The sequence below is a fragment of the Streptomyces reniochalinae genome (assembly GCF_003323735.1).
Lineage (GTDB): Bacteria > Actinomycetota > Actinomycetes > Streptomycetales > Streptomycetaceae > Streptomyces > Streptomyces reniochalinae.
In genome coordinates this window covers 1-224,980 of record NZ_QOIM01000030.1, presented here as the reverse complement: position 1 = coordinate 224,980, position 224,980 = coordinate 1, and the positions used below count along the sequence as shown (strand labels likewise).

203 protein-coding genes and 4 pseudogenes (1 of these 207 cut by a window edge) are annotated in these 224,980 nt (G+C 72.1%); 71 read left to right on the top strand and 136 right to left on the bottom strand.

The window, feature by feature from the left end; translation table 11 throughout:
* Together DQ392_RS11810 and DQ392_RS11805 are read right to left on the bottom strand one after the other, a co-directional pair.
* Window positions 1-330 carry the 5' portion of a hypothetical protein gene (locus tag DQ392_RS11810; RefSeq protein WP_114015500.1) on the bottom strand. 66 nt of this gene lie to the left of the window's left edge, so the window shows 330 of its 396 coding nt (coding positions 1-330); its start codon is at window positions 328-330; the stop codon falls past the left edge of the window.
* 247 nt (window positions 331-577) lie between these two features.
* Entirely contained in the window at window positions 578-1,738 is a 1,161-nt protein-coding gene (locus DQ392_RS11805) for an adenosine deaminase (protein WP_114015499.1), read from the bottom strand.
* Between the two features lie 660 nt (window positions 1,739-2,398).
* On the opposite strand from DQ392_RS11805, the gene DQ392_RS11795 reads away from it, so the two are divergent.
* Complete coding sequence (locus DQ392_RS11795) at window positions 2,399-3,148, top strand: alpha/beta hydrolase family protein (RefSeq protein WP_425470520.1); 750 nt, start codon at window positions 2,399-2,401, stop codon at window positions 3,146-3,148.
* 35 nt (window positions 3,149-3,183) lie between these two features.
* Here DQ392_RS11795 and DQ392_RS11790 read toward each other — a convergent pair whose 3' ends face one another.
* Window positions 3,184-4,116 carry a class I SAM-dependent methyltransferase gene (locus DQ392_RS11790; RefSeq protein ID WP_114015498.1) on the bottom strand — a complete coding sequence of 311 codons (933 nt, stop codon included), beginning with the start codon at window positions 4,114-4,116 and terminating at the stop codon, window positions 3,184-3,186.
* On the bottom strand, window positions 4,113-5,117 hold the full coding sequence (locus DQ392_RS11785; RefSeq protein WP_425470515.1) for a LysR family transcriptional regulator: 1,005 nt from the start codon (window positions 5,115-5,117) through the stop codon (window positions 4,113-4,115). The genes DQ392_RS11790 and DQ392_RS11785 overlap by 4 nt, the downstream gene beginning before the upstream one ends.
* Before the next feature lie 92 nt (window positions 5,118-5,209).
* On the opposite strand from DQ392_RS11785, the gene DQ392_RS11780 reads away from it, so the two are divergent.
* The 6 genes from DQ392_RS11780 to DQ392_RS34060 all read left to right on the top strand — a co-directional run bounded on the left by DQ392_RS11780 (window position 5,210) and on the right by DQ392_RS34060 (window position 16,662).
* Entirely contained in the window at window positions 5,210-6,490 is a 1,281-nt protein-coding gene (locus DQ392_RS11780) for an MFS transporter (RefSeq protein ID WP_114015496.1), read from the top strand.
* A gap of 87 nt (window positions 6,491-6,577) precedes the next feature.
* A complete protein-coding gene (locus tag DQ392_RS11775; protein ID WP_114015495.1) occupies window positions 6,578-10,750 on the top strand; it encodes a non-ribosomal peptide synthetase in 4,173 nt (1,390 codons plus the stop codon).
* A gap of 94 nt (window positions 10,751-10,844) precedes the next feature.
* Window positions 10,845-11,246: an SseB family protein gene (locus DQ392_RS11770; protein WP_114015494.1), complete on the top strand. Its 402-nt coding sequence runs from the start codon at window positions 10,845-10,847 to the stop codon at window positions 11,244-11,246.
* 2 nt (window positions 11,247-11,248) lie between these two features.
* Window positions 11,249-11,860, top strand: coding sequence for a hypothetical protein (locus DQ392_RS11765; RefSeq protein WP_114015493.1), 612 nt, complete (start codon window positions 11,249-11,251; stop codon window positions 11,858-11,860).
* Window positions 11,857-16,212 carry a DUF6531 domain-containing protein gene (locus DQ392_RS11760; RefSeq protein ID WP_181856383.1) on the top strand — a complete coding sequence of 1,452 codons (4,356 nt, stop codon included), beginning with the start codon at window positions 11,857-11,859 and terminating at the stop codon, window positions 16,210-16,212. Before DQ392_RS11765 ends, DQ392_RS11760 begins: the two co-directional genes overlap by 4 nt.
* Window positions 16,213-16,251: 39 nt before the next feature.
* Window positions 16,252-16,662, top strand: coding sequence for a hypothetical protein (locus DQ392_RS34060; protein ID WP_147266521.1), 411 nt, complete (start codon window positions 16,252-16,254; stop codon window positions 16,660-16,662).
* Here the strand turns inward: DQ392_RS34060 and DQ392_RS36175 are convergent.
* Window positions 16,646-17,152 carry a Scr1 family TA system antitoxin-like transcriptional regulator gene (locus tag DQ392_RS36175; protein WP_425470518.1) on the bottom strand — a complete coding sequence of 169 codons (507 nt, stop codon included), beginning with the start codon at window positions 17,150-17,152 and terminating at the stop codon, window positions 16,646-16,648. The genes DQ392_RS34060 and DQ392_RS36175 overlap by 17 nt on opposite strands.
* 89 nt (window positions 17,153-17,241) lie before the next feature.
* On the opposite strand from DQ392_RS36175, the gene DQ392_RS35810 reads away from it, so the two are divergent.
* Window positions 17,242-17,367 (top strand): hypothetical protein, encoded by a 126-nt coding sequence (locus DQ392_RS35810; RefSeq protein ID WP_281272976.1) that lies wholly within the window; start codon window positions 17,242-17,244, stop codon window positions 17,365-17,367.
* Between the two features lie 254 nt (window positions 17,368-17,621).
* Here DQ392_RS35810 and DQ392_RS11750 read toward each other — a convergent pair whose 3' ends face one another.
* The 8 genes from DQ392_RS11750 to DQ392_RS11715 all read right to left on the bottom strand — a co-directional run bounded on the left by DQ392_RS11750 (window position 17,622) and on the right by DQ392_RS11715 (window position 27,267).
* Window positions 17,622-18,896 carry a thymidine phosphorylase gene (locus DQ392_RS11750; protein ID WP_114015491.1) on the bottom strand — a complete coding sequence of 425 codons (1,275 nt, stop codon included), beginning with the start codon at window positions 18,894-18,896 and terminating at the stop codon, window positions 17,622-17,624.
* 37 nt (window positions 18,897-18,933) lie between these two features.
* Window positions 18,934-19,359, bottom strand: a complete 426-nt coding sequence (locus DQ392_RS11745; RefSeq protein WP_114015588.1) for a cytidine deaminase — start codon at window positions 19,357-19,359, stop codon at window positions 18,934-18,936.
* A gap of 10 nt (window positions 19,360-19,369) precedes the next feature.
* Window positions 19,370-20,686 (bottom strand): ABC transporter permease, encoded by a 1,317-nt coding sequence (locus DQ392_RS11740; RefSeq protein WP_114015490.1) that lies wholly within the window; start codon window positions 20,684-20,686, stop codon window positions 19,370-19,372.
* Window positions 20,683-21,822 carry an ABC transporter permease gene (locus DQ392_RS11735; protein ID WP_114015489.1) on the bottom strand — a complete coding sequence of 380 codons (1,140 nt, stop codon included), beginning with the start codon at window positions 21,820-21,822 and terminating at the stop codon, window positions 20,683-20,685. The genes DQ392_RS11740 and DQ392_RS11735 overlap by 4 nt, the downstream gene beginning before the upstream one ends.
* A complete protein-coding gene (locus tag DQ392_RS11730) occupies window positions 21,819-23,516 on the bottom strand; it encodes an ABC transporter ATP-binding protein (protein ID WP_425470514.1) in 1,698 nt (565 codons plus the stop codon). Before DQ392_RS11730 ends, DQ392_RS11735 begins: the two co-directional genes overlap by 4 nt.
* Before the next feature lie 180 nt (window positions 23,517-23,696).
* Window positions 23,697-24,731, bottom strand: a complete 1,035-nt coding sequence (locus DQ392_RS11725; protein ID WP_114015488.1) for a BMP family lipoprotein — start codon at window positions 24,729-24,731, stop codon at window positions 23,697-23,699.
* A 459-nt stretch (window positions 24,732-25,190) separates the two neighbouring features.
* Window positions 25,191-26,480, bottom strand: coding sequence for an amidohydrolase (locus DQ392_RS11720; protein ID WP_114015487.1), 1,290 nt, complete (start codon window positions 26,478-26,480; stop codon window positions 25,191-25,193).
* A 169-nt stretch (window positions 26,481-26,649) separates the two neighbouring features.
* Complete coding sequence (locus DQ392_RS11715; protein ID WP_114015486.1) at window positions 26,650-27,267, bottom strand: helix-turn-helix domain-containing protein; 618 nt, start codon at window positions 27,265-27,267, stop codon at window positions 26,650-26,652.
* A gap of 104 nt (window positions 27,268-27,371) precedes the next feature.
* Here DQ392_RS11715 and DQ392_RS11710 point away from each other — a divergent pair, with 104 nt between their 5' ends.
* The gene (locus tag DQ392_RS11710; RefSeq protein ID WP_114015485.1) at window positions 27,372-28,343 is read left to right on the top strand and encodes a CPBP family intramembrane glutamic endopeptidase; all 972 of its coding nucleotides are present in this window, start codon (window positions 27,372-27,374) and stop codon (window positions 28,341-28,343) included.
* 60 nt (window positions 28,344-28,403) lie between these two features.
* On the opposite strand, the gene DQ392_RS11705 is transcribed toward DQ392_RS11710, so the two are convergent.
* The 4 genes from DQ392_RS11705 to DQ392_RS11690 form a co-directional block, all read right to left on the bottom strand.
* Window positions 28,404-29,564 carry a hypothetical protein gene (locus DQ392_RS11705; protein ID WP_114015484.1) on the bottom strand — a complete coding sequence of 387 codons (1,161 nt, stop codon included), beginning with the start codon at window positions 29,562-29,564 and terminating at the stop codon, window positions 28,404-28,406.
* 48 nt (window positions 29,565-29,612) lie between these two features.
* Window positions 29,613-30,596: an N-acetylneuraminate synthase family protein gene (locus tag DQ392_RS11700; RefSeq protein WP_425470513.1), complete on the bottom strand. Its 984-nt coding sequence runs from the start codon at window positions 30,594-30,596 to the stop codon at window positions 29,613-29,615.
* 91 nt (window positions 30,597-30,687) lie between these two features.
* Complete coding sequence (locus DQ392_RS11695) at window positions 30,688-32,064, bottom strand: acylneuraminate cytidylyltransferase (RefSeq protein ID WP_114015483.1); 1,377 nt, start codon at window positions 32,062-32,064, stop codon at window positions 30,688-30,690.
* A 71-nt stretch (window positions 32,065-32,135) separates the two neighbouring features.
* Entirely contained in the window at window positions 32,136-33,587 is a 1,452-nt protein-coding gene (locus tag DQ392_RS11690) for a DUF6716 putative glycosyltransferase (RefSeq protein ID WP_114015482.1), read from the bottom strand.
* Between the two features lie 304 nt (window positions 33,588-33,891).
* On the opposite strand from DQ392_RS11690, the gene DQ392_RS11685 reads away from it, so the two are divergent.
* Both DQ392_RS11685 and DQ392_RS11680 read left to right on the top strand, forming a co-directional pair.
* Window positions 33,892-35,001: a glycosyltransferase family 2 protein gene (locus DQ392_RS11685; RefSeq protein WP_114015481.1), complete on the top strand. Its 1,110-nt coding sequence runs from the start codon at window positions 33,892-33,894 to the stop codon at window positions 34,999-35,001.
* Entirely contained in the window at window positions 35,001-36,344 is a 1,344-nt protein-coding gene (locus DQ392_RS11680) for a polysialyltransferase family glycosyltransferase (RefSeq protein WP_114015480.1), read from the top strand. The genes DQ392_RS11685 and DQ392_RS11680 overlap by 1 nt, the downstream gene beginning before the upstream one ends.
* A gap of 19 nt (window positions 36,345-36,363) precedes the next feature.
* On the opposite strand, the gene DQ392_RS11675 is transcribed toward DQ392_RS11680, so the two are convergent.
* Window positions 36,364-37,074, bottom strand: a complete 711-nt coding sequence (locus DQ392_RS11675) for a TetR/AcrR family transcriptional regulator C-terminal domain-containing protein (protein WP_114015479.1) — start codon at window positions 37,072-37,074, stop codon at window positions 36,364-36,366.
* A gap of 29 nt (window positions 37,075-37,103) precedes the next feature.
* Between DQ392_RS11675 and DQ392_RS11670 the strand changes: the two genes are divergently transcribed.
* Window positions 37,104-38,633 carry an FAD-dependent monooxygenase gene (locus DQ392_RS11670; RefSeq protein ID WP_114015478.1) on the top strand — a complete coding sequence of 510 codons (1,530 nt, stop codon included), beginning with the start codon at window positions 37,104-37,106 and terminating at the stop codon, window positions 38,631-38,633.
* A 37-nt stretch (window positions 38,634-38,670) separates the two neighbouring features.
* Here DQ392_RS11670 and DQ392_RS11665 read toward each other — a convergent pair whose 3' ends face one another.
* Window positions 38,671-40,131, bottom strand: a complete 1,461-nt coding sequence (locus tag DQ392_RS11665; protein ID WP_114015586.1) for an amidase — start codon at window positions 40,129-40,131, stop codon at window positions 38,671-38,673.
* 192 nt (window positions 40,132-40,323) lie between these two features.
* Between DQ392_RS11665 and DQ392_RS11660 the strand changes: the two genes are divergently transcribed.
* Window positions 40,324-41,211, top strand: coding sequence for a L,D-transpeptidase family protein (locus tag DQ392_RS11660; protein ID WP_114015477.1), 888 nt, complete (start codon window positions 40,324-40,326; stop codon window positions 41,209-41,211).
* Window positions 41,212-41,585: 374 nt separating this feature from the next.
* Here DQ392_RS11660 and DQ392_RS11655 read toward each other — a convergent pair whose 3' ends face one another.
* From DQ392_RS11655 to DQ392_RS11645, 3 genes are all read right to left on the bottom strand, one after another.
* Complete coding sequence (locus DQ392_RS11655; RefSeq protein ID WP_147266520.1) at window positions 41,586-42,761, bottom strand: hypothetical protein; 1,176 nt, start codon at window positions 42,759-42,761, stop codon at window positions 41,586-41,588.
* A 281-nt stretch (window positions 42,762-43,042) separates the two neighbouring features.
* Window positions 43,043-43,795, bottom strand: coding sequence for an RNA polymerase sigma factor (locus tag DQ392_RS11650; protein ID WP_181856390.1), 753 nt, complete (start codon window positions 43,793-43,795; stop codon window positions 43,043-43,045).
* Window positions 43,796-44,350: 555 nt separating this feature from the next.
* Window positions 44,351-46,018 (bottom strand): family 20 glycosylhydrolase, encoded by a 1,668-nt coding sequence (locus DQ392_RS11645; protein ID WP_114015475.1) that lies wholly within the window; start codon window positions 46,016-46,018, stop codon window positions 44,351-44,353.
* 179 nt (window positions 46,019-46,197) lie between these two features.
* On the opposite strand from DQ392_RS11645, the gene DQ392_RS11640 reads away from it, so the two are divergent.
* From DQ392_RS11640 to DQ392_RS11615, 6 genes are all read left to right on the top strand, one after another.
* Window positions 46,198-46,830 carry a 2-oxo-4-hydroxy-4-carboxy-5-ureidoimidazoline decarboxylase gene (locus DQ392_RS11640; RefSeq protein ID WP_114015474.1) on the top strand — a complete coding sequence of 211 codons (633 nt, stop codon included), beginning with the start codon at window positions 46,198-46,200 and terminating at the stop codon, window positions 46,828-46,830.
* A gap of 157 nt (window positions 46,831-46,987) precedes the next feature.
* Window positions 46,988-47,368, top strand: a complete 381-nt coding sequence (sdhC, locus tag DQ392_RS11635; RefSeq protein WP_114015473.1) for a succinate dehydrogenase, cytochrome b556 subunit — start codon at window positions 46,988-46,990, stop codon at window positions 47,366-47,368.
* Between the two features lie 6 nt (window positions 47,369-47,374).
* The gene (locus tag DQ392_RS11630) at window positions 47,375-47,869 is read left to right on the top strand and encodes a succinate dehydrogenase hydrophobic membrane anchor subunit (RefSeq protein WP_114015472.1); all 495 of its coding nucleotides are present in this window, start codon (window positions 47,375-47,377) and stop codon (window positions 47,867-47,869) included.
* A gap of 31 nt (window positions 47,870-47,900) precedes the next feature.
* The gene (gene sdhA / locus DQ392_RS11625) at window positions 47,901-49,673 is read left to right on the top strand and encodes a succinate dehydrogenase flavoprotein subunit (RefSeq protein WP_114015471.1); all 1,773 of its coding nucleotides are present in this window, start codon (window positions 47,901-47,903) and stop codon (window positions 49,671-49,673) included.
* On the top strand, window positions 49,673-50,452 hold the full coding sequence (locus DQ392_RS11620; protein ID WP_114015470.1) for a succinate dehydrogenase iron-sulfur subunit: 780 nt from the start codon (window positions 49,673-49,675) through the stop codon (window positions 50,450-50,452). The genes sdhA and DQ392_RS11620 overlap by 1 nt, the downstream gene beginning before the upstream one ends.
* A gap of 138 nt (window positions 50,453-50,590) precedes the next feature.
* Window positions 50,591-50,899 carry a beta/alpha barrel domain-containing protein gene (locus DQ392_RS11615; protein ID WP_114015469.1) on the top strand — a complete coding sequence of 103 codons (309 nt, stop codon included), beginning with the start codon at window positions 50,591-50,593 and terminating at the stop codon, window positions 50,897-50,899.
* 53 nt (window positions 50,900-50,952) lie between these two features.
* On the opposite strand, the gene DQ392_RS11610 is transcribed toward DQ392_RS11615, so the two are convergent.
* Both DQ392_RS11610 and DQ392_RS11605 read right to left on the bottom strand, forming a co-directional pair.
* Window positions 50,953-51,885: an alpha/beta hydrolase gene (locus DQ392_RS11610; RefSeq protein ID WP_114015585.1), complete on the bottom strand. Its 933-nt coding sequence runs from the start codon at window positions 51,883-51,885 to the stop codon at window positions 50,953-50,955.
* Window positions 51,882-52,439, bottom strand: coding sequence for a quercetin 2,3-dioxygenase (locus tag DQ392_RS11605; protein WP_114015468.1), 558 nt, complete (start codon window positions 52,437-52,439; stop codon window positions 51,882-51,884). The genes DQ392_RS11610 and DQ392_RS11605 overlap by 4 nt, the downstream gene beginning before the upstream one ends.
* A gap of 127 nt (window positions 52,440-52,566) precedes the next feature.
* Here DQ392_RS11605 and DQ392_RS11600 point away from each other — a divergent pair, with 127 nt between their 5' ends.
* On the top strand, window positions 52,567-53,976 hold the full coding sequence (locus DQ392_RS11600; protein WP_245981369.1) for an MFS transporter: 1,410 nt from the start codon (window positions 52,567-52,569) through the stop codon (window positions 53,974-53,976).
* 168 nt (window positions 53,977-54,144) lie between these two features.
* Window positions 54,145-55,410 (top strand): acyl-CoA thioesterase/bile acid-CoA:amino acid N-acyltransferase family protein, encoded by a 1,266-nt coding sequence (locus DQ392_RS11595; protein WP_114015467.1) that lies wholly within the window; start codon window positions 54,145-54,147, stop codon window positions 55,408-55,410.
* A gap of 91 nt (window positions 55,411-55,501) precedes the next feature.
* Here the strand turns inward: DQ392_RS11595 and DQ392_RS11590 are convergent, their stop codons facing one another.
* Window positions 55,502-56,794: a metallophosphoesterase gene (locus DQ392_RS11590; protein WP_114015466.1), complete on the bottom strand. Its 1,293-nt coding sequence runs from the start codon at window positions 56,792-56,794 to the stop codon at window positions 55,502-55,504.
* A 245-nt stretch (window positions 56,795-57,039) separates the two neighbouring features.
* On the opposite strand from DQ392_RS11590, the gene DQ392_RS11585 reads away from it, so the two are divergent.
* On the top strand, window positions 57,040-57,276 hold the full coding sequence (locus tag DQ392_RS11585) for an SCO4848 family membrane protein (protein ID WP_114015465.1): 237 nt from the start codon (window positions 57,040-57,042) through the stop codon (window positions 57,274-57,276).
* Between the two features lie 450 nt (window positions 57,277-57,726).
* Here the strand turns inward: DQ392_RS11585 and DQ392_RS34055 are convergent, their stop codons facing one another.
* Together DQ392_RS34055 and DQ392_RS11580 are read right to left on the bottom strand one after the other, a co-directional pair.
* Window positions 57,727-58,905, bottom strand: coding sequence for a type 2 periplasmic-binding domain-containing protein (locus DQ392_RS34055; protein ID WP_147266519.1), 1,179 nt, complete (start codon window positions 58,903-58,905; stop codon window positions 57,727-57,729).
* 10 nt (window positions 58,906-58,915) lie between these two features.
* Entirely contained in the window at window positions 58,916-59,455 is a 540-nt protein-coding gene (locus tag DQ392_RS11580) for a hypothetical protein (RefSeq protein WP_147266518.1), read from the bottom strand.
* 561 nt (window positions 59,456-60,016) lie between these two features.
* On the opposite strand from DQ392_RS11580, the gene DQ392_RS11575 reads away from it, so the two are divergent.
* The 3 genes from DQ392_RS11575 to DQ392_RS11565 all read left to right on the top strand — a co-directional run bounded on the left by DQ392_RS11575 (window position 60,017) and on the right by DQ392_RS11565 (window position 65,069).
* Window positions 60,017-60,475, top strand: coding sequence for a MarR family winged helix-turn-helix transcriptional regulator (locus tag DQ392_RS11575; protein ID WP_114015463.1), 459 nt, complete (start codon window positions 60,017-60,019; stop codon window positions 60,473-60,475).
* 14 nt (window positions 60,476-60,489) lie between these two features.
* Entirely contained in the window at window positions 60,490-63,621 is a 3,132-nt protein-coding gene (locus DQ392_RS11570; RefSeq protein ID WP_114015462.1) for an FUSC family protein, read from the top strand.
* Window positions 63,622-63,773: 152 nt separating this feature from the next.
* On the top strand, window positions 63,774-65,069 hold the full coding sequence (locus DQ392_RS11565) for a D-alanyl-D-alanine carboxypeptidase family protein (protein WP_245981385.1): 1,296 nt from the start codon (window positions 63,774-63,776) through the stop codon (window positions 65,067-65,069).
* Here DQ392_RS11565 and DQ392_RS11560 read toward each other — a convergent pair.
* From DQ392_RS11560 to trpS, 3 genes are all read right to left on the bottom strand, one after another.
* A complete protein-coding gene (locus DQ392_RS11560) occupies window positions 64,975-66,087 on the bottom strand; it encodes a YihY/virulence factor BrkB family protein (protein WP_114015461.1) in 1,113 nt (370 codons plus the stop codon). The genes DQ392_RS11565 and DQ392_RS11560 overlap by 95 nt on opposite strands.
* Window positions 66,088-66,294: 207 nt before the next feature.
* Entirely contained in the window at window positions 66,295-66,984 is a 690-nt protein-coding gene (locus DQ392_RS11555) for a 2'-5' RNA ligase family protein (RefSeq protein WP_114015460.1), read from the bottom strand.
* 11 nt (window positions 66,985-66,995) lie between these two features.
* A complete protein-coding gene (gene trpS / locus DQ392_RS11550; RefSeq protein WP_114015459.1) occupies window positions 66,996-68,009 on the bottom strand; it encodes a tryptophan--tRNA ligase in 1,014 nt (337 codons plus the stop codon).
* A gap of 308 nt (window positions 68,010-68,317) precedes the next feature.
* Between trpS and rocD the strand changes: the two genes are divergently transcribed.
* Window positions 68,318-69,535: an ornithine--oxo-acid transaminase gene (rocD, locus tag DQ392_RS11545; protein WP_114015583.1), complete on the top strand. Its 1,218-nt coding sequence runs from the start codon at window positions 68,318-68,320 to the stop codon at window positions 69,533-69,535.
* 6 nt (window positions 69,536-69,541) lie between these two features.
* Here the strand turns inward: rocD and DQ392_RS11540 are convergent, their stop codons facing one another.
* The 4 genes from DQ392_RS11540 to pdxR form a co-directional block, all read right to left on the bottom strand.
* Entirely contained in the window at window positions 69,542-69,802 is a 261-nt protein-coding gene (locus DQ392_RS11540) for a hypothetical protein (RefSeq protein WP_245981384.1), read from the bottom strand.
* 43 nt (window positions 69,803-69,845) lie between these two features.
* Entirely contained in the window at window positions 69,846-70,247 is a 402-nt protein-coding gene (locus DQ392_RS11535; protein WP_114015458.1) for a DUF4259 domain-containing protein, read from the bottom strand.
* Window positions 70,248-70,476: 229 nt separating this feature from the next.
* Window positions 70,477-71,919 (bottom strand): purine-cytosine permease family protein, encoded by a 1,443-nt coding sequence (locus DQ392_RS11530; RefSeq protein ID WP_114015457.1) that lies wholly within the window; start codon window positions 71,917-71,919, stop codon window positions 70,477-70,479.
* A gap of 121 nt (window positions 71,920-72,040) precedes the next feature.
* Window positions 72,041-73,639: a MocR-like pyridoxine biosynthesis transcription factor PdxR gene (gene pdxR / locus DQ392_RS11525; protein ID WP_114015456.1), complete on the bottom strand. Its 1,599-nt coding sequence runs from the start codon at window positions 73,637-73,639 to the stop codon at window positions 72,041-72,043.
* Window positions 73,640-73,685: 46 nt separating this feature from the next.
* On the opposite strand from pdxR, the gene DQ392_RS11520 reads away from it, so the two are divergent.
* Both DQ392_RS11520 and DQ392_RS11515 read left to right on the top strand, forming a co-directional pair.
* A complete protein-coding gene (locus DQ392_RS11520; RefSeq protein WP_114015455.1) occupies window positions 73,686-74,150 on the top strand; it encodes a carboxymuconolactone decarboxylase family protein in 465 nt (154 codons plus the stop codon).
* Window positions 74,147-74,890 carry an isocitrate lyase/PEP mutase family protein gene (locus tag DQ392_RS11515; RefSeq protein WP_114015454.1) on the top strand — a complete coding sequence of 248 codons (744 nt, stop codon included), beginning with the start codon at window positions 74,147-74,149 and terminating at the stop codon, window positions 74,888-74,890. Before DQ392_RS11520 ends, DQ392_RS11515 begins: the two co-directional genes overlap by 4 nt.
* A gap of 25 nt (window positions 74,891-74,915) precedes the next feature.
* Here DQ392_RS11515 and DQ392_RS11510 read toward each other — a convergent pair whose 3' ends face one another.
* From DQ392_RS11510 to DQ392_RS11485, 6 genes are all read right to left on the bottom strand, one after another.
* Window positions 74,916-75,989, bottom strand: a complete 1,074-nt coding sequence (locus DQ392_RS11510; RefSeq protein WP_245981366.1) for a CopD family protein — start codon at window positions 75,987-75,989, stop codon at window positions 74,916-74,918.
* Window positions 75,990-76,226: 237 nt separating this feature from the next.
* Window positions 76,227-77,183, bottom strand: coding sequence for an ABC transporter substrate-binding protein (locus tag DQ392_RS11505; RefSeq protein ID WP_114015453.1), 957 nt, complete (start codon window positions 77,181-77,183; stop codon window positions 76,227-76,229).
* A complete protein-coding gene (locus DQ392_RS11500) occupies window positions 77,180-79,240 on the bottom strand; it encodes an ABC transporter permease (RefSeq protein ID WP_114015452.1) in 2,061 nt (686 codons plus the stop codon). Before DQ392_RS11500 ends, DQ392_RS11505 begins: the two co-directional genes overlap by 4 nt.
* 64 nt (window positions 79,241-79,304) lie before the next feature.
* Entirely contained in the window at window positions 79,305-80,471 is a 1,167-nt protein-coding gene (locus DQ392_RS11495; protein WP_245981364.1) for a quaternary amine ABC transporter ATP-binding protein, read from the bottom strand.
* The gene (locus DQ392_RS11490) at window positions 80,471-82,036 is read right to left on the bottom strand and encodes a GMC family oxidoreductase (protein WP_114015451.1); all 1,566 of its coding nucleotides are present in this window, start codon (window positions 82,034-82,036) and stop codon (window positions 80,471-80,473) included. Before DQ392_RS11490 ends, DQ392_RS11495 begins: the two co-directional genes overlap by 1 nt.
* A gap of 264 nt (window positions 82,037-82,300) precedes the next feature.
* A complete protein-coding gene (locus DQ392_RS11485; RefSeq protein WP_114015450.1) occupies window positions 82,301-83,803 on the bottom strand; it encodes an aldehyde dehydrogenase family protein in 1,503 nt (500 codons plus the stop codon).
* Window positions 83,804-84,387: 584 nt separating this feature from the next.
* On the opposite strand from DQ392_RS11485, the gene DQ392_RS35180 reads away from it, so the two are divergent.
* Entirely contained in the window at window positions 84,388-84,906 is a 519-nt protein-coding gene (locus tag DQ392_RS35180) for a hypothetical protein (protein ID WP_245981363.1), read from the top strand.
* Between the two features lie 254 nt (window positions 84,907-85,160).
* Here DQ392_RS35180 and DQ392_RS35175 read toward each other — a convergent pair whose 3' ends face one another.
* Window positions 85,161-86,369, bottom strand: a complete 1,209-nt coding sequence (locus tag DQ392_RS35175) for an ArsR/SmtB family transcription factor (protein ID WP_245981361.1) — start codon at window positions 86,367-86,369, stop codon at window positions 85,161-85,163.
* A gap of 303 nt (window positions 86,370-86,672) precedes the next feature.
* On the opposite strand from DQ392_RS35175, the gene DQ392_RS11470 reads away from it, so the two are divergent.
* Complete coding sequence (locus DQ392_RS11470; RefSeq protein WP_114015580.1) at window positions 86,673-87,926, top strand: MFS transporter; 1,254 nt, start codon at window positions 86,673-86,675, stop codon at window positions 87,924-87,926.
* On the opposite strand, the gene DQ392_RS11465 is transcribed toward DQ392_RS11470, so the two are convergent.
* The gene (locus tag DQ392_RS11465) at window positions 87,817-88,209 is read right to left on the bottom strand and encodes a tautomerase family protein (protein ID WP_114015448.1); all 393 of its coding nucleotides are present in this window, start codon (window positions 88,207-88,209) and stop codon (window positions 87,817-87,819) included. The two genes, DQ392_RS11470 and DQ392_RS11465, sit on opposite strands and share 110 nt — an antisense overlap.
* A 208-nt stretch (window positions 88,210-88,417) precedes the next feature.
* Here DQ392_RS11465 and DQ392_RS35170 point away from each other — a divergent pair.
* Window positions 88,418-88,822, top strand: a pseudogene (locus tag DQ392_RS35170) (MarR family transcriptional regulator); the annotation flags it as partial.
* A 364-nt stretch (window positions 88,823-89,186) separates the two neighbouring features.
* On the opposite strand, the gene DQ392_RS11455 reads toward DQ392_RS35170, so the two are convergent.
* The 4 genes from DQ392_RS11455 to DQ392_RS11440 all read right to left on the bottom strand — a co-directional run bounded on the left by DQ392_RS11455 (window position 89,187) and on the right by DQ392_RS11440 (window position 93,483).
* Window positions 89,187-90,185 (bottom strand): malate dehydrogenase, encoded by a 999-nt coding sequence (locus DQ392_RS11455; RefSeq protein WP_114015446.1) that lies wholly within the window; start codon window positions 90,183-90,185, stop codon window positions 89,187-89,189.
* A 224-nt stretch (window positions 90,186-90,409) separates the two neighbouring features.
* Complete coding sequence (locus tag DQ392_RS11450; protein ID WP_114015445.1) at window positions 90,410-91,765, bottom strand: helix-turn-helix domain-containing protein; 1,356 nt, start codon at window positions 91,763-91,765, stop codon at window positions 90,410-90,412.
* A gap of 318 nt (window positions 91,766-92,083) precedes the next feature.
* On the bottom strand, window positions 92,084-92,620 hold the full coding sequence (locus tag DQ392_RS11445; protein WP_114015444.1) for a DUF3017 domain-containing protein: 537 nt from the start codon (window positions 92,618-92,620) through the stop codon (window positions 92,084-92,086).
* Between the two features lie 8 nt (window positions 92,621-92,628).
* Window positions 92,629-93,483, bottom strand: a complete 855-nt coding sequence (locus tag DQ392_RS11440; protein WP_114015443.1) for a bifunctional methylenetetrahydrofolate dehydrogenase/methenyltetrahydrofolate cyclohydrolase — start codon at window positions 93,481-93,483, stop codon at window positions 92,629-92,631.
* 328 nt (window positions 93,484-93,811) lie between these two features.
* Between DQ392_RS11440 and DQ392_RS11435 the strand changes: the two genes are divergently transcribed.
* Complete coding sequence (locus tag DQ392_RS11435) at window positions 93,812-94,426, top strand: hypothetical protein (protein WP_114015442.1); 615 nt, start codon at window positions 93,812-93,814, stop codon at window positions 94,424-94,426.
* Window positions 94,427-94,608: 182 nt separating this feature from the next.
* A pseudogene (locus tag DQ392_RS36170) lies at window positions 94,609-95,079 on the top strand (FHA domain-containing protein); the annotation flags it as partial.
* 23 nt (window positions 95,080-95,102) lie between these two features.
* On the opposite strand, the gene purH reads toward DQ392_RS36170, so the two are convergent.
* Window positions 95,103-96,683, bottom strand: a complete 1,581-nt coding sequence (gene purH / locus DQ392_RS11430; RefSeq protein WP_114015441.1) for a bifunctional phosphoribosylaminoimidazolecarboxamide formyltransferase/IMP cyclohydrolase — start codon at window positions 96,681-96,683, stop codon at window positions 95,103-95,105.
* Window positions 96,676-97,338: a phosphoribosylglycinamide formyltransferase gene (gene purN, locus DQ392_RS11425; protein ID WP_114015440.1), complete on the bottom strand. Its 663-nt coding sequence runs from the start codon at window positions 97,336-97,338 to the stop codon at window positions 96,676-96,678. Before purN ends, purH begins: the two co-directional genes overlap by 8 nt.
* 332 nt (window positions 97,339-97,670) lie before the next feature.
* On the opposite strand from purN, the gene DQ392_RS11420 reads away from it, so the two are divergent.
* Complete coding sequence (locus DQ392_RS11420) at window positions 97,671-98,678, top strand: hypothetical protein (RefSeq protein ID WP_114015439.1); 1,008 nt, start codon at window positions 97,671-97,673, stop codon at window positions 98,676-98,678.
* Between the two features lie 56 nt (window positions 98,679-98,734).
* Here DQ392_RS11420 and DQ392_RS11415 read toward each other — a convergent pair whose 3' ends face one another.
* Entirely contained in the window at window positions 98,735-100,498 is a 1,764-nt protein-coding gene (locus DQ392_RS11415) for a cell division protein PerM (protein ID WP_181856381.1), read from the bottom strand.
* Window positions 100,499-101,348: 850 nt separating this feature from the next.
* Between DQ392_RS11415 and DQ392_RS11410 the strand changes: the two genes are divergently transcribed.
* Window positions 101,349-102,305, top strand: a complete 957-nt coding sequence (locus DQ392_RS11410) for a sigma factor-like helix-turn-helix DNA-binding protein (protein ID WP_147266517.1) — start codon at window positions 101,349-101,351, stop codon at window positions 102,303-102,305.
* A gap of 143 nt (window positions 102,306-102,448) precedes the next feature.
* Here DQ392_RS11410 and sucD read toward each other — a convergent pair whose 3' ends face one another.
* The 5 genes from sucD to DQ392_RS11385 all read right to left on the bottom strand — a co-directional run bounded on the left by sucD (window position 102,449) and on the right by DQ392_RS11385 (window position 109,602).
* Window positions 102,449-103,333: a succinate--CoA ligase subunit alpha gene (gene sucD / locus DQ392_RS11405; RefSeq protein WP_114015437.1), complete on the bottom strand. Its 885-nt coding sequence runs from the start codon at window positions 103,331-103,333 to the stop codon at window positions 102,449-102,451.
* Window positions 103,334-103,369: 36 nt separating this feature from the next.
* On the bottom strand, window positions 103,370-104,542 hold the full coding sequence (gene sucC, locus DQ392_RS11400; RefSeq protein ID WP_114015436.1) for an ADP-forming succinate--CoA ligase subunit beta: 1,173 nt from the start codon (window positions 104,540-104,542) through the stop codon (window positions 103,370-103,372).
* Window positions 104,543-104,702: 160 nt separating this feature from the next.
* Entirely contained in the window at window positions 104,703-105,905 is a 1,203-nt protein-coding gene (locus DQ392_RS11395) for a VWA domain-containing protein (RefSeq protein ID WP_114015435.1), read from the bottom strand.
* A complete protein-coding gene (locus tag DQ392_RS11390; RefSeq protein ID WP_220182620.1) occupies window positions 105,902-108,502 on the bottom strand; it encodes a DUF5682 family protein in 2,601 nt (866 codons plus the stop codon). Before DQ392_RS11390 ends, DQ392_RS11395 begins: the two co-directional genes overlap by 4 nt.
* Window positions 108,499-109,602, bottom strand: a complete 1,104-nt coding sequence (locus tag DQ392_RS11385) for an ATP-binding protein (RefSeq protein ID WP_114015434.1) — start codon at window positions 109,600-109,602, stop codon at window positions 108,499-108,501. Before DQ392_RS11385 ends, DQ392_RS11390 begins: the two co-directional genes overlap by 4 nt.
* Window positions 109,603-109,840: 238 nt before the next feature.
* On the opposite strand from DQ392_RS11385, the gene DQ392_RS11380 reads away from it, so the two are divergent.
* Window positions 109,841-111,007, top strand: coding sequence for an SWIM zinc finger family protein (locus DQ392_RS11380; RefSeq protein WP_114015578.1), 1,167 nt, complete (start codon window positions 109,841-109,843; stop codon window positions 111,005-111,007).
* Between the two features lie 657 nt (window positions 111,008-111,664).
* Window positions 111,665-113,212, top strand: coding sequence for a DUF5691 domain-containing protein (locus tag DQ392_RS11375; protein WP_425470511.1), 1,548 nt, complete (start codon window positions 111,665-111,667; stop codon window positions 113,210-113,212).
* Window positions 113,213-113,252: 40 nt separating this feature from the next.
* On the opposite strand, the gene icmB is transcribed toward DQ392_RS11375, so the two are convergent.
* Window positions 113,253-113,666 carry a coenzyme B12-dependent isobutyryl CoA mutase small subunit gene (gene icmB, locus DQ392_RS11370; RefSeq protein ID WP_484421903.1) on the bottom strand — a complete coding sequence of 138 codons (414 nt, stop codon included), beginning with the start codon at window positions 113,664-113,666 and terminating at the stop codon, window positions 113,253-113,255.
* A 764-nt stretch (window positions 113,667-114,430) separates the two neighbouring features.
* Between icmB and DQ392_RS11365 the strand changes: the two genes are divergently transcribed.
* Window positions 114,431-116,305: a M23 family metallopeptidase gene (locus tag DQ392_RS11365; RefSeq protein ID WP_114015433.1), complete on the top strand. Its 1,875-nt coding sequence runs from the start codon at window positions 114,431-114,433 to the stop codon at window positions 116,303-116,305.
* 42 nt (window positions 116,306-116,347) lie between these two features.
* On the opposite strand, the gene DQ392_RS11360 is transcribed toward DQ392_RS11365, so the two are convergent.
* A complete protein-coding gene (locus tag DQ392_RS11360) occupies window positions 116,348-116,851 on the bottom strand; it encodes a hypothetical protein (RefSeq protein ID WP_114015432.1) in 504 nt (167 codons plus the stop codon).
* Window positions 116,852-117,100: 249 nt separating this feature from the next.
* Between DQ392_RS11360 and DQ392_RS11355 the strand changes: the two genes are divergently transcribed.
* On the top strand, window positions 117,101-117,766 hold the full coding sequence (locus tag DQ392_RS11355; RefSeq protein ID WP_114015431.1) for a TetR-like C-terminal domain-containing protein: 666 nt from the start codon (window positions 117,101-117,103) through the stop codon (window positions 117,764-117,766).
* A 6-nt stretch (window positions 117,767-117,772) separates the two neighbouring features.
* On the opposite strand, the gene pcrA is transcribed toward DQ392_RS11355, so the two are convergent.
* On the bottom strand, window positions 117,773-120,304 hold the full coding sequence (gene pcrA / locus DQ392_RS11350) for a DNA helicase PcrA (protein ID WP_114015430.1): 2,532 nt from the start codon (window positions 120,302-120,304) through the stop codon (window positions 117,773-117,775).
* Window positions 120,305-120,455: 151 nt separating this feature from the next.
* Complete coding sequence (locus DQ392_RS11345) at window positions 120,456-120,809, bottom strand: hypothetical protein (RefSeq protein ID WP_114015429.1); 354 nt, start codon at window positions 120,807-120,809, stop codon at window positions 120,456-120,458.
* A 304-nt stretch (window positions 120,810-121,113) separates the two neighbouring features.
* Between DQ392_RS11345 and DQ392_RS11340 the strand changes: the two genes are divergently transcribed.
* From DQ392_RS11340 to DQ392_RS11330, 3 genes are all read left to right on the top strand, one after another.
* Complete coding sequence (locus tag DQ392_RS11340) at window positions 121,114-122,355, top strand: C40 family peptidase (RefSeq protein WP_114015428.1); 1,242 nt, start codon at window positions 121,114-121,116, stop codon at window positions 122,353-122,355.
* A gap of 1,230 nt (window positions 122,356-123,585) precedes the next feature.
* Window positions 123,586-124,758, top strand: coding sequence for a hypothetical protein (locus tag DQ392_RS11335; RefSeq protein ID WP_114015427.1), 1,173 nt, complete (start codon window positions 123,586-123,588; stop codon window positions 124,756-124,758).
* 148 nt (window positions 124,759-124,906) lie between these two features.
* Complete coding sequence (locus DQ392_RS11330) at window positions 124,907-125,476, top strand: DoxX family protein (RefSeq protein ID WP_114015426.1); 570 nt, start codon at window positions 124,907-124,909, stop codon at window positions 125,474-125,476.
* An 81-nt stretch (window positions 125,477-125,557) separates the two neighbouring features.
* On the opposite strand, the gene DQ392_RS11325 is transcribed toward DQ392_RS11330, so the two are convergent.
* Window positions 125,558-125,770: a hypothetical protein gene (locus DQ392_RS11325; RefSeq protein ID WP_114015425.1), complete on the bottom strand. Its 213-nt coding sequence runs from the start codon at window positions 125,768-125,770 to the stop codon at window positions 125,558-125,560.
* Complete coding sequence (locus tag DQ392_RS35805) at window positions 125,767-127,521, bottom strand: PspC domain-containing protein (RefSeq protein WP_114015424.1); 1,755 nt, start codon at window positions 127,519-127,521, stop codon at window positions 125,767-125,769. Before DQ392_RS35805 ends, DQ392_RS11325 begins: the two co-directional genes overlap by 4 nt.
* A 163-nt stretch (window positions 127,522-127,684) precedes the next feature.
* Between DQ392_RS35805 and DQ392_RS11315 the strand changes: the two genes are divergently transcribed.
* From DQ392_RS11315 to DQ392_RS11305, 3 genes are all read left to right on the top strand, one after another.
* The gene (locus tag DQ392_RS11315; RefSeq protein WP_114015423.1) at window positions 127,685-129,034 is read left to right on the top strand and encodes an ATP-binding protein; all 1,350 of its coding nucleotides are present in this window, start codon (window positions 127,685-127,687) and stop codon (window positions 129,032-129,034) included.
* Entirely contained in the window at window positions 129,031-129,756 is a 726-nt protein-coding gene (locus tag DQ392_RS11310; protein WP_114015422.1) for a LuxR C-terminal-related transcriptional regulator, read from the top strand. Before DQ392_RS11315 ends, DQ392_RS11310 begins: the two co-directional genes overlap by 4 nt.
* A 183-nt stretch (window positions 129,757-129,939) precedes the next feature.
* Window positions 129,940-131,217 (top strand): glycoside hydrolase family 18 protein, encoded by a 1,278-nt coding sequence (locus DQ392_RS11305; RefSeq protein WP_114015421.1) that lies wholly within the window; start codon window positions 129,940-129,942, stop codon window positions 131,215-131,217.
* Window positions 131,218-131,292: 75 nt separating this feature from the next.
* On the opposite strand, the gene DQ392_RS11300 is transcribed toward DQ392_RS11305, so the two are convergent.
* From DQ392_RS11300 to guaA, 4 genes are all read right to left on the bottom strand, one after another.
* Window positions 131,293-132,210 carry a polysaccharide deacetylase family protein gene (locus DQ392_RS11300; RefSeq protein ID WP_114015420.1) on the bottom strand — a complete coding sequence of 306 codons (918 nt, stop codon included), beginning with the start codon at window positions 132,208-132,210 and terminating at the stop codon, window positions 131,293-131,295.
* Window positions 132,211-132,363: 153 nt separating this feature from the next.
* Entirely contained in the window at window positions 132,364-132,912 is a 549-nt protein-coding gene (locus DQ392_RS34430; protein ID WP_181856380.1) for a hypothetical protein, read from the bottom strand.
* Window positions 132,909-133,193 (bottom strand): helix-turn-helix transcriptional regulator, encoded by a 285-nt coding sequence (locus DQ392_RS11295; RefSeq protein ID WP_114015419.1) that lies wholly within the window; start codon window positions 133,191-133,193, stop codon window positions 132,909-132,911. The genes DQ392_RS34430 and DQ392_RS11295 overlap by 4 nt, the downstream gene beginning before the upstream one ends.
* Window positions 133,194-133,735: 542 nt before the next feature.
* Window positions 133,736-135,322, bottom strand: a complete 1,587-nt coding sequence (gene guaA / locus DQ392_RS11285) for a glutamine-hydrolyzing GMP synthase (RefSeq protein WP_114015418.1) — start codon at window positions 135,320-135,322, stop codon at window positions 133,736-133,738.
* Between the two features lie 374 nt (window positions 135,323-135,696).
* Between guaA and DQ392_RS11280 the strand changes: the two genes are divergently transcribed.
* Window positions 135,697-135,987, top strand: coding sequence for a chorismate mutase (locus tag DQ392_RS11280; RefSeq protein ID WP_114015417.1), 291 nt, complete (start codon window positions 135,697-135,699; stop codon window positions 135,985-135,987).
* Between the two features lie 750 nt (window positions 135,988-136,737).
* On the opposite strand, the gene DQ392_RS11275 is transcribed toward DQ392_RS11280, so the two are convergent.
* The 6 genes from DQ392_RS11275 to DQ392_RS11250 all read right to left on the bottom strand — a co-directional run bounded on the left by DQ392_RS11275 (window position 136,738) and on the right by DQ392_RS11250 (window position 150,233).
* Window positions 136,738-138,573 carry a GMC oxidoreductase gene (locus DQ392_RS11275; RefSeq protein WP_114015416.1) on the bottom strand — a complete coding sequence of 612 codons (1,836 nt, stop codon included), beginning with the start codon at window positions 138,571-138,573 and terminating at the stop codon, window positions 136,738-136,740.
* A 100-nt stretch (window positions 138,574-138,673) separates the two neighbouring features.
* Window positions 138,674-140,305 carry a succinic semialdehyde dehydrogenase gene (locus DQ392_RS11270; protein ID WP_114015415.1) on the bottom strand — a complete coding sequence of 544 codons (1,632 nt, stop codon included), beginning with the start codon at window positions 140,303-140,305 and terminating at the stop codon, window positions 138,674-138,676.
* Window positions 140,306-140,426: 121 nt separating this feature from the next.
* Entirely contained in the window at window positions 140,427-142,241 is a 1,815-nt protein-coding gene (locus DQ392_RS11265) for a serine/threonine-protein kinase (protein WP_114015414.1), read from the bottom strand.
* Between the two features lie 60 nt (window positions 142,242-142,301).
* Entirely contained in the window at window positions 142,302-145,472 is a 3,171-nt protein-coding gene (locus tag DQ392_RS11260; RefSeq protein WP_114015413.1) for a protein kinase, read from the bottom strand.
* Between the two features lie 156 nt (window positions 145,473-145,628).
* Window positions 145,629-148,289: a serine/threonine-protein kinase gene (locus DQ392_RS11255; protein WP_114015412.1), complete on the bottom strand. Its 2,661-nt coding sequence runs from the start codon at window positions 148,287-148,289 to the stop codon at window positions 145,629-145,631.
* 237 nt (window positions 148,290-148,526) lie between these two features.
* Window positions 148,527-150,233: a glycerol-3-phosphate dehydrogenase/oxidase gene (locus tag DQ392_RS11250; protein ID WP_114015411.1), complete on the bottom strand. Its 1,707-nt coding sequence runs from the start codon at window positions 150,231-150,233 to the stop codon at window positions 148,527-148,529.
* A gap of 416 nt (window positions 150,234-150,649) precedes the next feature.
* Here DQ392_RS11250 and DQ392_RS11245 point away from each other — a divergent pair, with 416 nt between their 5' ends.
* Window positions 150,650-151,912, top strand: coding sequence for a nucleotide sugar dehydrogenase (locus DQ392_RS11245; RefSeq protein WP_114015410.1), 1,263 nt, complete (start codon window positions 150,650-150,652; stop codon window positions 151,910-151,912).
* A gap of 249 nt (window positions 151,913-152,161) precedes the next feature.
* On the opposite strand, the gene DQ392_RS11240 is transcribed toward DQ392_RS11245, so the two are convergent.
* The 4 genes from DQ392_RS11240 to DQ392_RS11225 all read right to left on the bottom strand — a co-directional run bounded on the left by DQ392_RS11240 (window position 152,162) and on the right by DQ392_RS11225 (window position 156,804).
* Window positions 152,162-153,271 (bottom strand): GuaB3 family IMP dehydrogenase-related protein, encoded by a 1,110-nt coding sequence (locus DQ392_RS11240; protein ID WP_114015409.1) that lies wholly within the window; start codon window positions 153,269-153,271, stop codon window positions 152,162-152,164.
* A gap of 161 nt (window positions 153,272-153,432) precedes the next feature.
* Window positions 153,433-154,938, bottom strand: a complete 1,506-nt coding sequence (guaB, locus tag DQ392_RS11235) for an IMP dehydrogenase (protein WP_114015408.1) — start codon at window positions 154,936-154,938, stop codon at window positions 153,433-153,435.
* A 178-nt stretch (window positions 154,939-155,116) separates the two neighbouring features.
* Complete coding sequence (locus DQ392_RS11230; protein WP_281272974.1) at window positions 155,117-155,824, bottom strand: sigma-70 family RNA polymerase sigma factor; 708 nt, start codon at window positions 155,822-155,824, stop codon at window positions 155,117-155,119.
* 368 nt (window positions 155,825-156,192) lie between these two features.
* Window positions 156,193-156,804: a response regulator transcription factor gene (locus DQ392_RS11225; RefSeq protein WP_003948568.1), complete on the bottom strand. Its 612-nt coding sequence runs from the start codon at window positions 156,802-156,804 to the stop codon at window positions 156,193-156,195.
* Between the two features lie 368 nt (window positions 156,805-157,172).
* On the opposite strand from DQ392_RS11225, the pseudogene DQ392_RS11220 reads away from it, so the two are divergent.
* Window positions 157,173-157,550: pseudogene (locus DQ392_RS11220) on the top strand (WhiB family transcriptional regulator); the annotation flags it as partial.
* 354 nt (window positions 157,551-157,904) lie between these two features.
* Here DQ392_RS11220 and DQ392_RS11215 read toward each other — a convergent pair.
* Window positions 157,905-158,819, bottom strand: a complete 915-nt coding sequence (locus tag DQ392_RS11215) for a LysR family transcriptional regulator (RefSeq protein ID WP_114015407.1) — start codon at window positions 158,817-158,819, stop codon at window positions 157,905-157,907.
* 93 nt (window positions 158,820-158,912) lie between these two features.
* On the opposite strand from DQ392_RS11215, the gene DQ392_RS11210 reads away from it, so the two are divergent.
* On the top strand, window positions 158,913-159,581 hold the full coding sequence (locus tag DQ392_RS11210; RefSeq protein ID WP_114015574.1) for an MOSC domain-containing protein: 669 nt from the start codon (window positions 158,913-158,915) through the stop codon (window positions 159,579-159,581).
* 65 nt (window positions 159,582-159,646) lie between these two features.
* Window positions 159,647-160,420: an SDR family NAD(P)-dependent oxidoreductase gene (locus tag DQ392_RS11205; protein ID WP_114015406.1), complete on the top strand. Its 774-nt coding sequence runs from the start codon at window positions 159,647-159,649 to the stop codon at window positions 160,418-160,420.
* A gap of 135 nt (window positions 160,421-160,555) precedes the next feature.
* On the opposite strand, the gene groL is transcribed toward DQ392_RS11205, so the two are convergent.
* The 3 genes from groL to DQ392_RS11190 form a co-directional block, all read right to left on the bottom strand.
* Window positions 160,556-162,181, bottom strand: coding sequence for a chaperonin GroEL (groL, locus tag DQ392_RS11200; protein ID WP_114015405.1), 1,626 nt, complete (start codon window positions 162,179-162,181; stop codon window positions 160,556-160,558).
* A gap of 139 nt (window positions 162,182-162,320) precedes the next feature.
* Window positions 162,321-162,629 (bottom strand): co-chaperone GroES, encoded by a 309-nt coding sequence (gene groES / locus DQ392_RS11195; RefSeq protein ID WP_114015404.1) that lies wholly within the window; start codon window positions 162,627-162,629, stop codon window positions 162,321-162,323.
* Between the two features lie 298 nt (window positions 162,630-162,927).
* Window positions 162,928-163,725, bottom strand: a complete 798-nt coding sequence (locus DQ392_RS11190) for a nucleotidyltransferase domain-containing protein (protein ID WP_220182619.1) — start codon at window positions 163,723-163,725, stop codon at window positions 162,928-162,930.
* A 194-nt stretch (window positions 163,726-163,919) separates the two neighbouring features.
* Here DQ392_RS11190 and DQ392_RS11185 point away from each other — a divergent pair, with 194 nt between their 5' ends.
* A complete protein-coding gene (locus tag DQ392_RS11185) occupies window positions 163,920-165,122 on the top strand; it encodes a THUMP-like domain-containing protein (RefSeq protein WP_114015403.1) in 1,203 nt (400 codons plus the stop codon).
* Window positions 165,123-165,132: 10 nt separating this feature from the next.
* Here DQ392_RS11185 and DQ392_RS11180 read toward each other — a convergent pair whose 3' ends face one another.
* The 7 genes from DQ392_RS11180 to DQ392_RS11150 all read right to left on the bottom strand — a co-directional run bounded on the left by DQ392_RS11180 (window position 165,133) and on the right by DQ392_RS11150 (window position 172,968).
* The gene (locus DQ392_RS11180; protein ID WP_245981356.1) at window positions 165,133-166,521 is read right to left on the bottom strand and encodes a hypothetical protein; all 1,389 of its coding nucleotides are present in this window, start codon (window positions 166,519-166,521) and stop codon (window positions 165,133-165,135) included.
* Window positions 166,511-168,661 (bottom strand): hypothetical protein, encoded by a 2,151-nt coding sequence (locus DQ392_RS11175; protein WP_114015401.1) that lies wholly within the window; start codon window positions 168,659-168,661, stop codon window positions 166,511-166,513. Before DQ392_RS11175 ends, DQ392_RS11180 begins: the two co-directional genes overlap by 11 nt.
* Before the next feature lie 111 nt (window positions 168,662-168,772).
* Window positions 168,773-169,024: a hypothetical protein gene (locus DQ392_RS11170; RefSeq protein WP_114015400.1), complete on the bottom strand. Its 252-nt coding sequence runs from the start codon at window positions 169,022-169,024 to the stop codon at window positions 168,773-168,775.
* A complete protein-coding gene (gene tsaD / locus DQ392_RS11165) occupies window positions 169,024-170,133 on the bottom strand; it encodes a tRNA (adenosine(37)-N6)-threonylcarbamoyltransferase complex transferase subunit TsaD (RefSeq protein WP_114015399.1) in 1,110 nt (369 codons plus the stop codon). Before tsaD ends, DQ392_RS11170 begins: the two co-directional genes overlap by 1 nt.
* Window positions 170,126-170,707, bottom strand: coding sequence for a ribosomal protein S18-alanine N-acetyltransferase (gene rimI / locus DQ392_RS11160; RefSeq protein WP_114015572.1), 582 nt, complete (start codon window positions 170,705-170,707; stop codon window positions 170,126-170,128). Before rimI ends, tsaD begins: the two co-directional genes overlap by 8 nt.
* A gap of 53 nt (window positions 170,708-170,760) precedes the next feature.
* Window positions 170,761-171,426, bottom strand: coding sequence for a tRNA (adenosine(37)-N6)-threonylcarbamoyltransferase complex dimerization subunit type 1 TsaB (gene tsaB / locus DQ392_RS11155; RefSeq protein WP_114015398.1), 666 nt, complete (start codon window positions 171,424-171,426; stop codon window positions 170,761-170,763).
* A 180-nt stretch (window positions 171,427-171,606) separates the two neighbouring features.
* A complete protein-coding gene (locus DQ392_RS11150) occupies window positions 171,607-172,968 on the bottom strand; it encodes an LmeA family phospholipid-binding protein (RefSeq protein WP_114015571.1) in 1,362 nt (453 codons plus the stop codon).
* A gap of 164 nt (window positions 172,969-173,132) precedes the next feature.
* Here DQ392_RS11150 and DQ392_RS11145 point away from each other — a divergent pair, with 164 nt between their 5' ends.
* The gene (locus tag DQ392_RS11145; protein ID WP_181856379.1) at window positions 173,133-173,714 is read left to right on the top strand and encodes a L,D-transpeptidase; all 582 of its coding nucleotides are present in this window, start codon (window positions 173,133-173,135) and stop codon (window positions 173,712-173,714) included.
* Between the two features lie 130 nt (window positions 173,715-173,844).
* Here the strand turns inward: DQ392_RS11145 and DQ392_RS11140 are convergent, their stop codons facing one another.
* The 4 genes from DQ392_RS11140 to alr all read right to left on the bottom strand — a co-directional run bounded on the left by DQ392_RS11140 (window position 173,845) and on the right by alr (window position 177,384).
* The gene (locus tag DQ392_RS11140; RefSeq protein ID WP_114015397.1) at window positions 173,845-174,042 is read right to left on the bottom strand and encodes a hypothetical protein; all 198 of its coding nucleotides are present in this window, start codon (window positions 174,040-174,042) and stop codon (window positions 173,845-173,847) included.
* A 129-nt stretch (window positions 174,043-174,171) separates the two neighbouring features.
* Window positions 174,172-174,807, bottom strand: a complete 636-nt coding sequence (gene tsaE / locus DQ392_RS11135) for a tRNA (adenosine(37)-N6)-threonylcarbamoyltransferase complex ATPase subunit type 1 TsaE (protein WP_114015396.1) — start codon at window positions 174,805-174,807, stop codon at window positions 174,172-174,174.
* The gene (locus DQ392_RS11130) at window positions 174,737-176,179 is read right to left on the bottom strand and encodes an alpha/beta fold hydrolase (protein ID WP_114015395.1); all 1,443 of its coding nucleotides are present in this window, start codon (window positions 176,177-176,179) and stop codon (window positions 174,737-174,739) included. Before DQ392_RS11130 ends, tsaE begins: the two co-directional genes overlap by 71 nt.
* Window positions 176,180-176,256: 77 nt before the next feature.
* A complete protein-coding gene (alr, locus tag DQ392_RS11125; RefSeq protein ID WP_114015569.1) occupies window positions 176,257-177,384 on the bottom strand; it encodes an alanine racemase in 1,128 nt (375 codons plus the stop codon).
* Between the two features lie 237 nt (window positions 177,385-177,621).
* Between alr and DQ392_RS11120 the strand changes: the two genes are divergently transcribed.
* The gene (locus DQ392_RS11120; protein ID WP_181856377.1) at window positions 177,622-178,158 is read left to right on the top strand and encodes a GNAT family N-acetyltransferase; all 537 of its coding nucleotides are present in this window, start codon (window positions 177,622-177,624) and stop codon (window positions 178,156-178,158) included.
* A 60-nt stretch (window positions 178,159-178,218) separates the two neighbouring features.
* Here the strand turns inward: DQ392_RS11120 and DQ392_RS11115 are convergent, their stop codons facing one another.
* From DQ392_RS11115 to DQ392_RS11105, 3 genes are all read right to left on the bottom strand, one after another.
* Window positions 178,219-179,709, bottom strand: coding sequence for an NAD(P)H-hydrate dehydratase (locus DQ392_RS11115; protein ID WP_114015394.1), 1,491 nt, complete (start codon window positions 179,707-179,709; stop codon window positions 178,219-178,221).
* A 21-nt stretch (window positions 179,710-179,730) separates the two neighbouring features.
* On the bottom strand, window positions 179,731-180,153 hold the full coding sequence (locus DQ392_RS11110) for a holo-ACP synthase (protein ID WP_114015393.1): 423 nt from the start codon (window positions 180,151-180,153) through the stop codon (window positions 179,731-179,733).
* A 128-nt stretch (window positions 180,154-180,281) separates the two neighbouring features.
* A complete protein-coding gene (locus tag DQ392_RS11105; RefSeq protein ID WP_114015392.1) occupies window positions 180,282-180,536 on the bottom strand; it encodes a hypothetical protein in 255 nt (84 codons plus the stop codon).
* 123 nt (window positions 180,537-180,659) lie between these two features.
* On the opposite strand from DQ392_RS11105, the gene coaA reads away from it, so the two are divergent.
* A complete protein-coding gene (gene coaA, locus DQ392_RS11100) occupies window positions 180,660-181,682 on the top strand; it encodes a type I pantothenate kinase (RefSeq protein WP_114015391.1) in 1,023 nt (340 codons plus the stop codon).
* A gap of 46 nt (window positions 181,683-181,728) precedes the next feature.
* Here the strand turns inward: coaA and glmM are convergent, their stop codons facing one another.
* From glmM to DQ392_RS11070, 6 genes are all read right to left on the bottom strand, one after another.
* On the bottom strand, window positions 181,729-183,108 hold the full coding sequence (glmM, locus tag DQ392_RS11095; protein ID WP_114015390.1) for a phosphoglucosamine mutase: 1,380 nt from the start codon (window positions 183,106-183,108) through the stop codon (window positions 181,729-181,731).
* Window positions 183,109-183,446: 338 nt separating this feature from the next.
* Window positions 183,447-183,950, bottom strand: coding sequence for a 30S ribosomal protein S9 (gene rpsI, locus DQ392_RS11090; RefSeq protein WP_114015389.1), 504 nt, complete (start codon window positions 183,948-183,950; stop codon window positions 183,447-183,449).
* Between the two features lie 42 nt (window positions 183,951-183,992).
* Entirely contained in the window at window positions 183,993-184,436 is a 444-nt protein-coding gene (gene rplM, locus DQ392_RS11085) for a 50S ribosomal protein L13 (protein WP_114015388.1), read from the bottom strand.
* Between the two features lie 352 nt (window positions 184,437-184,788).
* Complete coding sequence (locus tag DQ392_RS11080) at window positions 184,789-184,977, bottom strand: DUF397 domain-containing protein (protein WP_114015387.1); 189 nt, start codon at window positions 184,975-184,977, stop codon at window positions 184,789-184,791.
* Window positions 184,978-184,996: 19 nt separating this feature from the next.
* Window positions 184,997-185,194 carry a DUF397 domain-containing protein gene (locus DQ392_RS11075; RefSeq protein ID WP_114015386.1) on the bottom strand — a complete coding sequence of 66 codons (198 nt, stop codon included), beginning with the start codon at window positions 185,192-185,194 and terminating at the stop codon, window positions 184,997-184,999.
* Window positions 185,191-186,051, bottom strand: a complete 861-nt coding sequence (locus DQ392_RS11070; protein ID WP_114015385.1) for a helix-turn-helix domain-containing protein — start codon at window positions 186,049-186,051, stop codon at window positions 185,191-185,193. Before DQ392_RS11070 ends, DQ392_RS11075 begins: the two co-directional genes overlap by 4 nt.
* Window positions 186,052-186,250: 199 nt before the next feature.
* Here DQ392_RS11070 and DQ392_RS11065 point away from each other — a divergent pair, with 199 nt between their 5' ends.
* Complete coding sequence (locus DQ392_RS11065) at window positions 186,251-186,748, top strand: ATP-binding protein (RefSeq protein ID WP_114015567.1); 498 nt, start codon at window positions 186,251-186,253, stop codon at window positions 186,746-186,748.
* A 150-nt stretch (window positions 186,749-186,898) separates the two neighbouring features.
* Here the strand turns inward: DQ392_RS11065 and DQ392_RS11060 are convergent, their stop codons facing one another.
* On the bottom strand, window positions 186,899-188,518 hold the full coding sequence (locus DQ392_RS11060; protein ID WP_114015384.1) for an ABC-F family ATP-binding cassette domain-containing protein: 1,620 nt from the start codon (window positions 188,516-188,518) through the stop codon (window positions 186,899-186,901).
* 77 nt (window positions 188,519-188,595) lie between these two features.
* On the opposite strand from DQ392_RS11060, the gene DQ392_RS11050 reads away from it, so the two are divergent.
* The 4 genes from DQ392_RS11050 to DQ392_RS35800 all read left to right on the top strand — a co-directional run bounded on the left by DQ392_RS11050 (window position 188,596) and on the right by DQ392_RS35800 (window position 191,185).
* Entirely contained in the window at window positions 188,596-189,483 is an 888-nt protein-coding gene (locus DQ392_RS11050; RefSeq protein WP_181856376.1) for a hypothetical protein, read from the top strand.
* 42 nt (window positions 189,484-189,525) lie between these two features.
* Window positions 189,526-189,750 (top strand): hypothetical protein, encoded by a 225-nt coding sequence (locus DQ392_RS11045; protein WP_114015383.1) that lies wholly within the window; start codon window positions 189,526-189,528, stop codon window positions 189,748-189,750.
* Window positions 189,751-189,806: 56 nt separating this feature from the next.
* On the top strand, window positions 189,807-190,973 hold the full coding sequence (locus DQ392_RS11040) for a flotillin family protein (RefSeq protein ID WP_114015382.1): 1,167 nt from the start codon (window positions 189,807-189,809) through the stop codon (window positions 190,971-190,973).
* Window positions 190,974-191,062: 89 nt separating this feature from the next.
* Window positions 191,063-191,185, top strand: coding sequence for a hypothetical protein (locus tag DQ392_RS35800; RefSeq protein ID WP_281272973.1), 123 nt, complete (start codon window positions 191,063-191,065; stop codon window positions 191,183-191,185).
* Window positions 191,186-191,198: 13 nt separating this feature from the next.
* Here DQ392_RS35800 and truA read toward each other — a convergent pair whose 3' ends face one another.
* The 32 genes from truA to rpsJ all read right to left on the bottom strand — a co-directional run bounded on the left by truA (window position 191,199) and on the right by rpsJ (window position 209,460).
* Window positions 191,199-192,044 carry a tRNA pseudouridine(38-40) synthase TruA gene (gene truA, locus DQ392_RS11035; RefSeq protein WP_114015381.1) on the bottom strand — a complete coding sequence of 282 codons (846 nt, stop codon included), beginning with the start codon at window positions 192,042-192,044 and terminating at the stop codon, window positions 191,199-191,201.
* 95 nt (window positions 192,045-192,139) lie between these two features.
* On the bottom strand, window positions 192,140-192,643 hold the full coding sequence (gene rplQ / locus DQ392_RS11030) for a 50S ribosomal protein L17 (protein ID WP_114015380.1): 504 nt from the start codon (window positions 192,641-192,643) through the stop codon (window positions 192,140-192,142).
* Window positions 192,644-192,875: 232 nt separating this feature from the next.
* The gene (locus tag DQ392_RS11025) at window positions 192,876-193,898 is read right to left on the bottom strand and encodes a DNA-directed RNA polymerase subunit alpha (protein ID WP_114015379.1); all 1,023 of its coding nucleotides are present in this window, start codon (window positions 193,896-193,898) and stop codon (window positions 192,876-192,878) included.
* Between the two features lie 143 nt (window positions 193,899-194,041).
* The gene (gene rpsD / locus DQ392_RS11020) at window positions 194,042-194,668 is read right to left on the bottom strand and encodes a 30S ribosomal protein S4 (RefSeq protein WP_114015378.1); all 627 of its coding nucleotides are present in this window, start codon (window positions 194,666-194,668) and stop codon (window positions 194,042-194,044) included.
* Between the two features lie 25 nt (window positions 194,669-194,693).
* A complete protein-coding gene (gene rpsK / locus DQ392_RS11015; protein WP_016473404.1) occupies window positions 194,694-195,098 on the bottom strand; it encodes a 30S ribosomal protein S11 in 405 nt (134 codons plus the stop codon).
* Between the two features lie 67 nt (window positions 195,099-195,165).
* Window positions 195,166-195,546, bottom strand: coding sequence for a 30S ribosomal protein S13 (rpsM, locus tag DQ392_RS11010; RefSeq protein WP_114015377.1), 381 nt, complete (start codon window positions 195,544-195,546; stop codon window positions 195,166-195,168).
* A gap of 209 nt (window positions 195,547-195,755) precedes the next feature.
* Entirely contained in the window at window positions 195,756-195,869 is a 114-nt protein-coding gene (gene rpmJ / locus DQ392_RS11005) for a 50S ribosomal protein L36 (RefSeq protein WP_003956441.1), read from the bottom strand.
* A 74-nt stretch (window positions 195,870-195,943) separates the two neighbouring features.
* Window positions 195,944-196,165 (bottom strand): translation initiation factor IF-1, encoded by a 222-nt coding sequence (gene infA / locus DQ392_RS11000; RefSeq protein WP_003948620.1) that lies wholly within the window; start codon window positions 196,163-196,165, stop codon window positions 195,944-195,946.
* Window positions 196,166-196,410: 245 nt separating this feature from the next.
* Complete coding sequence (gene map, locus DQ392_RS10995) at window positions 196,411-197,247, bottom strand: type I methionyl aminopeptidase (protein ID WP_114015376.1); 837 nt, start codon at window positions 197,245-197,247, stop codon at window positions 196,411-196,413.
* 320 nt (window positions 197,248-197,567) lie between these two features.
* On the bottom strand, window positions 197,568-198,224 hold the full coding sequence (locus tag DQ392_RS10990) for an adenylate kinase (RefSeq protein WP_114015375.1): 657 nt from the start codon (window positions 198,222-198,224) through the stop codon (window positions 197,568-197,570).
* Entirely contained in the window at window positions 198,224-199,537 is a 1,314-nt protein-coding gene (gene secY, locus DQ392_RS10985; RefSeq protein WP_114015374.1) for a preprotein translocase subunit SecY, read from the bottom strand. Before secY ends, DQ392_RS10990 begins: the two co-directional genes overlap by 1 nt.
* Before the next feature lie 201 nt (window positions 199,538-199,738).
* Window positions 199,739-200,191: a 50S ribosomal protein L15 gene (gene rplO / locus DQ392_RS10980; protein WP_114015373.1), complete on the bottom strand. Its 453-nt coding sequence runs from the start codon at window positions 200,189-200,191 to the stop codon at window positions 199,739-199,741.
* Between the two features lies 1 nt (window position 200,192).
* Window positions 200,193-200,375, bottom strand: coding sequence for a 50S ribosomal protein L30 (gene rpmD, locus DQ392_RS10975; RefSeq protein WP_019354934.1), 183 nt, complete (start codon window positions 200,373-200,375; stop codon window positions 200,193-200,195).
* Window positions 200,375-200,977 carry a 30S ribosomal protein S5 gene (gene rpsE / locus DQ392_RS10970; RefSeq protein WP_027738926.1) on the bottom strand — a complete coding sequence of 201 codons (603 nt, stop codon included), beginning with the start codon at window positions 200,975-200,977 and terminating at the stop codon, window positions 200,375-200,377. The genes rpmD and rpsE overlap by 1 nt, the downstream gene beginning before the upstream one ends.
* Window positions 200,978-201,021: 44 nt before the next feature.
* Complete coding sequence (gene rplR / locus DQ392_RS10965; RefSeq protein WP_114015372.1) at window positions 201,022-201,405, bottom strand: 50S ribosomal protein L18; 384 nt, start codon at window positions 201,403-201,405, stop codon at window positions 201,022-201,024.
* Window positions 201,406-201,408: 3 nt separating this feature from the next.
* Window positions 201,409-201,948 (bottom strand): 50S ribosomal protein L6, encoded by a 540-nt coding sequence (gene rplF / locus DQ392_RS10960; RefSeq protein ID WP_114015371.1) that lies wholly within the window; start codon window positions 201,946-201,948, stop codon window positions 201,409-201,411.
* 23 nt (window positions 201,949-201,971) lie between these two features.
* Window positions 201,972-202,370, bottom strand: a complete 399-nt coding sequence (rpsH, locus tag DQ392_RS10955) for a 30S ribosomal protein S8 (protein WP_114015370.1) — start codon at window positions 202,368-202,370, stop codon at window positions 201,972-201,974.
* Window positions 202,371-202,534: 164 nt separating this feature from the next.
* Window positions 202,535-202,720: a type Z 30S ribosomal protein S14 gene (locus tag DQ392_RS10945; protein ID WP_016473415.1), complete on the bottom strand. Its 186-nt coding sequence runs from the start codon at window positions 202,718-202,720 to the stop codon at window positions 202,535-202,537.
* Between the two features lie 2 nt (window positions 202,721-202,722).
* Window positions 202,723-203,286, bottom strand: a complete 564-nt coding sequence (gene rplE / locus DQ392_RS10940) for a 50S ribosomal protein L5 (RefSeq protein ID WP_114015369.1) — start codon at window positions 203,284-203,286, stop codon at window positions 202,723-202,725.
* Window positions 203,286-203,609, bottom strand: a complete 324-nt coding sequence (gene rplX / locus DQ392_RS10935; protein WP_114015368.1) for a 50S ribosomal protein L24 — start codon at window positions 203,607-203,609, stop codon at window positions 203,286-203,288. The genes rplE and rplX overlap by 1 nt, the downstream gene beginning before the upstream one ends.
* Window positions 203,610-203,611: 2 nt before the next feature.
* Entirely contained in the window at window positions 203,612-203,980 is a 369-nt protein-coding gene (rplN, locus tag DQ392_RS10930; RefSeq protein WP_027738919.1) for a 50S ribosomal protein L14, read from the bottom strand.
* A 105-nt stretch (window positions 203,981-204,085) separates the two neighbouring features.
* Complete coding sequence (gene rpsQ, locus DQ392_RS10925) at window positions 204,086-204,373, bottom strand: 30S ribosomal protein S17 (protein ID WP_027738918.1); 288 nt, start codon at window positions 204,371-204,373, stop codon at window positions 204,086-204,088.
* Complete coding sequence (gene rpmC / locus DQ392_RS10920; protein WP_114015367.1) at window positions 204,373-204,597, bottom strand: 50S ribosomal protein L29; 225 nt, start codon at window positions 204,595-204,597, stop codon at window positions 204,373-204,375. The genes rpsQ and rpmC overlap by 1 nt, the downstream gene beginning before the upstream one ends.
* Window positions 204,597-205,016 (bottom strand): 50S ribosomal protein L16, encoded by a 420-nt coding sequence (rplP, locus tag DQ392_RS10915; protein WP_114015366.1) that lies wholly within the window; start codon window positions 205,014-205,016, stop codon window positions 204,597-204,599. The genes rpmC and rplP overlap by 1 nt, the downstream gene beginning before the upstream one ends.
* Window positions 205,017-205,019: 3 nt before the next feature.
* Window positions 205,020-205,844, bottom strand: a complete 825-nt coding sequence (gene rpsC / locus DQ392_RS10910) for a 30S ribosomal protein S3 (RefSeq protein ID WP_114015365.1) — start codon at window positions 205,842-205,844, stop codon at window positions 205,020-205,022.
* A complete protein-coding gene (gene rplV, locus DQ392_RS10905) occupies window positions 205,844-206,191 on the bottom strand; it encodes a 50S ribosomal protein L22 (RefSeq protein WP_114015364.1) in 348 nt (115 codons plus the stop codon). Before rplV ends, rpsC begins: the two co-directional genes overlap by 1 nt.
* Window positions 206,192-206,234: 43 nt before the next feature.
* Entirely contained in the window at window positions 206,235-206,516 is a 282-nt protein-coding gene (rpsS, locus tag DQ392_RS10900) for a 30S ribosomal protein S19 (RefSeq protein WP_019354948.1), read from the bottom strand.
* A gap of 14 nt (window positions 206,517-206,530) precedes the next feature.
* Window positions 206,531-207,367, bottom strand: coding sequence for a 50S ribosomal protein L2 (gene rplB, locus DQ392_RS10895; RefSeq protein ID WP_114015363.1), 837 nt, complete (start codon window positions 207,365-207,367; stop codon window positions 206,531-206,533).
* 47 nt (window positions 207,368-207,414) lie between these two features.
* A complete protein-coding gene (gene rplW, locus DQ392_RS10890) occupies window positions 207,415-207,837 on the bottom strand; it encodes a 50S ribosomal protein L23 (protein WP_114015362.1) in 423 nt (140 codons plus the stop codon).
* Window positions 207,837-208,484, bottom strand: a complete 648-nt coding sequence (gene rplD, locus DQ392_RS10885; RefSeq protein WP_114015361.1) for a 50S ribosomal protein L4 — start codon at window positions 208,482-208,484, stop codon at window positions 207,837-207,839. The genes rplW and rplD overlap by 1 nt, the downstream gene beginning before the upstream one ends.
* 7 nt (window positions 208,485-208,491) lie before the next feature.
* Window positions 208,492-209,136 carry a 50S ribosomal protein L3 gene (gene rplC, locus DQ392_RS10880; RefSeq protein ID WP_114015360.1) on the bottom strand — a complete coding sequence of 215 codons (645 nt, stop codon included), beginning with the start codon at window positions 209,134-209,136 and terminating at the stop codon, window positions 208,492-208,494.
* A gap of 15 nt (window positions 209,137-209,151) precedes the next feature.
* The gene (gene rpsJ, locus DQ392_RS10875) at window positions 209,152-209,460 is read right to left on the bottom strand and encodes a 30S ribosomal protein S10 (protein ID WP_016909683.1); all 309 of its coding nucleotides are present in this window, start codon (window positions 209,458-209,460) and stop codon (window positions 209,152-209,154) included.
* 610 nt (window positions 209,461-210,070) lie between these two features.
* On the opposite strand from rpsJ, the gene DQ392_RS10870 reads away from it, so the two are divergent.
* The 8 genes and pseudogenes from DQ392_RS10870 (at window position 210,071) to DQ392_RS10835 (ending at window position 218,871) form a co-directional block, all read left to right on the top strand.
* Complete coding sequence (locus DQ392_RS10870; protein ID WP_114015359.1) at window positions 210,071-210,520, top strand: hypothetical protein; 450 nt, start codon at window positions 210,071-210,073, stop codon at window positions 210,518-210,520.
* Complete coding sequence (locus DQ392_RS10865) at window positions 210,520-211,185, top strand: hypothetical protein (RefSeq protein ID WP_114015358.1); 666 nt, start codon at window positions 210,520-210,522, stop codon at window positions 211,183-211,185. The genes DQ392_RS10870 and DQ392_RS10865 overlap by 1 nt, the downstream gene beginning before the upstream one ends.
* Window positions 211,185-215,630, top strand: a complete 4,446-nt coding sequence (locus DQ392_RS10860; protein WP_114015357.1) for a putative T7SS-secreted protein — start codon at window positions 211,185-211,187, stop codon at window positions 215,628-215,630. Before DQ392_RS10865 ends, DQ392_RS10860 begins: the two co-directional genes overlap by 1 nt.
* A complete protein-coding gene (locus tag DQ392_RS10855; RefSeq protein ID WP_147266516.1) occupies window positions 215,608-216,156 on the top strand; it encodes a hypothetical protein in 549 nt (182 codons plus the stop codon). Before DQ392_RS10860 ends, DQ392_RS10855 begins: the two co-directional genes overlap by 23 nt.
* Before the next feature lie 108 nt (window positions 216,157-216,264).
* A complete protein-coding gene (locus tag DQ392_RS10850; RefSeq protein WP_147266515.1) occupies window positions 216,265-216,825 on the top strand; it encodes a hypothetical protein in 561 nt (186 codons plus the stop codon).
* Between the two features lie 230 nt (window positions 216,826-217,055).
* A pseudogene (locus DQ392_RS35145) lies at window positions 217,056-217,192 on the top strand (NADAR domain-containing protein); the annotation flags it as partial.
* A 303-nt stretch (window positions 217,193-217,495) separates the two neighbouring features.
* Window positions 217,496-217,744 carry a hypothetical protein gene (locus DQ392_RS10840; RefSeq protein WP_114015354.1) on the top strand — a complete coding sequence of 83 codons (249 nt, stop codon included), beginning with the start codon at window positions 217,496-217,498 and terminating at the stop codon, window positions 217,742-217,744.
* Window positions 217,741-218,871: a hypothetical protein gene (locus DQ392_RS10835; RefSeq protein ID WP_114015353.1), complete on the top strand. Its 1,131-nt coding sequence runs from the start codon at window positions 217,741-217,743 to the stop codon at window positions 218,869-218,871. Before DQ392_RS10840 ends, DQ392_RS10835 begins: the two co-directional genes overlap by 4 nt.
* A 10-nt stretch (window positions 218,872-218,881) precedes the next feature.
* Here the strand turns inward: DQ392_RS10835 and DQ392_RS10830 are convergent, their stop codons facing one another.
* Entirely contained in the window at window positions 218,882-219,088 is a 207-nt protein-coding gene (locus tag DQ392_RS10830) for a DUF397 domain-containing protein (protein WP_114015352.1), read from the bottom strand.
* The gene (locus tag DQ392_RS10825; RefSeq protein ID WP_114015351.1) at window positions 219,085-219,933 is read right to left on the bottom strand and encodes a helix-turn-helix domain-containing protein; all 849 of its coding nucleotides are present in this window, start codon (window positions 219,931-219,933) and stop codon (window positions 219,085-219,087) included. The genes DQ392_RS10830 and DQ392_RS10825 overlap by 4 nt, the downstream gene beginning before the upstream one ends.
* A gap of 307 nt (window positions 219,934-220,240) precedes the next feature.
* On the opposite strand from DQ392_RS10825, the gene DQ392_RS10820 reads away from it, so the two are divergent.
* Window positions 220,241-220,603: an ATP-binding protein gene (locus tag DQ392_RS10820; RefSeq protein WP_245981355.1), complete on the top strand. Its 363-nt coding sequence runs from the start codon at window positions 220,241-220,243 to the stop codon at window positions 220,601-220,603.
* A gap of 90 nt (window positions 220,604-220,693) precedes the next feature.
* On the opposite strand, the gene DQ392_RS10815 is transcribed toward DQ392_RS10820, so the two are convergent.
* Window positions 220,694-221,551 (bottom strand): LysR family transcriptional regulator, encoded by an 858-nt coding sequence (locus tag DQ392_RS10815; protein ID WP_114015349.1) that lies wholly within the window; start codon window positions 221,549-221,551, stop codon window positions 220,694-220,696.
* Between the two features lie 94 nt (window positions 221,552-221,645).
* Here DQ392_RS10815 and DQ392_RS10810 point away from each other — a divergent pair, with 94 nt between their 5' ends.
* The 3 genes from DQ392_RS10810 (at window position 221,646) to DQ392_RS34420 (ending at window position 223,282) form a co-directional block, all read left to right on the top strand.
* Window positions 221,646-221,963: a hypothetical protein gene (locus tag DQ392_RS10810; RefSeq protein ID WP_114015348.1), complete on the top strand. Its 318-nt coding sequence runs from the start codon at window positions 221,646-221,648 to the stop codon at window positions 221,961-221,963.
* A 99-nt stretch (window positions 221,964-222,062) separates the two neighbouring features.
* Window positions 222,063-222,878: an FG-GAP repeat protein gene (locus DQ392_RS34425; protein WP_181856375.1), complete on the top strand. Its 816-nt coding sequence runs from the start codon at window positions 222,063-222,065 to the stop codon at window positions 222,876-222,878.
* Complete coding sequence (locus DQ392_RS34420; RefSeq protein WP_181856374.1) at window positions 222,866-223,282, top strand: FG-GAP repeat protein; 417 nt, start codon at window positions 222,866-222,868, stop codon at window positions 223,280-223,282. The genes DQ392_RS34425 and DQ392_RS34420 overlap by 13 nt, the downstream gene beginning before the upstream one ends.
* Before the next feature lie 183 nt (window positions 223,283-223,465).
* On the opposite strand, the gene DQ392_RS10795 is transcribed toward DQ392_RS34420, so the two are convergent.
* Both DQ392_RS10795 and panD read right to left on the bottom strand, forming a co-directional pair.
* Window positions 223,466-223,882, bottom strand: a complete 417-nt coding sequence (locus DQ392_RS10795) for a PPOX class F420-dependent oxidoreductase (protein ID WP_114015346.1) — start codon at window positions 223,880-223,882, stop codon at window positions 223,466-223,468.
* A gap of 100 nt (window positions 223,883-223,982) precedes the next feature.
* Window positions 223,983-224,408, bottom strand: a complete 426-nt coding sequence (gene panD / locus DQ392_RS10790; RefSeq protein WP_114015345.1) for an aspartate 1-decarboxylase — start codon at window positions 224,406-224,408, stop codon at window positions 223,983-223,985.
* Window positions 224,409-224,980: the final 572 nt, after the last annotated feature.

Here is a 224,980-nt window from a genome sequence, read left to right as displayed (position 1 = left end):
GGCCGAGCTCTTGCCCCCGGTGGACTTCCGCGCGTTGTCGGCCACCGTCTCGGTCGCGTCCAGCGGGGTGCCCGTCAGCGCCCCGGACAGCGCCTGCTGGGCGACGCCCACCGGCTGGGACAGCCCGCCCGGCAGGCCCTGGGTGGCCTCCTCGAGGGGAAGGCCGCCCACGGTCTTGCCCGCGGTCTCGGTGACCGGACCGAGGGCCTGGCCGGCGGGGGCGCCGCCGAGCATGTCGGTGGGGGCGGCGGAGGCGGAACCCGCGCCGGCCACGACGGCGGCCGCACCCAGCGCGGCGACACCCAGGGTCTTCTTGGCTACCTGCTTCATCAGTGTTTACGTCCTCGGAGTGGGGGCTTTGAGCAGCTCGAACAGGGCCCCAGCGCCCCGGTGAGGGGCCCCAGCGGCCCGGGGGCCTGAGCAGCCCGGCGAACGTAGCCAGGAATTCCGAGGAGTCGCAAACACGCGGGCGGCGCCGTAAGTCGCCGTCGAACCGGGATGCGCGGCGGGGCGCCCGGCGTCTTCCGCCGCCGTCCGCTGGGCGCGGGCCGGCGGCGGAAGCGCTGGTCACCGGGGGTCAGACGGCGGCGGAGGGGAAGAGCCACTCGGACTTGAGGGCCGCGTATCCCGGCTTGACGACGTCGTTGATCATGGCGAGACGTTCATCGAAAGGAATGAACGCCGACTTCATGGCATTGACGGTGAACCACTGCATGTCGTCCAGCGTGTAGCGGAACGTCCGCACGAGGTGCCCGAACTCGTTGCTCATGCTGGTGCCGCTCATGAGCCGGTTGTCCGTGTTGACCGTCGCGCGGAAGTGGAGCCGGCGCAGCAGCCCGATGGGGTGCTCGGCGTACGAAGGCGCCGCGCCGGTCTGCAAGTTGGAGGAGGGGCACAGCTCCAGCGGGATCCGCTTGTCGCGCACGTACGCCGCGAGGCGGCCGAGCTTGACGTCTCCCCCGTCGCCGACCTGGATGTCGTCGATGATGCGCATGCCGTGTCCGAGCCGGTCGGCGCCGCACCACTGGAGCGCCTGCCAGATCGACGGGAGCCCGAACGCCTCGCCCGCGTGGATGGTGAAGTGGTTGTTCTCGCGCTTGAGGTACTCGAACGCGTCCAGGTGCCGGGTGGGCGGGTGGCCCGCCTCCGCACCCGCGATGTCGAAGCCGACCACGCCCAGGTCGCGGTAGCGGTTGGCCAGCTCGGCGATCTCCAGCGCGCGGGCCGCGTGCCGCATCGCCGTCAGCAGCGCGCCGACCCGGATGCGGTGGCCCGCGGCGCGCGCCAGCCGTTCGCCCTCGCGGAAGCCCTCGTCGACCGCCTCGACGACCTGTTCCAGCGTCAGGCCGCCCAGCAGGTGCTGTTCGGGCGCGTAGCGGACCTCGGCGTAGACGACTCCGTCGGCGGCCAGGTCCTGGGCGCACTCCGAGGCGACGCGGAAGAGCGCGTCGCGGGTCTGCATCACGCCGACCGTGTGCGAGAACGTCTCCAGATAGCGCTCCAGGGAGCCCGAGTCGGCGGACTCGCGAAACCAGCTCTCCAGCCGTCCCGCGTCGGTCTCGGGCAGCGCGTCGTAACCGGTCTCGCGGGCCAGTTTGACGATGGTCGCGGGGCGCAGCCCGCCGTCGAGGTGATCGTGGAGCAGAACCTTCGGTGCGCGGCGGATCTGCTCCGCTGTGGGGACGACACCCGCGGGGACGACTCCCTGGGGGACGGTGCTCTCGGATTCGCTTACCATCACGGCACTCTAGCTCCTACGCGCGTAGAACGCATGGGGACGATGGAGAGTTTTCGGGGTTGTCCAATTCCGTGCGGTCGCCGGGCCCGGAGGGGCGGGGCGAGGAGGGGCGGCTCCGTAGGGAAGGGCGGCTCCGTTGGGAGGGTCCGCGGTGGACGGAGGGTCCTCGATGCTGGAGGACCGGCCCGTGTGGAGGGCGGTGGGGCCCTCATGGAGGCGGTGGTCCCGGGCCGGGGCGCTCGGGGCCCTCGTCCCCGGGTTTCCACGGGGTTTCCACCCGGTTTCCCCACTCCCTTGCGCCAACTCCCTTCCCTCCGCACGGCGGCGTGCCATTGTTGCGCCATGGCTCAGCGAGCGTTGCCCGAGAGGGAAGCACGCCTGGGACGGCCCCACGGGGCCGTGGGGCAGGCACCGCACGCCGTCGTCCTCGTCCTGCCGGGCGACGGCGGCGGCGCGCTCCGTGGCCCCGCGCTGGCGGCGGCCGCCGCCGTGCCGCTGGCGCGCCGGCTGGGGCGCGCCGGCTCGCGGGACGACCCGCTGGCCGCGCACGTCGTCCACTACCGCTCCACCACCCGCCGGGACACGTCTTCGGGCCCGTCGTCCGACGCGCCCGAAGAGGCCCGCTCCGCCTCGGGCGCCGAGGGTGCGGGAGAGGGCTCGGTGAGGAGCGGGGCCGGGGCCGGGGCCACGAGCGGGGCCGAGGCCCGGAGCGCAGGCGGTGGTGAGGACGTCGGCGGGCCCCGGCCTGCCGCCGACGCGCCGCACGCCAAGACGCCGCACGCTGACGCGCCCTCCGCCGACGCGCCTTCCGCCGAGAGGCCGGCGGGCGACGGCACCGGGTCCGTCGGTGAGATCCGGACCGTCACGGACAGCCGGTCCCGGCACGCCGGGTGCGCGTATGCCGAGGACGCGGAGTGGGCCGTCGAAGAGGTCGTACGCCGGTACGGTGACGTGCCCGTCTGCCTGGTCGGCAGGGGCATCGGCGGGCGCGCGGCGCTGCGCGCCGCCGGCCACCCCGCGGTGGTCTCCGTCGTGGCGCTCGGGCCGGTGCTGGAGAGCGCCGACGGTGCGGACGGCACGGACGACGCGGAGCCCGTACGGCACCTGCGCGGCCGTCACGTGCTGCTGGTGCACGGCACCAACGACGCGCGGAGCGACCCGGAGCTGTCCTTCCGTTTCGCCGAGCGCGCCAAGAAGGTCAACGCCCAGGTGTGCCGGTTCGAGGTCCACACGGACGGGCACGGGCTGCGCGGGTACGCCGCCGAGGTCGCCGCGCTCACCCGGGACTTCGTCCTCGGCACGCTGTGTGCCCGCGACCTGTGCAGGCCCCTGACCGACGCCTTGGCGGCTCCGCCGCCCCTGGGGCTGCGGATGCCGCTGGCGAGCGGCTTCGGCAAGAGCCTGCGCTAACCCCTGCGCGGGCGGGCGTGTGAGGCGCCGCGGGGTCAGGTACGTACCGCCGTGTGCACGGTCGTCGCTGTCAGGAAGAAGACGTCGGGGCGGCGCAGGACGCCTTCGGGCGAGGTGTCGTCCAGGAGCGTGTCGAGGGTGGCGAGGTCGTCGGCGTCCAGGGTGTCGGCGAGGCCGGTGCGGAAGCGTTCGAGGCGGCCGCGCACGTGGGCGCGGGCGACCGGGTCGAGGGGCGCCTGGTGGTCGGTGAGGAAGGTGCGGCTGCCCGTCGGGGTCAGCCCGGCGGCGACCAGCAGCGCGGGCCAGTCCTCCACCGTGCGGGTGTGGCCCGGCAGTTCGGCGCGCATGGCGGTGAACCAGTCCTCCTCTGCGGCGTCCAGCCGTGCCTGGAGGCCGGGGCGGCCGAGGCCGATGTCGCGGGGCAGGTAGCGGGTGGGCAGCCCGCGTTCCCGGACGGCGAGGACCCCGCCGGGGCGCAGCGCTTCGGCGAACGTTCCCAGGGCGGCGCGCTGGTCGCCGAGGTGGTGGACGACGTTGCTGGTCCAGATCAGCTCCGCGGTGCCCAGGTCGGGGACGTCGTCGGGGAGTTCGGCGGAGCGGGTGGTGATCCGGGAGGCGAGCCCCTCGCGTGCGGCGCGGGCGCGGGCGCGCTCCAGCAGCCCGGGGGCGCTGTCCACGGCCACCGTCTCGGCGCCGGGGAAGGCGTGGGCGAGGGCGGTGGTGGAGACGCCGGGTCCGCTGCCCAGGTCGAGGACGCGGGTCACCTCGCGGCTGCCCGTGAGGTCGTGCAGCCAGGCGGCGGCCTCTTCGAGGAACGGCACGCCCAGTTCGGCCTCGCGTTCGAGGTGCTCGGCGAGGGCCTCCCAGTCGGGCTCGGCACCGGCGGGGTCGCCCCCGTGGCCGTGTCCGTGGGTGTGGCCGTGTCCGTGGCCATGGGCGCCGTCGGGGCCGTTCGGGTGAGGGGTCATCGGTTGTCCTCCAGGGCGGGGTGGTGGGTGGGTTCGGCGCGCAGGAGCCGGCCCCTGCGGTTGAGCAGGAACGCTTTGAAGGCGGCCACCGGCGGGGTGTCGGGGCGCCCGGCGGACCAGGCGAGCCCGATCTCGCGGACGGCGCGCGGCGCGGTCACCGTCACCTCCCGCACGCCGGGCCGGGGGAAGACGGGCGGCGGCAGCAGTGCGACGCCCAGCCCGGCGGCGACCAGCCCGCGGATGGTCTCGGCCTCCTCGCCCTCGAAGGCGATGCGGGGGCTGAACCCGGCCTCGGCGCACATCGTGTCCAGGATGCGCCGCATGCCGTAGCCGGGTTCCAGGGTGACGAAGGACTCCTCGGCGGCCTCTGCGAGCCGGATCCGTTTGCGCGTGGCGAGCCGGTGGTCGTCGGGGACGACGAGCCGCAGCCGCTGTTCGTCCAGGCGGCGGGCGACCAGGTCGGGGGCGTCGGGGACGGGAGAGGTCAGACACAGGTCGAGCTCTCCGGCGCGGAGCCGCTCCAGCATGGCGTCGCCGTAGTTCTGCACGAGCGCGAAGCGGACGCGCGGGTGGTCGGCGCGGAAGGCGCGCAGCAGTTCGGGGACCGTCTCCCAGCCGAGGGTGTGGAGGAAGCCGAAGGCGACCTTGCCGGTGGCCGGATCGGCGTCCGAGCGCACCGCCTCGGCGCCCTGCTCGACGGCGGTCAGGGCCCGCTCGGCGGCGGCCAGGAACGTGCGGCCCGCCGGGGTGAGGGATACGGTGCGGCCGTGGCGGGCGAAGAGGGCCACGCCCAGGTCGGTCTCCAGCCGGGCCAGGGCCCGGCTGAGGGAGGACTGCGGGATGCCGAGTTCCTGCGCGGCGCGGGTGACGTGCTCGTGGCGGGCGACGGCCGCGAACTGCGCGAGGCGGGGCGTGAGCGCGTACACCGAGGGCGCCGTCGCGGCGGCCGAGGCCGGCCACGGTGTGACAGAGCTGTCTTCGACGCTACGAGAAGGTGACACGGACGGCCCTTACCTGCGGTGATGCGGACGTGCATCGATTCTCGCACTTCCATGCATTGGACGGATGAGAGGAGAGTTCGTACGTTCGAGCCATGCCTGCTCTCGATACCGGGGCGTCCACCCAGCCGGTGGACGCCTCTTCGCCTCCTGCCGAGGGGACGACAAAGGCCGCCGACGCGACGAAGCTGAGCCCCGGCGACCCCGGTCACGGGCGGATGCGCCTCGCGCTGTTCGCCGCGGGGCTGTCGACCTTCGCTCTGCTCTACTCCACCCAGGCGCTCCTCCCCGAGATCTCCCGCTCGCTGCACGCCTCACCCGACCAGGCGAGCTGGACCGTCTCCGGCGCGACCGTCGGACTGGCCGTCGCCGTGCTGCCGCTGGCCGCGCTGTCCGAACGCTTCGGCCGGCGCCGGATGCTGACCGTCTCCATGGCGGTGGCGGTCGCGCTCGCACTCCTCGTCCCGTTCGCCCCCAGCCTGCCGGCCCTCATCGCCCTGCGGACGCTCCAGGGCGCCGCGGTGGCCGGCGTGCCCGCCTCGGCGATGGCGTTCCTCTCCGACGAGGTACGCGGCAGCCACCTGGTGGGCGCCGTCGGGCTGTTCGTGGCGGGCAACAGCGTGGGAGGCATGAGCGGGCGCATCCTCACCGGCTGGGTCACCGAGGCGTGGGGCTGGCGGGCCGGACTCGGTGCCGTCGCCGTCACCTCCCTGCTGTGCGCGGTCGCCTTCCGGCTCCTGGTACCGCGGGCGCGGCACTTCACCCCCGTACCGCTGCACCCGCGCCGGGTCGCCGCGACGGTCCGCTCCCACCTGGGCGACCCGCTGCTGCTGCGGCTGTACGCGATCGGGCTGCTGTTCATGGTCGTCTTCGGCGCCGTCTACACCGTCATCGGCTACCGGCTGGTGGCCGCCCCCTTCGGGCTCTCCCAGGGCCTGGTGGGCTCCGTCTTCGTCATCTACCTGGTGGGCACGCTCGCCTCGGCCACCGCAGGGCGGCTCAACGCCCGGCTGGGCCGACGCGGAACCCTGTACCTGGGGATCGGCACCGCCTCCGCGGGCCTGCTCGTCAGCCTCGCCGACAGCCTGGTCGCCGTCGTCGTCGGACTCGTGCTGATCACGGCAGGGTTCTTCGCGGGGCACGCGGTGGCCTCGGGGTCGGTGAGCCGCACCGCCACCCACGGCCCCGCACAGGCATCGGCCCTCTACCAGATGTCCTACTACGTGGGCAGTTCCCTGGGCGGTGCGCTGGGCGCCGCCGCGTTCGCCGCGGGCGGCTGGAGCGCGACCGTCGCGCTGGCGCTGGGCGCCATGGTGCTGGCGGGAGGCATCACGCTGTACGCGAGCCGGCGCGCGGCGGTGCCGGCACGGGCCTGAACACCGGCGCCACGGTCGGAAGGTGCCCTCTGACTGCTCCTCTCGTTGTGCTCCCAGACGGTGTGGCGCAATCGGGAGCTGGTTTCGATGGGACAGGTCGGCAGCGGAGAAGGGCTGCCGTTGACGGCGGCGCAGACAGGCATGTGGTACGCCCAGCAACTCGACCCGAACAACCCGTGCTTCCGGGCCGCCGAGGCCCTGGAGATCCAGGGCCCGGTGGATCCGAGGCTGCTGGAGCGGGCGTTGCGGCGCACCGTCGCCGAGACGGAGGCGCTGCGCGTCCGGTTCACCACGGACGAACGCGAGGGTGCGGCAGGACCCGAGGAGCACGTGCGGCAGGTCGTCGAGGAGTGCGAGGACTGGCCGCTGCCGCTGGTGGACCTGCGCGGCGAGGACGACCCGGCCGCCGCAGCGCACGCCCTGATGTGGGCCGACCTCGACGTCCCTGTCGACCCGCGGCACGCGCGGGCGTTCACCTTCACACTGCTGCGTACGGCCGACGACCGCTTCACGCTCTACATGGCCATCCACCACATCGTCATGGACGGCTTCTCCATGACGCTCTTCCTGCCGCGACTCGCGCGGATCTACACCGCGCTGGAGAGCGGGGACCCCGTACCCGAAGGGCAACTCGCCCCCCTGGCGCAGGCGCTGGCCGACGAGGCCGACTACCGCGGCTCCGCACGCATGGCCCGCGACCGCGCCTACTGGGCCGAGCAGCTCGCCGCCTGGGGCACCTCGGCGCACGCCTCACGGCACTGGCTGCGCCCCGCACGCCGGTTCGTGCGGGAGAGCGGACACCTCGAGGCCGAGGCCGCGCGAGGTCTGCGCGCCCTGGCGCGGAGCGCCCGTACCGGGCTGGCCACCGCGGCGATGGCGGCACTGGCCCTGTACGTGGACCGGCTCGGCGGACGGGAGCACGCCGACGGGCAAGCGGGGGCCGCCTCGGAGCGGTCCTCGTCCGAGCAGCCTTCCTTGGACCAGGACAGGTCCGACGCCTTTGGTGACGTCATGCTCGACGTCACCGTCACCGCACGCGGCGGGGCCACCCGCGAGGTGCCGTGCATGCTCGCCAACGTGCTGCCGCTGCGGGTGCCGGCGCCCTCGGCAGGCACCGTCGGCGACCTGCTGCGGCGCACGGCGGCGCAGGCCAAGGGGCTGGTACGGCACCAGCGGTACCCCTTCTGGGAGATGGTGCGGGAGCTGAAGGCCGCCCCCACGCTGGCGGGCGGCATGGCCGACTGGGGCATCAACGTCATGGTCTACGACCCGCAGGTCAGCTTCGGCCGCCACCCGGCCGTCCTGCACAACCTCTCCAACGGCCCCGTCACCGGGATGAGCGTCAACGTCTACGACCGCCCCAGCGACGGCTCCCTGCGCATCGACTTCCAGGCCGACCCCGACACCTACCCGGCCGCCGAGGTCGCCGCCCACCACCGTCGCTTCCTCTCCCTGCTGCGTACGCTCGCCACCTGCGAGGGCACGCGCCGCGTGGCCGAGATCGACCTGGCGACCGCGGCCGAACGCGACCAGGTGCTCGCCTGGGGCCGCGGGCCCGCGCTGCCGGTCCCCGCCACGCCGCTGCACGCCGAGTTCGAGCAACGCGTACGGGAGGAGCCCGACGCCGTCGCCGTCGTCTGCGGCCCCGCCACCGGCTCCACCGTCCTCACCCGCCACCAGCTGAACACGCGAGCCAACCGGCTCGCCCACCTGCTCCTCGCCCGCGGCGCGGGCCCCGGCACCACGATCGCCCTCGGCCTGCCCCGCACCGAGGCCTACGCCGTCGGGCTCCTCGCCGTCCTCAAGACCGGCGCCGCCTGCCTGCCCCTGGAGGCCGGGCACCCGGCCGAACGGACCCGGACGATGCTCGCGCAAGCCGCGCCGCTGTGCGTACTGGCACACGAGGAGACGGCCGCACACCTCCCCGCCGAGTACACCGACGGGCCGCGGTACGCCGTGCCCGTCGTCGTGACGGACGCGGCGCCGACCCGGCGCCTGCTCGAAACCCAGCCCGCCACCGACCCCGCGCCCCACGACCTGTCCAGGCCCCCGCGCCAAGGCGACGCCGCCTACCTGGCGTTCACCTCCGGCAGCACCGGCCGCCCCAAGGGCGTCGTCGTCGAACACCGGCAGCTCACCCACCTCTTCCACGACCACCTCGTCTCCCTCATCGCCGAGGCGGAGCGCTCCGCGAACGGGCGGGACGGCGGCGGGAGGAAGCTGCGTGCCGGGCTGACGGCGTCGTTCTCCTTCGACACCTCCTGGGAGGCCTGGCTGTTCCTGGCCGCGGGCCACGAAGTGCACCTGGCCGAGGACGGGGTACGGCACGACCCCGCCGCGCTCGTCGCACGGATCGAGGAATGGCGCCTCGACTTCCTCGACCTGACCCCCTCCTACCTGCGCCAACTCCTCGACGTCGGCCTCTTCGCACCCGGCGGGCACCAGCCCGGCACCCTGATGGTCGGCGGCGAGGCGCTCGACCAGGCGCTGTGGCAGCGGCTGCGCGCCCTGCCCGCCACCACCGTCCTCAACTACTACGGGCCGACCGAGTGCACAGTGGACGCCGTGTGGTGCCGCCTCGACGCGCGGCGGGACGAGCCCGTCCTCGGTCGGCCCCAGCACAACGTCCGCGCCTACGTGCTCGACCACTGCGGGCGCCTGGTGCCCCCCGGAACACGCGGCGAGCTGTACCTGGGCGGCGCCCAGGTGGCGCGCGGCTACCTGGGCGCCGACGCGCTGACGGCGGAGCGCTTCGTGCCGGACCCGTACGCGGGACGGGCCGGCGGCGACGACGGGCCGGGGGCGGGCGACCGGCGGGACGTCGAGGAGGGGGACGGTGCGCGGATGTACCGCACCGGCGACCTCGCCCGCTGGACCGACGACGGCATGCTCGCCTACCTGGGCCGCGCGGACGAGCAGATCAAGCTGCGCGGCGTCCGCATCGAACCCCGCGAAGTGGAGGCCGTACTGGCCTCGCACCCCCGCGTCGCCCACGTGGCCGTCGCGGCGCAGCGCACCGGATCCCCCGAAGGCCCGCTGCACCTGGCGGCGCACATCGTGCCAGCGCCGCGCGCGCCCGGTGACGACACGCAGCCCGCCACCGGCCTCGTCGGCGCCGAACTGCGCTCCTGGGCGGCCGGGCGCCTGCCCGCCGCCATGGTGCCCGCCGTGTACGTCACCCACGACGCGCTGCCGCTCACCCCGCAGGGCAAACTGGACCGCGCCGCCCTGCCCACCGGAACCGCGACGGCACCCCCCGCGGCGGACGCCGCCCCGCGCGCGGCCCGCACCCCCCGCGAACGCACGCTGTGCACCCTCTTCGCCGCCGTACTCGGAGTCGGCGAAACCGGCCTGGACGACGACTTCTTCGCCCTGGGCGGCCACTCGATGACCGCCACCCGCCTGCTGAACCGCATCCGCACCGAACTGGGCGCGGACGTCTCGCTCGGAGCGCTCTACCACGCGCCGACACCCGGCCAGCTGGCGAAGCTCCTCGACACCGCGAGCGACCCGTGCGGCACCACGGACGACGCCTACGCCATGCTGCTGCCCCTGCGCGCGGGCGGCGGGGACCGGCCGCTGTTCTGCGTCCATCCCGCCGGCGGGCTCGGCTGGTGCTACGCCACCCTCGCCCCGCACCTGCCGCCGTCCGTTCCCGTCCACGCCCTCCAGGCGCAGGGGCTGCGCGACACCGGCGAGCCCCTCGCCGCCACCTTCCCCGGTCTGCTCCGCGAGTACGTCGCCCGCGTCCGCGCCGTACAGGCCCGCGGCCCCTACCGGCTGCTGGGCTGGTCACTGGGCGGCGCGCTGGCCCACGCGGTGGCGGCGCACCTCCAAAGGGAGGGCGAGGAGGTGGAGCTGCTGGCCCTGCTGGACGCCGCCCCCATCGACCCGCAGCTGCGTGTCGATCCCGCGGGGCACCCCCACCTGGTCCGCCGCCTGGTCACCGAGGCCCTCGGCTCGGGCCTGGCCGAGGAGACCCAACTGAGCGCCGTCACCCGCATGCTGTCCCACTACGCGGCCCTGCTGCCGACCTACACCCCGTCCGTCTACCAGGGCCCGGCCCTCTACCTCCGCGCCACCGAACCCGACCCCCTCGCTTCCCCCTCCCCACGCCCCACCCCCGACGCCTGGCGCTCCCTGATCACCGGACCCCTCACCGTCCACGACCTGCCCTGCACCCACAGCGCCCTGGGCGAACCCCCCGCCCTGGCCCGGGTGGGCCGGCTGCTGACCCCGTACCTGTCGCCGGGACGCTGACCGAGCCCCTACGGAAACGCCCCGTCGGCGACGGCGCCGGCGTGCGAACATACGGTTGGTTTCCGGGTGGTCACGCTGCGGACGGGGGTAGGGGATGTCGTTGCGGGATCTGGTCCGTGACGCGGCGGTCGCGCGATTGTCTCCGGCGGAGAAGCTGGCTCAACTGCGCACCGTACGCCTGTACTTCCAGCGCCCTGAGACACCCGGATTCCTGGTGTCGGAGACGTCGGAGGGGCCGGTGGTGCCGGTATTCACCTCGTGGGAGCGGTTGGCGTTGTTCGCGGGGGCGTGCGGGTGGGCGTCGACCACGGCCGAGGACCTGGTCGGCTTGCTGCCCGAGGGGGTGCGGGCGCTGGTCGATCCGCTGGAAGAGCGTTCGTTCCTCCTGGACGGCGCCGTGCTGGCGGACCCAGCGGGCATGGCTGACGCGGCGGACCCGGCTGGGACGGCGAACCCGGCTGGGACGGCGAACCCGGCTGGTACGGAGGGGCGGTAAGCGTGGCGGGTGACAAGGGAGACGGTCCGGGCGGCGAGGGCGGCCCGAAGCCGGGTGAGGGCTATGCGATCGAGATCGCCGAGGTCCGGAAGATCCTGCGGCCGTTGGAGGAGTCGGTCGTGGCGGCGCACAAGATCAAGGACGACTGGAAGTCGTTGTCCAGCGGCATCACCACCGCGGCCGTGTTCGATATCGAGCAGCCTGCCAAGGACATGCTGGAGGAGTGGGGCTTCGGTATGGGCCGGGTCGCCGAGCACACCGATGTGATCGTGGACACGCTGCGGCAGGTGATCGCGGCGTACATGATGGCGGACCTGCTGCGGGTCAAGGACTTCTCGCCGACCGAGGACAACATCGCCAAACTCCCCTTCGGCAAGCACGGGCTGAGCTCCTGGAAGAACGGGGACCGTTCGACGTTCGACCCGCCTCCGGAGATCTACCAGGAACCCTGGCTGGACGACGACGGCGGCAGCAGCGTCGAGGACGGCGGCGGGGATGACGGTGACGGTACGACGGTGACGGGCGACCTGCCTGCCAACCCCCGCTACCGGGTGGCCGGCGAGGGCGGCGAGGGCTGGGTCGTCGACGGCGGCCGGAAAGGGTCGGTCGCATGACGGGCAAAGACGTCACAGACGGGGGCCGGGAGCGAATACCGCCCCACGCCAAGCCCGGCGACGTCATCTACGGAGACCCCGACAAGGTCGACGACCTGGTCATCAAACTCAAGGCGTACGCCGGAGCGTTCAAGGACGGCTACGACAAGCTGACCGACCTGTCCCTCCTGCCGTGGACCGGCGCTGCCTCGGACGAGTTCCAAAAGGCCGGCTCGCACCTGCCCAAGGAGTTGGAGAAGGCCGAGAGGTACTTCACCTCCGCCGCGTCCGCGCTGGACGCCTACGCCGACAAGCTGCGGTCCGTACACAAGCGGCTCAAGCCGGTCATCGCGGACGCGGACGCAGCCCGGGCAGCGTCCAAGGCATACGTCAAGCAGGACGCCGCCTACGCCGAGGCGGTCGAGCGCAAGGACGAGAACCTCCCCGACAAGCCGCCGGCGGAGAACCCCGGCCTGGCGGCGATGGAGGACTGCCACCGGCGTCTGGACACCCTGGAGGAGGAACTCCAGACCGTCATCGACGACTCCAAACGCAAGCTGGAGAAGGCGAGCCGCAAGGCTCCGAACGCGCCCAAGGGCTGGAACCGCTTCAAGAAGGAGACCGGTGAGTTCCTCGGCGGCATGGGCGACAGCGCCAAGGGGCTGTGGAAACAGTTCGAGTACCTGGTCGAGGACGGGCCCGGCGGCGCGTCCCTGCAACTGGCGGGCATGGCCGACGGCGCGGCCTACGCCGCCCACCACCCCGAAGAGTTCGCCAAGGCCGTCACCAACTGGGAGGAATGGCAGCGCAACCCCTCGCGCGCCGCCGGCCAGCTCACCCCCGACCTCCTCCTCGCCCTGGCCACCGGCGGCGGAGGAGCCCTCCGCAAGGGCGCCGCCTCCGCCAAGAGCGCCGCCCAGCGACTGGCAAGCCGCGAGAAGGCGCTGCGCCGCGACGGCAGCGCCCGCGAGAGCGCGAACAGCGATCCGGAGCGGGAGAACAAGGGCGACACGGAGAGGGAGGGCGTCAACGAGCCGGTCGACGTGGCGACCGGAGAGATGTTCACGTCAGCCACCGACGTGCACCTGCCGGGGGTGCTGCCCCTGCTGCTGACCCGCTTCTTCGCGTCAGGACACGCCTGCGGCGGCTGGTTCGGCCCCAGCTGGACGGGCACACTGGATCAACGGCTGGAACTCGACGACCAGGGCATCGTCTACATAGCCGACGACGGGAGGCTCCTCACCTACCCCGTCCCGCAACCGGAGACCCCCACACTGCCCTTCTCCGGCCCGCGCTGGCCGCTGCACTGGGACGGCGAGCCGGACGGGACCATGACCATCACCGCGCCCGAGCGCAACCGCGTCCTGCACTTCGTCCCGCTGCCCGCCGGGGGCCGCGAGCTCCCGCTGGCGGCGATCGCGGACCGCGCCGGCAACCGCATCGACGTGACGTACGACGCGGACGGCGCTCCGCAGGAGGTCAGCCACTCCGGCGGCTACCGCGTAGCGGTCGACACCGACCCGGGACTCCTCCGCGTCACCGCGCTCCGTCTGCTCCACGGCGACCGGAGCACGACACTCGTCAGGTACGGCTACGACGCGGCAGGCAACCTGGACCAGGTCGTCAACTCGACGGGCTTGCCGCTCCGTTACCGCTACGACGACCACCACCGCATCACCTCCTGGGAGGACCGCAGAGGTACGACGTTCGGCTACGTCTACGATCACCGGGGCAGGGTCCTGCGCACGGTGGGGCCGAAGGGCACATTCTCCGGCCGCTTCCACTACGACGAGGCCGCCCGCACCACCCGCTACACCGACTCACTCGGCCACCAGTCGGTCTACGTCTACAACGAGGCGTACAGGACCGTCTCGGCGACCGACCCGCTCGGCCACACCACGCTCACGGAGTGGGACGAGGCCAACCGCCACCCGGTCACCGTCACGGATCCGCTCGGCCACACGACCCGCTACGGGTACGACGACCTGGGCAACACGACCCGTATCGAACGCCCGGACGGCAGCGCGATCACCGCCGTCTACGACGACGACTGCCTCCCGCTGGAGGTCCGCGATCCCAACGGTGGCGTGTGGCACCACACGTACGACGACGCGGGCAACCGCACCTCGACGACGGACCCCACAGGGGCGGTGACCCGCTACGCCTACAACGGCACCGGCCACCTCACCTCCCTCACCGACCCTCTCGGTCACACGACGGCCGTCACCCCCGACGCGGCGGGCCTCCCCCTCGCGGTCACCGACCCCATGGGCCACACCACCCACGTCCGCCGAGGCCCGCACGGTCTGGTCACCGCTCTCACCGACCCCCTCGGCAACACCACCCGCCACGGCTGGACCATCGAGGGCAGACCCGCCTGGCGCGAGAACCCGGACGGCGCCCGCGAGTCCTGGGACTGGGACGGCGAAGGCAACCTCGCCGCCCACACGGACGAGGCGGGACACACCACGCAGTACACGCACACCCACTTCGACGTCCCCGCAACCCGACGCGACCCGGACGGTGCGCAGTACGCGTTCACGTACGACACCGAACTCCGCCTGGTGGGGGTCACCAACCCGCAGGCCCGCGAGTGGCGCTACGAGTACGACGCGGCAGGCCGCCTCGTCGCCGAGACGGACTTCAACGGGGCGACGCAGACGTACGAGCTGGACGCGGCCGGTGGGCTCCTCACCCGGACGAACGCCTGCGGTGAGCAACTGAGCTACGTCGTGGACGCCCTCGGCCGCCCCGTCGAGCAACGCGATGAGACCGGCGGCGAGGTGACGACGTTCGCCTACGACGCGGCGGGCGCGGTGGTCCGCGCCACGAACGCGGCGACGGACGTCGTACTGGAGCGAGACGCGGTGGGGCGCGTGCTGTCCGAGACAGTCAACGGCCGCCGGACGTCGTACGCCTACGACACGGCGGGCCGACGCGTGCGACGTACGACACCCGCAGGGCACACCTCGACGTGGTCCCGTGACGCGGCGGACCGCCCCGTCGAACTGTCCACTCAGGGAGGGACGCTCTCTTTCGCGTACGACGCGGCGGGCCGCGAAACACTCCGTCGCCTGGGCGGGTCGGCCAGGTCGGCCACCCTGGCCCAGCGCTGGGACGCCACCGACCGCCTCACGCACCAGACGATCCACTCCGCTGGGGAGGAGATCCTCCAGCACCGCACCTACGCCTACCGCCCCGACGGCTACCTCACGGAGATCCGCGAGCTCACGAGCGGGACGCGTCGCTACGACCTGGACAAGGCAGGGCGCGTCGTGGGCGTCCAAGCCCACGGCTGGAGCGAGAAGTACGCCTACGACGCAGCCGGCAACCAGTCCCACGCCGAAGCCCCGGCCCACCCCTCCCCCGGCCACCGCGAACACGAGGGCACCCTCATTTGCCGCGCGGGCCGCACGCGATACGAGCACGACGCCGCGGGCCGCCTCATCCGCAAGACCCGCAAGCTCCTCAACGGCCAGACCCACACCTGGACCTACCGGTGGAACGCCGAGGACCGGCTGATATCGGCGACCAACCCCCAGGGCGAGACCTGGCACTACACCTACGACCCTCTGGGCCGGCGCGTCTCCAAGTACGGGCCTGACCCCCGAACGGACTCGGTCACCTTCACCTGGGACGGCACCCGGGTCACGGAACAGACGTCCGCGGACGGCGCGACGACGACGTGGGACTACGCCCCGGGCACCCACCGCCCCCTGGCCCAAACGAGCCGCGCCCCCCTGCTGGACACACCGGCCTTCCACGCGATCGTCACCGACACCGTCGGCACCCCCACGGAGTTGCTCACCCCCGAGGGCGACCTCGCCTGGCAATCCCGCACCACCCTCTGGGGCACCCCACTCCCGACCCCGCCCGACTCGGTGGACTGCCCCCTCCGCTTCCCGGGCCAGTACGCCGACCCGGAGACGGGCCTGAGCTACAACTATTTCCGGTACTACGACCCGGAGACGGCGCGATACCTGACACCGGACCCACTTGGCTTGGCCCCAGCATCAAATCCGGACACTTATGTCGGAAACCCACTCGGAATGACCGACCCATTGGGCCTGGCTGGGTGTGGCCTGGATTTGTCGAAGGCCACCCCTCACAGCGGAAGATTCCCCAAGAGCGCTAATCCAAATGAAACTCTGGTGCGCCGGAAGGACGATGGTTCCGTGACAGCCTATGCTGTCTACGATGCCGATGGGCTACCGTTGAAGCGGGTAGACGTGGACCCGGACTCGGCGACACACAACGGCGTACCGGCACCGCACGTATTGGAAACAGAGAAACACGTCAACCCCAAGACCGGGCAGGAGTTCTTGACTTGGAAGAAGATGCCGCGCCCCGCTCGCCCCGACGAACTACCATAGGGAGAGAGCCAGATGGACTCAGGAAATCCAGACACACCCGTGAACAAGAACCCGATTGACGAGCTCGATTATTTCGACCGCGCCGCGCTCCGCCTGAACTTGCACGACTGGCTGTCCGTAGCCCAGGTATTCCATCCACGATTCCTTGAAGTGTCTGGCTGCCTCATCTGGGAACGCGCATACGAGGAAAGAAATTTTGGGGAATGGTATCAAGCCCTTAATGGGAATGCCACCGCCATCGAGAGCACCCTCAACCAAGTCAGACTGTGGCAATTGGTAGACATCAACGAAGGCAATCCCGCCGAGGAAGAAATGGTGACCGAACTCGCTCGCGAAATCGCTTTTTTTTGGAGGGCAGCACTGGAATACGCACACCCTCAATACAGTTTCGACGGAGGGGTCGTGGAAACCGAGGATGGGCCAGTAGTTAGGTTTATCGTGCAACGGTAGAAAATGAACAGTGTCTGACTGATGCGCACCCCTTATGCGCCGCTGAGGCGTAGAAACCAACCTGCGCATACCGCCAGGGCAGTTCTTCAGCTTGCGCGAAGCCTGACCAGAACGAGGCGAGGAGGAGGAGCTGGCCCGCCGGGTCCTTGCTGCCCCGGGACGGGACGGCTTCGGGAGGGGTGGTGACTACCTCCTCCACGCAGGCGGCGTTTGCCTGCACCTGGTCCGTGCCGACCACGGCGCGGCGTACGCCGCCAAGATCACCACGGATCAAGCCCAGGATGCCGGTCGCCGTCTCAGGGAGCAGTTGTACGGCAACTTGCGGTAGCCCTGCCATCTCTCGGAGCTTGCACAACTGACCCCGCGTGGTTGCCTGATCACCGGTCGCGCGGCGCAGCACTCCGGAATCCAGCACTGCCCACATCCATGGTGGGTCGTCGCGGTCCCATACTTTTTGGCGCGCGACACGTCGTTCCGCATAGCGGTCGATCTTAGATGGATGACCGGCAAATCCGGCGGCATCAAGGCGGGCGCGTATACCTCAGTCTGCAGCAGGCCAGGGATGCCCAGCGAGAACTCGTGCGTGTCCACCGCCTCCAGCTGGCGAGCCAGGTACGCGCGGGCCTGGTCGTGCTGGAGGACCTTCGCCAGGTTCTCCAGCTCGTCCCCGGAACCGAGGACCCGGTCGAAGCGGCTGGCAAGTGAAGGGTTGGGCGGGTCCGCGCCCAACTCGACTTTGGTGACGCTGACGCAGGAGACGAGGACCTTCTCCCTCAAATGCCGCTGGGTTCAGCCCCGCCGTTCCCGTTCGCAGCGCACCTTGTGGCCGATGGAGGCGGTCGGGTCGGGTTCGCGGGCTGGGGGCATGGGCACATCCTTGGCACCTGGGCAGAAGCAATACCTTGGCTGACCGTAGACGCGCCCGGCCCGCACCGCGTTCGAACGGGACGATCCCGCTGTCACCCGATCCGGTCGAGGATCAGTGGTGTCGGCTCGTGGGTGCTCGTCGTTGCGATGTCGAAGGCGTTGGTCAGGGCCTCTTCCGCGTTCGCGAACGCTTCCGGGGTGTCCGTGTGGAGGGTGAGCAGGGGGGCTCCGGCCGTGACGGGGTCGCCTACGCGGGCGTGGAGTTCCACGCCCGCGCCCGCCTGGACGGGGTCTTCCTTGCGGGCGCGGCCCGCGCCGAGGCGCCAGGCGGCGAGGCCGACGGCGTAGGCGTCGAGGCGGGTCAGGACGCCTGAGGACGGAGCCGTGACGACGTGCTGCTCCCGCGCCCGGGGAAGGTCCGCGTTCGCGTCACCACCTTGGGCGGTGACCATCCGACGCCACACGTCCATCGCCGAGCCGTCGGCGAGGGCCTTGGCAGGGTCGGCGTCGGTCAGCCCCGCCGCGTCGAGCATTTCGCGCGCCAGCGCGACCGTCAGTTCGACGACGTCGGCGGGGCCGCCGCCTGCCAGCACCTCCACGGACTCGCGGACTTCGAGTGCGTTGCCCGCCGTCAGGCCGAGGGGGGTGTTCATGTCGGTCAGCAGGGCGACGGTGCGCACGCCGTGGTCGCGGCCCAGTTCCACCATGGTGGTGGCCAGTTCACGGGCGTCGTCGGTGTTCTTCATGAACGCGCCGGAGCCGGCTTTGACGTCCAGGACGAGCGCGCCGGTGCCTTCGGCGATCTTCTTGGACATGATGGACGAGGCGATCAGGGGGAGGGATTCGACCGTGCCGGTCACGTCCCGCAACGCGTACAACCGCTTGTCGGCGGGGGCCAGGCCGTCGCCCGCGGCGCAGATGACGGAGCCGACGTCGCGCAGGACGTCCATCATCTCGGGGTTGGTGAGCGAGGCGCGCCAGCCGGGGATGGACTCCAGTTTGTCGAGGGTGCCGCCGGTGTGGCCGAGGCCGCGGCCCGACAGTTGGGGGACCGCGGCGCCGCACGCGGCGACCAGCGGGGCGAGCGGCAGGGTGATCTTGTCGCCGACGCCGCCTGTGGAGTGCTTGTCGGCGGTGGGGCGTGGCAGTGCGGAGAAGTCCATGCGCTCGCCGGAGGCGATCATCGCGGCGGTCCAGCGGGAGATCTCCGTGCGGGTCATGCCGTTGAGGTAGACGGCCATCGCGAGGGCGGACATCTGTTCGTCGGCGACCGTGCCGCGCGTGTAGGCGTCGATGATCCAGTCGATCTGTTCGCCGGTCAGTTCCTCGCGGTCCCGCTTGGCGCGGATGACGGAGATGGCGTCCATGGGGGTACTCCCTGTTTCGTTCGACGACCGGTGAGGGTCAGCGGGCCAGATCGGTGGGCCCGAACGCGTCCGCGAGCAGTTCGGAGAGCGGGCGCACTCCCGAGGGTGCTTCGATCAGCAGGTCGCCGCCGCCGTGTTCCCACAGCAGTTGACGGCAGCGGCCGCAGGGGGCGACGACCACGCCGTCGCCGCCGACGCAGGTGAAGGCGACCAGCCGGCCGCCGCCTGTCGCGAACAGTTCGCTCACCAGTCCGCACTCGGCGCACAGGCCGACGCCGTAGGAGGCGTTCTCGACGTTGCAGCCGGTGACGGTGCGGCCGTCGGCGACCAGCGCCGCGGCGCCGACGGGGAAGCCGGAGTAGGGCGCGTACGCCCGGGACAGCGCCTCCAGGGCCTTCCCGCGCAGCGCCGGCCAGTCGATCACCGGGCCGGCCGCCGAGTCGGGTCCTGAGTTGTCTGGCACGCTCCGCACGCTAGGTTCCCTCGCCTCGACGGTACGGTTTGCCCACCGCGCGGGGCGCGCGCAGCCGTTGGGCCGCCAGGGAGAGCACCAGCAGTGTGGTGACGTACGGCGTCATCTCGACGAACTCCAGGGCCACGGTGTCGGTCAGCGCGTACCACAGCACGAGCAGTACGGCGATAACGAGGGCGACGGCGGCCTGGACACGGGCGCCGCGCGCGCCCCGCAGTCCGGCGCGGAACTTCCAGACGGCGAGGCCGACCAGCAGAATGGCCATCAGCAGCAGCATGGCGTGCACGGTGGCGCCGCCGCCGACGACGCGGAGGGCGTCCATGAAGCCGAACAGCCCGGCGCCCATGGCGACACCGCCGGGGCGCCAGTTGCCGAAGATCATGGTGGCGAGGCCGATGTACCCGCGGCCGCCGGTCTGGTTCTCCTGGTAGAAGTGCACGCCGATGGCGAGGAAGGCGCCGCCGAGTCCGGCCAGGGCACCGGAGATGATCAGTGCCGCGTACTTGTAGGTGTAGACGTTGACGCCGAGGGACTCGGCGGCGACCGGGTTCTCGCCGCAGGAGCGCAGCCGCAGCCCGAACGGGGAGCGCCACAGGACGAAGAAGCTGCCGACGAACAGGACGACGGTCAGCACCGTCACCCACGAGACGTCGCTGACCAGGGCGCGCAGGATGCCGGCCAGGTCGGAGACGAGGAACCAGTGGTGCTTCTCGACGCTGCCGAGCCCGTCGGCGAGTCCGGGCACGGTGAAGGACGGCATGTTGTCCATGGGCGGCGACTGCTTGTCGTTGCCGCCGGCCTTGGCCGCTTCGCTGCCGTCGGCGCCGAACCACAGTTTGGCGAGGTAGCGGACCACTCCGAGTGCGAGGATGTTGATGGCGACGCCGGAGACGATGTGGTCGACGCCGAAGGTGACGGTGGCCAGCGCGTGCAGCAGCCCGCCCAGCGCGCCTCCCGCGATCCCGGCCAGGACGGCGGCCCAGGGCCCGTACTGCCAGCCGATCCAGCCCGCGCCGAAGGTGCCGAGCATCATCATGCCTTCGAGACCGATGTTGATGACGCCGGCACGTTCGGCCCACAGCCCGCCCAGGCCCGCCAGCCCGATGGGGACGGCGGCGGCGATCGCGGTGGAGAACTGGCCGCTGTTGGAGAGCTGTTCGTCGCCCGTGACCAGCCGGACGAGGGAGAGCAGCAGCAGGCCGCCGGCGATGAGCAGGAGCACGACGGGGTAGGTCGGCTTCCGCCTGCCGCCCGCCGACGAGGACGCGGCCGGCGCGCTCTTCGGCGCGGCGGGCTTGGGTGTGGAGGTGGTGCTCATGCGGTGGCCCCCGCCTTCTGCTCGGTCTCGTCCTGCTCGGCGCCCGCGCCCGCCCGGGCGCTCAGTTCGGCGCCGACCTCACGCTGCTGGCGGCGCAGCACGACGCGGCGGACGATCTCGTACGCGATGACGACGCACAGCACGATGATCCCCTGCATCACGCCGACGATTTCCTGCTTGTAGCCCTCGAACTCCAGCTGGATGCCGGTGCGCTCCAAGAAGCCCCACAGGAGGGCCGCGAGGGCCATGCCGATGGGGTGGTTGCGGCCGAGCAGGGCGATGGCGATGCCGGTGAAGCCGACGCCGGTGGGGAAGTCGGTGCCGTAGTTGAAGGACTTGTTCAGCAGCGTCGGCATGCCGACCAGGCCCGCGACGGCGCCGGACAGCAGCATGCTGGTGACGACCATCCTGCGCACGCTCACGCCGCTGGCGCTCGCCGCCGACTCGCTGCGGCCCACGGCGCGCAGGTCGAAGCCGAAGCGGGTGCGGCCCAGCACGAACCAGTAGGCCAGGCCGATGACGGCGGCGATGACGACGGTGCCGTAGATCGGGTCGGGGTCGGTGGGGATGAGGAAGAAGCGGGCGGCCTCGGGGATGGTGGGCGTGTGGAAGAGGTTGCCGTCCTTGACGGCGAGCTTGTCCTCGGAGAGGAAGTAGCCGATCAGCGAGCCCGCGATGGAGTTCAGCATGATCGTGGTGATGACCTCGCTGACGCCGCGGGTCGTCTTGAGTACGCCGGCGATGCCCGCCCAGAGCGCGCCGACGGCCATCGCGACGAGGATGATCAGCGGGATTTGCACCACCCCCGGCAGGGCGAACGCCCCGCCGACAACGGCGGCGAAGAAGGCGGCGACCCGGTACTGGCCGTCCACACCGATGTTGAAGAGGTTCATGCGGAAGCCGATGGCGACGGCGGCCGCTGACAGGTAGTACGGGATGGCCTTGTTGATGATCCAGACCTGGCTGTCGCTCTTCGAGCCGAAGTCGATCATCACGTAGAAGGCGTGGAAGGGGTCCTCACCGGTCGCCGCGATGACGACGGAGGAGAGGACGAACGCCGCGACGAGCGCGAGTGCGGGTGCGGCCAGCGCCTGGAGCACGGCCCCGGCGCCGAACTTCTCCTTCAGGCGGTTCACTTGACGCCCCCGTTCGTGTCGTCGTTCGCGGAGGCGTTCTGGGGGATGTCCTCGGCGGCCGCGCCGGTGGTCTCCTCCTGGTGCTCCAGGTGTCCTGTGGCGGCGCCGGTCATGGCCGAGCCGAGCTCCTCCGGGGTGACGTTCGCCGGGTCGGCGTCGGCGACCAGGCGGCCCCGGTACATCACCCGCAGCGTGTCGGAGAGCCCGATCAGCTCGTCCAGGTCGGCGGAGATCAGCAGCACGGCGAGGCCCTCGCGCCTGGCGGTGCGTATCTGGTCCCATATCTGCGCCTGCGCGCCGACGTCCACGCCGCGCGTGGGGTGCGCGGCGATCAGCAGCTTGGGGTGGTGGCTCATCTCGCGGCCGACGATGAACTTCTGCTGGTTGCCGCCCGAGAGGCTGGCGGCGGTGACCTCGATGCCCGGGGTGCGCACGTCGTACTCGGCGACGATGCGCTCGCTGTCGGCCCGCGCGTCCCCGAGCGCGAGCAGCCGCGGGGCGCCCGGGATGCCGAGGAGGGGGCCGTTGGTGTTCGGCTTCTCGGTGACGTGCCCGAGGATGCGGTTCTCCCACAGCGGCGCTTCCAGCAGCAGCCCGTGCCGGTGCCGGTCCTCGGGGATGTAGCCGATGCCGCTCTCGCGCCTGACGCGGGTGGGGGCGTGCGAGATGTCCCGCCCGTCCAGGGTGACGGTGCCGCCGTCCGGGTCGCTCATGCCCATGATGGCCTCGACCAGCTCGGCCTGCCCGTTGCCTTCGACCCCGGCGACGCCGAGGACCTCGCCCTTGTGGATGGTGAAGGAGATCCCGTCCAGGACGGCACGCTCGACGCCGTCGGAGTCGGTGGCCGCCAGCCGCAGCCCGTCCACGTGGAGCATGGGGGTGTCGGTGACGGTCGACTCGCGCGTCTCGGCGGTCGGCAGCTCGCTGCCCACCATCAGCTCCGCCAGCTGCTTGGGGCTCGTCTCCCGCGGCGTCACGGAGGCAACGGTCGTGCCGCGCCGGATGACGGTGATCGCGTCGGCGACCGAGAGCACCTCGCCCAGCTTGTGCGAGATGAACACCACCGTCAGACCCTCGGACTTGAGCTCGCGCAGGTTGTCGAAGAGGGCGTCGACCTCCTGCGGCACCAGCACGGCCGTCGGCTCGTCGAGGATGAGGGTGCGGGCACCGCGGTAGAGGGCCTTGAGGATCTCCACCCGCTGCCGGTCGGCTACCCCCAGCTCCTCCACGAGGGCGTCGGGACGTATCCCGAGCTGGTAGGCGTCCGACAGCTCCGCGATCTTCCTGCGGGCCCCGGCCCCGATGCCGTGCAGCTTCTCCGCGCCGAGGACGGTGTTCTCCAGCACGGTGAGGTTGTCGGCGAGCATGAAGTGCTGGTGCACCATGCCGATACCGCGCGCGATGGCGTCGGCGGGACTGTGCAGGACGACGTCCTCGCCGTCGATGCCGATGGTGCCCTCGTCCGGCCGCTGCATGCCGTAGAGGATCTTCATGAGGGTCGACTTGCCCGCACCGTTCTCCCCGACGAGGGCGTGCACGGTGCCGCGCGCCACCGAGATGTCGATGTCGCGGTTGGCGACCACTCCGGGGAACCGCTTGGTGATGCCGCGCAGTTCGACGGCGCTCCCGGGAAGGCCGGGCCCCGGGCCCGCCCCGGACGGCGCGCTGCTGCTGCCGCTGGACTCGCTGGACACTTGACTGACGTGCTCCCTGGTTGAGCTCAGATTCCCGGCGCGAGGGTGCGAGGCCCTCCACGAAGAGGCGCACACGGGGTGCGGAAGGAAGTGCGAAGGAGGTGCGAAGGGAAGACGGCCCCGCACGTCACGCCGCGCAGCACGCTGCGCCGCGCGGCACCCGGGGCCGCCTGCGGGACGTCACGGCCGGGTGGGAACGTCCACCTTGCCCGCGACGATGTCCTTCTTGGCCTTGTCGATGTCGTCCATGAGGTCGTCGATGTAGCCGCCCGAGGTGGCGACGGAGACGCCGTCCTCCTTCAGGGAGAACGTCTGGTTCCCCTTCAGCGGCTTGCCCTCCTTCACGCTCTTGATCAGCTCGAAGACGGCGACGTCGACGTTCTTGACGGACGAGGTCAGGATGACGTCCTTGTACTTCTCCAGGCCCTTTTGGCGGTACTGGTCGGAGTCGACCCCGATCGCCCAGGCGCCCTTCTTCTTGCTGATCTGCTCGATCGAGCCCGCGCCGGACTGGCCCGCCGCCGTGTAGATCACGTCGTTGCCGCGGGCGAGCATGCCCTTGGCCATGTTCTTGGCGCGGTCCGGAGCGTTGAAGCCCTCGTCGGACTCCTTGTAGAGGTAGTCGACCTCGACCTTGATCTTGGGGTCGGTGTCCTTGACGCCCTTGACGTAGCCGGCCTCGAACTTCTGGATGAGCGCGTTGTCCACGCCGCCGATGAAGGAGACCTTCTTGGCCTTCGTCTTCTTGGCCGCGGCCACACCCACCAGGTAGGACGACTCGTTCTCCGCGAACGTCATGCCGACCACGTTCTTGGCGTGGGACTGCTCGTCGACCACGCCGAACGTCGTGTCGGGGAAGTCCTTGGCCACCTTGTTGACGGACTTGCCGTAGTTGAAGCCGACGCCGATGACAGGGTTGTAGCCCGCCTTCGCGAGGGAGGTGAGACGCTGCTCGCGGGTCTCCTCCGTCTCGTTGTTCCCGGCGGTCATCTCCTTCGTCTTGACGCCGAGTTCCTTCTCGGCCTTGTCGGTACCCCGGGCCGCCGCCTCGTTGAACGAGTGGTCGTCCCGGCCACCGACGTCGAACGCGAGCCCGACACCCTTGCTCTTCTTGCCGTCGCTCGACTCCGTGGAGCTTTCACCGCACGCGGTGGCCGTCAGTGCGAGAGTCGCGGTGGCGGTGACCGCGGTGGCCAGCTTTGTTACCCGACGCAACGGAGTCCCCTTTGTGATCGTGGAAGCACCGGTTCCGGCACCGTAGTGGGGTTCCGGCCCTTGAGACGGGCACACATTAACGCGCGTAGATTTCCAGCAGAAGGAGACGGGAACCAGCCGTTATCGGATCGTCGCGAACGGGCGACGCTCCACCTCACGGCCGAGGCGGGGCCTGGGCCCACCCATGTCCGACATACCTCACAGGGTGAAGGCGCGCGGGGGCGGGCGTGGGGCCCGGCCGGAGAGGCGCCGGGTGGCGCCCTCCGCCGGCTTCGTGGCGCGGCGCCACGGGTCGCGTGGGGCTCACGGTTCGCGTAGAGCTCACGCGGTTCGCACGGTTGGCGTGGGTAGCGCTCAGTTCGCGTGGGTGGCGCTCAGTTCGCGTGGGTAGCGCGAGGTTCGTGCACGGCTCGCGGTCCGCGGGTGACGGGCTCGTGCGGGGCTCGCCGTCCGCTCGCATCAGGAGCGGTGCAGCAGCGCCGCGGCGGTGAACAGCTCCACGCCCGTGGTGATCGCGGACTCGTCCGCGTCGAAGTCGCCCTGGTGCAGGTCGCGGCCGCGGCGGTCGCCGACGGGCCGCACGCCCAGCCGGGCCATGGCGCCGGGCACGTGCTCCAGGTACCAGGAGAAGTCCTCGCCGCCCAGGCTCTGCTCCGTGCTCTCCACCGAGGCGGCACCGGCGCGCGCGGTCATCGCCTCGCGCAGCAGCGCCGTCGCGGACGGTTCGTTGACGACGGGCGGCACCCCGCGCACATACGTCAGCTCGCACTTGGCGCGGTACACCGTCGCCAGCTCGTCGATCGCCGCGTGCACCAGGTCCGGTGCCTCGCGCCAGGTCGACAGGTCGAGGCAGCGCAGCGTGCCGGACATCTCGGCGCGCTGCGGGATGACGTTGGACGTGTGTCCCGACTCGATCCGCCCCCACGTCAGGGCGAGGCCCGAGCGGGCGTCCACGCGGCGCGCCAGCAGCGCCGGCGCCTCCGTGACGAGCTTGGCCGCGGCGGTGACCAGGTCGGTCGTCAGGTGGGGGCGCGCGGTGTGGCCGCCCGCGCCGCTGAGCACCACCTCCAGCCGGTCACAGGCAGAGGTGATCGGCCCGGCCCGCAGACCGAGACGGCCCGCGTCCACCCGCGGGTCGCAGTGCACGGCCAGGATCGACCCCACCCCGTCCAGCACCCCGCAGTCGACCGCGTCGGAAGCGCCGCCGGGCAGCACCTCCTCGGCGGGCTGGAACAGCAGCCGCACCGGGCGGGGCAGCGCCCCGGCCCGCGCCAGCTCTGCCAGCACCAGGCCGGCTCCGAGCACCACGGTGGTGTGCACGTCGTGCCCGCAGGCGTGCGCCCGCCCGGGGACCGTCGAGCGGTAGGGCACGTCCTTGGTGTCGGGGATGGGCAGCGCGTCGATGTCGCCCCGCAGCGCCAGCAGCGGCGCGGCCTCGACGGGCTCCACCCCGCCCGCGGCCCGGGCATCGGCCGGCTCCTGGCCGAGCCCGGGGTGGATGTCGCAGATCAGGCCCGTACCCATGGCCAGCACTCTGGGGCGCAGGCCCGCACGTTCGAGCCGGGTCTTGAGCGCAGCGGTCGTGCGGAACTCCTGGTTGCCCAGCTCGGGGTGCATGTGGAGGTCGCGACGGAAGGCGATGAGCTCGCGCCGGAGAGGTTCGGTGAGGCGGCCGGGCAGCTCGGGAAGTACGCCGGCGGCTCCGCGTGCGTCTACCTCCTCGGCTGCAGGGGACAAGAGTTCGTTCATGGTCGAAGAGTAGGCGCACCAGAGCCGCAACTGGCGAGAGATCCACAAAAGTTCAACCTCCCAGGGGAAGAAAATCTCGCCCCGGCGGCGGTTATGTCCTTTTGGGGATGGGTATAGCTGTTCGCTTGCCCTCTCGGCTCTGCCGGGTCTCTCGACTCTGCCGGGTCTCTCAGCTCTGCTCGGCCTTCCCGGTCTGCTCGGGCTCCCGGTTCTCCTCGGGCTCCCGGTTCTCCTCGGGCCCCCCGGTCGTCCCCGCGGTGGCGTTCTTGTCCGGGACGAAGGAGAGGCTGAGGAGGTGGCGGGTGCGTACGTCGCCCGGCACGGCGTGGGCGCGGCGGGCGACCGCGGTCTCGATCTCGTCGACGAGTCCGGTGAACTCCTCGTCGGTGAGCCACACCGCGCCCTGCCGGTAGAGGAGGTTCTCCGTGGCGGGGTCGGCGTCCTCGTGGTCGAGGTAGCGCTCGAAGTCGCCGAGCACGGCCGCGGTGAAGACCGTCACGGCACGCCGGTGGTCCTCCCTGCTCATGGCCGCGCGGGCCCCGGCACCCAGGAGCGCCTCCTCCTGGTGGACGCGGTAGCTGCGCTCGACGGTGCCCCGTACCTTCCGCTCCCCCACCACCTCGATGACGCCTGCCTGAGTGAGGGCGGCGACGTGCCGGTACATGGTCGCGGGGGCGACGTCCGGCAGCCGCTCGCGCAGCTGCGCGGTCGTCAGCTCGTCGACGCCGAGCAGGGTCTGCAGGATGCGCATGCGCACCGGGTGCATCAACTGGTTCGCGTGTGCCATGACCCAATGCTCTCACATCTGATAACGTTATCGAAGTTGAGAACAGCAAGGCGGTTCCTGTCTCGGAGTCCGCCCCCGAGCAACCCCACAGAGAGCTTCCTGGCATGCCCACCTCACATGACACCTCGTCTGTCGCCGCCCGCCCCCACAGCTACCGGAGCGACCTGACCCTCTTCCTCGCCCTCGCCTTCGGTGTCAGCTGGGCGACCTGGGCGACGGCCTTCGCACTCGGCGGGCCGGCGAACTCGGCCGCCGCGGCAGGCGTCCACCTCATCGGCGCCTTCGGGCCGTCCGCAGCCGCACTCGTGCTCCGCGTCCGCCGCGGCCGACGCGGTGAGGCCGCCCCCGCACACGCGGTGCGCTTCCAGCGCGGCACACTGCTGTGGACGCCGCTGCTGATGGTGCTCGCCGCGGCGACCGTCTTCGTGGCGAGCCTGCTCGCGCAGCAGGCCGGCGGCCCGACGCTCAGCCTGGAGAAGGCCCAGGACGCGATACGCGACGCCGGCGGACTCGCCGCGTTCGTCGGCGTGATGCTGATCGGCGGCCCCCTCGCGGAGGAACCGGGCTGGCGCGGCACCGTCCACCCGCGGATGCGGGCGTCACTCGGCCGCTACCGGATCGCCCTCGTACTGGGCCTCGTCTGGTCCGTCTGGCACCTGCCGCTCTTCTTCCTCGACGGCACCGTGCAGCACGAGTTGGGCCTGGGGAGCCCCAGCGGCATCCTCTTCGCCGCCGGCGTCATCCCGATGGCGATGCTGATCGGGTACGCCTACGAGCGGGGCGGTGTCGTCGCGGCGATCGCGGTCCACCTCGCCATGAACGTCACCATGGTCCTCCTCGACGTCCAGATCCCCGAGACGCTCGCCCTGACGCTCGGCCTCCAGGCGCTCGTCGCCGTGCTGCTGCTGACCTTCGCCCCCGCCCCGTCGCCGACGCGCCCCCGCGCACCGGAGGCAGACGTCAGGGCAGGCGCCACGTCGCAGCCGACGATGCGCCTCCGAGCCCCGCGCCCTCCGCACGCTGCCGCAGCCGCAGCCGCAGCCGCAGCCGCAGCCGCAGCGAACGAGGCGGGCTAGGTTTTGGGGCGTGCGCGCGCCCAGACATCGCGCCTCCTGCGTCTCCTTTCGCAGGCAGCCCTAAGCGCTCGGTTCCGGCGTGGCCGGGGGCGCGGCCGGGAGTCTCCTCGCCCGCGCGGCCGTACCCGTGACGCCCGTCAGGAAGCTGTGGGCGCGGGGCGAGGCAGTGCGGGTGAGCCAGGCGGGGTCTACGTCGCAGACGGCCACGGTCACGGCGGTGCCGGCGAGAGCGAGCGGAAGCGTGTGGACGACGGTGGAGGGGAAACTGAGGACCGTACGGCCGACCGGGCCACGCCGGGCGACCAGCTCGAGAGGAAGGTCCGGGCGGACGATCTCCAGCCCGGTGGCGGCACTGACCTGCTGGAGCTTCTCGCTGCTCTCGCGGCGGTGCGCGAAGTAACGGGTGGCCCCGTAGGTGCGGGCCAGCGAGGCGACAGCCTCCAGATAGCGGTCGGTGTCCACGACGCCGGTCTCCACCAGGGACGTGCCCACCAGATCGGCGCCCCTGGTCAACCGGGGCGGGCCGAAGCGGGCGCGGGTCCAGGCGAACTCGTTGGCGGTGACGGTCACACCGCCGGGCGCCTCCACCGGCATGGAGCTGAACACCTCCACAGGCCGTGAGCCGTCCGCACGCGGCGTGAGGCGGCGGCGGGCGCGGCGGGAGACCGGCGCGAACAGCCAAGCACGTGCCCCGCCCCCGGTGCCGCGCCGGTGCCAGCGCACAAAACGCTCACCGCGCGCCAGTTGGGCGACGAACTCCATGGTGGCCGTACCGTCGTCCACGACCGTGACGCGGTGCGCCGCACGCGCCGGCGTCAAGGCCAGCAGCAGCTGGACGTAGCGGGAGAACGGATCCCCGATGACCAGAGTGCGGGCTCTGCGCAGCCGCCGCGAGAGGGCGAACAGGCTGGAGAGGGCACCGGCGACACCGCCCCTGGCCTCCTGCCAGCGCACGACGATCCCCTCGTCGCGGGCCAGCTCGGCCATGCGGCGCAGCTGACCGCGGGTCATCGGGTCGGTCGGCGGCAGAACGACGAGGGTGAGAGGGGCCGAGGTGCCGGGCGCGGGGTGGTTGTGCGCCCATTCGAGAACGTTGAGGAGCTGGACGGGGCTCTCGACGATCGCGAGAGCCCCGTCCCTGGGCCCGGGGGTGGCTCCGCCCCCGGGGTCGGTCGCGGACAGGTTGGCGGATGCTCCGTGGCCGGAGCGGTTACGGGACATCGCGCACACGCTCCGTTTCCGCGTCGGGGGCGTCGAAGGCCGCCGCCGTCAGACCGTGACGGGTTCGCGGGTCTCCCCGCGGGGGCCCGTCGTCCCGGCCGCCTCAGCCGCCTCGGCGACCGCTCCCTTGACGCGGCGCAGCTTGCGCATGGGAGCCAGTTCGCTGTCGTAGACCCTCTTCACACCGTCACCGAGGGACTCCTCGATGGTGCGGATGTCCCGCACGAGACGAGTGAGGCCCTGCGGCTCGACGGAAGCCGCCTGATCCGAACCCCACATGGCGCGGTCGAGGGTGATGTGCCGCTCCACGAACACGGCGCCCAGAGCGACAGCCGCCAGCGTCGTCTGAAGACCCGTCTCGTGACCGCTGTAGCCGATCGGAACGTTGGGGAACTCCTCGTGGAGGGTGTGGATCATCCTCAGGTTGAGCTCCTCCGCCTTCGCCGGATACGTGGAAGTGGCGTGGCAGAGCACGATGTTCTCACTGCCCAGCACCTCCACCGCGTGCCGGATCTGCTTCGGCGTCGACATACCGGTGGAGAGGACGACAGTGCGGCCCGTGGCACGCAGAGCGCGCAGCAGATCGTCGTCGGTGAGGGAAGCGGAAGCCACCTTGTGCGCGGGCACGTCGAACTTCTCCAAGAACGCGACGGCCTCCTCGTCCCACGGAGACGCGAACCAGTCGATGCCGCGCGCGGCACAGTGCTCGCCGATGGCCCGGTAGTCCTCCTCGCCGAACTCCACCCGGTGCCGGTAGTCGATATAGGTCATCCGGCCCCACGGGGTGTCCCGCTCCAGGTCCCACTGGTCGCGCGGCGTGCAGATCTCCGGAGTGCGCTTCTGGAACTTCACCGCGTCGCAGCCCGCCTCGGCGGCGGCGTCGATCAGAGCGAACGCGTTGTCGAGATCCCCGTTGTGGTTGATGCCGATCTCCCCGGTGACGTAGACGGGGTGGCCGGGGCCGACGGTCTTGGTCCCGAGAGCGCGGGTACGGGGGCTGGCGCTGAGGCCGGTGCTGTTCATGTTCACCATTTCCGGGGGTTTGTTTCTGGGATGGGTACTGAAGGGTCGTGGGGTGGATCGAGGGGGTGTGACGGTGCGGGCGGGGTAGGGTTTTTGCAGGTCAGGAGGCGGCGGGGGTGGGCGCCGGGTTCGGGCGGGGGTCCTTTTGTGGGTGGGCCCCACGAGCGCGGCGATCCGTGTCCCCTCCCAGCCCCGCCCCCACCAGCCACCCCGCGATCTCCCTTACCGCCCCCGCTCCCCCGCGCCGGGTGGTGACGGCGCGGGCTGCGGCCCGTACGGCGTCGTGGGCGTCGGCGACGGCGACGGGCCAGCCCGCGAGTGCGAAGCACCCCAGGTCGTTGGCGTCGTTGCCGGCGTACAGGACGCGCTCGGGGGCGATTCCGCGCTCCTCGCACCACCGTTTGAGTGCGAGGTCCTTGCGGTCGATGCCGTGGAGCACCGGCAGCCGGAGCTTGGCGGCGCGGGCGGCGACGACCGGGTTGGTCTCCGTGGAGAGGATCAGCACGTCGAGGCCCGCGCGGCGCAGGGCCGCGATGCCGAGGCCGTCGCCGCGGTGGACGGCGACGGTCTCCCGCCCCTCGGAGTCGACGTACACCCGGTCGTCGGTCTGGGTGCCGTCGAAGTCGAGGACGACCGCGTCGATGTCCTCGCGGGTGGGCAGCGCGCCGGGGCCCTGCCGGTCGGCGTCGAGCAGGGGTGCGAGTGCGCGGGCGCGGTCGAGGTCGTGGGGGTCGTCGATCTCCAGGACGCGCGCCGGGTCGGTGCGGACGACGGCGGTCCGCCCGAAGAACCGGTGGCCGGCTTCCCTGAAGCCCATGGCGTCCATGGCGTAGGCGGCGCCGGTTTCCAGCAGGTCCTCGGGCCGGTCCTGGCGGCGTGCCCGTACGGCGCGGTCGTGGTTGACGCCGTACGCGCTGCCCGTGTGGCCGCTGGGCGCCGCCGGCGCACCACCGGGCTGCGGCGGTGGACCACCGGTGTCCGTCGGTACGCCGCCGAGTGGCACCGCTTCGCCACCGGCTGCCGGCGCGCCGGCGCGCCAGACGAAGCCGTGGAAGGGGGCCACGGTCAGGGCGCTGTCGGCTCCGTCGTCGAGGACGGCGGCCGCGACGCCTTCGACGTCCTCCCGTACCAGGAACGGGCTGGTGCACTGGACGAGGAGCACGGTGTGCAGCGGTGTACGGTGCCGTTTCTCCCACTGGTCCATGGCGTGCAGGACGGCGGCCTCGCTGCTGGCCAGGTCGCCGGCGAGGGCGGAGGGCCGTTCGACGACCTCGGCCCCCGCCGAGCGTGCGGCCTCGGCGATGGCGGGGTCGTCGGTGGAGACGACGACGTCGGTGACGTTCCGCGCGGCCAGGCATTCGCGGGCGGCGCGGGCCACGAGGGGCACGCCGGCGACGGGTGCCAGGTTCTTGGCGGCCACGCCCTTGGACCCGCCGCGGGCCGGTATCACCGCGAGGACCGCGGGGGTGGGGGACATGCTGACTCCTGAGTGGGGCTGGGAGGTCTTCGACGGCCGCGGGGCGGCTGCGGGGGATGCGGGGCGGGCGGTCACAGCTCCCCCGCCTTCCGGATGAGCGGTGCGACGCGTTGCACCCCGTGCCGGTAGGCGCCGCGTGCCGCCTCGCGCACCACGCGCCGCAGCAGCCCGCGTCCGGCGGCGCCGACGGCACCGGGACCGTCGTCGTCGGCGGCGTCCGGGCCCGCCGTCGGGCCGACGGGGGTTCCGTCGGGGCCGAGTCCGTAGCGCCGCAGGATGCCGGGCAGGTAGCCGGGGGCGGTGCGTGCCGTGTAGTACGGGGCCAGCGGCGGCAGCCCGGTGCGGGCGGAGCGGGAGGCCAGCGCGGCGACCCGCTCGCGCGCGGCCGCGTACCCGTCGCCGCCGCGTACCCCCTGGCGCAGCGCCCACTGGGGGTCGGCCTCGGGCAGCAGGCCGTCGTCGAGTTCGTCCCAGGAGGCGAGGCAGCCGGAGCCGGTGAAGTAGTGGTTGCCCAGGCCTTCGCGCACGCCGAGGTCGGTGAGGACGGCGGTGGGCACGTGGCGGTGCAGGGATTCGAGCGCCGCGGTGGAGCTGACGGTCACCAGCAGGCCGCCGGTGCGCCGCACCCGGTCCAGCAGTTCGCCCATGTTGCCGTAGACGAGGCGGCAGTTGGGTGGCAGTCCGCCGTCGGCGCCATCGCCGCCGGGCAGCTTGCGGACGAGCTTCTGGTAGGGCAGTTCCTCGATGTGGGTGGTGTGTTCGCCGGGTTTGCTGCGCAGCTTGATCAGTACCTCGCGCTCGGGGTTCCGCAGCGCGTGGGCGACGGCGCGGCGCAGCAGGTAGCCGCGGTCCTCACGGGAGGCGGGGACGGAGGGCTGGACGGCGAAGACGACGGTGAAGGTGTCGTGGCCGGCGCCACTTCGGGGGGTGAGGGATCCGTGGCCGCCTCGGGGGGCGGGGGTGTCGTGGCCGTCACCGGCTTGGGGGGTGACGGTCGTGACGGGGGTGACGGGGCCCGGTCGCGCGTCCGTCAGGAACGGCAGAGTGCACTCGAGCACCCCGTCCGAGGGCGCGCCCACGCCCTCGTACACGTCGCGGAAGCGGTCGGTGTCGTGGGCCGAGTTGGCGAGGACGAGGTCGGCGCCGTGCCGCAGCAGGAGCCCGTCGGTGAGCTTCTCGTAGACGACGCCGACGTAACCGGTGACGACGACGGGGCGGTGCGTGGGCGTGCCTTCTTCGGTGCCGGCGGTCGCCCGGCGCAGCCCGTGGAGCATGGCCTGTACCGCGCCGCCGACGCACGCGAGGACGATCACGTCGTAGCCGCCGGGCGCGGCGGCGGCCCGCAGGAACTCCCGGGTGGTGACCTCGCGCAGCACGTCGACGGTGACGCCGACCTCGGCGAGCTGGCGCGGGGTGGGTGTGGCCCGGCCGCGCAGCAGCAGCCCGTCGATGGCGGCGCCGGGGGCCAGCCTGCGGGCGGTCGACGCGCCCCATTTCCACCGGGTGTCGGAGTCCGCGAGCACCGCGACCCGACGCGGCCCGGGGACGGGGAAATCGCGCGGTTCCGGGTGCGGGCGCTGCCCGGGAAACGCACGCGGTCCCGGCGTGTTCGCGGAAGTCGGAGTTTGTGGTGAGGGCACGTCGCCGACGTTAGGAAGGGATTCCGCAAGGCGGCCCAACGCGGAGGCAACAGACGGTTAACAGCGCGTCGACGAACGGCCAACCCGCCCGGACCGCGGTCCCGTTCACCATCCCGCCACGCGGCGTTCACCCCCCGTCCCGCCGCAGGTCAAGACGGCGGGCGGCGCAGCGCCTACCGTCCGTCGGGTGGTAAAGCTCTCCGTCATCGTGCCGTTCTACAACGTGCAGTCGTACGCCGCAGAAACACTTCGGAGTCTCGGTGCGAACGCGCGTCGGGATTTCGAGTTCATTCTCGTCGACGACGCTTCCCAGGATGAGACGCCGGAGATTCTCCAGCGCGCCGAAAAGGATCTCGACGGTGCCGCGCGGGTGATCCGGGTGCGGCACGCGCGCAACGGCGGGCTGGCGACCGCGCGGAACACGGGGCTCGCTGAGGCGAGCGGCGAGTTCGTCACCTTCCTGGACGGGGACGACTGGCTGGCCCCAGGCCACTATCCGCGCCTGGTGGCCTGTATCGAGCGCCTGGGCTGCGACTTCGTGCGCACCGACCATGTGCAGTGCACGGCGCGGGCCCGCACGCTGGCACGGGTTCCGCACGGGCGGCGCGGCGTGGTGGGTGATCCGCGGGAGGCGATACTGCCGGCCGGGCGCAGCACGTCGGTGGACTACGCCTACGCCTGGGCGGGCATCTACCACCGCCGGCTGCTGGATCAGGGGCTGCTGCACTTCACCGACGGGCTGCGCACCGCCGAGGACCGGCCGTGGATCTGGCGGCTGCACCGTCAGGCCCGCTCGTTCGCCGCGGTCGGTCTGCTGGGGGTCTTCTACCGGCGCGGGGTGGCCTCGTCGCTGACGCAGATCGGCGACGTGCGGCAGCTGGACTTCATCCGCGCTTTCGACCAGGTGATCGAGGAGACGGCGCGGGACCGCGACGCGGAGGTGCTGTTGCCCAAGGCGGTCCGCACCTACTGCGCGATCATCTCGCACCACCTCACCAGCGGCAGGTTCGAGCCGCATGTCGCGCGCAGGCTGCGGGCGATGAGCGCGGCGGCCCTCAAGCGGTTGCCTCCCGACGTGCTCGGCCAGGCGCTGGACTCGATGGACGCCGAGCGCGCCTCCCGGCTGCGGCGCCTGCGCCGGCGCCCCGGAGGCGGCGGCCAGGACGGCCCGCACCAGGACGGCCCGCACCCGGGCGGCACGCACCCGGGCGGCACGCACCCGAGCGACACGGACCCGAACGGCACGAACCCGAACGACACGGACCCGAACGGCACGCGGACGGAGGCGGCGGCCTGATGCGCACCCAGATCTTCTTCGCCTCCACTCTCTACGGCGCCGCCACCCTGGCCGCCGCGCTGGACGCGGGCTGCTTCGAGGCGGCGGACCAGCGGCTGCTGCTGGTCAGCAACAACGCGGGCAACCCGGAGACCACGCCGGCGCTCGACGCCATGCCGGGCTTCGAGAGGCTGCGCGGCCGCTTCGAGAGGGTGCTCTCCTGGAACGAGACGATCCGCCCGTTCCATCCCGGCGGCTGGTCCCCCCGCTCGGACGACGCCCCGCTGTGGGAGCGGCACCTGCGGATGCTGTGGAACCTGGGCGACGGGCCCGAGGACGAGGTCCAGCTCGTCCTCGAATCGCTCCAGGTCGAGCCCGCGCTCGCGGTGGCCAGGCTGTTCGCCGACGCCCCCATCGACGTGTACGCGGACGGGCTGATGAGCTACGGCCCCACCCGCAACAAGCTGGACCCGCTGGTCGGCGGGCGGGTGCGCCGCCTGTTGCACCTGGATCTGGTGCCGGGTCTCGCGCCGCTGCTGCTGACCGAGTTCGGCGTACCGGCCGAGGTGGTGCCCACGGACGCCTTCCGCACCGTGCTGGCCGAACTGTCGGCCGAGGTGCCGCCCTCGGTGGCGCGGGCGCCCGAGGGCGGGGCCCTGCTGCTGGGCCAGTACCTGTCGGCGCTGGACATCCTGACCCCGGACGAGGAGGAGGAGCTGCACCTGCGCATGCTGCGCGGAGCGGCGCAGCGGGGCCACGGGGACCTCGTCTTCAAGCCGCATCCGGTGGCTCCGGCGCGCTACTCCCGCGCCCTGGAGAAGGAGGCAGGCGAGCTGGGGGTCGGTCTCACGGTGCTCTCCTCGCCGGTGCTGGCCGAGGCCCTGTACGCGCGGATGCGCCCGGCGCTGGTGGTGGGCTGTTTCTCCACGGCGCTGCTGACCGCCTCGGCCTTCTACGGGCTGCCCGTGGCCCGTACGGGAACCGAGCTGCTGCTGGAGCGGGTCACGCCGTACGAGAACAGCAACCGGGTGCCGGTCACGCTGGTGGACGCCCTGCTGCCGGATCTGGACGCGACCTTTGGTGCCGGGTTCGGGCCCGCGCGGGGCGAGGCTCTGGCGGGGCTGGTCGGGGCGGTCGGCTTCTGCATGCAGCCGAGGACCTACCCCCACCTGCGCGAGGAGGCCGAGCGCTACCTGGCGGACCACCTGTCCCCCGCCACCCGCCGCTACTTCAAGCGCCGCAGGCTGACGTCGCTGGCCCTGCCGGGCGCGGTGCCGCGCCAGTTCGCGTTCGTACCGCGCAGTCCGGCTGTCCGCCGCGTGGCCCGCCGCGCACGTGCGCTCAAACGCGCCACGCTGGGCTGACCTTCCGCCTCTTTGGCGCTCAGCTCGACGGTGCCCGCAGCACCGTCGCCCGCAGACCTTCGATCACCGCCCGCAAGCCCTCTTCGAAGCGGGCGTCGTAGTCGGTGAACAGGTCGGCGCTGATCTGCGCCGCCAGGGGGAAGGCCGCCATGCGTGCGGCGCGCTCCGCGGGGTCGTAGCCCTCGGTGCGTTCGCCGGGGAGGGGCTGGACGGCCTGCTCCTCGATGACGAAGCCGATCGTGTAGCTGAAGGCGGTGAAGAAGGCGCGGGCCGCGGCGTTCACGGGGAAGCCCGCCTGCGTCATCATGCGCAGGTAGAGCTCCTGGCCCTCGCCGTGTTCGGTGGTGGTCATGCGGGTGCCGCTGAAGACCTTGGCGCCGTCGCGGTAGCGCAGCAGCGCCCGGCGCAGGACGCGCAGGCTCTCGGCGAACCACTCGTCCCAGCCGGCGTCCTGCGGCACCTGGTACTCGGCGTGGCGCAGCTCGCGCGTCATCAGGGTGGCCATCTCGTCCAGCAGAGCCTGCTTGCTGTCGAAGTGCCAGTAGAGCGCGGGGGCCTGGACGTTCAGTTCCTTGGCGATCCGGCGCAGGCTGAGCCCTTCCAGCCCGGTCTCGTTGAGCAGCCGCAGCCCGGTCTCGGCGACCTGCGTGCGGTCCAGCCGCGGCGGGCTCGCCCGTTTCCGTGCCGGGCGGCGGCTTCCCTGGTCTTCCCTCTCGGACACGCTTGACATCTTAACGGCGTTAAGCGCAGGCTTCCGCCATGACTCCACTTAACAACGTTAAGGAAGCGGTCGGCGTCCTCGTCGTCGGCGCGGGCCCGACCGGCCTCACCCTCGCCTGCGACCTGCGCCGCCGCGGCATCGCGACGACCGTCGTCGAGCGCGGGGACGGCCTTTTCCCCGGCACCCGCGGCAAGGGGATACAGCCCCGCACCATGGAGGTCTTCGACGACCTCGGCCTCGCGGACGCCGTACGGGCGGCGGGCGGCCCCTACCCCCGGATGCTGGTGCACCGCGCCGGGGAGCCTCCCGTCGAATGGGACATGATCGAGCGCGCCGAACCCCGCCCCGACGCCCCCTACGCCGAGGTGTGGATGCTGCCCCAGTGGCGCACCCAGGAACTGCTGCTCGAACGGCTGCGGGCGCTGGGCGGCGAGGTGGAGTTCGGCACCGCGCTCACCGGTCTGGAACAGGACGCGGACGGCGTCACCGCCCATCTGTCCACCGGACGCACCGGAAACACCGAAGGCACCGAACACACCGTGCGTGCCGCGTACGCCGTCGGCTGCGACGGCGCCCGCGGCACGGTGCGGGCCACGCTGGGCATCGGCATGACGGGCGAGACGGTGGACGCCGAGCCGAGCGTGGTCGCGGACGTGCTGCTCGCCGGGCTCGACCAGCGGTACTGGCACGTCTGGCGCGACGACGCAGACGCCGCCCTCGCCCTGTGCCCGATGCCGGGGAGCGACACCTTCCAGTTCGTCGCCCAGCACGCCACCTTGGACGACGCCCGGGGCGGCACGAGGGAAGCGTTCCTGCGCGAACTGCTCGCAGCCCGCACCGACCTGGCGCCGGAACAGCTGAAGGAGGTCGTGCACGCCTCCGAGTTCCGGGTCAACGCCGCCCTCGCCGACCGCTTCCGCTCGGGGCGGGTCTTCCTGGCCGGCGACGCGGCCCACATCCACTCCCCCGCGGGCGGCCAGGGCCTCAACACCAGCGTGCAGGACGCCTACAACCTCGGCTGGAAACTCGGCCTGGTGCTGCACGGGCACGCCGACGAGGCGCTGCTGGACACCTACGAGGCCGAACGCGCCCCGCTGGCCGCCGAAGTCCTCGGGCTTTCGACCCGGCTCCACCACCGTGCGGTCAAGCGCGGCACCGAGACCCACCAACTCGGCCTCGCCTACCCCGACAGCCCGCTGACCCGCCACGCGGCCGCGCCCCACTCCGCCACAGCCCGCCCGACCGCGCCGAACGAGGGCGCGCCCCACACGGGCGCGCCGGCACCCGGCGACCGCGCCCCGGACGCCCCCGTCACCGCCGCCACCACGGCCGACGGCAGCCCGCTGCGCGTCTTCGACCTGCTACGCGGCCCGCACCTCACCCTCCTGGCGGTCGGCGACGTCACTCCCCCGGCCGACCTGCCGCCGTACGTGCGCACGCATCCGATCCCCGCCACGCCGCCCTACACCTCGGGTGCGCTCCACCTGATCCGTCCGGACGGCTACCTCGCGCTGATCACCGAGGACGCGCAGGAGGTCACCTCCTACCTCGCGGCACTGTCCGCCTGACGGGCGTGCGGTCCCGCCGGCCCTCACAGCGACGAAGTCACACCGTCGGCGGCCACCGCTCGTACCACCTCTGGTCGGCCTCCAGCTGGGCGGCGAGGGAGAGCAGCAGAGGTTCGCTGTCCCCGGGCCCGAGAAGCTGGGCGCCCAGCGGCAGCCGCAGGCCGCCGGTGACGGCGGCGGGCACGTTGACGCCCGGCCAGCCCAGCACGTTCCACGGCCACGCGTAGGGGCAGTGCGCGATCATGCGGCGGTCGGTCTGCCAGCCGCTCAGCCGCGCCAGATCGCCGACACGCGGCGGCGGGGTGGCCGTCGTCGGGGCCAGCACCACGTCGTAGCGGTGGAAGATACGGCCCACGTGGCGGCGCAACGGCCCTTCGGCGGCGCGCGCGGCACGCAGGACGGGGCCGCCCAGCAGCCGTCCGGTGCGGGCGGCGCCCCTGGTACGCGGATCGAGCAGTGCGGCGTCGGGGGCGCGCCCGGCCCATGCGCGGACGCCCGCCGTCGCCCGGGGCACGAACGTCAGCCCGATCGGCCCGTAGGAGGGGTCCGCCTCCTCGACCTCGTGCCCGAGGGCGGCCAGCCGCTCGGCGAGCGCGCGCACGGCCGCCTCCACGCGCGGGTCCAGCCGCTTGGGGGTGGCCGTGAAGGCCCACCGGGTGGACAGGGCGATCCGCAGCCGCCCCGGATCGCGGGTGACGGCGGCCCTCGCCTCGACCGGCGGCGGCCGGTGCAGGTCGCCCGGGTGGTTGCCGCTCGCGGCGTCGAGCAGCAGCGCCGCGTCCTCGACGGTGCGGGCCAGCGGCCCGAAGACGGTGATGCCGTTGAACGACTCCGGATCCGGCCAGGTCGAGATGCGGCCCCGCTGGGGTTTGACGCCGACCAGGTGCGTCCACGCCGCCGGGATACGGACGGACCCCGCACCGTCCGAGCCCAGCGCCGCGGGCACCAGGCCGGCCGCTACCGCGGCCGCCGCGCCACCGGAGGAGCCGCCCGGGGTGTGGTCGCGGTTCCACGGGTTGCGGGTGTCGCCGAAGGCGGGCCCCTCGGTGAACGGCCACTGCCCCAGCTCGGGGCTGTTGGTCTTGCCGACGACGACCGCTCCGGCCCCCCGCAGCCTGCGGACGACCTCGGCGTCGGCGGTCTTGCGGGGGAAGTCGCCGCGACAGCCGAACGCGGTGGGCTCTCCGCACACGTCGGTGTCGTCCTTGACGGCGAGCGGCACCCCGAGCAGGGGCCGCCGCTCGCCCCGGGCCAGTGCCGCGTCGGCCGCGTCCGCCTCGGCCAGTGCCGCCTCGGCGCGCACCCTGCGGAACGCGTTCAGCGTGGGCTGCGTCGCCTCGATGCCGCGCAGCGCCCGCTCGGTCAGCTCCCGCGCGCTCACCTCGCCGGCCGCCAGCGCGGTCACGGCCGCCGCCAGGCCCGGCTGCCGCACGAGACCTGAGTCGTCACCGCCCGCCCGCGGCTGCTCGGCGGGCCCCGCCCCGGTACCGGTCGCCATGGACACCTCGCACGCTGCTCGTCGTTCGTCCTCGCGGCTACTGTCCCCGATCGGCGCCCAGTTCGAAACCCGCCAGTAACCGGCCGGGCGGTGAGACCCCGGGCACACCCGAGGGCCTCCACAGGTTCACGAGGACGGCGTACTGGGCAGTGATGGTCCCGTACATCCGTCGAACCGCCCGGGGGGTTGGGGATGCACCGGAGGGGAGCACCGGCGTACCGCCGCCTCACCGCGGCCGCCGCCGTCATGCTGGCAGCGGGGGCCGTCGCCGGCTGCCAGACGAAAGGCACCGGCGCGCAGGAACCGCTGATCCGCGTCTCCAAGGCGCCGCAACAGGCGCCCGCCGGGGCGCCGTCGAAGCCCTCGTCGCAACCCGCGGCGAAGACCGCGCCCGCGCCGGCCACCCGCGCACCGAAGCCCGCACCCCCCGCCCGGCCCGCGGCGCAGAGCGCCGTACGGATGGCACCGGGCTCCCGCGGCGAGAACGTCCGCGAACTCCAGGCCAGACTGCGCCAGCTGGGCCTCTTCGACCGCAACCCGACCGGCTACTACGGCTCCGTGACCGCCGGCTCGGTCACCGCCTTCCAGAAGCAGCGCGGCATGCCCCGCACGGGAGAGGTCACCGACCCGGTGCTCACCGCGCTGCGGGCCCGCACCCACCAGCCCACCCGCACCGAACTCCACCCCTCAACCTCCCGCCCGCCGGCCGCGCCCGACCCGCGCTGCACGACGGGGCGGGCGCTGTGCATCAGCAAGAGCAGCCGGACCGCCGCGTGGATGGTCGACGGCAAGGTGCGTACGGCGATGGACGTGCGCTTCGGCTCCGACTACACGCCGACCCGCGAAGGCCGGTTCAAGGTCGACTTCAAGAGCCGCCACCACGTCTCGACCATCTACCACACGCCCATGCCCTACGCGATGTTCTTCAGCCGCGGCCAGGCCGTTCACTACTCCTCCGACTTCGCCGCCCGCGGCTACGCCGGGGCCTCCCACGGATGCGTCAACGTCCGCGACAAGAAGGCGATCGCCAAGGTCTTCAGCCAAATCCGCCCGGGAGACAAGGTGATCGTCTACAAGTGACGTGAGGGGCGCGAACACAAGAGCCGATGGGCAAGGTAGCCAAGAGCCGAGGGGCGCGGGCGGGACCGGGGACAGCACCCACCCGGGGGACAACCCCCGAACCCCCGGCCGGAACACGGGCGAAGCCAAAAGCCGAGGGGCGCGGGCGGGACCGGGGACAGCACCCACCCGGGGGACAACCCCCGGACCCCCGGCCGGAACACGGGCGAAGCCCAAAAGCCGAGGGGCGCGGGCGGGACCGGGGGAACGTGTCCCGCCCGCGCCATCGCGCGAACCCGGAGGTACGGGGGGAACCTCGGGCTTTCCGCGCCGCCGATGACCAGTCGGCTCACTCTCTTCAGCGCCGGGCCGCGAGAAAGTGTCACACCGGTTGGTCAGGGGCCGGATGTGGCGCCTGTCACGCCGCTGTTGGCGCCCCCGGCCGAGCCCTCGCCCGGGTCGGCGGGGGCGGAGGGGGTGTCGCTGCCGCCCGTGTCGCCGACGCCGCCGGTGTCGTCACCCGGTACCGAGGGGTGGCTGCCGCCCCCCGTCGAGCCGTCGGACCCGCCGGAGCCGTCAGACCCGTCCGAGCCGTCGTCCCCGTCACCCGGGCCGCCCGGGGTGCCACCCTGACCGCCACCGGGCGTGCTACCGCCCGAGTTGCCGTACTGGGAGCAGAACTTGCGCACCACGGCGCGGCCGCCCGCCGCACGCTCCAGCTTCTTGCGGTCGTCCGCTTCGAGCTTGTTGGCCGTGTACGCCTTGCACAGGGCCACGGCGATCGCTTCCTTGCGGTCGTCGGAGTCGCCCGGCCCCTTGCCGGGTTTCTTGCCGGGCTTCTTGTCCTTGCGGCCGCCGTCGTCCTTGTCCCGCTCGCCTCCGCCGCCCGAGTTGGCCAGGTCGCGGGGGTCGCCGGGATGCTTGTCGTCCTGGTGGCCGCCGCCGTCGTCGTGCGACGGGCCGCCGCTGACGCTCTCCCGGGGGGTGCGGCGTTCGTCGCCCGCGGTGTCGCGGCCTTCCGCGTCCTCGTCGCCGCCCGGGCTCGCCTCGGGGCCCTCCCCCGTGGGGGTGGCGGCCGGGGAGACGGTGGCCGCGGGCGCGCCGCCACCGGTGAACGGTGTCGGCAGCACGCCCGTGCCGGCCGCGACCGCGACGCCGCCGAGCGCGCACCCGGCGACGGCGACGGCGAATCCGGCGCGCAGGGGTCTGCCCGTGAGCAGGTACCGGGTGCGGCCGCGGCCGCGTTCCCGTCCGGTACCGGTGCCGGCCCCGCCGGGTCTCTCCCCGGTGGCGCCCGAGGTCAGCCCCAGGTCGGCGCCGCTCCCGGCGCGGGCCGCCGCGGGTGCGGCCGGGCCCGCGTGCGCGCCGCCGAGGCGGGCGGTGCGGAACGCCTCCAGGGCGGCGGACTCGCCGGGCAGCTCGACGGGGGCGGCACCGGGTGCCGCGTCGGACGCCGCGTCGGGCGCGGGCGCCCGGGGGACGGTGTGGGCGGCGGCCAGGTCCTCCAGCGCGGCGGCCAGCCGGGCGGCCGTGCGCCGGTCGGCCTCCGCGAACCACTCCTTCGACGGCACGCCGTAACGGCCGGCGGAGCCCCGCCCGGGCGCGTCGGGCCCGTCGCCGCCGGAGCGGGATCCCAGGCCGGGACCGGGGCCGGAAGAGCGACGGGAACGGGACCGGGAAGCGGAGGGCGGGCCGGAGTGTCCCGCGGTGTCCGCGGCCCGCGCGGCATCGGCCCGGGGCCGCGAAGCGGAACCCTCGTCGCTTTCCCCGCCGTCCGGAGGGTCGACCGGCAGACCTCGCAGCAAACGCTCCGCGGTCTCTTCGTCCAGCCAGCTGTACCGGTCCTCCGCCATCACGTTTCCCTCAGCGTTCGTGTGGCTTTATGCGTCACACCGCGGGCCATGCCACGGGCCCTGCCCTTCGCGGCTCCGCCGCCTGGCCTGGGCCCCGGGCCGCGCCCGCCGGAGCCGCCGACGGGCCCTTGTACGGAGCCGCCGCCGAGGGCGTCGGCATCGCCGCCGGTACCCTCCGTGGTGCTCTCGGGCACGCCGCGCGCGTGGTCTTCGAGCAGTTCGGCGAGTCTGCGCAGCCCGCGGTGCGCTGCGGTGCGCACCGCGCCGGAGCGTTTGCCGAGCACCTGTGCGGTGCTCTTGGCGTCCAGCCCGACCACCACGCGCAGCACCACGGCCTCCGCCTGGTCGCGCGGGAGTTGGGATATGAGCGCCATGGTGCTGCTGGTGCCCAGGGCCTCCAGGGCCTCGGCCGCGGTGTCGGCGCCGGCCGGCAGTCCGGCCAGTTCGCTCTCGTCGCCGCCGACGGCGGGCCTGCGGCCGCGCATCCGCAGGTGGTCGAGTGCCCGGTTGCGGGCGATGCGGGCGGCCCAGCCGCGGAACCGGTCGGCGTCTCCCGCGAACCGCGGAAGGTCGCGGGCTATCTGGAGCCACGCCTCGGAGGCGACGTCCTCGGCGTCCGCGTCGGGTACGAGGGTGCGGACGTAGCCGAGAAGGCGCGGGTGCACGGCTCGGTAGACGGTGCGGAAGGCGGTCTCGTCCCCTTCCTGCGCCGCGCGTACCGCAGCGGTCAGCTCCGCGTCGTCCCCCTGCACGCTCGTGTCTCGCCCCACTCCGCGAAGGTCTCAGTGCTCTGCGCCGAAGCCCGGGGCCACGTACCGCCGCCTGCGGTGGTCCGCGTCCGGGCTGCCGGGGTCGGTCGTCCCGGCGCGGCGCGAGGAGCACGCTAAGGCCAAGTGTGCACGCTCGTCCATGCCGGAGGGAGGGGCGGGGCGGGGGGTGCGCGGTGTGTGAGGAGACGGTCGCCCGGCGTCAGCGTGTCGAGTTCGGAGCCCTGTGCCACGGCCCCGACATGACGGCGTAACACATTGCGGGGCCGTGACGCTGAGGGGAGTACGGGCGAGCCGCTGGCGTAGTGAGCCCGTGTCCGACGGCGGCCGGGGTCTCTCCTGTGGGGGGTGGCGACCCCGGTCGCCTTCGCTGTTCGCCGCCCCGCCACCCGTGCCCCGCGCGGAGCGCGGACCCGGCGACCGGCTCGGTACGGGCCGGCCCAGGACCGGTCCCTCGGTACGGCTCCCTGCATCTCGGCCAGGACCGGTCCCGTCCTGTCCGGCTCGCCCGGGACCCGGCCTGGCCGGGTCCCGGCCCGCTCAGTCCACCCGGTTCACGAGCTTCACGAACTGGCTCCAGGACCGCTCGGGCTTCTGCGGGTCCCACAGTTTCTGCGCCGTGGCGGCGAGCGGCATCCGGATGCCGTCGGCGACCTGTGCGGTGGTCTGCGCGTCGGCGAGGTCGCCCCACACGGCGAACCGGCCGCCGACGATGTCGTCCGCTCCGGCGTACTTGTCGGGCACGGGTTCGGTGCCCCGCACCACGGCGGGGGTCCAGCTCTCGTAGATGCGCTCGCCCGTGGGGTAGGTGAAGTTGTTGGGCTGCCCGATGACGTAGTAGAGGTACTCGTCGTTCATGTTGACCACCTGCCAGCCTTCCTTCAGGTACTCCTCGGGTTCCCGCTCGCCGTCCTCCCGGCCGGTCCAGTAGGCGACCTGGCGGGGCTTGGAGGGTTTGACGACGCCGCCGCGGTGCATGCCGTCGTTCCAGACCTGCGGCACCTTGTGGTGCTTGCGCAGGGTGGCGGCGCGGTCGTTGAGCCAGTCGGTGGCCAGGTCCTGGATCTTGGCGTTCTTGCCGAACTCGTCCTTGGCCTCCTTGGCGAGCCCGGGGTAGGTCTCCTCCGGGTTTTGTGCCATCAGCGCCTGGTACTCGTCGCCGCCCGCGTGTGCGTACGTGCCGGGGAAGAGGTCGGCGAACTCCCCGAGCAGATCGTCGACGATCCTGGCCGCCTTCGGGTTGCCGATGTCGATGGCGCCGCGCGGGGTCTGGCCGGCGGCGCCGCGCAGCTGGAGGTCGGGGTGGGCGTCGATGACGGCGCCGAGGTGGCCGGGCGAGTCGATCTCGGGGACGACGGTGATGTGGCGGGACTCGGCGAGCGCGACGATGTCGCGGACCTGGTCCTTGGTCAGATGGGGGTCGGAAACGATCTCGGGGTGCGTGTCGCTCTCGATGCGGAAGGCCTGGTCGTCGGAGAGGTGCAGCTGGAGCTGGTTGAGCTTCAGGTCGCCCATCTCGCGGATGCGGCCCTTGATCCAGTCCGCGCTGAAGTTCTTGCGCGCGATGTCGAGGGAGAAGCCGCGCTGCGGGCGGTCGGGCACGTCGCGGACGGTGCCCTCGGCGAAGCGGTGCTGGGCCCGGTAGGTCTGCATCAGGGTGCGGGTGCCGTAGAAGACGCCGGCGTCACCGGCCGAGGTGATGGTGACCTTGCCGTCGCGGCTGGTGAGCTCGTACCCCTCGCGTCCGCCCTTGGTCTTCTTGTCGCGCTCGAGTGCGATGTCGCCCGTTCGGGCGGGCCCTGAGGCGACGTCCACCTTCAGTTCGTCCGCGAGCAGCTTCGCCTCGTCCTTGAGTGAGCCGCTGTCGGTGACGACGCGGGTGTACTTGGTACGTTCCCACCCGGGCCCGCGCACGGCCTTCCAGTCGCGCACGGAGGGTACGACGGAGGGCGCGGCGCCCACCCGGTCCGGGCCCTTGGGGGGCGGCGGCTGGGATCCGCCGTCCGCGTGCGAGGCGGAGGGCGAGCTCTCACCGCCGTCGCCGTTGTCCTCGCCTCCTCCGCAGCCGGTCAGGCCGAGCAGGCCGACGGCGAGCGCCGCCGCCAGCGCGGTGCGCAGGGTGCGGGCCGCCTTGCCGGGGATGCCGGACCCGGTGCCGGACGTTCCGGCGGCTGACCGGCCGGACTTGTTTCGCCAGTTTCGTCCCATACGAATACGGTATTTCCCCTTTCCGGTGCTCCCCCGTCAGGTATGCGTTCCCACGCGTTCCCTTCCGGGTGAAAAACACAGGCGAGACGGCCGGGGGTTCCCCCGCACGGCTACCGTACGGAACCGGACCGCCGACCTCGGGACCCTTCGGACCGCACCCTTCGGACCGCACGGAGCGCATGACCCATCCCACGCCCTCGCAGACACAGACGCAGTGCAGGACGCACGGACAGACGACGCACGGACAACCGCAGCATTCGCAGGACCAAACGCAGCGCAGGACACCGGAGAGGGCGCGGCGCCACACCCCGCTGGACCGGCTCAACCTGGCGGCCGCCGGCCCCGCCGAGTCCCTGCTCCTGGACTGCTGCGCCAGCCGCCGCTGGGCGCGGCGGCTGGCCGAGCACCGCCCCTATCCGGACGTGGAGGCCCTGTTGGCCGCGGCCGACGAGGCCAGCTACGACCTGACGAGGGACGATCTGCGCGAGGCGCTGGCCGGGGAGCCGGGTGCCCACCCGCTGGGAGGCGAGCCGCAGGTGGGCGTGCTCGCCGCGCACACCGCGCTGCGGGCGGCGCACGGCGCGTACGAGGAGAAGTTCGGGCACGCCTTCCTCTTCTGTCTGGACGGGTTCGCGGTGGAAGAGCGGCTGGATCACGTCCTGGCGGGTATCAGGACACGTTTGGACAACGACGCCGACGAGGAGTGGGCGGTCACAGCGGAGGAGCTGCGGCGGCTGGCCCGCGGCCGGCTGGGCCGGCTGGCGACCGGCGGCAGCACCGTGCGGGAGTGGCGCCGCTCACACCGCAGGTAGGCCGTCCGTGCCTGATTGATCACACCTGCACACCCCTGGGCGAAGGTGCCGACAGCCCGTCGCTACGATGACTGAGGCCGGTGGACCGTACCCGGCCGGGCCCGCCCGACCTCCCAAAGCCGGCAGGCCCCAATGTCCGCTCCCGGAGGGTATTTCCGTGCCGGCTGGAACGCTGTACCGCGGCCGGGAAGGAATGTGGTCCTGGGTGGCTCACCGAGTCACCGGCGTCCTCATCTTCTTCTTCCTGTTCGTGCACGTCCTCGACACCGCGCTCGTCCGCGTCTCGCCCGAGGCGTACGACGACACGATCGCCATTTACAAGACACCCCTCGTCAATGTGATGGAGTACGGCCTGGTGGCCGCCATCCTCTTCCACGCGCTGAACGGCCTGCGGGTCATCGCGGTGGATTTCTGGTCGAAGGGCGCGAGGTACCAAAAGCAGATGCTGTGGACCGTGATGGGCGTGTGGATCGTCCTCATGGCAGGTGCCTTCTACCCGGTGCTGCAGCACACGCTGCGCACGCTGTTCGGGAGCTGATGCGTGATGTCGACGACCGAGACGACCGAGACCGCGAACGGTGCGGCCACCGAGCCCACCGACGACGTGGCCCTGTTCGACGTGGACCACCCCGCGCCCGTCATCGAGCCGCCGCGCAAGCGGACGGCGAAGACGCCGAAGGCCTCGCGCGGCAACTTCGAGATGCAGACGTGGCTGTTCATGCGCCTGTCGGGCATCGTTTTGGTGGTGCTCGTCCTGGGCCACCTGCTGATCCAGCTGGTGCTGGACGGCGGCGTGTCCAAGATCGGGTTCGCCTTCGTGGCGGGCCGCTGGGCCTCGCCGTTCTGGCAGGTGTGGGACCTGGCGATGCTCTGGCTGGCCATGCTGCACGGCGCCAACGGGCTGCGCACGGTGATCAACGACTACGCCGAGCGCGACAACACCCGCTTCTGGCTGAAGATGCTGCTGTACGTGGCGACCGTCTTCACCGTCCTGCTGGGCACGCTGGTGATCTTCACCTTCGACCCGAACATCCGCTGACGTACCGGGGCTGAAGGCTGAGGTTTTCCCGATGAGCACCGTGAACAACGTAAAGATCCACAAGTACGACACCGTCATCGTCGGCGCGGGCGGCGCGGGCATGCGTGCGGCCATCGAGTCCACCAAGCGCAGCCGCACCGCCGTGCTGACGAAGCTGTACCCGACCCGCTCCCACACCGGCGCGGCCCAGGGCGGCATGGCCGCTGCCCTCGCCAACGTCGAGGAGGACAACTGGGAGTGGCACACCTTCGACACGATCAAGGGCGGTGACTACCTGGTCGACCAGGACGCCGCCGAGATCCTGGCGAAGGAGGCCATCGACTCCGTCCTCGACCTGGAGAAGATGGGCCTGCCCTTCAACCGCACGCCGAACGGCACCATCGACCAGCGGCGGTTCGGCGGGCACTCCCGCAACCACGGCGAGGCCCCGGTGCGCCGCTCCTGCTACGCCGCCGACCGTACGGGCCACATGATCCTCCAGACGCTGTACCAGAACTGCGTCAAGGAGGGCGTGGAGTTCTACAACGAGTTCTACGTCCTGGACCTGCTGCTGAACGAGGACGAGGGCGTCACGAAGACGGCGGGCGTGGTCGCCTACGAGCTGGCCACGGGCGACGTGCACGTCTTCCAGGCCAAGGCCGTCGTCTTCGCCTCCGGCGGCAACGGCAAGTTCTTCAAGGTGACCTCCAACGCGCACACCCTGACCGGCGACGGGCAGGCCGCCGCGTTCCGGCGCGGGCTGCCGCTGGAGGACATGGAGTTCTTCCAGTTCCACCCGACCGGCATCTGGAAGATGGGCATTCTGCTGACGGAGGGCGCCCGCGGTGAGGGCGGCATCCTGCGCAACAAGGACGGCGAGCGCTTCATGGAGAAGTACGCGCCCGTCATGAAGGACCTCGCCTCGCGTGACGTCGTCTCCCGCGCGATCTACACCGAGATCCGCGAGGGACGGGGCTGCGGCGCCGACAAGGACCACGTCTACCTGGACCTCACCCACCTGCCGCCGGAGCAGCTGGACGCCAAGCTGCCCGACATCACCGAGTTCGCGCGCACGTACCTGGGCATCGAGCCGTACACCGACCCGGTGCCGATCCAGCCGACGGCGCACTACGCGATGGGCGGTATCCCCACCAACGTGCAGGGCGAGGTGCTCTCGGACAACACCACCCCGATCCCCGGCCTGTACGCGGCCGGCGAGGTGGCCTGCGTGTCCGTGCACGGCGCCAACCGGCTGGGCACCAACTCGCTGCTGGACATCAACGTCTTCGGCCGCAGGGCGGGTATCGCCGCCGCCGAGTACAGCGCGACCGCGCACCACGTCGCGCTGCCCGAGGAGCCGGCGAAGTTCGTGCTCGACGAGATCGAGAACCTGCGCGACGCCACCGGCAGCGAGCGCGTGGTCGAGATCCGCAGGGCGCTTCAGGAGACCATGGACAAGAACGTCATGGTCTTCCGTACGGAGCAGACGCTGAAGGAGGCCGTCGAGGAGATCGGCTCCCTGCGCAAGCGCTTCCGCGACATCAGCGTCCAGGACAAGGGCAAGCGGTTCAACACCGACCTGCTGGAGGCCATCGAGCTGGGCAACCTGCTGGACCTGGCCGAGGTCACGGCGGTCTCCGCGCTCGCCCGCAAGGAGTCGCGCGGCGGTCACTACCGCGAGGACTTCCCCAACCGCGACGACGTCAACTTCATGCGGCACACCATGGCGTACCGCGAGGTGGGCGACGACGGCACCGAGTCGATCCGGCTGGACTACAAGCCGGTCGTGCAGACCCGCTACCAGCCGATGGAGCGTAAGTACTGATGGGCACAGCGACACTAGAGAAGAACGACTCCGCCGGGCCTGTCGACTCGGCCGAGAACAGCGCCTCGCACCTGATCACCGTGACGCTGCGGATCCGCCGGTTCAACCCGGAGGTCTCCGACGAGCCGCAGTGGCAGGACTTCACGCTGGAGATCGATCCGAAGGAGCGCGTCCTGGACGCGCTGCACAAGATCAAGTGGGAGATCGACGGGACGCTGACGTTCCGCCGCTCCTGCGCGCACGGCATCTGCGGTTCGGACGCCATGCGGATCAACGGGCGCAACCGGCTCGCCTGCAAGACCCTGATCAAGGACATCGGCCCGGACAAGCCGATCACCGTCGAGGCCATAAAGGGCCTCACGGTCCTCAAGGACCTGGTGGTCGACATGGACCCGTTCTTCCAGGCGTACCGCGACGTCATGCCGTTCCTGATCACCAGCGGCAACGAGCCGACCCGGGAGCGCTACCAGTCCGCCGAGGACCGCGAGCGGTTCGACGACACCACCAAGTGCATCCTGTGCGCGGCGTGCACGTCGTCCTGCCCGGTCTTTTGGAACGACGGCCAGTACTTCGGCCCCGCGGCCATCGTCAACGCCCACCGCTTCATCTTCGACTCCCGCGACGAGGCCGGTGAGCAGCGGCTGGAGATCCTCAACGACAAGGACGGGGTCTGGCGCTGCCGCACCACCTTCAACTGCACCGACGCCTGCCCGCGCGGCATCGAGGTCACCAAGGCCATCCAGGAGGTCAAGCGCGCGCTGATCACGCGTCGCTTCTGAGGCCCTCCCGGCCGTCCTGCGGCGGAAAGCCCCCGCGGTGCTCCGGCACCGCGGGGGCTTTCCGCACCCCGGGTCACTTCAGGGGCAGGCCGAAACCCCTGTTGTCACTACCGACGACGAGCCGCCCTTGTCCGGGGTGTGCGAGCAGCGCGGGCTCTCGGCGACGTGGACCCGCACGGCTCCGTGCGGCACTACGAGGCGGCGCGGCGCGGTGACTGGGCGGCCGCGCGGGCCGAACAGGACCGGATCGCCGCCCTGTTCGCGCTCGTCGACGCCGTCGAGCCGGGGACGGCCTCCGGCACGACCGGGGGGCTGGGCGGCCGCAAGACCGCGCTCGCGCTCCTCGGGCTGATCGACACGCCCGTCGTCAGCGCACCGACGCGGCCGCACGCTCCCGCCGAGACCGCCCGGGTGCGCGCGTGTCTGGAGGAGGCAGGACTGCTGTGACGGCCGCTGGGCGCACCGGGAGACCGGTGCGCCGGGACGCGGCCGGGGTGGTTTCAGCACACCGCGTCGCAGGCGAAACGCAGCGAGGCGGCGAACACGTTCTCCACCTCGCTCTCCTCGGCGCCGAACCAGCCGTGGTCGGCGCCGGGGACGAGGTGGAGGCGGGCGGAGCCGCCCGCCTGGCGGAGCGCGGCTGCCAGGTCCTCGCTGTGCGAGGGGTCCACCATCGTGTCGGCCGCGCCGTGCGCCAGGAGGAACGGCGGCGCCTGCGCGTGCACCTGCCGCAACGGGGACGCCTGCTGGGCGAGTTCGGGCAGGTCGGCGGGGGCACCACCCAGCAGGCGGCCCTCGGGGGTGTCGGGGCTCCCCGGTGAGAAGCCGCCTCGCGGGGTGGTGAGGTCGCTGGGCCCGTACCAGACGACGGCGCCCGCCGGCTGCGGCACGGGCCGCGTCAACCGCGACCCGGCGTCCGCCTGTTGCGGCTCGGCGCGGGTCAGGGCCAGCAGGGAGGCGAGGTGACCGCCCGCCGACTCGCCCCAGACCACCGTTCGGTCCGTGTCGATCCCCAGCTCGGCCGCGCGCAGCGACAGCCACCGCAGCGCCGCGCGCAGGTCCGCGAGCGGGGCGGGGAAGGGGGCCTCGCCGCTGAGCCGGTAGTCGACGCAGGCGACCGCGCATCCGGCCGCCGCGATCCGGGCGAACGGCCCGGGGCGCCAGTCGCGTGTCCGCATCCCCAGGTCGTCGCGCCGCCCCCGCATCCAGGCTCCCCCGTGCGCGTACAGCACCACGGGGGCGGGCTCCTCGCCCGGGCCCGGCGCGGGCAGCCACAGGTCGAGTTCCAGCGGGCGCACCCGCTCGGGCGCCGCGTAGGGCACGCCGCGCAGCATCCGCACGCCGTCGTCGAGGACCGCGGCGGGCGGCAGCGGGGCGACGTCCGGGTGCGGTGCCGGGATCGCCTTCAGCAAGGCGGGGTCGACGGGTGTCACGTCGTCCTCCACTGGTGGTCGGGCAGGAAGCGCACGTCGTACCGCTCGGGCACGGTGGCGAACGCGTGCGGCGCGGGAACGACCGGCTCGGGCGGCACACCGTGGCGCTCGGTGGGCGCCCCCATACTCTCGAAGAACCGCTCGAAGGTGCCGCCGGGGCCCGCCGCGACGCCGACGACCTGGCTGTGGTGCCGCTCCATGCGGTAGGCGTGCGGGCAGTTCTTCGGCACGAACCCGAAGTCGCCCGGTGTGAGGACCCGCTCCAGCTGCTCGCCCCGGGTGTCCTCGACGAACAGGCGGACGGCGCCCTGGGTGACGTAGAAGACCTCGTAGGTGTCCTGGTGGACGTGGGCGGGGATGAGATCGCCCTTGGGCCCCTCGACGGTGAAGAAGTTGAAGAGGTTTTCGGTCTGCTCGCCGCCCGCGTAGACGGTGATCAGGTCGCCGAAGAGGTGGGCGCGGTCGCCCTCGCCCTTCTCGACGACGTACGGCGTGCCCGGCTCGGCGGGGATGCGGGAGGTCCTGCGGTAGCGGGTGGCGTACTCAAGGGTCATGGGGTCTCCGTGGGGGCGGGCGCACCAGGGCTTGTGTCAGGATGCCTGACGCGCGCACCTTCGCAGAACTTTCAGCCCCAGGCAAACACCCCTCCCCTCCCGCCGCACGCCGCCCTACCGTGCGACCATGCCGTCCGCCCACGCCAGCGACCGCCCCCACCCCTTACGCCACCGCGACTTCCGCCTCCTGTTCACCGGGCGCGCCCTCTCCCTGCTGGGAGACGCCGTCGTCCCCACCGCGCTGAGCCTCGCCGTGCTGCGCGCCACCGGATCCACAGCGGCCCTCGCCCTCGTCCTGGGCTGCGCCATGCTGCCCAAACTGCTGCTGCTGCCCGTCGGCGGCGTCCTCGCCGACCGCTTCCGCGCGCGCACGGTCGCCCTGACGACCGACCTCGTACGGTGCGCCTCGCAACTCCTCGTCGGCCTGCAACTGCTCGGCGGCGACCCCTCGCTGGCGGTGCTCGCCACCGCCGAAGCCGTCGGCGGCGCCGCCTCCGCCTTCGCCATGCCCTGCCTCTACCCGCTGGTCACCGGCACCGTCGACGCGGCGGGCAGGCAACGGGCCAACGCGCTGGTCGCCACGGCGGAGAGCGCCGGCAGACTGGGCGGCCCCGCCCTCGCCGGACTCCTCGTCCTGACCGTGGGCCCCGGCTGGGCGTTCCTCCTGGACGCGGCCACCTTCGCCCTCAGCGCCTGCCTCCTGGCGCTGCTGCGGGTCACCCACGTGCCACTGGCGGCCCGCTCGTTCCTGGCCGACCTGGCCGAAGGCTGGACGCAGGTGGTCAGCCGCGCCTGGTACTGGCCCAGCCTGCTGGCCCACGCGGTCCACAACGTCGCCATCTCCATGCTGCTCGTCCTCGGCCCCGCCGTGGCCGTGGAACGACTCGGCGGCGAAGGCGTGTGGGTCGCGGTCGTCCAGGCCGGCGGCGTGGGCCTGCTGATCGGCAACGCGCTGTCCTCCCGCGTCTACCCGCACCGCCCCGTCCTCACCGTCAACCTGCTCGGCCTGCTCTTCTGCCTCCCCCTCGCCCTGTTCGCCGCCGCCGCGCCGGCCCCGGTGACCATCGCCTCGTACGGCGTGGCCATGGCAGGGCTCGGCTACCTCAACCCCACCTGGCAGACGACGGTGCAAAACGCCATCCCGCCGACCGCGCTCGCCCGCGTCACCTCCTACGACTGGCTGCTCTCCCTCGCCGCCATGCCCGTCGGCTACGCCCTCGGCCCCTGGGCCGCCTCCCAGTGGGGCACCGCGGCGCCGCTGACGGCGGCCGCCGTACTGGCCTCGGCCGGAGCGGCCACCGCCGCGGTCCCGGCCGTACGACGCTTCACGCCCGACGGGCCTCGCCCGGAGGACGCCACGGACGGCGCCGACATCGCCGACGCCACGGACGCCACGGATGTCGCGGACGTCACACCGGGGCCCTCGTCGTCCGCGGGCCCCCGCCCCGACCAGGACACGCCCCCCGGCCCTGACAAGCACCGGACCCCGCACCCGCACCCGGCCGACGGCCCACCCACCGGCGCCACGCCCGGGTGACCGCCACGGCGCCCGGAAAACGGGGCCCTCCCCGTCATCCGGAGACGGGGGCCGGCGTTCGCCCGTCGTCCGGAGACGGGGGGCCGGCGCCCGGAGGGAGGGCCGCGGGAGCCGGAGGAGGCGGGGGGACCACGGCGGGCGGGAAGCGCGCACCGTATCGTGCGCCGGATGGGACGCATGGCGAACGTACGGACCACCGCCGCGACGGCCCTCGTCGTGGCACTCGCCGCGGCGGGCTGCGCGAGCGACGACGGCGGCACCTCGGCGGGCAGCCCGGCCAAGCCCTCGGGAAGGGACGGAGTGCACTTCGTGACCGACCACCCCCGCGCCCGTGCCGACCAGCCCACTTCCGTGCGGCTGGAAGGACTCGCGCCCCGCACCCGGGTCGCCGTACGGGCGCAGGCCGAGGATCAGAGCGGCGGGACGTGGGCGGCGACGGTGACACGTACCGCCGACCGCGACGGAACCGTCGACCTCGGGCGCGAGGGCACCGGGCGGCTGCTGTCCGGCATGCTGCCCGCGGGCGGGCGCACGGCGAAGATGACCGGCAGCGGCAAGGCCTTCTCCTACCACCCGGGTCCGCCCGCCGGGCAGCGCGCCTACACCGTGCGGTTCACCGCGACCGCGACCTCGGGCCAGAACAAGGGACGGCGCGTGGCCCGCCGCGACCTGGTGAGGCAGTGGCTGACCGAGGGCACCACCCACCGCAAGCTGACCGTCGACAAGGACAAGGTCGACGGGGACCTGTACCTGCCGCCCAAGGGCGGGGCCCGCCAGGCGCCCGTCCTCGTCTTCGGCGGCTCCGAGGGCGGCAACGCGGGCACCTACACCGCGGCGCTGCTCGCCTCGCACGGACACCCGGCGATGTCGGTGTGCTACTTCCGCTGCGGAAAGGGCTCGCACCGCCCGAACGGCATCGACGACATCGACCTCGACTACTTCACCCGCGCCGGCGAGCTGCTGCGCGAACAGGAGGGCGCCGACCCCGACCGGCTGGCAGTCATGGGCAACTCGCGGGGCAGCGAGGCGGCGCAGCTGCTCGGCCAGCGGCGCCCCGAGGTCTTCCACGACGTCCTCGCGTACGCGCCCTCGTCCCAGGTCAACGGCCCGTACCTGAGCGGCACCACCGCATGGACCGACCACGGCGAGCCGATCCCCACCGGGCCCATCCCCCTCGACCGCGTGCGCGGCAGCGTGCTCGCCGTCGCCGGCGGCAACGACAAGATGTGGGGCTCGCAGGCCGCCGCGGGCCGCATGGCGGGGCAGGGAGCCAAGCAGCTCGTCTACCCGGACGCGGGACACCACGTCAACTGGTTCCCCTACGCCCAGCCGGGCCAGGAGGGCGGCGCGGACGGTGCGGTCACCCGCACCTCCGAGGCCGACCAGCGGGCCCGCGCCGACTCGTGGCCGAAGGTGTTGAAGGTGCTGGACTGAGGCGCCTACGGGGCGCCTTCTCAGCCCTTGTAGGCGCTCAGCCCTTGCTCGCGCTCAGCTCTTGCTCGCGCTACTCAGCCCTTGCTCGCGCTCAACCCTTGGCGGCCAGCGTCACGACGGTGACGTCCGATTCCGCGCCCACGCGGACGGGCGGGCCCCAGGCGCCGGCGCCGCGGGTGACGTACAGCTGGGTGTCGCCGTAGCGGTCCAGCCCGGCCACGGTCGGGTTGGCGAGGGCGGCGAGATAGGGGCCAGGCCACAGCTGTCCGCCGTGGGTGTGCCCGGAGAGCTGGAGATCGACGTGGTGGTCTGCGGCCTGGTGCACCATCACCGGCTGGTGCGCCATCAGCACGACGGCGCGTGAGGTGTCGCGGTCGCCGAGCGCCTTGTCGTAGTCGGGGCCTTCGCCCTGCGCCTCGCCCTGGATGTCGTTGACGCCCGCCAGGTCGAACCCGGGCAGCTCGCGGCGGGCGTTCTCCAGTGGATGGACGTTCAGCTCGCGCAGGTGGTCGACCCAGGCGTGGGCGTCCCCGAAGTACTCGTGGTTACCCGTCACGAAGTAGGACCCGTGGCGGGAGCGCAGCGCGCGCAGCGGCTCGGCCGCCGGTCCGAGGTCGGCGACGGTGCCGTCGACCAGGTCGCCGACGATGGTCACCAGGTCGGGCTGCGTGCGGTTGATCGTGTCCACGATCCGCTGCGTGTGCGCCCGGCCCAGGATGGGCCCGAGGTGGATGTCGCTGACGACCGCGATCCGGAACCCGGACGCTCTTTCGCCCAGCTTGGCCAGCGGAACGGTCAGGTGCTTGAGCGTCGGCCCGTTCAGCACGCCGTAGGCCCCTGCCGCGGTGGTGCCGAGCCCGGCGGCCCCGGCGGTGAGCGCGAGCGTCCGCGCGAGGAAGACCCGCCGGGTGGGTACGGGGGCGGAGAGCGGGACGGTGAGGGAGCCGGCGCTCCCGGCGCCGCCGGTGGCGGGGTCGGAGCCCGCGGGGGCGGACTCCGACGGTGCCGGTTCCGGCGCGGGCGCCGGGACAGGACCGTCGGTACGGGAGGCGGCGGCCCGCGCCCGCCCCCAGGCCGTACGCCTGAGGACCCACCGCACCACCTCGGCGGCGAGCAGCGCCAGCATCAGATACAGCAGGCACGCCAGCCACAGGTAGCCGGGCCACGCGAGGATCTGTTCGAGCAGGAAGGGGGCTCCGGCCTGGCCGGAGACCAGAGCGCCGATCGTGGTCAGCGGCAGCAGTACCGCCAGCACCGTTCCGGTGCGCCGCCACCAGCCGCCGGGCGACGTCACGTCGCGGACGAAGCGCCGCCACAGGTAGAGGTGAGCGCCCACGAGCGCGCCCAGCACGACGAGCCCCACCAGTACCAACACAGCCGCCATGGCTGTTCCTCCCCCTCGCTCTCGGGCCTGCCGCCCCCGTCAACGGGAAGACGGGTGATCGCCGGCGGCAGGTGACCCAAAGGTAGCCGGTCGGTCCCCGGCGTCGCCGAACGCCTGTCCGCTGCTCGCTGGACGGTGTGCGCGGGCGAGGGAGAGGACGGGGAAGCGGGGCCCCTGGCAGCGGCCCACGGAGAGGGGGGTGCGTACGGTGGTGCCGCAAGCCCCTGAGCGAAAAGGAACAACCCATGAAGATCGGACGCCTGGTTTCCTGGTTCCTGTTCGCCTTCGGCATCTGGTCTTGGGTGGTATGGATCACGTTCGCCAAGAACTTGCTCAAGGACGCCAGCGGCCTGGCTTTCGACAACGGAGAGCCGACCGCCTACTTCTGGGTTCACCTGACACTCGCCATCGTCTCCTTCCTGCTGGGTACGGCGATCGGCGTGCTCGGCTTCCGGGGCATCCGCGCGAACCGGCACCGGTAGACAACAGAAGGCCCCACTTGTGCACGACGACAAGTGCACGGGTGGGGCTCGTTTACTGGGCTGGCCTCAATGCTCCTTGAGAGTCCCGTCCTGTTCTGACGAGCTGGTCGGCGAGCCGCAGAGGGTACAGACATACGGATATACCCCCAGGCACTCTTCATCACCTGGAAAGCACATGCGGCCACAAGGTGGAAGCGGGACACCAGTTCGAAGTGCCGCAAACCATCAAATAGCGAAAAGAATTCCGAGGATTACGAAGCCGACTCCAACGGCTCGCAAGTTTCCCGGACGCGCGGCGCTTGAGGTAGGTAGACTACTGGACAAGTATTGGAAAATCCTCTCCGTGAATCCTCTGTAATTGCTTGCCATCAAAAGGCCGAAGATGAGGAATAGTATTCCCCAGAACCTGAGTACCATGTCCAGCCGATCACATAAGTTCTACTCGGACGATTATTTCTTCTTTGCCTCAGGGGACTCCCATAGCACCGTGCCGTAGCTGTTACCGAATCCCGTGGATGCACCAGCCTCGATACCAGGGCCGAATCCAACAGATTTACTGTACACGGAATCCCCTTTGGAGTTTGTGACGTTGAGGGCCGTCACATGATTCACCTCGCCACCGATAGGGCCAACATGGCCGGATGCCCCCGCACTCCAACTGGGCCCGCGAATCTGGTCGATGTCGTCGGCATTGCTCTTCATGACACTGACGTTGGCATCCGTACCAAACGACCAGCCAGCACTACTAGTTGTCACTGAGCGGACGAAGGATATTTGCGCCCCGCCTTCCGGCTTCCTGGTGACAACTAGGCAAGCCTCGCCGCCAATGCTGGCCCCCATTCCTGCCGATGCGTTCAGGCATAGGCCTTGAGTATTATTGTAGCCAGTTGCTTCAGAGAGGCCGTCGATTGAACCGACAACCGCTTTCTGCCCCATCCCACCTGAGGTGTGAATCGCCGTGTTCACTCCGTGGATTATGGCCTTGGCCAGGTTTGGCGAGACGTGCGGCCCTGCATCCTTCTCAGCTTTCCTTTTCGCCAGGTCCTTCATGAACGCCCCCATGTTGCTCGGCGCGTCGGCGTTGAAGGACACGGCTCCCTTCAAGGTGCTTTCGTCGCCGGCGACAGTTTTCAGGGCCATCATTATGAGCGTGTCTGCCTCTTGGACAGTCTGTACGCCCCTCTTGATGACCTGGTTCCAGTACGTTTCGATATCGGCCCGCCCTGGATCCCGAAGCTTACTAGCCGCTTCACCGGACGTCATACCTGAGGTGTCAGTAGTACATTTCCCGTACTCATCAACTTTCATGCCCCCTTCTTCCATCGCGGCCTTCCGGGCTTCTTTCAGTGCGTTGCGGGCATTGTCCAGCATTTCACGCCCATCGTCCAAAAGACGAGCAAACGCAGTAGCCTGTTCCTTAGCTGCGTCGAGATTCGCCAAAGTCGACGCCTCGGAAAGGTAGTAGGCCCCGGAGGCCTTACCATGCCAGGAGGAGAGCTTTTTGCTCACGTTTGTATCGTATTGCGTCCGAAGCGTCCCGAATTCTTCACCCATGCTTCGCCATTTTTTGGCTGCCGTGGTGAGCGTCCCGAAATCCGCCTCCATTATGTCCTGGTAAGTCAGATCCATGCGCCCGGTCTCACAACCTGTCCAGCTTACTGTCCCGAGGGACAAACAGCGGTTCTTCGTCTCCCTGCTTTCCCCGACTGGAGAGTTTGTTGAAGCCGGCGGCGGTGTCGATCTCCTGCCCGTCGAAAGTCTTTCCCGTCCAGCCGAGGGCCTTCATCGCAAAGCTCAGCCGCTCCTGTAGATCAGCTACCTGCTTTTCCCACTGGACCAGTCCGTACTGGACGCCTCGGCCCGTGTCCCAGTTCCTCATGGCCCCCACGCTTGCCAACGGGCCTGCCACCGGCAGGAAAGCCATCTCTATGTCTCCCCCTCCCCCGACCATCTCGGAGGAGAAGTCGGCAATCCTGCCCTTCGCTGCTACGGCTGGCTTGAACTCCTCGTTTATATATTTCGCCACCGTCTGCACTTCCGAGGAGACCGCGAGGTCATTCTCTCCATTTGCAGGCGTCCCAGAGTCCGGGCTCGGTACGTGATTAAGCTGCATGTGCGGCGACCGACCCCCGCCTCCTTCGCTCTTCCGCAGTTCGCCCCATTCCTCTTCGAATGACATACCACCCTGCTTTGGATAGTGGATATACGGCTAGACACTTGCACGGAGAGGGCAGTGGCGCTGAGATAGCCGCAAAACCGAACACGCTGGTGTAGCGAACTTGTCACTGTTTGCAACCAGATGGAGGATCCCCGGCCGCTGTTCGCCTCTTCTGACCCCGCCGAACGCTCGGCCTACCACGGAGAGATCGCACTCTGCCCATGCTCAGCGCTGTGACGTCACCGGGGCAGGTAGCGGGGGCTCTTCGGCAAGGGCCCGTCCTGCGCGCCCTTGACAGAGAAGTTCACCGAGCCGCAGCCGCGCAGCCGGCCGCGCCCCAGAGCGCGCACTCGTGGCCGTAACAGACGGCGTCGCTGGAGGTCTGGTCGCGGGTGGTCGAGCTCCGCGCACACCACGCCACTTTGCAAAAGAAACGCAAAGATGACTGGTCCAGCAGTAGGGGATCTAGGTACCTCGCGACCCGCGCCACACACAGTTTCCCCCGCCACATGTGACGACCTCCACAGCCCAGAAACGTGTAAACGGCAAGCATTTTTCATCGTCTGCTTATATATTTAAGGAATGCAAACTGCGTCGACGGGCGAGGAGCAGCGGATTGAGCGGGCGGCACGGGGCCTGCTGAGCGGTATCGGGAGGCTCTCCCGGCTCCTGTTCCGGACCGGGGACTTCGGGCTCCCCCGCAGCTCGGCCACCGCGCTGGACGCCCTGGAAGAAGGCCCGCGCCGGGTGTCCGAGCTGACCTCGCACACCGGGCTGACCCAGCCGCGGGTCACCACCGTCCTCAAGGAGCTGGAGACGCGCGGGCTGGTCGAGCGCAGGTCCTGCGCCCGGGACGGCCGCGCCACCGAGGCCCACATCACCCCGCTCGGCCGGGAGCTGCTGGAACAGGGGCGCCGGCGCATGGCCGCCGCGCTGCTCCAGGGGCTCCACGCGCACGCCGACGACCCCGAGCACACCGTCGCGGTGGCCCGCGAAGCCGTGTGCACCCTCCTGACGTCCCTGGAATCGGAGGCCAGTTGAGCACATCAGCCACCATGACCCCCCGGACAGCACGCCCGTCGCCCGTCACCGGCCTGGCCGGTGACGGCGCGGACCCGAGCACGGGAACGGGCGCGGACACGGATACGGGCAGGGGCACGGGCACCGACGCGGACGGCGAGCCCGGCGCAGCCGTCCTGCACGCCCCCCGCCGGGTGAGCGGGCCGCGCCACTGGTGGGACTGGGTACTGGCCGCCGACCCCGGACTCGGCCAGCTCCAGGCGGGCTGGCGCACGCTCACCTCGATGGTCACCGCCCTGGCCGTGGGATACGGCATGTCCGTGGCCACCGGGGTCTCGGCCATGCTGGGCATGATGGTCGGCGGCATGATCGGGCTGATGAGCTCGTTCGCCGTCGCGGAGAACACCCCGCTGCGGCTGACCCGCGCCATCCTGTGGCTGCCGGTCCCCTACTCCGCGATCCTGCCGGTCTCCGCCTGGCTGCACCAGGACCGGGTGCTCGAACTGTGCCTGATGGGCGTCGCGATCGCCCTGCTGTTCTTCCTGCTCAAGTTCGGCACGATCGCGCTGCTGACCGGCATGATGATGTTCAACGCCTTCCTGGTCGGGATGATGACGCCCATCCCGCTGCACTCGTGCGGGTGGCTGTTCGTCATCGCCGCCGCCACGGCGGTCGCCGTCCTGGGCGTGAGGCTCCTGCTGTGCTGTCCGATGCCGCGCGAGGACCTGCTGCGCACCCAGCGCGCCTTCGTCGTCGAGGCCCGCCGGGTGGCCGACGCCGCCGCCACCGCGCTGGACCCGGACGCCGACGCGGCCGTCGCCACTCGCCGCATGCGCCGCGCCCTGCGGCGGCTGAACGTGACCACCCTCACCATCGACGGCAACCTGGCCCAGCCCGAGGTCGCCGCGGACCCCGAGGCGGCCGAGCTGCTGCACCAGTACCTCTTCGACGCGGAACTGGCGCTCCAGGGCATCGGCCAGGCCACCCAGCAGCTGACGCGGCGGCACGTGCCCTCCCGCCTGCGTGAGGCGCTGGTCGTCGGGCTCGTCCTCGCCCGCGACACCCACCTGGGCCGGGCGGACGCGCTGCGCCCCGCGGCGGAACTGATCCGTCAGCAGGCGGCCGCGCCCACGGGCGCCGCCGCACAGGGGTACGGCGGCGAGGAGGCCGAGGTGCGGGCCGCGGCACGCCGCGTCGCCGACCTGCTGGACGCGCTCGCCGACGCGCTGGCCTGCTGGCTGAGCCTGGGCTGGAACGCGCCCACCGCCCGCGCCAAGGTGCCGTTCAAGCAGACCGTCCTGCTGGAGCGCGGGCGCCCGGCCGCGTCCGGCCCTGCCGCGCAGCGGGTCGCCGAGGCGCAGGTGCCGGACACCGGCTGGCGCCGCGCCGTCCCGTATCTGAGGGCACCGCTGACCGCGGGGCTCGCCGCCGCGATCACCATTCCGCTCGCCGACGCCGTCAACGGGCAGCGGTTCTACTGGGGCCTGGTCGGCGTGATGATCACGCTGTTCGGTACGAACACCACCCACGAGCGGCTGCGCAAGTTCGCCCACCGCATGGTGGGCACCGCGGTCGGCGCTGTCCTGGGCATCGCACTGCTGCACGCCGTCGGGCACGGGCACGTCTACGCGATGCTGACGGTCATCGTCGCGGGCATCACGTTCGGCGCCTGGGGCATGTCGCGCGCGTACGCTCTGTGGGTCGTCGGCCTGGTCGTCGCGCTGACCCAACTGTACGGGCTGACCACCCCGTACGACGGCATGGACCGGCTGCTGACCGAGCGCCTCGTCGAGAACGGGCTCGGCGTGCTCGTAGCCACCGCGTGCGCCGCCGCGGTCTTCCCCGTCGCCACCTCGAAGGTGCGGCGGGAGGCGGCGCGCGGCTACCTGTCCGCACTGGAGGACCTGATCGCGCAGGTCGCCGCCCGCTGGAAGGAGCCCGAGGCCCCCATCCGGCTGCGCGGTGCCGCCCGCGCGGTGGACGCCGCGCTGTACCAGATGCAGTCCGTCGTCCGCCCGCTGGTGCGCATGCCGCTGGGCGCCCGGGGCCGCACCGGGGACAACCTCCTGGCGCTGCTGGGCACCGCGACCCGGCACGCCCGCTCGCTGGCCGTGGCGGCGGACGTCGACCTCGACACCGCCCCCGCGCTGCGCGCCCGCGTGGACCGGATCACCGAGGTCTTCGCCGGCTCCCTGCGCTCCCTCGACCGGCAGCTCGCCACCGGCGACGGCGACGGCACCTGGGTACGGGTCAGCCCGCTGATCCGCGAGCTGGAGGCGTCGCCGGCGCTCTCAGGGCCCCGCACCGACCAGTCGGGCGCAGACGGGTCGAGCGCAGCCCGGGCGGGCACGGTCCGGTTGCGGGCCGCGCTGCGTGAACTGGCCGCCCTCGACGAGGTGTTGGCCAGCCTCGCCGACAACCGCGGCATGCGGATCGCTCTCGCCCCGACCGCGGACCCGTACGAGGGTGCGGACAGTGAGCCCGCCGGCACGGCCGCGCACCCCGTGGCCGGCTCAGGCGGGCGGCCGCCCTCCGCTCCCCGGGCGCACCGGCAGAACCTGCACCGTGCCCTGGCGGCCCAGGCGTTCGCCGCCTCCGCCGCGCGCCACACGGACCCGCGGCTCGATCGGTCCGACACGCGTCCGGACGACGCGGACACGCGCCCCGGCCACGCGGGCCCCCGCCCCGGTCGGGCGGACGCCGCCGACCCCTCCGCCCCGGTCTCCCCCGCCGGGCAGGCGCCGGGCGCCCCGGGCACCTCCGGCGCACGCACCGCACGCGCCCTCCCGCCGACAGCCGAGGCTGGAACCGGGACCGGGACCGGGACCGGGACCGGGGCGGGGGCCGGGGTCGAAACGGGAGACGGGGCCGGAGCAGGGGCCGTCGGTGCGGCGACCGTCGACGGTTTCGTGACCGTCGCCGGTTTCGTGCACTGCCCGCTCCACCCGGGCGGCTGCGAGGCGTGGCTCACCGTGGTCGACGCGCGCGGCAAGCGGCAGGCGCTGGTGCGCGCGGCCGGCGGCGCCTACCAGGTGACCGGTCTGGCGCCGGGCGGCCACACCCTGGTGACCTCCAGCGCCTCGCACGCGCCCAGTGCGGAGTTCCTGCTGGTGACAGCGGCGGCAGGCACGATGCGGCACGACGTCGCGCTGCGGCCCGCTCCGTGAGCGGGCCGCCACCGGTCCGGCGTCGGCCGGGCGGGCGACCCCGGGCCCCCTCCTGGCCTAGCGCACTGGGCGAGTTGGCGTATCCGGAGGCGTGTGTGCCGGGGCTCGGCATCCCCAACGCGCGGAGGGGCCTGTACGTTCGCAGGGTGCCCATTTCTTCGCATTATTCAGACCGCACCCCGCGCTCGGGCGTGCCCCACGCCCCGCGCACGCGCCGTGCCGCCGCGCTCGCCTCCACGGCGTTCGCGCTCTCCTTGCTGACCGTCCCTGCCGCGATGCCCGCGCACGCCGACGAGAAGAACCCGGCGGACGCCGCCAAAGAGCCCAAGCCACCCGCCCAGATGTCGACCGTGGGCGGGGCACAGCTCGGCCGCCCCGGTACCCAGGTGAACCTGAGGAAGGGCGCGCCGGAGCTGCCGACCAAGCTCTCGGCGCGCTCGTGGGTCGTCTCCGACGCGGAGTCGGGCCAGGTGCTCGCGTCGCACAACGCCCACTGGCGGCTGCCCCCGGCGAGCACGCTGAAGATGCTCTTCGCCGACACGGTGCTGCCGAAGCTGCCCAGTGACCGCGAACACAAGGTCCTCCCCTCCGACCTGGAGGGCATGGGCGAGGGCAGCAGCCTGGTCGGCGTCAAGGAGGGCGAGTCGTATTCCGTGCACGACCTGTGGCGCGGCGTCTTCCTGCGCTCGGGCAACGACGCGGTGCACGTGCTGGCCGCGATGAACGGTGGCGTCGACAAGACCGTCGAGGAGATGAACGAGAAGGCGCGCGCGCTCACCGCGAACGACACCAAGGTCGTCAGCCCGGACGGTTACGACCGCCCCGGTCAGGTCTCCTCCGCGTACGACCTGACGCTGTTCGCCAGGGCCGGGCTACAGAACAAGGACTTCCGCGAGTACGCGGCGACCGCGAGCGCGAAGTTCCCCGGCGAGACGAAGAAGAAGGACGGCAAGACCAAGCGCGAGAGCTTCCAGATCCAGAACACCAACCGCCTGCTCACGGGGGACGTGGGCATCGACCCCTACCCGGGCATCGCGGGCGTGAAGAACGGTTCGACGACCAACGCGGGCAACACCTTCACCGGCGTCGCCCAGCGCGGCGACCGGGTGCTGCTGGTGACCGTCATGCACCCGGACGGTGAGGAGCCGCACGGCGTCTACAAGGAGACCGCCAGGCTGCTGGACTGGGGCTTCGACGCCGCCGGAAAGGTCGAGCCGGTGGGCGAGCTGGCGGCACCGAGCAGCGCGGGCGGCGGCGGGGGCACCCCGAAGGACGGCGAGGCCGGAGGCTCCTCGCACGCGGCCGCCCGCACCGACAGCAAGCCCTCGGGCGGCGCGGGGATGGCCGTCGGGATCACCGCGGGCGTTCTGGTCCTTCTCGGTCTGGTGGCGTACGGGGTGCACCGCCGGTGGCCGCTTCCCGACCTGGCGCGTCGCCACCGCCGCTGACGTCGCTGTCGCTGCTGCCGCCGGTTCCGGTGCCGGTGCCGGTGCCGGAACCGGCTTCGGCCCCCGCCTCGGCCTCGGCCCCCTCCCCGGTGCCGCCGTCACCGTCACCGGAAGCGTCGCCCCCGTCGAAGAGCTCCTTGACCGGTTGCTGCGTGTCCGGTCCTGGGCCCGGGGCCGGCGCGGTGGCGGTCCAGGCCGCGCAGTACAGCAGCAGCTTCGTCATGAAGCTGATCCACAGCAGCAGGGCGATGGGCACGCCGAAGGCGCCGTAGATGTTCTTGGCGGCCACCTGCTGGAGGTAGCCGCCGAGCAGCAGCTTCAGCAGCTCGAAGCCGACGGCGCCCTGTAGTGCCGCTGCCAGCACCGCACGGCGCGGCGGCTTCACGCGGGGCAGCAGCGTCAGCACGTACCACAGCAGCAGGAAGTCGGCGGCGATGGCGGCCGCGTAGGCGGCGGTGCGCAGCAGCACCGTACCGACGCCGCCCTCGGTCAGGCCGAGCCACTCGGCGACCCGGGTCACGGCGGTGACGGCGAAAGCAGAACCGCCGAAGGAGACCAGCCCCACCAGGCCCAGACCGAGCAGGGTCCCCAGGTCGGTGGCCTTGCGGAGGACGACGTTGCCGGGGTCCTCCTCCAGGTCCCACACGGCGCGCAGGCTCTCGCGCAGCGCGCCGACCCAGCTGGCGCCGGTGAACAGCAGCGCCGCGCCGGCGACCGATCCCACGGTGCCCGCGTTGTCGACCAGGGACTGGAGCTGAAGCTGGTCGGAGATGCCGGGCACCTGGTCGGTGAGGGTGTCCTGAAGCTGCCGCATCTGGTCGTCGGGGAGCAGCGCTGCGGCGACGGCGACGCCGACGGCGAGCACCGGGAACAGCGCCAGGAAACTGGTGAAGGTGATCGCGGCGGCCAGCCGCGTCCACTTGCGGGCGTCCAGGTGCTCGTAGACGTGCCAGAGCCGGGTGGTGAAGAACCACGCGACGACGGGGCCCACGAGCGGCAGCTTCGTCAGTTTTTCCACATCTGCCCCCTGCCCCGTCACGGCGTTTTCCAGCCATCCGCCGCAGGCGGCAACTGTCCGTGATCAGGCCGGATCAGCCGGTCGGCCGACAGGGGCCCTCGGAGGCCGCCGGGCCCGGCCGGGTGCCGGTCAGGGCGGCGCGCCGCTACAGAGGGCGGCGCGCGGGCCTACAAAGGCGGCAGGCCGCCACAGCGGGGGCGCGGGCCCCTACAGCGTGGCGGACGGGCGGAGGGCGGTACGCCGCTGGTGAGGCGGCCGGCAGGCGGCCGGCGGCAGCGTCACGTCGAGCGACGAGGCCGCAGCCGGCGCCGGGCCCTGCGGGTGGGCGGGGCCCGGCGGCATACCGGGGTGCGGGGCGAAGGGGAACTCACGCCGGAGCCGCCACACCTCGTCCGACCCCTGCTCGTAGAGGGCGAACCCGCCGGCCGTCCAGGCGCACTCGAAGTCGGCCAGCTGGGCGAAGGCGCGGTCCATGGCCGCCTCCGCGATGCCGTGCGCGACCGTCACGTGCGGGTGGTACGGGAAATGCAGCTCCCGGGCCAGGGGGCCTTCAGGGTCCCGCACCCGCTCCTGGAGCCGCGCACAGGCCGCACCGCCCTCGGCGACCTGCACGAAGACCACCGGTGTCAGCGGCCGGAACGTCCCCGTGCCCGACAGCCGCACGCGGAAGGGCCGCCCGGCCAGGGCGACGCCCGCCAGATGGGCCTCGATCGCGGGGCGCGCCGAGGCGGGCACCTCGGTCGGCGGCAGCAGCGTGATGTGGGTGGGGATACCGTGCGCGGCCGCGTCGCCGAAAGAGGCCCGCCGCTCCTGCAACAGCGTGCCGTACGGCTCGGGGACGGCGAGCGATACACCGAGGGTGACGGTCGCTCCCGCGCCGGTCGCTCCCGTGCCCATCGCTTCTCCCTTCACCGCCTGCCGGGCACGAAGCCCACCTTGTCGTAGACGTCCCGCAGCGTGTCCGACGCCACGGACCTGGCCTTCTCCGCCCCGTCCAGCAGGATCCCGTCCAGCGACGCCGGGTCGTCCATGAACTCCTGCGTCCGCGTGCGGAACGGTGTCACCCAGTCCGTGACGATCTCCGCGAGATCCGTCTTCAGCGCACCGTAGCCCTTGCCCGCGTACTTATCCTCCAGTTCCTGGATTCCGGCACCTGTGAGGGTGGAGTAGATCGTCAGCAGGTTGCTGACACCGGGCTTCTTGTCCTGGTCGAACCGGATGACGGTGTCCGTGTCGGTGACCGCGCTCTTGATCTTCTTCGCGGTGGTCCTCGGCTCGTCCAGCAGCTCGATGATGCCCTTCGGCGTGGAGGCCGACTTGCTCATCTTGACCCCGGGGTCCTGCAAGTCGTAGATCTTCGCCGTCTCCTTGGGGATGTGCGCGTCGGGCACCGGGAACGTCGCCCCGTACCGCCCGTTGAAGCGCTCCGCGAGCGTGCGCGTCAGCTCCAGGTGCTGGCGCTGGTCCTCACCGACCGGCACCTGATGCGCCCGGTAGACCAGGATGTCGGCCACCATCAGCGCCGGGTAGGTGAACAGGCCCACACTGGTGTGATCCGTGCCCTGCTTGGCCGACTTGTCCTTGAACTGCGTCATCCGCGCCGCCTCACCGAAACCGGTCAGGCACTCCACGATCCAGCTCAACTGGGTGTGCTCGGGCACGTGGCTCTGGAGGAAGAGCGTGCAGCGCTGCGGGTCGAGACCGGCCGCCAGCAGCTGGGCGGCGGCCATCCGCGAGTTGTGCCGCAGCTCGGCCGGGTCCTTCGGGATCGTCATGGCGTGCAGGTCGACGACCATGTAGAAGGCGTCGTGGGTCTCCTGGAGCGCCACCCACTGGCGTACGGCACCGAGGTAGTTGCCTAGATGGAACGAACCGGCGGTGGGCTGGATCCCGGACAGCACACGAGGACGATCATTGGCCATGCCGCCATTCTCTCAGGTGCGGACGCCCTCCCGTGACCCGATGGCGGGTGAGCTGACGCACGGGCGGCTTCCCCCTCCGCCCCGCCCGTGCGCCGGTGCTTCGCCGCGCCTCCCCGGGGGCGCGCGCCGGGCCCCCTGGGGGGCTCTCCGCTGCGGCGCGCGCCCCCCGCGGTGCCGCACGGACACGGCGTCGCACCCGCCCCACCGGGACAAGCGCCCCCGGACCGGGACGGCGGCACGGGCGCCGATGGAAGATGGAGGTGCCGCCCCACCCGGCGGCACCGGTACGCACAGAGACGGAGACGACGATGTCCACCCTCTCCACCGCCACGAGCGCGCAGAGCATCGCCACCGCCCAGGCTCACAGCGCGCACAACTACCACCCGCTCCCCGTCGTCGTCGCCACCGCGGACGGCGCGTGGGTGACCGACGTCGAGGGCCGCCGCTACCTCGACATGCTGGCCGGGTACTCGGCGCTGAACTTCGGCCACCGCAACCCTCGTCTGATCGAGGCGGCGAAGGCCCAGCTCGACCGGGTCACCCTCACCTCCCGCGCCTTCCACCACGACCGCTTCGCCGACTTCGCCGCCCAGCTCGCCGACTTGTGCGGGATGGAGATGGTGCTGCCGATGAACACCGGCGCCGAAGCGGTGGAGACGGCCGTCAAGACGGCCCGCAAGTGGGGATACCGCGTCAAGGGCGTGCCCGCCGGACAGGCGAAGATCGTCGTCGCCGACAACAACTTCCACGGCCGTACGACGACGATCGTCAGCTTCTCCACCGACGAGGAGGCCCGCGCGGACCACGGCCCCTACACGCCGGGCTTCGAGACCGTGCCGTACGGCGACCTGGCGGCGCTGGAGGCCGCACTCGACGCGCACACGGTCGCCGTGCTGCTGGAGCCCATCCAGGGCGAGGCCGGGGTCCTGGTGCCGCCGCCCGGCTACCTGACCGGTGTCCGCGAACTCACCCGCGAGCGCGGGGTGCTGTTCATCGCCGACGAGATCCAGTCGGGCCTGGGCCGCACCGGGGCCACCTTCGCCTGCGAACAGGAGGGCGTGGCCCCCGACATGTACGTGCTCGGCAAGGCGCTGGGCGGCGGCGTCGTGCCCGTCTCCGCCGTCGTCTCCTCGCGCGAGGTGCTCGGCGTCCACCGTCCGGGCGAGCACGGCTCCACGTTCGGCGGAAACCCGCTGGCCTGCGCCGTCGCGCTGGAGGTGCTGGAGATGCTGCGCGGCGGCGAGTACCAGCGGCGCGCCGCGGAACTGGGCGAGCACCTCCACCGCGAACTCGCCCTGCTGACGGGTGCGGCCGTACGGGAGGTGCGCGGGCGCGGCCTGTGGGCCGGCGTCGACATCGACCCCTCGCACGGCACGGGCCGAGAGATCTCCGAGAAGCTGCTGGCCCGCGGCGTCCTGGTCAAGGACACCCACGGCTCCACCATCCGCCTCGCCCCACCCCTGGTCATCACCAAGGAAGACCTGGACTGGGGCCTGGAGCAGCTGCGCGCCGTGCTGGCCGCCTGACCGGCGTCAGGTGCCGTCGGGATCGACGGCACCCAGCCTCAGCCCCCGGCTCTGTGCGACGCGCAGGGCGTTCGCGAGCGCGCGCACGCACGACGTGAGTGCCAGGCGGAGAGCGAGGGCCCCGGCGGCGGGGTTCGCCAGGACACTCTCGGCTTCCCGCAACGTCTCGGCGGCACCGCGCACTTGCCGGTTCTCCGTCCGGTCGGCCGGCGCGGAGATCATCCCGCCTTCGGCGCCGGGCGCGGCGCGGACACCCGGGTGCGGCACGGGCAACAGCCGCCCCCGCGCTACGGCGCCGTCTGGCTGGCCGTTACACCGGATCCAGGAGGGTCTGGCGGAGGGACGTGATCGTCGGGGGCCACGGGGAAGTGGGGGACTCGGTCCACAGGTCGAGGAGTTCGGACGGTTCGGTGGTGACGCGGTCGAGGGCTTGGACGGCGAGGGGGCGCAGGTCGGTCAGGTCGGGGAGCGGATGCTTCGGGCCCGTGCCGGGTCCTGCGGGGGTGCCTTCGGGGTGCTGGGCGGCAACCAGGGCGGCCGCGGCGACGGCTTCCTGGCCGAGGTCGGCGTCCAGGTAGTCGGTGGTTCCGGTCGCCTCACGGAGGGCTGCTGCGATGAGGGTGTGCCGTTCGTGGGGCGACGCGTGGTCGAGGGTGCCGGCGAAGTCGGCCGCGGTGTCGTTGTCGAAGGGGCCGACGTCCCATGTACCCATCGTGCTGCTCCCTATCGGTGGTGGCGGGGGGAGGCGGCGCTCGTGCGGGCGAGCGTGTGAGGCATCGTCGCATCCGGGTGTGACAGCCGTGCCGGGCCCAGGGGTGGGCTGCCGCGTGCGGCTACTGTCCGGGGCCGCCGGCCTCCTGTGCCCGTACGGTGCGGCGCTGAGTCGTCAGGGTGACGGCGAAGGCCAGCGCCAGCGCCATCAGCAAGGCCACCATGGAGCGTTACTCGCGCCCTCCGGCGTGAGGTGCCGCCTCCTGCCTCCGTACGGTCCCGCGCTGGGTCAGCAGCGTCACCAGGAACGACAAGGCCAGGGCGGCGAGGAGGCCCAGGTTGGCGCCGGCCCAGGTGCCGTCGCGGCCGCCGAGGCCCAGGGGCGCCAGGAGGTAGCCCTGCCAGTCGAGCCAGGCGGCGCCGGTGTTGGTGACCAGGCCCCAGCCGACGGCGGTGGCGGCGGCCAGGAGGGTGACGGGGAGCCACCGTACGTCGCCGTAGCGGCCGGCCGGCCTGAAGAGGTCGGCGTCGTCGAAGGGGCGGTCGCGCAGGGCGAGGTCGGCGAGCACGATGCCGCACCAGGCGGCGATGGGGACGCCGAGGGTGGTGAGGAACGCGGTGAAGGTGGAGAGGAAGTCGTCGGCGAGGAAGACGAGGGCGACGGTGCCCGCGACCATCAGCGCGCCGTCGATGCCGGCGGCGACGTAGCGCGGGACGCGCACGCCGACGGCCAGCAGCGCGAGCCCGGAGGAGTAGATGTCGAGGACCGCGCCGCCGACCAGGCCCGCCACGGCGACCAGGGTGAAGGGGAGGAGGAACCACAGCGGGAGGAGGGTGGTGAGGGCGCCGATGGGGTCGGCGGCGACCGCCTGGTTCAGGTCGGTGGAGGAGCCGGCCAGCAGCAGCCCGAAGACGAAGAGCAGGAGGGGCGCCAGCGAGCCGCCGAGCGCCGTCCAGGCGGCGACGGCCGTTCCGCGGGTGCGGCGGGGCAGGTAGCGCGAGTAGTCGGCGGCGGCGTTGACCCAGCCGAGCCCGAACCCGGTCATCACGAACACCAGGGCGCCCACGACCTGTTGCGCCGACCCGTGGGGCAGCGCGGAGACGCGGCCCCAGTGGATCTCGTCGGCCACCAGCACCACGTAGCCGAGGGTCAGGACGCCTGTCACCACGGTGATGACGGTCTGGAGGCGCATGATGAGGTCGAAGCCGATGATCCCGGCGGCGACCGTGAGCGCGGAGACGACGAGCAGGGCGAGGACCTTCGTGCCCGCGCCGCCGCCCCAGCCGAGGCGGTCGAGGACGGTGGCCGTCGCCAGCGTCGCGAGGGTGACCAGGACGGTTTCCCAGCCGACGGTCAGTATCCAGGAGACGGCGGAGGGCAGCCGGTTGCCGCGCACTCCGAAAGCGGCCCGGCTGAGCACCATCGTCGGTGCCGAGCCGCGCTTGCCGGCCACGGCGATCAGCCCGCACAGGAGGAAGGAGACGAGGATGCCGACGGTGCCGGCGAACAGCGCCTGCCAGAAGGAGAGCCCGAAGCCGAGCGCGAACGAGCCGTAGCCGAGTCCGAGCACGGAGACGTTGGAGCCGAACCACGGCCAGAACAACTGGGCGGGGCGGCCCTTGCGTTCGGCCTCGGCGATGACGTTGAGACCGTTCTCCTCCACCGTCGGCATCGCGCCGCACACCCCCGTCTGCTGTCTGCCGCATGTCCTCCGGGCCACCGGATGCCCGTGGACGGCCCGCCTACGGGCCCGTGGAGCCTCCACGTACGCCGTGCGGCGCGTCAAGCCCCTCTCACGCCGGGTGTACTTCCGCGCCGGGGCGCAGCGAGGCGAGTGTGGTGCACAGCGCCTCCAGCGCAGCCCCGTAAGCGTGTTCGGCGGGGCTTCCGTAGCCGACGACCAGGGACGGGGGCGCGGCGGACGTGCCGGGCGCGGCCGGGTGCCGGAAGCCGGTGAGCGGGTCGAGGCCGACGCCCGCCCGCTCCAGGGCCCGCAGCGCGCGCTCCTCGCCCACGCCGGGCGGCAGGGCGAGCACGGCGTGCAGCCCGGCGGCGATGCCGGTGGCGCGCGCCTCGGGTACGCGGGCCGCCAGCGCTTCGACGAGCCGGTCGCGCCGGGCGCGGTAGCGCTGCCGCATGGCGCGCACGTGCCGGTCGTAGGCGCCGCGTTCCAGGAAGTCGGCGAGCGTGAGCTGGTCGAGGCTGCCGACGGCCCATTCGGCGGGCGTCTTGGCCGCCAGGACGTCGTCCACCAGGTGGTCGGGCAGCACCATCCACGCCAGTCGCAGCGCCGGTGCCAGTGCCTTGCTGGCGGTTCCGAGGTGGACGACGCGTTCGGGGTCGAGCCCCTGGAGAGCGCCCACGGGATGCCTGTCGTAGCGGAACTCGCCGTCGTAGTCGTCCTCCAGTACGAGTCCGCCGCCGCGCCGCGCCCAGTCGACGACGGCGGCCCGCCGGTCGGGGTGCAGCGGCACACCGAGCGGGTACTGGTGCGCGGGGGTCAGCAGCACGGCTTCGGCGTCGGCGAACCCGGGGTCCGTGTCGAGGGCTTGCGTTCTGGCGCCGCGCGCGTCCACGGGCAGTGGACGGGTGGGCGCGCCCCGTACCTGAAGCAACTCGCGGTGGAAGAAGAGGCCGTACTCCTCCACGGCGACCGTCCCGGCGACGACCCTCGACAGCAGGGAGACGCCCTGGGCGAACCCCGCGCACACCACGATGCGTTCGGGGTCGGCGCGTACGCCGCGCGCCCGCGCCAGGTAGTCGGCCAGCGCGCGCCGCAGCTCGGCGGTGCCCCGCAGGTCGCCGTGCGAGAAGGCGTGGGCGGGCGCGGCGGTCAGCGCCCTGCGGGCCGACGTCAGCCACGCCGAACGGGGAAACGCCGAGACGTCGGGCGCGCCGGTGCGCAGGTCGTGCACGGGCCGCTGCCGCCTGCGCTCCGCGAGGGCCGCGCGGGCCCGCTCCTGGTGGGTCTCCCCCGCCGGGTGCCCTCCGCCACGGCGCTGCCCCGTGCGGTGCGTCGCGGCGCGCCCGGACTCCGTACGGTGCGCGCGCCCGGGCCCGGTACGGCGTTCGCGGGGACGGGAGGGGGGTGCCGGCGCGGCGCGTTCGGCGACGCGGGTGCCGGAGCCCTGCCGGGCGGACAGCCACCCCTCCGCGACCAGCTCGGCGTACGCGCCCGCCACGGTGTTGCGCGCCAGCCCCAGGTCGGCGGCCAGGCTCCGGGAGGACGGCAGCCGGGTGCCGGGGGCCAGCCTCCCGGTGCGGACGGCGTCGCGCAGGGCGGCCAGCAGCGCCGCACGGGGGCGCCGCGCACCGGGGCCGGTGGAGAGCGCGAGGTCGAGGTGGAGGTCGCCGCCGCCGGACGGCCGCGAAGTGGCCCATGAATCCGCCATGGAAGTGGACCATACGCGTGGCCCATTACTGCCTAGGCTCGGGGGCATGACGACACGGCGTATGAACATCTGGCAGACCGCACCGCGGCTGATGAAGGGCATGTCCGGCTTCCAGCAGGCGGCGTCCGCCGCCGGTCTGGACCCGGTGGTCGCGGAGCTGGTCAAGATCCGCGCCTCGCAGATCAACCGCTGCGCGTTCTGCCTGGACATGCACGTGGCCGAGGCCCGCGAGAGGGGCGAGCGGCAGCTGCGTCTCGACCTGCTCGCCTCATGGGAGGAGGCGGGCGACCTGTTCACCGAGCGGGAGGGCGCCGCGCTCGCCCTCACCGAGGCGGTCACCGAGCTGACGGACGGCTTCGTCCCCGACGAGGTCTACGCGCGCGCCGCGGCCCACTTCGACGAGGCGGAACTGGCCGCGCTCCTCGGGCAGATCGTCGCGATCAACGCCTGGAACCGGTTCAACGTGGCGATCCGGGAGGTCCCCAAGAGCCTGGATGCGAGCGCCTCGTGACGGACGCCGCGCAGAGGCTGCGCTCCCTGCACCACGACAGGGCGCCCGGCGACCCGCTGGTGCTGCCGGGCCCCTGGGACGCCGCCAGCGCCCGCGCCTTCGCCGAGGCGGGTTTCCCCGCTCTGGCGACGCCGAGCGCGGGCGTCTCGGCGTCCCTGGGCCACGCCGACGGGCAGTGCCCGGGCGACGAGATGTTCGCCGCGATCGGCCGCATCACGCGGGCCGTACGCGCCTTGGACGTGCCCGTCACCGCGGACATCGAGAGGGGCTACGGGCTGGCACCGGCCGAGCTCGCCGGGCGGCTCCACGCCGCGGGCGCCGTCGGATGCAACCTGGAGGACTCGGTGGGCGGGCACCTCGTGGACGCGGAAGCGCAGGCCGGCTTCCTGGCCGCCGTACGCGAGGCCCTCGGCCCGGAGACCTTCCTCAACGCCCGCGTGGACGCCCACCTGCGCGGCGTCGCCGACCCGCTCGCCGAGGCCCTGCGGCGGGGGCGTGCCTACGTGGCCGCCGGCGCCGACGGGGTGTACCCGATCGGGGCACCGCCCGCCGACCTGGCGGTCCTCGTGCGCGAACTGGGCGTTCCCGTCAACGGCCTGGCCCGTACCGGCGGGCCGGGCGTCGCCGAGCTCGCCGGGGCCGGGGCCGGCCGCGTCACCTTCGGCGGTGGGCTCGCCGCACGGGCGACGGAGGGGGTGCGGGCGATGGCCTCAAAGCTGCGCGCGGGCCGGCTACCGTGACACGCGCCGCGCCGCGCGCTTCCGCTCAGTCGGCGGGGGGCGCCGGGGCGGCGGTCAGCAGGGCCGAGAGGACGAGCACCGCGCCGAGCGCGGCCAGTTCCCACGCGGTGGGGCGCCACACCTGCGCGTAGGTCAGCCGCGCGCGGTCCCGCATCAGCACGCGCCGGGCGACGAGCGCGCACAGGGCGACGGCGCCCACCAGCGCCAGCTTCACCAGCAGCGTCCGGCCCCAGGCCGAGGAGGTGAAGGACCAGGCGGAGGGGAGCTTGCGCAGCGTGCTGGCCGTTCCCGTCCCGCACAGGGCGACGAACAGCCAGAAGGCCCGCCGCGCGTAGGCGGCCAGCAGGGCGCGCGCCGCACCGGGTTCGCCGTGCCAGGCGCGCATGGTGCGCAGCGCGTGGACGAGGCCGCCCGTCCACAGCACCGTACTGGCCAGGTGGAGGAGGGTGAGGCCGACGCCGACGGCCTGGGTGTGGTCCTCCGGGTGGGCGCGCAGCGCCTCGGCGACGACCACTCCGGCGAGCGGCGCGGCGGCCCAGGTGGGCCGCCGCAGGAAGACGCAGAGGGCGGCGAGCAGGAAGCCGTTGGCCTCGCAGAAGGCGAGCAGCCCCTCGCGGGTCGCGTAGATCTCGCTGAGTTCGGGAAGCCCGGCGGCCAGGCGGCCGTCGCCGGCGGCGGCCATGGAGGCGAGCGCGAGGGCGGCGGTCATGCCCGCGAGGGCCGCCCCCGCCGCCCATTCGGGGGGCTGCCGTGGCCCGTGGGCCGGGGTGCCGGGCAGGGAGCGGGAGACGTCGCGGGCCAGCCGCCGCCCGGCCACTTCGCCGAGTTGTACGCACAGCGCGGCGAACAGCACCGAGCGCAGCAGGGTGGTGAGGCCGCCGCCGGGTATCCGCACCTCGCCGGTGCCCTCGGTGGCCGCGTCCGTGCCGGCGAGCGCCACGGCGACGAGGACACCGACGCAGGCGGCGACCAGGGCGGCGGGTACCAGGGGGCGCCGCCCCCCGCGCGCGGCCCGGTGCCGTCCGCGTCCCGCGGGTGCCGAAGCGCCCCGGGGGCGGGACGGCGGCGGGGGCGGGGGCGGGGTGTCGGGCTGGCTCACGGCGCAATTCTCCCCCGGCGGGGTACAGCGCCCTCCGGCTACGGGGACGTCACGGCGCGACCGGCCTCGTCGGGGTAGGCCGCGGTCCGGCCCCGGCGGCGTACGGCACGGTCCGGCCCGGCGGCATGCGGCGTGGTCCGGCCCGGCGGACCACAGCGCCGAAGACGCGTCCGCCCCCGTGACGGAGGTCGTCACGGGGGCGGGCGGGCTACCGGAAGCGGTGGCGGCGGAAGTGCCTCAGTTGGGCATCCACTTCTTCCACTTGTCCGGGTTCTGCTCGACCCACTTGGCCGCGGCCTCGTCGGTGTCCATCTTGTCGATGGTCATCCACTTGACGACCTTGGTCTGTTCCCCGGTGCTCCAGTGGAACTTCTTGAGGAACTCCGCCGCCTTGCCCCCGTTCTCGGCGAAGTCACGGTTCATGAACTTCGTCAGCGGTGTGTAGGGGTAGGCGCAGTCCACCTTGGAGGGCACCTTGTCGCACCCTGGGGTGCGCTTGGGCAGCTTCACCTCGGTCATGGGGACCTTGGAGTTGAGCCACTGCGGTATCCACCAGTAGGTGAGGAAGGGCTCCTTCTTGGCGGCCCGCTTCTGGATCTCCTTGACCTGGGCTGCCTCACTGCCGGCGTAGACCGTCTTGTAGGGCAGGTCCAGGTTCTTGATGATCTGGGCGTCGTAGGTGCTGAAGGAGGGAGAGCCCTCCAGCATCTGGCCCTTGTCCCCGCTCTCGGGGGTCTGGAAGTACTTCTTCAGCTTGGGAAGGTTCTTCCAGTCCTTGACCTCGGGGTGCTCCTTGGCGAAGTACGTGGGCACGTACCAGCCGATGTGGCCGGTCACGCCGAGCTCGCCCGCGTTGACGACGGTCTTGAGCTCCTCGACGTACTTCTTCTCCTTCTTCGGCACGCCGCGCCAGTCCTCCATCATGGCGTCGGCGCGGCCGGTGTTGAGCGCGTCGAACATGACGGGCTCGTCCATCTGGAGCGTCTTGACCCGGTAGCCGAGCTTCTTCTCCAGGATCTGCTTGGCCACCGCGACGTTCGCCTCGGAGCCGGCCCAGGCCGCGATGGGCAGGGTGACGGTGTTCGGCGAACCGCTGTAGTACGGGTCGGCCTTGCCGCAGGAGCTGAGGCCCGCGGCCAGGGCGAGGGCCGCGGCTGCCGCGACCCCGCCCCTGAGGATGCGTGTGCGCTTCACTTCGTACCTCCGCGCTTGCCGGTGCCCGCTGACTGGGTGAGCCGGTCGAGCATGAGGCCCAGGCAGACGATGGCGATACCGGCCGAGAGGCCGACGCCCAGGTCGCTCTTCTGGAGTCCGTAGACCACGTCGTAGCCGAGGGCGCCACCGCCGACCAGGCCGCCGATGACGACCATGGCGAGGACCAGGACGACGCCCTGGTTGCAGGCCAGCATCAGGGAGGGGCGGGCCAGCGGCAGCTGCACCTGTCGCAGCTGCTGCCAGCCTGTGCTGCCCAGCGAGCGGGACGCCTCCATGGCCGCAGGGTCCACCGTGCGCAGTCCCTGCGCGGTGATGCGGATGACGGCGGGCAGCGCGTACACGGCGGCCGCCAGGATCGCGGCCGGCCGGCCGACGCCGACCAGCGCCACCACGGGCACCAGGTAGACGAACTGCGGCATCGTCTGCATGACGTCGAGGATCGGCCGGATCAGCCGCATCACCCACCGGGAGCGGGCGGCCAGGATGCCGATGACGACGCCGACGACGAGGGTGCACAGCACCGAGACGATCACCTGCGAGAGGGTGTCCATCGACTTGTCCCACAGGCCCAGGGCGCCGAGGACGGCGAGCGAGAGGACACCGGTCAGCCCGGCGCGCCAGGAGCCCGCCATCCAGGCCAGGACGGCCACCAGCAGCAGGACGGCCCACCACGGCGAGGCCTGCATGGCGTCGCGCATCGGGTTGAGGACCCAGGAGGTGAAGTGGGAGGCCCACACGTCGGTGCCGCCGATGACGGGGATGCCGTCGGAGATGGAGTGGGTGAACGACTCGATGCCCTTGGTCAGCGGCGAGGAGATCGAGACGGTCCACTGGATGGGCCAGGAGCGCTCCCCGACCGGGCCGAAGAGGGTGCCGACGACGGCGAAGACGACGAAGACGCCCCAGGCGAACCAGCCGCCGAGCTTCTCCAGGGCGATCGCGCCGGCGTCACCGCCGGTGCGGGCGCTCCCCGGGGAGGTGTCGAGCTGGTCGCCGGCCGCGGCGGTCACCCGGTCGAGCCAGATGGCGATCAGCACGATGCAGCTGCCGGGGATGAGTGCCAGGCCCACGTTGTCCTTGGACAGTGCCTGGTAGACCTTGTCGCCGAGGCCGCCCGCGCCGATGACGGACGCCATGACGACCATGGAGAGCGCCATCATGATCGTCTGGTTGAGGCCGAGGAGCATCTCCTTGCGGGCCAGCGGCAGCCGCGCGGTCCACAGCCGCTGCCAGGGGTCGGACCCCAGCGAACGGGAGGCCTCCAGCGCGGCCGGGTCGGCGCCGCGCAGGCCCAGCGCGGTGAGGCGGGCCATGGGCGGCGCGGCGTAGATGACGGTGGAGACCAGCGCGGCCGGTGAGCCGATGCCGAAGATCAGCACCAGCGGCAGCAGGTAGGCGAACGCCGGCATCACCTGCATGGTGTCGAACACCGGGCGCAGAACGCGGTTGCCCGTCTCCGACAGGCCCGCGATCAGGCCGAGCAGCACGCCGATGACGGCGGAGACGGCGACCGCCACCACCATCAGGGCCAGCGTCGACATGGCGTATTCCCACACGCCCAGGACGCCGAAGACGCCGAAGGTGCACAGGGTCAGCAGGGCGATGCGCAGTGAGCGCACCTTCAGCCCGGCCCCCGACACGTACCAGGAGACGGCGGTGGCCAGCGCGGTCACGCCCAGCCAGCCCAGGTTGTTGAGGAAGGTGAAGACGTAGTCGACACCGCCCTCGGACCAGTTGCTGATGTGCAGCAGGAAGTAGAGGAAGAGGGGGCTGGTGGCGCGGTTGTCGGTCAGCCAGTTGCTGAGCCAGTCCAGACCGTCCTTGATGCCGGAGGACCAGTTGAGCGCGCCCGGCCAGTTGCCGTCCAGCGCGAGGGCGCCGACGATCAGAACGACGACGACGAGGCCGAACGCCATGACGGCGGGCCTGGCCAGCAGCGCGCGGGCGCCGCTCACCCCGGTGGTGGCGGGCTCGGCCGGGGCGGCCTTCTCCTTCTCCTTCTCCCCGCTCGGCTGCGGGAGGGTGGTGGTGCTCATATCAGCCCCTCCGCCGGCCGGCTGTCGCGCACGCCCGGGACGGGCGCGGGATGATGGTGCGTCCTCATACGGCCGCCACCTCCTTGGCCTCGCCGTCCTCACCGCGGCCCCCGCCGGCGTCCTCGTCGAGCCCGGCGACGACGCTCAGCAGGCGGGCGTCGTCGACGACGCCGATGGTGCGGCCGTTCTCCACGACGCGGGCGCTCTCGCCGCTGCGGGCGACGGCCTCGATGGCGTCGGCGACCAGCGTGTCGGGGGCGAGCTCGGTGCCCTTGCCCGCCTCCGTCTTCTCGGCCTTGCGCATGGCGCGGCGCACCGAGATGACCTGCTCGCGGGGGACGTCGCGGACGAAGTCGCGCACGTAGTCGTCCGCCGGGTTGGCGACGATCTCCTCCGGGGTGCCCAGCTGGACGACCTCGCCGTCGCGCATCAGCGCGATGCGGTCACCCAGGCGCAGCGCCTCGGACAGGTCGTGGGTGATGAAGACCATCGTGCGGCCCTCCTCGCGGTGCAGCCGGATGACCTCCTCCTGCATGTCACGGCGGATCAGCGGGTCGAGCGCGCTGAACGGCTCGTCGAACAGCAGCACCTCCGGGTCGACGGCCAGCGCGCGGGCGAGGCCGACGCGCTGCTGCTGGCCGCCGGAGAGCTGCCCGGGGCGGCGCTCGCCCAGGCCGTCGAGGCCGACCTTGGTGACCATCTCGGCGGCCCGCTCGCGGCGCTCCGCCTTGCCGACGCCCTGGATCTCCAGGCCGTAGGCGACGTTGTCGAGCACGGTGCGGTGCGGCAGCAGGCCGAAGTTCTGGAACACCATGGAGGCGCGGTGCCGGCGCAGTTCACGCAGCGTGTCCTTGTCCATGGACAGCACGTCCTGGCCGTTGAAGTCGAGGCTCCCCGCGGTGGGTTCGATCAGCCGCGTCAGGCAGCGCACCAGCGTGGACTTGCCGGACCCCGACAGGCCCATGACGACGAAGACCTCGCTCTTGTGGACGTCGAAGGAGACGTCGCGCACGGCGGCCGTGCAGCCGGTCTTCTCCCGCAGCTCGGTCTGGGACAGCCCCTTGACCTGCTCGTCGTGCGGGAGGCGCATCCTGGCGCCCTTGGGTCCGAACACCTTCCACAGGTTGCGGACGGAGATGACGGGGCTGTCAGCACTCGCCTCGTTGGTCCTGGGCGCGTCGTCGCTCTCGGCGTTCGCAGCGGACTCAGTGGCCTCAGCGGTCTCGGACATCACGCAACACCTCCCGGTGCCGTTGTCGAATCGGGTCGGATGAGATCGACCGCCTTCTCGCCGAGCATCAGCACACCGATCATGGGGTTGACGGCGGGCATGGTCGGGAAGACGGAGGCGTCCGCGATGCGGATGCCGGACAGGCCGCGCACGCGCAGCCGGGGGTCGACGACGGCGAGCGCGTCGTCCTGAGCACCCATCCGGCAGGTGCCCGCCGGGTGGTAGACGGTGTGCGCGGCCTTGCGCACCAGCTCGCTGATCTCCTCGTCGTCGCGCACCTCGGGCCCGGGGAAGACCTCGCGCTTGAGCCACTTGGCGAACGGCTCGGCCTGGGCGACCTTGCGGGCGAGCTTGATGCCGTCCACCAGGGTCCGGCCGTCGTAGTCGTTCTCGTCCTCGAAGTACCGGAAGTCGAGCGCCGGCTTGACCTCGGGATCGGGGGAGGTGAGGTAGACACGGCCGCGGGAGCGGGACTTGGGGATGTTCGGAGTCATCGACACGCCGTGCTCGGGCCGCTGGTAGCCCAGCCGCTCGGGGTTGTCGGTGAAGGGGATCTGGTAGAAGTGGAACATCAGGTCGGGGCCCTTGTGGTCCGGGTCCCGCTTGACGAACAGACCCGCGTCGGAGTCCATCGCGGAGTTGTCCGGGATCGGCCCCTCCGTCTCCCACACGATCACCGACTCGGGGTGGTCGATGAGGTTCTCCCCCACACCCGGCAGGTCGTGCACCACGGGGATGCCCAGCGCCCGCAGGTCCTCCTTCTTCCCGACGCCCGAGTGCATCAGCAGCCGCGGCGTGTCCACCGCGCCGGCGCACACCAGCACCTCGCGGCCCGCGGTCAGCAGCCGCTCCTCGCCGTCCTTGGAGCGGACGTGCACGCCTGTGACGGTCTTGCCCGCCCCGTCCTCGTCGCGCCCGAACTCCAGCCGGTACGCCCACGTCTCCAGCAGGATGTGCAGGTTGGGGCGGTCACCGGCCTCGATGTGCGGGTGCAGGTAGGCGACCGAGGCGGAGGAACGCTTGTTGTCCTCCGGGTGGTAGGACAGGTCGAAGAAGCCGACGCCCTCGTCGAAGGGCTCGTCGTTGAAGCCGACGACCTCGGGGACGTCCAGCGCCTCCTTCGCCGCGTCGATCCAGTCCTGCGCGATGGCGTTCTGGTCCTTCTTCGCGACGCGCACGACGTTGTTGCGCAGCCTGCCGAAGTAGGGCTCCATGTCCTTCGCGCCCCAGCCCGCGGCCCCCGCCGTCTCCCACTCGTCCCAGTCGGAGGGCAGCGGCTTGAAGGAGATCAGGGTGTTGTGCGACGAGCAGCCGCCGAGCACCTTGGCGCGGCTGTGCAGGATGTGCGAGTTGCCGCGCGGCTGCTCGGTGGTCGTGTACTCGTAGTCGAGCTCGCCGCCCAGCAGGCCCAGCCACTTGCGGAGGGTGAGCACCTCGGGCCGGTCGATGTCCGAGGGCCCTCCTTCGATGAGGGCGACGGTGACGTCCGGGTCCTCGGTGAGCCTTGAGGCGATCACCGATCCGGCCGTCCCACCTCCGACGATCACATAGTCATAGCTGGACATGGGGTACTGCTCCTTGGGACTTGCGGGGACTCGGGGGAAGGGGGGTTGGAGGGGCTTTCGGGGGTTTCGGGGTGATAGCGGGAACGGCGGTTGATACGGGTGCGCCGCGGTGGCCCGGAAACAGGGGGTGAGCCACCGTGGCGCTGCGTTGTCGTCCGTCGGTCGGTACGGGAGGTGAGGTTGCGGAGGGGGTCCAGGTCCGGGGGCCGGGGGCGGGTTCGGAGGGGGGCCGGGGCGGGTTCGGAGGGCGCGGGGCCCGGTCGGTCAGCCGGCGAACCAGCGCACAGGGGCCGGGCGCAGGTTCTCGTACACGTGCTTGGTCTCGCGGTACTCGGCCAGCCCGTGCGGGCCCAGTTCGCGGCCGATGCCCGACTTGCCGATGCCTCCCCACTCGGCCTGCGGCAGGTAGGGGTGGAAGTCGTTGATCCACACCGTGCCGTGCCGCAGCCGCGCCGCGACCCTGCGTGCCCGCGCCGTGTCACCGGAGAAGACGGCGCCCGCGAGGCCGTACTCGGTGTCGTTGGCCAGCGTGACGGCTTCCTCCTCGGTGCTGAAGGTCTCGACCGTCAGCAGCGGACCGAACGTCTCCTCGCGGATGACCCGCATGCCGCGGTGGCAGTTGTCCAGCACCGTCGGGGAGTAGAAGTAGCCGCCGGCCGGACGGACCTCGGACGGCTTCGGCCGCTCACCGCCGCAGCGCAGGTCGGCACCCTCCTCGAGCGCCGAGGCGACATAGCCCTCCGTCTTCTCCAGCTGCTGCTGGGAGACCAGCGGCCCGCACTCGACGCCCTCCTCGGTGCCGCGGCCCAGCTTGATGCGCTGCGCGCGGGAGACGAGTTCGGCCACGAAACGGTCCTTGACCGACTCCTCGACGATCAACCGGGCACCTGCCGAGCAGACCTGGCCGCTGTGGATGAAGGCGGCGTTCAGCGCCTGGTCGACGGCGGTGTCGAAGCCCTCGTCCGTGGCGCAGGCGTCGGCGAAGACGACGTTGGGGTTCTTGCCGCCGAGTTCCAGCGCGACCTTCTTGGCACCCGCGACCGCCGCGGCCCCGGCCTTCGTGCCGCTGACCAGGCCGCCGGTGAAGGAGAAGAGGTCCACGTCCGGGTGCTCGGCCAGCCGCTGGCCGACGGGGAGCCCCGCGCCCGTGACGAGGTTGGCGGCACCCGCCGGCAGCCCTGCCTCCACCAGCAGCTTCACCAGGTGGACGGTGGACATCGGGGTGACCTCGCTGGGCTTGATCACGAAAGTGTTGCCCGCGGCCAGCGCCGGGGCGACCTTCCAGCTCGCCTGGAGGAGCGGATAGTTCCAGGGCGTGATCAGGGCACAGACACCGACCGGCTCGTGGACGACGACGCTGTGCACGTCCGCGCTGCCCGCGTCCACGACGCGGCCGCCCGACTCGTTCATCACCAGGTCGGCGAAGTAGCGGAAGGCGTTCGTCACATCGTCGACGTCGACCCGGCCCTCCTCCAGGGTCTTGCCGGTGTCCCGGGACTCGATCAGCGCGATCTCCTCGCGGTCGCGCTGGAGCAGGTCGGCGACCCGGCGCAGCAGGGCCGCTCGCTCGGCTGTCGCGGTGTGCGGCCACGGGCCCTGGTCGAAGGCGCGGCGGGCGGCGGCGACGGCCGCGTCGGTGTCCGCTGTGTCGCCCTCGGCGACGACGGCGAGCGTGGTGGCGTCAGCGGGGTCCAGCACCTCCCGCGTGCCGCCGCCGGCGGCCGTGCGCCACGTGCCGTCAATGTGAATGCTCTCCGATACGGACACCTTCGGTACTGCCTTCCTTGCTCCTGCATTCCCTGGGGCACCTCCCTGCCGAGAGCTGGGGGCGGCCCCGGTGCCCCCGATGGGGGCTTTTGCCATGCCTTCGGGGAGATGGCAATCCGGAACCCTGCCCCGTCTCCGCGATCTCATGTCCAGAATTCGCTGCCAAGTGGGCTTCATCACTGGCCGAAGTGCGCCGCCCCCCGGCGGAACGTACGGTGAGTACGTCTTTGTCCGCATATAGCAGGTTGCCAACCGAAGGACCGCACCTGTCTCCCCGATGGCGGATCGGAGCCACCCCCATGCGACAGCAGCACCGCACAGCACTTGTCGTGGCCGTCTGCGCTGCGACGACGGCCTCGGGCGGGCTTCTGGCCCCGGCGAACGCCGCCCCCTCGGCGACGGACCGTGACGGGTCGGACATCGCAGAGTCGTCAGGAGAGGAAATAGCGGAAAAAGCCTCGAAGGAGCTGAATTCCGCACGCTCTCTCCGGCTGAGAATGGAGGCCCCCGACCTCCGGCTCAATCTCACCCTCGACGAGAAGGCGAATTGCTCCGGAAAAATGTCGGTCCCGCGCGGCGGAAGCATGCGACTGATCAAGCACGGCAAGACGATCTGGCTCAAGCCCGACGCCGCCTTCTGGAAGGCCCAGCTCGGCCCCGAGGCCGGCGGCAAGGTCGCCGAGAAGTTCGAGGGCCGCTACATCAAGGGCACCGCACGCGACCCCGAGCTGGGCGGCAAGGGCCTGACCACCGCCTGCGACCTGGACGCCTTCCGGGCCGCATCCGGAGCGATGTCCACACCCGGACCCCGCTGGAAGCGCGGCCACGAGCACAAGGTCGGCGGCCACCGCGCCGTCCCCGTCACCCGCACCCAGGACAAGGCGCGCGTCACCATGCACGTCTCCGCCGACGGCAAGCCCTACCCGCTGCGCCTGGAACGCAAAGCGGGCGCCAACCACGACGAGATCGACCTCGGCCACTTCGACCACCCCGTCCCCCGCGACACCCCGCCCAAGGACCACACCGTCTCCGTCAAGCAGCTCCGCCGCCACTTGCAGGACTCCCAGTCCCAGCAGGAGGACCCCCCCTCCGAGAGTGTCTGAGCGCACGCCTTCCGAGAGCGTCTGGACCGATGGGGCGGGCTGCTGGACGTGGGCCCGGGTCTGGGCCCCGGGCCGGGGTCTGGGCCCTGGGCCGGGGTCGGGGCGTGGGCCCGGGTCTGGGCGTGCGTGCGGGCCCGTGTCTGGGGGGCTGCTGCCCCCCGGCTGGGGCTGGGGCCGGTCCGAGGCTGGGGCCGGTCTGAGGCTGGAGCCGGGGGCTGGGCTTCGGGTGGGAGGGGGAGAGAGCGGGGTCGCGGTCAGAGGTGGGGCTGGGCCCGTACGAGGGTGTCGCCCGCGGCCGTGCGGTAGTAGAGGACGGAACGGCCCGCCCGCCGCCGGTGCACCAGCCCGGCATCGCGGAGAACCTTCAGATGGCGGCCCGTCGACCCGAGGCTCTGACCGGTGAGGCCCACGAGTTGGGTGGTGCTCATGGGGGACTCCAGGAGCACCAGCACCGCGGCCCGCCCCCGTCCGAGCAGAACCCCCAGAGCGTGCGGAGCGGACGGCCCCTCCCCGTCGACGAGCGCACCGGCGCAGGGATAGACCACCGCGTACCGGGGGCGGGCCTCCGCGTGTCGGGGCGGGACCTCCGGGCAACGGGGGCAGGCCCCGGTCTGCGCGGCCTCGGCGTACCGGGGGCGGGCCCTGGTCGAAACCTCCGCGCGGCGTGGGCAGGCGCCTCTCCGCGAGCTGTTGGGCTCGCCAGGCCCCGGGGCGTCGACAAGGCCGGCACCGGGTTCGGCGCCGTGGCCGGCTGCCGGAGTGCGGTCACGGCAAAGGGTCGTCTCCCAGGAGACCCACCCGGTGCGTGGGGTCACCGGGACGAACATCAGGCAGCCTCCCGCCAGATCGCGAGGCGGGTAGTCCCACGCGTTGATCTGGAGCCTGCTGCCGCCGAGCCAGCGCATGCCGGGCCGCATGGCGTCCAGCGCCGCCGCCCAACCGCCGCGACTGAGCTGCGCGGTCCGCGCCACCACATCGGCCTCGAGCACACGGCGGCGCCGTGGCCAGTAGGGCAGCACCGTCTCGCGCCACACCCAGGTGAGGGCGTCCGCCGTGCGCCGCGGCAGGTCGTCCCGGCGCAGCTGGGGCGGTAACGGGCCGCTCGTCCCCAGCGAGACCAGCAGATCGGCGCGTGCCCCGGCGGGCGACGCCTTGCGGATCCGCTCGACCTCCTCCTCGAACGAAGCCTCCGTGCGCTGCCGTTCGCCGGGCTCGGGTGTGGGCGTGAGGAAGTCGGCGTTCCACGTGGGCCCGAGCGCCGCGCGGATCAGCAGCGCCGAGACCGGATCGGCGGCCTGGCGGGCGCGGTACGCGGGCAGGTGCGCAGCGAGCCAGGCGCGCTCGCCGGGGTGGGTGGGGCTGCCTCGTTCCAACACCTTGAGGCCGGCGATCGCCTCCGCGAGCGGCGAGATCACGAAGCGGCTTCCCGCGAGCACATCGGCGTTGATCTGCCACCACCCCACAGCCCACCTCCGTCAGCCGTCCGAGGCCGTCGGGCAAGGACGCGGGCCGAATCGCATCGCGGGTCGCTTCGCGGGCCGATTCACGGGGCGAAGCGGCCTCTCGCTTCACCCGTTCTGTCGTCCGATGCTGCGCCCGTTGCAGCGTTCGCTGCTTCGACCGATGCTGCGTTCGCTGCTTCGACCGATGCTGCGCCTACTACTTCGCCCGTTGCTGCGCCCGTCGTTTCGGCCGCTGTCTCGCCCGTCGTTTCGCCCTGATGCGAAACAGTAAACGCCGCGGCAGTGCCGCTCCACACTCCCTTCATGCGCACCTACCGCGAACTTTTCCGGGCGCCCGAGTTCGCCCCTCTCTTCCTCACCAGCGCTCTTCACGTCGCGGGCCACACGGTCAGCGGTCTGGCCCTGGGCACGCTCATCTACGCGGCCACCGGCTCCCCTCTGCTCTCCTCCCTCGCCATGTTCGGGCCCTCCCTGGCCCAGCTCATCGGGGCGACGACGCTGCTGTCGGCGGCCGACCGGATCCCGCCCCGCGCCGCACTTGCCGGGTTGCCGCTCGCGTTCGCCCTGGGGACCGCCGCACAGGCCGTTCCGGGAATGCCCGTCGCCGCCTCGTTCTCCGTGCTGCTCGCCCTGGGTGTGCTGGCCTCGCTCGGAGGCGGGGTGCGGTACGGGCTCCTCAGCGAGGTCCTCGCCAAGGACGGTTATCTCCTGGGGCGTTCGGTGCTCAACATGTCGACCGGCATCACCCAGATCTGCGGATACGCACTCGGCGGAGTGCTCGTCTCCCTCCTCTCTCCGCGCGGCACTCTGCTGGCCGGTGCCGCGCTCTACCTGGCGAGCGCCGGCACCGCCTGGTGGGGGCTCCGTCGGCGCCCGCCTCGCGCCACCGGGCGCCCGTCCGTGGCCGCGACCTGGCGCACCAACTCCCTGCTGTGGTCCTCCCGCGCACGCCGCTCCGTCTACCTCGGGCTGTGGGTGCCCAACGGGCTGGTGGTCGGCTGTGAATCCCTCTACGTTCCCTACGCTCCGCACGAGGCCGGGCTGCTGTTCGCCTGTGGCGCTGTGGGCATGCTGGCCGGAGACACCACCATGGGCCGCTTCGTCCCCCAACGCTGGCGCAGACGCCTGCCCGTGCCGATGCTCGCACTGCTGGCCTCCCCCTTCCTCCTCTTCGCCCTTCGACCACCGCTGCCCCTCGCGGCCGGGCTGGTGACACTGGCGACGGTCGGCTTCGCCGCCAGCCTGCTGCTCCAGGAACAGCTTCTGGAGCTGACGCCCGAGAACCTGAGCGGGCACGCGCTGGGACTGCACGCTTCCGGGATGCTGGCCATGCAGGGCGTGGGAGCCACGCTCGCGGGCGCCGTCGCCGAACGGACCTCCCCTGCCACCGCCATGACCCTCATCGCCGCGCTCTCCCTGACCGTGACGCTCTCGCTGGCGCGGGGCCTCACTCCAGCCGGCCGCCGACACCCGCACGCCCCGCGGGAACACCCACCAACCGCACCGTCACCCGCTCCCGCACGCTCTCTCCGAGCACCGCGACGACGGCGTCCGTGATCGCGGATATCAGCTTCCCCGGAGCCTGGGCGAAGTCCGGATGGTGGAACATGGCCTCCTTGGAGCGCAGGGTGACGATCGGGGAGGGCTCTTCCGTCAGCTTCCCACCCACTCCCCAGCGGCCCCGCTCCACGCCGGTCAGCTCGACGGCGACGATCTCGCGGAACGACTCGGGATAGACCGTCAACGCCGCTTCCGTCAGTCCCTCCACGAGCCGTGCGCTCACCGGCGAGTCCTCCCCGCCCAGAGCCGCCTCGTGAATCTGCACTTCGAAGTGCGGCATGGCCTCTCCCCCTATCGGCAAGGTGAGGAAACGGGCGGCTACCATGCGGAAGCCCGATTCCTCTTTGATGTCAAAACATCTTTGATCGCAAAGCTAATGGGAGGCCAGCGCGATGTCAACGGACGGCCACAGAAGGGAAACCGAGCAGGATCCCCGGCGGGACGGCGGCCTCGCCGAGGACGAAGCCGTGCGGGCGCTCTTGCAGTTGATGCCTCGCATCGTCGGCCGGGTCAAGCGCCTCCCCGTCCCCGACGAACTACAGTCCCTCGCGCTGGCGCCCCGCCACCTGTCCCTGCTCTCGCTCCTCCTCTTCGACGGCCCGAGCACCGTCAACGACCTGGCGGCACGCCTGGAGGTGGCCCCCACCACGGTCAGCCTCATGGTGGGCGAGCTGAGTCGGAAAGGGGTGCTGGAGCGGCGCGAGGACGAGAACGACCGGCGCCGCCGCATCGTGAGCATCGCCGAGGACAAGCGCGCCACCATCTCCGGCTGGCTCGCGCGCGGCGCCGACGCCTGGCGCCACGCCCTCAGGGCCCTCTCCCCGCTCGAGCGGGCCCTGGTGGTGACGACTCTGCGGGCGTACGAGGACGCCGCGTCGGACGAGGACGCCGCGTCGGACGAGGACACGGCTTCGGACGGGGGTGCCGAGACGGACGCGGACGCGGCCTCGGAAAGGGGTGCCGAGGCGGAGGGCGAGACCTCATCAGCCGGCGTCACCCGAAAGAGCTGACCTCCGCGCCGGAGACGCCGTCCGGACGCAACGCGCGAGGGCCCGCGTGGATCCTGAGTGATCCACGCGGGCCCTCGTCCGGCGGTGGCGGCCCTCCGCTCAGCGGCGGCCGACCGGCTCGGAGCGCACGGACGCCGTGCCGTGCCGCACCGACTCGCGCCGCGCTGCTCGTCAGGGGAGGCGCTGCTCGTCAGATGAGGCGCTGCTCATCAGGTGAGGCACTGCGCGTCAGATGGGGCGCTGCTCGTCAGATGAGGCCGAGACCGCGCACCGCGTCGCGCTCGTCGCTCAGCTCCTTGACGGAGGCGTCGATGCGGGTGCGGGAGAACTCGTTGATCTCCAGGCCCTGGACGATCTCGTACGCGCCGTCCTTCGTGGTGACGGGGAAGGAGGAGATGATGCCCTCCGGCACGCCGTAGGAGCCGTCGGAGGGGATGCCCATGGAGGCCCAGTCGCCCTCGGCGGTGCCGTTGACCCAGGTGTGGACGTGGTCGATGGCTGCGTTGGCTGCGGAGGCGGCCGAGGAGGCGCCGCGGGCATCGATGATGGCGGCGCCGCGCTTGGCGACGGTCGGGATGAACTCGTCGGCCAGCCACTTCTCGTCGTTCACGACCTGGGCGGCGTTCTTGCCGGAGATCTCCGCGTGGAAGATGTCCGGGTACTGGGTCGCGGAGTGGTTGCCCCAGATCGTCAGCTTCTTGATGTCGGCGACGGTGGAGCCGGTCTTCTTGGCGAGCTGGGTGAGCGCGCGGTTGTGGTCGAGGCGGGTCATGGCGGTGAACCGCTCGGCCGGCACGTCCGGCGCGGCCGCCTGGGCGATCAGCGCGTTCGTGTTGGCCGGGTTGCCGACGACGAGGACCTTCACGTCGTCGGCGGCGTGGTCGTTGATGGCCTTGCCCTGCGGCTTGAAGATGCCGCCGTTGGCCTCGAGCAGGTCGCCGCGCTCCATGCCCTTGGTGCGGGGGCGGGCGCCGACGAGCAGGCCGACGTTGGTGCCGTCGAACGCCACGTTCGCATCGTCGGTGATGTCGATGCCCTGGAGCAGCGGGAAGGCGCAGTCGTCCAGCTCCATCGCGGTGCCCTCGGCGGCCTTCAGCGCCGGGGTGATCTCCAGCAGGCGCAGCCTGACCGGCACGTCCGCGCCCAGCAGCTGGCCGGAGGCGATGCGGAAGAGCAGCGCGTAGCCGATCTGGCCTGCGGCGCCGGTGACGGTGACGTTGACGGGGCTGACGGGAGTGCGGGTCATGGCGTTCTCCGTAGTACCTGACGTGGCTGGCGGGTGGCCGGAAGTCTCTCTACGTCAAGAGACCCATCGGCCAGGCTATCCGACCCCGTCCCCGCCGCACCCCCGGGTCGGTCCAAGGGGCGCCGCACTCGGGTTTCGCCTGGTTGCCCGAGCGACCGTGTCAGGCGGCAGCCGACGCCGTCATGTCGGGGGTGGAGTCCGGCGCGACGGTTCCCCGGCGCTGTTCACGGCACCGTGCGGCCCGGGGTGGTGCAGCTCTCGCCGCCCGCGGCCGTCGTCGCGCAGGCGCGCGCGTCCTCTTCGGCCGGCGCGGAGACCATCGCGGTGTACGCGTCGTTCGCCGTCACCGTGTCGCTCTCCTTCTGCCCGCCCGGGCCGGTGATGCGCAGGACGTCGTCGGCTGCCGCGCCGCTGATCCTTCCCCACGCCGCCTTGCAGACGTCGCTGTAGCGCACCTCGACGAGGCCAGAGCCGACCCGCGCGGAGCTGACGGTCGTGGCGTGTGCGCCACCGCAGCCCATGGCCTCCGGATCCTGGCTCGAGCAGTCCTTGCCCGCGCACTTCACGCCCGCGGGCAGCTTCCGGGTCTTCTCCGTGGGGGTCGGCTTCGGCCTGGCCGCCTCGTCCTCGTCGCCGCCCAGGTCGAGGAAGAGGACCGCCCCCGCGACGAGGACGAGCACGCCCACGAGCGCCGCGAGCAGGACGGTGCCCTTGCGTCGGCCGCCACGCCCAGGGCCCCCGCTGCCCGCGCCCTGCGTGGGCGCCGCGCGGGGCCCCGTCACCTCGGGCCCGCGCACCTCGGAGCCGGTCACGGCGGAGCCGGTCATGGCGGGGTCGGTGGCACCCGGGCCGGCCGCATGGCCGTCTGCGCCGCCGGGCCGCTGTCCCGGCACCTGGTGACCACGTGTGCCGGGTCCTGCGGCGCCCGCCGCACGGATGGCGTCCTTGCGCAGGACGGCCGTCTCCCTGTCCGGGGGCGGCCCGCTCCCCAACGGTGCACCCGCGAACGGATCACTCGCGGACGATCTGCTCACGGACGGACCACTCACGGCGGGTGCGCTCCAGGGGAGTTCACTTCCGGACGGTTCGCCACCCGACCGTTCGCCACCGGGCCGCTCATTGCCGGACCTGTCGTTGCCGGACCGCTCACCCCTGCGCCGTCTGCGGCCCTTCTCCTGCGCGGACCCCGCCCCGGCTCCGGCTCCGGCCCCCGATCCGGAAAGCTCCGATCCGGTCGCCCCGGTCCCGTTCAGCGCGGCCCGGGCCTGGGCGATGCTGATGGCCTCCAGGGTGGTGTCGTGCCGCATCTCGCTGCGGCTCCACGCCCGTTCGGCCAGCTCCCACATGGTGCCGAGGTGGCGTACGTCCGTGCCGGTCACCTCGGCGAGTGCCTGGGTGGCGCCGCGAGGCGGCAGCAACCGGCCGCTGAGGTAGCGCTCCCACGACGACTTGCTGTAGCCGGTGCGGTCGGCGATGCCCGCGATGCTCAGTCCGGAGCGGTCGACGAGCCGCCGCAGCTGGTTCGCGAACTCCCGGATCTGCGGGTCCAGATCCTCCGGTAGCGACCTCCAACGAGGCATGGCCTCCCCCTCGTCCCCGACTGCGCTGTGTGCCTTCCCTTCCCCCGTGTGTGCGCCGGCCCCGGGTTGCGTACTGGCTACCCAGGGGGATGCAGGCGGCCAGGATGACAGCTCCGGAAGCGGGGGCGCACGAGAGCGTCACGGGCCGTAACCCACGCCCGCGCACAACCCCCCTCGTCCACGCGTACGCCCTCTAGTCTGCCAGCCCGTACGGACGCCAACCGTTATGTCCGTCACGTACCACTCACACGAGTGGTACGTGGCCCGGCCGTTGGCGTCCGAACCGTCAGCGGATCCCGCGGTCGGGCGAGCGTGCGGTCAGCGGACCGTGAAGTGCACGATCGTGTCGAGGAACGGCACCGTCAACAGGGGCTTGGGCTGGGCCATCAGGGCCAGGAGCACGATGACCAGGCCCAGTACGCCGTAGAGCACCATGTCGGTGAAGCGGGAGCGGACGGCCAGCATGCCGACCGACGGCTTCGCCCAGCGCAGTACGGCACCGCCCAGCAGCGCCAGACCGATGATCAGGGTGCCGGAGCGGAACTCGATCACCGTCACCAGCAGCCCGACCAGCACCCCCGCGCACACGGCCAGCAGCGGCCACTGCCGGTAGGGGGCCGGGTGATGCCCTCCGACCGCACGTCCGCCGCCCTCGGGCCGCGCGGTGTCCCGGGTGAGCACCGGAAAGCGCCGCGAACGCCTGCGCGGCGCGGCAGCCGCCTGCTGTCCCCCGTCCGACGAATTCTGTCCTCCGTCGGACGACCGCTGTCCCCCGTCGGGCTGTTCCCCGGCGGCGTCCGCCGACTTCTCCGTACGTACCGCGGGCTCCGTCCCCGCCTCGTTCTCCTTGCTCATGGCCGCCCTCAGCGCGCCGCCGCTTCGGCCGCTTCCACGACGTTGACGAGCAGTTGGGCCCGCGTCATCGGGCCGACACCGCCCGGGTTGGGTGAGAGCCAGCCGGCGACCTCGGCGACCCCCGGGTGCACGTCGCCCACGATCTTGCCGTTCTCGTCCCTGCTGACGCCCACGTCGAGCACGGCCGCGCCCTCCCGCACGTACTCCGGCTTGATCAGGTGCGGAACCCCGGCGGCGGCGACGACGATGTCGGCCTGGCGCAGCGCCTGGGGCAGGTCGCGGGTGCCGGTGTGGCACTGCGTGACGGTCGCGTTCTCACTGCGCCGGGTCAGCAGCAGCGGCAGCGGGCGGCCCGCCGTCACGCCGCGGCCGACCACCACGACGTGGGCGCCGTCCAGCTCGACGCCGTAGCGGCGCAGCAGCACGATCATGCCCTGGGGCGTGCAGGGCAGCGGCGCCGGCTTGTTGAGCACGAGCCGGCCCAGATTCGTGGGGTGCAGCCCGTCGGCGTCCTTGGCCGGGTCCATCAGCTCCAGCACCCGGTTGACGTCGATGCCCTTGGGGAGCGGGAGCTGGACGATGTAGCCGGTACAGGCCGGGTCCTCGTTCAGCTCGCGGACCACCGCTTCGATCTCCTCCTGCGTCGCGGTGGCGGGGAGAGCGCGCTGGATGGAGTTGATGCCGATCTGCCGGCTGTCGCGGTGCTTGCCCGCGACGTACTTCTGCGAGCCGATGTCGTCGCCGACGAGCAGCGTGCCGAGGCCGGGCGTGACGCCCTTGGCCTTGAGCGCCTCGACGCGCACGGTGAGATCGGTTTTGATCGCGGCGGCGGTGGCCTTGCCATCGAGAATCTGGGCGGTCATGCGCCCATCCTCGCGGATGCGGACCCCGTCTCTCCACTCAGGCTGCCGCTCGGGCCGGCACGGGTTCCGGCTCCGCGTGCGAAGACCGGAAGGCCGCGGTCGTCACAGTGCGTCTGACCGCGCGTTGCGGATTCGCCACAGTACGGAAACCCGGCTGGACAGTCCCACAGTCCGACCACCACCATTGTGGGACGGCGTCGGGCGCTACAGGGTGGGCCGGCGGTGCGGCGCCGTACCCGGGGGAGGCGACATTGCTGAGGGCAGGCCGTGGTTCTCCGGAGTCACTCGGCCCGATCCGCTCCCTCAACGCCGTCGGAGGAAACAACTCGTGAGCTACCCCCCGCCCCCAGGACAGAGTCCTCATAATCCCTACTCGGCGCCGCAGCAGCCCCAGCAGGGCGCCCCCTACGGCTACCCGCAGCAGGGTGCCCCGGCCCCTTACGGCTACCCGCAGGCCGGTATGCCCGCCTACCCGGGCGGCGGCATGCAGCCCGCCGTCAGCATGCCCGGGGTGGTCGTCACCGCGCGCGTGCTGCTGTTCATCGCGGGTTCCCTGTGGGCGCTGTTCGGCGTCCTCCTGCTCATCGGCGGCGTGGCCGCCAACGACGCGCTGGACGACATCCCCGGCGTGGGGGCGGCAGGCGGTGCCGCCCTGGGCATCGCGCTGTTCGGGCTGCTGATCGGCGGCGGCCTGGCCACGCTGCACATCGTGCCCGCCTCGATGTTCGGCAAGGGCCGCAGCGGCACACGCGTGACGGCGATCATCGCCGGCGCGGTCAACGCGCTGATCCCCCTGCTGAGCTTCATCGGCCAGTTGGCCGGCGGTGACTCGGCGGGTGGCTCGCTGTTCCTCGCCGTGCTGTGGCTGGCCACGGCCGTGCTCACGATCGTGTTCTGCTCGATGAGCGCCGCGGGCCAGTGGTTCAACAGGCCGCAGTACTAGACCTTCGGCCGGCGCAGGCCATCCCCCCTGCCGTCTGACGCAGGGGTCGCACCAGCCGCGCGGTGACGGCGCGGCCGGACTTCCGGCCGCGCCGTCGCTGTTGTGCGTACCCGTCCCGCACCCCGCCGCCGTGCGGGAATGGCTCCGTGCCGCGCCGGACATGCATGCGCCGGGGGTCGCGTATGCACAGCATCATTGTTGTGCCGCCCGAGAAGTCGGCGGCACAGGTGGCAAACAGCGGGCCGGGGGGCAGGTGCGGTTGGCGCCCGGCGAGAGTCTCCGCTTCGGCCGGGAGGAGGAGTGCGGACTCGTCCTCGCGCACCCGGGGGTGTCCAGGAGCGCCGGGGTGCTCGCGGCCAGCGGCTCGTTCTGGACGCTGACCAACCACAGCCGCGACCGTACGTACGTCGTGGAGAACCCGGAGGGCGGGGGAGCACATCGAGGTGGTGCCGGGCCGGGTGGAGGCTCCGGTGCCCTTCGAGTTCTCCCCGGTGGTGCTGCCCGCAGGGGACGAGCTGGTCACCTTCGAGGTGTGGGCACCGCGCCACGACCACCTGCGGACCGAGCCGGGCGGCGGCGCGGGGGCGCTGACGGTTCCCGCCTTCCCACTCGACCGGAACTCCCGGTGCCTGACCGGGCTCGGTGGAGCACCGAGCCCGGTCAGGCACTCCGACACTCAGTGGAAGAAGTGCCGCGTACCCGTCACGTACATCGTGATGCCCGCCTTCTCGGCGGCCTGGACGACCTGTTCGTCGCGCACGGAACCCCCCGGCTGGACGACGGCGCGCACGCCCGCCTCGGCCAGCACCTCGAGGCCGTCCGGGAACGGGAAGAACGCGTCCGAGGCCGCGTACGCCCCCCGCGCCCGCTCCTCGCCCGCACGCTGGACGGCGAGCCGTGCCGAGTCGACCCGGTTGACCTGCCCCATGCCGACGCCCACCGTCGCCCGGTCCTTGCCGAGCAGGATGGCGTTGGACTTGACCGCGCGGCACGCCCGCCAGGCGAAGGCCAGCTCGGCCAGTTCGCCGGCGTCCAGCGCCTCCCCCGCGGCCAGGGTCCAGCTCGCCGGGTCGTCGCCCTCGGCCTGGAAGGCGTCCTTGACCTGCGCGAGGCCACCGCCGTCGATGGGACGGAACTCGGCGGGCGCCGCCGGGGCCTCGGGGCAGCGCAGGACCCGGATGTTCTTCTTGCGGGTGAGCGCTTCCACAGCGCCCTCCTCGTAGTCCGGGGCGACGACGACCTCGGTGAAGATGCCCGCGACCTGCTCCGCCATCTCCTTCGACACCGGACGGTTGACGGCGATCACGCCGCCGTAGGCCGACAGCGGGTCGCAGGCGTGCGCCTTGCGGTGCGCCTCGGCAACGTCTGCGGCAACCGCGATACCGCAGGGGTTGGTGTGCTTGATGACCGCCACGCACGCCTCGTCGTGGTCGTACGCGGCACGCCGCGCTGCCTCGGTGTCGACGTAGTTGTTGTAGGACATCTCCTTGCCGTGCAGCTGCTCGGCCTCGGCCAGACCGCCGCGGCCGCCCGTGTAGAGCGCGGCCGGCTGGTGCGGGTTCTCGCCGTAGCGCAGCACGTTCTTGCGCTCGTAGGTGACGCCGACGAACTCGGAGAACGGGGAGGGCTCCTCCTCGTCCTTGCCGGTGTACTCGGCGAACCAGCCCGCCACCGCCACGTCGTAGGCCGCCGTGTGCCGGAAGGCCGCCCCCGCCAGGCGCTTGCGCGAGGCCAGGTCGAAGCCACCGTCCCGCACAGCGTCCAGGACTCCGCCGTAGCGGTCCGGGTTGACGACGACGGCCACGGACGGGTGATTCTTGGCGGCGGCGCGCACCATCGACGGGCCGCCGATGTCGATCTGCTCCACACACGCGTCGTCCGACGCGCCCGAGGCCACGGTCTCGGCGAACGGATAGAGGTTGACGACGACCAGCTCGAACGGCTCGACGCCCAGCTCGCCCAGTTGCTCGCGGTGCGCCTCCAGGCGCTGGTCGGCGAGGATGCCGGCGTGCACACGCGGGTGCAGGGTCTTGACCCGCCCGTCCAGGCACTCGGGGAAGCCGGTCAGCTCCTCGACGGGGGTGACAGGAACGCCGGCGTCCGCGATGCGCTGCGCCGTCGATCCCGTCGAGACCAGCTGCACCCCCGCGGCGTGCAGCCCCCGGGCCAGCTCCTCGAGGCCCGTCTTGTCGTACACGCTGACCAGCGCCCGGCGGATCGGCCGCTTGGCGCCCGTGGTCGCAGCAGTCTCACTCATGACCCAGTCGTACCCTTCTTCTGTTCGGCCCCTCGAAGGTGTAGCCGTCGCGGGCGATGCGCCCCACGACCTCGACGAGCAGCCGTCGCTCGACTTCCTTGATCCGCTCGTGCAGAGCGGCACCCTCGTCGGTGTGGTCCTCTTCCCGGACCTCGACGGCGCGCTGCGCGATCACGGGCCCGGTGTCGACGCCGTCGTCGACGAAGTGGACGGTGCACCCGGTCACCTTCGCGCCGTACGCGAGCGCGTCGCGTACGCCGTGGGCGCCGGGAAAACTGGGGAGCAGCGCGGGGTGGGTGTTGAGGAACCGCCCGCCGAAACGCGCCAGGAACCCGGGGCCCACCACCTTCATGAAGCCCGCCGAGACCACCAGGTCAGGGTCGTGGGCGGCCGTCGCCTCCGTCAGCGCCTCATCCCACTCCGCGCGGGTGGCGAAGTCCTTCACCCGGCACGTGTAGGTGGGGATCCCGGCCCGCTCCGCGCGCGCCGGCCCCTCGATACCGCCCCGGTCCGCGCCCACGGCGACGATCTCGTACGGGGTGTGCGTGGCGGGGTCGGCCGCCGCGTCGATCAGCGCCTGGAGGTTGGTGCCTGAACCGGACACCAGGACGACGAGGCGCACGGGGGCGGCGGGACGGAAGGACGGCGCGTCCACGACGGTGCTCTCTCTCGCGGGAGACGGGCGGGATGAAGGCGGAGCTGAGGGGATGCTGAAGGGGTACTGGGTGCGCGGTGAGGCGGGTGGGGCGGTTGGGGCGGCCGGACGGCATTGTGTGGTCGCACAAGTACGTGGACCCGGGAATTCCGGGGAACTCTACGAAGCGTCCGACCGTCGGCAACCATACCGGCCCTCGGAACGGCCCCCACGGGACGGGGGCGCAACCGGAAGGTAGCGTCAGGGACACGGCCTTCTCGGGCTCCCGCGGGGCTCGGAGGGCCACACGGCCGTGCAACCGACGCGGAAGCGACGAGGAAGAGCCACACCAGATGACCGACCGACGCCGCCGTACGGCCGCATCCGACAGCACCTCCCGCGAGGACAACCCCTTCGCGCCACCGCCGGAGGGGCAGCCGGACCAGCCGTGGCAGCCTCGGCAGCCGCGGCGGCTCGCCCAGGACAAGGACGACGGGTCGGGCCCCGGGGATCCCCGCGGTCCACGGGACTCAGGAACGGACTCCGGGAACGGGTCCGGCCGCGGAGGCGACGGCTCCGGAGGGAATTCCGGCTCGTCGGACGACGAACGGCGACCCGACGAGCAGCGGGACTCCGCGTGGGGCAGCCAGTGGAGCAGCCGCCAGCCGGGACGGCACGGCGGCAGCTTCGGCGGCGACCGCGGCAGCGACCGCGACCGCGACCGGCAAGGCGACGGCGACCGGGGGGCAGGCGGGCCCGGGGGCGGGCCCGGCGGCTCCGGCGGGCGCGGCATGCGCTGGGATCCGACGGACCCGCTCCAGCGGCACGCCAGGTACGCCCTCCACGCCGGCATCTGGGGCCTCTTCTTCGCCCTGCTGGGCGTCCCGGAGGTCGCGCTCCTGCTCGGGGCGCTCTCGCTCTACTGGGGCATCAGCGCGCTGCGCGGCAAACCACCGAAGTCCACGGCCGAGGACCGCAGGTCCAAGGGCGGCAAGCCGCGCCGCTCCGTGACCGCCACGGCGGAGGACGTCGCCGGAACCGACCGCGGCGCGGAGGGCGAGGAGGAGCCGGGGCGCTCCGCCGGTCCCGGAGGCCCGGGCGGCGCCGGTGGCCCGGACGGCCGGTCGCCGGTCCCGCTCGCCGTGACCCCCGCGCAGGCGGCCAAGGCGAAGCGGACGGCTGCCATCAGCGGGCTGGTCACCGCAGGGCTGACACTCGCGATCGTCGCGGCGACGTACACGTTCCAGTTCGCCTACAGCGACTACTACACCTGCCAGAACGACGCACTGACCCAGTCCTCGCGCGACGACTGCGAGCGGCACCTGCCGAAGGAACTCCAGCCGTTCCTGGAGAACCGCTGAGGTGGGCCCGCGGAGGCGGGCAGCGCTGCTGAGGCGGGCGAACCGGGGCGGCGCCTTCAGACTTTCCCCGGTCCGCCGGGGGCCGGTTTCCCGGTGAGGTCCCCGTGCGGGGTCCCGCGCGGGGCGTCGGCGGCGGCCGGCGCCTCGACCGGAGCGTCGGCGGCGGGCTGAGCATCGCCGGAGCCGGGGTCGGTGCCGTTCTCCGCGTCCGCTTTCCCCTCCGTGTCCCCGTTCATGCCCCCGTCCCCGTTCACGTCCGCTTCCACCTCCACGTCGAGAACGAGAGCGGCCCTGTCGATCCGGTGAACGAGACCGCGCTCCGTCGGGTCGGCCGGGGCGAAGGGGGCCATCAGGCCGCCGGAGGCATCCCTCATCGCGGCCCAGCGCACACGGCGGGCCGCGTCCGTGTGCCAGGCGGCGTCCGGGCCGAGCCCGGCCGCCGCCTTGGCCGCGGCCTCCGCGGCGCGGGCCGCCGCTGCCGCGGCCCTGCGGGCGCTCGACCGTACCCACCAGCGCACGCCCAGCGCGGTCGGCAGCCCGACGGCGATCATCCACCCGCAGGCGGCCCCGCCCGTCTGCCACCACGACGGTCCCACGTGCGCGAGGGCGGCGCTCCCGAGCGGGCCGCCGGCCACAGCGGCGAGCAGCGCGAGGAGCGCACCGCACAGGACCGCGGCGAGCGGCACCGTCACCAGTACGGCCCGCCACCCCGCCGGATGCCCTCCCCGCTGCCGGACGGCGACCTCGGCCCGCCCCACGGCCGCCTGGGAACGCCCCACCCACCATCCGCACATCAGGCCGCCCAGCGCCGGGACCACCGCCACCAGGCAACAGGCGACCACCCCGCCGGAGCTCTCTTCGGGGACGACGGAGAGCAGCGGGAACGGCGGCAGGTGCGGCGAGCCGGTGCTCAGGACAGGGGAGACGACGCTGTCGCCGCCCAGCGTGAAGCCCGGGCCGAGGCCGTACGACGTCGCCCACAGCACCGCGTTGGGCAGCAGCGCCACCCCCAGCAGCAGAACCGCGAACTGTCCCGAGAGGGTTTCGGTCAGCTGGGGGAAGGTGCGGCAGACGGTCCGCACGTCCCACACAAGGGCCGCCGAGAGCAGGAAAGCACCCCCGCCGCACAGCACGACCGTTGCCGCACCGCCCGCCTGCACGGCGACGACGGCCCGCTCTCGCGTCATCTGCCGTGTGACCCCCGACACCCGTTCCCGGGGTGCCTCGGGCAGCCGGGAGGACAGCTGAGTCCACGCGTTCGCCACCGAGCGGCGCTGCGAGGAGAACGCCGCGCACAGGCCGGTCACGACGACGACGAACAGCGGCAGCCGCCAGCTCGTGCCGGCGGGCTCCGCCTCGATGGGCCCGCCCGAGGCGTAGGCGACGGCCGCGGCGGTGACGAGAAGGTAGCCGCCCGAGACCCAGCCCCCGACGGCCGCCGCCCCGTACCCGGCGCCCGCGGCCGGCCGCGATTCGAGCCCTTCGCGTGTGGCGCGCCACAGCAGCCACACCGGTACGACCGTCAGCATCAACGGTGTCACCCCGACGGGTGCCGGGATACCGGAGAGCGTTTCGTGCCGCACGAGCTGCACACCGTGCGCCAGCAACCACAGGTCCGCGGCCAGGTGCAGAGCACCGTCCGCGTCGCTGTCCGGGTACGGCGAGACGGTCCACAGCAGCAGGACGACCACGGCGCACACGCCGAGACCGAGCCCCGCGGCCACGGCGCCGCCCAGTAGCCAACCGCTGGTCAGGGTCAGGGAGCGGGGGTGGCCACGGCCCGAGGACAACGAGGGACCGCGGTGCGTCAATTGGCTCACGACGCCATGCTGCCAAGAACACCCGTTTTGCCCTAGTAGCAGGCATTTTGTCGCTGTGTCGCACAAGCTAAGGGCTATGCGTCTTTCTTCCAGCTCTGCTGCCGCGCCTGCGGGCGCGGCCGCCGACGCGGCCGCCGACGCGGCAACGCGTCCCGCCCCCGGGGCTCCTGACGCCCCCTCGTCCCCGTCCGCTCCCGCCACGACCGCGGCGGGGCTGTCTCCGACGACGGCGACGGCGGAGGGCGGGGCCACGGGGGACGCCAAGAGGGAGGCCCCCAAGAGCGGGCGGCAAGGCGGCAGGGGCATGGGAAAAAGCAAGGGCAAGAGCAGGGGGCAGGCCAGACGTTCGACCGCCCAGCGGCAGAAGTCCACCCCGCAGGCCGCCGCACCACCCGCCACGCCGACCCCCTCGTGGAGCGCCTCGCCGAGCGCCTCGCCGAGCGCCTCGTCGTCCGGCGCGTCAGCTCCCGCGCCGGACGCCGCACCGGACGCCACCGCGCCGGGCCCCGAAGCAGGCGCCACGCCGAGTCCCGCGCCGGATGAGCCGTCCGTAGCGGTGGCGGCTCCGGTGGAGGTGGCTGCTCCCGAGAGAGAAGGGCCTCCCGAGGAGGAGGGTCCTTGGGAGGTCGAAGATCCTCCAGAGGTGGGAGGGCCTCCTGAGATGGAACGGCCACCTGGGGCGAAAGGGCCTGCCGAAGTAGAGGATGGGGGTGGCGCGGGGACCCGTACGGCTCCGGCGCCCACCCCGCGGAGCGAACCCCTCACGGGCGAGGTGGCGCCGACGCCACGGGTGTCGGCACCCGCACCGCGGCGGAGCGAAGCGGAGCCCCGCGTCGAGGTGGTCGCGGCGGTGGCGGGGCCGGTGGACGACTTCGTACGGACCGCCGCGCAGCCGCGAGAGCTGCCGTCGGACCCGGTCGAGGCGTTCGACGAGCTCTACGTGCGGCAGGCTCGGGCCCTCACCCGGCAGGCGTTCCTGCTGTCAGGACACCGGCGCGTGGCGGAGCGCGCGGTGCGGTGGGCGTTCCACCAGGCGTGGCAGCACTGGCCCAGGGTGCTGGCGGGCGGCGACCCGACGCGCACGGTGCGCGCGACGGTGTACGAGTACGCGCTGTCCCCGTGGCACCAGTTCCACCCGCTGCGCCGCGTGCCGCAGGCGTACTCGGGCCCGCCGGAGGACCGAGCCGTGCTGGAGGCGTTCCTGGGGCTGCCGCGCAGCTACCGTGCCGCGCTGCTGCTGCACTACGGGCTGGGGCTCACACTGCCGCAGACCGCCGCCGAGGTGGAGTGCAGTACGGAGGCGGCCGCGGGCCGGGTCACCCACGGGCGGGTGGCGCTCGAGGAGAGCTGGCCGCCGCTGCGGGAGCTCCCGCGAAGACGGCGCGGCGCCGTGCTGGCCGACACTCTGCGCGAACTCGCCGTGGCCCAGCCGGTGCGGCCCGTGCCGCCCCGTCTCGTGCGCCGCCGCAGCTGCCGTACGACGCGGCTGTGGACGCGGGCTTCGCTGGGGCTGACGGCGACCGTGACCGCGGCGACGGTACTCACTCTCGTGACGGCGGAGAGCGAACAGCCGCCGAGGAAGCCCGCCGAGGTGGTGCCCCGGACCTTCGCTCCGGCGGCGTTCCCCGGCGCGTCCGTGGTGAGAACCACTCGGACGAGTGAAGAGGGCCGGGAGCGGCGGCACGCCGAGGCCAGGCGTTCGTCGCCCTCGGACCGTGCCTATCTGCCCCAGCTCCGCTCCACCAACGGGCGCGTGGACCTGCACGACTTCCAGCGGAGCGAGCAGGGCCCGGGCCGGAACAGCTGACGGGCCCGCACCCTCGCGGGGTGCGGGCCCGTCAAGCAGCCGTGCCACGGCCCTGCGTCGCGGTCTCGGACACCCGGCCTTCAGACGTCGCGCAGACTTCCGGGCGCCTCAGACGCTCAGGCGACTCGGATGCCTCAGGTGCCTCAGGCGCTCAGGCGCTCGCGGGCCAGGCGGGCGGTCTCGGACGGGGTCTTGCCGACCTTCACGCCCGCGGCCTCCAGGGCCTCCTTCTTGGCCTGCGCGGTACCGGAGGAGCCGGAGACGATCGCGCCGGCGTGGCCCATCGTCTTGCCCTCGGGCGCGGTGAAGCCCGCGACGTAGCCGACGACCGGCTTGGTCACGTTCTCCTTGATGAAGTCCGCCGCGCGCTCCTCGGCGTCGCCGCCGATCTCGCCGATCATGACGATCAGGTCGGTGTCGGGGTCGGCCTCGAACGCCTTGAGGGCATCGATGTGCGTGGTGCCGATGACCGGGTCACCGCCGATGCCGACGCACGTGGAGAAGCCGATGTCACGCAGCTCGTACATCATCTGGTACGTCAGCGTGCCCGACTTGGAGACCAGGCCGATGCGGCCGCTGTTGGTGATGTCGGAGGGGATGATACCCGCGTTCGACTGGCCGGGGGTGATCAGACCCGGGCAGTTCGGGCCGACGATCCGCGTCTTGTTGCCCTTCTGGGAGGCGTAGTCCCAGAAGTAGGCGGTGTCGTGGACGGCGATGCCCTCGGTGATCACGACCGCCAGGCCGATGCCCGCGTCGACCGCCTCGACGACGGCGTCCTTGGCGAACTTCGGCGGGACGAAGATGACGGTGACGTCCGCACCGGTCTTCTCCATCGCCTCCTTGACGCCGCCGAAGACGGGCACCTCGGTGCCGTCGAAGTCGACGTTCGTGCCCGCCTTGCGCGGGTTCACGCCGCCGACGATGGTGGTGCCGGAAGCAAGCATCCGCTTGGTGTGCTTCTGGCCCTCGGAGCCGGTCATCCCCTGGACGATGACCTTGCTCTCCTTGGTGAGGAAGATAGCCATGGTGTTGTCGGTGTCCTCGTTCGGTCTCGTCCGGGCTTACTTGGCGGCCAGCTCGGCGGCCTTGTCGGCCGCGCCGTCCATCGTGTCGACCTGCTGCACCAGCGGGTGCGCCGCGTCGGTAAGGATCTTGCGGCCCAGCTCGGCGTTGTTGCCGTCGAGGCGCACGACCAGCGGCTTGCTGACGTCCTCGCCCTTGGACTTGAGCAGCTCCAGCGCCTGCACGATGCCGTTGGCGACCGCGTCGCAGGCGGTGATGCCGCCGAAGACGTTGACGAAGACCGACTTGACGTCGGGGTCGCCGAGGATGATCTCCAGGCCGTTCGCCATGATCTCGGCGGAGGCTCCGCCACCGATGTCGAGGAAGTTGGCCGGCTTGACGTCGTTGTGCGCCTCGCCCGCGTAGGCGACGACGTCGAGGGTGGACATGACCAGGCCCGCGCCGTTGCCGATGATGCCGACCTGACCGTCGAGCTTCACGTAGTTGAGGCCCTTGGCCTTGGCCGCGGCCTCCAGCGGGTTGGCGGCGGCCTTGTCCTCCAGCGCCTCGTGGTCGGGCTGGCGGAAGTCGGCGCCCGCGTCCAGCGACACCTTGCCGTCCAGCGCGATGACCTTGCCGTCACCCGTCTTGACCAGCGGGTTGACCTCGACGAGGAGGGCGTCCTCCTTGACGAACACGTCCCACAGCTTGATCAGGACCTGCGCGACCTGGTCGACCAGCTCGGCCGGGAACTTCGCGGCCTCGGCGATCTCGCGGGCCTTCGCCTCGGTGACGCCCTCGATGGCGTCCACGGGGATCTTGGCCAGCGCCTCCGGCTTGGTGGCGGCGACCTCCTCGATCTCCACGCCGCCCTCGACCGAGGCCATGGCCAGGAAGGTGCGGTTGGTGCGGTCCAGGAGGAAGGAGACGTAGTACTCCTCCGCGATGTCCGCGGTCTGGGCCAGCATCACCTTGTGGACCGTGTGGCCCTTGATGTCCATGCCCAGGATCTGGCCGGCCTTCTCCACCGCGTCCGCCGGGTCGGAAGCCAGCTTCACGCCACCGGCCTTGCCGCGGCCACCGGTCTTGACCTGGGCCTTGACGACCGCCCGGCCGCCGAGCCGCTCGGTCACCTCGCGCGCCGCCTCAGGCGTCTCGATGACTTCACCGGCCAGCACCGGTACGTCATGCTTGGCGAAGATGTCCCTCGCCTGGTACTCGAACAGGTCCACGCGCGTCCGTCCCCTTAATCAATGGTCTCGCGGTCGTTGTCAGCGTGGGCGTGCCGCAGGGCCGCGGCGTCCACGGGTCGCGCGGCATGTCCGCCTTGCAGGTTAGCCCTGCGCGCGTGCGCTGCCTAAATCGCACCTCACACATACGCGGTGACAACGGTCACAGCCCTGAGGGCCCCCGGTCCTTGGGCACCGGTATCGGACGCTTCTCGATCGCGGCGGCCATCACCTCGGGAAAGTGGTCGGGAGTGCAGGCGAAAGCGGGAGCGCCGAGGGCGGCGAGAGCGGCGGCGTGCTCCCTGTCGTAGGAGGGCGCGCCCTCGTCGGAGAGCGCGAGCAGCGTGACGAACTGAACACCGGCGTCCTTCATCGCGGCGACCCGCCCCAGCATCTCCTTCCGTATCCCTCCCTCGTACAGATCGCTGATCAGCACGACGACCGTCTCCGCCGGCCGGCTGATCCGGGACTGGCAGTAGGCGAGCGCGCGGTTGATGTCGGTGCCCCCGCCCAGCTGGGTGCCGAACAGCACGTCGACGGGGTCGTCCAGCTCGTCGGTCAGATCCACGACGCCGGTGTCGAAGACGACGAGCCGCGTGTGCAACGTCCGCATCGACGCCAGTACCGCGCCGAACACCGCGGCGTGGACCACGGACGACGCCATCGACCCCGACTGGTCGACACAGAGGACGACGTCCTTCCTGACCGACCGCGCGGCCCGCCCGTAGCCGACCAGCCGCTCGGGCACCACCGTGCCGTACTCGGGCAGGTAGTTCTTCAGGTTCGCCCGGATGGTCCGGTTCCAGTCGATGTCCCGGTGGCGGGGGCGGTCGACCTTCGCGGAGCGGTCCAGCGCGCCGGCCAGCGCCGACCGGGTCCGGGCCGCCAGCCGCCGCTCCAGCTCCGCCACGACCTTGCGCACCACGGCCCTGGCCGTCTCCCTGCTGGTCTCCGGGAGCGCGGCCCTGAGCGACAGGAGCGTGCCCACCAGGTGCACGTCCGGCTCGACGGCCTCCAGCATCTCGGGCTCCAGCAGCAGCGACGAGAGCCCGAGCCGGTCGATGGCGTCCCGCTGCATCACCTGCACCACCGGGCTGGGGAAATACGTGCGGATGTCACCCAGCCAGCGGGAGACGTGCGGGGCCGAGGCACCGAGCCCGCCGCCGCGGCTGCCACCGCCGCTCCGGTCGCCGCCACCGGAGCCGTCCGCGCCGTAGACGGTCTCCAGCGCACGGTCCATGCCGCTGTCCGCTGTGCCCAGCGCACAGCCGGTACCGTCCGCTTCGCCACCGCCGAGCACCATGCGCCAGCGCCGCAACCGCTCCGCCTCCGCGGCCCCCGCCGCACCGTCCTGGCCCGCGGTCATGCGCGTACCTCCTGCCGCTCGTCCACCGGTCCGCTCCCGTCTTCCCGCGACGCCGCCGCCCCGGCCCGGGCCCCGCCCAGCAGCAGCCGTACCGTCTCGAGCGCGGGCTCGGCGCGCGCCGCCTCGAGCCCAGGACCGAAACCGGGCAGCCCCTCCCCGGCCCCCGCCGCCGCCCCGGCGCCCTCGCCCGCCGGCCCCCGCCGCGCCAGCTCACCCAGCGTGCGCCGCACCCCCGACTCGAACTGCGCGAAGGTCCTCCGCAGCAGCGGCAACACGTGCGTGAACGCCTCCGCCGGCACGCCGGTCAGCCACCGGTCGACCAGCGCGAGCAGCCGTTCGTCATGGACGAGCAGCATCCCGCCGCCCGAGAGAAAGCCCTCGACCCACGCGGCGGCCTCACCCGGTGGCGTCCCCGGCGAGAGGGCGAGACGCATCAGCCGCTCCGCCTCCTCGTCCGCCAGACTGCCCTCGTCCAGCAGCAGCCGCACGCAGCGGCCGCGCAGCAGGCCGGGTACCAGGGCACGCCCGGCGAGCGTCCGCAACATCCCGCGCCACCTGCTCAGCAAGCCGGCTCCTGACCGGCCCTCCTCCGCCTGGCCCTCCCCCGCCAGGCCCTCCTCGCCCTCCTTGCACGGCTCGCCGCGGGTCAGCAGGCGCACGGCCTGGTGCGCGGCGTCCAGAGGTCCGCGCATCTCGCGGGCGCCCTCGTCACCGAGCCCCGCGCAGGCGGGCGGGAGCCCGACGCACACCCGCGCGGCCATACCGCCCGCCACCTCGGCGAGCGCCCCCGCATCGGTGCCCCGGACGTCGCCGTAACGCAGGCTGCGCACCAGCGCGGGGAGCGCCTGCGCGAGGTGCCCGACATCGGCCTCCAACGCCGCCCGGTCGGACAGAACCCGCATCACGACGGGCAGCGCGTCCGGCAGGTGCGCCAACAGGCAGTGTTCGGCCAGCGCGGTGACGTCCGCGAGCGTGCCGCCCGGCGCCTCCACCGCACGGGAGCAGGCTTTGACGGTGGCCGCCTCGTACACCGTCGTGCCCCAGAGCGCGGCCTCGGCCACGCGCACGGACAACTCCGGCTCCCAGCGCAGACGCCACGTCTCGCGGAACGTGCCGGTGCTGCCCGCGCGCGAGTGCGCGGGCACGCCCCAGTCGACACCGAGCAGCCGCAACCGGTGCAGCAGGCGGCTGCGGGCCGCGTCGGTGTCCTTGCGCAGGTCGAGGTCCATCTCCCGCTCGGTGGCCGCCGGTTTGAGCCGCACGGCACGCCCGCAGCGCTCCACGTCACGCTGGAGCGGCACGGCAGGAGCGCCCTCGGGCACCTCACCCAGCGCCTCACCGACCACCAGCCGCTCCCGTATCAGGGCCAACGGCACGTCGGAGCCCTCGCACAGCACCGCACGTATCGCGTCGGTGCACTCCGTCAGCCCCGCCAGCGGGCGTGCGCGCAAGGCGGCCAAGGTTTCGGCGAGCCGCACCGCCTCGATCACATGAGCGGACGAGACCGGATGGTCCCGCTCCCGCAGCAGCCCCGCGACCTTCGTCATCCACCGCTCCACGGGCCGGTCCGGCACTGCGAACAGATGGCCGTACCAACCGGGCGCGGCGATCCCCGCTCCGTACCCGGACCGGCGCGCCAGCCGCCGGTACGTCCACGGCACCCACGTGACCTCGGCCTTCACCCTCGGCAGCCCCTTGAGCATCCGGCGGTCGGCCGTCACCGCCGGCTGCTCCGGCTCGGCGAGCGCGGGTACGTGCCAGGCACCGCAGACGACGGCCGTGGCCGCGCTGCCGAACTCCTTGGCGGCCTCCCGCAACCGCAGCCGCATGTGGGCTTCGCGGAGCAGGTCGTGCCCGTGACCGCCGTCCCCGTGCACAGCACGCAGCTCGGACATGGCCTCGCCGAGAGCGGTGAACGGCGCGAAGGGGTCGTGGCGGCCGCCCCTCCGGTGTTCGACGGCGTCTTCCCACCAGCGCTCCGGATCGTCGTACCCGGCGACTTCCGCGAGCGCCGCCAGCGGATCGAGCCGAATCTTTTGGCCGGCGGGCCGCTGTAGCCCGTCGGGTGGCGTGTCCCCGGCGGCTCCACCCCCGTGGGGGCCGCCGGGGACCGTCCCGTCCCCCTCTTTGTGCGGCTTCTCTCCGCCCTCCCCGTGTAGCTGCTCCTCGCCTTCGCTCACGGTGCGGCCTTCGCTCATCGCGAGGGTGTGCGCTGCCGGCAGGTCGATGAACCGGACAGGGACGCCGCGCCTCACCGCCCAGCGGATGGCCACCCACTCCGGCGAGAACTCCGCGAGTGGCCAGAAAGCGGCCCTGCCCGGCTCGTTGACCGCGTGGGCCAGCAACGCCACGGGGGGAACCATCGCCTCCTCCCCCGCCAGGCCCACCACCGCGTCACCCTCCGGCGGGCCCTCGATCAGGACGACGCGCGGCTCGTACGCCTCCAGCGCGGCCCGCACCGCACGCGCCGAACCCGGCCCGTGATGCCGCACGCCGAGCAGCAGCGGCCCGGCCGGAGGCCCCCCTCGCGGTGCCGCGTTCTGAGGAGGACCGCAGGTCACGGGCGCGACGGCACCTTCGGGTGCGGAAGCTGTCATACCGACACCTCTCGACAGGCACGGTAGAAGTCCTTCCAGCCCTCCCGCTCACGCACGACGGCCTCGAGATACTCCTGCCACACCACCTGGTCGGAGGCCGGATCCCGGACGACGGCGCCCAGGATCCCCGCGGCCACGTCGCCCGCGCGCAGCACGCCGTCACCGAAGTGCGCGGCCAACGCCAGACCACCCGTCACCACGGAGATGGCCTCAGCCGTGGACAGCGTGCCCGAAGGCGACTTGAGCTTGGTGCGCCCGTCCTCGGTGACGCCTTCCCGCAGCTCGCGGAAGACGGTGACCACCCGGCGGATCTCGTCGAACCCCTCCGGTGCCGGCGGCAGGTCCAGCGAGCTGCCCAGCTGCCCGACGCGGCGCGCCACGATCTCCACCTCCGCCTCCGCGGTGTCCGGCAGCGGCAGCACCACCGTGTTGAAGCGGCGGCGCAGGGCGCTGGAGAGCTCGTTGACCCCTCTGTCACGGTCGTTGGCCGTGGCGATCAGGTTGAAGCCGCGGACCGCCTGCACCTCCTCACCCAACTCGGGGACCGGCAGCGTCTTCTCGGACAGCACGGTGATCAGCGAGTCCTGCACATCGGCGGGCATACGGGTCAGCTCCTCGACCCGTGCCGTCATGCCCTCCGCCATGGCGCGCATCACCGGACTGGGCACCAGCGCCTCCCGGCTGGGCCCCTGCGCGAGCAGTTGGGCGTAGTTCCAGCCGTAGCGGATCGACTCCTCCGCCGTGCCCGCCGTGCCCTGCACCAGCAGCGTCGAGTCCCCGCTGACGGCCGCCGCCAGGTGCTCCGACAGCCACGTCTTGGCCGTACCCGGCACGCCGAGCAGCAGCAGCGCCCGGTCCGTGGCCAACGTGCTGACGGCGACCTCCACGACGCGGCGCGGACCCACGTACTTGGGTGAGATCACGCGGCCCTGCGGCAGCTCGCCGCCGAGGAGATACGTCGCCACGGCCCACGGCGACAGCCGCCAACGAGCAGGCCGCGGCCTGTCGTCGACGGCGGCCAAGGCAGCCAACTCGTCCGCGAACGCGTCCTCGGCGTGGGGCCGCAGCGCCGGCTGCTCCGCGACATCGCTCTGGGTCACAACTCCCCCTCAACGCAGGGCTCGGTTCGAAAGCTCGGTTCGGACGCTCGGTTCGGACGCTCGATGACGGAAAAAGGCATGGGAGCGGCCAAGGAGGGAACCCCCGCGCCGCAGCGCCTCGGCCGATCCGTGAACCACTGTGCACCCCGCCACTGACAACGCCACCGATATCGCTTCTGACCTGCGGCGACGAGGAGTTGGGGGCTCGTTGTCAGTGGCGGCGCCTACCGTTTTCGGCATGGGTGGACACACGGTCCGCCGGGCGGCGGAGCGAGCAGGCGCGCCGGTACCGGCCGACGACGCGACACTCCGCGCCGAAGGAGAGGGCGCCGGAGCGCAGACGAGCACGTCCGGAGAGGGGAGCTCCGGAGCAGGGACACATAGCCGGACGCGGGGCGGGGGCCGCACCGAGGCGGCGCGCCGTCGTGCCGCACAGCGCGCGGCCCGGATCAGCGCGGGCACCGAGGAGTTGGAGCAGCGGCTGGCCGATCTGCTGCGCGGCGGTCTCGCGGGCGCCGAGCAGGCAGGGTACGCGCCATGGGAGGAGATCGCGGCCCGCATGGTCGACTCCCAGGCGCCGGGCCTGGCCGCGCGGGTACGGGGGCTGGGTTCCGTGGCCGGTTCGGGTGAGGGGTGGCCGGAGCGGCTGCTGGCCGAGTGTGCGCTGCTGCATCTGCTCGCCCGTGCCTGGGAGGGGAGGGACGCGCTGCCGACGCCGCTGGCCGAAACGGTGCGCACCCGGGTGGGTCTGACGGTCGGGACGTCGGAACTTCTCGCGGACGGTGACGCGTTGTTGCGGGACGAGTGGTTGGTGCTCGCCCAGCGCGACACGGAGGAGGGGCGTCTCACGGCCCGGCGCATCTGGCTGTACGGCCGCGCGACGGGGCGGTCGGCGATGCTGCTCTCGTTCGCCGCCGGTGGGCGTGCGCCCGAGACGGAGCTTCCGGTGGGTGCGGTGCTGGACGCCGAACTCGCCTACTACCCCGGCGGCAGCCCGCTGCGGGCGGCGCTCGGGGAGCGGCACGGGGCGCCGCTGCCCGGTTTCCGGCCGACGGGCGGCAGCATCCCGGAAGCCCTGGAGACGTACGCGCGCGCCCTCCACGGCGACCCGTGGCTGGAGGGCTGGCCGTACGTACTGCGGGATGTGGTTCCGATACCCCCGTCCGAGGGCGGCGCGTCTGCCGCGGGGCCGGCCCAGCCCCGGCCCCGGACGGCCACCGGCTGGCAACTGGCCTCGGACGGAGCCGATGTCGCCCTCCCTGTCGCCCCGGAAACCGGCTCAAGGGCCCTGTGGAAGCTGCTGGCCATGTCCGCCGACGGCCCCCTCACGGTCTTCGGCGAGTGCGGTCACCACGGCTTCACCCCGCACACGGCCTGGTTCGAAAGCAGACCCGTCACCCTCTGACGACGGAAGGCGAGACAGCCGGGGAAACCGGAAGGCAGAACTCCGGAAGGCGTGGGTCAGCGGTCGACAGCACGCACGAAAGGGACGAACCACGCGTGCGCTTCGCCCTCGGAGGCTTTCGCCCTGGGACAGGGGAACGAGGAGACGGCGGCGTGAGGGGAGCTGAACGGCGTGTCGGCTGAAACGGAAGTCGGACGGAAGCATCGGGCGAGCGGGCCGCCGGAGACGGTCGAGGCACAGCACGATGCCGTGCCAGTGCCCGGGCTGGAAAGCACGGGTGGGCAACGGGAAGCGCGGGTGCCGCGAGAAGGCGTCGAGCGGGGAGGCGGCGCTGAGCCCAGAGACAGCAACGAACCCAGGGACGGCACCGAGGCGGCGGCGAGGTCGGCGGAAGCGGCAGCGAGGTCGGCGGCGGGAGCCGCCCAGCCGGAAGCGGAGGCGAGGTCGGCGGGAGCCGTCGAACCGGAAGACGGCGGCGGCCCGGAAGCAGCGGCAAGATCGACGAGGGCCACCGAGCCCCCGGGACCAAGCCGAGGCCGGGGGCACGCAGACGGCCTTGACCATGCGGAGCGGGGCCGGCCGGACACAGACGGCCTGCACCAGGCGGGGCGGCGAGACGAGGAACGGGAGGCGGGCGGGCCTGAGTGGGGGGAGTTGGTGTCTGCCGCTCTGCTGGGGGGCGAACGGCGGCGCCCGCCGGGAGGGAGCGCGACGGCGTTGCTGGACGCGGCAGCGGCCGAGACCGTACGCCGTCGCGCCGGCGTACGGCCCGCCGTGCCCCGGCAGCGGCCGCGTCCCGCACCGGAGGACGCGCGGACACCGCTGCCCACAGCGGCCGAGCAGCGGCTGGCCACGCTGCTCGCGGAGCGGGCGGGAAGCGGACCGGGTCACGCGGGCGCGGCGGGGCGGCGCGGCGCCGGCCCCGACCTGGGCGAGTTGCTGCCGCAGTGGCTCGCGGAGGCCAACCGCCGGGGTTACCGCGCCCCGGCGGACCTGCTGCCTGCGCTGCTGGACGCGGCGCGGGCCCGTACGGACCTGCGGGCCGAGACGCTGGCCTTCGCCGGCCCCCGGGCGCTGTGGCTGGCCCGGCACAACCCGGACTGGAGGTTCGCGCTACGGGACGGCGCGCGGCGCCGGATACCGGGTGCGGGCGAGGACCCGGGCGCGGGCGAACGGGTCTGGCAGGAGGGGCTGTTCGCCGAGCGGGTGGCGGTGCTCTCGTCGTTGCGGCGGCACCGGCCGGAGGCGGGGCTGGCCTTGCTGGCCTCGACCTGGCAGACCGAGCGCGCCGAGGACCGGCTGATGTTCCTGGATTCGCTGCGCCAGGGGCTCAGCGAGGCCGACGAACCGTTCCTGGAGCGCGCTCTGGCGGACCGCAGCCGTACGGTGCGGGCGACGGCGGCCGAGTTGCTGGCGGCGCTGCCCGGTTCCGCGCTGGCGGCGCGCATGGCGGAGCGGGCCAGAGCCTGCGTGGCTCCGGACCGGGTGCGTGGCGGCGGCATCGTCGTCGAGGCGCCGCCCGAGTGTGACGCCGGTATGCAGCGCGACGGCGTCATACCGAAGCCGCCCACCGGGCGGGGGGAGCGGGCGTGGTGGCTCGTCCAGTTGGTGGAGGCGTCCCCGTTGGACGTGTGGTGCGAACGGCTGGAGGGGCGGACGCCTGAGCAGATCATCGCCCTGCCGGTCGCCGATGGTTGGCGGGACGACCTGCACGCGGCGTGGTGCGGTGCGGCCGTCAGGCAACGGAACGCCGCGTGGGCGCGTGCGCTGATCGGTGAGCCCATCGAGCCGTTCGCGGAGGGGCCGGGCGATCCGGCCAGATTGTTGTCGGTGCTGCCCGAGGAGGAGCGGGGGGCGTGGGCGGCGCGCTTCATCGCGGCCCACGGGCTGTCGGAGGCGTTCCGCATCTTGGGGGTGTGCGCGGTGCCGTGGTCGCTGCCGCTGGGGCGGTCGGTCGTGGACGCGTTGGAGATCGCCCGGGACGCGGGGAGTTACCCGTGGAGCTTCAGCGGGGTGATGGGGTTGGCGGAGCGCTGTCTGGACCCGTCCGACGCCGAGCGGCTCGCTCCGCTCGCCGCTGTTCCCGACGTGCGGGAGGAGGAGTCTCCGGGGGCCGGGGCGTACTGGGCGGAGTCGTTCCAGCGGCTCGTCAGCACGTTGCGGCTGCGGGGCACGATGCTGGCGGAACTGGGCGAGAGGGGATGATCCTGTTCCGCGGCGCGCAGCCCTGGGCCACTGGCGGGGTTCAGGCGGCCACCGGCCCCACGTGCGTGCGGATCCAGTCGACGACCTCGTTGGTCGTGGCACCGGGGGTGAAGATCTCCGCGACGCCTTGTTCCTTGAGCGGAGGGATGTCCTCTTCGGGGATGATCCCGCCGCCGAACACCTTGATGTCGCCGGCGTCCCGCTCGTGCAGCAGTTCCAGGACGCGGGCGAAGAGGGTGTTGTGCGCACCGGAGAGGATGGAGAGGCCGATGGCGTCGGCGTCCTCCTGGATGGCGGTGCCGACGATCTGCTCCGGGGTCTGGTGCAGGCCGGTGTAGATGACCTCCATACCGGCGTCGCGCAGGGCGCGGGCGATGACCTTGGCGCCCCGGTCATGGCCGTCGAGGCCAGGTTTGGCGACGACCACGCGGATCGGACCGGACACAACCATCATTGCCTCCCTGTTGGACGACCTCCACGACCTCCCGGCCGGGTAGGCCATGGGGGCGTGAACGCACGTTATCTCCAGCATCCCGCAGCCGTCCGTTCCGCGCCCGGAAGGGAGGGAGAAATCACACGCCGGGCCACGGGCCACGGCCGACGGCCGCACGCCCGCGCGCCTCCACCTCCGCGCCCGCCGCTGGGCGCAAGCCGGCGCCCCACCGCGCCCCGGCCGCACCGACCCGCACCGACCCGCACCGACCGTATGGTGCGGCTCGTGTCCCACCGCGCCCCGTGCTCCGACGCGCGTCCGCGGCACGGCGCGCTCCGGGCCGTACACCTCATGCGCCCCCGGCTAGGCGGCGAGACGCAGCGGCGAGGCGGTGGTGTGACGCGGTGACGGCTCAGCGGTGAGGCGCGGAGGCGGGGTGCCAAGGCGAGGCGGCGCGCGGGCGTGTCCGTCGTTTCCCTGGTTCTGCGGGCAGGCGGGGATTCCGTTCGGGTGCGGTGTTTCTGCCCGGTTCCGTACGGAGTTGGCCGTGGGGGGCGGCCGCGCGGCGGGGACGGGGAGGGGCGGTCGGGCACCCCTCGGAGAAGCTCCCGCCTTTCGAACGTAATTCGAACTCAGCGTCTGCTACCCGCCCGTAGTCCGCCGAAAGACGGCTGATTGCCCTTTTCTTGAGCGGCTAAAACCCCCCGAAGATTGTCGCCGTCGCATACCGCCGGGTACAGTCGCCGCACTGCTCCGCCCCTGTCGCCGAGGCGAAAGAGAAGTTGGTGGTGAACGACCGTCATCCGTCGGGAGTCCCGAGTCCCGACGACGACTCCGGTGCCGGCTTCTCGTACGAGCCCTATAGCGGGGACTACGGACAGTCGGCGTACGGCGCGTACGGTGAAGCCGCCTACTCGACGGACCCGCACGGCGGGTACTCCGTCGGCGCCTACGACTCCGCCGCCGGTGCTGCCGTCGACGCTTACGGCTCCCCCGCCGGCGCTTACGCTTCCTACGGCGACGACGACCCGCTCTTCGGTTCCCTTCCGGGAGCCGAGGCGCACGCGGGCGCCGTCCCCCACACCGGGACCGGCAGCTATCCGGGCGGCGGCTGGGAGAACACCCCGGCCGGTTACACCACCTGGGACGGCTCCGGATCCTGGGACGCCGGTTACGGCACTCAGCCCGCGGGGGACTACAGCATTCCGGCGCAGGCGGGACCTGAGCAAGCGCATTACGGCTACCCGGCGCCCGATGACGGGACCGGCCAGTGGACGTTCGGCGTGCAGGACGCCGGCCGGCAGACCGCGGCCTGGGACTCGTCGTCATGGAACGGCGGTTGGGACGCACCCGGTGACGGCACGGCCGGCGTCGGTGCGGTGGACGCCGCGACGGCGGCAGCCCCGACAGCAGCCGGCGCGGGGACGGTCGACTGGTACGCGGCCGAGTGGGACACCGCCGGCTGGGACAACGGCGGCTGGCACGCGGGCGCCTGGGAGTCCGAAGGCCAGGGTGCCGCGTACGGCTACGAGTCCCCCGGGGGCCACGACGGGCTCCAGGCGTACGACGGACTCCAGGCGTACGACGGCTACGGTTTCGACGGCCTGAGCCATGCCCCCGGTCAGGAGCAGCAGTTCGCGCAGGACCCGCCACCTCAGCCCCAGCAGCAGGATGCCACCGCTCAGTGGGACTTCTCCGAACTGGCAAAGCACCAGCAGGCGTACGACGCGGAGCACCAGCACGCGTACGACGAGGCCGACCCGACGCGGGACACGGCCTCGTCCGCCACGTCCCGGGTGGCGGACGAGGACGCGGTGGACAGCGGGCTCCCCGACGAGCACGACGTAGCGGACTCCTCCGCTCCCGCGGCTCTCGGCACGGTCGGCAGTGGGCCGTCCGCGCGGGGGCGCCGGCGCTCGCCCAAGCCCCGCCCCCGCCGTCGCGCGTTGATGACCGTCGCGGTGCCGTCGGTGGCCGTCATGGGTGTGGCGGGCGCGGCAGCGGCCAGCGTGATGGGCAGCGACGACGGTGACGGCGGCACCACAGACAGCGGCACCACCACCGTCGCGGCACCGGACGCCGCACCGGTGAAGCCGTCGAGTGCCAACAGCAAGCTCGACACCCAGCTCGCGGGGCTCTCCGCCGACGCCGACGACTTCGCCGACCGGGCCAGCCGCACTCAGGAACGCATCGACCTCAAGCAGCGCCAGGAGGCCGAGAAGGAGCGCAAGGCGAAGGAGGCGGCGCGCAAGGAAGCGATGCGCCCCAAGTTCGTCCTTCCGGTCAAGAACCACACGCTCAGCGCCCGCTACGGACAGGCCGGGGTCAACTGGATGTCGGTGCACACCGGCATCGACTTCCCCGTCAGCTACGGCACCCCCGTGATGGCGGCCACGGACGGCACCGTCTCGACGAAGTACGACGTGTCGTACGGGAACATGGCCATCGTGACGGCCAAGGACGGCACGCAGACCTGGTACTGCCACCTGAGCAGCAACAAGATCCGGTCGGGGCACGTGAAGGCGGGCGACGTCATCGCCTACTCGGGCAGCTCGGGCAACTCCACGGGCCCGCACCTCCACTTCGAGGTGCGGCCGGGCGGCGGCTCGGCCGTGGACCCGATCCCGTGGCTCCAGAGCAAGGGCCTCCACATCAGCTAGCGGACCCGCCCCCATGGCGGTCCCGGGCCCGCGCCCATCGGTTCAGCTACGGCTGAAGACATCGATGTAGCCGCCCCACTCGGGGCCGTCCCAGCTGATGTTCAGCTTCGACCCGTCCGGCTTGATCTCGACGGTGCCCTTCTCGCGGCCGTCGAGAGGCTTGGCGCAGCGCAGCGCGATGCGCGGCTTCTCGCCCTTCGGGGCGTCGATCTCGCCGGGGCAGGTCGGCTTGCCGGTCGTCTCGGCCTTCGTCCCGTTGATCTTCAGCGTACTGAGGGGGCTTCCCCGGTTGCCCACCCGCCAGGTGCCGTCCAGCCCCGCGGACTTACCGGGCTCCGTCTTGCCGGACTCCCCCGACCCCGCCTCCCCGGACCCCGACTTTCCCGACTCCGACGCACCGGACTCCGACGCACCGGACTCCGTCTTGCCGGACTCCGCTCTGCTGGGCTCCGCCTTGTCGGAGCCCTCGTCTCCGGCGGATCCTCCGCATCCGGCCAGCAGTCCGGCGGCCAGCACCAGGGCGGCGGGGCCCCACTTCCTCCGCATGACAGCGTCTCCTTTCGCACTGCCGGATCGGGTGCGGCTGCCGCGTCATCCGGGGCACTCGCCCGGACCCACCCACCCCTGCTAATGCGCGACTTGACGCATTAGCCGCGAGGGAGACTAGCATGCGGCCCGGCATGCGGCCCGGTACGGAAGGACGGGCGCGGGAGGACGGCGGCGGGTGCGGAGGCCAGTGGCGGGGGCGCGGGCAACAGCTTCAGCGTCTGGTGCCGGGCGGCCGCGGAGGAGGGCATGACACAGCAGCAGGCTCACGGATCAATACGGCCGGGCGGCAGGACGGCCCGCACCCGGACCGCGGTACTCGACGCTGCGCTGGAGAAGTTGGGGGCCGGGCAGTACGCGGAGCTGACCGTCGAAGGGCTGGCTGCCCGAGCCGGGGTGCACCCCTCGACGATCCGCCGGCGCTGGGGCTCGGTGCACGGGGTGGTCCTCGACCTGTTCGACCACATCGCCGGGGAGATCCGCATCCCCGACACCGGCAGCCTGCGCGAGGATCTCCGCCGCCTGGCCGAGGGCATACTGACCCTGTACACGTCCGCGCAGCACCGCAACACCCTGTTCCGCATGGTCGCCGCGGCCACCGCGCATCCCGAGGGTGAGCGGACGGTGCGGGACTTCTTCGCCGCGCGTACCCGCCAGGTGTCCGGCATGGTCCGGCACGCCGCCGCCCGAGGGGAGATCCCTCCGGGCACCGACGTCCTCGCCGTCGTCGAGGCAGTGAGCGCGCCGATCTACTACCGGCTGTTGATCAGCCGCCAGCCGCTGGAGCCCGGGGTGGCGCGGCGGACGGCCGACGCGACCTACCACGCGGCACGCGCGGGCACCTTCATCCGAAGACGCCCCGCGGCCGCGGAGTCCTCCGCCGGAGGCGCCCGGGGCCGCAAGACCTTCCGGTGAACGGGGCTACAGCTTCTCCACCGGCGCGTACCGCAGCAGCAACCGCTTGGGCTTCTCGCCGCCGAAGTCGATGGTGGCCTCGGCGTTGTCACCGCTGCCCTTGACGGCCTGGACGGTGCCCAGGCCGAAGCTGTCGTGGGTGACGCGGTCCCCGACCTGGAGGGAGACCACCGGCCGGTCCGACGTCCGCCGCGTGGCGAAGCCGGACGGGCCCCCGCGCCGGGACGAGGCGCCGGCGGACGAGGACAGGGAGGCGGCGATGCCCGACGGAGCCCCGGCGGTCCCGCTGCCCGCACCCGTCCGCTTCCAGTCGAGGTGCTCCCCCGGGATCTCCTCCAGGAAGCGGGAGGGCGGGTTGTAGGAGGGCTGGCCCCAGGCGCTGCGCAGGGTGGCACGGGTGAGGTACAGCCGTTCCTGGGCGCGCGTGATGCCGACGTAGGCGAGCCTGCGCTCCTCTTCGAGCTCCTTGACCTGACCCAGGGCGCGCATGTGCGGGAACACGCCGTCCTCCATGCCGGTCAGGAAGACGACGGGGAACTCCAAGCCCTTCGCGGTGTGCAGGGTCATGAGCGTGACGACGCCCTCCTCGTCGCCCTCCTCCGGGATCTGGTCGGAGTCGGCGACGAGGGCGACCTGTTCGAGGAAGTCGGCGAGAGTGCCCGCGGACTCCTCCTCACCCCGCTCCTGCTCGAACTCCAGGGCGACGGCGGCGAGCTCCTGGAGGTTCTCGACGCGGGTCTCGTCCTGGGGGTCGGTGGAGGACTGGAGCTCGGCGAGATACCCCGTCTGTTCCAGCACCGCCTCCAGCACCGTGGCAGGCCCGGCCCCGGACTCCACGACGGTGCGCAGCTCCTCCATGAGGACGTTGAAGCGCTTGACGGCGTTGGCCGAGCGTGCCGCCATGCCGTACGCCTCGTCGACGCGGACGAGCGCCTGCGGGAAGGTGATCTTCTCGCGGAGGGCCAACGCCTCGATCATGGCCTCGGCGCGCTCCCCGATGCCGCGCTTGGGTACGTTGAGGATGCGGCGCAGCGGCACCGCGTCCTCCGGGTTGGCCAGCACCCGCAGGTACGCCAGGATGTCGCGGACCTCCCGGCGCTCGTAGAAGCGCACGCCGCCGACGACCTTGTAGGGCAGACCGACGCGGATGAAGATCTCTTCGAAGACACGGGACTGGGCGTTGGTGCGGTAGAAGACGGCGATGTCCCCCGCGCGGACCTTCTCACGGGCCGGCTCGCCGTCCGCCGCCTCCCCGTCCGCGAGGCGGTCGATCTCCTCGGCGACGAACTGGGCTTCGTCATGCTCGGTGTCGGCGACGTACCCGGTGATGCGGGGGCCCGTGCCCGCCCTGGTCCACAGGTTCTTGGGACGGCGGTCGGCGTTGCGTTCGATGACGGCGTTCGCCGCGGACAGGATCGTCTGCGTGGAGCGGTAGTTCTGCTCCAGCAGGATCGTCGTCGCGTCCGGGTAGTCCTCCTCGAACTGGAGGATGTTGCGGATGGTGGCGCCGCGGAAGGCGTAGATCGACTGGTCGGCGTCGCCGACCACGCACAGCTCCGCCTGCTCCTCGGCGGGGCCGACGAGCTCGCGCACCAGCTGGTACTGCGCGTGGTTGGTGTCCTGGTACTCGTCGACGAGGACGTGGCGGAAGCGGCGGCGGTAGTACTCGGCGACGTCGGGGAACGCCTGGAGCAGGTGCACCGTCGTCATGATCAGGTCGTCGAAGTCCAGCGCGTTGGCCTCGCGAAGCCGCGCCTGGTACATCGTGTACGCCTCGGCGAGGGTCTTCTCGAACCCTCCCCCAGACTCCGTCCGGGAGGTGCCCCCGGCCTGCCCGGCGAAGTCCTCCGCGTCGATCAGCTCGTTCTTGAGGTTGGAGACCTTCGCGCTGAACGCCTTGGGCGGGAACCGCTTCGGATCCAGGTCCAGATCGCGGCAGACCAGGGCCATCAGGCGCTTGGAGTCGGCCGCGTCGTAGATCGAGAACGACGAGGTGAAGCCCAGCTTCTTGCTCTCCCGGCGCAGGATGCGCACGCACGCGCTGTGGAAGGTGGACACCCACATCGACTGGGCGCGGGGCCCCACCAGATCGGCGACGCGCTCCTTCATCTCGCCCGCGGCCTTGTTGGTGAAGGTGATGGCGAGGATCTGGCCCGGGTGAACGTTCCGGGCGCCCAGCAGGTAGGCGATGCGGTGGGTGAGCACCCGCGTCTTGCCCGAGCCGGCGCCCGCGACGATGAGCAGCGGGGAACCGGCGTGCAGCACGGCCTCGCGCTGCTGCTCGTTCATCCCCTCCAGGAGCGCGGCGGGGTCGACGACGGAGCGGGGCGCGCCGTCACGGTGGTAGGCGTCACGCCCCGCGGCCGCGCCCGGGCCTGCGAAGGTGCCGTGGAAGAGATCCTCGGGGATCTCCTCCTCCGGGCCCTGGTGCCCGTGCGGTCCGGGGGTCTCGGGGTCCTCGGGCGGGGGCGGCGCGTCCGCCTCGGGGCTCGTGCCGTCGAGGTCCGCCAGGAAGCTGTCGTCGAAGAGGCTGCTCATCGTCGTACGAGTCTAGGCCGACACACCGACACACCTCACGCCCTGTGGAAAACCCGGCCCCGAGCGCTCCGGGTCACCTCCACGGGCGCCCACGGACGGGTAGCGCCCGCAGCCGTGGCACACCCACGGGCCCCGCGGACGGGCGGGAGGGTCACACCCACAGGACGGCGATGAAGATGTTGACCATCGTCAGCAGGCCGACCGCGCCGAACAGCGGGGTGCTCACGCGCTCGTCGTCACGCTTGACGTAGGTGATGCCGAGGATCACGACGAGCAGGGCGAGCTTGACGCCCATCTTGATGTTGTTCACCGGGCTGTCGTCGGCCTGGTGCAGGCCGATCAGGGCGACGCCGGTGACCAGCATGGTCAGCGCCCCGTGGAGCATTCCGGCGCCTATACGGGCCTCACCCTTGCCCATCGCCTTCATCTGCGTGAAGAAACCGCCCAGGAGCGCGGCGATGCCGATGACGTGCAGGCCGACGAAGACATTGATGAGTACGTCCATGCCGGTGAGCGTATCCGGGCGTTTCAGGCGCTCTTAGCACACCCCCACCTTCGCCGTCGAGGCCGACACGGCTTCGGTCGGCTCCGCGCATATGCGCCCGGCACCGTGCGCCCGGCGGCCCTTACCGGACAGAGAAGGGCAGCTTGGGCCGATAAAGATCACTTGCGGTCATTCCCGTGCCCGGCAGCGGGGTCCGCACATAGCGTCCTCGCCAGGTGGCCGCGCCCCGCCGGTCGGCGCGGCCACCCCGGCAGCCGGGCCAGATGTGACCTCAGTGACACCCGATGAGGAAGTGACGGCCCCCATGGCCTCGCACCGCAAACCCCCTCCCCGACCCCGACCGCTCACGGCCGCCCGCGCGGCCCTCACCCTCACCCTCGCCGGTATCGCGGGCGCGACCTCCCTCGGCGGCACCGCCCACGCCGACAAGGCTCCCGCAGGCCAAGCCCCCGCCGACAGGGAGTCCGCCGACCGCGCCCCCGCCGGCAAGGCTCCCTCCGACGAATCTCCCGCGGACAAGGCCGACGTCAAGGCGAAGGTCGACCGGCTCCACCGGGAGGCCGAGAGCGCCACCGAGGCGTACAACGGCGCCCACGGCAAGGCGGAGGCCGCACGCGAGGAACTGGAATCGCTGCGCGACGAGGCCGCCCGCACACAGGCCGGGCTCAACACCGCCCGCGCCGCACTCGGGGGGTACGCCGCCCAGCAGTACCGCGAGGGCAGCGGCGTCTCCCCCACCCTCCGGCTCGCTCTCTCCGCCACCCCGTCCGCCTACCTGGAGCACGCCGCGCTGGCCGAACGGGTCGCGGACCGCAGGGCGACAACCCTGCGCCGCACCGCGGCACGCACCCGGCATCTGGCACAGCTGCGGAAGGAGGCGGCAGGCGCCTCGGACGAGCTGGACCGCTCGGCCGAGGCGGCACGCGGCCACAAGTCCGCCGTCCAGCGCAAGCTGCGCGCCGCACAGCGGCTCCTCGACACCCTCACGGCGCAACAGCGCGCCGACGTCCTCGGCGAACCCGCGGACCCGTCCCCCACGGACGGCGGCCGGAAAGCAAGCCCGTCCGCGACAGAATCCGGACGGGGCGGCCGCGCGGGCGGGACGGGGAACGGCGCCGGGGTCACCAAAAAGAGCGACGCCTCGCCGGCACGCCACCCCGCCGGTGCCGCGACGGCCGGGCGCTCCGCCCGCGCGGTCGCCTTCGCCCACCGCGCCCTCGGCAAGCCGTACGTGTGGGGCGGCACCGGCCCGTCGGGGTACGACTGTTCAGGGCTGACCCAGGCGGCGTGGAAGGCCGCGGGCGTCTCGCTGCCGCGTACGACCTACAGCCAGATCCACGCGGGCACCCGCGTGACCCGCTCCCGGCTCGCGCCGGGCGATCTGGTCTTCTTCTACGACAACGTCAGCCACGTCGGCCTCTACATCGGCGGCGGCCGCATGATCCACGCGCCGCGCCCCGGTACGTCGGTGCGCGTGGCCCCGATCGACCAGATGCCCTTCGCCGGCGCGGTCCGGCCCAGCGGTGCGACGTCAACCGGCGGTTGACCGCCGCTCATCCGTACGAGCACCGCTGGGCGCGGCTATCAACCTCTCTCCAGCAGGATCACCCGGGCCGCGGACGGCCGCAGAAGCCGTCCACCGCCGAGGTGAGGCACAATCCCCTTGCATCACATGGAAGTTGAGAGGCGGGGTTGCACAGTGGCCGTGGACACGGCTCGGGACGGCTCGAAGGGCCCGGACGACGACGAGGACGGCCCCGACGGCGCCGCCCAGCGCACCGACGACGACGCCCGGCGCCCACCCGCCGACTCCGCAACGAGTCCGACCGCCGGAGACACGCGTGGCGCGGGGAGCGCCGGGGCGAAGCAGCGGCGCGCGGAGGAGGGCCGGGACCCAGGCGCCGGTGCGCAGCCCGGCGCTGCGGACCGGGCGCCCCGCAGCACCACGGACGCCACACGCGAGGCGGGCACCACCCGTCAGCCGGGCGCCGCACGCGAGGCGAACGACGGTGACGCCCCCGGTACTCGTGAGGGGGGTCACGGTGCCGGCCGGAGCCCGGAGGGGTCCCGGGTTCCCGGCGCCAGGGGCGGCGAGAACCCCGCGCGATCGGCGGGGCGTTCGGGCTCGCCCGACCCGGCAGCCCCCCGCACGCGCCCGACGGCACCCGGCACCCGCCAGGCGACTCCGGGCACGGGCACACGCAAGGCCCCTCCCGACGCCCGCCCGACGGCATCCGGCCCGCGCGAGACGCCTTCCGGCGCCCGCCCAGCGGCACCCGGCCCACACACGTCACCCTCCGCCGCACGCCCGGCGGCGACCGGCGCGAGCCCGACCGACACGCGCCCCCCGAAGGCGCCTTCTCCTGAGACCCGTTCCCCTGGAACCCGTCCCCCGGAGGCACGCCCCGCAGAGGCGCGCAGCGCACAGGCGCGCCGCAGCGAAGCACGGCCCGCTGACCGCGCCCCGCGTCAGGAGCCGGCCGCACGGCCGGAGGGCACGGCCACAGCGGCGAGCACAAGCGCGACGGGCACCGGCACCGGCACGACAGGCGCAGGCACGGACACAGGTTCAGGTGCCGGTCGGCGGCGGCCTCCTCGGGTGGAGCTGCCGCTGGGCGGCGCCGGGAGGCCGCACCGGGCGGGCCCGGAGTCGGCGTGGTCCCAGACGGGGGCGCGGCCCGAGGCGGGTCGTACCTCCCGCGCCACCGATTCCTCCGCCGCGCCCTGCCAGTGCGAGAACTGTCCGAGCAGTGCTCGCCATGAGCACCGCAGGGCGGTGGAGGCGTTCGTGCGGCGGCGGGACGAGTTGGCTGACGGTGAGGGCGTGCCGGTCGGTCTCGCGCACTCGGCGGGGGCCTCGCGCCAGTGGGTGTCCGACGAGTTGACCCGGGCTGCGCGTGAGGTGGCCGACCGGAGGCGTGCGGAGGGTGAGGCGTGGGTGGCGCGGCTGTGGCGGCGCACCGTCCTCGCCGTGTGGGCGGCGGTCGGTGTGCTGCTGCTGGTGCAGTTGCTGACCGCTCTGGCCGACGGCTGGTCGGTGGGCCGAACGGCCGGTCTGGTGGCGGCGCTGGTCTCGGCCGTCCTGCTGTCGACGGCCGCGTGGCTGCACCGGGCACGCGGCGGGGTGCTGGCGCCTGTCCTCGGTGAGGACAACCGGCTGTCCACCTCACGTACGGTGGCCGCCGCCTGGGTGCTGCTGTCCGTCTTCGCCGTGCTGGTCCTGGCCGTCGAACTGGCGGCGGCCCCGGACGCGGGGGCGCGCGGTGACCTGCTGGCGGGGCTCGGTCTTGCGCGGGGTGCGGGGATGGTCACGGTCGTGGCCCTGACGTGCGCGGTCGCCGTCGTGGTGCGCCGGACGGTGACCGTACGGGTACAGGGCAGGCGGTTGCAGAAGGTGCGGGCCGACCGTCCGCGCGCCGCTGACCTGCTCACGGACGACGCGGGCCGTGGCGCGTTCTCCGATGTGCAGTACGTGCTGGTCAGCGCGGCCGCCGTGGTCTTCGCCGCCGTCCGGTTGGCCGGGCAGCCGGACCGGTTGCCCGACCTGCCGTGGGGGCTGGCGCTCCTGGTCGTCGTCTCGACCGTGACGTACCTGGCGGGCAAGTACGCCGAGAGCAGCCGTCCCGTGGTGCTGTCGGTGGTGCGTGCGCGCGAGGTGGGCGACCTGCACGCGCCGATCAGGACGGGGGACGACATCGAGATCCGCGGCACGGGCTTCGTCCCGGTGGGGGCCACAGAGCCCGACCGGCTCTCCCGCATGGTGGTGCGCATCGGTACCGTCCATGTGCACGCCCCGCTCATCCCCGTGCGTGGCGGTTTCGCCAGCCCCGCCGACACGGCGCTGACGGTGCCCGTTCCCGTGGAGGTCGAACCGGGGCGCGTGGAGGTGCAGGTGGTGACGGCGGCCGGTGCCGAGACGAACCGCTATCCGATCGACGTGGTGGAGTAGCGCCCCGGGCGCCCACCCCGGCACCCCACTCCCGACCCCGGCGTCGCACGCCGCCGTCCCTCCGCTCGCGCACTTGCCAGGTGGCCAGGGCGTGTGGGAAGAATCGCGGCCACACCGAACGCGTTTGCGGAAGGGCGGGAGCCGTGGGATGTCTGTGACAGGTCCGGGCGGAGGCGGGACAGACGAGGGGGCCAAGACCGTCCATGCTTTTCCGGGACCGGTGGCGGGCGCGCCCGTCGGGGTACGGGGGCTCGCGGCGCGGTACGCGCTGCTGCCGCTGCGGCTCTTCCTCGGCATCACCTTTCTGTACGCGGGCATCCACAAACTGACCGACGGCGGTTTCCTGACCGGAAGCGGGCCGGGCTCGTTCGCCGGCACACTGCGGGCCGCGCACGAGACGGCCGCGGCGCCCTGGCTGGTCGACCTGGCCCAGCAGAGTCCGCAGGGCTTCGCAACGGCCCTCTCCGTGGCGGAGATCGCGGTGGGTTGCGGCACGCTGTGCGGCCTGTGGGCGCGGGTCGCGGCGGCCGGTGGGGCGTTGCTGTCCCTGTGCCTGTGGCTGACGGTCAGCTGGTCGAGCGAGCCGTACTACTACGGCAACGACCTGCCGTACCTGATGGCGTGGCTGCCGCTGCTGCTGGCCGGTGCCCCGCTGGTGTCGCTGGACGCACTGCTGGCGGTACGGCGACGGCGCAAGGGGCAGCAGATCTTCGGCTGAGACCGGGACCCGAGAGACCGAGGCCAGGACCGGGACCGTGCCGGGACCGGTCCGGGCACCGAACCGCGCCGGGCCCCGCGCTCACGTCCCGGGGTCCCGCCGCCCCCGCGCGCGGCGCAGCAGGAACGTCAGCAGGGTGACGCAGCCGGCCAGGAGGAAGGCGGCGGGGAGCGCGAGCAGCAGCGCCCAGAACGGCATCTGCACCTTCCCCGCCGCGTCCAGCAGGTACAGCACCGCCATGACGATCATGACGAGGCCGAGCAGCAGCCGGGAGGGCTCGAAGCGGTGCCTCATCGGGTCGCCTCCTGCCCGGAGTGACGGGGCTCCCGGTGAGCGCCCGCCCCCGCGTGCTCGCCCGGACCGACGGCGCCGGGGCCCGTGTCGCCCGGCGTGTCTCCGGGAGCCGTGCCGCCCGGAGCGGGCTCGCCGGGCGGCTGCTGGCGGTCGGAGCGCTCGCCCGAGGGCAGTTCCCGGACGATCTCGACGCGGCCGAGGCCGACGCTCATGTCCAACTCGACCGTCCCCTCCGGCCGCGCGCCGTCGAAGGGGCGCAGGGTGATTCTGCGGGTCGTGCCGAGGCCGCCCGAGCTGTCGGAGACGACGTTCCCGTCCCCGTCCAGGGACCGGGGGAAGACCGTCTCCCCCATTCCGACATCCGTACGCAGCTTGACCACCGCGTTCCGGGGCACCACCACCTTCGCCTCCCCGGCGCCGATCCGCACGCCGCTGCGTACTGTCTGGCCCGCCTTCAGCCCCGCCTCGGTCAGGTCGAGTTCACCCGCTCCGCTTCCCAGCGCGTAGCGCGGTTCGACCTGCTGCGCCCCGGCGGGCACCCAGCGGGTATCCCGTACGTGCGTCGAGATGTCCTTCGGCAGCGCCGCCGCGCCCGCCAGCAGACCCGCCGTCAGTACGAGGCAGAAGAGGGTTCCAGGCCCCGTACGGCCGACGAACGCGCTGACGCCCAGGCCGAGGCCGAAGACCGCCAGTGCGCTGCTCAAGCCGATGACGAGGATCGTGGCCAGCGGGCGCCCTTCCCAGGTGGCGGCGGCGGACACGCCGCCCGCGACCAGCGCCAGCAGGAAGGTGAGTCCGCCGAGCGAGCCGCCGCCCGCGCCCTGCCGCGCGGGCGGGCCGCCCCCGTTGGCTCCCGCGGGGACCGGCACCCCGAACGGCCCGCCGCCCCGCGCGTGGGCGCTCGGCGGCGCCGCGTGCGGACGGGCCGACTCGGGGCCCCACAGGTAGCCGGTGGCCGCGCCCGCGCGGCTCCACGGGCTGGTGGACGCGGTGCCCGCCTCGCTTCCGTCCTTGGTGAGCGGCTCCCGCCACCAGGAGGCGGGTACGGCGACGGGAGGGGCCTGCGTCTCGGGCGGCGCGTCGGCGACGGCGTGCGCCATGGCCGGGTCGACCCGCGCCCCCTCTCCGCGCGCGGCCTCGGCCTGCCGCCGGTGCCGCGACCAGTACGCCGCCCCGGCCACGGTGCCGATCAGCAGGACGGAGAAGGGCACGCTGCGGCCGCCGAGGGAGGCGAGGAAGAGGCCGCAGCCGACGAGAGCGACCAGGACCGCGGAGAGCGAGGAGCCTTCCACCCGTCCGGACAGCAGCCGCCGCCCCTCGTTCTGCGACTCCCCCTCGGCGGGGATGAGCAGCCAGGCGAACCCGTAGAAGATGAGGCCGAACCCGCCGACGACGGACAGCACGGCCAGCGGAACCCGGAAGATCACCGGATCGAGGTCGAAGTACCGTCCCAGGCCGCCGCAGACGCCCCCGGCGACCTTGTGCGCACGGCTGCGCCGCAGCCGGCTGTCCTGCGGCGCCCGGGGCGGCGGATTGTGCGCCCCCCACGACGACGCACCCGTACCTGAGGGCGCCCCCGTACCTGAGGACGTTCCCGCGCCGGACGGCGGCCCCGCGCCCGCGCGCGTCCCCGCACCCTCGCGCGCCCCCCCACCGGAGCGCGTCCCCTCCTCTCCGGTTCCGCGCCGCGTGCGGTCCGCGTCGTCCGGTTCCTCCGGGACGCGTTCCCCGCGCTGCTCGTCCTCGCTCATACGCCTATGGTGGCGCCCCGGGCGCGGCCTGGCATCGGGGCCCTACCCGGAGCGATCCCTGAGATCGGCGAGAGCGCCCCGTGCGCCGTTCCCAGGCCGCCTCGGGGGAGCCTCAGGGGTCGACCCTGATGTCCCGGCGCGCCGGGCGTGTGACGATCGGAGCATGACAGCGCCCGCCTCTCCGACCGTGGACGCGCCCTCGCAGGGGCCCGCGTCCGCGGACCCGTCCGCCGAAGAGCCGCCGCAGCGCAAGCTCTACCGCAGCGCGGAGGGGCGGATGCTGGGCGGCGTGGCGCGCGGTCTCGCGGGGCATCTGGCGCTGCCGGTCTCCTGGGTGCGGATCGTCTTCATCGCGCTCGCCCTCGCCAACGGGCTCGGGGTGCTGCTGTACGCGGCGTTCTGGTTCGTCGTCCCGCTCGGCACCGGCGGGGTCGGCGCGGGGCACCGCACCGGTGCGGCGGGCCTGACGGAGGCGGTCACCGACCGGCGCGGGCTGCGCCGCCGGCTGTTCCACAAGCCGGACAAGGGCCAGTTCATCGCCGTACTGGCGCTGGTCGTCGCCATTTTCGTCACCGCGGACAACCTCCAGTTCGGCGCGGCCAACACCTACCTGTGGCCGGTCGTCCTCATCGGGATCGGCGTCGCCCTGGTGTGGCGGCAGGCCGACAACTCCCGCCGCGCCCACTGGGTCGAGGTCGGGCGGCGCGCCAGGCTGCTGCCGCTGGCCCGCAGCGCCGCGGGGGTCGCGCTGGTCGCCGTCGGGGTGACCGGCATCGTGGTCGTGCAGGGCTCGGTCAGCCATCTGGGCTCCGTGCTTCAGGCGGCGCTGGCGGTGCTGGTCGGCATCGCCCTGATGGCGGGCCCTTATCTGGTGCGCATGGTGCAGGACCTCTCCGAGGAACGGCTGATGCGTATCCGCGCCCAGGAGCGGGCCGAGGTCGCCGCGCACGTCCACGACTCCGTGCTGCACACGCTCACCCTCATCCAGCGCAACGCCGACAAGCCCCGCGAGGTCGCCCGCCTGGCCCGCGCCCAGGAACGCGAGCTGCGCGCCTGGCTGTACAAGCCCACGGACGCGGCCGGCAGGACGCGGCCCGTCGAGGAGGAGGACGAGCCCACGACGCTGGCCGAGGGGGTCAAGGCCACGGCCGCCGAGGTCGAGGACCACCACGGGGTCCCCGTCGAGGTCGTCTGCGTCGGCGACTGCCCTCTCGACGAGGCGCTGGGCGCGCAGCTCCAGGCCGCGCGCGAGGCGATGGTCAACGCCGCCAAGTACGGTGGCGAGGGCGGCGCCGTGCAGGTCTTCGCCGAGGTGGAGGGGCGTACCGTCTTCATCTCCGTACGGGACCGCGGTCCGGGCTTCGACCCGGACACCGTGCCATCGGACAGGATGGGCGTACGCGAGTCCATCATCGGCCGGATGCGCCGCAACGGCGGCACGGCACGGCTGCGCACCGCACCGGGCGAGGGGACCGAGGTCGAGTTGGAGATGGAGAGGGCGGCGGAGTCGTGACGGACGGACCGAACGAGACGGGTGCGGCGGGCGAGGAGCAGGGCGCGGACGCCGGAGGGGACCGGCGGGTCCGGGTCGTCCTCGTGGACGACCACCGCATGTTCCGCGCGGGCGTGCAGGCGGAGATCGGCCGCACCGACGAGACGGGTGTCGACGTCGTGGGTGAGGCGGGCGACGTCGACCAGGCGATGACGGTCATCGAGGCCACCCGCCCCGACGTGGTCCTGCTCGACGTCCACCTGCCCGGTGGCGGCGGGGTCGAGGTGCTGCGCCGCTGCGCGCCGCTGATGGGCGATCCTGACCAGCCCGTCCGTTTCCTCGCGCTGTCGGTCTCCGACGCCGCCGAGGACGTCATCGGCGTCATCCGCGGTGGCGCGCGCGGCTACGTCACCAAGACCATCACGGGCGGTGACCTGGTCGGCGCCATCTTCCGCGTCGCGGACGGCGACGCGGTCTTCTCCCCGCGGCTGGCCGGCTTCGTCCTGGACGCCTTCGCCTCCACCGACGCCCCGCCGGTCGACGAGGACATGGACCGCCTCACCCAGCGCGAACGCGAGGTCCTGCGGCTGATCGCCCGCGGCTACGCCTACAAGGAGGTGGGCAAGCAGCTGTTCATCTCCGTCAAGACGGTCGAGTCCCACGTCTCGGCGGTGCTGCGGAAACTCCAGCTGTCCAACCGCCACGAGCTGACCCGGTGGGCGACGGCGCGGCGGCTGGTGTAGGGCGCGCCGCGGGAGAAGACCTGCTCGCGGCGGTGGAGTGAACCGAACCGTGGGTCCGCCCGTGTCTGGGGGCGGTGCCTGCGGTGCTGAGAGTGTTCCGAACGTTGCTGGACTGCTCCAGTCCTGCTCCGTCCGCGCGAGCGGACGACGGGCACCTTTCCGCACCCCCTACGCGAGGTGACCATGTTCGGATCTGACAGCAGACAGGACTTCTCAGACGACCGGGGATCCCGCCGCGGCCTCTTCGCCGTGATAGCCGCGCTGTGCGCGGCGGCCGTGGCCGTGACCCTGATCACCGTCAACACCACGTCAGGCGACGACGGCAAGCGGCCGGACCTGGCCGCTGCCGCGGACTCGTCGGCAGCAGGAAAAACCGTCGGCTACTTCACCAACTGGGGCGTCTACCAGCGCAATTACCATGTAAAGAATATTGAGACCTCCGGCTCGGCGGACAAGCTGACCCACATCAACTACGCCTTCGGCAACGTCCAGGGCGGCAAGTGCACCGTGGGTGACAGCTACGCCGACCACGAGAAGGCCTACACCGCCGAGCAGAGCGTCGACGGCCAGGCCGACACCTGGGACCAGCCGCTGCGCGGCAACTTCAACCAGCTGCTGAAGCTCAAGAAGAAGCACCCGAACCTGAAGGTGCTGTGGTCCTTCGGCGGCTGGAGCTGGTCCAAGGGCTTCACCGAGGCGGCCAAGAACCCGGACGCCTTCGCCGAGTCCTGCTTCAACCTGGTCAACGACCCGCGGTGGAAGGGCCTCTTCGACGGCATCGACATCGACTGGGAGTACCCCAACGCCTGCGGTCTCGGTTGCGACACCAGCGGCCGTGACGCGTTCACCAACCTGATGAAGTCGCTGCGTGGCAAGTTCGGCGACAAGCTGGTGACCGCGGCCATCACCGGGGACGCCTCCAAGGACGGGAAGATGCAGGCCGCCGACTACAAGTCGGCCGCGCAGTACGTCGACTGGTACCTGCCGATGACCTACGACTACTTCGGCGCCTTCGACCAGCAGGGGCCCACGGCACCGCACTCGCCGCTGGACGACTACAACGGCATCCCCAAGGAGTCGTTCAGCACCGCGGCGGCCATCGCGAGGCTCGTCATGAGCGGAGTGCCCAGGGACAAGGTACTGATGGGGCTCGGCTTCTACGGCCGCGGCTGGAGCGGGGTGACGCAGTCGGAGCCCGGCGGAACGGCGACGGGCCCGGCGCCCGGCACCTACGAGCAGGGCATCGAGGACTACGAGGTGCTCAAGACCCGCTGCCCCGCCACCGGCAAGGTCGGGGGCACCGCCTACGCGCACTGCGGCGACCAGTGGTGGAGCTACGACACCCCGGAGACCCTGCACGGCAAGGTCGACTGGGCCAAGCACCACAAGCTGGGCGGCACCTTCCTGTGGGAGCTGAGCGGTGACACCCCGGACGGAGAGCTGATCAAGGCCATCCGGTAGGCGATCACCACGCAGACGAGGCCCCGCGGCACGGTTCCGCGGGACCTTGTCGCGTCTCTCCCCGGGGCGCGGTGCTCACGCCTCTGGGCGTACGCAGGTGTAGCCCTGCTCCAGCAGTACGGGCAGGTAGCGGTCGACGGCCTGGACGGTCTGGTCGCGGCGGCCGCCGCCGTCGTGCTGGAGGACGATGGCGCCGGGGGTGGCCTTGTCGAGGACGGCGCGCACGATGGTGGTCGTGCCGGGGCGTGACCAGTCGCGGGTGTCCAGGGACCAGCCCATCGGCTCCATGCCCAGGCGGGCGCAGATCTTCAGCGAGGGGGCGTGCCAGTCTCCGTAGGGGGCGCGGCACCAGGTGGGCGGGGCGCCGAGCACGCGGTCGATGAGTTCGCTGGTGCGGGAGAGTTCGCTCTCGATGTCCTTGGTGCGCAGCCGCGTCAGCTGGCGGTGGCTGTAGGAGTGGTTGGCGACGACGTGCCCGTCGGCGGCGATGTCGTGCAACAGTTCGGGGAAGACGGCGGCGTTCTCGCCGACGACGAAGAACGTGGCCTGCACACCGTGCCGCCGCAACACCTCCAGCAGCGCCGGGGTGTGGACGGGGTGCGGCCCATCGTCGAACGTGAGCGCGAGGACGCGGCGCCCGTGGGTTCCGGGGAGCGTCATCTCCGCCTGGGTGCGCACGGGCGGGTGCGCGCTCGGCGCTCCCATCGACGTCTCTCCGGCGAGCGGGCGCAGCCGGTAGCTGTCGGAGGCGGCGTGTTCCGCGTGCTCCGTGTGCGGCAGGCCGCGTACCGGCCGCCTGCCCGCGCCGGCGCCACCGCCGCCCTGCCGCGTCGGGTCGGCGGGGTGCTTCGCGCCGGCGACGGCGTGTCCGTTCCGCCCGGAGTCGTGGTATGCGAACGCTCCGGCAGCGACACCCGTCAGCGCCGCCGTGCCGACGCCGAGGCCGGTGAACAGCAGACCCCGTCGCGTGAAGATATGACAATCAGATCGCATGTCCCCTGCGTAGCACCGGCGCGCCGCGTCACCTGTGACGCGGCGCGCGGGACCGGCGAGTCCACCCGAACAGCGCACACCACGCAGGCGGCACGTACACCGGACGGCCGCCCGGACGGGGCAGGTCAGGTCAGGTGTCGGCGGACGGACAGGTCAGGTGGGGTCCGGCGCGGTCCAGGGCTCGTCGTCTTCCGGTTCGTCCTGCACCCGGAGGGCGGCGATCCAGTGCGGCAGCAGCCAGTGCAGCACGAGGAGACCGAAGCCCGCCGTGGCCAGCGGGGCGGCGAGGGCGTCGAGGCCGGCGCCGGTGAGCCAGGCGGCGTAGAAGCCGAGCAGCGCAGCGGCCATCGCCGAGGAGCTGATCCGGTAGGCCAGCGCGTGCACCGTGCCGCGCTCGGCGAGCTGCCGCTCGTCCAGGACGCGGGGGCGCAGCTCCAGCAGGCCCCGCGTCATGGAGTTGAGGAGTCCCATGAGGGGGATCCAGGCCGGCGCCGCCACCGCGAGGGCGGCCAGCGGCCAGGGGGACGAGACGGCGAGCGGCGTCACCATGCCCGCCACGGCCACGGCCGTGGCCGCGATGTGCGCGACCACGATGCGGCGCCGTGCGCGCCGGGTGGCGTGGTAGCGCTTGGTGCGCCCGTCGTTCATGGTCTTGAGCATCCACGTGTCGTAGCGCGTGGCGTTCGAGCGCGGCGTGGTCATCGCGGCGTCCTCCCCGTGTCGTCGGCGCTGCCCGCCCCGTCGGCCGGGCCGTACAGCTCGTCCGTGAGCGGGCGGAAGGGCTCCAGGGAGAACAGCGCCTCCACCGGGAGCCGGAAGTGGGCGGCGATCCGGAGCGCCAGATCGAGGCTGGGGTTGTACTGCCCGCGCTCGATGTAGCCGATCGTCTGGTAGTGCGCCCCCACCGCCGTGGCCAGCGACTGGCGGGACACCTTCCGCTCCGCCCGCACGACCGCCAGCCTGTTGTGCACCTGCTCGCTCATGTATAAGAACTACTACATCGAGCAGCAGGCCCGCAACACCGTCCGCCTCGCACGCGTGCGCCCCCGTCACCCCACCACCAGCACCACCTTGCCCCGCACGTGGCCCGCTCGCTCTCCGCCATCGCAGCCGCCGCACCCGCTCGGCCAGCCCCTCCCCGCAGCTGACCGGCTCGGCGCCCAACCGCCGTACGTACGCGTGGTTGTGCTCGCTCGCGGTGCCGATGACGCGGATCCCGCGCGCCGCCGCGAGCTGGAGCGCCGGCGTGCCGACCCCGCCGGCCGCCGTGTGGAAGAGCAGCGCCTTTCGAGGGTCCGCCGCCGGTCGCCCGGCGGTGACAGTGGTGCACGAGGAGAACAACCGATGACACTCACCACGCACGCCATGGCCTTCGACCGGTTCGGGGCGGCCGACGTCCTCGTGCCGCACCGCGTCGAGGTGCCCCCGGGGCCGGGGCATTTTCATCCCGCACACACGTGTGCCCCCGTGCTCCGGGCGGAACACGGGGGCACACGGCGGTCGCAGGCGGACCGTCAGGGGAGGTTCACTCCCACTCGATCGTCCCCGGAGGCTTGCTCGTGACATCCAGCGTGACCCGGTTGATCTCGGAGACCTCGTTGGTGATCCGCGTCGAGATGCGGGCCAGCACGTCGTACGGCAGGCGCGACCAGTCGGCCGTCATCGCGTCCTCGGACGAGACCGGGCGCAGCACCACCGGATGCCCGTACGTACGGGCGTCGCCCTGGACGCCGACGCTGCGCACCTCGGCGAGCAGCACCACGGGGCACTGCCAGATCTGGCGGTCGAGACCGGCGGCCGTCAGCTCCTCGCGGGCGATCGCGTCCGCCTCCCGCAGCACGTCCAGCCGCTCACGCGTCACCTCGCCGACGATCCGGATGCCCAGACCGGGGCCGGGGAACGGCTGGCGCTGGACGATCTCCTCCGGCAGCCCCAGCTCCTGGCCGACCTGCCGCACCTCGTCCTTGAACAGCTTGCGCAGCGGCTCCACCAGGTCGAACTCCAGGTCCTCGGGGAGTCCGCCCACGTTGTGGTGCGACTTGATGTTGGCCGTGCCCGTGCCGCCGCCGGACTCCACCACGTCCGGGTAGAGGGTGCCCTGCACGAGGAAGGCAACCGGCTCGTCGCTCGGCGCCTCCGCGACGATCTCGGCCTGCGCGGCCTCGAACACGCGGATGAACTCCCGGCCGATGATCTTGCGCTTCTGCTCCGGATCCGCGACCCCCGCCAGCGCGTCCAAGAAGCGGTCCGCCGCGTCCACGACCTTCAGCTGCACGCCGGTCGCCGCCACGAAGTCCTTCTCGACCTGCTCGGTCTCGCCCTTGCGCATCAGCCCGTGGTCGACGTACACGCAGGTGAGCTGCTCGCCGATCGCCCGCTGCACGAGCGCCGCCGCCACCGCGGAGTCCACACCGCCGGACAGCCCGCAGATCGCGCGCTTGCTGCCGACCTGCGCCCGGATCGCCTCGACCTGCTCGTCGACGATGCTCTCCGTCGTCCACGACGGGGTCAGCCCCGCGCCCCGGTACAGGAAGTGCTCCAGCACCTGCTGGCCGTGCGTGGAGTGCATCACCTCGCAGTGGTGCTGGATGCCGTACAGCTTCCGCTCGTCGTTCTCGAACGCCGCCACGGGCACGAGATCCGTGGACGCCGTGACGGTGAAGCCCTCAGGGGCCGCGGAACACGCGTCGCCGTGCGACATCCACACCTGCTGCTCGTCCGGAGTGCCCTCGAACAGCGTGGAGCCCGACCTGGAGACCGCCAGCGACGTCGCGCCGTACTCGCGGCTGCCCGTGTTGTCGACGGTGCCGCCCAGCGTCGTCGCCATCAGCTGGAAGCCGTAGCAGATGCCGAGAACCGGGACACCCGCCTCGAAGACGCCGCGGTCGAGGGAGGGGGCACCCTCCGCGTACACGGAGGAGGGGCCGCCGGAGAGGATGATCGCCTTCGGGTTCTTGGCGAGCATCTCGGCGGCCGGCATGGTCGAGGGAACGATCTCGCTGTACACCCGCGCCTCACGCACCCGACGCGCGATGAGCTGGGCATACTGCGCGCCGAAGTCGACGACGAGCACGGTGTCCGGGGCGCTGCTCTCGGACGGGTTGGAAGCCACGAAGCTGATGCCTTTCGGCGGTGAAGGGGATGCGCCTTCGATGATACCGATCCCCTCGCGGCCGCATGCCCCGCGCGGGCTCCGGCACCCCGCGGGCGGCGCCCCGGGCCGCGCCGCCGTCCGCTCCGGCGGCCACCGTCCTGGCCGGACGGCCGCAGGAGGCCGTGACATACTGGGCGCGTGTTTACGCAGAGCGCTTTGTGGTTTACCTATGGCACCGGTCCGGCCGGCTGCCATGGTCGACGTTCTGTGTGAGCAAGAGAACACACGACTTCCCCAGGCGCCCCGGGCCGGCCAAGGCCCGGGGCGCCTGTGTGCCGGCTTCCGGGCCGCCGAGGCCCGAGGGCTCCACCGAGCTGAGGAGCTGGCAGTTGATGCGCTCAAGCACCGTCACCCCACCGACCCCGACGACCGCTCCGGACGACCCCGAGGCGGTGATCGCCGCGGAGCGCGCCCGTATCGACGCGCTGGACGCCCGCATCGTGGCGCTGGTCCGCGACCGGATGGAGATCTCGGAGACGATCCAGCGCGTACGGATCGAGTCGGGTGGCCGCCGGGTCCATCTCGCTCGCGAGATGGAGATCCTCGACCACTACAGCAGTGAGCTCGGCTCAGCGGGCCGCGATCTGGCGATGACGCTGTTGCGGCTGTGCCGCGGACACTAGAGCTGTGCCGCGGCACTGGGACTTGTCCTGCACATCCTGTTCCGGCGAGGGGGTGCCACTGCCCGTAGCGTGCGGTCCGCGGGCGGGTTGTGGCTTGTCGCACCGTTCCCCGCGCCCCTTCGGGGGCGCGGGGCCCCGAGGGGGCCTCACCCGTACGGCGCGTGACCGGCCCGGAGGGGCTTCGTTGATCCCGGTGTCCCTGATCTCCGCCGGGCGCCCGGCGGCGAGCGGGGCGGCGTCACCGGAGCGATGAGACGTCCGTCCTTCCCGGGAGGGGAGACGCCGGGCGTCGTGGGACCTCGCTTCGGTGCTGTGACCGGACGGCAGGGGACAGCAGCCCGGTCACGACAGCGGCCGGTCCCGGGGACGCCCTGGGCCGGCCGCTCCGCGGTCTTCCGACGACGCCACAAGCGCGCTGCGGGCTCCGCAGTTGACCGGGGAGACCCCCTGAATCCCGCCCCGTCGAAACGGTTGCGGAAGGTGAGCCGCATCCAGGACGATGCGAGAGCGAGCCCAGCGAGCACACCACTCGACGACCACGGGTCGGCCGTGGCGGACCTCCGCCATTGGTTCGACCAATCCGGCGGCGCTTCCCCCCGGCGCCGCCTCTCAGCACGGGCGCTGCCCTGACGCCGGTGCTGGTCCGAGGGCCCCGCGGCTGCCGCCACCCACCCGGCCGGCGCCACGGGGCCCTTCGTCGTGCCGGCGCCCTGACCGCCGCACCGGCACCGGCGCTCCCGCGAGAGGGGTTCAGTCCGGCGTCCGCGCGTCCCGCGTCGGCACCTCGGGCACCGGCAGCAGCGGCAGCCGCAGTGCCCCGAAGGCGCTCTCGGGTACCGCGGGCTTCGCCGGTGCGACGGGTGCCAACCGCTGGTAGGCGGCGCTCTGGGCGGGACGCGGGTCGCTCTCGCCCTTGTTGGGCCAGAAGGACATGGCGCGTTCCGCCTGTGCGGTGATGGTCAGGGACGGGTTGACGCCGAGGTTCGCGGAGACGGCCGAGCCGTCGACGACGGAGATGCCGGGGTGGCCGTGCAGCCGGTGGTAGGGGTCGATGACGCCGTGGTCGGCGTCCTGTCCGATGGGGCAGCCCCCCAGGAAGTGGGCGGTGAGCGGGGTGCCCATCAGTTCGCCGACGTTGGTGCCGGCGAAGCCGTTGATCTCCTCGGCGAGGGCGGTCGCCGCCTGGGCGCCCTCGGGGATGTGCACCGGGTTGGGGGCGCCGTGGCCCTGCCGCGCGGTGAGCATGCCCTTGCCGAGGCCGCCCTCCTTGCGGTAGGTGGTCAGCGAGTTGTCGAGCGTCTGCATGACGAGCCCGATGATGATGCGTTCGGACCACTTGCGCGCGGACAGCGAGCGGGCGAACAGCGCGGGGTGCCGCAGGCAGGTCAGGACGTGCGCCAGGGCGCCGGGCAGGGTGGTGTTCTGCCGCACCTGGAGGGTGGTCAGTGCGCTCATCGCGTTGGAGCCCTTGCCGTAACGGACGGGCTCGATGTGGGTGTTGGCGTCGGGGTGGACGGAGGAGGTGATGGCGACGCCCTTGGTGAAGTCGAGCTCCGCGCCCTTGCCCCACTTCTTGCGGTAGCGGCGCGCCACGGTCTGCGCGCCGACGAGGGCCTCGGAGTTGGTGCGGGTCAGCTCGCCGAGGCGCGGGGAGAGGCGGGGCAGTGTGCCGGCGTCCTTGACGCGGTGCAGCAGTTTCTGCGTGCCGTAGGTGCCGGCCGCCAGGACGACGCGGCGGGCGCGCAGGACGCGGGGGGCGGCGCGGCGCCTGTCGGTGCGCAGCGTCGCCACCTCGTAGCCGTCCTCGTCGGTGCCCGGGGTGCGCTCGCGGATGCCGACGACGGTGGTGAGGGGGCGGATCTCGGCTCCGGCCTTCTCGGCGAGGTGGAGGTAGTTCTCGTTGAGGGTGTTCTTGGCGCCCCTGCGGCATCCCGTCATGCACTCGCCGCACTCGACGCAGGCGGTGCGTACGGGGCCCGCGCCGCCGAAGTAGGGGTCGGGGACCTGGTCGCCGGGGGCGGTGCGCGCGGTGCCGTCGCCGTCCTCGCCGTCGCCGAAGAAGACGCCGACGGGGGCGAGGTGGAAGGTGTCGCCGTAGCCCATGCGGTCCGCGGCGGCCTTCAGGTGGACGTCCGAGGGGGTGGTGGTGGGGTTGAGGCGGACGCCGAGCATGCGCTTGGCCTGGTCGTAGTAGGGCGCGAGTTCGGCCTGCCAGTCGGTGATGTGGCCCCACTGGCGGTCCTCGAAGAACTGCTTGGGGGGCACGTAGAGGGTGTTGGCGTAGTTGAGGGATCCGCCGCCGACCCCGGCTCCTGCCAGGATCATGACATTGGCGAGCAGGTGGATGCGCTGGATGCCGTAGAGGCCGAGCGAGGGCGCCCACAGGAAGTTCTTCACATCCCAGGAGTTCTTGGGCAACTCGTCCCGCGAGAAGCGCCGACCGGCCTCCAGCACGCAGACCCGGTAGCCCTTCTCGGTCAGCCGCAGCGCCGTGACGGAGCCGCCGAAACCGGAGCCGACGACCAGCACGTCGTAGTCGAACGGGTCTGCTTCCGCCCGCTTTTGGGCAGCGTGGGGTAGGGACACGAGTACCTCCGGTTCTGCGGTGACGGTGCGGGCCGGCCGCCGGTGGGGACGGCGGCGGTTTCACGGGCGGGGCGGGGCCGCCGGGCACGGCGGCGGTCGCTCAGCGGAAGCGGAGCGTCTTGAGCGCCTTGAGGGAGCGCGACATGAACGCGGCGTACGCCTCGTCGCTCATGCCGAGCGACGGCGCCATCGGCAGCACCCGCTGGTGTGCCACCGTCTGCGGCTCGGTGTACTTCAAGATGCCCTCCGAGCCGTGGCGGCGGCCGAGTCCTGAGTCGCCCATGCCGCCCATGGGGGCCTGGGCGCTGCCGTACGCGGAGGCGTAGCCCTCGTTGACGTTCACGGTGCCGGTGCGCAACCGGGCGGCGACCTCGCGGGCGCGGCGGCCGTTGCCGCTCCAGACGGAGGAGTTGAGGCCGTAGGCGCTGCGGTTGGCGAGGTCGATCGCCTCGTCCACGTCGGCGAAGCGGTAGACGGAGACGACGGGCCCGAAGGTCTCCTCGCCGCAGACGGACATGTCCTGCTCGACGCCTTCCAGCACGGTCGGCTCGTGGAACAGCGGGCCGGCGTCCGGGCGGTGCCTGCCACCCGCCAGCACCTTCGCGCCCTTGGCCACGGCGTCCCGTACGTGCCGCTGTACCGTCTCCAGCTGCCGCTCGGAGACCAAAGAGCCCATGTCGGCGCCGTAGGCGAGGGACGTCCCGAGCCGCATGGCCCGCACCCGGGCCAGGAAGCGTTCCAGGAAGGCGTCGGCGACCGACTCGTGGACGTACAGGCGCTCGATGGAGATGCACAGCTGCCCGGCGGAGGAGAAGGCGCCGCGCACCGCGCCCGCCGCCGCCTTGTCGAGGTCGGCGTCGTCCAGGACGAGCATCGCGTTCTTGCCTCCCAGCTCCAGCGAGCAGCCCACCAGGCGGGCCGCGGCGCGCTGGGCGACCTCGCGCCCCGTGCGGGTCGAGCCGGTGAAGGAGACGTAGTCGCCGCGGTCGGCGACCTCGGGGCCGATCACGGGGCCCTCCCCGAGGACGACCTGCCACACGTCTTCCGGCAATCCCGCCTGGATCATCAGGTCGCGGGCCCACAGCGCGGTCAGCGCGGTCTGGGTGTCGGGCTTCATCACCACCGCGTTGCCGGCGGCGAAGGCCGGCAGCGCGTCTCCGACGGACAGCTCGAAGGGGTAGTTCCAGGGCGCGATCTGGCCGACGACGCCCCGGGGGTGACGCAGCTCGGTGACCTTCGTCAGCGCGGGTATCGCCCCTGTGTGCCGCTTGGGCCGCAGGTAGGAGGCGGCCTTGCGGCCGTAGTGGCGGGCGGCGACGGTGACCGCCTGCACCTCCTCGTGCGCGTGCAGCCGCGCCTTGCCGGTCTCCAGCTGGATGAGGTCGAGCACCTCCGACTGGCGGGCCAGCACGAGATCGTGGAAGCGCAGCAGTACGGCGGCGCGCTGCCGCACCGGAAGCGCCGCCCACCGCCGCTGCGCCGCACGGGCCGTCTCGAAAGCGGTGGCGACGTCCTCGGGGGTGGACTCGGGCAGCTCGGCCAGCACGTCTCCGGTGAAGGGGGAGCGACTGGTGGTCTTGCCGCTGCCCACCACGCCGCGGGTCAGCGCCGCGACGAGGTCCCTGGTGACCACGTCGGCCGCGGACCGCGCACCCGCGGGCGCGGGGGCCACCGGATTGCCGTCGGCGGGAGCGGCGGCCGAGGGGTTGGTGCTGTCCAGCGAGTCCGTCATGCGCCCGAGCGTACGACTCGGGGCACCGGCTCGTATACCCAGCGGTAACCCCTTTTCACGGAATCCGCCAGTGATTGCTGGCAACACCGCGCGGGTGCGCCGGACCGTCACTGCCGCACGGTCACAGATCGTGGATCTTCAGGGACTTCTTCGCCTCGTCGAAGACCTGCTCGCCGTCCTGGTGCGACTTCCCCTTGGCGGGCATCTCCACCCTGAGCCGCCAGCGCACGCCGTCACCGTTGACGTAGACCAACTCGTGCCGGAACTTCTTGGGGCCCTCGGGCTCGTCCACGTCGTTGAGGCCCTGGAAGGTGGTGAGGACCTCGGCCGCCTCCTTGCCCTGCTGATCGGCCTCCGTCACCCGGGAGACGACGTTGCCCATCGTGTCGCTGTAGCCGTCCTCCTCGGCGCCGTCCTCGTAGAAGTGCTTCCAGGAGTTGGCCTCCGCCAGCGAGCTGTCCTTGACGCCCTTGCTGGAGCGGCTCAGCTCCATCGAGATGACGCTCCCCGGATCGGTGAAGGCCACCGACTGCTCGTCGGCGCTGCGCTTGTACTCCTCGGGCACGGCCAGCGAGGCCCGCACCCGCTTGTCCTCGTCGCGCGTGTGCCAGCCTTCCGGCGCCTGGTCGGCCGTCAGGACGAAGAACAGCGTGAGCGCGGCCGCGAGCGCGACCACCACGCCGCCCGTGCCGAACTGCCAGCGGCGCTCGGTACGCAGCTTGCCGAAGAACCCGCCCAGCCCGCGCGCGACCGCGCCGCCCCCGCTGCTCCGTCCCGACGCGGCACGCGGCGAGCGCAGCGGCGGACGTGCCACGTCTTCCAGCGTCTGGCGGACCTCCGTCGCGTCCGGACGCAGCGCCGGTTCCTTGGCCAGCAGCCGGGTGAGCAGCATCCCGAACGCACCGGACGCGCTCAGCGCCCGCGCGGGCCGCTGCGGCTCGGACGAGAGCACCGCTTGCAGCGTGGCCGGGCTGTTGGAACGGCGGAACGGGGAGACGCCCTCGGTCGCCGCGTACAGCACCACGCCCAGCGACCACAGGTCCGACTCGGGCCCGGGGCGCTGGCCCAGCACCCGCTCCGGCGCGGTGAACTCGGGCGAGCCGACGAACGTGCCCGTCTCCGTCAGCCCCTGCTCGCCCTGCACCTGCGCGATACCGAAGTCGGTCAGCACCACCCGGTCGTACCGGCCCAGCAGCACGTTGTCCGGCTTCACGTCGCGGTGCAGCACACCCTTCTCGTGGGCGGCGTCCAGCGCCCCCGCCACCGCGAGGCCGATCCGGGCCGCCTCGCGCGCGTCCAGAGTGCCCTCGCCCAGCACGTCGGCCAGCGAACGGCCCTGGACCAGCTCCATGACGATCCACGGCTGGTCGTCCTCGACCACCACGTCGTGGATGGTGACGACGGAAGGGTGCTCGATACGCGCCGCGGTACGCGCCTCGCGGCGCATCCGCGCGTGCATGGTCTCGCGCTCGTGCGGTGAGAGGTGGTCGGGCAGCCGCGGTTCCTTGACCGCCACGTCCCGGTCGACGACCTCGTCGTGGGCCCGCCACACCGTGCCCATGCCACCGTGCCCCAGCCGGGACGCGAGGCGGTAACGGCCGCCGACCAGCCGCCCCGCGCCCGGATCAGCGCCTGTCGCGGGCGGCGTCGGCACCGAGGCCCTGGTCGGCTCGTAGGTGCGCGGATCCCGCGCGGGTGGAGGGCCCGGCTCACCTCGCGACACCTGCGGCGCGTGATGCGCCTCTTGGGGCGCCTGCCCGGCGTTCGGGGGCTGGTGAGGCTGGGAGGCCGGTGCCGCCTGCGAGGGCGGTGGCGTCTGCGGGGCGTTCGGGGGCTGGGAGGGCTGCTGGTCCTGGTGGCTCGCCTGCGCGGGCGGCCGCAGCCCGTAACTGGTCGACTCGTCCAACCGGTGCCCCTGCTCCCCCGAATGCGTCATGGCCTCCACCCTGGACCAATCGGAAATGCGAGCGCCACCGACTTCACAGACCTGTGACCGTCAACGGACCCCCGTGACACGGTAGGTGTCGGCGACCGCCTCGAAATGGCGGTCGATCTCGGCCCGGTGGCTCTTGGAACCGATCACGAGCAGCACGTGGTAGCGGCCGTCCAGGATCATCGCCCGGTTGCGGGCGTACACCTGCCGCCCGCCGCCCTCACGCCAGGAGAACGTGCCCTCGGCCATGGCGGTGTCGCCCACGTCGATGCGGCGCAACCCGCCCGTACTCGCCCAGTCCGCCGCACGGTAGGCGGACAGCTCCGGCTCGTCCTCGCTCTGGTACGTCATCGGGTCCTTGCCGTACTTCTCCGTGCTGTCCCGCCCGCCCACGACGACCATCTCCACCTGGCCGCCGTTGTAGCGCACCTGCCCGCGCCCGTTGGCCGAGCGCCGGTCCCACTCCTCGGGCACGGCGATCCGGAACCCCGCGGGATCCCGGCTGGTCTTGTACCCCTCGGGTGCCCGCGGGGACTTCGCCCCGGGCCCGGCGGACGACGCGGCCCCCTTGCCGCCCTGCCCCTTCTCACCGTCCTCGTCCCCGCCCTTGCCGCTTTCCTTGTCACCGCTTTCGTCCTCGGCGCTCTCGTGGCCGTTCGCACGGTCCCGCTCCTCCGGCACGACGACGGAGGACTTCTGGTTGCCCCCGCTCTCCTCCTTGTCCGGCAGGAACCACATGACGAACGCGACCGCCGCCGCCATACCGAGCAGCACCAGCCCCAGGATCACCAGACCGAGCCGGCGCGGCCCGGCTCCGCCCTGCCGCCGCGCCCGCTCCCTCTTCTTCCGCGGCACGGCCTGCCCCGGCGCCCCGGCGGGCTCGTACTCCGGCAGCCGCGCGGGCGCCAGGGCCTCCGCGCGGTCGGGCGCCGGGGCGGGGGCGGCGGCGCTCGGCTGCGCGCGTGCGCGGCGCGGGCGGCGCCGGTCGTCGGGGCGCCTGGAGCGGCGACGTCTGCGCACCAGTTCGCCGCGCCGCCGCACGATCGGCAGCCTGCGCGGGTCGGACGGGCCTCCGGGTTCGAGCGACGGCGCCGTCACCGTCCGCAGCCCCACATCCGGCTCCGGCGCCGAACGGACGAGCGAACGCAGCCAGCCACGCAGCTCCTCGAAGTCCGGGCGCTCCGTGGGGTCCTGGCGCATCAGCGACTCGACGACGGGACGCAGCGGACCGCAGTCCTCCGCGAAGGCGGGCGGCTCCGCGCACACCATCTGCACCAGCTCGGCGGCGCTGTCCTCGGGATAGGGCGCATGGCCCTGCACCGCGCGGAAGAGGAGCGCGCCCAGCGCCCACAGGTCGGCGGCGGGGCCGACGGGCGGCGCCAGCCGCCAGTTCTCGTACACGGGACCGGCCTGCTCGGGTGCCCACCGCTCCGTCACCGGGCCGACGACCGTCATCCGGGCGTGCCGCGCCCGCTCGGCCGCCAGCGCCGTCGCGGGACCGCGGAACCGTCCCGGGGCGGCCTCCGCGTCCGCCGCCTCCCCCCAGGGAGGATCGGCGGGAACGCCGGCCGGCTCCGGGGCACAGGCGCCGTCCTCCCCGGGGAAGGCGGGTCCGCCCTGGCGGGAGCCCTCGCGGTGGCGGGCGTTGTCGCCGTGGAAGGCGCCCTCGTCAGGGAGAGTGCCCTCGTCGGCTTCCCCGTTCGGGGAGGAGGCGGGAAGCCCCCTCAGATGGCGGCGCGTCTCGTCCGGGCGTTCGGGCCCTGCGGTCCACTGCGCGGGAACGCCGCGGCTGTCCTGGCGCCGCGCGCCCGGCAGCGCGGTCGGACCGCTCCCGCCGTACGGCGACACCCCCGCACCGTAGGGACCCGCCGCGCGCGGCCCGTAGATCTCGTCCCGCTCGACCTGGCGCCCTCCGTCGCCCCCCTCCAGCGCGTCGGGCCGCACCTCGTCCTCCTCGGACGGCAGCCAGCGGACCTCGTCGTCCAGCGCGCCAGGCGGGTGGTGCCCGTCGCCGCCACCGTCCCCGCCATCCGGCGCGGTGGACCACCAGTCGGCGGCCTGAGGACGGTGATCGCTCTCGCCGGCCCCGTGGGGGGCGCGTCCGTGCTCGGGGCCGGGGCCACCGGTGCGGCGTTCCGCGCTCCGCGTGTCGGCGACGGCGCGCTGTGCGCCCTCCCGGTACGCCGCGATCGCACCGCGCCGGGCCGCGCGCGCCGACAGCGGGTCCGTCGCTCCGTCACCGCCTTCGCCGGAACCGGGCCGACGCGCACCCCGGCCGCGCGGCCCGCGCACGTCCTCCTCGGGGTCGATGCCCTCGAACCCGAAGATGCCCCGCCCCTCCCCGCGGGCCGCGTACGGGTCCTCCCCGCGCGCCGTGAACCCTTCGGGAAGCCTGCGCCCCGTCCAGGTCGCGGGCTCTGCGTCAGGTGTCCGGGCCCGGGGTGGGGGCTCGCTCGGTGCCTGGGGCAGTGCCTGTGCCCGGGTCTGGGGCCTGGCCCCGGGGGCGGCGTCGCCCGGAGGGCTGCCCTCGGGCGGTGAGGGGGCGGCCTCCGGCTCGTCCGCCCCGGGCAGCGGGTCGTACCCGCACAGCGCCTCCTCGGCGGCTCCCGCGGCCAGCCCGGTAAGCATCGCCCGGCCGTCCTCGCAGATGAGCACGGTGCGCGCGGTGACGTTCCGGTGCACCCAGCCGTGGACGTGCACGACACCCAGCGCGGCCAGCAGGTCGGCGGCGATCTCGGCGGCACGGTGGGCGCTCAGTGGACGCTCGGACAGCAGCGTGGCGAGGGAGCGGGCGGGCACCTGTTCGCTCACTATCCACAGCCCGCCGTCCTCCACGAAGACGTCGAAGACCTGATCGAGTCCGGGGTGGTCGGGCAACTGCGCGGCGGCGACGGCGGCCTCCATCGCCCTGCGCACCGCCGGATCGTCGGGACGCCGGGTCGCCCGGCCGCCACCCCGGCCGCCGGGATACCCCGGCCCGCCCGGCTCCGCCGCACCGTATGCCCCGAGGCCGCCCCGGGGCCCGTACCCGCCCCGGCCGTCGTCGAGCAGGTCCGCCTCGACGACCTCCGCCTCGACCACCTCGGGCAGCGGCACCTGGCGCACCAGGACCTCCTGGCCGCCGACGGTGTCCCAGGCGGGGGACTCGGCGAACTCGTACGCGTCGGCGGGCGGCAGAGGCAGACGGTAGCGGCCGGCCAACAGCCGTCCCGCGTACTCCGCGTGCTCCTCCACGACGCCTCCCCAACCGTGCGCGAGGCCGCCAACTCCGTTTCCTCTCCGCACGCTTGCGGAGGGTGACGGCCCGCGTCTGCCACGATACGTCCGGGAACCGCGCGCGTCACCGCGACCGGGCCCGCTCCCGCCGCCGTTCCCGCGCGGCGCGGGCGGTCAGAGTGGCTTGAACGTCTCGAACGCCGTGTCCCTGAGCGTCTCGCACTCCTCGTCCTGCCAGGCGTCGGCCTCGCACGTGATGAGGATCGCGTAGCCGTTCTCGTCGTCGACCTTGAAGCCCCGGTTGAGGACGTGGACCTTCTTGCCGTCCTCCTCGCGCAGGAACTGCCAGTCGGCGACGGTCGGATAGTCCCGCCACTCGACCGACTTGATGCCCAGCGGCTTGTAGCCGGGGCTCTTGCTCGTGGCCGCCGACTCCTGCTGGCGCCAGGACTTGGCGGCGTCCGCGCCGGGGCTGCTCGTGCGGTCGATCTGGATCCTCGGGTAGCCGCCCGAGCCGGCCGCGTACTTGCCGCCCGAGTTGCTGCCCGCTATGCCGTAGCGCTTCCAGCCGTCGGGCATCGCGACGGAGAAGTGGAACCTGTCGTCCTTCACCTCTCCGTAGCCGTCCGGCAGACCGGAGTCGGACGCCTCGTCCTCGCCGCCGCCCTTGTCGCTTTCGCCGCCCTTGTCGCTCTTGCCGTCCTGCTCGCCGTCGGACGTCCGACCGTCCTTCGCCGCGCCCTCGCCCTGGCCCTTTCTGGGACCGCCGCTGCCGGCCTTTTCCGCGCCCGCGGTGGCCGAGCCCTTACCGGACGCGCCGTCACCCTTGCCGTCGCCGTCGCCGCTCAGGCTCACCACCAGCACGACGATGACCACGATGACGACGACCACGGCCCCCGCCACGAGCGCCAGCGTCCGCGGAGGCAGGCCCTTGCGGAGCTCGGGCAGATCCCTCAGGTCGCGCAGCGACGTGATCGCGCCGCTGCCCCCGCTCTCCGGCGGCAGCGCCCGGCCGCCGCTGCCTGCCGCAGGCAGCGGCCCCGCGCCGGCGGCACCCGGGAGCCCTGCCCCCGCGCGCTCCCCCGCACCGCCCGCGCCGTCACCCGCGCCGGAGGCAGAATCCGTCGCGGGAGCGGACGAGGAGCGGGGGGCGGACGCGGCACCCGCGGCCTTGCCGCTGCCGCTGTCCTTGCCTTTGCCCTTCGCGGCGGCTCCGGACCCGGAAGCGGCCCCGGAGCCGGACGACGCACCGGACGGCTGCCCGGTCTCCTTCCGCCCCGCACCTCGGGAGGAGGCACCTGACGCGCCCGTGCCGGTCCCCGTCGTGCGCGCACTGGAGGTGCGGCCTGCCGCACCGCCGTCGCGGGAGTCGACCGCGCCGTCAGCCCCCTTGCCTTCGGTGCTCTTGCCGCTCGCGGGCTTCTCCGTCCGAGGGCCCGTCCGCGGGGTCGTCGAGGACGTGGTGGGCGGCGACGACGGGCGCGGAGGTGTCCGCGGGGCCGACGGCGGGCTCGACGGAACGGGCGGCACGGAGGGCGACGAGGCGGCGGGAGCCCCCGAGGACGCGGCCGAACCGCGCCGGCCGTCGGCGTACGCACTGCCGGAACCGGCCCCATGGCCCGAACCGCCCGAACCGGCTCCCCCCGAACCCGAGGACGGCGAACCGTTCCCCGGCCGGGAACCGCTGCCTGAGCCGGAGCCCGGCCGGGAGCCGGAGTCGGTGCCGCGGCCGGTGCCCGCCGCACCCGCGCCGGCGGCGCCGGCCCCGACGGCGCCCGCCGCGTTCCGCACGGACTTGAAAGCGCCGCGCAGCCGTTCGCCCGAACTGGTGCCCTCGGAGCGGCGCTTGCGCCTGCCGCCCGTCGTACCGGCGCTGTAGGCGGGCCCCCCGGAGCGTGCGCCGCCCTTGCCGGACGACGGGGACGAGGCGGAGGGCGCCTCCACCCGGGGCAGCACGGAGGTGCGGGTCGGGTCGCCGCCGTCGCGCCCCGACGGGCCGAGGGGGCTCTTGAGCCCGGAGGCGACCGGCTCCAGCAGCAGGCGGGCCCCACTGACGTCGAGCCGCTTCTCCGGGTCCTTCACCAACAGCCCCGCGATGACCTCGTGCAGCTCACCCGCGTGTTCGGGGACGGGGATGGGCTCGGTCATCACGGCCGTCAGCGTCGAGATGGCGGAGCCCTTGTCGTAGGGCGGGCGGCCCTCGACGGCGGCGTACAGCAGGCCGCCCAGCGACCACAGGTCCGCCGGCGGGCCGGGCGGCTTGCCGCGGGCACGCTCGGGCGAGATGTAGGAGGGGGCGCCCACGAGCATGCCGGTGGAGGTGACGGACGGGTCGCCCTCGACCTTGGCGATGCCGAAGTCGGTGAGGACGACACGCCCCGTGCCGTCCTCCAGCAGCACGTTGGAGGGCTTCACGTCGCGGTGGAGGATGCCCTCGCGGTGGGCGGCGCGCAGGACGTCGAGGATGGCGAGCCCGACCTGCGCGGCGCGCTGCGGTTCGAGCGGCCCCTCCTTCTTGATCTGGTCGGCCAGCGAGCGGCCCTCGACCAGCTCCATGACGATCCAGGGCCTGCTGTCCTCGTTGACGACGTCGAAGACGGTGATGGCGCTGCCGCTGCGGATCCTCGCGATGGCCTTCGCCTCACGCAGGGTGCGGGTGATGAGCCGCTGCTTCTCCTCCTCGTCGACACTGGAGGGGAACCGAAGCTCCTTCACCGCGACACGACGGCCCAGGACTTCGTCCTCGCCACGCCAGACGGTGCCCATACCGCCACGCCCGAGGACATCCCCGAGCCGATAGCGCCCGCCTACCAGCCGTCCCGTGTCCTCGCTCATGAATCCCCTTGTGTCCCCTCTGCGTGAGAGCCCGCCCCCGGCAGAGCCTTCATTGTGAACCATCGTCCTGACAAGACGTGTACGGGGGCGGCACGGTTACACCACAGCCCCACCACTTCTTACCGGGGTTCACACGCCCAACGGCCCTTGCGGGGGCGACCAGTCCAACGGGGGACCCGCGGCCGGGCCCCCGCCGGGACAGGCTCGCACAGACCCGCGCCGGAAACGCACACGGACCTACACCGGGACGATGTCCGGCGCCCCCAGCCGGGCCGCGTCAGCCGTCTGGTCGTCAGGCTGCAACTGGGACTCGCGCTCCGCCTCCACCCGCTTCTCGTAGTGTTCGACCTCACGGTCGACCTGGCCGGCGTCCCAGCCGAGCACCGGCGCCATCAACTCGGCGCACTCGCGGGCGCTGCGCGCCCCGCGGTCGAAGGTCTCGATGGAGATGCGCGTACGGCGCGTCAGCACGTCGTCCAAGTGGCGGGCTCCCTCGTGCGTGCACGCGTAGACGACCTCCGCCTTGAGGTAGTCGTCGGCCGCGGGCAGCGGTTCGCCGAGCTTCGGATCCTCGGCCACCAGGTCGAGCACCTCCTCGGTCATCGAGCCGTAGCGGCCCAGCAGATGCTCCACCCTGGCCACGTGCAGCCCGGCGCGCTGGGCCAGCCGCGCCCGGCCGTTCCACAGCGCGTGGTAGCCCTCGGCGCCCGCCAGCCGCACCTCCTCCGTGACGCAGTCGGCGACCCGGTGGTCGAGCCCGTGCACGGCCTCGTCGACCGCGTCCTTGGCCATCACCCGGTAGGTCGTGTACTTGCCGCCCGCGATGACGACGAGACCCGGCACCGGGTGCGCGACGGTGTGTTCGCGCGACAGCTTGCTCGTCGCCTCCGACTCACCGGCCAGCAGCGGCCGCAGGCCCGCGTACACCCCCTCCACGTCGTCCCGCGTGAGCGGCACCGCCAGCACCGCGTTGACGTGGTCGAGCAGGTAGTCGATGTCGGCGCTCGACGCCGCCGGATGCGCCTTGTCCAGATCCCAGCCGGTGTCGGTGGTGCCGACGATCCAGTGCCGGCCCCACGGGATGACGAACAGCACACTCTTCTCGGTGCGCAGGATCAGCCCCGTCGAGGAGTTGATGCGGTCCTTGGGCACCACCAGGTGGATGCCCTTGGAGGCGCGGACGTGGAACTGGCCGCGCTCGGCGATCAGCCCCTGCGTGTCGTCCGTCCACACGCCGGTCGCGTTGACGACCTGACGGGCCCGCACCTCGTACTCGCCCCCCTGCTCCAGGTCCTGGATGCGCGCGCCGACGACCCTCTCGCCCTCCCGCAGGAAGCCGACCACCCGCGCGCGGTTGGCCGCGTGCGCCCCGTACTCGGCGGCGGTCCGCACCAGCGTGGCGACGAAGCGGGCGTCGTCGACCTGCGCGTCGTAGTACTGCAAAGCGCCCACCAGCGCGTCCTTGCGCAACGCGGGAGCCACGCGCAGGGCGTGACGGCGCGAGAGGTGACGGTGCGTGGGCAGCCCCCGCCCGTGGCCCGACGAGAGGGACATGACGTCGTACATCGCCACGCCCGATCCCGCGTACAGGCGTTCCCAGGCCCGGTGCTGGAGGGGGTAGAGGAAGGGCACCGGCTTGACCAGGTGCGGCGCGAGGCGCTCCAGCAGCAGCCCGCGCTCCTTCAGCGCTTCGCGCACCAGTGCGAAATCCAGCATCTCCAGATACCGCAGCCCGCCGTGGATCAGCTTGCTGGAGCGGCTCGACGTCCCCGAGGCCCAGTCCCGCGCCTCGACGATCCCCGTGGACAGGCCGCGGGTGACCGCGTCCAACGCCGTGCCCGCGCCGACGATGCCGCCGCCGACCACCAGCACGTCGAGCTCGGCCTCCGCCATCCTCGCCAGTGCCCCGGCGCGCTGTTCCGGTCCCAGTGCCGCTGTCCTCACTGCTGCCTCCCTGGTGCGCGTCCGCTGTGCGCTTTCGCTGTGCGTGAGTTCGCTGTGTGCTTTCGCCGTGCGCTTTCGCTGTGCGTGTTCGCCGTGGGTTCGCGCTGTGCGCCCTTCGCCGTGCGTGCTCGCCGTCCGTCTGCCGCCTGTCGCCCTCCGCCGTCGCCGGTTTCGTCCCGTCCCTGCCGGTCCTGCCTCGCATACCGCCCCCGTGGGCCCACCGGACCCCATGGACCCCGTGGTCCCCCTGACGATGGTCCCCCATTCCCGCGAGTTTGGCTGAGCGTCGGCCCTGCTGAGCGCGCAATCCGACTTGTCTGTCATATGGGCTCTTAACCTTAATGAGCGCCGCTCGCCACTCCCGGTGCTGCCCGGGGACGGGACCGGGCCGACAAGGGGAAGGGAAGACCGCTGCCATGCCCGCAGACCTCGCCGTGCTGGGACTCACCCATTCGGGGCTGCCGCTCGCCCAGGCCGCCACGGCGAACGGAATCGGCACCCTCGGCTACGACCCCGACGACGCCACCGTCGCCGACCTCGGCGCGGGCCGCCCCCCGCAGGACGCCCCGCTCAGCGCCGCGGAGGTACGGCGCATGCTCGCGGGCGGATTCCGCGCCTCCACCGACCCGGCCGTACTCGGCCGGGTGCGCACCGCGGTCATCTGCGCGCCCACGGGGCTGGGCGCCAACCGCGCACCCGACATGAGCGCCGTACGCACAGCCGCCCGCACCCTCGCCGCACGGCTGCGGCCCCGCACCACCGTCATCGTCGAATCGAGCGTCTACCCAGGCTGCACGGAAGACGTCGTCCGGCCCCTGCTGGAGGACGGCTCCGGGCTGCGCGCCGGGCGCGACTTCCACCTCGCCTGCTCACCCAGCCGCGTCGACCCCGGCAATCGCGGCTACGGCTACGCCACCATCCCCAAGGTCATCGGCGGGCTCACCCCCGCCTGCACCGAGGCGGCCGCCGCGTTCTACGGGCGGCTCACCGACAAGGTCGTGCGCGCCCGCGGACCCCGCGAGGCGGAAACCAGCAAACTGCTGGAGACCAACTACCGGCACATCAACATCGCCCTCATGAACGAGATGGCCGTCTTCTGCCACGACCTGGGCATCGACCTGTGGGACGTCGTCCGGTGCGCGGAGACCAAGCCGTTCGGCTTCCACTCCTTCCGGCCAGGACCAGGGGTCGGCGGCCCCGGAGTCCCCGTCGACCCCAACTACCTCGCCTACCACAGCCGTTCTCTGGGATACCCCCTGCGGATGGTCGAACTCGCCCAGGAAGTCAACGAACGGATGCCCCGCTACGTCTCCCAGCGGGCCGCCGCGCTGCTCAACGAACACGGCAAATCCGCGCGCGGAGCGCGCGTCCTCCTGCTCGGAGTCACCTACAAACCCGACCTCGCCAGCCAGGAGGGCGGCCCCGCGAGGGAGGTCGCCGGACGCCTCAAAGAACTCGGCGCCCAGCTGAGCTACCACGATCCGTACGTCCCGCAGTGGCGCGTCGCGGGGCAGCCCGTGCCCCGCGCCGACTCCCTCTACGAGGCCGCCGCAGCCGCGGATCTCACTCTGCTGTTGCAGAACCATCGGATTTACGATTTGCAGGGGCTTGCGGCGAAGGCGCAGCTGCTGCTGGACACTCGGGGCGTGAGCCCCACTGGTGCGGCGCACCGGCTGTGACAGCCCTCTTCTCGGGGCTGCGCCCCTGCCCCCGAGATGGTCTTCCCCTTCTTTCGTGAGGGTGCTCTCGGCCGTGGTGGGGGCTCCGCCCCCAGACCCCCTTGGCCTCGCCGGCCGGGCGTTGGGGCGGCTCCTCCCCCAGACAGAGAGCAACACCCTCGGGGGTGGGTGGCCCCACAAGAAGGAGGAGGTATGGGGGCCCGCCCCACATGGGGTGAGGGTGGTGGGAGGGTTGCGCCCCACAGGGGGTCAGCGGGCGACGGTGACCTCTACTCGTTGGAACTCCTTCAAGTCGGAGTACCCCGTGGTAGCCATCGCCCGGCGCAACGCGCCGAAGAAGTTCATGGACCCGTCAGGCGTGTGCGAGGGCCCGAGAAGGACCTCTTCCACGGTGCCGACCGCACCGAGGTCGACACGACGGCCACGCGGCACATCCGCGTGCACCGCCTCCATACCCCAGTGGTGCCCCTTGCCGGGCGCATCCGTCGCACGGGCGAGCGGCGACCCCATCATCACGGCGTCGGCGCCGCAGGCGATCGCCTTGGGCAGGTCGCCGGACCAGCCGACGCCGCCGTCGGCGATGACGTGCACGTAGCGGCCGCCGGACTCGTCCATGTAGTCCCGGCGGGCCGCGGCGACGTCGGCGACGGCGGTCGCCATCGGCACCTGGATGCCCAGCACGTTCCGCGTGGTGTGCGCGGCGCCGCCGCCGAAGCCGACGAGGACGCCGGCCGCGCCGGTGCGCATGAGGTGGAGGGCGGCGGTGTAGGTGGCGCAGCCGCCGACGATGACCGGCACGTCCAGCTCGTAGATGAACTGCTTGAGGTTCAGCGGCTCGGCCGCGCTGGAGACGTGCTCGGCGGAGACGGTCGTGCCGCGGATCACGAACAGGTCCACGCCCGCGTCGACGACCGCCTTGGAGAACTGGGCGGTGCGGCCCGGGGAGAGGGCGGCGGCCGTGACGACGCCGGAGTCGCGGACCTCCTTGATGCGCTGCCCGATCAGTTCTTCCTTGATGGGCGCGGCGTACAGCTCCCGCATGCGGAGGTTGGCGGTGGCCTCGTCGAGCTCGGCGATCTCCGCCAGCAGCGGCTCGGGGTCCTCGTACCGTGTCCACAGGCCCTCGAGGTTGAGGACGCCGAGACCGCCGAGTTCGCCGATGCGGATGGCGGTGTGCGGCGAGACGACGGAGTCCATGGGGGCGGCGAGGAACGGCAGCTCGAAGCGGTAGGCGTCGATCTGCCAGGCGATCGAGACCTCCTTCGGGTCGCGGGTGCGCCTGCTGGGCACCACGGCGATGTCGTCGAAGGCGTACGCCCGGCGCCCGCGCTTGCCGCGCCCGATCTCGATCTCAGTCACGTCTACTACTGCCTCTCACTCTGGTGTGCCGCGCCCCAGTATCCCCGTCACCCCTGCGGACGCTGCCCGGCACCCCTCCCGGTCCTCGGGGGCGAAGACCCTGCGCGTGGTCCACCCCGTGCACCGCGCGCGGCCCGAGGCGGCCCGTCCGTTCCGGCGCGTCAGCGCCGCGAGTAGTTGGGGGCTTCGGTCGTCATCTGGATGTCGTGGGGGTGGCTCTCCTTGAGGCCGGCCGAGGTGATGCGGACGAAGCGGCCGCGGGCCTTCATCTCGGGCACGGTGCGGCCGCCGACGTAGAACATCGACTGCTTGAGGCCGCCGGTGAGCTGGTGGACGACGGCGGAGAGGGGCCCGCGGTAGGCGACCTGGCCCTCGACACCCTCGGGGATCAGCTTGTCGTCCCCGCTGACGCTCTCTTGGAAGTAGCGGTCCTTGGAGTAGGACTTGCGCTCGCCGCGGGTCTGCATCGCGCCGAGGGAGCCCATGCCGCGGTAGGACTTGAACTGCTTGCCGTTGATGAACAGCAGCTCGCCGGGGGACTCCTCGCAGCCCGCCAGAAGGCTGCCGAGCATGACGGTGTCGGCGCCGGCGACGATGGCCTTGGCGATGTCGCCGCTGTATTGCAGGCCGCCGTCGCCGATGACGGGGACGCCGGCCTCGTGGGCGGCGAGCGACGCCTCGTGGATGGCGGTGACCTGCGGGACGCCGATGCCGGCGACGACGCGGGTGGTGCAGATGGAGCCGGGGCCCACGCCGACCTTGACGCCGTCCACACCCGCGTCGATGAGCGACTTGGCCCCGTCGCGGGTGGCGATGTTGCCGCCGACGACGTCGACGCGAGGGTGGTTGGACTTGATCTTGGCGATCATGTCGCCGACCAGCCGGGAGTGGCCGTGCGCGGTGTCGACGACGACGAAGTCGACGCCCGCCTCGATGAGGGCCTGCGCGCGGTCGTACGCGTCACCGGCCACGCCGACGGCGGCGCCGACGACGAGGCGGCCCTCGCCGTCCTTGGCGGCGTGGGGATACTGCTCGGCCTTGACGAAGTCCTTGACGGTGATGAGCCCCTTGAGGGTGCCCGCGCCGTCCACCAGCGGCAGCTTCTCGATCTTGTGGCGGCGCAGCAGCTCCATCGCGTCCTCGCGGGAGATGCCGACCTGCCCGGTGACCAGCGGCATCGGCGTCATGACGTCGCGCACCTGGCGGCTGCGGTCCAGCTCGAAGGCCATGTCGCGGTTGGTGACGATGCCCAGCAGCTTGCCCGCGCCGTCGGTGACCGGGACGCCGCTGATCCGGAACCGGCCGCACAGCGCGTCCGCCTCTTCCAGCGTCGCGTCGGGCCGGATGGTGATGGGGTCGGCGACCATGCCGGACTCGGACCTCTTGACCTGGTCGACCTGGTTGGCCTGGGCCTCGATCGACAGGTTGCGGTGCAGGACGCCCACGCCGCCCTGGCGGGCCATCGCGATGGCCATGCGGGCCTCGGTGACCTTGTCCATCGCGGCGGACAGCAGCGGCACGTTGACCCGCACGTTCCGCGAGACGTACGACGCGGTGTCGATGTCCTGGGGGGCCATGTCGGACTCGCCCGGCAGCAGCAGGACGTCGTCGTATGTCAGGCCCAGAGTGGCGAATTTGGCGGGCACTCCGTCGACGTTTTCAGTCATGACACCTTTCCCATGCGGTCCACCCCCGCTTGCGCGGGGAACCACTGCTTGCCCCGGCCGGATCTCCATGCTATCGGCCCGGTGAGGGTGACCGGACCGCCTGTGGAAAACCCCGGCGCGACGGCACGGCCGACGCCCCCGCCGGACCGCAGGTCGTGGTCCCGCGGGCCGCAGGTCCCTACTGCTCCGCCAGCGCCCGCAGCCTGCTGAGCGCCCTGTGCTGGGCGACGCGTACGGCCCCGGGTGACATGCCCAGCATCTGCCCGGTCTCCTCGGCCGTCAGCCCGACGGCGACCCGCAGCAGCACCAGCTCGCGCTGGTGTTCGGGCAGATTGGCGAGGAGCTTCTTGGCCCACTCGGCGTCGCTGCTGAGCAGCGCCCGCTCCTCGGGGCCGAGGGAGTCGTCGGGGCGCTCGGGCATCTCGTCCGACGGCACCGCGGTGGATCCGGGGCCGCGCATGGCCGCGCGCTGGAGGTCGGCGACCTTGTGCTGGGCGATGGCGACGACGAACGCCTCGAAGGGTTTCCCGGTGTCCCGGTAGCGCGGTAGCGCGCAGAGCACCGCGATGCAGACCTCCTGCGCGAGGTCGTCGACGAAGTGACGCGCGTCACCGGGCAGTCGCGTCAGCCGGGTGCGGCAGTACCGCAGGGCGAGCGGATGCACGTGGGCGAGCAGATCGTGGGTGGCCTGGCGGTCCCCCTCGACGGCGCGCTGGACGAGCTGGCTGACCTTCGCGATCCTGGCCGCCTCCGCGGCGCCCGCGGCGTCCGCACCGCCCTCGGCACTCGTGGCACCGCTGGTCCCCGTGGCGGTTTCGGCGCTCGCGACGACGGGCCCCTGGCCGTTTACGGCCCCGGGCGGCGGCCCGTTCTCGTCGTCGCGCATCGGTCCATGGTGCACCGACGCCGCGCCGTTCGCCGCACCGCGTCCGTGGATGTGAGCCGAAGCGTTATGAGCAGGCGCACTGGCCCTCATGTCCATGCCCTCCCCTCACGCCTGACCGAACGGTCCCCGAGGAACTCCATACAACAAGCATGCGACACACGCGAGATTTTCAGGATGCCGCGGCAGCACCCGTGGGGATCGTCTCGGCGCGAAACCGTCGCGCCGGTCGGCGCGCACGGCCGCGGCACCGGGCCCTCGGCCGGCCGCCGGCGGCTGTCCGGCAGTCGGCCAGGGGCGTCCACGGGGCGGAGATGTTCCTCCCCGCCACTCGGGCACCGCCCGGCCGCACACCGAGGGGAAGCAGAGCGCTAGCGGACGAGGCCCCAGCGGAAGCCGAGGGCCACCGCGTGCGCGCGGTCGGAGGCGCCGAGCTTCTTGAAAAGCCGCCTGGCGTGGGTCTTGACGGTGTCCTCCGACAGGAACAGCTCCCGCCCGATCTCCGCGTTCGAACGGCCGTGGCTCATGCCCTCCAGCACCTGGATCTCCCGTGCGGTGAGGGTGGGAGCCGCGCCCATCTCGGCGGAGCGCAGCCGCCGGGGGGCGAGCCGCCAGGTGGGGTCGGCGAGGGCCTGGGTGACGGTCGCGCGCAGTTCGGCGCGGGAGGCGTCCTTGTGCAGGTAGCCGCGCGCGCCCGCGGCGACGGCCAGCGCCACGCCGTCGAGGTCCTCGGCGACCGTCAGCATGATGATGCGGGCGCCGGGGTCGGCGGAGAGCAGCCGGCGCACGGTCTCCACTCCGCCCAGGCCGGGCATCCGGACGTCCATCAGGATCAGGTCGGACCGGTCGGCGCCCCAGCGGCGGAGCACTTCCTCGCCGTTGGCCGCCGTCGTCACACGCTCGACGCCGGGCACGGTCGCGACCGCGCGGCGCAGGGCCTCTCGGGCGAGCGGGGAGTCGTCGCATACGAGGACGGATGTCATGACCGCCCTCCGCTGCTGATGCGCATCACCTTGAGCCTCCAGGCTGCTTGGGAAGAATCGTCACCTCGCGATTGACGGCCTCGGACACGCGTGCCCCCGGCCGGTTCCGAGTCAATCGCTTTCGCTCTCTCAACGACGGTCACCCGAAAGAGTTACGGCTTCCCGGTACCGCTCTCAGCACTCTACGTGAGCAACCGTACACAGAGCAGCAACATCCCCTCATTGAAACGACGCTCGCCCCTTCTTTCCTGCGATGCCCTATTTAGCTGCATTTCTTCCGTTTTGCGGGATCGGTCGCTAGATTCGCGAAAGAGTCATATTTACGCACGAGTGACAGATCACCTCCAGCAGCACTCAGGAGAGACGCGATGGCAGACTTCTCCCGCCTTCCTGGACCCAACGCGGATCTGTGGGACTGGCAGCTACTCGCCGCCTGCCGGGGGGTGGACAGCTCGCTGTTCTTCCACCCCGAGGGGGAGCGCGGCGCGGCCCGCAGTGCGCGGGAGGCGTCCGCCAAGGAGGTGTGCATGCGCTGCCCCGTGCGCGCGGAGTGCGCGGCGCACGCCCTCCAGGTACGCGAGCCCTACGGCGTGTGGGGCGGGCTCACCGAGGACGAGCGCGAGGAGCTGCTGGGCCGGGCGCGCAGCCGTCTGGTGACCACGCCCCACGACCGGCGCGGCGGGACCGCACCCGGAACCGGCGGCACGGGCGCGACTCCCGCCCCCGCCCCCGAGCCGGCCAACCCGTTCGGCACCTACGGGCGAACCGGCGGAACCGAACGACGCGACGAGCCCGACCCGGCGCCGGACGCCGGCGAGCGGTTCGACGACGCCGAGGCCATGGACGGCACCGAGCGGTTCGACGACGCCGAGTCCCTCGACGGCGACGAGCCGTTCGACGAGCTGGAGCGCTTCGGGGAGAACGAACAGTTCGACTCCGCCGACCGGTACGGACGCACCGAACCCGTCGGCGAGAGATGACGCCCTGCGGCCGGCAGAAGACGGCGGCCCGCAGCCAGGGCGAGCCGGTCGGCAGGGGCCGGCGGGGCGCGACAGGGGTGCGCCCCGGCGCGTGATCCGCGCGGCCGCGGGCCCCGCTGGTCAGCGGTGGGCTGCTGCCTCAAGCCGGTCCAGCATGGCGGCGACGGCCGGAACCCGGGCGAGGTCGGGCAGGGTGAGGGCCACCACCTCGCGCTGCACCGCGGGGCTGACCCGTACCGCGCGCGTGCCCTTGGGGCGTACGGACTCCACGGCCAGTTCCGGGAGCACGGCGACGCCGAGTCCGGCGCCGACCAGGCCGACCACCGCCGGGTAGTCGTCGGTGGCGAAGTCGATGCGCGGGGTGAACCCCGCCGCCTCGCACACCTCGACGAGGTGCCCGCGGCAACGGGGGCACCCCGCGATCCACGGCTCCTCGGCGAGCGTGCCGATGCCGACCTCGTCCGCGTCCGCGAACGGGTGTTCCTGCGGCACCAGGCCGACCAACCGGTCCGTGAGCAGGGGCCGGGCCACCAGGTCGTCCCTCCCCCAGCCTCCGGCCGGGTGGTACCCCCACGGGGTCGCGTCGTAGCGGAAGGCCAGCGCGATCTCGCAGTCCCCGGCGCGCAGCATGTCCACCGAGCGCGGCGGCTCCGCCTCCACGAGTGAGACCCGGGTTCCCGGGTGGTCGGCGCGCATGGCCGCAACGGCCGTCGGCACCAGGGTCGAGCTGCCGCTGGGGAAGGAGACCAGGCGAACCCGTCCCGCGCGCAGCCCGGCCAGCGCCGCGACCTCCTCCTCCGCTGCGGCCAGCCCCGCCAGGATCCCCGCCGCGTGCCGCACCAGCACCTCGCCCGCCTGGGTGGGCCGCATCTCGCGTCCGGCGCGGACCAGCAGCGGGGTCCCCGCGGCGGACTCCAGCGCCTTCATCTGCTGGCTGACGGCGGGCTGGGTGCAGCCCAGCTCGCGCGCCGCGGCGGAGAAGGATCCCGTGGTGGCGACCGCGCGCAGTACGCGCAGGTGACGTGCCTCGATCATGTGTCGAGCATACGGCCGTCCATAAGGAAACCTTGGGGAGAGGATGCGAAATTCGCTCGCGCCTTGGGGAAGGCCGCCGATAGTGTCGTGATCATGCAGCTGCTCTCCGTGAACCTGGCCAAGCCCCACCAGTCCGAACACACCGACGCCGAGCACAAGTGGACCGGCATCGACAAGCAGCCCACCCACGAGTCCGTCGCCGTCTTCGCCCCGGGGCCCCGGGGGACGGGCGGCGGCGGGCTGGCCGGCGACACGGTCGGCAACCTGCGCCACCACGGCGGCGACGAGCAGGCCGTCTACGCCTACGCGCGCGAAGAGCTCGACGTGTGGGAGCGGGAGCTGGGGCGCACGCTCCCGCACGGCGTCTTCGGCGAGAACCTCACCACCCGCGGCGTCCCCGTCGACGACGCACGCATCGGCGAACGCTGGCAGATCGGCGACCCGGGCACGGGCCCGCTGCTGGAGGTGTGCTCCACGCGGTTCCCCTGCAACACCTTCGCCGGGTGGATGGCCGAGGAGGGCTGGCTCAAGCGGTTCATGGGCCACCAGCGGCCCGGTGCCTATCTGCGGGTCCTGGAACCGGGCCGGCTGCGCGCGGGGGACGCCGTCACGGTCGTCCACCGCCCAGGGCACGAGGTCAGCGTCAGCTTCCTCTTCCGCTCCCTGACCGGGGAGCCGGACCTGCTGCCCCGCGTCCTGGCCGCGGGCGAGTCCCTCGACCCCAAGGCCCGCGAGAAGGCGGAGCGCCGCACCGCGTCCTGACGCCACGTCAGCACGGGGGCTCCCTCGGTCAGGGCACGGTATCCGCGTGCCGATAGCGTTGCCGCATGACGACTGCACTGATTACGGGAGCCACCGCGGGAATCGGCGCCGCCTTCGCACGCCGCCTCGCCTCCAGCGGCTACCACCTCGTGCTCGCCGCACGCGACACCGAGCGCCTGTGGCGCGAGGCGACCGAGCTGCACGACCGGCACGGTGTGGAGGCGGACGTCATCACCTCCGACCTGGCGACCGACGACGGTATCGCGGCCGTCGAGGAGCGGCTGCGCGACACCGCGCACCCGGTCGACCTGCTGGTCAACAACGCGGGCTTCGGCAACAAGGGCCGCTACCTGGAGGTGGGGCTCGCCGACGAGTTGGCGATGCTCAGGGTGCACTGCGAGGCGGTGCTGCGGCTGACCAGCGCCGCCACCGCGTCGATGCGCGAGCGGGGCCGGGGCGGCGTCGTCAACGTCGCCTCCGTCGCCGCGTTCTTCCCCCGCGGCACGTACGGCGCCTCCAAGGCGTGGGTCACCCAGTTCACCCAGGGCGCCGCCAAGGACCTGGCGGGTCAGGGCGTACGGCTGCTGGCGCTGTGCCCCGGTTTCGTCCGCACCGAGTTCCACGAGCGGGCCGGCATGGGTACCGGAAACATCCCCCGCTGGATGTGGCTGGACGCCGACAAGGTGGTGGAGACCGCTCTGCGCGATCTGGCGCGGGGCCGCTCGCTGTCCATCCCCGATCCCCGCTACAAGGCGTTGCTCGGCGCCTCCCGCCTCATCCCTCAGGGGGTGCTGGGCCGGGTCTCCTCGACGACGGGACGCAAGTTCGGCCCTCAGTAAGAGCCGCAGGAACCCGCGCGCACAGGCCCACGCGCGGACCCCGCGAAAGCCGCGCGCGCACCCGCACCGGACGCCCGGCGCGCGAAAAGGGCGCACCCCGCGTGGGGTGCGCCCTTTCCGTGGTGGCGGAACGCCTCAGTGGGCGTGGCCGTGGCCGTGGCCCGCAGCGGCCTCTTCCTCCTCCGCCGGCTTCTCGACGACCAGGGTCTCGGTCGTCAGCAGCAGCGAGGCGATGGAGGCGGCGTTCTCCAGCGCGGAGCGCGTCACCTTCACCGGGTCGATGACGCCGGCCTTCACCAGGTCGCCGTACTCACCGGTGGCGGCGTTGAAGCCCTGACCGGCCTCCAGTTCGGCGACCTTGGAGGTGATGACGTAGCCCTCGAGGCCCGCGTTCTCGGCGATCCAGCGCAGCGGTTCGACGGCGGCGCGGCGCACGGTGGCGACACCGGTGGCCTCGTCGTCGCTCTTGCCGAGGTTGCCCTCCAGGACCTTGACGGCGTGGACGAGCGCGGAACCACCGCCGGAGACGATGCCCTCCTCGACGGCCGCGCGGGTCGCGGAGATCGCGTCCTCCAGCCGGTGCTTCTTCTCCTTGAGCTCGACCTCGGTGGCCGCGCCGACGCGGATGACGCAGACGCCGCCGGCCAGCTTGGCGAGGCGCTCCTGGAGCTTCTCGCGGTCCCAGTCGGAGTCGGTCGACTCGATCTCGCCCTTGATCTGGGCGACGCGGCCGGCCACGTCCTCGCTCTTGCCGGCACCGTCGACGATGGTGGTGTCGTCCTTGGTGACGGTCACGCGGCGGGCGGTGCCGAGCACGTCGAGACCGGCCTGGTCGAGCTTGAGGCCGACCTCCTCGGCGATGACGGTGGCGCCGGTCAGCGTCGCCATGTCGCCGAGCATCGCCTTGCGGCGGTCACCGAAGCCGGGGGCCTTGACGGCCACCGCGTTGAAGGTGCCGCGGATCTTGTTGACGACGAGGGTGGACAGGGCCTCGCCCTCCACGTCCTCGGCGATGATCAGCAGGGGCTTGGAGCCGCCGGCCTGCATGACCTTCTCCAGCAGCGGCAGCATGTCCTGGATGGAGCTGATCTTGCCCTGGTGGATCAGGATGTACGGGTCGTCGAGGACGGCCTCCATACGCTCCTGGTCGGTGACGAAGTAGGGCGAGAGGTAGCCCTTGTCGAAGGCCATGCCCTCGGTGAAGTCCAGCTCGAGACCGAAGGTCTGGGACTCCTCGACGGTGATGACACCGTCCTTGCCGACCTTGTCCATCGCCTCGGCGATCAGCTCGCCGACCTGCTTGTCCTGCGCCGACAGCCCGGCGACGGAGGCGATGTCCTCCTTGGAGTCGATCGGACGGGCGGTCTTGACCAGCTCGTCGGAGACGGCGGAGACGGCCGCGTCGATGCCCTTCTTCAGGGCGGCCGGGGAGGCGCCGGCGGCGACGTTGCGCAGGCCCTCGCGGACCAGGGCCTGGGCCAGCACCGTGGCGGTGGTGGTGCCGTCACCCGCGATGTCGTTGGTCTTGGTCGCCACCTCCTTGAGGAGCTGGGCGCCCAGGTTCTCGTACGGGTCCTCGACCTCGACCTCACGGGCGATGGTGACACCGTCGTTGGTGATGGTCGGGGCGCCGAACTTCTTGTCGATGACGACGTTGCGGCCCTTGGGGCCGATCGTCACCTTCACGGTGTCGGCCAGGTTGTTGACACCGCGCTCAAGGGCGCGACGGGCGTCCTCGTCGAACTTCAGGATCTTCGCCATGGAAGCTGTTGTGTCCTCTCACACGTTTCGAGACACGTCTCGCACGAACCGCGCCCTGGACCCTGCTACCTCTCGGGAGCGGGCACCAGGGCGCGGTTTGCTGCGAGCTGCCGCGTGAGCCGCGGCAGCTGCGGCTGTCTTACTTCTCGACGATCGCGAGCACGTCGCGGGCCGAGAGAACGAGGTACTCCTCGCCGCTGTACTTCACCTCGGTGCCGCCGTACTTGCTGTACAGCACGATGTCGCCGACGTTGACGTCGAGCGGGAGCCGGTTTCCGTCCTCGAAGCGGCCCGGGCCGACGGCCAGGACGGTGCCCTCCTGCGGCTTCTCCTTGGCGGTGTCCGGGATGACCAGGCCAGAGGCCGTGGTCTCCTCGGCGTCGAGCGGCTGGACCACGATGCGGTCCTCGAGCGGCTTGATGGCAACCTTGGAGCTGGCGGTCGTCACGATCCGACCTCCCCCTTCGGAGATCTCAATGGGGTCTTGTGTCTGGGGTGGCGACCAGGTGGATCCGCCGTCGCGGGTGCCGGATCTGCCCGTCGCGTACTACTGGCACTCCCACGGGGAGAGTGCCAAGGTTGAGATTATTGCTCCGCTAGCACTCGGTCAAGCGGAGTGCTAGGCGCTCGCCGTGTGGGCGCTCGAACGAGGAGCGCCGCCCCTCACCCACAGGGAGGAGAAAGCGCCGCCCCTCGGGGCGCGCGGACCGCGGCGCGGCACAGCTCAGACCGCGCCGCGGCACCGCTCAGACCGCTTCGCGGAGGAGTGCGGCGGCCTCGTCCACCGCGTGCCTGAGCGTCTCGGGGTCGGGTCCGAGCGCCGGCAGCAGCGAGTCCAGCCCCCGCAGACCCGCCCGCGTGAGCAGCCGCTTCTCGTTGGTGATCCACTCGCCGCGGGCGGCGAGCACCGCGTGGGCGGTCTGTGCGGCGGCCGTGGCGAGCGCGCCCGCGACCTCGGTGGCCTGGCCCCTGCCCGCGTGGGCGCCCCGCGCGTACTGGAGCGTGAGCGCCGCCTTCTGGCGCCACACCGGCGGCGCCGAGGACCGCAGCGCTTCCGGGTAGGCGGGGCGCGGCAGGTCCCCACGGAGTACCTGGCCTGTGGCGAGTTCGGCGACCACCAGGTAGCTGGGGATGCCGGCGAGGTGGAACATCAGCGGCTCCCAGTGGAACCGCCCCGCGCGCGCCTCGGCCATCTGGTGCTCGACCACGTCCAGGTCCCGGTAGTGGACGTCGACGTGCCGCCCGTCGACGGTCAGCCACGCTCCGCCGTTGAAGACGCCCCCTCCCCACTCGCCGACCTCGGAGACCTGCCCTTCCCAGCCGACGGCGCGCAGGGCGGCGGGGTCGAAGGAGCCCCGGTAGTAGACGGAGAAGTCCCAGTCCGCCCCGGCATCAGGACGGGCGGCCCCCTGGTCGAGGGTGTGGGCGCGGGATCCGCCCAGGGTGACGGCGTGCACGGCGGGCAGCGCGGCCAGCCGGTCGGCGACGTGGTCGAGGAACATCCGGTCGGACATCGGGGTGTCGGGCGCCGGGGTGTCGGGCATGGGGTTCCGATCGTCGAAGTGGAGGAGGGCGATGCGGGCACGCCGGCCTGCGCCGGAGCCCGGACGGGGCTCGAACGGCGCTGCGCGGCACGGGCGCCGCGCGCGGCGGCGCTCATCGGGTTCTCACTTCACCTGGACGACCCTACAGCGCACCCGTTCCCCTCCGGAGCCCGGCGGCACGGGAGAATGGCGGGGTGGATGTCGAGGTGTTCGCCGAGTTGCTCTCCCCCGCCGGTCAGTCGCTGCTGCGGGAGGTGCGCGGGGTCGCGCCCGCCGAGAAACTGGCGGTCGCCACGCGGCTGCGGCAGCGGTACGCTCCCGCGCTCGTGGCGGCGGCGCTGACGCAAAACCGCCTGCGCACCCGCGCCGTGGCCAAGTTCGGCGCGGCCGAGGCCGCGGCCCTGTACTTCACCGCGGACGGTCTGGAACAGGCCACGCGCACCTCGGTGGCCGACCACCGGGCCCGCCGTTTCGCGGCGCTCGGCGCCGGCAGCGCCGCCGACCTGTGCTGCGGTATCGGCGCGGACGCGCTGGCCCTCGCCCGGGCGGGCATCGAGGTGCTGGCCGTCGACCGCGACCCGCTGACCTGTGCTCTCGCCCGGGCCAACGCGGAGGTTCTCGGCCTGGCCGACCGCGTCGAGGTGCGCTGCGCCGACGTCGGGGACGTCTCGACGGCGGGCTACGACGCGCTCTTCGCCGATCCGGCCCGACGTGGCGGCCGCGGCCGGATCTTCGACCCCGAGGCCTACTCCCCGCCGCTGAGCTGGGCCGTGGAGGCGGCGTCGGCCGCACCGCTGGCCGCGCTCAAGGTGGCACCCGGCATCCCGCACGAGGCGGTACCCCCGCAGGCGGAGGCCGAGTGGGTCTCCCACGCCGGCGACGTCAAGGAGGCCGTCTTGTGGTTCACCCCGGTAAGCGGCGCCGCCGCCGCTCCCCGGGCCACGCTGCTGCCCTCGGGGGAGACCCTGGCCGGCCGGGGCCTGCCCGATCCCCCCGCAGGACCCGTGGGCCGCTACCTCTACGAGCCGGACGGCGCGGTCGTCAGGGCCCACTTGGTCGCCGACGTGGCGGCGCTGCTGGAGGGGCGGCTGATCGACCCGACGATCGCCTACGTGACGACGGACGCCCCGCCGCGGGCGACCCCGTACGCGACCGGTTACGAGATCACCGATGTGCTGCCGTTCAACGTCAAGAAGCTGCGGGCGCTGCTGCGGGAGCGCGGCGTCGGCACGGTCACCGTGAAGAAGCGCGGCTCGGCCGTCGAGCCCGAGGAGCTGCGCAGGAAGCTGAAGCTGGACGCGAAGGCGGCGACCGGCTCGTGCACCGTCTTCCTCACCCGTGTCGCGGGCGCCCCGAGCATGCTGCTGGGGCATCCGCTGCCGCGCGAGCCGCGCTGACCCCAGCGCCTCAGCCCCGTGTACGGGAGAAGTCGCCGCGCCGCACGCGTGCGGTCAGGGTCGTCTCACCGAGCGAGCCGTAGCCCGTCGCGGCCCACAGGCTCTCCTCGGCCGGCACCTCGAAGTAGGGGACGGTGCGGCCCTCGTGGGTCTGCGTCAGCACCTCGGGGGTGCGGTGGGCGGCCACGGCCGCCGCGCAGGTGCCGCAGGCGGCGACGTGCAGCGCTTCCCTGCGGCCCAGCGGGCGCCAGCGGATGCGGCCCGTGGCGGGGCCGTGCAGCGGGTGGAAGAAGCACAGCGGCAGTGCGGCGCCGCCGCCGGGCCTACGCCCCTTGCGGCCCCTTCCCCGCTTTCCCCGCTCCGGCGCCGGCCCGCGCAGCGCGCCCCGCCCCTCGTGGACGAGCGCGAGGACGCCCGCGAGGTCGGGTATGCCGCGCGCGGTGTCCAGGACGGCGGCCGCGGCGTCGTAGGCGTCGAGGGAGAGCTGGAGCAGGGCGCTGTCGGCCCCCTCCTCGCCTGGGTCGCGGGCGAGGAGTTCCTCGTTGTAGGCGAGCAGTTCGCGCTCTGCCCGCCGCCGCAGGTCGCCCACGCCGGCCTTGCGCGCGCTGGCGAAGACGGAGCGCGGGGAGGTGAAGGCACCACGGGCCGCGCCACCGCGGCGCACGGCGCGCACGACCAGGACCGCGGCGGCCAGCGCCGTCAGGGCGCCCGCCGCCGACAGCGTCGGCAGCAGCCAGGAGGTGCCGCCCTCGGCCCCCTCGACGGCCGGTCCCTCGGACAGGTCCGCCGTGGCCTTCTCGTACACCTCGTCGCCGTTGCCCGCCTCGACGATCTCCAGGGCCCGGGAGAACTTGGCGTAGAGGCTCTTGCCGTCCATGTCCTCCTGGTGTCCGACGGCGGCCACGCCCCAGTTCGCCTGGTGGGGTCCGTCGCGCGGGTACTCGCGCCCCTCCAGGAACCCGTCGGTGCCGCTGAGGGTCATGTAGACGGCTTCCTCGCGCGGGCTCTCACCCAGCCGGTCGCGGACGACGTCGATCATCTTGCGCGGGTCCGCGTCCCAGGCGTCGCCGGTGACGAAGGGGACGACGATGACCCGAACCGGCAGTCCTGACGCCTCGATCCGCCGCTCCAGCTTGTGCTGTTTCCCGGCGGGGAACGCCTGTGCGTAGGCGGGGTCGACGTAGACAGGTGAGGTGCGCAGCGCTTCGGCTATCTTCGCGCCGGGGCTCCCGGCGGCCCGGGCCGGTGCGACGGCGCCCCACACCAGCAGCAGCGCCGCGGCGACGGCGGCGACCCCGCCACCGCGCACGGCTCCGCGCGGGACGCGGAACGGGCGGCAGGGCACGCTCCCGGCGCGGCCCGTTCGGGCGGCCGTTCCCGTGGACGTTTCAGTGGACACCCAGCTGCTCCCGTACGCGGCGGACGATCTGGTCGGCGGTCAGGCTCGCGCCCCCTCCCGTGCCGTGCCTGGCACCGAGCGGGCCGGGGACGCGGTGGTACGGCTCGCGTGCCGCCAGGCGCGCAGAGCCGGAGGTGCGCAGGCACAGCAGGCGCGCTCCGACGGTCTGGACGACGTGGACGGCGGACTGGATCCCGGAAGCGGAGTCGCGCGCCGCGAGCGCGGCACCGCAGGCGGAGCAGACCGGACGGGCCCGCGCCGAGCCCTCCCCCGGCAGCTCCAGCTTCCGGGTGACAGAGGCGGGACCGTGCAACGGGTTGAGGAGGCAGAGCCGCAGCTCGGCGGGGAAGCGCAGGTCGCGGTCGCGCACGGTGGCGTGCCCCGCCCGCACCAGGGCGAGCCCGGCGGCGAGGGTGGGCGCGTCGGCGTCCGCGTCGACCCGGCTGTCGCCCTCCTGGTCGAGGAGGAGCGTCGCCGCGTCCAGACACCCCCAGGCGCGGGCGCGGATCCGGTCGTCCAGCTGTTCTGACAGCCGCTCGAACTGGGCGCTGAGTGCGTCGAGTTCGCGCCGGGCGGTGCGCCGCAGCCAGCCTGTCGACGGCCGGGCCGGCGCGTGCGGCACCTCGTGCGGCGGCCCGTCGCCGGGCGCGGGCTTGCGGGGGCCGCCGGGACCTGAGCGGCTCGCCGTGCCGGTGCGCCCTGCTCCCCGGCCGCCGGTGGCGGGCGCCGCCCAGGCGAACCCGGCGCGGCGCGCGAGGCCCAGCCCGCCCGCGGCCGGCCCGAGGGCCAGCGGGCCCGCGACAGCGCCCAGCGCGACGCCGCCGGTGAAGTCGCCCGAGTAGAGGGCGGGCAGCGCGTCCTCCTCGACGGGGTCGGGTGCGGCCGGCGGCTCCAGGTAGGGCCCTTCGGACGGTCCCGAGGGGGCGCGGCCGATGGCGCGCAGTGCCGCCTCCAGCCGCCCGTACAGCCCGTCCCCGGCCGACGTGTCCTCCCCGTAGCGCAGCTTCTCCGTACTCTCGTAAAGCTGTGCGCTGGCGATCTTCGCGCCGTGGTTGACCAGGTCGAGACCGCCCGTCTCGGACGGGGGCGCGACGACGTACACGCCGTCGCCGGCCGTGCCCAGCCGCTGGTGGACAAGGTGCGCGAACGCCTCGCCGTCGCCCGCCGACTCGTCCTCGGGGCCGAGCGGGACGACCACCACGCGCACGGGCACGCCCCGGCGCTCGAGGCGCTGCGCGCGCGCTTCCAGCTTGTCGCGCTGCCCACGGGTCAGCAGCGCGCTGGCGAAGGGGTCGACGTAGACGGCGTCGTCACGCAGCGCTTCGGCGACTCTGTCGGTCCTGGCCGCCATGTCGGCGGCGGTGGGCAGCGGATCGCCGTCCGTGCGGGTGTCGTTCCACAGGAGGGGGGCGCCGGCGCCGATGACGACGGCGCTCACCACCGCGGGTATCACCGCCCCCACCACCGGCGGTCTTGCTCCCTTCCCGTGGCGCCACCGGCGTACGTACCAGCCGACGCTCACCCAGACCACCGGCACGCCGACCAGCAGCAGGCCGGTCAGGAAGCTCTGGTTGTCGCGTTGTGAGGGGCTGGTGTAGCGGGAGTCGGGCTCCTCGCCCGCCCGGCTCCGCGAAGCGCCGCTGTCGGCGCGCGCTGCGGCGTCGCCGGAGCGTATGACGTCGACGAAGTGGCGGAAGGCGTCCAGCGCCCCCGCGTCGTAGGGCAGTTCGAACGTGGTGGCCATGGCCGCCTCGCGGGCCTGCACGTCCACGCCGAAGGCGGCGGCGCGTGGGCTGCCGCCGTCTCCGCTGAGCAGCACGTACAGCCCCCGCTCGCCCATCCGGTCGTGCACCGCCTCCAGCAGGCCCTCGTCCCCGGACCCCGCCGACGTCGGCACCACCGCCACGTACGTCGGCACCCCGGTCCGCTTCGCCTCCTTCACGAAGGCGGGCTTCGCCGAGCGCGGCGTGGTGCGCGGCATCTGGTCGGAGAGGAAGACAGGAGACTTCTTCAGCCGTTCGGCCAGGTAGGCGGCGGGCGTCTCCGCCCGCTCGGCCGCATGGGCACCGCCCGCGCCCGCGAGCCCCACGAGCCCGCACAACACCACCGCGCCCGCTCGCGCGCCCCACCGCCCCCGCATGCGCTCCCCCGCTCCCCCGATGTCTCCCGGCGCAGTCCGGCGCAGTCCGGCTCCCGTCGGCGGGCTCCATACTGGCGCGCCGCCCGCTGCCGGCGCACCCGGGCCCCCGGTTCACACCCGCGCGAACCTCCACCGGTGCACGGGGCGGGCGAGGAGGTCGCCCGGGGGGTCGGGGAGTTCGGGGACGTCGGCGTCGTAGGGCCCTTCCCACCAGGTGATGACGAGGACGCGGTCGCCCGGCGCCGTGTAGTGCTCACGGCGTACGGGGGCCGGGGCCAGCTCGGCGGAGCGGGCCCACTCCAACAGCGCGGGGGCGTGGCCGTGCGCGGCTCTGGCCTCCCACATGAGGGCTACCGTCGGCATCAGGCGTAGAGGTTCTTCCTGCTCGTCTCGTGCACGTGGTCGTGGTCGTGTGCGTGGCCCGGGGACGGGGCGGGGACGTGCGGCTCGGTCACCGGGAGGGAGGAGTCGGCGGGCAGGTCCCAGGCGGAGACGGGGCGGTTGCGGGCGACCATCTCGGCCCCGAGCGCCGCGACCATGGCGCCGTTGTCGGTGCACAGCTTGGGGCGGGGCACGCGCAGCGTGATACCGGCCGCGGCACAGCGTTCCTCGGCCATGGCGCGCAGCCGCGAGTTGGCGGCGACGCCGCCGCCGATCATCAGGTGGTCGACGCCCTCGTCGCGGCAGGCGCGGAGGGCCTTGCGGGTCAGCACGTCGGTGACCGCCTCCTGGAAGGAGGCGGAGACGTCGGCGACGGGCACCTCCTCCCCGGCGTTGCGCCGGGCCTCGATCCAGCGGGCGACGGCGGTCTTGAGCCCGGAGAAGGAGAAGTCGTAGGGCGCGTCGCGCGGCCCGGTCAGACCACGCGGGAAGGCGATGGCGTCGGGGTCCCCCTCCTTGGCGTACTTGTCGATGACGGGTCCGCCGGGAAAGCCCAGGTTCAGGACGCGGGCGACCTTGTCGAATGCCTCGCCCGCCGCGTCGTCGATGGTGGAGCCGAGCGGCCGCACGTCGGCGGTGATGTCGGGCGCGAGCAGCAGCGAGGAGTGGCCGCCGCTCACCAGCAGGGCCATCGTCGGCTCCGGCAGAGCACCGTGTTCGAGCTGGTCGACGCAGATGTGGGAGGCCAGGTGGTTGACGCCGTAGAGGGGCTTGCCCAGCGCGTACGCGTACGCTTTGGCCGCCGACACCCCGACCAGCAGGGCGCCGGCGAGCCCGGGGCCCGCGGTGACGGCGACGCCGTCGAGGTCGCTCGCGGCGATGCCGGCCTGGTCGAGCGCGCGCTGGATGGTCGGAACCATCGCCTCCAGGTGCGCCCGGCTGGCGATCTCCGGGACGACGCCGCCGAAGCGCGCGTGGGTGTCCACGCTGGAGGCGACCGCGTCGGCCAGCAGCGTGTGGCCGCGCACGATTCCGACGCCTGTCTCGTCGCAGGAGGTCTCGATGCCGAGGACGAGCGGTTCGTCAGCCATGGGTGTTCGTTCCTTGGTGCGTGTTCGGAGGCGAGTGGGGGGACGAGGCCGGGGGCGGGTCCTCGGGCGCGTCGGCCGAAGCGCCCCGGCCGGCGTCCGGCACGGCGGCGTCCGCCGCCGCGGCGTGCGACGCCGGGTCCGCGAGCCGCATCACCAGCGCGTCGACGTTCGCCGGCTGGTAGTAGCCGCGCCGGATACCGAGGGGGGCGAAGCCGAAGCGCTCATACAGGCGCTGCGCGGGCGCGTTGTCGACGCGCACCTCCAGCAGCACCTCGGCGCACTCGAAGTCGGTGGCGGCCCGCAGCAGGGCGCGCAGCAGCCGCGAACCGAGTCCTGTGCCCCGGTGGGCCGCGAGGATGCCGATGGTCTGGATGTCGCCGGTGCCGGCCACCGCGGCCAGGCCCCCGTAACCCACCAGGGAGCCGTCAGCCGCCTCGGCGACCAGATACCGCCGGGTGGCGTCCGGGCCGCGCGCGTAGGCCAGCTCCGACCAGAACATCCCCGCCGACCAGGCGTCCTCCGGAAAGAGCTCGCCCTCAAGCTCCAGCACGGGGTCGATGTCCCACCACCGCATCTCGCGCAGGGCGATGCCGGTGACCGCACCCCGCCTGGCCGTCTCCGCGCGGCTCACCGCGGGGTGACCACCTTGTAGCCGGCGGGCACCTGCGCGTCGGGGCGCCGCAGGTACAGCGGGCGCGGCGGCAGCAGCTCCGCGCCACGGGAAAGCCGCTCGGCGGCGACCCTGGCCAGCGCGGTGGCGGACTGCTCGGTGGGCAGGTCGCGGCGCACGCCGCGGAAGACGGAGTCGTAGAGCACGGCGCCCGCGCCGACGGACGGCACCTCGGCGACCTGCTCCTCGATCTCGGTGGGGCGGTCCACGGCCGGCCCGCCCACTCTGGTGCGGGCGTCGTCGTACCGCGCCCAGTAGACCTCCTTGCGCCGCGCGTCCGTGGCGACGACGAAGGGTTCGTCGAGCCCCGAGGCGTACGCGAGGCCGTCCAGCGTGCACACGCCGTGCACCCGCTGGCCGAGGGCGGCCGCGAACGCCTCGGCCGTCACCAGGCCGACCCGCAGCCCGGTGTAGGGCCCGGGGCCCACGCCGACGACGAGGTCGGTGACCTCGGCCAGCTTCCGCCCCGCCTCCTGGAGCACCCGCTCGACACAGGGCAGCAGCAGTTCGCCGTGGCGGCGGGCGTCGACCTGGTGGGCGGCGGCGAGCGTACGGTCGCCGTCGGCGTCGTGGAGGGCGACGGTCACGGCGGGTGTGGCGGTATCCAGCGCGAGCATCAACACCCGACCAGCCTACGGCGCCCGCACCCCGCCCCCGACCCGTTCCCGCCTGTCTCACCCGTTCCGGGCGCCCCCAAGGGGCGCGGGGGACGGCGCGATCAGCCATGACCCACCCGCGGACCGCACGCCACGAGAGGTGGCACCCCCTGCCCGGCGAAAAAACGAGGTTCCCGGGGCAGGCCCTCAGGGCCTGTCCCGGGCCGCCGCCTTCCCCGTGGCCGTCTTGCCGAACGGGATGTCGGAACCCGTCAGCTCGGCCCGGATGCCCTCCTTGACGACGGAGACACCGCGCAGCCGCACGTCGCCCGGCAGGTCGGGCAGGGTCAGGTGCAGCGCCAGCTTGTCGGCGAGCTTCGGTTCCTCGATCTTCTTGAGCGCCGCCACCAGCGCCGGGTCGATACCGACCTTCCGCAGCAGCTGGGGGTGCGCGACGACGACGTCGAGCATGTTGAGCCGCATCACCTTGTCCACGAACCGGGGCGCCCCCGTCACCCGGTGCAGCTCGCGCTCGCTGTGCCGTACCCGCTCGGCCCGCTCGGGGGTGAGCCCGAACCGCTGGGCGATCGAGCGCACCCCGAACAGGGCCCGCGCCTTGGCTGCGTCGTGCTGGATGCGTTCGGCCAGCGGACGGGACAGCCGCAGGCCCGCGTCCTTGCCCGTGCCCGGCGTGAAGCTGAACAGGCCGGGGACGACAAGCCGCATCTCGTCCACGGTGGTGCCGACCCCGTGGTCGCCGGTGCGCTGGAGCTGGGCGCGGGCGCGGACCTTGACCACGGTTCCGGCGACGGGCAGCTCGCCCGCGGCCCGCACGGTGTGCTCGCCACCCGCCGTGAACGTCACCTGCGAGGTGCCGAGTTCGCGGTCGAGGTCGTCGAAGTCGAGCAGCACGTCGCCCTTCATCCGCCCCAGGACCGCGCCGCGGACGGACGACGGGGCGTCGCCGACGATCTTCACGTCCTCCACGTCGCCGCTGACCTGGGCGACGGAGACCCGCCCCGCGGGCACGTCGGGGATCGCGGCTTCGACGTGGTCGAGGCGGCCGCGCGCCACCTGGGTGAGGAAGGGGAAGCCGTTGATGTGGACCTCGGGCCTCGCGTGCAGGTGCAGCGAGTCCTGCACCTTCTCTGCCGCCTTGCCCTCGGCGTAGAGCGCGGCCCAGCGGTCGCCGACCGCCAGGAAGGCCAGCAGCGTGCAGCAGGCGATGGCGACCTTCACGGTCCGCGTCAGCCGGGAGCGGCGCCGCCGCCGCACCGCGCGCAGGTGCGGCATACGGTCCTCGTAGGCGGGCTCGTCGTAGTCCGAGCGCACGCCGAAGCCGAGTCCGCGCAGCCCGCCCTCGTCCGCACGGTCGTACGGCAGGTCGTGGGGGCGGCCGTACGCGCCGTCGTGGGACGGGCCGGCGGCGCCGGGGTGCGGGTCGTCGGCGAGGGCGGCGAGTTCCTCGTACGGGTTGGCCGGGCGCGCGGCGGCCGCGGGGTCCCCGAGCGGATCGGGGATTTTCGGTATGGGGGTTGTGGAGTTTGTCGATGAACCGTGGGGGGTCATCGCCACATGCGAACACAGGCGCGGCTGTTACTCAAAGTTCCCGCCCTGGCCATCTCGTGGCCACCAGCCGCGCGACCAGCGGGGCGTGCCGCGCCTGCTGCTACCGTCGACCGGAGACGGCGGACGGCTTCCCGGGAAGCCGACAGGAGAGGTGGCGGCGCACGGTGGCACGCAGCAGCGGCGGCAGCGCGGGAGTGGTCGTGGCCGGGCTGACCGCAGCGGCCCTGGCCGTGATCGGGTTCTTCGCCTACCAGGCCTCGGCCGCCCAGGACCGCGCCGAGAGGCCGTCCGCCGCGCAGACGGCCAAGCCGTCCCCCGGTGACGAAGGCGACGACGCGAAGAGCCACGCACCCTCCAAGAAGGAGACGGCGCTGCCGTCCAGGTCCGGCGAGGGTCTCCGCGTCGTCTACGCGCTGGAACGCCGGCGGGTCTGGCTGGTCGGCAAGGACGGCAAGGCCACCCGCACCTTCGAGGTGGCGCCCAGCCCGGTCAGCCCGCAGCCGGGGACCTACGAGGTGACCTCGCGCTCCTCGCACGTGAAGGGCTCCGACGGGGTGCCCGTGGAGAACGTCGTCAGGTTCGCCAGCGTCGACGGTGTCACCATCGGCTTCAGCGCCGCGCTCGACGGGTCCACCCCGGATCCGGACACCTCGCGCAGGACGGGCGGCATCCGCGAGAAGCGCGAGGACGGCGAGGCGCTGTGGCTGCACGCGCCCATCGGCACCCGCGTCGTCGTGGTGAGCTGACCGTTTGCACTGACCCGGGCCGACGCCCTCAGGGCGGGTGCCGGGCCGCCCCGAGCCGGTGCCATCGAGCCTCCCCGAGCGGGCTGAGCGGCGTCGTCACCCGGCGCCGCGACCGGGCCCGGGGGCCGCGTCAGCTCCGAGCAGGCGGGGCGACCGTGTCGGCCTCACCGTCGGGAGCGGCCTGCGACGGGGGGCTGGAGACGGCGGCCGCGGCGGCGCAGGACGCGAGCAGCTCGCTCATGGGCGGAGTGCCGGGCACCGGCGCGGTCGCTTCGGCGGGCGCCGCGTCGTCCCGCTCCGGCTGGTGCCCGGGATTCTGTGCGGTCATGGCTCCTCCAGGGGCATCAGCACGGTGGCACTTAGGCATACCTAACCGTGCTCTCACCTCCCATGGGACCATGCCCCGTACCGACCGCGCAACATCTTGCCGACACCCTGTCGGGACCGGGCGGCCCGCTCAGACCGAGGCCGCCAGGTTCTCCCCGGCCCAGCGCTCCCCCACCCCGACGAGGGTGACGGTCCGCACATCCCCGGCCTCGCCCGCGGCGGCGCCGGACCGGTCCCCGGCGCCCGCCTCTTCCCCCGCGAGGCCGGACTCCGCGCCGATCGTGCGGGAGATGAGGACCTGCAACCGGTCCTCGGTCAGCTCCTCGACCTTGCCCTCGCCCCACTCGACGACGACCACCGACTCGGGCAGTGACACGTCGAGGTCCAGGTCCTCCATCTCCTCCAGCCCGCCGCCGAGCCGGTAGGCGTCGACGTGGACGAGGGGCGGCCCGTCCGTCAGCGACGGGTGGACACGGGCGATGACGAACGTGGGCGACGTCACGGCGCCGCGCACCCCCATGCCCTCGCCCAGCCCGCGGGTCAACGTCGTCTTGCCCGCGCCGAGTTCACCCGTGAGCATGACGAGGTCGCCGGCGCGCAGCAGTCCCGCGAGACGTACGCCGAGGGCGCGCATGCCCTCCGCGGTCGGCACGGTGACGGTGACCTCCTGCCGCCTGCCGCCGTGCGCGGGGCCCTCAGGGGCGCGGTGGCCGCCCGCCTCGGTCTGCGCGGCCGGGGCGGGATGCTGGTCGTGCGGTGCTTCCATGCGTCCGGATGGTACGCGCCAGCAACCGGGCCAGGTGGCCGTTGACCTCCTCGGGGCGCTCCAGCATGAGCAGGTGCCCCGTCGCCTCCAGGAGCACGAACGCGGCGCGCGGCAGCGCAGCCGCGATGCGTGCGCTGTGCTCACTCGGGGTCATCAGGTCGCGGTCCCCGGCCATCACCAGCGCCTGCGGCCCCGCCGCCGTGCCGAACGCCGCCAGCGCCGCCGTCTTCTCGTGCTCGGTGAAGGCGGGGTAGAAGTCCGCGACCACGTCCACCGGCACCGACTCGATCAGCCGCTCCGCGAACCTGGCGACACCCGGGTCGACCTCCCGGGGGCTGCCGAACGAGTACCGCTTCACCAGCCCCCCGAACACGTCGGCGCTCGCCCGGCGCCCCCGCTCCACCAGCTCGGAACGGGCGGCCAGCGCCCGCAGCACTCCGGGCACCACCCGCCTGAGCGCGCGAGCGCCGGCCGCGGGGAGGCCGTAGGTCACCTCCGCGAGGCCGCCGGCGCTGGTGCCCAGGAGCGCGACGCCCGCGACGCGCTCGGCGACGTAGCGCGGGTACTGCTCGGCGAGCGCCATCAGCGTCATCCCGCCCATCGAGTGCCCGACCAGCACCAGGGGCCCCTCCGGTGCGGCGGCGTCGAGGACGGCCTTCAGGTCGCGCCCCAGCAGGTCGATGGAGACCGGTTCCCCCACCGGCGCGCGCGCCGAACGCCCGTGACTGCGCTGGTCCCAGTAGACGCAGCGCACCTTCCCGCGCAGCGCGGCCCGCTGGAAGTGCCACACGTCCTGGCCGAGGCAGTAGCCGTGCGAGAAGACCACGGTCACCGGCGGCCCGTCGCCCCCGGCCCCGAGCCCCGCCCCGTCGCCGTCGCCGTCGCCGCTGTCACCGTCCACCGCGCCGGCCGGGCCCCGCGAAGGCGCGGGCGACAGGACCTGCGCGGACGCGGACGTCAGGTCCAGCGGGGGTTCGGGCGGCGGGTCCTGCGGACCATCGCGCGGCTCGTCCGTCTCGTAGTACAGCTCCGTACCGTCCTCGGCCCTGACGCTTCCCGGGGTGCCGCGCAACGAGCCGTAGGGGGCGGTGGCGTCGAGCGCGAGCCGTGCCCTGCGGCGGACGGCGCGGTGCACGGTGAGGCGTTCGAGGGCGACACCGGCGGCCACGATCCCGAGGGCGGCGCCGGCCAGCCCCGCCCTGCTCGTCCTGCCCGTGCCACCGGCTGCCCGGGGTACGGGCGGCGCGCCGGGGTGCGTGCCCGCGCCCGAAGCGGCGGCTTCCGCCGTGCGCCACGCCTGCCGGGCCGCGGCCACGGCCCCCGTCGCGTCGGCCACGCGCACCGCGGACCACGCCCCTCCGTCCTCGCCCATGACCGCCCCCGTCCCTCGTTTGTGCGCGTACGTCCTGGACACACGCGCTGGTGACCCGCGCAGGTCACACGTCTTGGTCACACGTCCTGGTTCGCGTATACCCGCGGCACACGGGGGCTGATGCGGGTGACGATCTCGTAGGAGATGGTGCCCGCCGCGCGCGCCCAGTCCTCCGCCGTCGGCTCGCCCTGGTCGCCGGGGCCGAAGAGGACGGCGCGGTCGCCCGCCGAGGCGGAATCACCGCCCAGGTCGACGACGAACTGGTCCATCGCCAGGCGCCCGGTCACCGTGCGCCACTCGCCCGCCACCAGCACGGGGCCGCCGCCCGAGGCGTGCCGGGGAAGGCCGTCGCCGTAACCGAGCGGGACGAGGCCCAGCGTGGTCTCGCCCGGCGTGGTGTAGGTGTGCCCGTAACTGACGCCGTGCCCGCCCGGCACCCGCTTGACGAGGGCGAGCGAGGCGCTGAGCGTCATGGCCGGACGCAGACCGAGCGACGCGGCGGTGCCGACCTCGGGAGACGGGGAGAGGCCGTAGACGGAGACGCCCGGGCGCACCAGGTCGAAGTGGGAGGAGGGGAGCGTGAGCGTCGCCGGCGAGTTCGCGTGGTGGCGCACCTCCGGGTCGAGCCCGGCCCGCTCCGCGACGGACAGCGCGGTGTGGAAGGCGGCGAGCTGCGCGGCGTTGGCGGGGTGCCCGGGTTCGTCGGCGCAGGCGAAGTGCGACCAGACGCCCGTCACCCGCGCGGCGCCCTCCGCCTCGGCCGCGCGGGCCGCGGCCACCAACCGGGGCCAGTCGGCGGGCTGGCAGCCGCCGCGCCCCAGGCCGGTGTCGGCCTTCAGGTGCACGCGGGCCGTCCGTCCGGTCGCGCGGGCGGCGGCGACGATCTCGGTGAGCGCCCAGGTGCCGCTCGCGGAGACGTCGATGTCCCGCCTGATGGCCTCCTGCCAGGGGCCGCCAGGGGTCCACAGCCAGCACAGGAGGCGGCCCCGGTCACCCGCGTCCCGCAGCGCGAAGGCCTCCTGCGGGGTGGCGGTGCCGATCCAGGTGGCTCCCGCCTGGCGCGCGGCCCGCGCACAGGGCTGGGCGCCGTGCCCGTACCCGTCCGCTTTGACGACGGCCATCAGCTCGGCGCGCGGCGCGTACCCGCGCAGCGTGCGCACGTTGTCCCGTACGGCCGCCAGGTCGATCTCGGCCCGTGCCCGCACCCGGGCCTCGTCCCCCGGCCCCTCGTGGCCCGTGCCCCGGGCGGGGGCGACGTGCGGCGCCCCGGCCGCGGCAGCGGCACCCGCGCCGGAGGGAGCGGAGGCGCGCGCGTGCTCGTGGGCCTGTCGGACGTCGTTCACCGCTTCAGTGTCGCAGGTCCGCCCGCTGTCCCCGTTCCACCGGTTCCCCCGCGGGAGCCGCGGCCGCGGGAGACAGAGGCCGTTGACCTCCCGCTGACAATGGTGGGCGTGACATGGACGATTCGAGCCGAACCCATCACCAGCCCGGACGCCGCCGAGGCACTCCTGACCTACACCACCGAGATGGCGAGCCGTTACTACGGGCGCCCCGCGACCGACCGTGAGATCGACTCGGCCGTCGCCGAGCACCCGGACGACGACCTGGTTCCGCCGCGCGGACGATTCCTGCTGGCCCGCGCGGACGAGGACGGCACCGTCGCCGGGTGCATAGCGGTGGTCCTGGCGGCGGAACACACCGCCGAGATACGCCGCTTCTGGGTGGCTCCTCCCATCCGCCGGGGCGGGCTGGGCGCCCTGCTGGTCGCCGCCGCCGAGAGCGCGGCGCTCGGCATGGGCGCCCGGACGGTACGGCTGGACACCCGTCGCGACCTCACCGAGGCCAGGCGGCTGTACGCGCGGCTGGGGTACGAGGAGATCGAGCCGTTCAACGACTCCCCGTACGCCGACCACTGGTTCGGCAAGCCGCTGCGCCGCAAGCTCGGCCACATACCCGAGCAGGCGGCCTCCCCCGAGTAGGCGGCTTCGCCCTGGCAGGCGGCTTCCCCGAGCGGGCCCGGCGCGGGGACGCGGGGCGCGCTATCCCGCCCGCAGGACGTCCTGCCACGCGCGCGGCAGTGCGTCGGCGACGTCCGTGGCGGAGGGCGGATCCGGGGCGAGACGGCCGGCGAGACCGTGCACGTACGCGGCGACGGACGCCGCGTCGCGGGCGGTCAGGCCGGTGGCCAGCAGACCCCCCGCGAGGCCGGTCAGCACGTCGCCGCTGCCCGCGGTGGCCAGCCGGCTGGTCCCGGTGGCGTTCACCCGGACGGGGGACGCCTGGGCCGCAGAGCCGCCGGGGGGCGCGGCGATCAGCGTCGTGGAGCCCTTGAGCAGCACGGTCGCGCCCGTGTGCGCCGCGAGGTCCCGCACCGCTGCCAGCCGTCCCGCCTCGACCTCCTCGCGTGCGACGCCCAGCAGCGCGGAGGCCTCGCCCGCGTGCGGGGTCAGCAGGGTGGGCGCCGTGCGGGCGCGGACGGTCCCCACGTCCATCAGCCGCAGCCCGTCCGCGTCCACGAGGACGGGCACGTCGTGGGCGAGTACCTCTTCGACCGCGCGCCGCGAGGCCGGCTCGTCGCCGAGGCCCGGGCCGATCGCCCACGACTGGACGCGGCCCGCGTGCTGCGGCGGCCCCTCGGAGACCAGGGTCTCGGGGAAGCGCGCGATGACCGCGTCCCCGCCGGGCCCGACGTAACGCACGGCTCCGGCGCCGCTGCGCAGGGCACCCGCGACGGCCAGCACGGCGGCGCCCGGATAGCGCGCCGAGCCGGCGACGACGCCGACGACGCCGCGCCGGTACTTGTCGGTCTCCGCCGTGGGGCGCGGCAGCAGCGCCGCCACGTCCGCGTGCTGGAGCGCCTCGACGTCGGGAACGGGGGGCAGGTGGGGGCCGAGACCGATGTCGATCAGCCGGACGGCGCCGGCGTGCTCCCGCGCCGGGTCGACGAGCAGCCCCGGCTTGTACGCGCCGAAGGTGACCGTGGCGGCGGCGTCCACGGCCGCACCGGTGACCTCGCCGGTGCCGGCGTCCACCCCGCTGGGCAGGTCGACCGCGACGAGGGGCACCCCGGCCTCGCGTACCGCGTCGGCCAGCTCCACGGCCGCGGGCCGCAGCCCTCCTGTGCCGCCGATGCCGACGATGCCGTCGACCACCAGGTCGGCCCGGGCGATGAGGGCGCCGAGCGGTTCGGCGGTGCCCTCGACGACCGCGCCCGGCGCCACCACCGTGCGCCCCGAGGCGGCCCGCAGCGCCGCCAGCCCACCCTCGTGCGTGCGTTCGGGCGAAAGCAGCACGGCGGTCACTCCGGCGCCCCGCCGAGCCAATCTGGCGCCCGCGTACAGGGCGTCACCGCCGTTGTCGCCGCTGCCGACCAGGAGCACCACGCGCGCGCCGTAGACCCGCCCCAGCAGCCCCGCGCACGCCGCGGCGAGGCCGGCGGCGGCCCGCCGCATCAGCGCGCCGTCGGGCAGCGCCGCCATCAGCTCCCGCTCGGCGGCGCGCACGGTCTCCACGCCGTAACCAGTCCTCATGCCCCCAGTGTGACCGCTGCCTCAACCGGCCGCGTTCCGGGGCTCCTCGTCCGGCCGGGCGCGTGCCCCGCCCGGGTCGCCCTCCGCGACGACGACGGCGGAGGCCACCCCCGCGTCGTGCGAGAGGGACACGTGCCAGCTGCTGACGCCCAGCTCGGCGGCGCGTTCGGCGACCGTGCCGCACACCCGCAGATACGGCTGCCCCGTCTCGGCGGCGCACACCTCCGCGTCCGTCCACCGCAACCCGCCGGGCGCCCCCAGCGCCTTGGCCAGCGCCTCCTTGGCGGCGAACCGGGCGGCCAGCGAGGCCGTGCCGCGCCGCTGACCGCTGGGCAGCCACAGCTCGCGCCCGACGAAGAGCCGGTCCGCCATGGTGGGGGTGCGCTCCAGTGCGGCGGCGAAGCGGTCGATCTCCGCGACGTCGATTCCCACCCCGATGATCACCGCTGTCTCACTCCCGCACCTCGTCAGGTCCCTGTGCCACGGCACACCGCCGTCGGGGCGAGGGTACGCGCAGCGCGCCCGGGCTCCGCGGCGCGTACCCGCGGCTCAGTCCCCCGCGTGGGACGCGGTCACCGGGAGCGGGCCATGCGCTCTATGGCGTCCTCCATCAGCTCCAGGTACTCCGACTCCTCGCAGCGGGGTTTGCTGCCCATCACGTACAGCTCCAGCGAGTCGGTCAGGTCCTCCGTCAGGTCCTCGTCGGGCAGGCCGTCGGCGAGGTCGCTGTAGACGTGCCCGGCGAAACCGGACAGCTGATCGATGCGGGCGGTGCGGGCGGCGCGCCGGATGCGAGGGCGACGTATGCGACTCAAGGGGCGTGACATGAGCGGAACATAGCGGCAATTCCACCCCACGTACACCTTCTGCGGGCCTCTCATCCGATCGCGCTGCCATCCGGGCAGGCCAGGCACGCCCGCGGCGCCTTTCCTGGCCGAGCCGACCCGAAGATGAGCGCCCGGCGGCGACCCCGCAGAATGGCGGACGTGTCCACGAAGCCGTACGTCGACCTCAGCCGCGCGGAATGGAGCGCCCTGCGCGAGCGCACACCCCTCCCCCTGAGCGCCGCCGAGGTCGAGGCCCTGCGCGGACTCGGTGACGTCATCGACCTCGACGAGGTGCGGGACATCTACCTGCCGCTGGCCCGGCTGCTGCATCTGTACGTCGAGGCCACGCACGGGCTGCGCAGGGCGCTCAACACCTTCCTCACCGACCCCCGCTCCCCCGGCAGGTCCGCGCCGCAGCGCGGCACCCCCTTCGTCATCGGGGTCGCCGGCAGCGTCGCCGTCGGCAAGTCCACCGTCTCGCGGCTCCTGCAAGCGCTGCTCGCCCGCCCCCAGCCCCCGGCCGACGGGCACCCACAGCCGGAAGCGCCGCGCGTCGAACGCGTGACCACGGACGGCTTCCTGCTGCCCAAGGCCGAACTGGAACGACGCGGGCTGATGTCCCGCAAGGGCTTCCCCGAGTCCTACGACCGCCGCGCCCTCACCCGCTTCGTGGCCGACGTCAAGGCCGGCAAGCCCGAGGTGACGGCCCCCGTCTACTCACACCTGGTCTACGACATCGTCCCGGGCGAGCACCTGACCGTGCGCCGCCCCGACATCCTGATCGTCGAGGGTCTCAACGTGCTCCAGCCCGCGCTGCCCGGCAAGGACAACCGCACCCGGGTGGCCGTCGCCGACTACTTCGACTTCTCCGTGTACGTGGACGCGCGCACCGCGGACATCGAGCGGTGGTACCTGCACCGCTTCCGCGAGCTGCGTCAGACGGCGTTCCAGAACCCGCGCTCGTACTTCCACACCTACACCGGCGTCAGCGAGGAAGAGGCCCTCGACTACGCCCGCACCACCTGGCGCACGATCAACGAACCCAACCTCCGCGAGAACATAGCCCCCACCCGCGGCCGTGCGACCCTCCAGCTCCACAAGGGCCCCGACCACACGGTGCAGAGGCTGTCCCTGCGCAAGCTGTGAGGGCCGCGCCCGCGGCCCCGCCAGACCTCGGCCGAGCGCGCGGGCCTCAGCCCAGCGCGCGCTTGACCACGTCCGCGAGCCGTCCGGCCACCGCCCGGGCGTGCTCGATGTCGGCGGCCTCCACCATCACCCGCACCAGCGGTTCGGTCCCCGACGGGCGCAGCAGCACCCGCCCGGTCTCCCCCAGCTCCCGCTCCGCCTCGGCGACCGCTTGGACCAGCTCGGAGGCGGACTCGACCCGCGACTTGTCCACGTCGGACACGTTCACCAGCACCTGCGGCAGCCGCTCCATGACCCCGGTCAGCTCCGCGAGAGAGCGGCCCGTCGCCGCGACGCGGGCGGCCAGCATGAGCCCGGTGAGGGTGCCGTCGCCCGTGGTCGCGTGGTCGAGCACGATCACGTGCCCGGACTGCTCGCCCCCCAGCGAGAACCCGCCGTGCTTCATCTCCTCCAGCACGTAGCGGTCACCGACCGCCGTACGGGCCAGCTCGATGCCCTCGCGCTCCATGGCCAGCTTGAAGCCGAGGTTGGACATCACCGTGGCGACGACGGTGTCCTTGCGCAGCTGCCCGGCCTCCTTCATGGCCAGGGCCAGCACCGCGAGGATCTGGTCCCCGTCCACCTCCTGCCCGTCGGCGTCCACGGCCAGGCAGCGGTCCGCGTCGCCGTCGTGCGCCACCCCGAGGTCCGCGCCGTGCCGCACGACCGCGTCGCGCAGCCCGTCGAGGTGGGTGGAGCCGCAGTCGTCGTTGATGTTGAGCCCGTCGGGGTCGGTGCCGATGGTCACCACGTCGGCGCCGGCCCGCGCGAACGCCTCGGGGGAGACCCGCGCCGCGGCGCCGTGCGCCCCGTCGATGACGACCTTCAGCCCGTCCAGCCGGTTGGGCAGCACGCCGACGAGGTGGGCGACGTAGTTGTCGAAGCCCTCGTCGTAGTCCCTGACCCGGCCGACGCCCGCGCCGAGGGGACGCTCCCACGCCTGGCCGCCCGCGTGCTCGCGGTAGAGGGCCTCGATGCGGTCCTCCAGCTCGTCGGCCAGCTTGTGGCCGCCGCGGGCGAAGAACTTGATGCCGTTGTCGGGCATCGGGTTGTGGCTGGCCGACAGCATCACGCCCAGGTCGGCGCCGAGGGAGCCGGTCAGATAGGCGACGGCGGGCGTGGGCAGCACGCCGACGCGCAGCACGTCCACCCCCGCGCTGGCCAGCCCGGCCACGACGGCCGCCTCCAGGAACTCGCCCGAGGCACGCGGATCCCGTCCGACGACGGCCACCGGACGCGCCCCGTCCTGCGCCGCCTCGGCGCTCGCCCCCGCCTTCGCCTCGGTCAGCACGTGGGCCGCCGCGACGGACAGTCCGAGCGCCAGCTCGGCCGTCAGCCCCGCGTTCGCGACACCGCGTACACCGTCGGTTCCGAAGAGTCGTGCCACTGTCGTTCCTCCGAGTTCTCCGGGCGTTCACCGGGCGGGCGTGGGAAGCCCGGCACACCAGATATACGCCCCGTTGTCAGCGTGACGGCGCGGGCACCGCCACTCAAGCCCGCAGGGCGGCCCGGATGCCCGAACGCGCACACGCCCGTCCGTGCGCCCGCACGCCCCGACGCGGTGATGCCGGGCCGGGCCCCGGCGGGGGAAACGGATGCCGCGACGGCACCCGCCACGCACCCGATGGCAGCCGCCACGCACCCGATACGACGGATGCCCCGTCGGCACCGGTGTGTGGTGCCGACGGGGCATCCGGGAAGGATCCAGCTCCAGCGAGCGCCGCCTCAGCGCTTGCTGTACTGCGTGCCCTTGCGGGCCTTCTTGAGACCGGCCTTCTTGCGCTCGACCGCACGGGCGTCACGCGTGAGGAACCCGGCCTTCTTCAGCGGGCCGCGGTTGTTGTCCGCGTCCGCCTCGTTCAGCGCGCGGGCCACGCCCAGGCGCAGGGCGCCGGCCTGACCCGAGATGCCGCCGCCGGAGATGCGGGCGACGACGTCGTAGCGGTCGTCGAGCTCCAGGACCTTGAAGGGCTCGTTGACTTCCTGCTGGTGCACCTTGTTGGGGAAGTACCCCTCCAGGGTGCGGCCGTTGATCTTCCACTGACCCGAGCCCGGGATGATGCGGACACGGGCGATGGCGTTCTTCCGGCGACCGGTGCCGGCGGCCGGCTGCGGGTCGCCGAACCGGGAGGCCATGGACTCGGAGGTGTACTCCTGCGGGGCCTCGGGGGTCTCGGTCGTGTACTCCTCGACGCCCTCGACGGGGGTCTCGGCGGTGGTCTCGGCCACGATTCTCCTCAGCTTTTCTTCAGTCTTAGGGGGTGGCCGGACTTACTGCGCGACCTGGCTGATCTCGAACGGCACGGGCTGCTGCGCACCGTGGGGGTGCTGCTCACCCGCGTAGACCTTCAGCTTCGAGAGCATCTGACGGCCCAGAGCGTTCTTGGGGAGCATGCCCTTGACGGCCTTCTCCACCGCCTTCTCCGGGTTCTTGTCCAGCAGCTCGTCGTAGCGGACGGAGCGCAGACCACCCGGGTAACCGGAGTGCCGGTAGGCCATCTTCTGGGTCCGCTTGTTGCCCGACAGGTGCACCTTGTCGGCGTTGACGATGATGACGAAGTCACCGGTGTCGACGTGGGGCGCGTAGGTGGGCTTGTGCTTACCGCGCAGGAGAGTGGCGGCCTGCGAGGCCAGACGGCCGAGGACGACGTCCTGGGCGTCGATCACGTGCCACTGGCGCTGGATGTCGCCGGGCTTGGGGCTGTACGTACGCACGGTCGTAGCCTTCGCTTCTCTCAATGATTGGGTCCTGACAGCGGGCCAACCAGGCAGATCACGACAGGCGAGATCACGCACGGTGACGCATCCGCAGGTGATCGCTGGTCATCGACCGGTAGGCCGGGTGTAAAGACCCCCCACGTGAGAACAGGCAAGCCAATACACACAACGATCCAACAGAATACCGACCCTCCCCTGTACGGGTCAAAACGGGTCGCCTCCCGCCTCACCCCCGGCGCACACCGCCCTCGGACCGGGGCCCGCCTCATCCGGCGCGGCCCCATCCCGGCTGGGAGCTCGACAGCAGCTGCGGGGCCGAGCTACGGAGGAGGTAGGGAGTGCACCGGGCTCAGCCCCGCGCCGCGTACGCCACGAAGCGTGCCCAGCCGTCGCGGCCGACGGCGAAGTGCGGGCGGGTCACATCCTTGGAGTCCCGCACGTGGACGGCGGCCCCGGCCGCCGCGACCTCGACGCAGTTGTCACCCTGGGTGCCGCTGTAGCTCGACTTGAACCAGTCCAGATCGGCAGTGCTGCTCATAGTGCTCCTCTGATGCGCTTCAACAGGCCCACGGAGTCGACGTGTACTCCACGAAGCGTGCCCAGCCGTCGCGGCCGACGGCGAAGTGCGGGCGGGTCACATCCTTGGAGTCCCGCACGTGGACGGCGGCCCCGGCCGCCGCGACCTCGACGCAGTTGTCACCTTCGGTGCCGCTGTAGCTCGACTTGAACCAGTCCAGATCCGCGGTGCTGCTCATAGTGCTCCTCTGATGCGCTTCAACAGGCCCACGGAGTCGACGGGGTTGAGGGCCTGTGCCCGGAGTGTCGCATACCGCTGGTGGAGCACGGTGACCTGTTTCGCGTCAGTGATCAGACGGCCGTTCTTCTGCCCCTCCGAGTAGGCGAGCCTCTTGCCGTCCGGCATCTCCAGCAGCGCCAGCGGGCCGTCCAGGCCCGCGTGGCACACGCTGTCGGTCGGCATGATCTGCACGGAGACGTTCCGCAGCTCGGCGAAGGAGAGCATGTGGTCCAGCTGCCCCCGGGCGACCTCGTCCCCGCCCAGCCGCCGCCGCACGATGTGCTCCTCCACGACGAAGCTGAAGGCGGTATTGGGCCGCTCCCGGATGAGCTTCTGCCGTTCCATCCGGGCGACGGCCTGCGCCTCCGTCTGCACGTCGGCGAGTGGCGGAATGCTGTTGTCGAAGGCGGCCCGCGCATAGCCTTCCGACTGGAGCAGCCCCGGAATCAGCCTGCACTCGTAAGTGCCGAGGCAGGCGGCCAACCGTTCCAGGCGCGCCCAGCGCCGGAACCACACCGCCAGCCCTGGCTCGCCGCGCGTCAGATGCCGCGCCGCCTTCCGCAGGGCACCCGTATTGCCCAGCACCTCCTCGGCCCGCTCCACGAACGCGTCGTCGGGCATGCGCCGCCCCAGCTCCACCGACTCCACAGTGTGCTTGGAAAATCCGACGCGCTCCCCGAACGCGACCCGGCTGAGCCCGGCGTGTTCGCGCAGGGCCTGGACGACGGCGCCGAAGGTCCGCAAACTGTCCGACGGATCCGGCTCCCGTTCGGCGTCGTCGCCGCCCGCCGCCCCCTCCACAGTGATGGTCGTCATCAGCGACCCCCTCAAGTACGTGCGCACTCATGTCGTGCGCTCAGGCAGGTGCGCGGGACCACCCCGTGCACAACTCACCCAGCGTGAGGACACCAGCACCGTACTGTCCACCTTCTGTGCCCGTACGCTGACTGACCGTACGGGGCCCGGTGCTGGTGAAGACCCCCTCGCGAGCGCCACCGTGGCACCCATGCACCTCATGCACTCGCCCGCACACCAACGGACGGCGACCGTACGTACGTTCAGGCAGTTGCTGTCCTCCACCCGGCGCGGCGCCCGCCTCGCGCGGCTGCTCGCCGCCGGAGAACTCCGGACCTGGCAGATCCCTCCGTCCGTCGCGGAGCGTGCCGAGCATGTCGTCGCGGAACTCGCCGCCAACGCCGTGTCGCACGGCAGTCTGCGCGGCCGGGACTTCCGGCTCGGGCTCCTTCTCGACCCGGCGACGGCTCATCTCCGCATCGAGGTCACGGACGCTCGCGGCGAGTACCGCCCCCGCTGTCGTCCGGACCTGGCCGCCGACAGCGAGTCCGGGCGGGGCCTTCTCCTCGTCACCGCGCTCGCCGACTGCTGGGGCACCGAGCCGTACCCGCCGAGCGGCAAGACCGTCTGGGCGACCCTCACCGTCCCGGGAGCTTGTGCGAGCGACAGCGCCCCACACGCCGCTGAACACCCCGGCCGACAGGACACTGCACAATGACCAACGAACCTGCTACCGGGAATTCCGCGCGCTCGCTGAGGCAGTACTCGCAAGGATCGATGCTGCGTCCTGAGGAGCAGCACGCAGATTCCCAGCCCTCACAGGAGCGACACGAGCGCCCCCGGACTCACGCCCCGCCACTTACAGCCCTCACCGCGCTCGCGCCACCCTGCCCTCGTCCCACACCGGCTCGGGCGCCTCCCGCACCCGGCCGTCCGCGCCGAAGACCAGGAAGCGGTCGAAGGAACGGGCGAACCAGCGGTCGTGGGTGACCGCCATGACGGTTCCCTCGAACGATTCCAGCCCCTCCTGGAGGGCCTCGGCGGACTCCAGGTCCAGGTTGTCCGTCGGCTCGTCCAAAAGGAGCGCCGTGGCGCCGGCCAGCTCCAGCAGCAGGATCTGGAAGCGGGCCTGCTGGCCGCCGGAGAGGCGCTCGAAGGTCAGCTCCGCCTGCCGGGTCAGCTCGTAGCGGCGCAGCGCGGACATCGCGGCGCCGCGGTCGTGGGCGTGCTCCTTCCACAGGATGTCCAGGAGGGTGCGGTCCGCCAGCTCCGGGTGCGCGTGGGTCTGCGCGAAGTGTCCGGGGACGACGCGGGCGCCCAGCTTCCAGCCGCCCGTGTGGGGCACGCCCCCGCCCGCAAGCAGCCGCAGGAAGTGCGACTTGCCCGAGCCGTTCGAGCCGAGCACGGCGACCCGCTCCCCGTAGAAGACCTCCAGGTCGAAGGGGCGCATCAGCCCCGTCAGCTCCAGGCCCGCACAGGTGATCGCCCGGACGCCCGTCCTGCCGCCGCGCAGCCGCATGCGGATGTCCTGCTCGCGCGGCGGCTCCAGCGGCGGCCCCGCCTCCTCGAACTTGTGCAACCGCGTGCGGGCCGCCTGCAACCTGGAGGCCATGTCCGAGTTGAAGGCGGCCTTCTGCTTGTACATGGTGACCAGCCGCTTGAGCTTGGCGTGCTCCTCGTCCCAGCGCCGGCGCAGCTCCTCGAACCGCGCGAACCGCTCCTTGCGCGCCGCGTGGAACGTCGCGAAACCGCCGCCGTGCACCCACACGTCGCTGCCCGCCGCGCCCGGCTCGACCGCCACGACGCGGTCGGCGGCGCGCGCCAGCAGCTCCCGGTCGTGGGAGATGAACAGCACCGTCTTCTTCGTCTCGCGCAGCCGCTCCTCCAGCCAGCGCTTGCCGGGGACGTCGAGATAGTTGTCCGGCTCGTCCAGCAGCAGCACCTCGTCCGTGCCGCGCAGCAGCGACTCCAGCACCAGCCTCTTTTGCTCACCGCCCGAGAGGGTGCGCACCTGGCGCCACTGCGCCTTCTCGTACGGCACACCCAGCGCGGCGACGGTGCACATGTCCCACAGCGTCTCGGCCTCGTAGCCGCGCACCTCGGCCCAGTCGGCGAGGGCCTGCGCGTACCGCAGCTGCGCGGCCTCGTCGTCGACGGTCATCACCGCGTACTCCGCCTCGTCCACCGCCTTGGCCGCCGTACGGATCCGCGGATGGGCCACCGAGACGAGCAGGTCCCGCACACTCGACTCGTCCCGCACGCTCCCCACGAACTGCGGCATCACGCCGAGCCCGCCGCTGACGGTGACCGTCCCCGCGTCCGGCTTCACCTCGCCCGCGATCAGCCGCAGCAGCGTCGTCTTGCCTGCCCCGTTCGCCCCCACCAGCGCCACCGAGGCGCCCTCGCCCACGCGCAGCGACGCGTCGTCGAACAGCGCCCTCCCGTCGGGCAGGTAGAAGGCAAGGTGCGCGGCCTCGACATGTCCCATGCGGCGATTGTCACGGTCTGACGACGCACACACCAAGCGAATATCGGGCAACAGGCGCGGCGCCATAAGATGCGGACATGAGCTTTGGGCAGGGGGGACCCCGGTGGGGGTCCCAGGGGGGCGGACCCGACGGTCCCGGCTGGAACACCGGCGGCTCCACGCCGACACCCGACTGGGCGGAACTCGCCGACGAGGCCGAACGCCGGCGCACCCGGCGCCGCCGCTGGCTGCTGGCGGGCGGCGGCGCGCTGGCGACCGCCGCCGTCGCGGGCATCGTCGCGGTGGCCGTCGTCAACGAGGGCGGCTCGCAGGGCGCCTCCGACAAGCCGTCGGACCCCCTGCCGCCCTCGTCGAGCATCCCGAGCGACAGCAAGGAGCCCGAACCCACCTTCAAGAACGAGCCGCCGCCCCCGCCGCCGCCCAAGGACTTCATCTCCGACGCCAAGCGGGACAAGGCCCCGTTGTCGGCCGACACGCTCTACCCGAGCAAGAAGGTCACCGTCAACGGTCACCCCTACGAGCTGGCCAAGACCTCCACCAGCGAGAACTGCGCCGACGCCGCGCATTCGGGCCTGGGCCCCGTGCTGACCCGCAACAAGTGCGACACCCTCTACCGCGCCACCTACACCCACGACGGGCTCGCCGTCACGGTCGGCATCGCGGTCTTCGAGGACACCAAGACGGCCGCGCAGGTCAAGAACGACTACCAGCCCAACCTCGTGGCGCTGCCAGGCGGCGGTGTCCCCGACTTCTGCCGCACCGTCACCTGCCGCACCACGGCCAACTCCCTGGGCCGCTACGCCTACTTCACCATCGCCGGACGCACCGACGGAAAGGCCTCGGGCGCCGGCGACAAGGAGGCGCAGCAGGCCGCGCTCGACGGCTCCAACTACGCCTACGCGCGCATTCTGGAGCGGGGCCGCAGCCAGTCCTCGGACGCCGCGCAGGCTCCCGAGCCCGACTGACCCGAAGGACTGGTGGGCCCCGCGGGCCCGAAGGGGGAATCGGTGCAGTCCGACGAGGCCGTGATCGGCTGCTTCGGCGTGCTCGTCATCGGCACCAGGGGCCCGGCAGGACCCGGCGAGGTGCTGGTGAGCGTCAGGGGCGGATCCGAGACTTTCCTGGCCTGGTCGCCCGAGCCGCTGCCCACCGGGACGACCGTCCTGGTCATCGAGTCGCGCGGCACCCGCCAGGTCGACGTCAGCGCGTGGAGGGACCCACTGGCTCCGTGAACGACCCGCAGCACGTGAACGACCCGCACACACCAGCAGATGAGGAGCTTCCACACATGTTCGGATACCGCGTCCCCTCACCGGACGAGGCCATGCTGATCTCGGGTGGCCGACGCGGCCTCAAGGGTGCGCCGTTCCGCGTCGTCACCGGCCACGGCACGTTCGTCCTGCCGATCTTCCGCAAGGTGCGGTTCCTCACGCTGGCGATGAGCGAGTCCGAGGTCGCCGAGACGTGCGTGACCAAACAGGGCATCGTGCTGACCGTCCGCGCCGTGATCGCGTTCAAGGTCGGCAACGACAACGAGTCCATCGTCAACGCAGGCCAGCGCTTCCTCTCCGAGCAGGAGCAGATGTCGGTGCTCACGGGCCGCATCTTCTCCGGCCACCTGCGCTCCATCATCGGCTCCATGACGGTCGAGGAGATCGTCACCGAGCGGCAGAAGCTGGCCACCGAGGTGCTGGAGACCTCCAAGACGGAGATGGGCAAGATCGGCCTGATCGTCGACTCCTTCCAGATCCAGTCCATCGACGACGGCGACACCGGCTACATCGAGGCCATGTCGGCGCCGCACAAGGCCGCCATCCAGCGCCAGGCCAAGATCGCCGAGGCGCAGGCCACCCAGGCGTCCGTCGAGGCCGAGCAGGAAGCCGCCCGCAACCAGGCCGAGTACGAACGCCAGACCGCCATCGTCGAGGCCGAGTACAAGGCCGAGGTCGACCGCGCCCAGGCCCAGTCAGCGCAGGCGGGGCCGCTCGCCCAGGCACACGCCCAGCAGGAGGTCCTCGCCGCGCAGACGGAACTGGCCGAGCGCGCCGCCCAGTTGCGGCAGCAGGAACTGGTGGCCGAGGTCGTCAAGCCCGCCGAGGCCGAGGCCGAACGCATCAAGGTCGTCGCCCTCGCCGAGGCGGAACGCATGAAGATCCAGGCCGAGGCCGCCGCCTCCCACGACCGGGTCGCCCTCGACCAGCTGCTGATCGACCAGCTCCCGCAGATCGTCAAGGAGGCCGCGACCGGCCTCTCCCAGGCCAACGTCAACGTCCTCAACGGCGCCGACGGTCTCGGCGAGGTCGCCGCGGGGCTCGTCAGCCAGGGGCTGACGATCCTGGACACCGTCAAGCAGAACCTCGGCAAGCCGGCCGAGCGCGAACCCGCCGACGGTTCCCCGCGGACGGCCCCCACGCCGCGCACCGGCCCGGACGACGGCCCGGTGGCGATCCCGTAGGGCGCGGCCACGCGGACGGCCCCCGGCGAGACGCTACCGGGGGCTGCCGCAGACGGAACGAGCGCCGCGTCAGCGGCCGAGCCGGCCGCGTGTTGGACGATCCGAAGGCCGGCGAGTACGCGGCCCGGCCCGCGCTGCGGCGCGCTGCCGAGTCGCTGAGCGACCTGCTCGGGATCGCGGACAGCGAAGGTGCACGGTTGCCGGGGTGCTGAGGGTGCGCTCTGTTCAGCAGCAGCCGGGCAGCGGCGGTAGCGTGCGCTTGTTGCGGGAGGCGAGGTTGCGGGCCTCCAGTTCCTCGTCGGAGGGGTAGGCGACCTCTTCCAGGGTGAGGCCGTGCGGCCGCACCACGTGGACGGCCGAGTCGCGGACGCCCGCGGCCAGGACCTTGGCGGGCCACTCGCAGGTCCGGTGGCCGTCGCCCACGAAGAGCATGGCACCCACCAGGGCGCGGACCATGTTGTGGCAGAACGCGTCGGCCTGGACCGTCGCCTCCAGCACCCCGTCGGGGCGGCGCACCCACTCCAGCCGCTGGAGGGTGCGGATCGTCGTCGCGCCCTCGCGCTTCTTGCAGTACGCGGCGAAGTCGTGCTCGCCCAGCAGCCCGCGCGCCGCCTCGTTCATGGCGTCGAGGTCCAGTGGCCAGTTGTGCCACAGCACATGGCCGCGCAGCAGCGGGTCGACGCCGCCGGGGTGGTCGGTGACGCGGTAGGCGTAGCGGCGCCAGATCGCCGAGAACCGGGCGTCGAAGTGCGCGGGCGCCTCGCTGACGCGCCGGACGCGTACGTCCATGGGCAGCCGCCCGGCGAGCCGCCGCAGCAGCCGGCCGCCCTGCTCGGCCCACACCTCGGCCGGCAGATCCACATGCGCGACCTGGCCGCGCGCGTGCACGCCCGCGTCCGTCCGCCCCGCGACGGTCAGCTCGGGCGTCTCCTCGCGCCGCAGTACGACGCGGAGCGCGTCCTCGATCTCGCCCTGGACCGTGCGCTGCCCCTCCCGCTGCCTGGCCCATCCGGAGAAGTCCCGCCCGTCGTAGGCCAAGTCGAGGCGTACTCGCACCACGTCGTTCGTCACTCGGCGATCCTCTCATCCGCTCGCGCCCGCACATGACGAGCGGGCCCGCCCCCACCTGGGGAACGGGCCCGCTCACGCGACAGGCGCGCGCTGCGTCAGGCGTCCTTGGACTCGCCCTCGGCCTCGGCGTCGCCCTCGGCCGACTCCTTCTTCATGCCGGCGACGGCCTCGTCACCGGCGGCGTCCTTCGCGGAGCGCTTGGTCGCGGCCTCGGCCTCGCCGACCGCGGTCTGCTGCACCGTCAGCGCCTCGACCAACTCGATGACCGCCATCGGGGCGTTGTCGCCACGACGCGGGCCGATCTTGGTGATGCGTGTGTAGCCACCGGGACGGTTCTCGTACCGCGGGCCGATCTCGGTGAAGAGGGTGTGCACGACGCTCTTGTCGAGGATCGTGCGCATGACCTGGCGACGGTTGTGCAGGTCGCCCTTCTTCGCCTTGGTGATCAGACGCTCGGCGACCGGACGCAGGCGGCGGGCCTTCGACTCGGTCGTCGTGATGCGGCCGTGCTCGAACAGCGCGGTCGCCAGGTTGCCCAGCATCGCCTTCTGGTGCGAGGCGCTGCCGCCCAGACGGGGACCCTTGGTGGGCTTCGGCATGGTGCTTCTCCTTACGTTGTCCCTGCACCGGCCGTGTCAGGAACCGGCGGCAGTCCCGGCCGTATCAGGTACCGGGGTGACGATCCGCGCCGGGCTGCTGCCCGGACGGGATGCCCCAAGGGGCGTGCCCCCACAGGGGCGCGGGGAACTGCGCGACCGGCCACAGCCGGCCCGCAGCTCCCCGACAACAGTGGCGGGGCAGACACTCAGGACCGCTCCGTCACCAAAGGTCTCAGTACTGCTCGGTCTCCACGAAGCCCGCGTCCGTGTCGTCCTCGGCGCCGAAGGCGTCAGCCGCGGCGGTCGGGTCGAATCCGGGAGGAGAGTCCTTCAGCGCCAGGCCCATACCGGCCAGCTTCGCCTTGACCTCGTCGATCGACTTCGCACCGAAGTTGCGGATGTCGAGCAGGTCCGCCTCGGAGCGGGCCACCAGCTCGCCCACCGAGTGGATGCCCTCGCGCTTGAGGCAGTTGTACGACCGAACGGTGAGCTCCAGCTCCTCGATCGGCAGCGCCAGGTCGGCGGCGAGCGCGGCGTCGGTCGGGGACGGGCCCATGTCGATGCCCTCGGCGTCGACGTTGAGCTCGCGCGCCAGACCGAACAGCTCGACCAGGGTCTTACCCGCCGACGCCATGGCGTCCCGCGGGCGCATGGCCTGCTTGGTCTCGACGTCGACGATCAGCTTGTCGAAGTCGGTGCGCTGCTCGACACGGGTCGCCTCGACCTTGTAGGTGACCTTGAGGACGGGCGAGTAGATGGAGTCGACCGGGATACGGCCGATCTCCTGGCCCACCTGCTTGTTCTGCACGGCGGAGACGTAGCCGCGGCCGCGCTCGACGGTCAGCTCCATCTCCAGCTTGCCCTTGCCGTTGAGGGTGGCGAGGACCAGGTCCGGGTTGTGCACCTCGACACCGGCGGGCGGCGCGATGTCCGCGGCGGTGACCAGGCCCGGGCCCTGCTTGCGCAGGTACATCACGACCGGCTCGTCGTGCTCCGAGGAGACGACGAGGGACTTGATGTTCAGGATCAGGTCGGTGACGTCCTCCTTGACGCCCGGCACGGTGGAGAACTCGTGCAGGACACCGTCGATGCGGATGGACGTGACCGCCGCACCCGGGATCGAGGAGAGGAGCGTACGACGCAGGGAGTTACCGAGGGTGTAGCCGAAGCCCGGCTCCAGCGGCTCGATCACGAACCGGGACCGGAACTCGTCGACGACCTCTTCGGTCAGGGAAGGACGCTGAGCGATCAGCATGAGATGTGTGCCTCCAGTTTTCGGCAACCGCTATTTGATGCCGGTACTGCAAGGGTACGGGCGGCCCGGCCGTATGACGGCCGAACCGCCCCCACCCTGTGAGCCGTACCCCGGACGGACCCGAGGGCAGCTCGACGTGCTGCTTACTTCGAGTACAGCTCGACGATCAGCTGCTCCTGCACCTGGGTGTCGATGACCTGGCGCTCGGGCATCGAGTGCACGAGGACCCGCAGCTTGGAGGGGATGGCCTCCAGCCACGCCGGAACGGTCTTGTCTCCGGCCTCCGCGACCGCCACCTGGAAGGGGGTCAGGTTACGGGAGGGCTCGCGCACCTCGACGATGTCGTTCACGGAGACCCGCGCCGAGGGGATGTCGGTCTTGCGACCGTTCAGCGTGATGTGACCGTGCTTGACCAGCTGACGTGCGTGGTCGCGGGACTTGGCGAAGCCGGCCCGGTACACGACGTTGTCCAGGCGGGTCTCCAGGATGCGCAGCAGGTTGTCACCCGTCTTGCCCTGGAGGCGGTTGGCCTCGTTGTAGTACCCGCGGAACTGCTTCTCGAGGACACCGTAGATCCGGGCGGCCTTCTGCTTCTCACGCTTCTGCAGCAGGTACTCGGAGTCCTTGGTGCGCCCGCGTCCGTGCTCACCCGGGGGGTAAGGACGGATCTCGATCGGGCACTTCGCGCTCTCGCACTTAGCTCCCTTGAGGAAGAGCTTCTGCTTCTCCCGACGGCAACGCTTGCAGTCGGCCCCGGTGTAACGCGCCATGTGTGGTGATCTCCTACTTCAGTTATCAGACTCGGCGGCGCTTCGGCGGGCGGCAGCCGTTGTGCGGGGTGGGGGTGACGTCCTGGATCGAGCCGACCTCGAGGCCGGTGGCCTGGAGGGAACGGATCGCGGTCTCACGGCCGGAGCCGGGACCCTTGACGAAGACGTCGACCTTGCGCATGCCGTGCTCCTGCGCGCGGCGCGCCGCGTTCTCGGCGGCCATCTGCGCGGCGAACGGCGTCGACTTCCGCGAGCCCTTGAAGCCGACGTGGCCGGCCGAGGCCCAGGAGATCACGTTGCCGGTGGGGTCGGTGATCGAGACGATCGTGTTGTTGAACGTGCTCTTGATGTGAGCGTGCCCGTGGGCGACGTTCTTCTTCTCCTTGCGGCGCACCTTCTTGGCGCCGGCCGTACGGCCCTTCGGAGGCATATAGAGATAACTCCCGTGAGGTGGTCGGTCCTACTACGCGGACCGCTTGCAGCGTGTCCGGTGCGGACTACTTCTTGCCCGGCTTCTTCTTGCCGGCGATGGCGCGACGCGGGCCCTTACGGGTGCGGGCGTTGGTCTTGGTGCGCTGGCCGTGGACCGGGAGACCGCGCCGGTGACGCAGGCCCTCGTAGCAGCCGATCTCCACCTTGCGGCGGATGTCGGCCTGGATCTCACGGCGCAGGTCACCCTCGACCTGGAGGTTGTTGTCCACGTACTCGCGGAGCTTGACCATCTCCTCCTCGCCCAGGTCCCGGACGCGGGTGTCGGGGCTGACCCCGGTCTCGCGCAGGGTCTGCTGGGCAAGGGTGCGGCCGATGCCGAAGACGTAGGTGAGGGCGACCTCGACGCGCTTCTCGCGCGGAAGGTCGACGCCAGCGAGGCGTGCCATGGATGTGGCTCCTGATGATTCCGTCGGAGGTCTGCAGCAGTGCCGTTCCCTCCATGCCTTTCGGCTGGGGGTGTCCCCTGCTCGAAGAGCTTGGGGGAGGGTCCCCGGCCTCCGACCGGGGGTGTCGACACCGTCGGGGGTGCCGGGCCCTGCTTATGTGACTGTTGCTCGCGTCGCGCGAAGGTACTGCGAAAGGCAGGTGGTGTGCGTCAGCCCTGGCGCTGCTTGTGGCGCAGGTTGTCGCAGATGACCATGACCCGGCCGTGGCGGCGGATCACCTTGCACTTGTCGCAGATCTTCTTGACGCTCGGCTTGACCTTCATGTGGTGAGGTTCTCCGGGTCTGGCCTTCTCCCCACGGGCCTCACGGGGCGGGGATACCGGCACGATCTGTCGCTCTACTTGTAGCGGTAGACGATCCGTCCGCGCGTCAGGTCGTAGGGAGACAGCTCCACCACGACCCGGTCGTCGGGAAGGATACGGATGTAGTGCATCCGCATCTTGCCGCTGATGTGCGCGAGGACCTGGTGCCCGTTCTGGAGCTCCACCTTGAACATCGCGTTCGGGAGAGACTCGACGACGGTGCCCTCGATCTCGATGGCCCCTTGTTTTTTGGCCATGCTTGAGCGCTTCACCTTCCGGGATCGGCTACCTGGGAGGCCCTGGCGCTCCGCACGCATACGGGTATACCTGGGCCGACGAGCCAGTCTACGACACGCCGTCGAGAAAAACGAATCGGGGAGTATCCCCGCTACCCGTCCTCGTTATTCCCCCCACCCCGCCTCTTCCCGAAACTCCTCGGCTCCGTAAAGGCTCGCGCCACCGGTCACGGGAGGAGACGGGCGGGGCGGGAAACGGAGCGGCCTCAGCCCAGTGGGTCCGGTGCCACCTCGACGCCGAGCTCGGCGAGCTTCGCGCGCCCCCCGTCGGGGGCGGTCAGCACGAGCGGGCCCTGTTCCGTCAGGGCGATCGAGTGCTCCCAGTGGGACGACCACGTGCCGTCGTTCGTCTTGACCGTCCACTCGTCGGACAGAACGTGCGTGCGGGCTGTGCCGAGGCTCACCATCGGCTCGATGGCCAGGCACATGCCGGGCACCAGCTTGGGCCCGCGGCCCCGGCGCCGCTCGACGTAGTTCAGCAGGTGGGGATCCATGTGCATCTGGGAACCGATGCCGTGGCCGCCGTAGTCCTCGATGATCCCGTACTTGCCACCGGCAGGACGCGGCTGCCTGCGGATGTAGCTCTCGATCGCCTTGGAGATGTCCACCAGCCGGTTGCCCTTGCGCATGGCGGCGATCCCCGCCCACATGGACTCCTCGGTCACCCGGGAGAGCTCGCGCAGCTCGGCGGAGTGCCCCTCGCCGACGAACACGGTCAGCGCCGCGTCGCCGTGCCAGCCGTCGACGATCGCGCCCGCGTCGATGGACAGCAGGTCGCCCGCCTTCAGGACGGTCTCCTTGCTGGGGATGCCGTGCACGACGATGTCGTTCACCGAGGTGCAGATGTTGCCGGGGAAGCCGCCGTAACCGAGGAAGTTCGGCTTCGCGCCGTGGTCGGCCAGGACCCTGGCCGCGACCTCGTCCAGGTCCTTCGTCGTCGCGCCGGGGACGGCGGCGGCCGCGCAGGCCTCGTGCATCGCGGCGACGACCAGCCCCGCCTCGCGCATCTTCGCGATCTGCTCCGGGGTCTTGATCTCGACCATGACGCCTTCCGCCTTCCCTGACCGGCTGAGCCGGTGACGACCGAATGTCTTCGCTGCTGTCCGTCAAGTTTGCCAGGCCCCTCGCCGGGGTCCGTCGCTCTGTCGCCGCGATCGGCGTCTCGCGCTTGGCTCGGCCCCGTGTGTGTGGGGCTTCCGGGGTGCCACGCTCCGCCGGCAGCCCGCCGGCCCTCCGTCGTGGCCGGCCGCGCAGTTCCCCGCGCCCCTCACAGGCGCTCCCCCGCAGCCCGCGGGCGGCATGGGCGTGGGGGCCGGGCTGTGTGGCCCGGCCCCCACGTCAGGTGCCGCTTCGCAGGAGACGGTCAGGCGCGAGTGCGCTGCAACGCGCTCATCGCCCGCTCCGTCACCTCGCCGACCGCGCCGAGCGCCGGGATCGTGGTCACGAGCCCCTGCGCCTTGTAGTGGTCGATGATCGGCTCGGTCTCGCTGTGGTAGACCTCGAGCCGCTTGCGGACGGTCTCCTCGCGGTCGTCCTCGCGCTGGTAGAGCTCGCCGCCGCACACGTCACAGACGCCGTCCGTCTTGGGGGCGCTGTATTCCACGTGGAAGACGTGGCTGCTGTCGTTGCGGCAGATGCGCCGACCGGCGATCCGCTTGACGACCTCGTCCTCGGGGACCTCCAGGTCGAGAACGGCGTCCAGCTTCTGGTCCGTCTCGTCCAGGTACCCGTCCAGCGCCCTGGCCTGGGCGATGTTGCGGGGGAAGCCGTCGAGCAGGAATCCGCTCGCGGCGTCCGGCTGCGCCATCCGGTCCTTGGCCATGCCGATGGTGATCTCGTCAGGCACGAGCTGTCCCGCGCTCATGTACTCCTTGGCCTTCTGGCCGAGCTGGGTGCCCTGGCTCATGTTGGCGCGGAAGAGATCACCGGTGGCGATGTGCGGGATGGCCAGGTTCTTCGCGAGGAAGGCGGCCTGTGTTCCCTTGCCCGCACCAGGCGGTCCGACGAGGACGATACGCATCAGCGGAGGAACCCTTCGTAATGGCGCTGCTGAAGCTGGCTCTCGATCTGCTTCACGGTCTCAAGACCGACGCCCACGATGATCAGGATGCTCGTTCCGCCGAACGGGAAGTTCTGGTTGGCGTTGAACATGATCAGCGCGACGGTCGGCACCAGTGCGATCAGACCCAGGTACAGAGAGCCGGGCCACGTGATGCGGTTCAGCACGTAGCTCAGGTACTCCGCGGTGGGACGACCAGCCCGGATGCCCGGGATGAAGCCACCATACTTCTTCATGTTGTCGGCCACTTCTTCGGGGTTGAAGGAGATGGCCACATAGAAGAAGGCGAAGAAGACGATCAGCAGGAAATAGGTCGCAATGTAGAGGGGGTGGTCACCCTTGACGAAATGCGCCTGGATCCACTGTGCCCAGCCTGCCTGCGAGCCGCTGAACTGCACGATCAGCGCCGGAATGTAGAGCAGCGAGGACGCGAAGATGACGGGAATCACACCCGCCTGGTTGACCTTGAGCGGAATGTAGGTCGAGGTTCCGCCGTAACTGCGTCGCCCGATCATCCGCTTCGCGTACTGCACCGGAATACGGCGCTGCGCCTGTTCCACGAAGACCACGAGGGCGACCATCGCGAGGCCGCAGATGATGACGGCGCCGAATTCGATCCAGCCGTCGGCGAGCTTGCCCTGCTTCTTGATGGCCCACAGCGCGCCGGGGAAACCGGCCGCGATGGAGACGAACATCAAGATGGACATGCCGTTGCCGATGCCGCGGTCGGTGATGATCTCACCGAGCCACATGATCAGGCCGGTGCCGGCGGTCATGGTGATGACCATCACGGCGGTGGTGAAGATCGACTGGTCGGGGATGATCTGGCTGGCGACGCTGCAGTTCTGGAAAAGGGTGCCGCTGCGTGCGGTGGCGACGAGGCCGGTGGCCTGGAGGATGGCGAGCGCGACGGTCAGATAACGCGTGTACTGCGTGATCTTCGCCTGGCCCGACTGCCCTTCCTTCTTCAGGGCCTCGAGCCGCGGGATGACCACGACCAGCAGCTGCAGGATGATGCTCGCCGTGATGTACGGCATGATCCCGAGCGCGAAGATGGTGATCTGAAGCAGCGCGCCGCCGCTGAACATGTTGACCAGGCCGAAGAGCCCCTGCGCGCCCTTGGCCTCGTCCATACACGCTTGGACGTTCTCATAGCTGACGCCCGGCACCGGGACGTGCGCTCCGATCCGGAAGAGCACCATGATGCCGAGCGTGAAGAGCAGCTTCTTGCGCAGGTCGGGCGTCTGGAACGCCCGGGCGAACGCGGTGAGCACGGTGCCTCCTGCGCCCCCCGCGGTGTTGAGTGCGCGAGAGGTGACGGTCTTGAGGATCGACAGATATCAACGGTGGTGCCACCTTACCGGCGACGGCACCTGGTAGAAACGACCAGCCCGGGAAAGAGCAGCCGGGCAAACGACCAGCCGGGGATGTCCCGTTGGGACATCCCCGGCCTGTCGTTCACGTGGTCAACGAACTCAGATGAGTTCGGTGACGGTGCCGCCGGCGGCGGTGATCTTCTCCTTGGCGGAGCCGGAGACCTTGTCGACGGTCACCGTCAGCGCCACCGAGATGTCGCCGGAGCCGAGCACCTTGACCAGCTCGTTCTTGCGTACGGCGCCCTTGGCGACCAGGTCGGCCACCGTGACCTCCCCACCCTGGGGGTAGAGGGCGGCCAGCTTGTCCAGGTTCACGACCTGGAACTGCTTGTGCGCCGGGTTGTTGAAGCCCTTGAGCTTGGGCAGCCGCATGACCAGCGGCATCTGCCCGCCCTCGAAGCGCTCCGGAACCTGGTACCGGGCCTTGGTGCCCTTGGTGCCACGGCCCGCCGTCTTGCCCTTGGAGGCCTCACCGCGACCCACACGGGTCTTGGCGGTCTTGGCCCCGGGGGCCGGACGGAGGTTGTGGACCTTCAGCGGGTTGTCACCCATGTCAGTCGACCTCCTCGACCGTCACGAGGTGGCGCACGGTGTGCACCTGCCCGCGCACGACGTCGCTGGCCTCGCGGACGGCCACATCGTTGACGCGCTTGAGACCGAGGGTCCGCAGCGTGTCACGGTGGTTCTGCTTGGTCCCGATGACGGAACGCGTCTGCGTGATCTTCAGGCGAGCCATTACGCGCTCACCCCTGCACGCGCCCGCAGCAGGGCCGCGGGAGCCACGTCCTCGAGCGGCAGACCACGGCGGGCCGCGATCTCCTCCGGGCGCTGAAGCCCGCGGAGCGCCGCCACCGTGGCGTGCACGATGTTGATCGGGTTCGCCGAGCCGAGCGACTTGCTCAGCACGTCGTGGATGCCCGCGCACTCCAGCACGGCACGCACCGGGCCACCGGCGATCACACCGGTACCGGGCGAGGCCGGCTTGAGCAGCACGACACCCGCGGCTTCCTCACCCTGGATCGGGTGCGGAATGGTGCCCTGGATACGCGGGACCTTGAAGAAGTGCTTCTTGGCCTCCTCGACGCCCTTGGCGATGGCGGCCGGCACCTCCTTGGCCTTGCCGTATCCGACACCCACGGTGCCGTCACCGTCGCCCACCACGACCAGCGCGGTGAAGCTGAAGCGACGACCACCCTTCACAACCTTGGCGACGCGGTTGATCGCGACTACGCGCTCAACGTACGCGGTCTTCTCGGCGGCGGCGCCGCCGTCCCGGCCCTTACGGTCCCGCCGCTCGCCGCCACCGGCGCCGCCACCGCGGCGCTGGGGTCCAGCCATTGGAATTACCTCTCTCTTTGTCCGCTAGCTCACGGAACCGGGGCTCAGAACCTGAGCCCGGCCTCGCGGGCGGCGTCAGCCAGAGCGGCAATCCGCCCTGCGTACTTGTTACCACCGCGGTCGAACACCACAGTCTCGACCCCCGCGGCCTTGGCGCGCTCGGCGACCAGGGCCCCGACCTGCTGGGCCTGGGCGCTCTTGTCACCCTCACCACCGCGGACGGTGCCGTCCAGGTGCGACGCCGAGGCCAGCGTGTGGCCCGCGATGTCGTCGATGACCTGGGCGGTGATCCCGCGGTTGGTGCGCGTCACCACAAGACGGGGGCGCTCGGAAGTGCCCGAGACCTTCTTGCGGATGCGGATGTGACGGCGCTTGGCGGCGGCACGCTTGTAGGCGTCGCCCTTGGCGATCTTCACGCCGTATGCCATGGCTTACTTACCAGCCTTTCCGACCTTGCGGCGGATGACCTCGCCCGCGTACTTCACGCCCTTGGCCTTGTAGGGGTCGGGCTTGCGCAGCTTGCGGATCTTCGCGGCGACCTCGCCGACCCGCTGCTTGTCGATGCCCTCGACCGTGAACTTGGTCGGGGTGTCGACCTTGAAGGAGATCCCTTCCGGGGCCTCCACCAGGATCGGGTGGCTGTAGCCCAGCGAGAACTCCAGGTTGGAGCCCTTGGCCTGGACGCGGTAGCCGACACCGCTGATTTCAAGGTCCTTGCTGAATCCCTGGGTCACGCCAGTGATCATGTTCGCCACCAGCGTGCGGGACAGACCGTGCAGGGCCCTGTTCCGGCTCTCGTCGTTCGGACGGGTGACGACGAGCGCGCCGTCCTCGCCCTTGGCGATCTCGATGGGCGTGGCGACGGTGTGCGCGAGGGAGCCCTTGGGGCCCTTCACCGCGACCGTCTGGCCATCGATGGTGACGTCCACACCGGCGGGAACCTGGATGGGGAGCTTGCCGATTCGCGACATGGCTTTACCTCCGTTCCCTTCCGTTACCAGACGTAGGCGAGGACTTCCCCGCCCACACCCTTCTTGCTGGCCTGCTTGTCGGTGAGGAGACCGTGCGACGTGGAGATGATCGCCACGCCGAGGCCGCCGAGCACCTTCGGCAGGTTGGTGGACTTTGCGTAGACCCGCAGACCCGGCTTCGAGATCCGCTTGATGCCGGCGATCGAGCGCTCGCGGTTCGGGCCGAACTTCAGCTCGAGCACCAGGCTCTTGCCGACCCTGGCGTCCTCGGTCTTCCAACCGGTGATGAAGCCCTCCTGCTGGAGGATCTCCGCGATGTGCGACTTGATCTTGCTGTGCGGCATCTCGACGGAGTCGTGGTACGCCGAGTTCGCGTTCCGCAGACGCGTGAGCATGTCTGCGATGGGATCGGTCATGGTCATGTGATGGCCTTCGGCCTCTCTCGCCGGGGTTTCCCTGTCTGCGTCGTCCCTCTCCCCGTCCGCCGGCCTGACGGCCGACGACGGGACGGGTGCGTCGCGGGGGACCTACGGCGTAGTAAGCGACTGTTCAGCTTACCGAGAGATCCCGGAGTTACCCGAAAGGGTTACCAGGAGCTCTTGGTCACGCCCGGCAGCTCGCCGCGGTGCGCCATCTCACGGAGGCACACACGGCACAGGCCGAACTTGCGGTACACGGAGTGGGGACGGCCGCAGCGCTGGCAGCGCGTGTAGGCACGCACCGAGAACTTCGGCTTGCGGCTGGCCTTGGAGATCAGAGCCTTCTTCGCCATGGTCAGTTCTCCTTGAACGGGAAGCCGAGGTGACGAAGCAGGGCACGACCCTCGTCGTCGCTGGTCGCCGTGGTGACCACGGTGATGTCCATGCCCCGGACCCGGTCGATCTTGTCCTGGTCGATCTCGTGGAACATGACCTGCTCCGTGAGACCGAAGGTGTAGTTGCCTCGCCCGTCGAACTGCTTGGGCGACAGACCGCGGAAGTCGCGGATGCGCGGCAGTGCGAGGGACAGCAGGCGGTCCAGGAACTCCCACATCCGGTCGCCGCGCAGCGTCACGTGGGCGCCGATCGGCTGGCCCTCACGCAGCTTGAACTGCGCGATGGACTTGCGGGCCTTGGTGACGGCCGGCTTCTGGCCGGTGATCGTGGCGAGGTCCTTGATGGCACCCTCGATCAGCTTGGAGTCGCGGGCGGCGTCGCCCACACCCATGTTGACCACGATCTTGGTCAGGCCGGGGATCTGCATGACGTTCTCGTAGGAGAACTGCTCCTGCAGCTTGCCCTGGATCTCTTCGCGGTAGCGCTGCTTCAGGCGCGGGGCCTGCGTGGTGGTGGCAGTCATCAGATGTCCTCACCGGTCCGCTTGGCAACGCGGATCTTGTTGCCTTCGTCGTCGAAGCGGTACCCGACGCGGGTCACGACCTTCTTGCCGTCCGCCTCCACGACCAGCTGCACGTTGCTGACGTGGATCGGGGCCTCGGTCGTCACGATGCCGCCGGTCTGCGAACCGCGAGCCGTCTGACCGGCCTTGGTGTGCTTCTTGACCCGGTTGACACCCTCGACCAGGACGCGGTCCTCGCGGGGCATGGCCTTGATGACCTTGCCCTGCTTGCCCTTGTCCTTACCGGTGATGACCTGGACCAGGTCGCCCTTCTTGATCTTCATGGTCACAGCACCTCCGGCGCGAGCGAGATGATCTTCATGAACTTCTTCTCGCGCAGCTCACGGCCCACGGGGCCGAAGATGCGGGTGCCGCGAGGGTCGCCGTCGTTCTTGAGGATGACGGCGGCGTTTTCGTCGAACCGGATGTACGAGCCGTCCGGGCGACGGCGCTCCTTGACGGTGCGCACGATGACCGCCTTGACGATGTCGCCCTTCTTCACGTTCCCACCGGGGATCGCGTCCTTGACGGTAGCGACAATGACGTCACCGACGCCCGCGTAGCGCCGGCCCGAACCGCCGAGCACACGGATGGTGAGAATCTCCTTCGCACCCGTGTTGTCGGCGACGCGAAGCCGGGACTCCTGCTGGATCACGTCTCTCTCCTGTATGTCTGCCGGTTCCCGGCAGGGGCCCCCTCATCGGGCGGCCCCTGCCGAGCCTGGCGGAACGACCTGTGGGCTCGGGACGAGCCCCAGGAATTACTTGGCCTTCTCGAGGATCTCGACGATGCGCCAGCGCTTGGTGGCGGACAGCGGCCGGGTCTCCATCAGGAGGACGCGGTCGCCGACACCGGCAGCGTTCTGCTCGTCGTGCGCCTTGAGCTTGTTGGTACGGCGGATGACCTTGCCGTACAGCGCGTGCGTCACGCGGTCCTCGACGGCGACGACGACGGTCTTGTCCATCTTGTCGCTGACGACCAGACCCTGCCGGGTCTTGCGGAAGCCGCGCTGCTGCTCTGTCTTCTCAGTCACGTTCGTCTCGCTCATCAGGCGCTCTCCACCGTCTCGATGCCCAGCTCGCGCTCACGCATCAGGGTGTAGATCCGGGCGATGTCCTTGCGGACGGCCTTGAGCCGGCCGTGGTTCTCGAGCTGCCCGGTCGCCGCCTGGAAGCGGAGGTTGAACAGCTCTTCCTTGGCTTCGCGGAGCTTGGCCACAAGCTCCTCGTCGCCCAGCTCACGCAGCTCGGACGCCTTGGTTCCGGCCGCCATCACGCGTCACCTGCCTCGCGCCGCACGATGCGGCACTTCATCGGAAGCTTGTGGGCGGCGCGGGTGAGCGCCTCCTTGGCAATCTTCTCGTTCGGGTAGGACAGCTCGAACATCACGCGACCAGGCTTGACGTTCGCGACCCACCACTCCGGCGAACCCTTACCCGAACCCATGCGGGTCTCGGCGGGCTTCTTGGTGAGCGGGCGGTCCGGGTAGATGTTGATCCAGACCTTGCCGCCACGCTTGATGTGACGCGTCATGGAGATACGAGCTGCCTCGATCTGCCGGTTCGTCACGTACGCGGCGGTGACGGCCTGGATGCCGTACTCACCGAAAGCAACCTCGGTGCCACCCTTGGCCATGCCGGTGCGCTTCGGGTGGTGCTGCTTGCGGTGCTTGACCCTGCGCGGGATCAGCATGGGTCAGCTCTCCTTTCCAGAAGCGCTCGGCTCGGCGGCAGCACCGGCGGGCGCCACGGACTCCGCCTTGGGAGCCTCGGCCTGCTGGTTCTGCTGCGGCTTGCGGCCGCGACGCTCGCCGCCCCGACGGGGACGGTCGTTACCGCCGCGCGAGGGGCGGTTGCCGGCACGGGCAGCGGCGTTCTCGGCGCGGACCTCGGAGATGTTCTTGACATCGCCCTTGTAGATCCACACCTTCACACCGATGCGGCCGAAGGTCGTCTTGGCCTCGAAGAAGCCGTAGTCGACGTTGGCGCGCAGGGTGTGCAGCGGCACCCGGCCCTCGCGGTAGAACTCCGAGCGCGACATCTCGGCACCGCCGAGACGGCCGCCGCACTGGATCTTGATGCCCTTGGCACCGGCCTTCATCGCCGTCTGCATGCTCTTGCGCATGGCGCGGCGGAAGGAGACCCGGGAGGACAGCTGCTCGGCGACCGCCTGGGCCACGAGCTGCGCGTCCGTCTCGGGGTTCTTCACCTCGAGGATGTTGAACTGGATCTGCTTGCCGGTCAGCTTCTCCAGGTTGCCGCGCAGGCGGTCGGCCTCGGCGCCGCGGCGGCCGATGACGATGCCGGGACGGGCGGTGTGGACGTCGACGCGGACGCGGTCACGCGTGCGCTCGATCTCCACCTTGGAGATGCCGGCCCGCTCCATGCCCTGCGTGAGCATGCGGCGGATCGCGACGTCTTCCTTGACGTAGTCCTTGTAGAGCTTGTCGGCGTACCAGCGCGACTTGAAGTCGGTGGTGACACCGAGCCGGAACCCGTGCGGGTTTACCTTCTGGCCCATTACCGGGTTCCTTCCTTGCTGCTCACGACCACGGTGATGTGGCTCGTCCGCTTACGGATCCGGTAGGCACGGCCCTGGGCGCGCGGCCGGAACCGCTTCAGGGTCGGGCCCTCGTCGACGTAGGCCTCGGAGATGTAGAGGCTGTCGGCGTCCGTGTGGTCGTAGTTGTGCGCGGCGTTGGCGATGGCGCTGTCCAGCACCTTGCCGACCGGCACGCTGGCGGCCTGCGGGGCGAAACGCAGGACCGCCTGAGCCTCCGTGGCGTCGAGGCCACGGACAAGGTCCACCACCCGGCGGGCCTTCATGGGCGTGACGCGCACATAGCGCGCGGAGGCCCTGGCTTCCATGGTTGTCCCTTCGGTGTCAGTCATGATCTACACACCCCGCCCGTCAACGACGACGCGACTTGCGGTCGTCCTTGACGTGGCCGCGGAAGGTGCGGGTCGGCGCGAACTCGCCGAGCTTGTGGCCGACCATCGACTCGGTGACGAACACCGGGACGTGCTTGCGGCCGTCGTGCACCGCGATCGTGTGGCCCAGCATCGCCGGGACGATCATCGAGCGGCGAGACCAGGTCTTGATGACGTTCTTGGTGCCCGCGTCGTTCTGGCCGTCCACCTTCTTGGCGAGGTGGTCGTCGACGAAGGGCCCCTTCTTGAGACTGCGCGGCATCTAAAACCCGCCTCCTAGCGCTTCTTGTTCGTCTTGCGGCGGCGGACGATGTACTTGTTGCTGGCCTTCTTCGGCGAGCGCGTACGGCCCTCCTTCTGACCCCACGGCGAGACCGGGTGGCGGCCACCGGAGGTACGACCCTCACCACCACCGTGCGGGTGGTCGATCGGGTTCATGACCACACCGCGGACGGTCGGGCGGACGCCCTTCCACCGCATACGGCCGGCCTTGCCCCAGTTGATGTTCGACTGCTCGGCGTTGCCGACCTCGCCGACAGTGGCGCGGCAGCGGGCGTCGACCAGGCGGATCTCACCGGACGGCATGCGCAGGTGGGCCATGCGGCCCTCCTTCGCCAGCAACTGCACCGAAGCACCGGCGGAGCGCGCGAACTTGGCGCCGCCACCCGGGTTCAGCTCGATCGCGTGGATCGTCGTACCGACCGGGATGTAGCGCAGCGGCAGGTTGTTGCCCGGCTTGATGTCGGCGCCCTGGCCGTTCTCGATCCGGTCGCCCTGCTGGACGCCGCGGGGGGCGAGGATGTAGCGCTTCTCGCCGTCCACGTAGTGCAGCAGCGCGATGCGCGCGGTGCGGTTCGGGTCGTACTCGATGTGCGCGACCTTCGCCGGCACGCCGTCCTTGTCGTGCCGACGGAAGTCGATCACGCGGTAGGCGCGCTTGTGGCCACCACCCTGGTGGCGTGCGGTCACACGGCCGGCGTTGTTACGGCCGCCCTTGCTGTGCAGCGGGCGGACCAGCGACTTCTCCGGCGTGTCCCGCGTGATCTCGACGAAGTCGGCGACGCTGGCGCCACGACGGCCAGGAGTCGTCGGCTTGTACTTGCGGATACCCATTTCTCAGTCCTCGGAATATTCCGGACTTCAGAACGTCCCCGCCTCCGTCAGGAGGCCGGGCCGCCGAAGATGTCGATACGGTCGCCCTCGGCGAGGGTCACGATGGCGCGCTTGGTGTCGGCGCGCTTGCCGTAACCGGTGCGGGTGCGCTTGCGCTTGCCCTGACGGTTGATCGTGTTGACGCCGGCGACCTTGACCGAGAAGACCTCTTCGATGGCCTGCTTGATCTGGGTCTTGTTCGCCCGCGGGTCGACGATGAACGTGTACTTGTTCTCGTCCAGCAGCGCGTAGCTCTTCTCCGAGACGACCGGCCGCAGCAGCAGGTCGCGCGGGTCGGAGAACGTCTTGCTCGGCTCGGCCGGCGCGAGCTCGCCCGGGCCCTCGGCCGCACGACGGGCGGCCTTGGCGACGCGGGCGGCCTTCGCGGCCTTCGCTGCCTTGGAGGCGATGCTCGGGTGTCGCGTAGCCATCAGGCGTCGCTCCCTTCGGTGTGGGCCTTCGGGCCAGCAACGAAGGACTCCAGCGCGGCCTTGGTGAAGACCACGTCGTCGGAGACGAGCACGTCGTAGGTGTTGAGCTGGCCCGGCTCCAGGATGTGCACCTGGGGCAGGTTGCGGGCGGACAGCCAGGTCTGCTCGTCACTGCGCTCGGCGACGAGCAGCACGTGCTTGCGCTCGCTGACCTTGCCCAGCAGCGTCTTGGCCGCCTTGGTGGAGACCTCGCTGTCGACCACGCCGGAGACGACGTGGACGCGGCTGTGGCGGGCCCGGTCGGAGAGCGCACCGCGCAGCGCGGCGGCCTTCATCTTCTTCGGGGTCCGCTGCGCGTAGTCCCGCGGGACGGGACCGTGCACGACGCCACCGCCGGCGAACTGCGGAGCGCGGGTCGAACCCTGGCGGGCGCGGCCTGTGCCCTTCTGGCGGTACGGCTTCTTGCCGCCGCCGCGGACCTCGCCGCGCGTCTTGGTCTTGTGCGTGCCCTGGCGGGCAGCGGCCAGCTGGGCGACGACGACCTGGTGGATCAGCGGAACGCTGACCTGCGTGTCGAAGATCTCCGCGGGGAGCTCGACGGTCCCGGTCTTCTCGCCGGCCGGCGAAAGGATGTCAATGGTGCTCATCGGTTCCTCAGGCCCCCTTGGCCGCGGTACGGACCAGGACGAGGCCGCCGTTCGGACCGGGAACTGCGCCCTTGATGAGCAGCAGGCCCTTCTCCGCGTCAACGGCGTGGACGGTCAGGTTCTGGGTGGTGACCCGCTCGTTGCCCATCCGGCCGGCCATGCGGGTGCCCTTGAAGACACGGCCCGGGGTGGCGCAGCCACCGATGGCGCCCGGCTTGCGGTGGTTGCGGTGCGCACCGTGCGAGGCGCGGGCACCGTGGAAGCCGTGGCGCTTCATGCCGCCGGCGAAGCCCTTGCCCTTCGACTTGCCGGTCACGTCGACCTTGACGCCGGACTCGAAGGTGTCCGCGCCCAGCTCCTGGCCGAGGGTGTACTCGGCGGAGTCGTTGGTGCGGATCTCCACGAGGTGGCGGCGGGGAGTGACGTCGGCCTTGGCGAAGTGGCCCTTGAGGGGCTTGTTCACCTTGCGCGGGTCGATCTCGCCGAAGGCGATCTGGACGGCCTCGTAGCCGTCCCTGTCTGCGGTGCGGACCTGGGTCACGACGTTCGGCCCGGCCTTGACGACGGTCACGGGAACGACGCGGTTGTTGTCGTCCCAGACCTGGGTCATGCCGAGCTTCTCGCCCAGGACGCCCTTGATCTGCTTAGCCATCTTCTACGACACCCCTCAGAGCTTGATCTCGATGTCGACGCCGGCCGGGAGGTCCAGGCGCATCAGCGAGTCAACGGTCTTGGGGGTCGGGTCGAGGATGTCGATCAGACGCTTGTGGGTGCGCATCTCGAAGTGCTCGCGCGCGTCCTTGTACTTGTGCGGCGACTTGATGACGCAGTACACGTTCTTCTCTGTGGGCAGCGGCACCGGGCCGGCGACCGACGCGCCAGTACGCGTCACCGTCTCGACGATCTTCTTCGCCGAGTTGTCGATGACCTCGTGGTCGTAGGCCTTGAGCCTGATGCGGATCTTCTGTCCCGCCATGGCTACTTCGTAGTCCTGTCTCTCGTCACGCTCTGGAACCCCGTGGGTTTCCCGTCCCGCTTCCACTTCCGACCCACGCGGTCGGGCGTGTCGGCTTCCTTCTCGTACGTCTGCCGTACGCAGGCGTACGACTCCGCAGGAAACCCGCGCGGGGCGCCCCGGCGGACCGCGGCGGACCCTCGAAGGTCCCTTGACAAGGAAGAAGCCGGGGGAGAAACCCACCGGGTGCCTGGCTGGAAGCCCCTCCTACGCTTCCCGGAAGATTCCCGTACTTCCGCCCCTGATGAGGGGCGACGAATACCTGGGACTCGCTTCCGGTCCTCCCGGCGGGAGGCGCGCAGCATCGGCACTCAACCGAGCAACCTGGACAGTGTGCCACAGCGGGATTGGCGCTGGCCAATCCGGGCATTATCACGGGTCGGCCCCCACGCGCCCGCTCCCCGCGCCCGGCGGGCCGCCGCCCCGACCGGGGCCGAGCCGCCGTCCCGACCGGCGGTAGGGCCTTGCCGGTCCCTGATCAGCCAGTATGACCTTGCGTGAGCATACAGGGTCACGCTTACCGTAGTGAGTGCTCACGTAACGGACACACCGGGACCGAACGGGGTGGGGCATGGAGCTCCCGGACGAGATTGCCGCGACGCGTGCCGGAACGGGGGACCCCGCCGCACTGGTGGGCGAGTTCCGCCGCACCGCTGTGCTGGTGCCGACAGCAGGCGAGGGCCGGCTGATGGCGGGCAACCACGGCGGCGTCGGCTGGATCTTCGCGTTCACCGACGAGGCGGCGCTGGCCCGCTTCGCCGAGGAGCGCGCGGGAGCACGGGAGGGCGCGCCCGGCCGCCATGGCGAGCCGGCAACCGGCGAGCCGTGGGAGTACGTCTGCGTACTCGGCGCGCGGCTGCTCGACGCGGTGATCCCGGAGCTGGACGGCCCGACGGGCGTCGCCGTGAACGCCGCGGACGAGGACGGCTCCATGCTGTTCCCGCCCGCGCGGGGAATCGTGCCCGACGAGGCGGCCGTGGACGCGGCGCCCGACATCGGTACGCGGGGGGAGGGCGCCTGATGGGCGACGGCGAGGGCGGCGACGGCGTCAACTGGAACAAGGAGTCCCTCGATCTGATCGAGAAGGGGCTCAGCGGAGCCATCAAGGAACTGAAGGAGTCCGGCAGCAGCGCGGGGGACTCCCTCCAGGGCGCGGGCTTCGAGGGCATGTCGCTCACCGGCATGGAGATGGGCCACCACGGCCTCTCGGTCGACTTCGAGGACTTCTGCGAGAAGTGGGAGTGGGGCGTGCGCGCCCTCGTCCAGAACGCCAACGCGCTGGCCCAGAAGCTGGGCCTGTCGGCGGGGATGGCCTACGAGGAGGACCGGTACGCGGCCGGGGCGCTGAAGGTCGGCCTGAACTCCCTCACCGGCAACCCGCACGCGACGGAGGAAGAGGTCGTCCGGCAGGGCTGGGGCGACATCGTCACCCCGGACGCGCCCGACTACAGCGGGGAGTCCTGGCAGAAGGCCGGCCAGGACATCAAGCAGGACTGGCAGGACACCGGCCGGGAGCTGACCACCAAGGGCCGGGGCGGCATGTACATGGACGCCGCCCAGGAGGTCACCGGCGTCAGCGACGAACAGATCGCGGCCAAGCAGGACGAGTACTTCGGCCTCTCCCCCGAGGAACGGGCGGCGGCAGCACAGCAGCAGCGGGGCGGCAGTCAGGGGGGCGAGGGCTGATGGGCTGGGATCTCGTACCGGATTCCTGGGAGGACAAGGCCGAGGAGCTCACCGAGAAGGTCGGTGACGGAGCGGAGAGCTTCGGCAGCTGGACCGCCGACCGGATGGACGACGCCGGCTGGGACGGCGGCGCCGATTGGGTACGGGACAAGTCCCGTTCGGTCGCCAACACGCTCGGCGCGGAGACCGACGAGCTCCAGCTCGACGAGACCGACGACCCCAAGCGGCTCGTCTACGGCAGCCCCAGCACGATCCGCTCCACGGCCGGGCACCTCAAGGACTTCAAGACAGCCTTCACCAACGTGGCGAACGGCTTGAAGAAGCTGCCCAAGGGCTCGCTGAAGGGGAAGGCCGCGGAAGCCTTCTGGGACAAGGTCGGTCTCGAGCCGGCGAAGTGGGTCAAGGCCGCCGACGCCTGCGAGAAGGCCGCCGGAGCGCTGGAGGACTTCGCCGGGACCGTGGAGTGGGCCCAGAAGCAGGCCGGCGAGGCCGTCAAGAAGTACGAGGACGACAAGAAGGACGACGCCGAGGACCAGCTGAGAGAGGCCCGCTCCCAGCGCAACACGGCGGCCGGGCGGGCCCGGACCGCCGTCAAGGCCGCCCGCGACGCGGCCCCGCCCAAGCCCGACTACTCGGAACAGGCCATGGACGGCCTGGAGGGCCTGAAACTGGACGCCGTCCACGTCTCCGGCGGCATCGTCAAGGGCACGGCGGGCCTCGTCAGCTTCGCCCGCAGCGTCAACCCCACCGACCCCTACAACATCACCCACCCCGCCGAGTACGTCACCAACCTCAACTCGACGGTGACGGGCATCATGCGCGCCGCCAACGACCCCGTCGGCACCGGCAAGGCCATGCTGGAGGGCTTCAAGAAGGACCCCGCGGAGGGCCTCGGCCGCCTCATCCCCGAACTGCTGGGCACCAAGGGCGTCGGCGCGGCGACGAAGGCGGGCCGAGCGGGGAAGGTGGCGGCGGACGCGCGGAGGGCCGCCAAAACCAAGGGCCCCGCCAACAGCGCCACTCCTCCGAAGGAGAAGTGCGCCAACGGCACCGACCCCGTCGACCTGGCGACAGGACTGATGTTCCTGCCGCAGACGGACCTGGAGCTCCCGGGCGCGCTGCCGCTCGCCTTCACGCGTCACGTCGAGTCCGGCTACCGGCTCGGCCGCTGGTTCGGGCCGTCCTGGGCTTCGACCGTGGACCAGCGCCTGGAGATCGACGCCGAGGGCGTCGTCTTCGTCGCCGAGGACGGCCGCCTGCTGACGTTCCCGCACCCGGCACCGGGCCTGCCCACCCTGCCGTCAGCGGGGTCGTCCCGCATGCCGCTGGAGCGCACCCCGGACGGCGGTTACACACTGACGGAACCCGACACGGGGTGGGTCCGGCACTTCGCCCCGCCGGAGGCCGGACCTGATTCCGGCCAGGACGAGGACGGTACCGCTCGGATCGAGCAGATCACGGACAGGAACGGCCACAGCGTCACGTTCGAGTACGACGCGGAGACGGGCGCGCCCGGGCGCTTGGTCCACGACGGCGGTTACGTGGTGGAGCTGACGGTCGAGGGCGACAGGGTCACCGCACTGTCCGTCGTCGGTGCGGATGCCGAGACGACGGTGCTGCGCTACGGCTACACCGATGGCAACCTGACGGAGGTCGTCAACTCATCCGGCACGCCGCTTGAGTTCGAGTACGACGACGAGCAGCGCGTCGTGTCCTGGACCGACACCAACGACCGCCGCTACGACTACGTCTACGACAACCTGCATCGCGTCGTAGTGGAGGGCGGCACCGCGGGCCACATGCAGGTCCGCATCGACTACGACGGCGTGGACGAGGCGACGGGACACAAGGTCACGACGGTTACGACATCTGCTGGGCACGCAACGCGTCACCTGTTCGACGAGCGAGGCCAGACAGTCGGCGAGATCGACCCACTGGGACATCGCACACGGACGGAGCGGGACGCGTATAACCGCCCGCTGTCCCACACAGACGCGGTGGGCCGCACGACGACCTTCACCCACGACGAGGCGGGTCGGGTCGCTGCGGTAACCCGACCCGACGGCACAAGGCTCGTAGCCACCCACAACGCTATGGGCCTACCCGTCCGGACGACCGAGCCCGACGGCGCCGTCTGGCACCAAGAGTGGGACGCGGACGGCAACCGCACGGCGCTGACCGACCCCGCGGGCCACACGACACGGTTCACGTACGACGGGCGCGGTCACCTGGCCGCGGTCACGGACGCGCTCGGAGCCACGACGCGGGTCCACTGCGACGCCGCAGGACTCCCGGTGGAGATCACCGACCCCCTGGGCGCGACGACCCGCTACGAGCGGGACGCGTTCGGTCGCCCGGTCGGGGTGATCGACCCCCTCGGCGCCCGGACGGAGCTGACCTGGACACCCGAGGGCCGCCTGTCCTCCCGTACGACCGCCGACGGCGCGAGCGAACGCTGGGAGTGGGACGGCGAGGGCAACTGCGTCCGCCACGTCGACGCGGTGGGCGGCGAGACGCGCTACGAGTACACCCACTTCGACATGCTGGAGGCCCGCACGGGCCCGGACGGCGTGCGCTACGAGTTCACGTACGACGCCGAACTGCGGATGACGCGTGTCACCAACCCGCAGGGTTTGACCTGGGACTACACCTACGACCCCGCGGGCCGCCTGGTCGCCGAGACGGACTTCGACGACCGCACGCAGCGGTACCAGCTGGACGACGCCGGGAGCCTCGTCCGCCGGACGACTCCGCTCGGCGAGGAGATCACCTACGAGCGGGACGCGCTCGGCCGCACGCGCCGCAAGGACGCGGCGGGCGCCGTGACGACGTACGCCTACGACGCGGCGGGCCGCCTCCTCGAAGCCGTCGGCCCCGACGCGGAGTTGCGCTACCAGCGCGACAAGCTGGGCCGTATCAAGACGGAGCTGGTGAACGGCCGCGCGCTCACGCACACCTACGACGCGCTCGGTCGTCGCACGTGCCGCGTCACCCCGACGGGCGCCGTCTCCACGAGCGCGTACGACGCGGCGGGCAACCGCACCTCCCTGACGGCGTCCGGCCACACGCTCGACTTCACGCACGACGCGGCGGGCCGCGAGACGGAACGCCGCATCGGGGCGGAGGGCCTCACCCTCTCCCAGGTCTGGGACCCGGCGGGCCGCCTCACCGCGCAGTCCCTGAGCGCGCGGTCCCCGGCTGCCGCGGGGCCGGTCGTCCAGCGCAGGGAGTACACGTACCGCCCGGACGGGTATCTGAGGGAGGTCGACGACCTCCTCGCCGGCCGCACCACCTTCGACCTTAACGAGGTGGGCCGCGTCACGGCCGTCCACGCCCGCGGCTGGACGGAGCGGTACGCCTACGACGAGGCGGGCAACCAGACCGAAGCCACCTGGCCGACCACCCACGCAGCGCCCGAAGCCATCGGCCCCCGCACGTACGAGGGCACGCGGATCAGATCGGCCGGCAAGGTCCGCTACGAACACGACGACGCGGGCCGCATCACCCTCCGCCAGAAGTCCCGTCTGTCGAAGGAGCCGGACACCTGGCGCTACGCCTGGGACGCCGAAGACCGCCTCGTCCAGGCCGTCACCCCCGACGGCACGGTGTGGCGCTACGCGTACGACCCCCTGGGCCGCCGCGTCGCCAAATACCGCATGGCGGGCACGGAGAGGGCTGAAACCGTCACCTTCACCTGGGACGGCCCCACCCTCATCGAACAGACCACCACCGCGCCCGTCCTCCCCCACCCCGTCACCCTCACCTGGGACCACGACGGCTTCACGCCCCTGACCCAGACGGAACGCCTCACCGCCGAAGCCACCCAGCAGGAGATCGACTCCCGCTTCTACGCGATCGTCACCGACCTCGTCGGCACCCCGACCGAACTGGTCTCCGAGACGGGCGAGGTCGCCTGGCGCACCCGATCCACCCTGTGGGGCACCACCACCTGGCACGCGGAAAGCACGGCGTACACCCCGCTCCGCTTCCCCGGCCAGTACTACGACCCGGAAACGGGCCTGCACTACAACTACTTCCGGTACTACGACCCGGAAACGGCTCGCTACAAGAGTCCGGACCCGCTGGGCCTCGATCCCGCGCCGAATCCCGTATCTTACGTGAGGAATCCGTGCGCGTGGATCGACCCCCTCGGCCTTTCGCCCTCCGAATGCCCCCCGGGGAAGAAACACAAGCGAGCAGAAGACCTTCCGCCGGATCCCTCGGCCCAAGGAAGTCACACGGTATTTGAACGCGACGAAAACGGTCGAGTAAAACGCTATCAGACTTGGCATGAAGAACCCCGCAACCCCACGGGGTGGAACAAAGGCCCACGATTTCGGGGAACAGGTAAACCACATAGCGGAATCGAACCCCCTCTGTACTACCCTAAGGGTGGAGGCCTCGGTTACTCAGCTTCTGGAGATGAACTACCTCTTGGATACTGACCCCGCACAGCGTGACGACACTCCCCCAGACCCTCTCGCGGTACTTCGCGCCGCGAATCCGAACCTCGAGGCAGAGTCGATGCCTGAAGCGCTGATGGAGCTCGGAAGCGTCACTGAAGCGATCGTCTACCGCTGGCTTTTCTGGCCCGATGTCCTCGAAATCCACGGAGCAATCATCGTCGATCTGTACGGCGCCGGGCAGGAGGAAATCGAAAGACGCATGTCGGCAGCCCGCTCATCGCCGAGATTCGACAACACCATCGAAAAATGGGCCCGCATCGTAGACAGTTTCAATTATTTCGAAATCAGCACCCTCTTCACAAGGTGGTGCGGCCCGCAAGATTCGAGGGAGGACGTGCAACTAGCTCTGGCCGCGACACTCGTCCCCCCATGGAGGGCGAAAATCGAGAACACTTTCCCCGGGACACTAGCCACCGCCCAGATCGCCGCCCCGGACCCCGACCTCGGGGTGTGCATCGAAGTCGTGCAGGGTCCTGCATTTCAGCTGCCGGACGACTTCACATAATCAGCCTCGCCAGGCGGGTGGATTCTCAAGGGAACCGGCCCAATCTTTTTCTTCTGTCATACTGGGAGCCCATGAGTGGGCGATACAGCGTCACCCCAGGAGAACGAAATGGAACTCGTACTCAAAAGAAACGATTGGGGTTCCCTCCGAGGAGCAACCGGCACCGCCGCCGGGCTTGATCTGGCGGTGCGCGCTCTCAGCGCGGCGAACGATCGCGATGCGGCCACTTCCGCAGCCCAGCAGGTGCAACGGTACGTTTTCGCGAACGGATTTTTGTGCGAAGCCGCCGCCCCCCTCGCGACCGCGCTGGTGCATTGCCTGTGGCGGAGCACCGAGCACAATGAGGATCTCATTCTTGGGATCCTGTCCGACATTTCCGCGGCAACGGTGGACGAAGAAGACCCAGGTGTTTACGGTCCGGCCAGCGAGACAGCGATGCTGAATGAAGTGTCACTTGGGTATCCGGCGTACGTAGAGATCCTGGAGACGGGCACAAAGAGGGAGTCGCGGACTGCTTGCATCGACCTGGTCCTCATGTGCGGCCTCGCATGCGCGCATCTCCACTCCCGTTCGATCTATTATCTGGAAAAAGCGCTTGAAATGGATGCTTTTCAGGATCACAGGGACGTCATCAGGTCCTCACTCGCCGACTTGAGGGAATCTTCCTGAGAATCTCTACTCGCTCCTCGAGTCCCACACCCCACGTGGAACGGCTGACGAGGGCCGCCGGCCTCACCACCTGAGGCCTGAACGAGGTCGGCCGCGCCACCGCCGCTCATCCCCGCGGCTGGACGGAGCGCTACCCCTACGACGAGGCGGGCAGCCAGACCGAGGCAACCTGGCCGCCAACCCCGTTCCGCCTCGGAGGCCGCGATCAGTGGAAGACGGCGTGGCCATGGAGCGGTCCTCTCGACCGGATCTGGGCATCGGTTTGTCCAGAACCGACGAACGCGCATCGTCACCCGCCTCGTGGCAAGGGCTCAACCTACTGGGCTTCGCCCTCATGGAGGCACGCGAAACGCTTGCGTCCAGGTGAGTGAACGCGGCAACGCATAGCACGTCCCGTGGCCGGTCCACGACGATATGCGGCATGGACGCATGGCGAAGGTCGCCGGCGTGGCGCCGGTGGGCGCCGCGGTCGAGGTGGAGGGCGCTGCCGGGTTCAGCGACCAGTGGAGCACCCCTCGTGTGTCCACGCCGCGCCGAACGGTGAGGTCCCCGGACCCGGCCCCGCACCGTCACGGCCAACAACGCCGCATACCGCGAAAGTTGGGGGCGTTGTCGAACCAGTGTGGGATGACGCCGGGGCGCTGCCGTCATAGCCTCCGGGAGAAGGGGGATGCAGATGACCGATGGCGCCTATCAAGAGGCACAACGTACCGTGCAGCGCATCCAGCGTCTTTCCGACGACTGCTGGCACGCGCTGGACGCGTCGTGCCGGGCCATGGACGACGACGCGTGGGTCGGGCCTGTCGCCCGGCGCTTCCATGACGCCGTACGCGCCGACCAGCGCACGTTGCAGGCCCAGCTGACCAAGGCGGTACAGGACGCCCAGGCGAAGCTCGCGACCATGCCGGGGAAGCCGTGAGTTTCCCCGCGGGCGACCCCAACTTCTCCGGCGCCAAGACGCCGGCCTTCGACACCCTGGTGAGCGGCCACGCGCGCGCCGCGTTCCTGCTCGAACAGCTCGCCGGGGACCTGTGGGGGGAGCTGAACAGGATGGGCGTCGACACCTCGCCCGCGCTGCGTATCCGTACGCTCGCCGAGCGTGCCCGCAGCCAGGCGACGGAGTTGCAGACGCGCCAGAGCCGCGTGCACCACATGCAGCGGACGAAGACGGGTGCGAAGTTGTGCACTGTCGAGGGCATTTTCTGGGAGTTGTCCGAGTCGCCCACGCCCACACCGCAGCCGGGCGAGCCGGCCCCGACCGACCCGGCGAAACTCTCCATAGAGTTGTGGGACGCCAATCTGTTGCCCCGCGCCGGCCGGCTGCGTCCCGACGGTACGCCGTTCTCGCGCGAGGAGGACGCGGTGTTGAGCTGGATAGACGCGCACCGGGCAAGCATCCTCGCGGAGGCCCGGAAGTGGAACGTCTCCCCTCAGGCGATCGCCGCGGCCATCGCCTGGGAGGCCATGAAGAACGTGAAACACATTCCGGCCGACATGCTCGCCGGCACAGGTGTCGGTACGGAGGTGCCGAACGCGTCGTTCGGGCCGGGCAAGGTCCATGTCGACTTCCCGCTCGTCCGGCAGATCGAGGAGCGGGGCTACCTGCCGCGCAGAAGCGTTCCGGAGCGGGAGAAGCTGCTCAGCACCGACGAGGGGTCGATCCAGTACATCGCCGCCATCATGGGCGCGTACTCGAAAGTCACGGAGGACGGCTGGAAAGGCCCCAAGCCGTACAGCATCCGCTACGACGTGCCGATGCTGACCCAGCTGTACCAGGGCAGCGACCTGGAACAGTGGGAACAGAACCTGAGCACGAGGCGGAAGGAAGGCGACTGGCGTACGCCCCGCATCGGCAATCCGATGGCGGAGTGGGCCGGCGAGAACGAGGAGTTCCTCAACGCCGCTCTTCCGAAGGATCCCTGGAAGGTGGATCCCACGCCCGCGAAGCCGGTGCGGCCGCCCGGTCCGGCCGCACCGCCGTTGAGCCCGTCGACCACGCCGGCTCCGAGGACCGGCCCCAGTCCCACACCCCGGTGGAACGACTGACGAGGCCGCCTCAGCGTGTGACAGCGTGCGAGACGAAAGCCGACCAGGACCCCGGCTCGAAGGCGAGTCGGGGTCCGTCCGTCTTCTTGGAGTCGCGGACGTGGACCCGCCCCGGCGTGGTGGCGACCTCGACACAGTCGGGGCTGTCGTTACTGCTGTGGCTGCTCTTGGTCCACGTCAGAGCGGCGCCGGTTCCAGCGGAAAGCTTCAACCTCATGTCTCTCCCAGCACTTTCTCGACGAAGGCCAACGACTCACGCGGCGTAAGTGCCTGCGCGCGGATCATGCCATACCGCATCTCAAGGACCTGCACCTCTTTTGGGTCCGAGATCAGCCGGTTGGTGAGCTGCGCGTCCGTGGACCCCAGGGTCGTACCGTCATTGAGCTTCAGCACCCGGTGCTCACCTGCCATGCCCGCATGTTCCTCGCACGCCGTGGGCATCACTTGGAGCGTTACGTGCCGGAGCTGTGCCACCTCAAGCAGGTGTTCGAGCTGACGCCGCAGCATCATTCTGCCGCCCAGCGGCCTTCGCAGCGTCACCTCTTCCTGGACGAATGTGAGCGTTGGCGCCGGACGTCGTTCGAGCATCGCCTGACGGGCCATCCGGCCCGAGACGTAACGATCGATCTCCTCCTCGCTGTACGCCGGGCGCCGCATCGCGAACAGCGCTCGCGCGTACTCCTCCGTCTGCAAGAGCCCGTCGATGTTGTGGTCGCCGTAGGCTCCGCGCTCCACCACCTGGGCCTCCAGCTTGGCCAGGTCCCGGACCTTCTTCGGGTACCGGGCCTGCCGGACGTCCTCCTTCATCGCGGAGAGCTTGCCGCCCGCGCCGAGCACCCTGTCCGCGTTGTCGAGGAACTCCGGCTTGGGAAGCCGTTTGCGGCGCTCGACAGCGGAGATCATCTCCTCCCCGTATCCGATGGCTGCGCCCAACTCCGCCTGGGTGAGGTCCGCCGCCTCGCGCCACAGTCTGATCTGGCGGCTGACCGCCCGCATCACCGCGCTGGATTCGTCGTCCCCCAGGTCGGGGCCGTCCCACTCGTCGCTGCCGTTCTCAGCCATGCGCGTCCGCCTTTTTCGCCTTCTGTTGCGCAGCACGGTAGGCGCGCCGCGCTTCTCTCTGTCACAAAATGCGGAAAGGCGGTCGGGACACGGCGTACTGCCCGTACTGTTCGCCGCCGCACCCGGACAACGGGCGGCCGTTCAGCCGCCGGCTCTGTCGCATGCGTCTCCGTGCAATCACGCTGGGTGACATGAGTGACGAGACGCACGCCGCCGGCATGCACTTCACCGTCCTGCTGTCCCCTGCACCCGGCGCGGGGCCCGCCTGGCGCGGCTCCTGACCGTCGCGGAGTTGGCCTCGCGGGGGTTGCCGACGGACCCCGCCGCGCATGTCGTCGGCGAACTGGCCGCCAACGCGGCGCTGCACGGACGGGTGCCGGGGCGCAGTTTCCGGCTGCGGGTGCGGTCCTCCTCTCCCGGCTCGCTCCGCCTCGAAGTGACCGACGCGCTGGGCGAGCGAGCCCCGCGCCCGGCGCCACGATCCGTCGGCCCCGATGCGGAATCGGGGCGCGGCCTGCTCCTCGTCGAAGCGCTGGCCGAGCGGTGGGGCGTCACGCATGGGCCTTTCCCCTGCAAGACGGTCTGGGCGGAGGTCTCCTTGTTGCCGTCGTCCGGTCCCACCGGGTCGCGGTCCGCCGCGATCCGGTACGCCACTCCCTCAAGCGCGTGAAAGAACCCCGCAGGTGCTCGAAAGAACCCGCATGCTCGAAAGAACCCGCGAGAGCACTACGCCACCAGGTCTTGCGGATCGTCCGCCTCCTCAAGTCGTCCCCGCGGCATCCACAGCGGCGGCGACGAAGGAGGCGACCAAGCGGCGGCGGTCGTCCTGCGCCCACGCGAGGACCAGTTCGCTGTTGGGGGCGTCGTTCACGGGCAGGTAGACGAGGTCGGGGTGCATGGGCTGCGCCAGCGAGCGGGGCAAGATCGCGATGGTGCGTCCCAGCCTGATCATTTGCAGGGCTTCGGCCGCGTCCGTGACCTCGGGCCCCCGCTCGGCCTCGGGCGCTCCGGTCCAACGCACGCCTTTCCAGCGTGGCAGTGTTTCCTGGGCGAGGTCGGCGAGCGTGACCTGTGAGCGAGAGGCGAGCCGGTGGTCTGGCCGCAGGATCGCGACACGTCCTTCGACCGTCAGGGTTTGGTGATCCAGGCCGGTCATGTCGTCGAACGGCGCGTACAGCAGGGCAACATCAGCGCGGCCGTCGCGGACGTGATCGGCGCGGTCGGTGGCTCCGCCGAAGAGGATGTCCACCTGGCGGGCGTCGGGCCGGCCGGCGTAGGCGGCCAGAATGCCGGACAGCAGGTTCGCGTCCCCGCCCGGTTTGATCACCAGGCGCAGGTGGGCTTGCTGATCACCGGCCCGGCGGGCCTTCTCGGCAGCCGCGCTGACAGCGTTGAGCGCGTGCCGGCCATGGTGCAGGAGTGCTTCGCCGGCGGAGGTGAGGGCGACGTGCCTGCTGGAGCGCTCCAGCAGCTTCACTCCGAGCCGGGACTCCAGGCGCCGGATCGCTTTCGACAGGGCCGGCTGCGCGATCGCCAGGCAGGCCGCGGCGCGTCCGAAGTGCAGTTCTTCGGCCACTGCGACGAAGTACTCCAGCTCGCGGGTCTCCAGCTCGGCCATGGCGAAAGGCTACCGCCTGACTCATTCCCCTCAGGCATTGAATGAGAACGGGTAGATCTTGGACGGGCGCAAGAAATGCCTGTTCTCTGGAGGCATGATTCACCACACGATGATCGTTGCGTTCGACAATCCGATTCCCGCGAGTGAGCTCGACCAGTTCCTCAAGGGATTCGAGGAACTCGTGATGGGCTCCGGTCTGGTCGAGTCGTTCGCGGCCCGGCACCACATCCGCGTGCCGGGCGACGACCACGCCCCGGTGGCCATCGCCAGCGCCGTCCTGCAACTGCGCCTGACCGACCTCGATACTCTGGAGGCGACCTTCACCATGCCCGGGGCGGTCGACTTCATCAAGCACTGGCAGGGCCGCCACCCGTACAAGGCCGTCTGGGCCAACCACGAGCCGCTGACGTAAGCGGCGAACGGCGGCCTGTTCGCCGCCCCCGGCGCCCCGGCGTATGTGCCGGCAAGCACGGCGTACGGGTCGGCGTCGGGGGTCTCCCCGTCCCGTTCGGTGCGCATCACGCAAGGCACCGCCGGTGTGCCGGGGGTGGCCGAGGAGGGCGACCGGTTCGGGGAGAACGCCACCAGCGGCGACGTGAACCACGACGGTTACGCCGACCTGATCGTCGGCGCGCCGTCCGAGAAGGTGGGCGGCAAGCCGGACGGCAGCCTCTCGATCGTCTGGGGCGGTGCGAAGGGGCTCACGAGCGGCGGTATCGCGCTGAACGCTCCCACCGCCGAGGACCGGAACTTCGGTGAGGGCGCCTCCTTCAGCGACCTGGACGGGGACGGTACCGCGCAGCTCCAGGTCGTCAGCGGGCGCCACTTGTGGTGGTACTCGGAGGTGCCGCCCAAGGGGGACGGCAGCGACGTGCCCCTGCCCCTGGAGGACGACTTCCTCCCCGAGGACGTGCGGCTGGACGGTGTCGCCGCGGGCCACTTCTCGGCCGGCGGCTCGGGGAACGGGAACAGCGACTACGTCGTGTACGGCGAGCGCGGGAAGGCGGACGGGTCCGGGGACGGCGGCGACTATCTGGCGACCTTCCGCGGCAGGCCCGGCGACACCGGCTACTACCACGACGTCCTCTCCGACGGCGGCGCCGGGACGACACGGCGGGTCGCGACCGGCGACATCGACAAGGACGGCGCGACCGACCTGGTCACCGGCGAGTCGACGGGTCGGGCTCGGTCACCGTCTGGTGGGGCGCCCCGGACGGCCTGGGAACCGGCCGGGAGCCCGTCAGCTACGGCCAGGCCGACGCGGGGGTCCCCGGCACCGCCGAGGAGCGCGACCGCTTCGGCGCCGGTGTGTCGGTGGGCGACGTGACCGGTGACGGTTACGCGGACATCGCCGTGGGCGTGCCCTCGGAGGCCGTACGCGGCACCGACGCGGGTGCCGTCGTCCTCCTCAAGGGCTCGGCCGACGGGGTGTCCGCCACCGGGGCGCAGGCGTTCCACCAGGAGACCACCGGCGTCCCCGGCGTCGCGGAGGACGGCGACCGCTTCGGCTCCAGCGTGCACCTCGCGGACATCGACGGCACAGGCGAGGCCGACCTGTTCGCCGCCGCCGAGGGCGAGGACATCGGCACGGTGGCGGACGCGGGCGCCGTCTGGGTCCTGCGCGGCGCCTCCTCGGGCCTGACGACGTCAGGGGTCACCTCGTTCAACGGCGCCGACTTCGGCTTCACCGGGAACGCCGGTCTGAGGTTCGGCGAGGTCTTCGACCACTGACACGCGCCACCCGCCCCCCACCCGCCCCTTCTGCGGCCGTCCCGGACGCGCTCGGGACACGCCCCGAAGGGGCGCGGGGAACGGCGCGACAAGCCACCGCCCACCCGCGGACCCCACGCCACGGACAGTGGCACCCTCGTCCCGCCAGGAGGCGCCAGGCAGCGCCCCAGCGCGGGGCGCGGGTCAGCGCACGTCCCGGCTGTCACCGTCCGGGTTGTCCGGGTCGATGTGCCAGCTCAGGATCCGCGTGGGGCGGATGCGGATGATGTCCTGGGGCCAGGCGGGGTTCACGGGCGGGATGTCCACCCGTGTGGCCTCCGCCAGGCCCCGGATCTCCACACCGCGGCCCATACCGGGCTTGACCTGGCCGGGCTCGTTCGGGGTCAGGTCGTCCACGACGAAGCTGACGCGCGGGTTGCGCAGCACGTTCCGGTAGCGCTGCGTGCGGGCGAGCCACGGGCCGCCGAGGTCGATGGTGCCGTCGTCGTTGAGGCGGAACCCGAGGGGACGGGTCTGCGGGGTGCCGTCGGGGCCGACCGTGGCGAGACGGCCGAGCATCTGTCCGTTCAGGTAGGTGCGTTCGACGTCGGTGAAGGGCACTGTTCAGCTCCTGTCGGGCCGGACCCGTCGCGGTCGAGGGGTCGCCGGAATGCTTCGGCACCAGACTGGAACGTGAACCGCACGTGAAGTCAACGACCGGCTACCCGGCAGCCGTCGCCGCGTGGGGGGCCCGCGATGTGGGGGAGCCGGGTACGGGCTCTCCCACATCGGCCCCGACGCCCACCACCCGGTTCTCCTCGTCCACATGGGCCACGCGGGGCACCAGCGCCCGCGCCTCGGCGTCGTCCACCTGGGCGTAGCTGATCAGGATGACGAGGTCCCCGGGGTGGACGAGGTGGGCCGCGGCTCCGTTGATGCCGATGACGCCGCTTCCGCGCTCGCCTTCGATGACGTACGTCTCCAGCCGGGCGCCGTTGGTGATGTCGACGATGTGGACGAGTTCGCCGGGCAGCAGGTCGGCGGCCGCCATCAGGTCGGCGTCGATGGTCACCGAGCCGACGTAGTGCAGGTCGGCCTGGGTGACCGTGGCCCGGTGGATCTTGGACTTGAACATGGTGCGCAGCATCGCGTCACTCCGAAATGTGTGCTCCCTGCCCGCCGCGCGGGTCAAGGGCGTTCCTTCGAGGTCGCTCGAGAGTACTACGCGGCCCGGCCGGAGGCCGGGGTCAGGAGTCCGGGAGGCCGGACGCAGCAACCAGCTCCTCCAGGAAGTGAAGAGACGGCGTCAACCTCGGCTCTGGCCCGTCGGCACGCCCTCTCCACGCCTCGCCCGTACCGGCCTCGCGGACGACACCCTCACCCGCTCCCCAGATCAGCCCTCGTTCTGCAACAACGTTGCGTAAATGCCCAGTTGGCGAGGGGCACCGAGAACACGCCATGAACACGCCACGCTTTCGTCGCAACCCTTGACGCCGGGTTCACACCGTTGAAGCATGCATCGGCAAGAGAGCGCTCACCACCCCCCGCATCGTTCACCTGATGAACAAGGAGAAGCGCCCATGCCCCCCACCTCCCCCTCCCCCGGCGCCCCGCATTCGGGAGGCGGCACCCCCGAGAGCCACGCCCCGCGCCGCACCCCCAACCGCCGCACCGTCCTCGGCGCCGCCGCGGTCGGCGCGGCCGCGGCCGGCGCCGCGG

What these genes read in the sequence shown, in the direction of transcription:
- DQ392_RS11805 (WP_114015499.1), bottom strand. Translation starts at nt 1,738, where the DNA reads ATGGTAAGCGAATCCGAGAGCACCGTCCCCCAGGGAGTCGTCCCCGCG.
- DQ392_RS11790 (WP_114015498.1), bottom strand. Translation starts at nt 4,116, where the DNA reads ATGACCCCTCACCCGAACGGCCCCGACGGCGCCCATGGCCACGGACAC.
- DQ392_RS11780 (WP_114015496.1), top strand. Translation starts at nt 5,210, where the DNA reads ATGCCTGCTCTCGATACCGGGGCGTCCACCCAGCCGGTGGACGCCTCT.
- DQ392_RS11775 (WP_114015495.1), top strand. Translation starts at nt 6,578, where the DNA reads ATGGGACAGGTCGGCAGCGGAGAAGGGCTGCCGTTGACGGCGGCGCAG.
- DQ392_RS11770 (WP_114015494.1), top strand. Translation starts at nt 10,845, where the DNA reads ATGTCGTTGCGGGATCTGGTCCGTGACGCGGCGGTCGCGCGATTGTCT.
- DQ392_RS11760 (WP_181856383.1), top strand. Translation starts at nt 11,857, where the DNA reads ATGACGGGCAAAGACGTCACAGACGGGGGCCGGGAGCGAATACCGCCC.
- DQ392_RS11750 (WP_114015491.1), bottom strand. Translation starts at nt 18,896, where the DNA reads ATGGACGCCATCTCCGTCATCCGCGCCAAGCGGGACCGCGAGGAACTG.
- DQ392_RS11740 (WP_114015490.1), bottom strand. Translation starts at nt 20,686, where the DNA reads ATGAGCACCACCTCCACACCCAAGCCCGCCGCGCCGAAGAGCGCGCCG.
- DQ392_RS11720 (WP_114015487.1), bottom strand. Translation starts at nt 26,480, where the DNA reads ATGAACGAACTCTTGTCCCCTGCAGCCGAGGAGGTAGACGCACGCGGA.
- DQ392_RS11715 (WP_114015486.1), bottom strand. Translation starts at nt 27,267, where the DNA reads ATGGCACACGCGAACCAGTTGATGCACCCGGTGCGCATGCGCATCCTG.
- DQ392_RS11710 (WP_114015485.1), top strand. Translation starts at nt 27,372, where the DNA reads ATGCCCACCTCACATGACACCTCGTCTGTCGCCGCCCGCCCCCACAGC.
- DQ392_RS11705 (WP_114015484.1), bottom strand. Translation starts at nt 29,564, where the DNA reads ATGTCCCGTAACCGCTCCGGCCACGGAGCATCCGCCAACCTGTCCGCG.
- DQ392_RS11700 (WP_425470513.1), bottom strand. Translation starts at nt 30,596, where the DNA reads ATGGTGAACATGAACAGCACCGGCCTCAGCGCCAGCCCCCGTACCCGC.
- DQ392_RS11695 (WP_114015483.1), bottom strand. Translation starts at nt 32,064, where the DNA reads ATGTCCCCCACCCCCGCGGTCCTCGCGGTGATACCGGCCCGCGGCGGG.
- DQ392_RS11680 (WP_114015480.1), top strand. Translation starts at nt 35,001, where the DNA reads ATGCGCACCCAGATCTTCTTCGCCTCCACTCTCTACGGCGCCGCCACC.
- DQ392_RS11675 (WP_114015479.1), bottom strand. Translation starts at nt 37,074, where the DNA reads ATGTCAAGCGTGTCCGAGAGGGAAGACCAGGGAAGCCGCCGCCCGGCA.
- DQ392_RS11670 (WP_114015478.1), top strand. Translation starts at nt 37,104, where the DNA reads ATGACTCCACTTAACAACGTTAAGGAAGCGGTCGGCGTCCTCGTCGTC.
- DQ392_RS11665 (WP_114015586.1), bottom strand. Translation starts at nt 40,131, where the DNA reads ATGGCGACCGGTACCGGGGCGGGGCCCGCCGAGCAGCCGCGGGCGGGC.
- DQ392_RS11660 (WP_114015477.1), top strand. Translation starts at nt 40,324, where the DNA reads ATGCACCGGAGGGGAGCACCGGCGTACCGCCGCCTCACCGCGGCCGCC.
- DQ392_RS11645 (WP_114015475.1), bottom strand. Translation starts at nt 46,018, where the DNA reads ATGGGACGAAACTGGCGAAACAAGTCCGGCCGGTCAGCCGCCGGAACG.
- DQ392_RS11640 (WP_114015474.1), top strand. Translation starts at nt 46,198, where the DNA reads ATGACCCATCCCACGCCCTCGCAGACACAGACGCAGTGCAGGACGCAC.
- DQ392_RS11630 (WP_114015472.1), top strand. Translation starts at nt 47,375, where the DNA reads ATGTCGACGACCGAGACGACCGAGACCGCGAACGGTGCGGCCACCGAG.
- sdhA (WP_114015471.1), top strand. Translation starts at nt 47,901, where the DNA reads ATGAGCACCGTGAACAACGTAAAGATCCACAAGTACGACACCGTCATC.
- DQ392_RS11620 (WP_114015470.1), top strand. Translation starts at nt 49,673, where the DNA reads ATGGGCACAGCGACACTAGAGAAGAACGACTCCGCCGGGCCTGTCGAC.
- DQ392_RS11605 (WP_114015468.1), bottom strand. Translation starts at nt 52,439, where the DNA reads ATGACCCTTGAGTACGCCACCCGCTACCGCAGGACCTCCCGCATCCCC.
- DQ392_RS11600 (WP_245981369.1), top strand. Translation starts at nt 52,567, where the DNA reads ATGCCGTCCGCCCACGCCAGCGACCGCCCCCACCCCTTACGCCACCGC.
- DQ392_RS11595 (WP_114015467.1), top strand. Translation starts at nt 54,145, where the DNA reads ATGGGACGCATGGCGAACGTACGGACCACCGCCGCGACGGCCCTCGTC.
- DQ392_RS11590 (WP_114015466.1), bottom strand. Translation starts at nt 56,794, where the DNA reads ATGGCGGCTGTGTTGGTACTGGTGGGGCTCGTCGTGCTGGGCGCGCTC.
- DQ392_RS11585 (WP_114015465.1), top strand. Translation starts at nt 57,040, where the DNA reads ATGAAGATCGGACGCCTGGTTTCCTGGTTCCTGTTCGCCTTCGGCATC.
- DQ392_RS34055 (WP_147266519.1), bottom strand. Translation starts at nt 58,905, where the DNA reads ATGGATCTGACTTACCAGGACATAATGGAGGCGGATTTCGGGACGCTC.
- DQ392_RS11580 (WP_147266518.1), bottom strand. Translation starts at nt 59,455, where the DNA reads ATGTCATTCGAAGAGGAATGGGGCGAACTGCGGAAGAGCGAAGGAGGC.
- DQ392_RS11575 (WP_114015463.1), top strand. Translation starts at nt 60,017, where the DNA reads ATGCAAACTGCGTCGACGGGCGAGGAGCAGCGGATTGAGCGGGCGGCA.
- DQ392_RS11570 (WP_114015462.1), top strand. Translation starts at nt 60,490, where the DNA reads ATGACCCCCCGGACAGCACGCCCGTCGCCCGTCACCGGCCTGGCCGGT.
- DQ392_RS11555 (WP_114015460.1), bottom strand. Translation starts at nt 66,984, where the DNA reads ATGGGCACGGGAGCGACCGGCGCGGGAGCGACCGTCACCCTCGGTGTA.
- trpS (WP_114015459.1), bottom strand. Translation starts at nt 68,009, where the DNA reads ATGGCCAATGATCGTCCTCGTGTGCTGTCCGGGATCCAGCCCACCGCC.
- rocD (WP_114015583.1), top strand. Translation starts at nt 68,318, where the DNA reads ATGTCCACCCTCTCCACCGCCACGAGCGCGCAGAGCATCGCCACCGCC.
- DQ392_RS11535 (WP_114015458.1), bottom strand. Translation starts at nt 70,247, where the DNA reads ATGGGTACATGGGACGTCGGCCCCTTCGACAACGACACCGCGGCCGAC.
- DQ392_RS11530 (WP_114015457.1), bottom strand. Translation starts at nt 71,919, where the DNA reads ATGCCGACGGTGGAGGAGAACGGTCTCAACGTCATCGCCGAGGCCGAA.
- pdxR (WP_114015456.1), bottom strand. Translation starts at nt 73,639, where the DNA reads ATGGCGGATTCATGGGCCACTTCGCGGCCGTCCGGCGGCGGCGACCTC.
- DQ392_RS11520 (WP_114015455.1), top strand. Translation starts at nt 73,686, where the DNA reads ATGACGACACGGCGTATGAACATCTGGCAGACCGCACCGCGGCTGATG.
- DQ392_RS11500 (WP_114015452.1), bottom strand. Translation starts at nt 79,240, where the DNA reads ATGAGCACCACCACCCTCCCGCAGCCGAGCGGGGAGAAGGAGAAGGAG.
- DQ392_RS11495 (WP_245981364.1), bottom strand. Translation starts at nt 80,471, where the DNA reads ATGTCCGAGACCGCTGAGGCCACTGAGTCCGCTGCGAACGCCGAGAGC.
- DQ392_RS11490 (WP_114015451.1), bottom strand. Translation starts at nt 82,036, where the DNA reads ATGTCCAGCTATGACTATGTGATCGTCGGAGGTGGGACGGCCGGATCG.
- DQ392_RS35180 (WP_245981363.1), top strand. Translation starts at nt 84,388, where the DNA reads ATGCGACTGATCAAGCACGGCAAGACGATCTGGCTCAAGCCCGACGCC.
- DQ392_RS11470 (WP_114015580.1), top strand. Translation starts at nt 86,673, where the DNA reads ATGCGCACCTACCGCGAACTTTTCCGGGCGCCCGAGTTCGCCCCTCTC.
- DQ392_RS11465 (WP_114015448.1), bottom strand. Translation starts at nt 88,209, where the DNA reads ATGCCGCACTTCGAAGTGCAGATTCACGAGGCGGCTCTGGGCGGGGAG.
- DQ392_RS11455 (WP_114015446.1), bottom strand. Translation starts at nt 90,185, where the DNA reads ATGACCCGCACTCCCGTCAGCCCCGTCAACGTCACCGTCACCGGCGCC.
- DQ392_RS11450 (WP_114015445.1), bottom strand. Translation starts at nt 91,765, where the DNA reads ATGCCTCGTTGGAGGTCGCTACCGGAGGATCTGGACCCGCAGATCCGG.
- DQ392_RS11445 (WP_114015444.1), bottom strand. Translation starts at nt 92,620, where the DNA reads ATGAGCAAGGAGAACGAGGCGGGGACGGAGCCCGCGGTACGTACGGAG.
- DQ392_RS11440 (WP_114015443.1), bottom strand. Translation starts at nt 93,483, where the DNA reads ATGACCGCCCAGATTCTCGATGGCAAGGCCACCGCCGCCGCGATCAAA.
- purH (WP_114015441.1), bottom strand. Translation starts at nt 96,683, where the DNA reads ATGAGTGAGACTGCTGCGACCACGGGCGCCAAGCGGCCGATCCGCCGG.
- DQ392_RS11420 (WP_114015439.1), top strand. Translation starts at nt 97,671, where the DNA reads ATGACCGACCGACGCCGCCGTACGGCCGCATCCGACAGCACCTCCCGC.
- sucD (WP_114015437.1), bottom strand. Translation starts at nt 103,333, where the DNA reads ATGGCTATCTTCCTCACCAAGGAGAGCAAGGTCATCGTCCAGGGGATG.
- DQ392_RS11395 (WP_114015435.1), bottom strand. Translation starts at nt 105,905, where the DNA reads ATGACCGCGGGCCAGGACGGTGCGGCGGGGGCCGCGGAGGCGGAGCGG.
- DQ392_RS11390 (WP_220182620.1), bottom strand. Translation starts at nt 108,502, where the DNA reads ATGACAGCTTCCGCACCCGAAGGTGCCGTCGCGCCCGTGACCTGCGGT.
- DQ392_RS11380 (WP_114015578.1), top strand. Translation starts at nt 109,841, where the DNA reads ATGGGTGGACACACGGTCCGCCGGGCGGCGGAGCGAGCAGGCGCGCCG.
- icmB (WP_484421903.1), bottom strand. Translation starts at nt 113,666, where the DNA reads ATGATGGTTGTGTCCGGTCCGATCCGCGTGGTCGTCGCCAAACCTGGC.
- DQ392_RS11360 (WP_114015432.1), bottom strand. Translation starts at nt 116,851, where the DNA reads ATGCGGAGGAAGTGGGGCCCCGCCGCCCTGGTGCTGGCCGCCGGACTG.
- DQ392_RS11355 (WP_114015431.1), top strand. Translation starts at nt 117,101, where the DNA reads ATGACACAGCAGCAGGCTCACGGATCAATACGGCCGGGCGGCAGGACG.
- pcrA (WP_114015430.1), bottom strand. Translation starts at nt 120,304, where the DNA reads ATGAGCAGCCTCTTCGACGACAGCTTCCTGGCGGACCTCGACGGCACG.
- DQ392_RS11345 (WP_114015429.1), bottom strand. Translation starts at nt 120,809, where the DNA reads ATGGACGTACTCATCAATGTCTTCGTCGGCCTGCACGTCATCGGCATC.
- DQ392_RS11340 (WP_114015428.1), top strand. Translation starts at nt 121,114, where the DNA reads ATGGCCTCGCACCGCAAACCCCCTCCCCGACCCCGACCGCTCACGGCC.
- DQ392_RS11330 (WP_114015426.1), top strand. Translation starts at nt 124,907, where the DNA reads ATGTCTGTGACAGGTCCGGGCGGAGGCGGGACAGACGAGGGGGCCAAG.
- DQ392_RS11325 (WP_114015425.1), bottom strand. Translation starts at nt 125,770, where the DNA reads ATGAGGCACCGCTTCGAGCCCTCCCGGCTGCTGCTCGGCCTCGTCATG.
- DQ392_RS35805 (WP_114015424.1), bottom strand. Translation starts at nt 127,521, where the DNA reads ATGAGCGAGGACGAGCAGCGCGGGGAACGCGTCCCGGAGGAACCGGAC.
- DQ392_RS11315 (WP_114015423.1), top strand. Translation starts at nt 127,685, where the DNA reads ATGACAGCGCCCGCCTCTCCGACCGTGGACGCGCCCTCGCAGGGGCCC.
- DQ392_RS11305 (WP_114015421.1), top strand. Translation starts at nt 129,940, where the DNA reads ATGTTCGGATCTGACAGCAGACAGGACTTCTCAGACGACCGGGGATCC.
- DQ392_RS11300 (WP_114015420.1), bottom strand. Translation starts at nt 132,210, where the DNA reads ATGCGATCTGATTGTCATATCTTCACGCGACGGGGTCTGCTGTTCACC.
- DQ392_RS34430 (WP_181856380.1), bottom strand. Translation starts at nt 132,912, where the DNA reads ATGACCACGCCGCGCTCGAACGCCACGCGCTACGACACGTGGATGCTC.
- DQ392_RS11295 (WP_114015419.1), bottom strand. Translation starts at nt 133,193, where the DNA reads ATGAGCGAGCAGGTGCACAACAGGCTGGCGGTCGTGCGGGCGGAGCGG.
- DQ392_RS11280 (WP_114015417.1), top strand. Translation starts at nt 135,697, where the DNA reads ATGCGCTCAAGCACCGTCACCCCACCGACCCCGACGACCGCTCCGGAC.
- DQ392_RS11270 (WP_114015415.1), bottom strand. Translation starts at nt 140,305, where the DNA reads ATGACGGACTCGCTGGACAGCACCAACCCCTCGGCCGCCGCTCCCGCC.
- DQ392_RS11265 (WP_114015414.1), bottom strand. Translation starts at nt 142,241, where the DNA reads ATGACGCATTCGGGGGAGCAGGGGCACCGGTTGGACGAGTCGACCAGT.
- DQ392_RS11255 (WP_114015412.1), bottom strand. Translation starts at nt 148,289, where the DNA reads ATGAGCGAGGACACGGGACGGCTGGTAGGCGGGCGCTATCGGCTCGGG.
- DQ392_RS11245 (WP_114015410.1), top strand. Translation starts at nt 150,650, where the DNA reads ATGCCCGCAGACCTCGCCGTGCTGGGACTCACCCATTCGGGGCTGCCG.
- guaB (WP_114015408.1), bottom strand. Translation starts at nt 154,938, where the DNA reads ATGACTGAAAACGTCGACGGAGTGCCCGCCAAATTCGCCACTCTGGGC.
- DQ392_RS11230 (WP_281272974.1), bottom strand. Translation starts at nt 155,824, where the DNA reads ATGCGCGACGACGAGAACGGGCCGCCGCCCGGGGCCGTAAACGGCCAG.
- DQ392_RS11225 (WP_003948568.1), bottom strand. Translation starts at nt 156,804, where the DNA reads ATGACATCCGTCCTCGTATGCGACGACTCCCCGCTCGCCCGAGAGGCC.
- DQ392_RS11215 (WP_114015407.1), bottom strand. Translation starts at nt 158,819, where the DNA reads ATGATCGAGGCACGTCACCTGCGCGTACTGCGCGCGGTCGCCACCACG.
- DQ392_RS11210 (WP_114015574.1), top strand. Translation starts at nt 158,913, where the DNA reads ATGCAGCTGCTCTCCGTGAACCTGGCCAAGCCCCACCAGTCCGAACAC.
- DQ392_RS11205 (WP_114015406.1), top strand. Translation starts at nt 159,647, where the DNA reads ATGACGACTGCACTGATTACGGGAGCCACCGCGGGAATCGGCGCCGCC.
- groL (WP_114015405.1), bottom strand. Translation starts at nt 162,181, where the DNA reads ATGGCGAAGATCCTGAAGTTCGACGAGGACGCCCGTCGCGCCCTTGAG.
- DQ392_RS11190 (WP_220182619.1), bottom strand. Translation starts at nt 163,725, where the DNA reads ATGCCCGACACCCCGGCGCCCGACACCCCGATGTCCGACCGGATGTTC.
- DQ392_RS11175 (WP_114015401.1), bottom strand. Translation starts at nt 168,661, where the DNA reads ATGCGGGGGCGGTGGGGCGCGCGAGCGGGCGCGGTGGTGTTGTGCGGG.
- DQ392_RS11170 (WP_114015400.1), bottom strand. Translation starts at nt 169,024, where the DNA reads ATGCCGACGGTAGCCCTCATGTGGGAGGCCAGAGCCGCGCACGGCCAC.
- tsaD (WP_114015399.1), bottom strand. Translation starts at nt 170,133, where the DNA reads ATGGCTGACGAACCGCTCGTCCTCGGCATCGAGACCTCCTGCGACGAG.
- rimI (WP_114015572.1), bottom strand. Translation starts at nt 170,707, where the DNA reads ATGCGGTGGTGGGACATCGACCCCGTGCTGGAGCTTGAGGGCGAGCTC.
- DQ392_RS11150 (WP_114015571.1), bottom strand. Translation starts at nt 172,968, where the DNA reads ATGACCCCCCACGGTTCATCGACAAACTCCACAACCCCCATACCGAAA.
- DQ392_RS11140 (WP_114015397.1), bottom strand. Translation starts at nt 174,042, where the DNA reads ATGACCGCACAGAATCCCGGGCACCAGCCGGAGCGGGACGACGCGGCG.
- tsaE (WP_114015396.1), bottom strand. Translation starts at nt 174,807, where the DNA reads ATGGAAGCACCGCACGACCAGCATCCCGCCCCGGCCGCGCAGACCGAG.
- DQ392_RS11130 (WP_114015395.1), bottom strand. Translation starts at nt 176,179, where the DNA reads ATGGGCGAGGACGGAGGGGCGTGGTCCGCGGTGCGCGTGGCCGACGCG.
- DQ392_RS11120 (WP_181856377.1), top strand. Translation starts at nt 177,622, where the DNA reads ATGGTGGGCGTGACATGGACGATTCGAGCCGAACCCATCACCAGCCCG.
- DQ392_RS11115 (WP_114015394.1), bottom strand. Translation starts at nt 179,709, where the DNA reads ATGAGGACTGGTTACGGCGTGGAGACCGTGCGCGCCGCCGAGCGGGAG.
- DQ392_RS11105 (WP_114015392.1), bottom strand. Translation starts at nt 180,536, where the DNA reads ATGTCACGCCCCTTGAGTCGCATACGTCGCCCTCGCATCCGGCGCGCC.
- coaA (WP_114015391.1), top strand. Translation starts at nt 180,660, where the DNA reads ATGAGCGCCCGGCGGCGACCCCGCAGAATGGCGGACGTGTCCACGAAG.
- DQ392_RS11080 (WP_114015387.1), bottom strand. Translation starts at nt 184,977, where the DNA reads ATGAGCAGCACTGCCGATCTGGACTGGTTCAAGTCGAGCTACAGCGGC.
- DQ392_RS11075 (WP_114015386.1), bottom strand. Translation starts at nt 185,194, where the DNA reads ATGAGCAGCACCGCGGATCTGGACTGGTTCAAGTCGAGCTACAGCGGC.
- DQ392_RS11070 (WP_114015385.1), bottom strand. Translation starts at nt 186,051, where the DNA reads ATGACGACCATCACTGTGGAGGGGGCGGCGGGCGGCGACGACGCCGAA.
- DQ392_RS11065 (WP_114015567.1), top strand. Translation starts at nt 186,251, where the DNA reads ATGCACTCGCCCGCACACCAACGGACGGCGACCGTACGTACGTTCAGG.
- DQ392_RS11060 (WP_114015384.1), bottom strand. Translation starts at nt 188,518, where the DNA reads ATGGGACATGTCGAGGCCGCGCACCTTGCCTTCTACCTGCCCGACGGG.
- DQ392_RS11050 (WP_181856376.1), top strand. Translation starts at nt 188,596, where the DNA reads ATGAGCTTTGGGCAGGGGGGACCCCGGTGGGGGTCCCAGGGGGGCGGA.
- DQ392_RS11040 (WP_114015382.1), top strand. Translation starts at nt 189,807, where the DNA reads ATGTTCGGATACCGCGTCCCCTCACCGGACGAGGCCATGCTGATCTCG.
- rplQ (WP_114015380.1), bottom strand. Translation starts at nt 192,643, where the DNA reads ATGCCGAAGCCCACCAAGGGTCCCCGTCTGGGCGGCAGCGCCTCGCAC.
- DQ392_RS11025 (WP_114015379.1), bottom strand. Translation starts at nt 193,898, where the DNA reads ATGCTGATCGCTCAGCGTCCTTCCCTGACCGAAGAGGTCGTCGACGAG.
- rpsD (WP_114015378.1), bottom strand. Translation starts at nt 194,668, where the DNA reads ATGGCGCGTTACACCGGGGCCGACTGCAAGCGTTGCCGTCGGGAGAAG.
- rpsK (WP_016473404.1), bottom strand. Translation starts at nt 195,098, where the DNA reads ATGCCTCCGAAGGGCCGTACGGCCGGCGCCAAGAAGGTGCGCCGCAAG.
- rpsM (WP_114015377.1), bottom strand. Translation starts at nt 195,546, where the DNA reads ATGGCACGCCTCGCTGGCGTCGACCTTCCGCGCGAGAAGCGCGTCGAG.
- rpmJ (WP_003956441.1), bottom strand. Translation starts at nt 195,869, where the DNA reads ATGAAGGTCAAGCCGAGCGTCAAGAAGATCTGCGACAAGTGCAAGGTG.
- infA (WP_003948620.1), bottom strand. Translation starts at nt 196,165, where the DNA reads ATGGCCAAAAAACAAGGGGCCATCGAGATCGAGGGCACCGTCGTCGAG.
- map (WP_114015376.1), bottom strand. Translation starts at nt 197,247, where the DNA reads ATGGTCGAGATCAAGACCCCGGAGCAGATCGCGAAGATGCGCGAGGCG.
- DQ392_RS10990 (WP_114015375.1), bottom strand. Translation starts at nt 198,224, where the DNA reads ATGCGTATCGTCCTCGTCGGACCGCCTGGTGCGGGCAAGGGAACACAG.
- rplO (WP_114015373.1), bottom strand. Translation starts at nt 200,191, where the DNA reads ATGGGTGACAACCCGCTGAAGGTCCACAACCTCCGTCCGGCCCCCGGG.
- rpmD (WP_019354934.1), bottom strand. Translation starts at nt 200,375, where the DNA reads ATGGCTCGCCTGAAGATCACGCAGACGCGTTCCGTCATCGGGACCAAG.
- rpsE (WP_027738926.1), bottom strand. Translation starts at nt 200,977, where the DNA reads ATGGCTGGACCCCAGCGCCGCGGTGGCGGCGCCGGTGGCGGCGAGCGG.
- rplR (WP_114015372.1), bottom strand. Translation starts at nt 201,405, where the DNA reads ATGGCATACGGCGTGAAGATCGCCAAGGGCGACGCCTACAAGCGTGCC.
- rplF (WP_114015371.1), bottom strand. Translation starts at nt 201,948, where the DNA reads ATGTCGCGAATCGGCAAGCTCCCCATCCAGGTTCCCGCCGGTGTGGAC.
- rpsH (WP_114015370.1), bottom strand. Translation starts at nt 202,370, where the DNA reads ATGACCATGACCGATCCCATCGCAGACATGCTCACGCGTCTGCGGAAC.
- DQ392_RS10945 (WP_016473415.1), bottom strand. Translation starts at nt 202,720, where the DNA reads ATGGCGAAGAAGGCTCTGATCTCCAAGGCCAGCCGCAAGCCGAAGTTC.
- rplE (WP_114015369.1), bottom strand. Translation starts at nt 203,286, where the DNA reads ATGACTGCCACCACCACGCAGGCCCCGCGCCTGAAGCAGCGCTACCGC.
- rplX (WP_114015368.1), bottom strand. Translation starts at nt 203,609, where the DNA reads ATGAAGATCAAGAAGGGCGACCTGGTCCAGGTCATCACCGGTAAGGAC.
- rpsQ (WP_027738918.1), bottom strand. Translation starts at nt 204,373, where the DNA reads ATGAGCGAGACGAACGTGACTGAGAAGACAGAGCAGCAGCGCGGCTTC.
- rpmC (WP_114015367.1), bottom strand. Translation starts at nt 204,597, where the DNA reads ATGGCGGCCGGAACCAAGGCGTCCGAGCTGCGTGAGCTGGGCGACGAG.
- rplP (WP_114015366.1), bottom strand. Translation starts at nt 205,016, where the DNA reads ATGCTGATCCCGCGCAGGGTCAAGCACCGCAAGCAGCACCACCCGAAG.
- rpsC (WP_114015365.1), bottom strand. Translation starts at nt 205,844, where the DNA reads ATGGGCCAGAAGGTAAACCCGCACGGGTTCCGGCTCGGTGTCACCACC.
- rplV (WP_114015364.1), bottom strand. Translation starts at nt 206,191, where the DNA reads ATGGAAGCCAGGGCCTCCGCGCGCTATGTGCGCGTCACGCCCATGAAG.
- rpsS (WP_019354948.1), bottom strand. Translation starts at nt 206,516, where the DNA reads ATGCCGCGCAGTCTCAAGAAGGGGCCCTTCGTCGACGACCACCTCGCC.
- rplB (WP_114015363.1), bottom strand. Translation starts at nt 207,367, where the DNA reads ATGGGTATCCGCAAGTACAAGCCGACGACTCCTGGCCGTCGTGGCGCC.
- rplW (WP_114015362.1), bottom strand. Translation starts at nt 207,837, where the DNA reads ATGGCTACGCGACACCCGAGCATCGCCTCCAAGGCAGCGAAGGCCGCG.
- rplD (WP_114015361.1), bottom strand. Translation starts at nt 208,484, where the DNA reads ATGAGCACCATTGACATCCTTTCGCCGGCCGGCGAGAAGACCGGGACC.
- rplC (WP_114015360.1), bottom strand. Translation starts at nt 209,136, where the DNA reads ATGGCTAAGCAGATCAAGGGCGTCCTGGGCGAGAAGCTCGGCATGACC.
- rpsJ (WP_016909683.1), bottom strand. Translation starts at nt 209,460, where the DNA reads ATGGCGGGACAGAAGATCCGCATCAGGCTCAAGGCCTACGACCACGAG.
- DQ392_RS10870 (WP_114015359.1), top strand. Translation starts at nt 210,071, where the DNA reads ATGGAGCTCCCGGACGAGATTGCCGCGACGCGTGCCGGAACGGGGGAC.
- DQ392_RS10865 (WP_114015358.1), top strand. Translation starts at nt 210,520, where the DNA reads ATGGGCGACGGCGAGGGCGGCGACGGCGTCAACTGGAACAAGGAGTCC.
- DQ392_RS10860 (WP_114015357.1), top strand. Translation starts at nt 211,185, where the DNA reads ATGGGCTGGGATCTCGTACCGGATTCCTGGGAGGACAAGGCCGAGGAG.
- DQ392_RS10855 (WP_147266516.1), top strand. Translation starts at nt 215,608, where the DNA reads ATGAACTACCTCTTGGATACTGACCCCGCACAGCGTGACGACACTCCC.
- DQ392_RS10850 (WP_147266515.1), top strand. Translation starts at nt 216,265, where the DNA reads ATGGAACTCGTACTCAAAAGAAACGATTGGGGTTCCCTCCGAGGAGCA.
- DQ392_RS10840 (WP_114015354.1), top strand. Translation starts at nt 217,496, where the DNA reads ATGCAGATGACCGATGGCGCCTATCAAGAGGCACAACGTACCGTGCAG.
- DQ392_RS10830 (WP_114015352.1), bottom strand. Translation starts at nt 219,088, where the DNA reads ATGAGGTTGAAGCTTTCCGCTGGAACCGGCGCCGCTCTGACGTGGACC.
- DQ392_RS10825 (WP_114015351.1), bottom strand. Translation starts at nt 219,933, where the DNA reads ATGGCTGAGAACGGCAGCGACGAGTGGGACGGCCCCGACCTGGGGGAC.
- DQ392_RS10815 (WP_114015349.1), bottom strand. Translation starts at nt 221,551, where the DNA reads ATGGCCGAGCTGGAGACCCGCGAGCTGGAGTACTTCGTCGCAGTGGCC.
- DQ392_RS10810 (WP_114015348.1), top strand. Translation starts at nt 221,646, where the DNA reads ATGATTCACCACACGATGATCGTTGCGTTCGACAATCCGATTCCCGCG.
- panD (WP_114015345.1), bottom strand. Translation starts at nt 224,408, where the DNA reads ATGCTGCGCACCATGTTCAAGTCCAAGATCCACCGGGCCACGGTCACC.